Here is a 223,382-nt window from a genome sequence, read left to right as displayed (position 1 = left end):
CATGACGCACGACTTCTACCGTCCCGTGGGCGTGAACCAGCTCAAAGCCGGTTTGGACGCTTCGGGCAAGCCTGTGGCGATGCATTTCAAAGTGGCGTCGCAGTCGGTCACCCAACGCGCCTTTGGTTTGCCCAAAGACACGCTGGACCCATTCATGGCCGAAGCCGCTGTGACGGGCTACAACATCGCCAACACCCAACACGATTTGGTGATTCACGACACCGGCGTGCGCGTGGGTTACTGGCGTGCGGTGAGCCACAACATGAACGCCTTCGCCAACGAAAGCTTCATCGACGAGCTGGCCAAAGCCGCAGGCAAAGACCCCTACGACTACCGCATGAGTTTGTTGGCAGGCAAGCCTCGTTTTGCCAATGTGCTCAAACTGGCAGCTGATAAAGCGGGCTGGGGCAAGCCCTTGGCCAAAGGCCATGCCTTGGGCATTGCGCTGATGGAAGGCTATGACACGTACATGGCCCAAGTGGCCGAGGTGAGCTTGGATGTCAACGGCGAAGTGCAGGTGCACCGCGTGTCCGTGGCGGCCGATTTGGGCCACATGGTCAACCCCGATACGGTGGAAGCGCAAATTCAGTCCAGCATCATCTTTGGCATGGGCGCGGCGCTGAAGCACCAAATCACCATGACCGCGGGCCGCGTGCAAGAGACCAACTATCACAACTTCCAACCCGTGCGCATGCATGAGGCACCGAAGATTGACATCGTGTTGGTCCAAAGCACCGAGAAGCCAGGTGGCATTGGCGAACCCGCCACGGCGGTGGTGGCGCCTGCCATTGCCAACGCGGTGGCCAAGCTGACAGGCAAACGCGTGCGTCGCCTGCCCATCACGGCGCAAGTGTTGAAAGACACCGCGCAAGCTTAAGTTTGCTCCGCCTGAGTGGCGGACAGCCTTGAGCGCTGCGGGCCCATTGATGTGAATCAGTGGGCCTTTTTTCAGTGTCGTTAAGATATCGCCTGTCAGTATCTTCTGACCCAAATTTTTAACTTTCCCAAAGGGCCATCCATGAACAAACCTACCAACCGTCGCGTCTTCATGATGCAAACCATCTCTGTGGCTGGCGTGGCTGCTTTGGCAACCACGGCTGCGCAAGCGCAAGCCATGGTGGCCGAGTCTGATCCACAAGCCGCTGCTTTGGCTTACAAAGCCGACGCGACCAAAGTCGACAAAGCCAAACAACCCAAATACGCCGCGGGTCAAATTTGTTCTAACTGTGCTTTGTTTCAAGGTAAGGCCGATGCGGCTGCCGGTGGTTGCCCTCTGTTTGCGGGCAAGCAAGTGGCTGGCAAAGGCTGGTGCTCGGCTTACGCCAAGAAGGGCTAAGTCCTTTTTGCAAAAAGGCCCTTGCCAACTGGCGGGGCTTGAAACGGTTGGACCGATGTCCAGCAAAAAGGGAGCCCTTGCGCTCCCTTTTTTGTGTGCGTTAAGGGGGTGTTGTCACACCGATCAGCGTTGGATCAGCTCGATCTTGTAGCCGTCTGGGTCTTGCACAAAGGCGATCATGGTGGCGCCGCCTTTGACGGGGCCTGGCGCGCGGGTGATGGTGCCGCCCGCTTGTTCGATCTGTGCGCAAGTGGCCACCACGTCAGGCACGCCAATGGCGATGTGGCCGTAGGCCGTGCCTAAGTCGTAGCTGCTGACGCCATAGTTGTAGGTCAACTCGATCTCGGCGTGGTCGGGGTTGGTGCCGTAGCCGACGAAGGCGAGGTCATAGTTTTGCTCGGGCCTGTGGGTTTTGCGCAGCAGTTGCATGCCCATGGCTTGGGTGTAGAAGTCGATGGATTTTTGCAAATCGCCGACGCGCAGCATGGTGTGAAGCAGTCTCATGGCTTGGGTTGTCCTGGTAGATCAAAAACGAAACATGTGGTGGTGGCATGCGCGTACAGCGTGCCGTCGGGTCCTACCAAGCGGGCTTGCGCCGAAGCCAGTTGTCGCCCGCAATGGATGATCTCGCCAATGGCGCGCACCCGCTGCACTTTGGGCGTGATGGCTTTGAGCATTTTGACGCTCAAATCGGTGGTGGTGTAGGCACGACCTTGCGGCAGCTTGGTGTGCACAGCACAGCCTAGCGCCGAGTCGAGCAAGGTGGCGAACCAGCCGCCATGCACACTGCCCATGGGGTTGAGGTGGGCGTCGCTGGGCGCGCCTTGAAACACCACATGGCCTTCACGGGCTTCGACCAAGATGAAGTCGAGCGTGCGACCAATGGGTGAGGGCGGCAACTCGCCGTTGAGCATGCCTTGCAACAGCTGTAAACCGGTGCGTGGCTGCACGTCGCTGAATGGCGTGATGCCCACGGGCAGCAAGCGTGCGCGAACGGCCGCTTCTTCGGCTAGCCACGTGGCGAGGGTGTCTTGGGGTGAGGTCATGGGCACTTTCGGTCGTAGGTGGGTAGGTCAACGGCCCGTGAACTGCGGGGCGCGTCGTTCAGCAAAGGCGGCGCGGCCTTCGGCAAAGTCAGCACTGTGCACGGATTGGCGTGAACGTTCTTTCAGGACTGGCTCGCAATATAGCCCTGCACCGATCTCGTTGAGGCTCTTTTTGGTGGCTTGCAGTGCCAAAGGCGACATGGATGTCAGCGTGTCGGTGAGGGTTTGGAGCGCTGTTTCAAAGTCTGCGGCAGGCACCAAGGCTTCAAACAGATCGAGCTTGGCCAAGTCTTCAAAACGCAGCGACTGGCCCAGCAAGAACGCCCGTTTGCTGGCATTGAGGCCGAAGCGGCTGACATAACGGCGCAGGCCGCTGGGGTAGTAATGCAAGCCCAAAGCGCAGGCGGGCATGCGCCAATGCAAGTTTGCTTGGGCCACGGTGAAATCGCAGGCCAGCACCACGTCGGTGGCGCCGCCATAGACGCTGCCGTTCAAGGCGCAGACGGTGACGGGGCGCAAGCGTTCGAGGGCTTCAGGGATCTTTTCAAAAAACAGCGGAGCCATCGGGTCGTTGTTGAAGCCGCCGACGTGGTAGCCCGCGCTGAACACGGGGCTCTTTTGGCCATGGGTGTCCGCCCGCAGCACCACCGCGTGCACAGCGGGGTTGGTGTTGATGGCTTCAAAGTGGGCGAGCAGGGTGTTTAGGTCGTCGTCGTTGAGGCTGTTGCGCAAGCTGGGGCGGCGCAAGGTGAGGGTAGCCAAGGAGCCGTGAATGTCGAGTGTGGGGGTGCCTTCAATCATGTGCAGGATGTTAGCCAATGACGAGGTAGAGTTGGTGCATTGAAACACTTGGCGGGAGGCGCACCATGACCCAACACCTGATGAAAGTCTCGAACTTGCCTGTGTTCTTGACGAACGCCTTGCAGCAAGAGGACTACATCGTGCACGACCACGCCCACATCATCGATCCTGAAGCGTTGAGCAAAGTCACGGCGCTGGTGGGCACGGGCAGCGAATCCAAGGTGGACAAAAAGCTGCTCAGCATGTTGCCCAACGTCAAGCTCATTGCCTTGTGCGGCGTGGGTTATGACGGCATCGAGATGGACGCCATCCAAGAACGCGGCATCGTGGTGACGCACACCCCCGGCACCATGACCGCCGATGTGGCCGACCTCGCTTTAGGCCTGATGCTGGCGGTGGGCCGACGCATCCCACAGGCCGACCATTTTTTGCGCAACGGCGACTGGGCGATGGAGCCGTTTGCCATGACCCGCCGCGTGTCAGGCAAGCGGGTGGGCATTTTGGGTTTGGGCCGAATCGGCCGTGCCATTGCCAAGCGTGCTGAGGCGTTTGACATGACCGTGGCCTATTGCGGCCGCGCCCCTAAGGCCGATGTGTCGTACGCCTTTCATGCCGATGTGGCGTCCTTGGCTGACGCCGTTGATTTTTTGGTGGTGGCCACACCCGGCGGCGCTGCAACCAAACACTTGGTCAATGCCGCGGTGCTTCAAAAATTGGGCCCCAAAGGCTTTTTGATCAACATCGCACGCGCTTCGGTGGTCGACCAAGCGGCGTTGGTGCAAGCCTTGAAAGACAAAACCATCGCAGGCGCGGGCTTGGATGTGTTTTGGGATGAGCCCCGTGTGCCTGCCGAATTGCGCAGCTTGCCCCAAGTGGTGCTTACCCCCCATATTGGCAGCCACACCGAAGAAACGCGCCGCGACATGGCCGATTTGACGATGGCAAACCTGCGAGCGTTTTATGCCCAAGACGTGTTGCCGACGCCCGTGCCTGAATGCCGAGGTGATGCGGCGTCTGCATGATTTGATGTGTTTCGCCCATGAAAAAACCCGCTGAGGCAAGCGCCTCAGCGGGTTTTTTGTGGACCGGCCTTGATCAGGCCAGTTCTGGGTGCACGCCATGGCGTGGCAGTGCAGGGTGAAGTCTAGGGTTGAGCGTTGGCTCAGCGACCGTAGCCACCACTACCGCCGCCAAATCCACCACCGGAACGGCCGCCGCCGCCACCTGAGCGACCACCACCACCGCCGCCACCGCCAGGACGGCGGCCATAGCCACCACCGCCGCCGCGTTTGCGTTCGGTCATCAGATCGACGCTGGTGCGTGTGGGGTCAGGCTGGCGCTGACCGCCGCCTTGTGTTTTGTGGCCAAAGGCGTTCACGCCGCTTTGGGTGCCCAAGTGCGCGTTGGCGCGAGGCTGGAATTCGTCGTCATCACGACGTGGGGCGCGGGGCGCATCGAAATCACGCGGTGGGCGTGGTGCGTCGTTGCGGGGGCCGCGGTTGTCGAACTGGCGAGGCGCGCGTTGGCCTTGGCCCTGACCATTGCCAGGCTGACGGTTGCCATCACGCGCTGGGCGTTCGCCACTGCGTGCAGGACGGTCACCCAACTGGGCGCGTTCGCCATCGCGTGCGGGGCGATCGCTCACGCGGTCACGGCTCACATGGCCGCTGGGGCGTGGGGCACGCCCTTCGGCGTTGCCGCCTTGGCCACCGCGACCACCACCTGCATTGCGACCGCCGCCTGCGGCTTTGGTGTCGCGAATGCGTTGCATCATTTCACCGCGTGCCGCTTTGGCCGCAGCAGCCATCACGTCACGGCCTGGGGGCTTGCCCAAACCACCCCACAGGGTTTGACGGCCCATGGCGATGGGTTCGGCTTTTTCATCAGGTTCAGGGCCAAAGCCTTCGACGTTCACCACAGGCACTTGCTGTTTGGTGAAGTGTTCGATGTCTTTCATGAAGCCTTCTTCATCCAACGACACCAAGCTCACGGCTTCGCCGCTGGAGCCTGCGCGACCGGTGCGGCCAATGCGGTGCACATAGTCTTCGCTGATGTTGGGGATTTCGTAGTTCACGACGTGTGGCAACTCGTCAATGTCAATGCCGCGTGCCGCAATGTCGGTGGCGACCAAGGCGCGGATGTCACCGCTCTTGAAGCCAGCCAAGGCTTGGGTACGGGCGGTTTGGCTCTTGTTGCCGTGCAGCGCCATGGCGCTGATGCCGTTCTTGGTCAAGAACTCGGCCACGTTGTTGGCGCCAAACTTGGTGCGGGTGAACACCAGCACTTGGCTCCAGTTGTGCTCGTTGATGATGTGTGCGAGCAAGGCCTTTTTCTTGCCACGGCCCACAGGGTGCACCACTTGCGTGATGCGTTGCACCGTGGTGTTGCTGGGCGTGACTTGGATGCTTTGTGGGTTCTTGAGCAAGTTGCCAGCCAGTTCGCGAATCTCGTCGCTGAAGGTGGCAGAGAACAACAAGCTTTGTTTGTCTTTGGGCACCAAGGCCAAGATTTTCTTGACGTCGTGGATGAAGCCCATGTCCAACATGCGGTCGGCTTCGTCGAGCACCAAGATTTCCACAGTGGACAAATCGAGCAAGCCTTGCTGTTGCAAGTCGAGCAAGCGGCCGGGGGTGGCCACCAAGATGTCCACGCCTTTTTTGATGCGAGCCACTTGCGGGTTCATTCCCACGCCGCCAAAGATGACGGTGGAGGTGAGTTGCAGGTATTTGCCGTAGTTGCGCACCGACTCTTCCACTTGGGCCGCGAGTTCGCGGGTGGGGGTCAGCACCAAGGCGCGCACGCCGTAGACGCCAAATTTGTTTTCGGTGCTGCGGCTCATGGTGAGCTTGTGCAGCATCGGCAGGGTGAACGCCGCTGTTTTGCCGGTGCCGGTTTGGGCGCCTGCTAACAAGTCGTGGCCCGCCAAGACGGCCGGAATGGCTTGGGCTTGAATGGGGGTTGGGGTGTCGTAGCCTTGCTCAAGCACGGCTTTCAGGATGGCCGGGGCCAGATTCAATTCTTCAAAGTTCATTTGGATAGAGCGCCATGTCCGGCGCAGTTATCGACTCATTCAACTGCGGTTGGCAGTTACCAGTGTTGGCCGATAAGTTTTAAGGTGGGCATGGAAACCGCAGGCGCTTGTTTTGAGCGTTGCCTAGGTCAGGCCCCAGCAGAAGTGCTGATGTTGCGGCTACTGGAGGCTGCAACGTTGTAATTGTGGCACAAGAGATGGCGTAAAGCTTTGGCATGGGTTCAAACCCCAATTAAAAGCGGCTTCATGTGCCCCTAGACTGCGAGCTCAAAGCAGTTTTGCACCACATTGGGAGACACCATGTCGATTGATTTAAAGAAACACCGCCGTCCTTTTTTGACTGCTTCTCTTGCCGTTGTCGCCAGCATAGCCAGCCTCACCTTAACTTCCGCTTGGGCTCAAGTGCCTGCTTGGCCCGCCAAACCTATCAAGATCGTGGTGGCATTTCCGCCTGGTGGATTGACGGACGCCTATGCCCGCAACTACGGCGAGTACCTGTCAACCAAGCTGGGCGTGCCGGTGGTCATCGAAAATAAACCGGGTGCGGGAGCCATCATTGGCATTGACGCCGTGGCCAAGTCACCCGCCGACGGCTACACCTTTGTCATGAGCACCTCCGGCACATTTTGGCAAAACCGCATCTTGTATTCCAAGCTGCCCTACAACCTAGACAAAGACTTGACCCCTGTGACCGTGTTCCCGTCTGGTCCTTTGGTGGTGGGTATTCACGACAAAATCCCTGCTAAGAATATGACCGAATTCGTGGCGTGGGCCAAAAAGAACCCCACTTCCATGGGCACTTATGCACCTGGTTCTTACCCGCACATGTTGGCCGACCAGACCAACCGCCAGCATGCCACCAGCATCCAGTCGGTGCACTACAAAGGGGAGGCCGCCATGTGGTTGGACGTGGCCTCGGGGCAGTCGCAAGTTGCCGTGGGCAGTTTTCAGGCCTTCAACGCCATGGCTGCGCGAGGCGTGCGTGCCATCGGCGTGACTGGCAGCTACCGGTCGCCCAAACTGCCCGATGTGCCTACCTTGACCGAGCAAGGCAATACCGAAAAACTGGTAACGCTGGAAGGCGGTTTGCCCTTGGTCGCTCCAGCGGGCACGCCCGAAGCCGTGCTCAAACGGATGGCCGATGAGGCAGTGGCTTGGGCCAATACCGAACGCGCCGCCAAACTGCGCGAAACCTTCGCCATTCCCAATAAGCCTAAAAATCTCGCTGACACCCGCAAAGACTGGGAGGGCGAAGTGCCAGTTTGGATCAAGCTAGCCGTGGACTTGGGCCTCAAACTCGATTGAGATTTGCGTTCTTCGGGCCTCTGCCTTGATAAGCTGGGATAATGGAAGGCTACACAGACTCAGCCAGCCCAGAGCGGCTTGGTTGACGTCTTGAACTGGCACCCGCAGGGTGGCCCGTTTCAGCTCATTTTCATTCAGGGTTACAGATGGCTCAATACGTATTTTCGATGAACCGCGTCGGCAAGATCGTGCCGCCTAAGCGTCAGATTCTCAAAGACATTTCTTTGTCTTTCTTCCCCGGGGCCAAGATTGGCGTGCTGGGTACCAACGGTTCGGGCAAGTCCACCTTGCTCAAAATCATGGCCGGTATTGACACCGAGATCGAAGGCGAAGCCATTCCAATGGCTGGTCTGAAGATCGGATATTTGCCGCAAGAACCTCAACTCGACCCTGAGCACACCGTGCGCGAAGCCGTGGAGAGCGGCATGGGCGACATCAAGGCTGCACAAGCGCGCCTTGAAGAGGTGTACGCCGCCTACGCCGAAGAAGATGCCGACTTTGACGCCTTGGCCGCCGAACAAGCCCAGCTCGAAGCCATCATTTCGACCTCAGGCGACGCCTCGGACCACCAACTCGAAATCGCCGCTGACGCGCTGCGCCTGCCCGCGTGGGACGCCATCATTGGCAAGCTGTCCGGTGGTGAAAAACGCCGTGTGGCCTTGTGCCGCTTGTTGCTGTCCAAGCCCGACATGCTGTTGCTTGACGAACCGACCAACCACTTGGACGCTGAATCGGTGGACTGGTTGGAACAGTTCTTGGCCCGCTTCTCAGGCACCGTGGTGGCGATTACCCATGATCGTTATTTCTTGGACAACGCCGCCGAGTGGATTTTGGAACTCGACCGTGGCCACGGCATTCCCTACAAAGGCAACTACTCCACTTGGTTGGAGCAAAAAGAAGCCCGTTTGGCCACCGAGCAGCGCACCGAAGACGCACGCTCCAAGGCCATGAAGAAAGAATTGGAGTGGGCCCGTTCCAACCCCAAAGGCCGTCAAGCCAAGAGCAAGGCCCGTTTGGCCCGCTTTGAAGAGTTGTCTGATCACGAATACCAAAAGCGCAACGAAACCCAGGAAATTTTCATTCCTGTGGCCGAGCGTTTGGGCCACGAAGTGTTCGAGTTCAAGAACGTCAGCAAGTCGTTTGGCGACCGCGTGTTGATCGACAACCTGAGCTTCCAAGTGCCTGCGGGCGCCATCGTCGGCATCATTGGCCCCAACGGTGCTGGTAAGTCAACCTTGTTCAAGCTGATTGCTGGCAAAGAGCAGCCAGACAGTGGCGAAGTCAAGATTGGTCAAACCGTCAAGATGGCCTTTGTGGACCAGTCGCGCGACGACCTGAACGATGACAAAACCGTGTGGGAAGACATCTCCGGTGGTTTGGACATCATGAACGTCGGCAAGTTCCAAATGCCAAGCCGTGCGTATTGCGGCCGCTTCAACTTCAACGGTGGCGACCAGCAAAAGAAAGTCGGCATGTTGTCCGGCGGTGAGCGCGGTCGTTTGCACTTGGCCAAGACTTTGATCGAAGGCGGCAACGTGTTGCTGCTGGACGAGCCATCGAACGATTTGGACGTGGAAACCTTGCGTGCGTTGGAAGACGCGCTGTTGGAGTTCGCCGGCTCTGTGATGGTGATCAGCCATGACCGCTGGTTCTTGGACCGCATTGCCACCCACATCTTGGCCGCTGAAGGCGACAGCCAGTGGGTGTTCTTTGACGGCAACTACCAAGAGTACGAAGCCGACAAGAAGAAGCGTTTGGGCGAAGAGGGCGCCAAGCCCAAGCGCGTGCGCTTTAAGGCGTTGAAGTAATTTTCATCTGCTTCGCCAAAGGCGCAGTTCTGAAGGCCCAGTTCGAAAGGACTGGGCCTTTTTTCATGCTCATCATGGTTGGATGGCGGGCCACCAGTGGTTGCCGAATCGCAATTCTTGGGCGGCTTGAACGGCGTTGACCACCGCCATCGCGGTGACTTCGGCGGCCAAGGTGCTCAAAAGCATCATGTCTGCCGTTTGGCCGCTGGTGCCTGTGCCCAATGCAAACAAGGTGTCGCCATCCATGGGCGTGTGCACGGGGTAAATGGTGCGGGCCAAGCCGTCGTGGGCCACTTGGGCCAAACGGTGGGCTTGAGGCTTGGTGAGCACGGCATCGGTTGCGATCACGCCGATGGTGGTGTTGCTGCCCGCTGTGGGGCTGGGTGTCACATGGCCTGTGAGTTGGGCTTGTCGAATGTCGAGTAGTTCGCGTCGGTCTGGTGCGATGCGCGCGCCCGCCAAGAGTTGGCCTGTGCGGGGATCCATCACATCGCCCAAGGCATTGCAAACAATCAAGGCCGCCACGGTGATGCCGTTGACAGTGAGTGAGGCGCTGCCCACACCGCCTTTCATGGCGCAGTGCGAGCCGTTCAGCTTGCCAACGGTGGCACCGGCACCTGCGCCCACATTGCCCTGTGGCACGGGCGCGTTGTTGGCTGCAAGGCAGGCTTGGTAGCCAGCGTCTGCATCAGGGCGCACACGGTTGCCTCGCTTGAAGGCGGCACTCTCAAAGTCATCGACCCACAGGTCAAACACCACGGCGGCAGGCACGATGGGCACGCGCACGGGGCCGACGGGCAATCCGTGGCCCTGTTCTTCGAGCCAACGCATCACGCCAGAGGCCGCATCGAGCCCAAAAGCGCTGCCGCCGCTTAAAACCAGAGCGTGTATGTGCTGCACGGTGTTGCTTGGGTGCAACAGATCAGTTTCTCGTGTGCCGGGCGCCGCGCCGCGTACATCGACACCTGCAACGCTTCCAAATGGCGTGAGTACGACTGTGCAGCCCGTGGGGCGGCGCTTGTCAGTATGGTGTCCGACCGTGATGCCTTGAACTGCTGTAAGTGAGTTGTTGTTCATGATTTGTTAAGTATTCATTGATGAGTCTTTAAATCGACTAAAATAATACGAAATGTGTAAAAACGCTCAATTTAGGAGTTTTCTATGAGTCTGACAACTAACAAAGAAGCCTACGACGGCTATTGCGGCACCAGTTACGCCGCCAAGGTGCTGGGCATCTCGGTGGGCACTGTACAGGGCTTGGTCGAAAAGAACGACCTCAAGGCTTGGAAAACCCAAGGCGGCCATCGCCGTATTTCTTTGCAATCGATCCAAGATTACCAGCGCCGTCACAACTTGGCACCCGCTTCTTTGATGCTCAGCGAAGACCGCTTGCGCGTTTTGGTGGTGGAAGACGATGACGAAACCCGCATCATGTTGCAGGCCAACTTTGACAAATGGGGTTTGCCACTCGACGCCGTGATGTACTCATCCGCCATGGAAGCCTTGTTGGACATGCCCAGCTTGCAACCCCAAGTGTTGTTGACCGACTTGCGCATGCCCAACGTCGATGGTTTTCAGTTTTTGAAAACGCTCAGCGAGCACGCCTTGTTCAGCAACTTGGCCGTGGTGGTCATCACGGGCATGAGCGCGGACGAAGTCAAAGCCAAAGGCGGTTTGCCTGATGGCGTGCAAATGTTGCAAAAGCCAGTCGATATGGATTGGTTGCGCGGTTTCTTTGACGCCTTGATGTCTGTGCGTCAAATTAACCGTCGCGCGCGCACCCAAGCCACCGCTTAACGGGATGGCGCCTGAGAGGCGCGTTGAACTGACGCCCAAGTGACCCCGAAAGCGTGGTTCTAGGGCCTTCCCCGATGTGCTCGGCTGGGCTCTCGCGCTACCCTAGCGCGCATGAAACCACACCATCGTTTTTGGCCCGCTCGCGTGCCGCATGCCATCACTCTGCCTGATACCTCGCTGTGGGATAACTTAGAAACCAGCGCACGCCGGTTTCCTCGCAAAACGGCGCTGATCTTTTTAGGCACGCGCATTTCTTATGCCGAGTTAAAAGCCAAGGCCGAGGCCGTCGCTGCGCATTTGCAAAGCTTGGGCGTGCAAAAGGGCGACCGCGTGGTGCTCAACATGCAAAACTGCCCGCAGTTGGTGATCGCGCACTTTGCGATCTTGCGTGCCAACGCCGTGGTGGTGCCGGTCAATCCGATGAACCGTGCCGAAGAGCTCAAGCACTACATCACCGACCCCGATGCCAAAGTGGCCATCACCACCGCCGATCTGGCGGCTGAGTTGGCCAGTGCCAGCAACCAATTGCCCGCAGGCGAGGGCTTGGCCCATTTGCTGATTACCCATTTCACCGATGCGTTTGACGCGCAAGTCACGGGCGACAACGCGCCACCCACGAGTTGGCACGATTGGTTGTTCACTCAGCATGTGTTGCCCGAATTGAAGGGCGGGCAAACCCACCGTTGGCCAGATGCCTTGGCCAGCACGTCGCCTTTGGGCCCGTTGACGGTGGGCCCAGAAGACTTGGCGGTGCTGCCCTACACCAGCGGCACCACGGGCTTGCCCAAGGGCTGCATGCACCCGCATCGCACGCTCATGCACAACGCCATGGCGTCTGCCATTTGGGGCAACGGCACTCATGAGAACGTGGGCTTGCTGGTGGTGCCCATGTTCCACATCACGGGCATGACCAGCGTCATGCACTCGGGCATTTACTTGGGGGCCACCTTGGTGTTGATGCCGCGTTGGGACCGCGAATTGGCCGGCCGTTTGATCTCGCTGTGGCGCGTCACGCATTGGACCAACATTCCCACCATGGTGATCGATTTGTTGGGCAGCCCCAACTTCGACAAGTTCGACCTCAAAGGCTTGGTGCACATTGGCGGCGGCGGTGCGGCCATGCCGCAAGCGGTGGCGCAGCGTTTGTTTGAGTTGTATGGCCTGCGTTACAGCGAAGGCTACGGCTTGACCGAAACCGCCGCACCCTCGCACAACAACCCACCCGATGCCCCCAAACAGCAGTGCTTGGGCATTCCGTTCCTCAGCACCGACGCCCGCATCGTCGATCCCGAAACCTTGCAAGAAATGCCGCAAGGCGAGTCCGGCGAAATCGTCATTCACGGCCCTGAAGTGTTCAACGGCTATTGGAAGCGCCCCGATGCCACTGCCGCCGCGTTCTTTGAGCTGGAGGGCAAACGCTTTTTCCGTTCTGGCGACTTGGGGCGCGTGGACGAAGACGGTTACTTCTTCATCACCGACCGCTTGAAACGCATGATCAACGCTTCGGGCTTCAAAGTCTGGCCCGCTGAGGTGGAAGCGTTGATGTTCAAGCACCCCGCCATTCAAGAGGCTTGCATCATCTCGTCGCGCGACAGCTACCGCGGTGAAACCGTCAAAGCGGTGGTGGTGCTGCGTGCCAGCCACAAAGGCGTGGTGGTCGAGCAAGACATCATCGACTGGTGCCGCCAAAACATGGCCGTCTACAAAGCGCCCACGCAGGTGCAGTTTGTGGATGTGCTGCCCAAGAGCGGCAGCGGCAAGGTCATGTGGCGGTTGCTGCAAGAAGCGGAAAGCCCAAAGGCGTGAGTCGGGGCTGAACAGCCTTGTGCCTTGTGGTCGTGAACGCTTGTGTGACAACCGAGGCCGGCATCTGAAGGTAAGCTCTCGCCCGTGCTCAAACTATCTGTTCTCGATCAATCCGTCGCTGCGTCTGGCCGAAGCCAAGATGCCAGCATCCGACAAACCTTGGCGCTCGCCAGTCAATGCGAGGCTTGGGGCTACCACCGTTTTTGGGTGAGCGAGCACCACAGCCACCCCAGCATCGTGGGCTCTGCGCCCGAGGTGTTGATGGCTGCCATTGCCGCACGCACCACCCGCATTCGACTGGGCAGTGCAGGCGTCATGCTGCCGCATTACGCCCCGCTCAAAGTGGCCGAACAATTTCGCGTGCTGGACGCGCTGGCGCCGGGTCGCATCGACCTCGGCGTGGGCCGTGCCCCAGGTAGCGATGGCCGCACCGCGCAATTGCTCAACTCGGACCGTCATGCGTCTGAGAACTTTCCACAGCAAGTGATGGAACTGCAAGCGTGGGTCACGGGCGAGCCCTTGCCTGCAGGCCACCCCGGGCACGGCGTGTTTGCCTATCCCAGTGGCCCCACCTCACCCGATGTGTGGATGTTGGGCAGCTCAGACTACGGCGCACAACTCGCAGCCCACTTAGGCTTGCCCTATGCCTTTGCTTACTTCATCACCGACGGGCAGGGCGCAGACCACGCCTTGAATTTGTACCGCGCCAACTTCCGTGCCACCGAAACCAACCCCAAACCGCGCGCTACCGTGTGTGTCTGGGCCTTGGCGGCAGACACCGAAGACGAAGCGTGGCGTTTGTTCCAAAGCCGCGCTCGCTGGAAGCTGGACCGCAACACGGGTCGCATTGGCGCGCTGTTGCCGCCCGATCAAGCCGTGCGCGACTACACCCCGTCTGAGCATGTGGCGTTTGCCGAAATGCGTGCCAATGCTTTGGTGGGCAGCGCACCGCAAGTTGCCGACAAACTGCGCCGTTTGGCTGCGCGTCTGCAGGTGGACGAAGTGGTCATCATCACTTGGACGCATGAGCCTGCGGCGCAAGCTCGCTCGTATGAGTTGCTGGCGCGAGAGTTCGCGTTAACAGCCGCACAGGCATGAGCCAAGCCCATGCTGACGCGACGTTGCGCATTCATGAAGCCATGTGTATGAGGCCGTGTGTGCTGGCGTGTTCAGCACACTCAATTGCGCCGCACGGCATTTAAATTTCTGAACCATTTCAATTCTTTCAAACCCCTCACTGGAGCTCTCTATGTTTTCAACCGCCATCGCCGGTAGCCTGCCCAAACCCGAATGGTTGGCCGAGACCAACAAACTCTGGCCCAAGTGGCAGGCCGAAGGCGATGCGCTCTTGCAAGCCAAAGCCGATGCCACACTGTTGTGGATCAAAGCGCAAGAAGACGCGGGCCTCGATGTGATTGGTGACGGCGAACAATCGCGCCAACACTTTGTGCACGGCTTTTTAGAGCAAGTCGAAGGCATCGACTTTGAAAACAAAGTCACCATGGGCATTCGCAACAACCGCTACGACGCGCAAGTGCCGCAAGTCATCGCACCTTTGAAGTTGAAAGGCCGCGTGCATGCGTTTGAAGCGCAGCTGGCCCGCGCACACACGAAGAAGAAACTCAAGTTCACCTTGCCCGGCCCCATGACCATCGTCGACACCGTGGCCGACCGTTTCTACGGCAAAGGCAAAGACGCCGTGCAAGGCCGCATCGACATGGCGTTTGCCTTTGCTGAATTGCTTAACCAAGAAGCCTTGGCCCTGCAAGCCGACGGCGTGGACATCATTCAGTTCGACGAACCCGCATTCAACGTCTACCTCGACGAAGCCGCAGACTGGGGCGTCAAAGCCTTGGAGCGCGCCGCACAAGGTTTGACCTGCACCACCGCCGTTCACATTTGCTACGGCTACGGCATCGAAGCCAACAACAACTGGAAGAAGACACTTGGCGACGAGTGGCGTCAATACGAAAAAGTGTTGCCCGCTTTGGCCAAGAGCAGCATCCAGCAAGTGAGCTTGGAGTGCTATCACTCGCATGTGCCGCCTGAGATGATGGCGTTGCTGGAAGGCAAAGACGTGATGGTGGGCGTGATTGACGTGGCCAGCGATGTGATTGAAACCGCTGAGCAAGTGGCTGACACGATTGGCATGGCGTTGAAGTATGTGCCTAAGAATCGTTTGATTGCGTGCACCAATTGCGGTTTGGCACCTATGAGCCGTGAGGTGGCGGTGAAGAAGCTGGAAGCCTTGGCTGCTGGCGCGGCTTTGGCTAGAACTCGGTACGCTTGAGTTTTTTGTCTTCGTTGGGGGTGAGGGGTTTGGGCATCTGCTGAAGCGAATGTCCCCCGATCGGCGCTGGGGCGCCGCTCTCCTCCTTCACTTCGCTTCAGCAGACACCCAAACCCCTCTTTGTGCCAGTTGAAATTACGGCTCGCCTGTGGCTTTGCGCGTTTTCACTTTCTCGGGTTTTGATTTTTATCATTGGGCGAAATCACTCAGCACCTAGCACCTAGCGCCTAGCGCCTAGCCCTAGCCTTAGCCTTAGCCTTAGCCTTAGCCTTAGCCTTAGCTGCAGTAGCAGTAGCAGTAGCAGTAGCAGTAGCAGTAGCAGTAGCCCGAAGTGCCTTCAACCTCTAACACCCCCAACTAGGCGCTTGCAGCTTGGGTGTCTTGTGAAGCGAAGTAAAGGAGGAGAGTGGCGCGCCAGCGCCGCTCGGGGGACATTCGCGCAACAAGATTCACAAGTTGCAAGCACCGCCCTCAGCAGAAACCAAACCCCTGCAATCCAAAAACCTAGCGCATCAACAGAACAAAGCAGATCAAGAGCAGGTATCCCCACCGCAGCCATGAATCTCACCCTCAGGCATAGCCTCAGGCGCAGAAACAATGCCTGTCTCCGCGTCATAACCCACACGGCGCAAATGCAGCGCCAAGGCCGCATCCATGGTTTGTGCGTGTTGGGGGAACCAAATGCCCAACTCATGCGCCATTTGACGAATCATCGCCAGATCGCCTTTTTCTTTGCCGCGTCTCAAGCCTTCGCGCATCACTTGCAACACCACATCGTGCTGCATGGCGTGGCAGTTGCTGGATGAAAACTGGGTGTCTTTCATCCACTGATCTTCGCGGCCAAAGTGGTCGTCGGTGTGGTCGATCAAGGCACTGAAGCGCTCGACCAAAGTCTCGTCATCGGCCAACTCGGTGGCGGCCAACAAGTCCACAAACTCGCGGTGGGTGTCGTCCATGAAGTCGAGTTCCAAGGCCAAAGCGTCAGACCAAGCGAGGGTGACTTCGCGCGTGGCGATGGGGGCGGTGAGGGTGTCAGTCATGGCAGAACTTTCAAATCAGGGCGCGCTCAGGTTGGAGAGCGGCGCGCAGCGTATCAAGGTGAACGAAGCTTAATGGCAAATAGCGACCGCACGCTTGCGCTGTGTCAAACAGAGCGCAGCCATGCGGCAAAGCGGTGCAGGTACAGCGGTTCGGCGACAAAAATTGCCAGCGTCACCACGGCGTTGGCCACGCCGGTCCAGAAGATCACTTCGGGGATGGTGCAGCCTGCGCCCAGCATCGCCCCTGCGATCAAGGAACTGGCGATCATGAACAGCGCGTTGATGATGTTGTTGGCCGCGATGATGCGGGCGCATTCCGCCGTGTGACTTTGTTGTTGAATCAAGGCGTACATGGGCACGCTGTAGATGCCAGCAAACAAACTCAGCAACACCAAGTCGGCCATCACGCGCCAGTGGGCGCTGTCTGCGCAGAAAGTGGCGATGTCCATCATGGGCACGTCGGGCAACCCGCGTGAGGCGAAGTACAGATCGACCGAAAACAGCGTCATGCCCATCGCCCCCAACGGCGACAAGCCCATTTCCACGCGTTGGCGGCTCAGGCTTTCGCACCACAGCGAGCCCGCGCCAATGCCGACCGAGAACAGCACCAGCAACAACGACGCCACTTGCGCGTCCCCATGCAACACCTCTTTGGCGAAGCTGGGGAATTGGCTCAAAAAGATGGCACCAAAGAACCACATCCAACTGATGCCCAGCAGGGTGCGAAACACGGTGCGGTTGGCACGGGCCAATCGCAGGTTGTGCAGGGTTTCTGTGATGGGGTTCCAGTTGATTTTTAAATCAGGCGCGGTGGCCGGCACCGAAGGAATGGCGCCGCTGAAGAGTCGGCCCAGCACCGCCACGGCCACACACGCCACGGCAACCGCGGTGTGACCGACTTCAGGGATGGCCACCAGCAAACCGCCCGCCACATTGCCCAACAAAATGGCCACAAACGTGCCCATTTCGACCATGCCGTTGCCGCCGGTCAGCTCATGCGCTTTCAGCACTTTGGGCAAGTAAGCAAACTTCACAGGGCCAAACAGTGTGGAGTGCAGGCCCATCAAAAACGTGCACAGCAGCAGCACCGCCACTTGCTGCGTGGCAAAGCCCACGGCGGCCAAGGCCATGATGCCGATTTCCAAATTCTTCACGAGGCGCATCAGCGCGGCTTGGTCCAACTTGTCGGCCAATTGACCGCTGGTGGCAGAGAACAACAAAAACGGGAGGATGAACAGGGCCCCAATCACCAAGCCCGCCAAGGAGACGGGCAACCAGCTCACGCTGAGCTGGTAGGTCACCATCACGGTGAACGCAAACTTGAACAAGTTGTCGTTCGCCGCCCCCGAAAACTGCGTCCAAAAAAATGGTGCAAACCGACGTTGCCTGAGTAAGGCAAATTGGTTGGCTGGGTGGTCGCTGCGTTCGGGGGGGTGGTCTTGCATGCTGCCTATTTTGGCTTACATGCGTTCAAAGATGGCAGCAATGCCCTGGCCGCCGCCGATGCACATGGTCACCAGGGCGTACTTGCCTTGAATGCGTTGCAACTCGTACAACGCTTTCACGGTGATCAACGCGCCGGTGGCACCGATGGGGTGACCCAACGAAATGCCCGAGCCGTTGGGGTTGACCTTGGCAGGGTCCAGGCCCAGCTCTTTCGTCACGGCGCAAGCTTGTGCGGCAAAGGCTTCGTTGGCTTCGATCACGTCCATGTCGTTGGTGGTCAAGCCTGCTTTTTGCAAGGCGAGGCGTGAGGCTGACACGGGGCCCATGCCCATGATTTTGGGATCGAGGCCTGTGTGGGCGTAGGCCACCAAACGTGCCAAAGGCTTGGCACCGCGTGCTTGTGCGGCTTTGGCTTCCATCAACACCACGGCAGCGGCAGCGTCGTTGATGCCCGAAGCGTTACCGGCGGTCACGGTGCCGTTTTCTTTGACGAACACAGGCTTCAACTTGGCCATGTCTTCGAGCTTGCAGTTGGGGCGGAAGTGTTCGTCGGTGGCGTAGGCCACGTCGCCTTTTTTGCTCTTCAAGATGACGGGCAAGATTTGGTCTTTGAACAAGCCAGCTTCGGTGGCGCGTTGGGCGCGGTTGTGGCTTTCGACGGCCAAGGCGTCTTGCATCTCGCGGGTGATGCCAAATTTGGCAGCTACGTTTTCAGCAGTCACACCCATGTGGATGGTGTGGAAGGGGTCGTGCAAAGCGCCGACCACCATGTCGACCATCTTGGTGTCGCCCATGCGTGCGCCCCAACGTGCGCTCAAGGAGGCGTAAGGGCCACGGCTCATGTTTTCAGCGCCGCCGCCAATGGCCACGTCGCAGTCACCCAGCATGATGGATTGGCTGGCGCTCACGATGGCTTGCAAACCCGAACCGCACAAGCGGTTCACGTTGAATGCAGGGGTGCCTTCGGCGCAACCGCCGTTGACGGCTGCCAAGCGCGACAAATACATGTCTTTGGGCTCGGTGTTGACCACATGGCCGAACACCACATGGCCCACGTCTTTGCCGTCTACGCCCGCACGCGCCAACGACTCGCGCACCACTTGGGCGGCCAGCTCGCTGGGGGGAATGTCTTTCAGGCTACCGCCATAAGTACCGATTGCTGTGCGAACACCACTCACCACGACTACTTCACGCATGTTTGTCTCCCGTTGTTAAAAATAAGATCAAGTTGAAATAAAACCAAATCAGTGTGCGCCGCTTGGGCTACAGATGCCTTACGGGCTTTCCATCACGACATACGGGGCCTGCGCCGACCAGTGCACCGGCGCGCTGAACATCAGGGGCGCTTGGGTGAAGGGGTGCGGAAAACCAATGTCTTGGGCATGCAGCATCAAGCGCGGCGTGAGGGCCTTGAGCTCGGGCGGCGCATACAGCGAGTCGCCCAGCATGGGATGGCCAATGCTTTGCATGTGCACGCGCAACTGGTGGGTGCGGCCGGTGAAGGGCTCTAGCTCAATCAAGCTGGCTTCTTGCCCCGCTTGCACACAACGCCACAGGCTGCGGCTGGGCTTGCCGTCGGGGTGAATGATGTGGATGGGGCGACGCTCCCAGTCGAGCAGGATGTTGCCTTCGATGGTGCGCCAACCCTCTTCGTTGGCAGGCACTTCGGCTTGTGTCTGCGATGGGTTGCCGGCTACCACCGCCATGTAGCGTTTGCTCACCTGACGGGTTTCAAACAAGCGGCTGATGCGGCGTTGGGCTTCGATGCCGCGTGCCATGACGATCAGGCCCGAGGTGTCTTGGTCCAGGCGGTGCACCACCAACGCGTCGGTGTAAATGTCTTGCACGCGCTTGGAAAGGCAGTCTTGCTTCTCGGGGCCTCGGCCTGGCACGGACAGCAGGCCGCTGGGTTTTTCAAACACCAGCAGGTGTTCGTCTTCATAAATCGGGGTCATAAATCGGTGTCTTTCGACCCAATCTTACGTGGCGCGGGCTTCGGGCTGCGCGATCACCACGTTGGAGCGTGGGCGCGCCACGCAGGGCAGCACATAGCCTTCTGCTTTTTCTTCGGCGCTCAAGCCCGGCCATTCGACGGTGTAGTCCACCTCGCCGCTCACCAAGCGGCAGATGCAGGTGCGGCAAGTGCCGTTGCGGCACGAGCTGGGCAGCTCGATGCGCGACATCTCGGCCGCTTCGAGCAAGGTCAAGTCGCCCTCGACGTCGTATTGCAAATCAGCGGGTTGAACGTGAACGGTGAAGATCGAGAAGGTGTTGTGGGGCGTCATAAATGTGTCAAGCGTCACCGCGCACATGCGTCACGCCGCCGTCCACCACCAAGGTGTGGCCCAGCACGTAGTCGCCTGCGCGGGATGCTAAATAGATGGCAGCTGCAGCCATGTCTTCGGGTTGGCCCACGCGCTTGGCGGGCACGCGATCGGCCACGGTGTCGCCGTGGTCGCGGGCTTCGACGTTCATGTCGGAGGCAAAGGGGCCAGGGGCGATGGCGTTGACCACGATGCCGTCTTCAATCAAACGCGTGGCCATGCGGCGGGTGAGGTGAATCAGACCCGCTTTGCTGGCCGCGTACGAATAGGTTTCCCATGGGTTGACCGAAATGCCGTCGATGGAGGCGATGTTGATCACCTTGGCCGCGTGTGTTTGGGCCGCGGCGCGCAGCATGGGGGCAAAGGTTTGGGTCAAAAAGAATGGCGCCTTCATGTTGAGGTCCACCACTTTGTCCCAACCGGCTTCGGGAAATTCGTTGAACGGAGCGCCCCACGCTGCGCCTGCGTTGTTGACCAAAATGTCGAGCTGGCTTTCGTGCTGGGCATACGCAGCCAGCAAAGCTTTGGCGCCTTCTAAGCTGGACACATCGAGTGGCAGCGCCACGCAGTGGCCCAAGGCCGACAGTTCTTTGGCCGTTTGTTCGCAAACTGCGGCCTTGCGGGCTGTGATGTAGACCCGTGCCCCTTGGCGTAAAAAGCCTTCGGCAATCATGCGGCCAATGCCGCGCGAGCCACCGGTGACGATGGCGGTGCGGCCTTGCAGCGAAAACAGGTCTTGGGTATTCATGGGGTTGGTCTCCAAAGTTTTGAGTTTCAGAGCGCCAGTGTGCCGCGCGCTGCGTGACTCGGTCGTCACGCAGGCGTCAAGTCGGGTTTATTTGGACTTGATCTTGCCGCGTGGTGCGACGTAAGTGGTGGGTGGGTTGGGACGGTCCGAGGTGGAAGTCTTGGGGGGTGACGTGTCCTTCTTGGGCTTTTTCGTCATCTTGTTACTGTGTTGTTCGCCTTTGGCCATACATCCCTCCTTAGGATTCATCTCGGAGTGAGATGTGCAGGCATGGTAATTCACGCCGCGTGACTTGATCGCTTATTAGGCCAATGTTTCGCGCCAGGTGCCGCTGGGCAAATCGTCCAAGTTGTAGGGGCCAATGGCGGTGCGAATCAAGCGCAGCGTGGGTAAACCCACAGCCGCCGTCATGCGGCGCACTTGGCGGTTGCGGCCTTCGCGGATGGTCAGCTCTAGCCACGAGGTGGGTTTGTTTTGCCGCTCGCGTATGGGCGGTGTGCGTGGCCACAGGTCTGCGGGCGCGTCGACTGCGCGTGCGCGGGCGGGCAGGGTGGGGCCATCGTTGAGCAGCACGCCGCGCTGCAGGGCTTGCAAGGCCTCGTCATTCACCACGTCTTCGACTTGGGCGAGGTAGGTTTTTTCCATCTTGAAGCGCGGGTCGGCAATGCGGGCTTGCAGTTGGCCGTCGTCGGTGAGCAGCAGCAGGCCTTCGCTGTCGGCGTCTAAACGGCCGGCCACGTAAACGCCGGGCAGTTGGATGAAGTCTTTCAGGCCTTGCCAGCGGCCTTCTGCGGTGAATTGGCTCAGCACGCCGTAGGGTTTGTTAAATCGAATCAGCATGGGGTCTCAACAGTCAAGCCTAGAGCGTAGCAGGCACTCAGCTAGCATCGCCCGCATGACTGCTCATTTTGAAAGCGTGCACAACGCCGCCCTGTACCCCGATGCCTTTGATGTGGCTCCCCCCACACAAGCCTTTGAACGTGATGTGTGGCCGCGCAAAGCGGGGGTGTTCATCCGCAATGCAGCGGCGGAATCGACACCCATGCCCGAACTGGGTTATGGCCAATTTGGCTTGGTGCCGCCGTGGGTGAAATCAGCCTCCGATGCCAAACTGCGCTCGACCAAGCTGATCAACGCGCGCTCAGAGACGGTCACCACGTCGAACAATTTTCGTGATGCGTGGCTCAACGGCCAGCGTTGCATCGTGCCTGTCATGGCCTTTTTTGAAGACGATTGGCGCAGCGGCAAAGCTGTGCCCACCCGCATTGCGCGCGTGGACGGCAAACCCATGGGCGTGGCGGGCCTGTGGGAACGCTGGGAAAAAGAAGGCGTGGAGATCGTCAGCTTCACCCTGTTGACCGTCAACGCCAACAGCCACGCCTTGCTGCACCGCTACCAACAAAACGGCAACGAAAAGCGCATGCCCGCCATTCTGGGTGAGGGCGCCTACGCCGCTTGGCTCAGCGCACGCCCTGAAAAAGCCCGAGAGTTCATGCGCGCTTACCCTGCCAACTTGTTGACCGCTAACCCTGTTGAGAAAAAATAACGCGAGTTCAACTTGCAAGGGTTTTTGACGTCACCTTGTCACAAACTGCCTATAAATGAAGCACTCTGTGTCAGCCCAAGCTGGGTAAGGGTTTGCGAGGATATCCCTAGGGTTATGCACAGGGTCATTCACAGTGCGGTAGAACAACTCATTTTCAGTAAAACGTAAGCACAAATTAGCGCCATGAAATGTGTTTGATGTTCTTTTTTTGTGAATCAAACCTTTATTTTTATTACTTTTAGGCACCTCAAAAGTTGATTTTTGAGGATGCTTAATTTTTTTGCATCGTGTCGGAAGCCAATGCCAGTAAGGCTTTGAGGCGCTATCCACGGAGTTTTCCACAGGGTCATTCACAGTCTGTGCGTATAACTCGAACGATCGGCTTGATGCAACTTGGGGCGCTGCACTGCCTCTTTTGACAGCACCTTGTTCCAGCCCCCGTGGCATAAGGGTTTGCGCTGATATGCATCAGGTTATGCACAGGGTCATTCACAGTCTCAGCGAACAACTTTGAAGGCGCTATTTGCACGGCTCGGCCTGTCTCCCTGGCGTGCCTCACGCAGCGGTGGGTGAGCGGCTTATGTAGACACGATCTATCGTATGCGGGTAAGCGTTAACAAAATTTAATATGGATGTACGTCTAATGATTATTAATATTTAAGTATTCTTTTTTAAAAGGTGAACCACCATGCAACCTCTTCAACAGTTTGTGATCAAAGACGGCCAAATCATGGAAGCCCCAGCAGGTTCTGGTGGTTCAGCTCCTGCCGCGGGGATGAGCAGCACCCCCATTTACCTCGGTGTGGCGATGGTGTTTTGTATGATGACCACGGGTTTTGGGGGCTATTGGTACGGCAAATTCAACGTCTTAGATCAAATGGTCCAGAACGGTGGACGAATGGGGATGTCCCCTGGGGGTAGCAATGGTGCAGGCAACACATCAGGCGGTGGTGCCTTTAATTTGCAAAGCGCTGGGGCAGATCAACCAAGGGCGACCAAGTCCGCTAGGTCTGAAGGCAAGCGATCGGAGCGAACACAGCAAGCCAGCTCACGAAATGCCCCAGCCGCACCTGCACAAAATCGCCCCGCAGAGTCAGTCAATGCGGTTAGCACAGAGCGTGACGCCTCGGGCAATGTGTATGAAGTGCGTTCCGGCGACACGCTGGGCCAAATCGCCAATCGCGTCTATGGCGACCCCAGCCAGTTCCCGCGCTTGTTTGAAGCCAACCCTCGCGTGCTGACCTCACCGGACGCGCTTGTTCCTGGGCAGGTGTTGAAGGTGCCGGATTGAGGGGAAGAGACCCGTGACTTATACGGGCGGCATCTTGGTCTTGGCGTGTTGCAGAGACTGTTGATGGCGGGTCAACATTTTGTCCTGCGTTTGCGTTTCGATTTCTTCGCCTTTGAATGCGCGGACCTAGTCGCGCATCATTTCGCCCAAGTGTCCTTGAGCCCCGTGATTTTGTTAAACACCAACTTACCCCCCGCATGGTCCACGCGGTCGGTCACAAAGTAGCCGTGGCGTTCAAACTGAAAGTGCGCACCTGCGGGCACGTTGGCCAGTGAGGGTTCGACATACGCGTTCACCACTTTGAGGCTGTCGGGGTTGAGGGCTGCAAGGAAGTCTTTGCCGCCTGCGTCAGGTTGTGCATCGGTGAACAAGCGGTCATACAGGCGCACTTCGGCACTCAACCCGTCGTTCACGCCCACCCAAGTGATGGCGGCGCTGGCCTTGACAGTGGCGCTGCCGGGGGTGCCGCTCTTGGTGTCGGGGATGAGGGTGGCTTGAACTTGCTCGATCACACCGTTCGCGTCTTTGGTGCAGCCCGTGCACTCAATGACATAGCCGCCTTTGAGGCGCACTTTGTTGCCGGGAAGCATTTGGCCATCCGCGCCTGCCCGGGGCGGATAAAGACGTTTGTAGCCCTTGGGCGGTTCTTCTAAAAAGTCGTCGCGCTCAATCCACACTTCTTTGCCAATTTTGAAATGGCGCGTGGGTACTTCCATGCCTTCCTCGGCGTGAGGCAGCGCAGGTTGTGTGCAAGGCTCAAGGTGGCCAGTACCCATCACCTCGTCCCAGTTGGTGAGCACGAGTTTGACGGGGTCAAGCACGGCCATGGCGCGGTGTGCGGTGTTTTCCAAGTCTTCACGCAGGCAGCCTTCGAGCGTGGAATAGTCAATCCAGCTGTCCGATTTGGTCACGCCAATGCGGTCGGCAAACAGGCGCAAGCTTGTCGGCGTGTAGCCGCGGCGGCGCAGGCCCACGATGGTGGGCATGCGGGGGTCGTCCCAACCGCTGACTTTGTTTTCGTTCACCAGTTGCGCGAGTTTGCGTTTGCTGGTGATGACGTAAGTGAGGTTGAGGCGCGAGAACTCGTATTGCTTAGGCGCAGGTGCAGCGAGCAAACCGGCCACCACCTGGCCATCGGAACGGGTTGTCGACTCAGACAAACGCGCCATCAGCCAGTCGTAAAACGGGCGCTGGTCTTCAAACTCCAGCGTACAAATGCTGTGGGTGATTTGCTCCAGCGCGTCTTCGATGGGGTGGGCAAAGGTGTACATCGGGTAGATGCACCATGTGTCGCCGGTGTGGTGGTGGGTGGCGCGGCGGATGCGGTAAATGGCCGGGTCGCGCAGGTTGATGTTGGGCGAAGCCATGTCGATCTTGGCACGCAGCACCGCAGCACCGTCTGCCAGTTGGCCGTCACGCATTTCTCTGAAGCGCGCCAGGTTCTGTTCAACCGTTCGGGTACGGAAGGGGCTGTCCACGCCGGGCTTGCCAAAGTCGCCCCGGTTGGCGCGCATGTCTTCTGCGCTTTGTTCGTCCACATAGGCGTGGCCTGCTTCGATCAGCGCTTCGGCGGCGCGGTACATGAAGTCGAAGTAGTCGCTGGCTTGGTAGGGCGCGGCGCTGCAGTCCTGGGATGCGGCTGCGCCTTGGGCTTGGCCCAGCTGGGCCCAGTCAAAGCCGAGCCATTTCACGGCGTCGATGATGCTGTTGACGTATTCGGTGTCCTCTTTTTCGGGGTTGGTGTCGTCAAAGCGCAGGTGGCACACGCCGCCGTATTCCTTGGCCAGTCCAAAGTTGATGCAGATGCTTTTGGCGTGGCCCACATGCAAATAGCCGTTGGGCTCGGGCGGGAAGCGGGTGCGGATCTTGGCCGGGTCGGGCTGGCCCGCAGCGTGGTGCGCGGCGTCGCCGGGGCTGCCTGCCCAGCGGCGGCTGGCGTAGGTGCCTTGTGCCAAATCGTTTTCGATGATTTGGCGCAAAAAGTTGCTGGGCTTGTGGTCTTGTTCGGTCGCAGTGGGGGCGGGTTTCGTCATCCGCAGATTTTAGGCGGGGCAAGGTGCGATCTTGCGTTGCGCGTGCCTTTTGTCCGCTGTCTTTGTCCGCTGCGTCCTTCAGATTTTTCGGCCCAGGCGCTTTTCGACTTGTTTTTTCTCCCACTCAGCGCCAAAGGGGCTGAGGCGTTGAAACACACGCAAGGCATGGAACAACACGCCCATACCCCAGCCCAAAGCGACCCAACGTACCCAAAGGTATTGAGGGTGCGTCCACAGGTTGATGGCCAGCAAGATCGCAAGCGTGAACGCGTATTGGGCCAAGTGCAGGTAAAAACCTTTGAGTTTGCGCACTTGGGCGAAGGCCAAGGCTTCATCCGCATTGAATCCGGATGGGGTTGTTGCAAGGGTGGATGTGTTCATGTCGGGCTCCTGAAGGGTTGAGAAGTCAATTTCAAACACGGCAGCCAGAGACTTCAACGATTCAGTGCTTGCCACTTGCCCTTGTTCAAGGCGTTGGATGGTGCGCACGCTCAGACCGCTGAGGTCTGCGAGTTGCTGTTGTGACCAGCCGCGTTGGAGTCTGAGTTTTTGAATCAACATATGAAGTTCCTGTTTGCCGAGGGCCGTAATTTAGTGATTTACCTCAGAGTTGAACACGTCAGCAGGGCGACTTTCACACGACATCACCACGACAACGGCACAGAACAGCGGATGACAGCTCAAAATTTTGGGCCAGAGTGCCTAGAGGGATAATCCAAACGATCGAAGGAGTTGTATGGATATCGTTTTGTTACTCAAAGCCGCTGTGATGGGCATCGTCGAAGGTTTGACTGAGTTTTTGCCCATCTCATCCACAGGGCATTTGATTTTGGCTGGCGCTTTGCTCGGCATGGACGACGACAAAGCCAAGGTGTTTGACATCGCCATTCAAACCGGCGCCATCTTGGCTGTGATCATTGTGTATTGGCAAAAGCTGGCGGGCACTGTGGTGGCCTTGCCCACGCAAAAAGCCGCACGCCGCTTTACGTTGAATGTGCTGATTGCCTTCTTGCCCGCTGTGGTGTTGGGCTTGTTGTTTGGCAAGTTCATCAAGGCCCATTTGTTCACCCCCACTGTGGTGGCCAGCACCTTCATCATCGGCGGCTTCATCATTTTGTGGGCCGAGGGGTGGGGCCGCGCCAAGCCTGAGGGCGAAGAGGCGCACCCCAACGACAACGCCCGCATTGTGAATGTGGAGAGCATGTCGCCGCTGGACGCTTTAAAGGTCGGCTTGGTGCAGTGTTTGGCCATGATTCCAGGCACCAGCCGCAGCGGCGCGACCATCATTGGCGGCATGTTGCTGGGTTTGTCGCGCAAAGCGGCCACAGACTTTTCGTTCTACTTGGCAATCCCGACCTTGATTGGCGCTGGCGCTTACAGCCTCTACAAAGAACGTGCGCTGTTGAGCATGGCCGATGCGCCCGTGTTTGCCGTGGGCTTGGTGATGTCGTTTCTCAGTGCTTGGATTTGCGTGCGTTGGTTGCTGCGCTACATCGCCAGCCACAGCTTTGTGCCGTTTGCTTGGTACCGCATCGTGTTTGGCATCGTGGTGTTGGCCACCGCGTGGACCGGCGCGGTCACTTGGGCGGCTTAGCCGATTAAGTTAAGCAGCGCGGCCTCAACTGCCGCAGCCGCCACCAACGGGTGCTCCATCGGAAACAGATGCGTGCCGTCCACCTTCATCACGCGGCCATGCGTGACGCGGCGGCTGAAATCCAGCCCCACTTGTTTCAACTCACGCGATTGCAAGCCGCCTATCAAGGCGGCTTTGCATGTGAGCGGATGGCGTTTGAAATAGGCTTCTAAGTGGTCGGGCAGGCCGTTGTAGATGGCACTTTCCACATCGCGGTCAAAGCTCAACACACGGCGTGTGCCTTGCGCGGTGACTTCGTCGTGCGTGCCGTGTGCCACGTAATCGCGCAGCACTTGCGGGTCCCACTTGGCAAAGATCTTTTTATGCTGAAAGTGTTCCAACGCAGCTGCTTCGCTGGGCCATGTGTTGCGACGCTTGCGGCTGACCGACGCGGGAGACAAGGCTTCGGCACCCGGAATGCGTTTGCCGACTTTCAGCAGCTGGGCCTTCCAGCCGCCCAACATCGGCGCGTCTAACAACACCACGCCACGCACGAGTTGCGGGGCCTTGGCCGCCACCATCATGCTGAGGATGCCGCCCAGCGAATGGCCCACCAAAAACACGGGGCCGTTTTGCGCGGCCAAGGGCGAGGCAAAGTCGGTCAGCTGTTGCACCAAGTGCGGCCAGTTGTCGCTGACGGGGTAGCGCTGGTCGTGACCAAATTTGTCAATCGCTTCCACGCGAAAGCCGCGTGCGCGGATGGCGTCCAGCATCACGCCGTAGGTGCTGGCGGGAAAACTGTTGCCGTGCGAGAAGACGATGAGGGGCTCTTTGTGCATGACAGGCTTAGATCAGCTTTTCATCAGGCGTCATGATTTTCTTGAGGGCAGGGGCGCGCGCCGCAGGCTGCATCAAGGGGGTGGCGGCAGCGCTGCCGTTCCACACGGGATCGTCGATGCTGTCAAACACTTCGCGGAGTTTTTCGCCCCAGGTGTTGTGCATCATTTGAAAGTAGGGGTTGTGCTCGTCGATGCACACCACTTTGTCGCTTTGGAACTTGTCGGCTTCGTACACCACCATGTCGAGCGGCAAGCCGACCGAGAGGTTGGATTTGAGGGTGGAGTCCATCGACACCAAGGCGCATTTGGCGGCCTCGTTCAAGGGCGTGTCGGGCTGCAACACGCGGTCGAGTACGGGCTTGCCGTATTTGGATTCGCCAATTTGGAAATAGGGCGTTTCAGCCGTGGCTTCGATGAAGTTGCCGGGCGAGTACACCTGAAACAAGCGCATGCCTTCGCCTGCGATTTGGCCACCAAAGATGAGCGACACATTGAAGTCCACGCCCGAGGCTTTGAGAGCCGCAGCATCGCGCTCGTGCACGCGGCGAATGGCCGCACCCAAGACGCGCACCGCATCAAACATGCTCTTGGCGTTCCAGATGGTGATGGGTTCGCTCTCAGGCGTGTCCTTGAGTTGTTCGACTTGTAAAATTTCGCGCACCGATTGCGAGATCGACAAATTGCCTGCCGACAACAAGACCATGAAGCGGTCGCCGGGCTTCTCGTAAACAATCATTTTGCGGAAGGTGCTGATTTGGTCGAGGCCCGCATTGGTGCGCGAGTCGGACAAGAACACCAAGCCCGCTTTGAGTTTGATACCGACGCAATAGGTCATAACAGTTTCTTCAATTGATACAGAGCGTCCAACGCATCGCGTGGACTGAGTTTGTCGGGGTCGATCTCGGCCAGCTTGGCTTGCAGCGGGCTGGGGCCCACATCGTCTTGCAACGGCGGTGGGGCAAAGAGGTCGACTTGTACCTTCGATGCGTCAGCTCCCGCTTCGAGCGAGGCCAAGGCATGGCGGGCATGGCTGAGTACAGCAGAAGGCATGCCAGCTAAGCGAGCCACTTGAATACCGTAGCTGCGGCTGGCGGGGCCAGGTTGAATTTCGTGCAAGAACACAATGCCACCACCGCCTGCGGTGCCTCCTGATCCCCCGCTCTCAGCCGCGCTCACATGCACGTTCACCGCAGCGCGGTGGTTGGCAGGGAACTCGGTGAGTTCAAAGTAATGCGTGGCAAACAGCGTGAAGGCTTGGGTCTTGTCGTGCAAATGCGTGGCAATGCCGCTGGCCAAGGCCAAGCCGTCGAAGGTGGAGGTGCCGCGGCCAATCTCGTCCATCAACACCAAGCTGTGCGGCGTGGCGGCGTGCAAGATTTGCGCGGCCTCGGTCATCTCCAGCATGAAGGTCGATTGCGCGTTGGCCAAGTCGTCAGCGGCGCCAATGCGGGTGTGGATGGCGTCAATCGGGCCCAAGCGGCACGCCGTGGCGGGCACATGGCTGCCCATGCTGGCCAGCAACACGATGATGGCCACTTGGCGCATGTAGGTCGATTTACCGCCCATGTTGGGACCGGTGATGACTTGCATGCGCTGCTTGTGGCCCAGCATGGTGTCGTTGGCAATGAAGGTTTTGGCCGCGCCGCCAGCCACCACGCCATGCGTTTCGGCCAAGCGGGCTTCCACCACAGGGTGGCGGCCTTGGCTGATTTCAATGCACGGCGTTTTCACAAACTCAGGCGCACACCAGCCCAGCGTGAGCGAGCGTTCAGCCAAAGCACACAGTGCGTCCAGCGTGGCCACGGCTTGGGCCAAGCGGGTGAGGGCGGGCACAAACTGCTGCAAGGTGTCGAGCAGTTGCTCGAACAAAAACTTCTCGCGGGCCAAGGCGCGTTCTTGGGCACTGAGGGCTTTGTCTTCAAAGGCTTTGAGCTCGGGCGTGATGAAGCGCTCAGCGTTTTTCAAGGTTTGGCGGCGCGTGTAATCGGCCGGCACTTTGTCGATTTGGCCTTGCGTGACCTCGATGTAAAAGCCATGCACCTTGTTGAACTGCACGCGCAGGTTGGCAATGCCGGTGCGCTCGCGCTCGCGGGCTTCGAGTTCAAGCAAGAAGCCGTCGCAGTTGTTTTGGATGGCACGCAGCTCGTCGAGGTCTGCGTCGTAGCCGTGGCCAATGACGCCACCATCGCGCACCAAGACGGCGGGCTCGGGCAGCAAAGCGCGTTCGAGTAGTGCACCACATTCGGGCGGTACGCCCATATCTTGGGCGATTTGCGTCAGCAGCGTTGCAGGCGGAGCGCTCTGCTGCGTGTCCCCCGCTCGCTGGGCGAGCTCCTCCTTCACCTCCGCAGAGCGCTCCGCCTGCAACGCTGCTTGCGCTGGAGAGGTGGGAATGAGCGGCTGAATGCGCAACGCCTTTTGTAGCGCTTGACCCAAGGACACCAATTCACGCGGACGCACTTGGCGCAGCGACACGCGGGCGCTGATGCGCTGCACATCGCCCGAGCCTTTGAGGGCGTCGCGCAGCACTTTGTAGCTTTGGGTGCGGTTGTCTTGCAGCGCTTCAATGGCTGCCAAGCGGTGCATGGCTTGGCTGCGGTCACGCTCGGGTGAGAGCAGCCAGTTTTTCAGCTGACGGCTGCCCATGCCCGTCATGCAGGTGTCGAGCAACGAGAATAAGGTGGGCGAGTCTTCGCCGCGCAGGGTTTGGGTCAGCTCTAGGTTGCGACGGGTGGTGAGCGGCAGGTCGATCAGCGCATCGTTGCGCGCCACGTACACACCGTGCACGTGCGTGAGCGCGCGGCCTTGGGTGTGTTCGGCGTAGGCCAGCAGCGCTGCGGCGGCGGCATGGGCTTGCACCACGTCTTGTGCGTTCCACGCATTGAGTGAGGCGGCTTGCAAATGTTCCAGCAGCTTGCGGCCACCTAAAGCGGCATCAAACTGAAACGCGGGGCGCACTTGAGTGGGCAGACCCAAATTGCTGCAAAAGTTTTTCAGCTGTTGCTCAAACGCGGGGCTAACTTCGGCGCTGTAAATGATTTCGCTGGGTGCCACGCGCGCAATCCAGTTGGGCAGCTCGGCTGTCTCACACTCGGCCAAATGCACCAAGCCTTGCGTGACGCTGAGCCACGCCAAGCCGCAACCATGGCGGTCGCTCTGGTGAATGGCCAGCACATAGGCTTCGGTTTTGTCGCTGAGCAAGGCGCTGTCTGTGAGCGTGCCCGGCGTGACTACGCGCACCACTTTGCGCTCGACGGGGCCTTTGCTCGCGCCCACATCGCCCACTTGCTCGCAAATCGCCACGGATTCGCCGAGCTTGATGAGGCGTGAGAGGTAGGTTTCTAGCGAGTGAAATGGCACACCGGCCATCACCACGGGCTCGCCGTTGGACTGACCGCGTTGCGTGAGCGTGATGTCGAGCAGGCGCGTGACCTTCTCTGCATCCGCAAAGAACAACTCGTAAAAGTCGCCCATGCGGTAGAACAACAGCGTCTCGGGATGCTCAGCTTTGAGCCCCAAGTACTGCTGCATCATGGGGGTGTGTCCAGACAAATCACGCATCGCAGTGCCTGCCAGAAAGAGTTTTTTTACAAAGGCGCGTCTGGCGCAGCGCGTGACACGCTCAAGGTTTTGGCTGCGGTGCTGGCCGCACGCTTCTCGTCAACGCCCGCAAACTTGGAGTACTTTTGCGTGAGCGGCACCAACTGCGCGTAGATGCGGGGTGGGGCGGCCAAGCACTCTTCGTGCTCCAAGAAGGGGCCTTCGCCTGTGAAGTTACTCACCAAACCACCGGCTTCGGTGATCAGCAACGTGCCCGCTGCCATGTCCCAAGGTTTCAGGCCGAGTTCAAAGAAACCGTCGCTGAAGCCTGCGGCCACGTAGGCCAAGTCGAGTGCCGCAGCACCTGGGCGGCGCAGGCCGGCGGTGCGTTGCATGATGTCGCCCATCAGGCTGAGGTATTTGTTGAAGTCGTCACCGGGACGGAAGGGAAAGCCTGTGGCGAGCAAGCACTCTTCCAAGCGGGTGCGTTTGCTCACGCGGATGCGGCGGTCGTTCATGAACGCGCCACGGCCTTTGCTGGCCGTGAACAAGTCGTTGCGGGTGGGGTCGTACACCACAGCTTGTTCAATGCGGCCTTGCACTTGCAAGGCAATGCTCACGCAGTAGTAGGGAAAGCCGTGGATGAAGTTGGTGGTGCCATCGAGCGGGTCGATGATCCAGATGTGGTCGGCGTCGGGGTTGCCGTGTGTGGCGCCAGACTCTTCGGCCAAGATGCCGTGGTCGGGGTAAGCGCCTAAAAGGGTGTCGATGATGATGCGTTCGCTGTTGTGGTCAACCTCGGTCACAAAGTCGTTCACTTGCTTCTGTGAAATACGCACAGCTTCCACGTCGAGCGCGGCGCGGTTGATGATGGCGCCAGCGGCGCGTGCAGCCTTGACGGCCACGTTGAGCATGGGGTGTACAGAAGAGGACGACATAGATTTTGTGAAGAGCTGACCCAAACAGGTCGAAGATGAACGCCCGGCGATGCGGGCGGCGACAATAGCCACAGATTTTACGCGCTAAGCCTTACAAAACACCGATGAAAACCCGCTTCATATTAATTAACACCAGCCACGCCGGCAATGTGGGCGCGACCGCCCGAGCCATGAAGGTCATGGGATTCACCGATATGGTGCTGGTTGCCCCCCGTTGGGACAACGTGCTGCGCCGCGAAGAGACCATCCAACGCGCCAGTGGCGCCCTTGATGTGCTGGCCAACGCCCGTGTGGTGGCCACGCTGGACGAGGCCTTGGACGGCATGACTCACCTGTGCGCCACAGCCATGACGCCCCGCGACTTTGGCCCGCCCACGTTAGAGCCCCGCCCGCACTTTGCCGCTTTGGCCGCCGAGCATGCGCATGACCCAGATTTTGGCGTGGCGTTTTTGTTCGGGTCCGAGCGCTTTGGCATGCGCAACGAAGACGTGTACCGTTGCCACACCTGCTTGAGCATTCCGACCGATCCTAAATTTGGCTCACTCAACTTGGGGGCCGCTGTGCAGGTGTTGGCCTACGATTGGCGACAAGCGCTGGGCGGATTAGCCACCATGCTGCCCGCTGCAGATGCGGCAGATGCCATGCAAACCCTTGTGCCCTCAGCGCCTGCTGTGACACCCTTGGCCGATGCCCAGCAACTCGCTGGTTTGCTTGACCATTGGCAGCAGTCATTGACCGACATCGGATTTTTAGACCCAGACGCGCCTAAAAAACTCATGCCACGGTTGAACCAACTGTTCAACCGCGCCCAGATCACGCAAGAAGAAATCCACATTTTGCGAGGCATTGCCAAAGCGATGTCGCAGGCTGCTCAGAACCCCACCCTTGGACAACGATAATCTTGATTATGTTTTCACGCATTCGCTCAGATGTTCAATGCATTTTGGACCGTGACCCCGCCGCTCGCAGCCGCTGGGAAGTCTTGACGTGTTACCCCGGTTTGCACGCGGTGGTGCTGCATCGCTTGGCGCATGGTTGTTGGAATCTGGGACTCAAATGGCTGGGCCGCTTTATCTCGCACATCTCGCGTTGGTGCACTGGCATTGAAATTCACCCCGCCGCCAAGATTGGGGACCGCGTGTTTTTTGACCATGCAATGGGCGTGGTGGTGGGCGAGACTGCCGAGATTGGCGATGGATGCACCATTTACCAAGGCGTGACCTTGGGGGGCACCTCGCTTTACAAAGGTGCCAAGCGTCACCCCACCTTGGGCAAAGACGTGGTGATTGGTGCTGGCGCCAAAGTGCTGGGCGGCTTCACCGTGGGCGATGGCGCCAAAGTGGGCAGCAACGCCGTGGTGACCAAGCCTGTGCCTGCAGGCGCCACGGCGGTGGGCAACCCCGCTCGCATCATCCACGCCGAGACCGACGCCAAGCGTGAAGAAACAGCGTCAAAAATGGGGTTCTCAGCCTATGGCGTGACCCAAAACGACGATCCCGTCAGTCAAGCCATGCGTGGTTTGATTGACAATGCGGCCACGCAAGAGCATCAAATCGCCTTGCTGTGGCAGGCCATTGAACAATTGTCTGCCGGCCAAGCCAGACCCGATTGCGTGCCCGACGATGCGGCGCGCAAAGAACAATTCGAAGCGGCGCGTATCAACCAGTTGCTTGAATAAGAGATGAAATTTTTAACTTTATATCCCACCGAAATCTCTGCGGCTCTCAACGATGAGGGAAGCTTTGTGGGCGAATTGATTTTGAATATCGAGCAATACGGCTTGTTCTTCAGTGAGGTGAAATGTGCCATCAATATGCGCATTGAGGCAGGACATGCGCAGCCTTGGTACTTGGCCATCGACCCGATTGACTCGGTGGAGGTGCCGCATTTCAGCAAGTTTGTGGATGCGATGAACAGCTATGTGTTCAATGTGCTGTGCTTTGAACCCAATTTGAAAAGCCAAGGTAAGGACTTACCGCGCATCAAACTGTTCTTTGATGAAATTTTCTTTGACATGTCTGAAGAAAAGCCTCGTGCTCGCAGCGCCAATCCGGCGCCGGATGGCAAGAGCAAGCCGAAAACCAAACCTGCCAAGCACTGAGCACTGAACGGCGTGGCACCCTCAAGCAAAAGGCCCCATACATTGGGGCCTTTGTTTTTGCGGCGTTGTCAACGCCATCGCTTGCTGTTTAGCGGGCAGGGCGGATGGCTGTTTTAGGCCGCCAGCCTTTGCAAAACGCATCACGCGTTTCCATGTAGGGGCCGCCAATCAAGTCGATGCAATAAGGCACAGCGGCAAAAATCCCGTCGACCACTTGCTGACCTTGCGCATCTTGCAAGCCACCTAAAGTTTCTTGGATGGACTTGGGTTGTCCGGGCAAGTTGATGATCAAGCTCTGTCCACGAATCACCGCCACTTGGCGCGACAAGATGGCTGTTGGCACAAAGCGCAGGCTGATTTGGCGCATTTGTTCGCCAAAGCCGGGCATTTCTTTGTCGGCCACTGCCAAGGTGGCTTCAGGCGTGACATCGCGCAGTGCAGGGCCTGTGCCGCCTGTGGTCAGCACCAAGGCGCAGCCCGCATCGACCAGTTCAATCAGCGTTTGGCTGATGGTGGCTTGGTCGTCAGGGATCAAGCGGGCTTGGTACTCGATGGGGTTGAGCAGGGCTTGGCCTAGCCAGTCACGCAAGGCCGGCAGACCCTTGTCTTCGTAGGTGCCGCTGGAGGCGCGGTCGCTGATGGAGACGATGCCCACGCGAATGGTGTCGCAACGTGCATCTGGCGTGGGCAAGGGCGTGTCGCTCATGACTTGTACTCTCCATCCTCGTCTTCTGGCGTGTGAGCGGCGTCATCTGCCAAGTTCATCTGTTCTTTGATGAGTTGAAAAATATCACGGTACGCACGGCCTTGGCGGGGCAGCAAGCCCTTGGCGACATCGGCCTTGGAGGTGGTGTCGTCTTTGCGGGCTTGACGCACCAAGGCACGCAGCTGTTGGCTGTCGGTGCTGGGGTGCTCAGTCATCCATTCTTGGGCCGCGGTGTCTTCGGCAATCAAACGGTCGCGCCAGTGCTCGGCCAAGTGAAGCGCCAAGGTGTCGCGGGTGCTGCCCATGCGTTGCTCGTTGAGCGCGTCTTTGACCGCGTCAATGGACTCTTCGCTCAGCTTGCGCATGAGTTTGCCCACGTACTGCATTTGACGGCGTTTGCCTTCAAAGTTCGTGATGCGGCGCGCTTCGGCCAAGGCGTCGCGCAGTTGGTCGGTGACGTGACCTTGGAGGTTGAGACGCTGCGACAAGTCGTTGCGCAAGGTCAGCATCTCCACGCCAAGGTCTTGGCGCTCGTCGCTGTCTTTTTTGCGGTCGGTGCGGCTGGCGCCGTCGGTGCCTTTGAGTTCAGCTTTGAGTTCGAGGTCGAGTTCGCTACCTTCGGCCACAAATTGGCCGCGGACGAAATAACCTTTTTTGGGTTTACGTGACATAGAGGGGGAGGTAAATATCGGCAGTTTCGCCCTCCAACACGGAGGCAAATGCACTGGCCAGTATCATAGCCGCCGATATGACCAAAGCTTCTAAAACCCAAGCCCCTCAACACACCCCTGCGCAAGGCTTCAGCCACAGCCGCGAACAATTCGAGGCGTTGGTGGACCACGCCATCGCTCACGCCAAAAAACTGGGTGCCACGGATGTGGGCGCTGAGGCTTCTGAAGGCTGCGGTTTGAGTGTGTCGGTGCGCAAAGGCGAGTTAGAAAACGTGGAGCGCAACCGCGACAAATCGCTGGGCGTGACCGTGTATCTGGGCAACCGCCGTGGCAACGCCAGTACCTCTGATTTCTCAGGTGCCGCCGTCGAGCGCACGGTGCAGGCGGCTTACGACATCGCCCGCTTCACAGCGGAAGACCCCACGGCAGGCTTGCCGGATGAAAAAGACATTGCCAAAACGCACCGCGATTTGGATTTGTTCCACCCTTGGGCCATCACCAGCGAAGAGGCAGCTGCGCTGGCCTTGCGTTGCGAAGAGGCAGCCTTGCGCACCAGCAAACGCATCACCAACAGCGAAGGTGCGGCGGTGTCGGCACAGCAGAGCCACTTCTTTAGCGCACACACGCACGGTTTTCGTGGCGGTTATGCCAGCTCGCGCCAAGGCTTTTCGGTGGCCCCGATTGCGGGCAAAGGCAACAACATGCAGCGCGACTCGTGGTACAGCTCCATGCGTGCGGCCGAAGATTTGGCGTCGCCCGAGGCGGTGGGACGTTACGCAGCTGAGCGTGCGCTGAGCCGTTTGAAGTCTCGCAAAATCGCCACCACCGAGTGCCCTGTGCTGTTTGAAGCACCGGTGGCCGCGGGCTTGTTGGGTGGTTTTGTGCAGGCAGTGAGCGGCGGAGCCCTGTACCGCAAGAGCACGTTTTTGTTGGACTCTTTGGGCAAACGCGTGTTCCCCAAGCACATCGATATTTTGGAAGACCCGTTCATCTTGCGCGGCAAAGGCAGCTCGCCATTTGACGATGAAGGCGTGACGACCCGTGCGCGCAGTGTGGTCAAAGGTGGTCGAGTGGAGGGCTACTTCTTGAGTACCTACTCAGCCCGCAAACTGGGCATGCCCACCACGGGCAATGCCGGTGGTTCGCACAACTTGGTGATGCGCTCGCGTTTGACGCAGAGCAGCGACGATCTGGACGCCATGCTTAAAAAACTCGGCACGGGCCTGTTTGTGATCGAGCTGATGGGCCAAGGCGTGAACTATGTGACCGGCGATTACTCGCGCGGCGCCAGCGGTTTTTGGGTGGAGAACGGCCAAATCGCCTTCCCCGTCCAAGAGATCACCATTGCAGGCAACATGAAAGACATGTTCCAAGGCATTGAGGCGATTGGTGCTGACGCCTACAACATGGGCGCCAAGACGATTGGTTCCGTGTTGGTCAACCGCATGAAAGTGGCGGGCAGTTAAAAGACAAACGCTTAAGCAAAACGGGCCTCAAAGGCCCGTTTTTTTATGCGCTGAGTGTTTGTTTCAGCTAGATAAGGCGGCTTTGACAGCCGCAGACACCAAGCCCATGTCGGCTTTGCCTGCCAATTGCGCTTTCACCGCGCCCATGACTTTGCCCATGTCGCCAGGACCAGCGGCGCCCACTTCAGCCACGATGGCTTTCACGGCTGCGGTGATTTCATCGGCGCTGAGACGCTGGGGCAAGTACACCTCCAACACTTTCATTTCAGCGCTTTCCACGTCAGCCAAGTCTTGGCGTTGCGCGGCCAGGTAAGCGGCGACCGAGTCTTTGCGCTGCTTGATCAGTTTGTCGACGATGGCGATCACCATGGCGTCGTCCAGTTCCACTCGCTCATCCACTTCTTTTTGTTTCATCGCGGCTTGCAGCAAGCGAATGGTGCCCAAGCGCACGCTGTCTTTGGCGCGCATGGCGGTTTTCATGTCTTCGGTGATTTGTGCTTTGAGGCTCATGGTCGGCTCCGTTGGCGAAAGGTGAGAAGTGTGATGAGGCAAAAAAAAACTCGCATGAGCGTCCCCATGCGAGCGTCTGATTGGGTTTTGCAACCCAGATCAGGAAGAAGCTGATTAGTACAGCTTCTTGGGCAGCTGCATGCTACGCACGCGCTTGTAGTGACGTTTCACTGCGGCTGCTTTTTTACGTTTACGTTCAGCCGTTGGCTTCTCGTAAAACTCGCGAGCGCGCAAGTCGGTCAACAGACCCAATTTTTCAATGGTGCGCTTGAAGCGACGCAGGGCAACGTCAAACGGTTCGTTTTCTTTAACACGGATAGTGGTCATTACCAAAATTTTCCAAATATTGCAGCCAGCGGGTGTTCAAGAAGATCGTGCTTAAACGCCATGTCTGCGGGGTTCCCCAACACAAAGTTGATCAGGCCGTTGGGGGTTTGCCAGCAAAGACATAAATTATAGCGACTTATCCAGCGGGTTTGAGGCGTTCGCCCAAGGCTTTTGCACAAGCATGTGCGCTGGACCACGCCCATTGGAAGTTGTAGCCGCCCAGCCAGCCTGTGATGTCCACCACTTCTCCAATGAAATACAGCCCAGGTTGCTTGGATTCCATGGTTTGTTGCGACAAGTCGCGTGTGTTCACCCCGCCCACGGTGACTTCGGCTTTTTTGTAGCCTTCGGTGCCTGTGGGCATGAGTGGCCAGCTGCTCAAGCGCTGCGCCAGCAGGTTCAAGGCCTTGTCGCTGGCTTCGATGACTGGGCGTTGCCACGCGGCATCTTGGCTGGTCCAAGCATCAGCCAAGCGGGAGGGCACCCAAGCATTGAGTTCGTTGGCGATCAGCTTTTTGGAGTGCTGTTTGGCGCGCAGCAGGGCCTCGGCCATGTTGACCTCGGGCGCTAAGTTGATGCGAATGTCGGTGCCCGCTTGCCAATAACTTGAAATCTGCAACACCCCAGGACCAGACAGGCCTCGGTGGGTGAACAACAGATCTTCGTCAAAACTTTGTAGCATTTTTTTGTTGCCCGTTTCAATGCGTACAGGCAACGACAAGCCAGACAGTTGGGCGTAGGGCGCCCAAGCATCGCCATCAAAAGTGAGGGGTACCAAGCCGGGGCGCGGCTCGATCACGGCCAAGTCAAATTGCTTGGCCAGTCGGTAACCAATGTCCGTCGCGCCAATTTTGGGGATGGACAAGCCGCCCGTTGCGACCACCACGGCGGCTGCTTGCACGGTGCCTTGGCCCGTGTCCACCTCGTAGCGCTGGGCTTCGGGGGCGGCATCTGAGTAGCGAATCGCTTTCAAACTGCAGGGCTGCCAGCGGGTCACGCTGCCGCCGTTCGCCGACCCGTTGCATTCAGCCAAAAGCATCTGAATCAGATCTTCGGCTGAGCGGTCACAAAACAGCTGGCCTTTGTGCTTTTCGTGAAACGGGATGTTGTGTTTTTGCATGAGCGCCACAAAGTCTTGTGGCGTGAAGCGCGAGAGGGCGCTGCGACAAAACTGTGGGTTATTGCCCAAAAAGTGTTTGTGCGGGGCCCGCACATCCAGCTCGCGGTTGGTGAAGTTGCTGCGGCCACCGCCGGAGATGCGGATTTTTTCGGCCACTTTTTCGCTGTGGTCCAGCACCAGCACTTGCAAGCCCTGTTGGGCGGCCACGCCTGCACAAAACAAACCGGCAGCACCGGCACCCACGATCACCACATCAAACAATTTCATGGGGTGAGTTTAGTGGGGCGACTTCATCTCACTGTGCGGGCTTGGCTGGTGGGGTCTCCAAGCCACCCATGTAAAAGCGGTTGAAGGTGGGCGAGATGATGAGTTCGTTGATGCAGGTGCGGGCTGGCATTTGGGCCAAAAACAAAATGGCTTGTCCCATGTCCTCGGCTTGCACCATGCGGTCGCGCTGCTCTTGCGAAGGCGGAACGGGGCGCTTGTTCAAAATGGGTGTGGCCACTTCGCCTGGCAGCACCGAGCTGGCGCGAATGCCGTTGCCGCCTTCTTCCATGTTGATCGACTCGGTCAACGCAATCACCGCACGTTTGGTGGCGTTGTAGGCGGGGCCGGTGAGCTTGGAGGCATACAAACCCGCCCACGATGAGACGTTGATGATCAAGCCACCGCCTCGTGCGCGCATGCTCGGCAGCACGGCGTGAACGGTGTAGAACGAGCCTGACAGGTTGATGGCCACCACGTTGTCCCAGTCGTCGACGGAGACCACATCGAAATTGCGCTTCGTGGCGTTGGTGCCCGCGCTGTTGACCAAAATGTCAATGTGGCCGTGCTGCGCCAAGATTTGGTCCGCCGCTGCTTTGACCGCGTGTTTGTCGGCCACGTCCAGTTCAAGGCCTTGCGCACTGCCCAAGGCTTGCAGTACCGCCAAGCCCGAGGCGTTGGAGGCCGCGTTGCGCCCAGAAATCACCACATGTGAGCCGGCTTTGACCAACTCGATAGCCCCTGCCAAACCAATGCCGCTGCCCCCGCCTGTGACCCAAGCCACTTGGCCTTTGAGTGAATGACCCATGAACGTGTCTCCTGTGTTGTCAGATGCCGCGATCTGAGCACAGGCCCCTCGCCAGCGCTGTTCTGCGTGTGACAGCTGCTAGCGGCTTAGACCGTTGAGTTCAGCCTTGTGCGGCGTGTGCCGCATTTCCTGCCGCTTGGTTTTGCATTTCCAGCAAACCTTTGAACACATCGCCCACCACGATCACGGAGGGGCTGGCCAGCTTTTCGCGCACCACCGTGTGGTGCAACTCCGCCAACGTGCACACCGCGTGGCGTTGCGTGGGCAGGCTCACCTGATGCACGATGGCCACAGGCGTGTCGGCGCGCAAGCCTTGCAACAACGCCGCTTGCAAGGCCGCGGCCCCACTCATACCCATGTAAATGACCAAGGTGAGCTTGGCTTGGTGCGCGGTTTTGGCCAGTGCCACCCAGTCGACACCGTCCGACGCCCCCAGCTTGGCATGGCCGGTGATGAACACCACGCCATGCGCGTGTTCGCGGTGCGTCAATGGCACGCCCAAAGAGGTGACGCCTGCGAGGCCCGAAGTAATGCCGTTGACCACCGTCACCGCCACGCCTTGCGCCTGCAAATGTTCAAGCTCTTCGCCGCCACGTCCAAAAATGAAAGGGTCGCCGCCTTTGAGACGCACCACGGTTTCACCCGCTTGCGCTTCTTGCAGCATGAGCTTTTCGATGAAGGCTTGCGGCGTAGATTTGCAGCCCCCGCGTTTGCCCACATGGATGATGCGTGCGGTGGGCGATGCATGCGCTGTGATGGCGTCGCTCACCAAATCGTCCACGAGTAAGACGGTGGCTGACGCAATCGCTTTGACGGCTTTGAGCGTCAACAACTCGGGGTCGCCGGGGCCAGCGCCGACCAAGGTGATGTGAGGGGTGGGTTTTGCGGCTTGCGTCATGGGGCAACTTTCAGAGCGAGGCTCACAGGGCAAGCGCTTGCAGCGCCGCTTGAACTTGGCGGGCAATCGGTGCGGGTACGGGCAGTTGGCCGTCGAGCACGTTTTGGATGTAGCGAGCGGTGCTGTCGGCGTCGATGTGTATGGGCAACTCAGGCAGTTTCATCAACGAGCCCGTTTGTGCGTCGACCAAGGGGGTGCGTGTGCCGTTCACAAATGCGTCGATTTGCGGCAAACGCCGCGCGTCGGCCACCACTTCGCCTTCGGTGCCGCGCAGCAGCAGCGCGCGTGCGCCGGTCAGCGCCAACGTGGCCGCCATGGAAATGGCGTATTCGGGATGCGTGTAGCTGCTGACCAGCAAGGTGCGATCTGTGGGCGCTGGCGACAAGCGCGCCACTGGGTTCATCAGCTTCACCAAGCTGTGCGCGGGGTTGCGCAGGTTCACCACGCGGCGCACATCCAGCAGGCGTTTCAAGGCGGGGTTGAGCACTTCGGTGGGGACAAATGCCAACCCGCCCGCCGCCACGGTACCGGCGGTTTGACGCGCCTGAATGCCCAAGACCGCCAAGACGGCTTCTGAGGTAATGCGGCTGGACTCGGTCGCTGTGCCGTGCATGACCACCGCCGCACCTTCGCGGGCCAACAAACAGGCCAACAGCGGGGTGAGTACGGGCAACTTGCGTGCACCGTTGTAGCTGGGCAAGACCACGACAGGGGTATCAGCGTCCACTTGAACATGTTGCAGCCGGGCATGGGTGGCGTCTAAAAACCCAGCCATTTCTTCGGGGGTTTCGCCTTTGATGCGCATGGCCAAACAAAACGCGCCAATTTCTAAGTCGGTTGCATGGCCGTCCAGCACTTGACCCATCAGGTCCGTGGCGTGTTCGCGCGTGAGAGGGCGGGCGCCGTCGCGACCGCGCCCGATGTCTTTGATGTAGTGGCCAATTCCCATGTGCGTATTGTCTCGCAGCGCTGATAACCCAGGGCTATAAGGCCAATGAGGGTGACGCCGCGTCACTCGACAAGGTCAGGCGAATCATGCGGCGCAACTCTGGCACGCAGGACCCGCATTGGGTGCCGCATTTCAGCGCGCCTTGCAACGAGGCCAAACGCTCGGTTTCGTCGCCTTGGCAGGTTTTCAAATGGGCTTGGATGGCCACATCTTTCACGCCCACGCAGGTGCACACCGTTGCGCCTGCATCGACCAAGGCCACGGGCGGCTGGCTGCCGGTCATCAGCAGGCGGCGGCCATAGGCTTTGGCCGATTGCTGGTTTTGCAGCAGTGTTTTGAGCCAAGCTTGGGCGGAGGTGTCGCCCGCGATGAGGAAGGCGTCGAGTTGCGTGTCTTTCAAATCAGCCGTGTCGAGATGACGCAAACGCATGCTGCGCAATTGGCTGCGTTTGGCGTCCACGTAACGCAAGCTGTCGGCCCCATGGAGGCCCAGCAGTTGTTCCATGTCGTGCACCAAGGCCATGTCGGGCGCTTCGCTACACGCGGCGCGCATGAGCACACCTTGGCGTGCGGGGCCCTGGATGATGCCGTTGTCGGGGGCGTCGCCACTGAAAGGCACGCAGCTGGCAAATTCAAACTGAACCATGCGCGCGCGCAGGGCTTGCAAAATGGTTTGGGCTTTGTGCTCGGGCAACCACGCCACGGCCAGCAAGGTCCAAGGCAGTTCGGCTTTGAGCACTTTGACAGCGGCATGCTTGAGTTCGGGTTGCTTGGAGCTGGGGCAATACGCCGAGGTGGTGATGGCGTTCACGCCCGCGAGGGGTTTGTTTTGGTGATCGCGACCGCTCAAAAACGCAGGGCCCCAATGCATGGCGATGAAGGCTTGGTGGGCGCCTAGGTCGCTGCTGGCTTGGGCCGGCACCACGATGGAGCCGCGCTTGCTGGTGACGTGCACCAAGCTGCCTTCGGTCAGGCTGAGTCGCGCCATGTCGTCGGGGTGCAACTGCACCACGGGTTCAGCCACATGGCCAAAGAGTTTGCCGACCAAGCCGGTGCGCGTCATGCCGTGCCACTGGTCGCGCAGGCGGCCTGTGTTGAGCGAGAACGGAAAACGTGACTCGCGTGCTTCCGCTGTGGGCACGTAGGGCAGTGCCGCAAATTTGGCGCGGCCGTTGGCGGTGGCGAACACGCTGTCTTCGTACAAACGTGCTTGACCTTGGGCTGCACCTTCACGCATGGGCCATTGCTCGGGTGTGTTTTCTAAGTGCGCGTAGCTCAGGCCCGTGATGTCGAGGTCACGGCCACGGGTGGATTCGCGGTGCTCCACCCAAATTTCTTCGGGCGAGGTGTAGGCCATATGCAGGCCGTCTTTGTGTTGTGCCACACCCGGCTCTTCGGCTAAACGCGCAGCCAAGTCCACCACGATTTGCCAGTCATGCCGTGCTTGCCCGGGCGCGGGCACGGCTGCACGCACGCGGGTGATGCGGCGTTCGCTGTTGGTGACTGTGCCTTCTTTTTCGCCCCATGTGGTGGCGGGCAGCAGCAGGTCGGCGAAGTCGCAGGTCTCGGCGGTGGCAAAGGCTTCTTGCACCACCACAAATTCAGCGCGTTCTAAAGCGCGGCGCACGGTGGCTTGGTCGGGCATGGATTGCGCGGGGTTGGTGCAGGCAATCCACAGCGCTTTGATTTCGCCGTCGGCGGCGGCTTCAAACATTTCCACCGCGGTTTTGCCAGGCTTGGACGGCACATCGTCAATGCCCCAAAGGGCTGCGACTTCGGCGCGGTGTTCGGGCTTGCTCATGTCGCGGTGGGCGCTGATGAGGTTGGCCAAGCCGCCCACCTCGCGACCGCCCATGGCGTTGGGTTGACCGGTGAGTGAGAAAGGTCCTGCCCCGGCTTTACCAATTTGCGCGGTTGCCAAATGCAGGTTGATGAGCGAAGCGTTTTTGGCCGTGCCGCTGCTGGATTGGTTCAAGCCTTGGCAATACAGGCTGAGCGTGCGCCAAGTTGGGTCAGGTGCGTTGTTGGCGCTGTTCGGCGGCACGCCCGCAAACCAGCGGGTCGCTTGCAGCAGTTGTTCGGGGGTGATGCCGCACACCTCATGCACGCGTGCGGGCGTGTAGTCGGCCACTAAATTTTGCAGTGCTTCAAAGCCCTCGGTGTGCGCGGCGATGTAGGCCGTGTCGACCCAGCCCTCGGCCAACATCACATGCAACATGCCGTGAAACAGGGTCACATCGGTGCCGGGTTGCAGCTGCAAATGCAGGTCGGCGCTGCTGGCGGTGTCGGTGCGGCGCGGGTCGGCGACGATGATTTTGAGGTTGGGGTTTTTCGCCCGTGCGTCCTCGATGCGCCTGAACAAAATCGGGTGCGCATAGGCCGCGTTGCTGCCCGCGATGAACAGGCAGTTGGCGTGCATCACGTCGTCATAGCAAGCGGGTGGGGCGTCGGCGCCGAGGGTGAGCTTGTAGCCCGCCACCGCGCTGCTCATGCACAGGCGCGAGTTGGTGTCGATGTTGTTGGTGCCCAGCAGGCCTTTGGCCAATTTGTTGAACACGTAATAGTCTTCGGTCAGCAACTGGCCCGACACATAAAACCCAAGCGCATCGGCCCCGTGCGCACGCACGATGCTGGCCAGTGTTTGGCTGGCCAATTGCATGGCGTTGTCCCACGCCATGGGTTGCAAACTACCGCCACGCACCAAGCGGCGCATGGGTTGCAGCAAACGCGTTTGTTCGGCCATCACGGGGCTGGCTGTGAGGTGCAGCGTTGAACCTTTGCTGCACAAGCGGCCAAAGTTGGCAGGGTGCGCGGGGTCGCCACGCACGCCCGTGATGTGCCCACCCTTGGATTCAATGATGACGCCGCAGCCCACACCGCAGTAGGGGCAGGTTGAACGCGTTTCTTTCATGGCGGCTTTCGGGCAGTGGGTGACGGGGTGTGAGGCGGTGGGTGTGTGTTTTAGTGTGGGGCGTCGTCAATGGCGAGCGTGTTGAGCTCGTTCACATCCAAGGCCACATCGCCGTTTTCCACCCGCACCGCAAAGCGGGTGGTGCAGCCTTCATCGGGCGCGTGGGCGCAGCCGTCGACCAAACCAATGTGCCAGTTGTGCAACGGGCACACCACGGTTTCGCCAAACACCAAGCCTTGGCTCAAAGGACCGCGCTTGTGCGGGCATTGGTCGAGCAAGGCAAACACTTTGTCTTCGGCGTTGCGAAACACCGCCACTTCAAACCCCTTGGCGCGCTGCACGCGGCGTGCGCCCAGCACGGGGATGTCGTCAACTTTGCAAATGACTTTCCATTCGGTCATGGTGTGTGTCCTTAAACGGTGATGGCTTCAAACTGGCGCGTGTCGACTTGTGCTTTGTCGAACTCAAACCAGGGGTCGGGTTCGCCGTCGAGCGCAAATTGCAAACGTGCCCACAAGGCTTTGCGGCCTGCTTCGTCGTCCAAGATTTTTTTCTTCACGTAGTCCATGCCCACGCGGTTCACGTAGTGCACCGTGCGCTCTAAGTACCAGCCTTCTTCGCGGTAAAGCTGCATGAAGGCACCGGTGTACTCCATCACTTCTTCCGAGGTTTTCACCTTCACGAAGAACTCGGCCACTTCGGTTTTGATGCCGCCGTTGCCTGCGATGTACATCTCCCAGCCGCTGTCCACGCCGATGATGCCCACGTCTTTGATGCCGGCCTCAGCGCAGTTGCGCGGGCAGCCTGACACAGCAAACTTCACCTTGTGTGGGGCGTACATGCGCCACATGGCTTTTTCAAGGTCTTTGCCCATTTGTGTGCTGTCTTGCGTGCCCATGCGGCACCACTCGCTGCCCACGCAGGTCTTGACGGTGCGCAAAGCTTTGGCGTAGGCGTGGCCGCAAGGCATGCCAATGTCTTTCCACACATTGACCAAGTCTTCTTTCTTCACACCGAGCAAGTCAATGCGTTGACCGCCCGTGACCTTGACGGTGGGGATGTTGTACTTGTCCACCACGTCGGCAATGCGGCGCAATTCGTCGGCGGTGGTCTCGCCACCCCACATGCGTGGGATGACGCTGTAGGTGCCATCCTTTTGGATGTTGGCGTGGCTGCGCTCATTGATGAGGCGGCTTTGCGGGTCGTCCAAGGCTTCTTTGGGCCAGCTGCTCATGCGGTAATAGTTGATGGCTGGGCGGCAGGTGGCGCAGCCTGTGGCTTTGGTGTCTGCGCTTGGTTTTTTCCACTCTAAGAACTCAAACACTGCATCGTTGGTCAACAGCTTGTGGTCACGAATCGCGTCGCGCACTTCTTGGTGGCTGTGGTCGGTGCAGCCGCAGATGGCTTTTTTCTTCGGCGTGGCCGAGTAGTCGCCGCCTGCGGTGAACATCAAAATTTGCTCGACCAAGCCCGTGCACGAGCCACATGAAGCGCTGGCCTTGGTGTGCTTGCGCACCTCATCCAAGGTGAACAAACCTTTGTCTTTGATGGCTTTGCAGATCGCGCCTTTTTTCACGCCGTTGCAACCGCACACCTCGGCATCGTCGGGCATGCTGGCGGCTTTGCTGTGGCCTTCATGGCCCACGTCACCGATGTTGGATTCGCCAAACATCAGCTTCTCGCGGATGTCGGCCACGCTGCGGCCATCGCGCAGCAGCTTGAAGTACCAGCTGCCGTCCACGGTGTCGCCGTACAAACAGGCGCCCACCAATTGGTCGTTGCGGATGACGAGTTTCTTGTACACGCCTTCGTGCGGGTCGCTCAACACAATCTCTTCGGTGCTGCCGTCATCGCTTCCCATGAAGTCGCCCGCGCTGAACAAATCAATGCCGGTGACTTTGAGCTTGGTCGAGGTGAGCGATCCGGTGTAGCGGCCAATGCCGAACTCGGCCAGATGGTTGGCCAACACTTTGCCTTGTTCAAACAAAGGCGCCACCAAACCATAGGCAATGCCACGGTGCGCCGCGCATTCGCCTACGGCATAGATACGCGGGTCAGTCACGGTTTGCAGCGTGTCACTCACGACAATGCCGCGCTCACAATGCAGGTGCATTTTTTCGGCCAACGCCGTGTTGGGGCGAATGCCCACGGCCATCACCACCAACTCGGCGGGGACGTGTGAGCCGTCTTTGAACAACACCGATACCACACGGCCGTTTTTGTCGGCTTGTAATTCTTGGGTGTGCGCCTGCATGCGGAATTGCATGCCGCGTTCTTCGAGTGAGCGTTGCAACAAACCGCCCGCGACTTTGTCGAGCTGACGCTCCATCAGCCATTCGCCGACGTGCACCACGGTCACGCTCATGCCGCGTTTCATCAAACCGTTGGCCGCTTCGAGGCCTAGCAAACCGCCGCCGATCACCACTGCATGTTTGTATTTCGTGGCCGCATCAATCATGGCCTGTGTGTCGGCAATGTCGCGGTAGGCCAGCACGCCGTCCAACTCACGGCCCGGCACGGGCAGCATGAAGGGGTTAGAGCCCGTGGCCAAAATCAAGCGGTCATAAGGCGCGCTCTTGACTTCACCTGCCGCGTTGGTGGCGTGCGCGATGCGCTTGACACGGTCCACCTCGGTCACCGTCCAGCTGGTGTGCAGGGTGATGTGGTTGTCGCTGTACCAGTCGCGTGGGTTGAGGATGATTTCATCCAAGGTTTGTTCACCCGCCAACACCGGCGACAACAAGATGCGGTTGTAGTTGGGGTGTGGTTCCGAGCCGAAGACGGTGATGTCGTACAGGTCGGGCGTGAGCTTGATGAGTTCTTCCAAGGTGCGCACACCGGCCATGCCGTTGCCCACCATCACGAGTTTGAGTTTGTTGGTCATGTCCAACTCCTTAGTGTTTTTCCACGTGCGCTTGGCGCGTGTACAAAAAGTCAATCACGGCTTTGCGGTAGTGCAAATAGGCAGGGTCGTCGGCCAGCGTCACGCGTGAGCGCGGGCGAGGCAGGTCCACATGCAGCACTTCGCCGATGGTGGCAGCGGGGCCGTTGGTCATCATCACAATCTTGTCGGACAGCAACACGGCTTCGTCCACATCGTGCGTCACCATCACCACGGTGCTTTGGGTGTTGGCCACGATGGCCAGCAACTCGTCTTGCAACTTGGCGCGGGTCAATGCATCCAAAGCACCAAAGGGTTCGTCCATCAACAACACTTGCGGCTCCATCGCCAAGGCGCGTGCAATGCCCACGCGTTGCTTCATGCCACCCGAAATTTCGCCGGGGCGCTTTTGTGCCGCGTGGCTCAAACCCACCATGTCGAGTGCAGCGTGGGTGCGTGCGGTGAGTTGGGCTTTGTCTTCTTTGGGCTTGCCGTCCACGATGCCGCTTTGGCCGAACACGCGTTCCACGCCGAGGTAAACGTTTTCAAAGCAGGTCAGCCAAGGCAAGAGTGAATGGTTTTGAAACACCACCGCACGTTCGGGGCCTGGGCCTGCGATTTCGCGGTTGGCGCAAATCAGGGTGCCTTCGGTTGGCGTGGTCAAACCTGCAATCAGGTTGAGCAAGGTGGACTTGCCACAACCCGAGTGACCAATGAGGGCGACGAACTCGCCTTTGCCCACGGTCAGGTCAATGTCGCGCAGCGCAGGAAAATTGCCTTTGGCTGTTTTGAAGGTTTGGGCCACGCCCTGAATTTGCAAATATTTGCTGGTCAACGATGCGTTCATGACTGCACCTCCTCAAAGGTGAATGCGGTGGCGAGTTTGATGAGGGCGTACTCCAACACCAAGCCCACAATGCCAATCACGAAGATGGCGATGATGATGTTTTTCACATTCAGGTTGTTCCATTCGTCCCACACCCAAAAGCCAATGCCCACGCCGCCGGTCAGCATCTCCGCAGCGACGATGACCAACCAAGCTGTGCCCACCGCGAGGCGCACGCCGGTCAACATATACGGCAGCACCGCAGGGAACAAAATCTTGCTGACGATCTTCCATTCCGAGAGGTTGAGCACACGTGCCACGTTCATGTAGTCTTGCGGCACACGTTGCACACCTACCGCGGTGTTGATGACCATGGGCCAAATGGAGCAAATGAAGATGGTCCAAATGGCCGCAGGGTTGGCGCCTTTGAACACCAACAAACCAATGGGCAACCAAGCCAGTGGCGAGACAGGGCGCAACAAACTGATGAGCGGGTTGAACATGCGCGACAAGAACTCGAAGCGCCCAATCAAGAAGCCCAAAGGAATGCCCACCAACGCGGCCAAGCCAAAGCCCAGTGCCACGCGCTTGAGAGAACTCCACACGTTCCAGCCCACGCCTTGGTCGTTGGGGCCGTTGCTGTAGAACGGGTTGCTGAACACATCCACGGCTTGCCAGAAGGTGTCGGTTGGGTTGGGAAAGTTGTTGGTGCTGGTGACAGACACCAGCGACCAAATGCCCACCAGCAGTGCCAAGCCCATGAAGGGCGGCACCACGCGTGACAACAGGTGTTTCAAAGTCATGAGATGTGTCCTTGTGCGAGAGCGTTCGTGGGTGCTTTAAGCGTGAACTTTGAAGCTGTCGGCGTATTTCTTTGGGTCAGAGCCGTCCCACACCACACCGTCCATCAGTTTGCTGCTGCGCATCGCGCTCTTGGGCACGGGGGTGTTGCTGGCGGCTGCCGCTTGTTTGAAGATATCGATTTGGTTGATCTCTTTGGCCACCTTCAAATAGTCAGGGTGGTCTTTGAGCAAACCCCAACGCTTGTGTTGTGTGAGGAACCACATGCCGTCTGAGAGGTAAGGGAAGTTGGCCGTGCCGTCGTTGAAGAACTTCATGTGGTTGGGGTCGTCCCAGGTTTTGCCCAAACCGTTTTGGTAGCGGCCCAAGATGCGTTGGTTGATCACGTCCACGCTGGTGTTGACATACGACTTGTCGGCGATGGTTTCGGCCATCTTCATTTTGTTTTGCAAGCCTGCGTCAATCCACTTGCCCGCTTCCAAAATCGCGGCGGTCACGGCGCGTGCGGTGTTGGGATATTTCTTCACGAAGTCGCCGGTGGTGCCCAACACTTTTTCGGGGTGGTCACGCCAGATGTCTTGCGTGGTGGCTGCGGTGATGCCAATGCCATCGGCAATCGCGCGGTGGCCCCAAGGCTCGCCCACGCAGTAGCCGTCCATGTTGCCCACGCGCATGTTGGCCACCATTTGGGGCGGCGGCACGGTGATGACCTTGGCATCTTTGAGTGGGTTCACGCCCACGCTGGCCAACCAGTAATACAGCCACATGGCGTGTGTGCCGGTGGGGAAGGTTTGGGCGAAGGTGTATTCGCGTTTGTCGGTGGCCATCAACTTGGCGAGGCTGGCTGCATCGACCGCGCCTTTGTCGGCGAGCTTTTTGGACAGCGTGATGGCTTGGCCGTTTTGGTTCAAATTCATCAACACAGCCATGTCTTTTTTAGGACCGGCGGTACCCATGTGCACGCCATAAATCAAGCCGTACAAGGCGTGGGCAAAGTCGAGCTCGCCGTTGACCAGTTTGTCGCGCACACCGGCCCAGCTGGACTCTTTGGTGGGGATGATCTTGACGCCGTATTTTTTGTCGATGCCTAGCACGGAGGCCATCACCACGCTGGCGCAATCGGTGAGAGGAATGAAGCCAATGCGCACTTCTTCTTTTTCAGGTTTGTCTGAACCTTGGGCGTACACCGCGGCACGCAAGGCGGGGGCGATGGTGAGTGCGCCTGCGGTGGCGGCTTGCAAAATGTTGCGGCGGCTCATCGGGGTCTCCAAAAGTTTCGTCATGACATCACTCCTATTTAAAAACTGGGGCAGAAACGACAAAGGCGTCCACACCGCACGCACCTTGGGTGCATGGGTGGGGACGCCTTTGTCCTTGAACCGTCATTGGTTCTTGCTGTGAACTGATTGCAATTGCTGTGCCAGCTGCCTAGGGTTCTCCCGAATTAAAAAAGCCCCAAACTGGGGCTTTTGGCGCGGCTGCGATGTTGGGTTGGCACCGATTTGGTGATTTTGTTACTTTGGTGCACTCAGGACAGCAAATCGGCCATGTCCAAGGTGCGTTGCGCGATGTCGGACAGTTTCAGACCTTTGTCCATGGCGATTTTGCGCAGTTTGGTGAAGGCTTCTTTTTCGCTGAGGCCTTGTCGCTCCATCAGCAGCGCTTTGGCCCGGTCGACCACGGTGCGTTCTTGCAAGGCGCTGCGGGCGTCGTCTCGTTCGAAGCGCAGGCGCTCTTCGTAGTCGAAGCGGGCCATGGCCACGTCCAAGATGGGGCGGATGCGTGTGCTCGACAAGCCGTCCACGATGTAGGCCGACACGCCCACAGCCACGGCGTCGCGCACATGGGTGGTGTCGTTGTCGTCGGTGAACAGCACGATGGGGCGACGGGCATCGCGGGTGGCGAACACCACGTGCTCCAACGCGTCACGCGCCTCAGATTCGGCATCCACGATGATCAGATCGGGTTGCAATTGGTGGATGCGGTCGGCCAAGAACACATCGGCGGGCAGGGTGGCAATCAGGTTGAAGCCGCTTTCTAGCAGCCCAATGCGCAAGGCGCGTGAACGCTCAGCTTGGTTGCGGGCGTGGTCGTCGCTGGGGTCTTCCACCACCAAGTCAGGCGCGACCACGACGATGCGCAGGGCCGCCTGTGGCTGATTTTTGTGAGATTTGGCTTTCAACAGCATGGCTTTCGGGACGGAATCATTCCTCTAACTTGCAAGTTATGCGCCAAGTGATGTGCCAAGTTGTGACACAGCATTGCGTAAGGCTAGCGCTGGCTCAGTTGTTGTAAAGTTGCGGGCTTAGAACTGGCGCAAGCAGCGGTTGATCCCGATGTTTTGTTGGAGGTTCGAGTCTGAATTTCTTTTCTCACAATCCACTAAAAGAATGAGTGCACACATGGCTGCTGAAAAATCAAAAATCATTTACACCTTGACGGACGAAGCGCCTTTGTTGGCCACGCGTGCGTTTTTGCCTATCGTTCGCACATTTGCAGCGCCTGCCGGTATCGAAGTAGCCGAGAGCGACATCTCGGTGGCGGCCCGTGTTTTGGGTGAGTTCTCGGACTTGTTGCCGCCTGAACAGCGCGTGACCAACAACTTGGCCGAACTGGGCAAGCTCACGCTGGACCCTTCTGCCAACATCATCAAGTTGCCCAACATCAGCGCGTCTGTGGGTCAGTTGACTGCTGCGATCAAAGAGTTGCAAGCCAAGGGTTACGCACTGCCTGACTACCCTGAGAACGCCAAGACCGACGAAGAAAAAGCCATCAAGGCTCGCTACGCCAAGTGCATCGGTAGCTCGGTGAACCCCGTTTTGCGTGAAGGTAACTCTGACCGCCGCGCCCCTCGTGCTGTGAAAGAGTTCGCTCGCAAGAACCCACACAGCATGGCCGATTGGAGCCAAGCCTCTCGCTCGCACGTGTCACACATGCACCACGGCGATTTCTACCACGGCGAAAAGTCTTTGACTTTGGACAAAGCCCGTGACGTGAAGATGGAGCTCATCACCAAGAGCGGCAAAACCATTCTGTTGAAGCCTAAAGTTTCTTTGCTCGACAAAGAGATCATCGACAGCATGTTCATGAGCAAAAAAGCGCTGGTCGAGTTCTATGAAAAAGAAATCGAAGACGCACACAAAACAGGCGTGATGTTCTCCTTGCACGTGAAAGCCACCATGATGAAGGTGTCTCACCCCATCGTGTTCGGCCACTGTGTGAAGATTTTCTACAAAGAAGCGTTTGCTAAGCACGCCAAACTGTTTGATGAACTGGGCGTGAACGTGAACAACGGCATGGCCGATCTGTACAACAAGATCGCCGCTTTGCCACAAAGCCAACAAGACGAAATCAAGCGTGATTTGCACGCTTGCCACGAGCACCGCCCAGAGTTGGCGATGGTGGACTCTGCCAAAGGCATCACCAACTTCCATTCGCCCAACGACATCATCGTGGACGCTTCCATGCCCGCCATGATCCGTAACGGCGGCAAGATGTGGGGCGCCGATGGCCGCTTGAAGGACGCCAAGGCCGTGATGCCTGAGTCGACCTTTGCCCGTATCTACCAAGAGATGATCAACTTCTGCAAGTGGCACGGCAACTTCGACCCCAAGACCATGGGCACTGTGCCTAACGTGGGCTTGATGGCTCAGCAAGCTGAAGAATACGGTTCACACGACAAGACGTTCGAGATTCAAGAAGACGGCGTGGCCAACATCACCGACTTGGCCACAGGCGAAGTTTTGTTGAGCCAAAACGTGGAAGAAGGCGACATCTGGCGCATGTGCCAAGTCAAAGACGCTGCCATCCGTGACTGGGTGAAGCTGGCTGTGACTCGCGCACGCAACTCTGGCATGCCTGCCATCTTCTGGTTGGACCCCTACCGTCCCCACGAGAACGAGTTGATCAAGAAGGTCGACCTCTACTTGAAAGACCACGACACCCAAGGCCTGCACATCGAGCACATGTCTCAAGTGCGCGCCATGCGTTACACCTTGGAGCGCGTGAGCCGTGGTTTGGACACCATCTCGGTGACCGGCAACATCTTGCGTGACTACTTGACCGACTTGTTCCCCATCATGGAACTTGGCACCTCGGCCAAGATGCTCTCGATCGTGCCTTTGATGGCCGGTGGCGGCATGTACGAAACAGGCGCGGGCGGTTCAGCGCCTAAGCATGTGCAACAGCTGGTGGAAGAAAACCACTTGCGTTGGGATTCATTGGGTGAGTTCTTGGCTTTGGCCGTGAGCTTTGAAGACTTGGGCCTGAAAACGGGCAACACCAAGGCGACCGTTTTGGCCAAAACTTTGGACGCAGCGACCGGCAAATTGTTGGACACCAACAAGAACCCATCGCCCAAAACCGGTCAGCTCGACAACCGTGGCAGCCAGTTCTACTTGGCCATGTACTGGGCCCAAGAGTTGGCCGCGCAAACTGAAGACCAAGACTTGGCTGCCAAGTTTGCATCTTTGGCCAAAACGCTGACAGACAACGAAAGCAAGATCGTGGACGAGCTCAACAGCGTTCAAGGCAAGGCTGTCGACATCGGCGGTTACTACTTGCCTGATGTGGCCAAAGTCACAGCGGTGATGCGCCCAAGCGCTACGTTGAACGCCGCCATGGACGCTGCACAGAAGTAACCTGCGCGTTCACCGGTTCAAGCGACCATTCAGGCTGTTTCAGTCTGAATGGTCGCTTTGCATTGCGCGTCGATCTTTGATCAGAATGTGCAGTGAACTGGCCGCATAAACTCTCCCCCTATGTTGATCCTCGGTATTGAATCTTCCTGCGATGAAACGGGTGTAGCGCTCGTTGAGGCCGACCTGCGCGCGGATGGCCAAGCGGTGTTGCCCAAGTTGCTGTCACATGCCTTGTACAGCCAAATTGCCATGCACCAAGCCTATGGCGGTGTGGTGCCTGAGTTGGCCAGCCGTGACCACATTCGTCGCGTGATTCCGCTGGCGCGTGAGGTGATGGCCGAGGCTCAAAAAAGTTTGCAAGAAATTGATGTCGTGGCCTATACCCGAGGCCCAGGTTTGGCCGGCGCGTTGTTGGTTGGTGCGGGCGTGGCGTGTGCATTGGGCGCCGCTTTGCAAAAACCCGTGCTGGGCGTGCATCACTTGGAAGGGCACTTGTTGTCGCCATTTTTGAGCGTCGACCCGCCAGAGTTTCCGTTTGTGGCGTTGTTGGTGTCGGGTGGGCACACGCAATTGATGCGGGTGGATGGCGTGGGGCGTTACGAATTGTTGGGTGAAACCATTGACGATGCAGCCGGTGAGGCGTTTGACAAGTCTGCCAAGCTGATGGGTTTGGGGTATCCGGGCGGGCCTGCTTTGTCCAAATTGGCGGAGCAGGGTGATCCGGCCGCTTTCAAGTTGCCGCGTCCGTTGTTACACAGCGGGAATTTGGATTTTTCTTTTGCCGGTTTGAAAACGGCTGTGATGACCCAAGCTAAAAAGTTGGGCGATGACTTAGAAGCCCGTAAGGCAGATTTGGCGGCGTCCACCGAGGCCGCCATTGTGGATGTGCTGTTGAAAAAATCACTGACAGCATTGCGCGAAACAGGCTTGAAGCGCTTGGTGGTGGCCGGTGGCGTGGGGGCTAACCGTCACTTGCGTGAGCAGCTCAATGCGGCGTGTAAGCGCCAAGGTGTGCGCGTGCATTACCCCGAGTTGCATTTGTGTACGGACAACGGCGCCATGATCGCCATGGCCGCAGCCATGCGCTTGCAAAGCGGCGAGGGCGGTCAAGCCCAAGCGCTTCATCATTACGGTTTCGATATTCGACCCCGCTGGCCTTTGGCTGATTTGGCGTGACCTTCGGCGCCATGCCACCTTGGCATGCGTAGTTCTCGATGGTTGATTTTTTAAATGAGAGAGTTTGTCATGGGTGCGTGTTTTCGTGTTGTTTTGAAATGGTCTGCCGTTTTGGCGTGTGGGGCCGTATTGGCTTCGGTCGCGTGTGCCACGACGCCTAAAGCTTCACCGTCTGTGGTGCAGGTGAAGACGGCGTTGCCGCCCATTAAATTGGCCCTGATTGAGGGTTTGAGTGGCCCGTTTGCCAACACGGGCGAGGCGGTGTATCGCAATTTGTTGTGGGCCGTAGAGCGGGTGAACCAGCGCGGCGGGGTCAAGTTACCCGGCGGCTCGCGTGAGTTGGTCTTGGTGCGTCATGACAGCAAGGGGCAAACCGAAGAGGCGCTTTCTGCATTTCGTGCAGCTGTGGACGAGGGGGCTGGTTTTGTGCTTCAAGGCAACAGTTCGGCGGTCGCTGCCGGATTGATTGAAGCTGTCAATAAGCAAAACGAACGTGAGCCTGAGCGCCGCGTCTTGTTTTTGAACTACTCCGCGGTTGATCCCGCGTTGACCAATGAGCGCTGCAGCTTCTGGCATTTCCGCTTTGATGCGCATGCCGACATGCGCATGGCCGCGCTGATGCAGGTGATTCAGCAAGACAAAAACACCAAGCGCGTGTATTTGATGGGGCAAGATTACAGCTTCGGCCAAGCGGTCTCGCGCGAGGCGCGTCGGCAGTTGACGGCGCAGCGCCCAGACGTGCAGATCGTGGGTGATGAGTTGCATCCCGTCGGGCGGGTGAAAGACTTTTTGCCTTACGCCGCCAAAATCAAGGCCAGTGGCGCCCAGGCGGTGATCACCGGTAACTGGGGCAATGACTTGACTTTGTTGGTCAAAGCAGCCCGTGAGGTGGGGTTTGACGGTAAGTTTTACACGTTTTACGGCAACGCTTTAGGGGCGCCTGCCGCGATTGGTCAGTCGGGCGTGGGTCGTGTGGTGGCTGTGGCCGATTGGTTGCCTAACGTTGAGGGCAAGCCTTCGGCAGATTTTTACAAGACATTTCGCCAGCGCTTCCCGCAACCCGCCGATGACTACGTGCACATGCGCATGCAGCTGATGGTGGAGTCATTGGTGCAGGCCGTTGAAAAAGCAGGCACAGCTGATGCGGTGCCAGTGGCGCGTGCTTTAGAACAGGTGCGCGTGACTAAATTTGGTCAAAAAGGGTTCATGCGTGCGGCGGATCACCAGTTTCAACAAGCCTTGGTGGTCGGACAAATGGATCATCAGGGGGAGCCTGGTGTGGCTTTTGACGTGGAAGGGTCCAGTTACGGCTTTCGCGTGATCAAGTCCTTGTCACCCGAGGCCGCCCAAATGCCCACCAGTTGCCAAATGCAGCGCTATTGAAGCGATGCCAAGCGTCCTGCTATACTTAGCAGGCTTTACTTTCGGGTAAAGCACCAGCACGTTGCACCAACTTCCACGGTGCAACGCAAGTCAAATATTTAAGGAAAAAACCATGTTGACAGCAAAAATTGCTGAAGTCGTCAAAGACAACGCACGCGCCGCAGGCGATACAGGCAGTCCCGAAGTCCAAGTGGCTTTGTTGACCGCTCGTATCAACGAACTCACACCTCACTTCAAATTGCACGCCAAAGACCACCACGGTCGTCGCGGTTTGTTGCGCATGGTGAGCCGCCGTCGTAAATTGCTCGACTACCTCAAGTCGAAAAACTTTGACCGTTACGCTGCTCTGATCGCCAAGCTTGGCCTGCGCAAGTAATCGTTAAATTTCTCGCGAAAAACGCCTGAGTTTTCAACAAGCTCAGGCGTTTTGCACTTTCAACAACGAACTTTTAACCCACGGCAAGACAACGAGGCGCAGATTCGAAAGCTGTGTCATTCCAAAAAAGCCCCCACTTTTCTGGAATGGCATCGTGTGCTGCACCGGGGCCTGCCAAATTTCATTAGGAAAAACACATGTCAATTTTTAACAAAGTTACCAAAACCTTCCAATGGGGCCAACACACGGTCACCATGGAAACCGGCGAAATGGCTCGCCAAGCTGGCGGCGCCGTGCTCGTCAACATGGATGACACCGTGGTGTTGGCCACTGTCGTGGGTTCGAAGATTGCCAAAGCTGGCCAAGACTTCTTCCCCTTGACTGTCGATTACATCGAGAAAACATACGCCGCAGGCAAGATCCCCGGCAGCTTTTTCAAGCGCGAAGCCAAGCCCAGCGAACACGAGACATTGACCAGCCGTCTGATCGACCGCCCCATCCGTCCTTTGTTCCCAGAAGGTTTCTACAACGACGTGCACGTGGTGATTCACACCGTGTCGTTGAACCCAGAAGTCGATGCTGACATCGCTGCCTTGATCGCTGTGTCTGCTGCTTTGAGCATTTCTGGTATTCCTTTCAACGGCCCCATCGGTGCCGCTCGCGTGGGTTACATCAACGGCGAATACGTCTTGAACCCAGGCCAAACACAACGCAAAGACAGCCAGATGGACCTCGTGGTCGCTGGTACCGAAGCCGCTGTGTTGATGGTGGAATCTGAAGCCCAACAGCTGTCAGAAGAAATCATGTTGGGTGCTGTGGTGTTCGGCCACGAGCAAGGCAACATCGCGATCAACGCCATTCACGAATTGGTGCGCGACGCTGGCAAACCAGCCTGGGATTGGTCTGCACCTGCCAAGGACGAGCCACTGATCGCCAAGGTCGTTGCTCAAGCGGAAGACAAGCTGCGCGCTGCCTACCAAATTCGTAACAAACAAGCCCGTACACACGCTTGCCGTGAAGCTTACGGCGCTGTGATGGCTGGTTTGAAGGCCGACGGCGTTGAGTTTGACTCGGTCAAAGTCGAAAACATGTTGTTCGACATCGAAGCCCGCATTGTTCGCAGCCAAATTTTGGCAGGCGAGCCACGCATTGACGGCCGCGACACACGCACTGTGCGTCCTATCGAAATTCGCAACAGCGTGTTGCCACGCACCCACGGTTCTGCTTTGTTCACACGCGGCGAAACCCAAGCTTTGGTGGTCACTACTTTGGGTACCGAGCGCGACGCACAACGCATCGACGCCTTGGCTGGTGAGTACGAAGACCGTTTCATGATGCACTACAACATGCCTCCGTTCGCCACTGGCGAAGTGGGCCGCATGGGCTCTACAAAACGCCGTGAAATCGGCCACGGCCGTTTGGCCAAGCGTGCTTTGGTGGCTGTGTTGCCAACCAAAGAAGAGTTCCCATACACCATGCGCGTGGTGTCTGAAATCACGGAATCCAACGGTTCTTCATCGATGGCTTCGGTCTGCGGTGGCTGCTTATCCATGATGGATGCAGGCGTGCCTATGAAAGCACACGTGGCCGGTATCGCCATGGGCTTGATCAAAGACGGCAACCGTTTTGCTGTGTTGACCGACATCTTGGGTGACGAAGATCACTTGGGCGATATGGACTTCAAAGTGGCCGGTACCACCAACGGTATTACTGCTTTGCAAATGGACATCAAGATCCAAGGCATCACCAAAGAAATCATGCAAGTCGCATTGGCTCAAGCCAAAGAAGCGCGCATGCACATCTTGGACAAGATGCAAGCCGCCATGGGCGAAGCCAAGACCGAAGTGTCTGACTTTGCACCTAAGTTGTTCACCATGAAGATCAACCCCGAGAAGATCCGTGACGTGATCGGCAAAGGTGGCGCCACCATCCGTGCGTTGACCGAAGAAACCGGTTGCCAAATCAACATCGAAGAAGACGGCACGATCACCATCGCTGCCACCGATGGCGAGAAGGCTGAAATCGCCAAGCGTCGCATCACCGAAATCACGGCTGAAGTCGAAATTGGCAAAGTCTACGAAGGCCCGATCACCAAGATCTTGGACTTCGGTGCTTTGGTCAACTTGCTGCCAGGCAAAGACGGTTTGTTGCACATCAGCCAGATCAGCCACGAGCGCATTGCGAAGGTGACTGACGTGTTGGCTGAAGGTCAAATCGTGCGCGTGAAAGTGCTCGAAACAGACGAAAAAGGTCGTGTGAAGTTGTCGATGAAAGCCTTGATGGAGCGTCCTGCGGGCGAGCAGCATCATGGCGATCGTCACGACGCACAGTCTTAATCCAACGTTCAAGGTTTGCACATGATGCACATCGTCGAAATCTCTAGTCCAGGCGCCCCTGAGGTGCTGCGTCCTGCTCAGCGGCCTGTGCCGCAAGCCGGTGTGGGTGAGTTGCTGATTCGTGTCAGCGCCAGTGGCATCAACCGCCCTGACGTGCTGCAACGTACTGGTAACTATCCTGTGCCCGCGGGCGCATCGGATGTGCCGGGTTTAGAGGTGGCGGGTGTGATCGAGTCAGGCGATGTTTCGGCCATGGCTGAGGCGGGCTTGAAAGTCGGTGACCGTGTGTGTGCCTTGGTGGCCGGTGGTGGTTACGCGCAATATTGCGTGGCCCCTGTTGGCCAGTGTTTGCCTGTACCCAAGGGCTTGAGCGATGTGGAAGCGGCGTCATTGCCGGAGACCTTCTTCACCGTCTGGAGCAATGTGTTTGACCGTGCGCGTTTGCAAACGGGTGAAACCTTGTTGGTACAGGGCGGTTCAAGTGGTATCGGGGTGACGGCCATTCAAATGGCCAAAGCCTTGGGTGCCACCGTGATCGTCACCGCAGGAAGCGACGACAAGTGCGCAGCCTGTGTGGCTCTCGGCGCTGATCACGCCATCAATTACAAGACCCATGACTTTGTGGCCGAGGCGATGCGCCTGACGGGTGACAAAGGTGTGGATGTCGTGCTCGACATGGTCGCGGGCGACTATGTGGCGCGCGAAGTGGCCTGCATGGCCGAAGATGGTCGATTGGTCATCATCGCGGTGCAGGGCGGCGTCAAGAGTGAATTCAACGCGGGTTTGGTGTTGCGTCGTCGCTTGACCATCACGGGGTCGACCTTGCGTCCTCGCCCTGTGTCGTTCAAGGCGGCGATTGCGCGCAATTTGCGTGAGCATGTGTGGCCTTTGATTGAAGCGGGTCGTATTCGTCCCGTGATTCATTCCACCTTCGATGCCGCGTCTGCTGACGGTGCTGCCAGTGCACACCGTTTGATGGAGTCCAACCAGCATGTGGGCAAAATCGTTTTGACTTGGAGTTTGTGATGAAGCAAAAACTCATTGCAGGAAATTGGAAGATGAATGGCAGCTTGGCTGCCAACGAAGCTTTGGTGCAAGGTGTGCAACAAGGTTTGGCGCAAGCTTTGGGCGGTAAGCAAGCGCAAGTCGCTGTGTGTGTGCCGATGGGTTACTTGTCGCAAGTGCAGCAATTGGTCAAAGGCTCAGGCATTGACTTGGGTTCGCAAGATGTGTCTGCCCATGAGCAGGGCGCATACACCGGTGAAACATCGGCTGCCATGCTCAAAGACTTTGCGGTGCGTTATTGCCTCGTGGGTCATTCCGAGCGTCGTCAATACCATGGCGAAACGGATGAGCAAGTGGCCTCGAAAGCGCAACGCGCACTGTCTGCCGGTATCACGCCCGTCGTGTGCGTGGGTGAGACTTTGGCTGAGCGTGAAGCGGGCAAAACCGAAGAGGTGGTCAAGCGTCAATTGGCGGCGGTGATTCACGCCAATGGTCATTGCATCAGTGAAATCGTGGTGGCGTATGAGCCTGTTTGGGCCATCGGCACCGGCAAGACCGCGACGCCTGAAGAGGCGCAAGCGGTGCATGCGGTGTTACGCGCGCAATTGCATGCGGCAACAGAGCATGCCGATCGTGTTCAGATTTTGTACGGCGGCAGCATGAATGCCGCCAATGCCTCGCAACTGTTGAGTCAGCCTGATATTGACGGTGGCTTGATTGGCGGCGCGGCACTGAAGTCTGCTGACTTCCTCACCATCATTGCCGCTGCGGCGCGCTGAAATCTATATTTTTCGGAGTTTTTATGAGTTTGATTCTTAACATCGTGCAAGTGGTTCAGTTGTTGGCAGCCTTGGGCATGATTGGCCTGATCTTGGTTCAGCACGGCAAAGGTGCAGACATGGGCGCTGCGTTTGGCAGTGGCAGTTCTGGCAGCTTGTTTGGTGCGACCGGTGGCGCCAACTTTTTGTCGCGCACGACAGGTGTGTTGGCTGCGGTCTTCTTTGTGTGTACTTTAGGTTTGGCTTATTTTGGTAATTTGCGTCCTGCCAGTTCTGGCAGCGTGCTGGAAGGTTCGGCTGTTGCGCCTGCTGTCACTGAAGCAAATGGTGCTGTGCCTGCACCTGCTGTTGTGCCTGCTTCAGGTGCCGCACAAATTCCAACAAAGTAAGGTAAAAACCTTTCGCTTTTAGAGTGATTGGGGCCCTTTTCAGGGTAAACTCTAAAGCTGTTCAGGAAGCGTTATCCCTCTTCGTTTTCCTTGAGCAATCAACCCAAAGCCGTCGTGGTGAAATTGGTAGACACGCTATCTTGAGGTGGTAGTGGCGAAAGCTGTGCGAGTTCGAGTCTCGCCGACGGCACCATCCAAAAAAAGTTTGCTGTAACTCTGGTGTCAACCAGTTACGGCAAACTTCGCTGACTAAAACAGATAGTCATACTGCGAGATTGAGATGAGCTTAGAACAATACCTTCCCGTCCTCCTGTTTATCCTTGTGGGCCTTGGCGTGGGGGTTGCCCCCCAGGTTCTGGGTTACCTCTTAGGTCCGAATCGTCCTGATCCGGCCAAAAACTCCCCTTACGAATGTGGTTTCGAAGCGTTTGAAGACGCGCGCATGAAGTTCGATGTGCGTTATTACTTGATCGCCATCCTCTTCATCTTGTTTGATTTGGAAATCGCATTTTTGTTCCCTTGGGCCGTGGCGCTCAAGGAAATTGGTTTCATTGGCTTCATCGACATGATGATCTTCCTTGCCATCCTCGTTGCAGGCTTTGCCTACATGTGGATCAAGGGTGCCATCGATTGGGAATAAGGATCAACTATGTCACTTGAAGGCGTTTTCAAAGAAGGCTTCATCACCACGTCGTATGACTCGGTGGTGAATTGGGCCAAAACGGGCTCGTTGTGGCCCATGACATTCGGCTTGGCTTGCTGCGCGGTCGAGATGATGCATGCGGGTGCTGCCCGTTATGACATCGACCGCTTCGGCATGTTGTTTCGTCCAAGCCCACGTCAGTCCGATTTGATGATCGTGGCTGGTACGTTGTGCAACAAGATGGCACCCGCTTTGCGCAAGGTCTACGACCAAATGTCGGAGCCACGTTGGGTGTTGTCCATGGGATCATGTGCCAACGGTGGTGGTTACTACCACTACAGCTACTCGGTGGTGCGCGGTTGTGACCGTGTGGTGCCCGTGGATGTGTATGTGCCAGGCTGTCCACCCACGGCTGAGGCTTTGTTGTACGGCATCTTGCAGTTGCAAAGCAAGATTCGCCGCGAAAACACCATTGCCCGCTGAGCAGGAAGTTCAAGATGAGTCATTCCATTCAAACGCTTGAGGCGGCTTTGCACGATGTGCTGGGCGGTCAAGTCAAGCAACTCGATTCGGCCTTGGGCGAATTGACGCTCACAGTTTCTGCTGCGGATTACCACGATGTTTGCCAAACCTTGCGCGATAACGCGCGTTTAGGCTTTGAGCAATTGATCGATGTGTGTGGCATGGACTATTCCAGCTACAAAGACGGCGCCCATTCCAAATTCACGGATGCTCCCCGTTTCGCTGTGACCATTCATTTGCTGTCCATCAGCCACAACTGGCGCCTTCGCGTGCGCGTGTTTGCGGTGAGTGATGACGTGCCGGTCGTGGCTTCTGTCAATGACCTGTGGAGCTCTGCCAACTGGTTTGAGCGCGAAGCCTTTGATCTGTTTGGCATCGTGTTCGAAGGCCATTTGGACTTGCGCCGCTTGTTGACCGATTACGGTTTCATCGGCCATCCCTTCCGCAAAGATTTCCCAACCTCGGGTCACGTGGAAATGCGTTATGACGCCGAACAAAAACGTGTGGTGTACCAACCCGTCACCATCGAGCCGCGCGAAATCACGCCGCGCATCATTCGTGAAGACAACTACGGCGGTACGCACTGACCATGGCTGATATCAAGAACTACACCCTGAACTTGGGCCCTCAGCATCCTGCAGCACACGGCGTGTTGCGTTTGGTGTTGGAGCTCGATGGCGAAGTGGTCCAACGCGCTGACCCCCATATCGGCTTGTTGCACCGCGCCACTGAAAAGTTGGCCGAGAGCAAAACCTACATCCAATCGTTGCCCTACATGGACCGTCTCGACTACGTGTCCATGATGTGCAACGAGCATGCTTACTGTTTGGCCATCGAAAAAATGATGGGCATCGAAGTGCCAGAGCGTGCGCAGTACATCCGTGTGATGTATTCCGAAATCACCCGTTTGCTCAACCACTTGTTGTGGCTGGGCTGCCATGGTTTCGACTGCGGCGCGATGAATATCTTGATTTATTGCTTCCGCGAACGTGAAGACTTGTTCGACATGTACGAAGCGGTGTCGGGTGCGCGCATGCACGCGGCTTACTTCCGTCCAGGCGGCGTGTACCGCGACTTGCCTGACACCATGCCGCAGTACAAAGTCAGCAAGATCAAAAATGCCAAAGCCATTGCGCGTTTGAACGAAAACCGCCAAGGCTCATTGCTCGATTTCATCGATGATTTCACGCAGCGCTTCCCCAAATTGGTCGACGAGTACGAAACGCTGTTGACTGATAACCGCATTTGGAAGCAACGCACCGTGGGTATCGGCGTGGTCACGCCAGAGCGTGCCAAAAACCTGGGTTTCACAGGCGCCATGTTGCGTGGCTCAGGCATCGCTTGGGACTTGCGCAAGCACCAGCCCTACGACGTGTACGACCGCATGGACTTCGACATTCCTGTGGGCAAAACCGGCGATTGCTACGACCGTTATTTGGTGCGTGTGGAAGAAATGCGTCAGTCCAACCGCATCATCAAACAGTGCGTCGATTGGTTGCGCGTCAACCCCGGTCCTGTCATCACGGACAACCACAAAGTGGCCGCACCTAGCCGTGAAGGTATGAAGTCGAACATGGAGGAGTTGATCCACCATTTCAAACTTTTCACCGAAGGTTTCCATGTGCCCGAAGGCGAAGCGTATGCCGCCGTTGAGCATCCCAAAGGTGAGTTTGGTATCTATCTCGTGAGCGATGGTGCCAACAAGCCTTACCGTCTAAAGATTCGCGCCCCAGGGTTTGCCCATTTGGCAGCCATGGATGAAATGGCGCGTGGCCACATGATCGCTGACACCGTTGCGGTGATTGGCACCATGGACATTGTGTTCGGGGAAATTGACCGATGAGTTCTGAAGCTATCCACCACAGCGCACCGCTGTCGGCCGAGGTCTTTGCGCGTTTCGAGCGCGAAGTTGCCAAATACCCTGCAGATCAAAAACAGTCGGCCGTCATGGCCTGCTTGTCGATTGCTCAACAAGAGCAGGGCTACGTGAGCGCAGAAAGCGAGCGCGCCATTGCCAAGATCTTGGACATGGCGCCGATGGCTGTGCACGAAGTGACCACGTTCTACAACATGTACAACCAACAACCGGTTGGCAAGTTCAAGATCAACGTGTGTACCAACCTGCCTTGCCAGTTGCGCAACGGGCAGGGCGCTTTGATGCACTTGGCGCAAAAGCTGGGCATTGAAGTTGGCGGCACCACCGCTGACGGCGTGTTCACCTTGCAACCTGGCGAATGTATGGGTGCTTGCGCCGATGCGCCCGTGTTGTTGGTCAACGACCGCACCATGTGCAGCTATATGAGCAATGACAAGCTGGACCAATTGGTCGATGGCCTGCGTGCTGCAAAGGAATGAGCATGAACGTCCAACAAGTGCTTTCTCAATTCCAAACCACGGCTGAAGAGACGTGTTTTCACGACCGTCACCTTGGCCCTCAAATCTTGGCAGAGTTGAACGGTCATAACTGGTCGCTGCAAGATTACGTGGCGCGCGGTGGTTACCAAGCTTTGCGCAAAATTTTGGGTCAAGACGGCAGTGCGCCTAATCCCGAAACTGGCGTTGCGGGCATGACCCAAGACCAAGTGATTGCGACGGTCAAAGAGTCGGGTTTGCGTGGTCGCGGCGGTGCGGGCTTCCCCACCGGTTTGAAGTGGAGCTTCATGCCGCGCCAGTTCCCCGGTCAAAAGTATTTGGTCTGTAACTCCGACGAAGGTGAGCCTGGGACTTGCAAAGACCGCGAAATTTTGCAACACAACCCGCACATCGTGATCGAAGGCATGGCCATTGCTGCGTATGCCATGGGCATCAGCGTGGGTTACAACTACATCCACGGCGAGATTTTTCAAAGCTACGAACGCTTTGAAGCTGCCCTTGAAGAAGCCCGCGCAGCTGGCTTCTTGGGCGACAACATCATGGGCTCGAAGTTCAGCTTTCAGTTGCACGCTGCCCACGGTTTTGGCGCTTACATCTGCGGCGAAGAAACAGCATTGCTCGAATCGCTCGAAGGCAAAAAAGGCCAACCGCGTTTCAAGCCACCGTTCCCTGCGAGCTTTGGTTTGTACGGCAAGCCCACGACCATCAACAACACCGAAACATTCGCGGCCGTGCCTTGGATCATCCGCAATGGTGGTCAGGCTTACCTCGAATGCGGCAAGCCCAACAACGGCGGCACCAAGATCTTCTCGGTCAGCGGTGACGTCGAGCGCCCCGGCAACTACGAAATCCCGATGGGCACACCGTTCTCCAAACTGTTGGAGTTGGCTGGTGGCGTGCGCAAAGGCCGCACCCTGAAGGCTGTGATTCCTGGCGGTTCTTCATCGCCTGTGTTGCCTGCCGATGTCATCATGCAGTGCACCATGGATTACGACTCCATCGCCAAAGCGGGCTCCATGTTGGGCTCAGGCGCTGTGATCGTGTTGGACGACTCACGCTGCATGGTCAAGAGCCTGCAACGTTTGAGCTACTTCTACATGCACGAATCATGTGGCCAGTGCACACCTTGCCGCGAAGGTACAGGTTGGTTGTGGCGCATGGTTGACCGCATCGAACGTGGCGAAGGCCGCGAAAGCGACTTGGCTTTGCTGGACAACGTGGCCGAGAACATCATGGGGCGCACCATTTGCGCCTTGGGCGATGCAGCCGCCATGCCCGTGCGCGGCATGATCAAGCATTTCCGCCACGAATTTGAACACCACATCACGCAAAAGACCTGCATGGTCCCGGCGTACGTTTGACGGATAAGCACCATGGTTGAAATCGAACTCGACGGAAAAAAAGTTGAAGTCCAAGAGGGCTGCATGGTCATGCATGCCGCTGAAAAGGCTGGCACTTACATTCCGCATTTTTGTTACCACAAGAAGCTCAGCATCGCGGCCAACTGCCGCATGTGTTTGGTGGATGTGGAGAAGGCGCCTAAGCCTATGCCCGCTTGCGCCACGCCCGTGACGCAAGGCATGGTGGTTCGCACCAAAACGGACCGTGCCGTCAAAGCGCAAAAGTCGGTGATGGAGTTTTTGCTCATCAATCACCCACTCGATTGTCCTATTTGTGACCAAGGCGGTGAGTGCCAGTTGCAAGACTTGGCGGTGGGTTACGGTGGTTCTACCTCGCGTTACGAAGAAGAAAAACGTGTGGTGCACCCTAAGGACGTCGGTCCTTTGGTGAGCATGCAAGAGATGAGCCGTTGTATCGCATGCACACGTTGCGTGCGATTTGGCCAAGAAGTGGCCGGCGTCATGGAGTTGGGCATGTCCAACCGTGGTGAGCACGCTGAGATTGAAACCTTTGTGGGTCAATCGGTGGACTCCGAGTTGTCGGGCAACATGATCGACATCTGCCCCGTGGGCGCGTTGACCAGCAAGCCATTCCGTTACAGCGCACGTACTTGGGAATTGAGCCGTCGCAAGTCGGTCAGTCCGCATGATGCGACTGGTGCCAACTTGATCGTTCAAGTTAAAAACAACAAAGTCATGCGTGTTGTGCCTTTGGAGAACGAAGACGTCAACGAATGCTGGATTGCTGACCGCGACCGTTTCAGCTACGAAGCTTTGGATAGCGCAGACCGCTTGACCAAGCCCATGCTCAAGCAAGGCGGCGAGTGGAAAGAAGTCGATTGGCAAACTGCACTCGAATACGTGGCCAATGGCTTGCAAGGCGTCAAAGCCCAGCACGGCCCACAAGCCATCGGCACTTTGGCCAGCCCACACAGCACGGCTGAAGAGTTGTTCTTGGCCGCTAGCCTGACACGCGGCTTGGGTAGCCAAAACATCGACACACGTTTGCGCGCTGCAGACTTTCAGCACGACGACAAAGCCCGTTGGTTGGGGACTTCTGTGGCGTCTCTCACCACGCTGCAACGCGTCTTGGTGATTGGCTCGAACGTGCGTAAAGACCAACCTTTGTTGGCTCAACGTCTGCGCCAAGCGGTGCGCAACGGTGGCAAGGTCAACGCCTTGAACGCACAAGCCTATGACTGGGCCATGCCTGTGGCCAACACCTTGGTGGCAGATGCCGCCAACTGGGTGCAAGCCTTGGCAGACATCGCAGCGGCTGTGGGCGCCATCACCGGTGCTGCTGCACCTGTGGCGGGCAACGGCAACAGCGCTGAAGCACAAGCCATCGCCAAGTCATTGACAGGCGGTGAGCGCAAAGCCATTTTGTTGGGCAACGCAGCGGCGCATCACGCCAAAGCATCGAGCTTGCTCAGCTTGGCCAACTGGATCGGCGCACAAACCGGCGCAACTGTGGGTTACCTTGGTGAAGCCGCCAACACCGTTGGCGCTCAAGTGGTGGGTGCCTTGCCAAAAGCAGGCGGTCAAAATGCAGGCCAAATGTTGGCAGGTGGTTTGAAGGCCGTGGTGTTGCTGAACACCGAACCCGCCTTTGACGCTGCCAACGGCGCTGCTGCAGCACAAGCCATTGGCCAAGCCGAAATGGTCGTCACCTTGTCTCCTTTCAAGGCCAACATGGACATCAGCGATGTGCTGCTGCCCATCTCGCCTTTCACTGAGACTGCTGGCACGTTCATCAACACCGAAGGTCGCGCACAAAGCTTCCACGGTGTGGTCAAGCCTTTGGGCGAGACGCGTCCTGCCTGGAAAGTCTTGCGCGTGTTGGGCTCCATGCTCCACGTGCCTGGCTTCGAGTTCGAGACCATCGAAGAAGTCCGCGCTCAAGCCATCCCTGCTGATGTGCAAGCCTTGTTGTCCAACGCATGCACGGCACCAGTGGACGTGAGCCCAGCGGCCGGTCAGCCTGCCACTGCGGCGATTTACCAACTCGACAGCTTGGTGCGTCGCGCACCATCGCTGCAACTCACGGCTGATGCGAAGCAACCTGCGGATGAATCGAAGCAACCTGTGGTTGATGCGAAGGGAGGCCTGTGATGGTTGACAACATTTACAACGCAGGCTTTGGCTTGTGCACGGATGTGTGGTGGACCACACTGGCTTGGCCTGTTCTGTGGGCTTTGCTCAAGATCGTGGCAGTGCTGTTGCCTTTGCTCGGTTGCGTGGCGTACTTGACCTTGTGGGAACGCAAGGCCATTGGCTACACCCAAATTCGCAAGGGCCCGAACCGTACCGGTCCATTTGGTTTGTTGCAACCGATCGCTGACGCGCTCAAGTTGTTGACCAAAGAGATCATCATCCCCACCAAAGCTTCCACAGGTTTGTTCTTGTTGGGCCCCATCATGACCATCATGCCGGCTCTGGCTGCGTGGGCTGTGATTCCATTTGGTCCTGATGTGGCATTGGCCAACGTCAATGCAGGTTTGCTGTTCTTGATGGCCATCACATCGTTAGAGGTGTATGGCGTGATCATTGCGGGTTGGGCTTCCAACTCCAAATATGCATTCTTGGGTGCCATGCGTGCTTCGGCGCAAATGGTGAGCTACGAAATCGCGATGGGCTTTTGTTTTGTGATCGTCTTGATGGTGTCTTCGAGTCTCAACATGAGCGACATCGTCATGGGCCAAGCCAAAGGCATGATGGCTGACAAGGGCTTGGGCTTCTTGTCGTGGAACTGGTTGCCTTTGTTCCCCGTGTTCATCATTTACTTCATCTCCGGTTTGGCTGAAACCAACCGCCACCCGTTTGACGTGGTGGAAGGTGAGTCTGAAATCGTGGCCGGTCACATGATCGAGTACTCGGGCATGTCGTTCGCGATGTTCTTCTTGGCCGAATACGCCAACATGATCTTGGTGTCGATGTTGACCGTCGTGATGTTCTTGGGCGGCTGGTTGTCACCCTTTGACAATGCGTTGTTCAACATGATCCCCGGCTGGATTTGGCTCGGGCTTAAGACCTTCGTGGTCGTGACCATGTTCTTGTGGGTGCGCGCCACGTTCCCACGTTACCGCTATGACCAGATCATGCGTTTGGGCTGGAAGATCTTCATTCCTCTGACGTTGGTTTGGTTGCTGGTGGTGGGTATCTGGATGCAGACCCCTTGGAACATCTGGAACTGAGGCGGCAAACACCATGACAACAACTACACAATCTGTTCCCTTCTCGTTGCGCGACTTTTTGTCGAGCTTCTTGCTGACCGAGCTGTTCAAAGGCATGGCCCTCACCGGCAAATACATGTTCTCGCGCAGCATCACGATTCAGTTCCCAGAAGAAAAAACCCCTGCATCGCCACGTTTCCGCGGCTTGCATGCGCTGCGTCGTTATGAAAACGGCGAAGAGCGTTGCATCGCTTGCAAATTGTGCGAAGCCGTGTGCCCCGCGATGGCGATCACCATCGAGTCCGACCAACGTGCGGACGGCAGCCGCCGCACCACGCGTTACGACATCGACTTGACCAAGTGCATCTTCTGCGGCTTCTGCGAAGAAAGCTGCCCTGTCGACTCCATCGTTGAAACCCACATCTTTGAGTACCACGGCGAAAAACGCGGTGACCTGTACTTCACCAAAGAGATGTTGTTGGCTGTCGGCGACCGTTATGAACCCGAGATCGCAGCCAACAAGGCTGCGGACGCCAAATACCGTTGAAAGATTTCATGATGGACGTTCAATCGGCTCTTTTTTATGTGTTCTCAGCCACCATGCTGTTTGCAGCGTTTCGCGTCATCACGGCGCGTAACCCTGTGCATGCTGCGCTGTATTTGGTACTCGCCTTCTTCCAAGCCTCTGGCGTTTGGATGCTCTTGCGCGCTGAGTTCTTGTCTATCGCTTTGGTGCTGGTGTATGTCGGCGCGGTGATGGTCTTGTTCTTGTTTGTGGTGATGATGCTTGACATCAACATTGACAGCATTCGCCAAGGTTTTTGGAAGCATTTCCCCTTGGCGGCCACCATGGGCGCTGTGATTGCGCTTGAATTGGCGGCTGTGCTGTTGGGTGGTTTCCGCATCAGCGAACCCCAAGTGCATGCTGCGGCGACCATCGCGGTGCCTGCTGCCGTGGTGGCTTCGACGCCCGTTGACGCTGCATCGGCTGCTGTGGATGCCGCTTCTGCTGCGCCAGCGTCTGCCGCCGAGGTGGGACATGTGGTGGTGGCTCAAGTCTCCAACACCAAAGAATTGGGTGTGTTGCTCTATACCGAGTACCTCTACCCCGTGCAAATTGCTGCGCTCATTTTGTTGGTGGCTTTGATCGCTGCCATCGCCTTGACCTTGCGTGCACGCAAAGACAGCAAATACCAAAACCCGGCTGACCAAGTTCGCGTGAAAGCGCGTGACCGTGTCGCGCTGGTGAAGATGGATGCGGTCAAACCGCCCGTCGCACCCGCAGCCGAAGAGGAGAAATCAGCATGAGCATCACCTTAGGCCATTACCTGACGTTGGGCGCGATTTTGTTCGCACTCTCCGTGACCGGCATTTTCTTGAACCGCAAAAACTTGATCGTCTTGTTGATGGCGATTGAGTTGATGCTGTTGGCTGTCAACATGAACTTTGTGGCGTTCTCGCACTACTTGGGCGACTTGAACGGACAAATCTTCGTGTTCTTCATCTTGACCGTGGCGGCCGCTGAGTCCGCCATCGGTTTGGCGATTCTGGTGCAGTTGTTCCGCAACAAGTCCAGCATCAACGTCGACGAACTCAACACGCTCAAGGGTTAATCGATCATGTCTCAAACCCTTCAAGCTTCTACGCTTTTGGCCGTGCCATTGGCACCCCTCGTGGGTTCCACCTTGGCCGGTTTGTTCGGTACACGCTTTGGCGGTAACTGGATCGGTCGTCGCCTGACCCACACCTTGACCATCTTGGGCGTGCTGTTGGCCTTCGTGTTGTCTGCCATGACCTTGAACAGCGTGGCCAACGATGGTGCGCGCTTCAATGAAACCCTCTACACCTGGATGGTGGTCGGTGGTCTGAAAATGGAAGTCGGCTTCATGGTCGACGGCCTGACCGCTATGATGATGTGTGTGGTGACCTTTGTGTCGCTGATGGTGCACATCTACACCATTGGTTACATGGAAGAAGACGAGGGCTACAACCGTTTCTTCTCGTACATCTCCTTGTTCACCTTCTCCATGTTGATGCTCGTCATGAGCAACAACATGCTGCAACTGTTCTTCGGTTGGGAAGCGGTGGGTTTGGTGTCTTATCTGTTGATTGGCTTCTGGTTCAACAAACCTACGGCCATCTTCGCCAACATGAAAGCCTTCTTGGTGAACCGTGTGGGCGACTTTGGCTTCATCATGGGTATTGGTTTGATCGCTGCCTACGCAGGCACCTTGAACTACACCGAAGCGTTTGCCAAAGCGGGTGAGCTGGGCGCGTTGACTTTGCCTGGCACCGACTGGATGTTGGTGACCGTGATCTGTATCTGCTTGTTCATCGGTGCGATGGGCAAGTCGGCACAGTTCCCGCTGCACGTTTGGTTGCCTGACTCCATGGAAGGCCCCACGCCTATCTCTGCCTTGATTCACGCGGCCACGATGGTGACGGCGGGCATTTTCATGGTCACGCGCATGTCGCCCTTCTTTGAAATGTCAGACACCGCGCTGAACTTCATCTTGGTGATCGGTGCCATCACAGCCTTGTTCATGGGCTTCTTGGGTTTGATCCAAAACGACATCAAGCGCGTTGTGGCTTATTCCACGCTGTCGCAACTCGGTTATATGACCGTGGCCTTGGGCGCTTCTGCTTACTCAGTGGCCGTGTTCCACTTGATGACTCACGCGTTCTTCAAAGCTTTGCTGTTCTTGGGTGCCGGTTCCGTCATCATGGGCATGCACCACAACCAAGACATCCGCTGGATGGGTGGCGTGCGCAAGTACATGCCTATCACTTGGATCACCTCGTTGCTCGGTTCGTTGGCCTTGATTGGTACGCCGTTCTTCTCTGGTTTCTATTCGAAAGATAGCATCATCGAAGCCGTGGCTGAGAGCCACTTGCCCGGTGCAGGCTTTGCGCACTTCGCCGTCTTGGCCGGTGTGTTTGTGACGGCGTTCTACTCGTTCCGCATGTACTTCCTCGTGTTCCACGGCGAAGAGCGTTACGACCAAAACCCTGATGCACACCACGACGATCACCACGGTCATGACGACCATGGTCACGATCACAGCCCCCATGAGTCTCCTTGGGTGGTGACCGTGCCGTTGCTGTTGTTGGCCATTCCTTCGGTGGTGATCGGCTACTTGACGATCGACCCGATGCTGTACGGTGAGTTCTTCAAAGACGCCATCTTCATCAACGCGGACAAGCACCCCGTGATGCACGAGTTGGCCCATGAGTACCACGGTGCTGTGGCCATGGCGATTCATGCCTTGAGCACCGCGCCGTTCTGGTTGGCCTTGGCAGGTGTGGCGAGCTCGTACTACATGTACATGATCAACCCCGCTGTGCCTGCTGCGATCAAGCGTGCCTTCCAGCCCGTCTACACCTTGTTGGAAAACAAGTACTACTTGGACTGGATCAACGAAAACATCTTGGCCCGTGGCGCACGCCTCTTGGGCACCGGACTGTGGAAGGGCGGCGACCAAGCCATCATCGAAGGTGGCATCGTCAACGCTTCTTGGAAATTGGTGGGTTGGGTGTCGACTGCCTCGCGTCAGCTGCAGTCGGGTTACCTGTATCACTACGCCTTGGTGATGATTCTGGGCGTGTTCTTGCTGATGACGTGGTTCGTCTGGCTCAAATAAGGAGAATAAAAAATGGGTTTATTGAGCCTTGCCATTTGGACACCAATTTTCTTTGGTGCCGTGTTGTTGGCCTTCGGTCGTGACGAATACGCAAAAACAGTTCGTTGGGTGGCCTTGATTGGCGCCTTGGTCAGCCTGTTGGTGACGTTGCCGATCTATGCAGGGTTTGACACCGCGTCTTCTGCCATGCAGATGGTCGAGAAAGCGCCTTGGATTGAACGCTTCAATGTGTTCTACCACTTGGGCGTAGACGGTTTGTCGATGTGGTTTGTGTTGCTGACCGCTTTCATCACGGTGATCGTGGTGCTCGCAGGTTGGGAGGTCATCACCGACCGCGTGAACCAGTACATGGGCGCCTTCTTGATCTTGAGCGGTTTGATGATTGGCGTGTTCACGGCTGTAGACGGCATGCTGTTTTACGTGTTCTTCGAAGCCACGTTGATTCCTATGTACTTGATCATTGGTATCTGGGGTGGCCCGAACAAGATTTACGCCGCGTTCAAGTTCTTCTTGTATACCTTGCTCGGCTCTTTGCTGATGCTGATCGCCTTGATTTATCTGTACACCCAATCGGGCGGCAGCTTTGACTTGGCGACTTGGCATAAATTGCCTTTGGGCGCGACGGCGCAAACTTATCTGTTCTTCGCCTTCTTTGCTGCCTTCGCGGTGAAGGTGCCGATGTGGCCTGTGCACACTTGGTTGCCAGACGTGCACGTGGAAGCGCCCACCGGTGGTTCTGCGGTGCTGGCGGCGATCATGTTGAAGTTGGGTGCCTACGGTTTCTTGCGCTTCTCCTTGCCCATCGCTCCCGATGCCGCACGTGAATTTGCTTGGCTCATGATTGCTTTGTCGCTCGTGGCCGTGATCTACGTGGGCTTGGTGGCCATGGTCCAAGAAGACATGAAAAAGTTGGTGGCTTATTCGTCTGTGGCACACATGGGCTTTGTGAGCTTGGGTTTCTTCATCTTCAATGACATTGGTGTGTCGGGTGCCTTGGTGCAAATGATCGCCCACGGCTTCGTGTCTGCTGCCATGTTCTTGTCGATTGGTGTGTTGTACGACCGCATGCACTCGCGCGAGATTGCCAGTTACGGCGGTGTGGTCAACACCATGCCTAAGTTTGCGGCGTTTGCCTTGTTGTTTGCCATGGCGAACTGCGGCTTGCCAGGTACAGCCGGTTTCGTGGGCGAGTGGATGGTCATCTTGGGTGCCATCAAGTTCAACTTCTGGATCGGTCTGGCCGCAGCGTCTGCCTTGATTTTTGGTGCGGCTTACACCTTGTGGATGGTCAAGCGCGTGTACCTAGGTCCTATCGCCAACGATCACGTCAAAGAGTTGACGGACATCAATGCGCGTGAGTTCTTGGTCATGAGCTTGCTGGCCATTGCGGTGTTGGCCATGGGCCTGTACCCCAAGCCTTTTACCGATGTGATGGATGCCTCGGTGGCCGACTTGCTCAAGCACGTTGCCCTGTCGAAGTTGCCCCAATAAAAGGGATAGAAGAATATGTTTGAAAAACTGAGCATTGCTGCGGTTTATCCCGAAGTCTTGTTGGCTGTGATGGCCATCGTGATCGCCTTGGTCGATTTGTTTGTCAAGTCGCCCCGTCGCACGCTGACCTACGCTTTGTCCATGGCCACCATCGGTGTGGTCGCTTACTTGGAGGCTTCTGCGGCTTCTCAAGGCCAAACCGTTTACAGCTTTGGCAACATGGTGGTGTCCGACCCCATGGGCGGTTGGCTCAAGTGCTTTGCTGCTTTGGCGGTGATGGTCACGTTGGTTTATGGCCGTCCTTATGCGGCTGACCGCGACATGTTGCGCGGTGGCGAAATGTTCACCTTGGGTTTGTTTGCGCTCTTGGGCATGTTCGTCATGATCTCGGGCAACAACTTCCTCGTGCTGTACCTCGGCTTGGAACTCTTGACCTTGTCCAGCTACGCCTTGGTGGCCTTGCGCCGTGACAATGCAACCGCCAGCGAAGCCGCCATGAAGTACTTTGTGCTCGGCGCTTTGGCCAGTGGCTTCTTGCTCTACGGCTTGTCCATGCTCTACGGTGCCACGGGTTCGTTGGACATCAGCACCGTCTTCAAAGCGGTGGCCTCCGGCCAAATCAAGCACCAAGTGTTGGTGTTGGGCTTGGTGTTTGTGGTGTGCGGTTTGGCGTTCAAATTCGGTGTGGTGCCTTTCCACATGTGGATTCCTGACGTGTACCAAGGCGCACCGACGGTTGTGACGTTGATGATTGGTGGCGCGCCTAAATTGGCAGCCTTCGCCATGACCATCCGTTTGTTGGTGGAAGGCTTGTTGCCTTTGGCGGTGGACTGGCAGCAAATGTTGATGGTCTTGTCCATCGGCTCCTTGTTGATTGGTAACTTGGCTGCTGTGGCGCAAACCAACCTCAAGCGCATGTTGGCGTTCTCCACCATTTCGCAAATGGGCTTTGTCTTGATTGGTTTGCTCTCGGGTGTGGTCAACGGCAACACCGCTGCTGCGGCCAATGCCTACAGCTCATCCATGTTCTACGTCATCACTTACGTGCTGACCACCTTGGCGACCTTCGGCATCATCTTGCTGTTGGCCCGCGAAGGCTTTGAGAGCGAAGAGATCACCGACCTCGCTGGTTTGAACCAACGCAGTCCGTTGTATGCGGGCGTGATGGCCGTGTGTATGTTCTCGTTGGCTGGCGTGCCACCTTTGGTGGGTTTCTACGCCAAGCTGTCGGTGTTGCAATCGCTCATCGCATCGGGTCAAGCGGGTGCCATTGCTTTGGCCGTGTTTGCCGTGATGATGTCTTTGATTGGTGCCTTCTACTACCTGCGCGTGGTCAAAGTCATGTACTTTGATGCGCCGATCACAGCCACCACCGTGTCTGCAGGTTCTGATGTGCGCGTCGTGTTGACGATCAATGGTGCCTTGATTTTGATCTTGGGCATGTTGCCCGGCGGTTTAATGGCCTTGTGTGCACGCGCCATCGTCTCAACGCTCGGCACCTGATCCACAACCTTCCTACCAAGCCAGCCTCTGCGCTGGCTTTTTTCATGTCTGAACCTATGTCTTTACCCAGCAACCATTTGGTTGAACACACGCTCGATCACGTGGAGTTGCTCAAAGGCCACTTTTTGCACGCCTTTCGTGACACCGTGCGGCTGCCCAATGGCGAGCAAGCGACACGCGAATTTGTCATTCACCCAGGGGCCGTCATGGTGATTGCCCTTCTTGACGATGGCCGTTTGGTCATGGAGCGTCAGTACCGTTATCCCGTGCAACAGGTGATGATCGAATTTCCGGCGGGCAAGTTGGACCCCGGTGAAGACCGTCTCGCCTGCGCACAGCGTGAGTTGTTGGAAGAAACGGGTTACCGCGCCACCGAATGGGCGCACGCCGGCGTGTTGCACCCCGTGATCAGCTACTCCACCGAGTTCATTGACATTTGGTTTGCGCGTGGCTTGAGCCTTGGCGAGCGCCAGTTGGATGAGGGTGAGTTTTTAGACGTGTTCACGGCCAGCCTCGACGAGCTGCTGGCGTGGTCGCGCGATGGGCAGCTGACCGACGCCAAAACCCTCACGGGCTTGTTGTGGCTGCAAAACCACCTCAGCGGCGCTTGGCCACTGACGTGGCAAAGCGTTTGAGCCTGTGCGCGTGGTTTTCACGTTGTGTGGCTTAATTTGCGCTTATGAAAGTTCTTGACCTCCATTGCAGCCAGCAGCACAGCTTTGAGGGCTGGTTCGCCTCTGAGGACGACTTTCAGCGTCAACTTGCACGAGGCTTGGTCACTTGCCCGCTCTGTGCGGATGCGGCCATCACCAAAAAACTCAGCGCCCCTCGGTTGAACCTGACGACATCGCGTGGCGAGCGTTCTGCTGGAATTGCACGTCAAATCGAGTCTGAGCCGATGCAAACAGAATCTGCGTCAACCGTTTCTGAGGCTGCGATCACTCACGCACAAGAACCTCATGCGCTTGAACCTGCGCAATTGCAAGCTGCGTTATTGAAAATGGTGCGCCAAGTGGTGGCCAATACCGAAGATGTGGGCAGCAGTTTTCCTGAAGAGGCGCGAAAAATGCATTACGGTGAAACCGAGCACCGCAACATCCGTGGTCAAGCCAGCCCGCAAGAAACCGAGGCTTTGTTGGACGAGGGCATTGCGGTGCTGCCTTTGCCCATGCCCGAGTCGCTCAAAGAGACCCTGCAGTAAGCCGCTTCACCAAGGTTTGCGTTTGGGCCAGTGCATCAGGCGCATCGCAAGGCACGATCAAACGTTCATCCATGCCGCGCAGCCAAGTGAGTTGGCGCTTGGCCAATTGGCGTGTGGCGGCGGTGCCCAACTCGCGCAACTGCGGCAAGAGGGTGTCGATGGGCACGTTGAAATCTGCTGCGCGTTCTAGCAATTCCCAGGCTTGTCGGTAGCCCACACAGCGCATGCTGGGCAAGTCGATGTGCAGATCGCCACGCGCACGCAAGGCGAGCATTTCATCGATAAAACCAGCCTTCAGCATGGTGTCAAAGCGCTGGCCTACGCGTTCGTGCAACCAAGCGCGGTTGTTCGGCTCCAAAGAGATCAGCGGCATATTCAGCGCAGTTTGCTGCGCGCGCGTGCTGGCGGCTTCAGCAAACCATTGCGACAGCGCTTTACCGCTGACGCGCCAGACCTCTAGGGCCCGAGAGATGCGTTGGGCATCGTTGGGCGCCAAGCGAGCCGCCGTGACGGGGTCGACCTTGGCCAATTCGGCGTGCATGGCGGGCCAGCCGATGTCGATGGCTTGGTCTTCGATGTGGGCACGCAATTCGGGTTGTGCTGTTGGCAAATCATCGATGCCGTCACGCAGTGCCTTGAGGTAGAGCATGGTGCCGCCCACAACCAAAGGCAGCTTGCCGCGTGCACGAATGTCGGTCATCAAGCGGGCCGCATCGCGTGCGAATTCGGCAGCGCTGTAGGCCTGCAAAGGGTCGCGAATGTCAATCAGGTGGTGAGGCACTTGGGCCAGTTCTTGCGCGCTGGGTTTGGCGGTGCCAATGTCCATGCCGCGATAGACCAAGGCCGAGTCGAGGCTGATGATTTCGATGGGCAGCCATTGCGCAATGGCCAAGGCGGCGGCTGTTTTGCCGCTGGCGGTAGGTCCCAACAAGGCGATGGCGTCTAAGGGGCGGGCGGTCATGTTTTCGCTCCAGGCTGTCGCAGCACCAAGCCCCATGCCGACAGTGCGGTGAGCAGGCTCCAAAATCCCAAGGTGTTGACCATGGGAAAGACGCTGCCGTTCGCTTGCGTCCCCAGCCACAGGCCTGTGGCGAACGCGGCCACCATCATTAAGAAACCACCCAAAGCAGACGCGGCACCGGCAGCTTGTGGGAACGGGCCAATGGCACCGCTTTGTCCACAAGGCTGGTGAATGCCATGACCCAAGATGAAGACGTAATACGGCAGCATGATGCTGGGCACGCTGAACCATCCCAGCCACGCGTTCAACACCATCCAACCGCCGCCAAACAAGCTCAAGCCGCCGCCGATGGCCACGGTGTGTCGCACCCCAAAACGCTGCAACAAACGTCGACACAGCAGCGTGCCATTCAGATAAACGAAGGCCATGGAAAACAGCAGCAGCCCATATTCCCAGCGCGCCAATTTCAACAGACCAATGAACACAAAAGAAGACGACGCCAAGAAGGTGAACAGCCCCACGTAAGAGCACAGCGACACCGCTGTGAACGCCACAAACGTCGGGTGACGCACGATGTGCCACCACGTTTGCACCAGCACTTGACCGCGCAGCGCTTGCAGATTTTTGACTTGAACCGTTTCTTTAAATTTCCAAGCGACCAGCACCCAAGAGAGCAAACCAAATGCCGCGACCAAGGCGAGCGCCGCATGCCAATTCCAGAGGTCTGTGAGCAGACCTCCCAGCGGCGCACAGATGGCGGCCATCACGCCCAAACCTGTGAGCGCTTTGGACATCACGCGCGCGCCCACTTCGGGCATGTACAAATCGCGCACGATGGCACGGCCACACATCACCACCGCGCCCATCGCCGCGCCTTGCAGCGCACGCCACAGGATGAGTTGCGGCATGGCTGTCGATAACACACAACCCACACCGGCGAGGGTGAAGGCTGCCAAGCCGCACAGCAAAATCGGTTTGCGTCCAAAGCGATCAGACAGCGGGCCCCACACCAATTGCGAGCTGCCAAACGCCAGCAGCAACGCACTCAGCGTCAGGTGGGCTTGCGCGACCGATGCCCCAAGCTCGGCAGTGATGGCGGGCAGGGCCGGTAAATACAAGTCCGTGGCGACGGGCTGAATGCCCAACAACAACGACAGCAGGGCAACAATGAGTGGGGGTGACATCAACGGCCGCGCAAAAAGAGAGCGTCAAGTTCGCGCATGGTGAGTTGACGCCAAGTGGGGCGGCCGTGGTTGCATTGGTCGGAGCGTTCGGTGACTTCCATTTGGCGCAGCAGCGCGTTCATTTCGTCGAGGGTCAGGCGTCGGTTGGCGCGCACCGCGCCGTGGCAGGCCATGGTGGCCAGCAGCTCGTTGCGGGCGCGTTGCACCACGGTGCTGGCATCGTGTTGCGAGAGCTCGGCCAAAACGCTGCGGGCCAGCGCGACGGCATCACCTTGCGCCAAGCTGCTGGGCACGGCTCGGACGGCCAAGGTTTTGGCGGACAGGGCCGAGATTTCCAAACCCAATTCGTGCAGGGTTTGCACATTGGCTTCAGCCGTGGCGATTTCTTGTGCAGTGGCCGGAAAGCTGGCGGGAATCAACAGCGGCTGGCTGGCCATGTGTTGCGTGTCTACTTGGGTTTTAAGTTGCTCGTAGACGATGCGCTCGTGCGCCGCGTGCATGTCGACCAAGATCAAGCCTTGGGCGTTTTCCGCCAAGATGTACACGCCATGCAGTTGTGCCAACGCTTTGCCCAAAGGCCAAGATTCGGGCGAAGGCGCGCTTGCGGCGCTCAACGATGCGTGACTGGCGCTGGTCGTGAGGGGCGAGGTGGCACCGGTGCCTGCGAACGTGGTGTCGTTGAAAAAAGTAGAACCCGCATCGCGACCGCTAATCGCTGTTGCATCAAATGGGGTGTGTGCAGCCTCTTGTGCTGGCAAGCCTTTGGGTGCGGTGGATTGCCACAAGGCGCTGAGGTCGGACACGCGGTTGCCCGCGAGTGGCATAGCCGCTTGTTGCCAATGCGCTTGTGGCCAGGCGCTGGGGCTGGGCTTGAGTTGCGCAGCATCGTCAACTGCCAAATTCGCATCCGTAGCGGTCAATGCCGCCGCCGCCAGCAAGTTAGCCCGAGGCACGGCCAAGGCGTTTTCAACCGCGTGGCGCACGGCTTGGTGTACTTCTCGGCTGTCACGAAAACGCACCTCAATCTTGGTGGGGTGCACGTTGACATCCACGCGAGTTGGGTCGATCTCCACATACAAGGCATAGACCGGCTGACGGTGACCGTGCAACACATCTTCGTAGGCACTGCGGGCCGCGTGGGTCACCACTTTGTCGCGCACATAGCGGCCGTTGACGTACGAGAACTGGTGGTCGCCACGCGAACGCGCGGCGTCGGGCACGCCAGCGCGACCGATCACGGTCACGTTGCCTGAGCGGTAATTCACGGCGACCGAGTTGTCTAAGAAATCATCGCCCAAGACATCGGCGAGACGGCGATCCAAGGCAAGGCGTTGGGCGCGTTGAAGGGCGTCTCCTGGTGTGCTGTCAATGCCCGTGTCAACTTGGGCTTGCGCATCGGCGGCATGCACCGTGGTGGACTGAGCACGCCACTGCTCCACCAATTTACCTTCATGCCAAATCGCAAAGCCCACTTCAGGGCGCGTCAAGGCGTGACGGCGAACGGCCTCCACGCAGTGGGCCAGTTCGGTGTTGTCTGTTTTTAAGAATTTGCGACGTGCGGGCGTGCTGTAAAAGAGTTCTTTCACTTCGATGGTGGTGCCTTGCGCGCGGGCTGCCGCTTGCAACTCGCCACTGCGCGCGTCGAGCAGCATGGCCATGTCTTGTGCGGCGGTGCGCGACAACACGGACAACTCAGACACCGATTGAATGGCGGCCAAGGCCTCGCCCCTGAAACCCATGGTCCCCACCGACTCCAGCTCACTCAGGCTGGTGATCTTGCTCGTGGCATGACGCTTCAACGCGATGGGCAGTTCCTCGGCAGGAATGCCCACGCCGTTGTCTTCCACGCTGATCAGCCGCACACCGCCCGCTAACAAACGCACCGTGATGTGGGTGGCGCCAGCGTCTAAGGCGTTGTCGACCAACTCACGCACCACGGAAGCGGGGCGTTCCACCACCTCGCCGGCGGCGATTTGGCTGATGAGTTCGTCGGGGAGTTCGCGGATCGCGCGTGGAGGTTGGGTAGCAGGTTGCACAGAGCGATTTTAGAGGCAGGGATAATCAAGCCTATGGAACCCATCACACTCTTGCTCGACTTCATTTTGCACATCGACCGCTACATCGAGGGCTTCGTGCAAGCCTACGGCGTTTGGGTGTATGCCCTTCTGTTTCTCATCATCTTTGTGGAGACAGGCTTGGTGGTCATGCCATTTCTGCCGGGCGACTCGCTGTTGTTCGTTGTCGGGGCGATGTGCGGCGTGGGCTTGATGGACTATGGTTTGTCAGTCGCGCTGCTACTCACCGCGGCGGTGGCGGGTAACCAAACCAACTACACGATTGGCCGCTTCTTTGGCCCCAAGGTTTTTGCGTGGGAAGACTCCAAATTTTTCAACCGTCGCGCTTTTGACCAAGCCCATGCGTTTTACGAGCGTTATGGCGGCGTGACTTTGGTGGCTGCCCGTTTTATGCCTTTTGTGCGCACGTTTGCGCCGTTTGTGGCGGGTGTGGCGCAAATGTCGCGTCGTAAGTTCAGTTTTTTTGATGTGGCGGGCGGTGCTTTGTGGGTGGGCGGCATCGTCACAGCGGGTTATTTCTTTGGCAACATTCCTTGGGTGAAGTTGCATCTCGACAAAATCATTTGGTCCATGATTTTGATTCCAGGCGCTTTGGCCATTTATGGCTCTTGGAAAGCTTCACGCCAAGCGCTGTAAAGGCGTGGGGCAGGCGTGAGTCAGACGTTTTTATTGGACAGATTGAATTTAGGCACCATGATTTTGAGGACGAACAACACAATCAAGGTGCCTGATAAATCGCCCACCATCATCACCAAAGCGCTGGCAATGAAGTCATCTGTTTTTCCGTTCCAGAAATACCAGAGCTGATGGACCAAGGCGCTGATAAAAGCGAATAAAACAGATATTTTTAATATGCCAATGGCTTTGAGATTTTTTAAATTCTCGTCCAACTGCAAATGATGAATGGCAACGTGCCGCGCCAAATAAGGGGCGATGCCGGCCATGGACCCGTTCAACAGCATGGACGTGTAGCTGCCGTCGAAATAAAACAAATAGGTGATCAGCGTGGACGCTAAAGCGATGCCAATGGCACCGTCTGCGAGAAATAACAAGACAAATGCCAGTCGCAAACCGCTGGGTAAAAATATCCAATCGACGCGGTGAGAAAAATTCAAAGAGCCAAACAAGGTCATATTCAATCGGTACAGCAAGTAATAGCTGATCGATGTGATCACGATGATGGCAAAACGTTGTCTGTGGGACACGGTATCTTGAATATATTCTGTGGGCAGTAATATCAATGTATCACGATAATGAATGATTTATTACAGCAGATACGCCTTGAATTTGCTTATTCATTTGTATGAATAACTATTAATATCAAAATTAAGTTTTAATTTGAGTTGTTTTGAGATTCTTCGCGCCGTATATCGCGCAGCATGAACAAATACAGGCTTTCCACTTTCTCACGCGCCCAAGGTGTTTTGCGCAAAAACTTGAGACTGGAGCCCACGCTTGGGTCGTGTGTGAAGCACCGAATGGCAATGCGCTGGCCTAGATCTTCCCAGCCGTAATGGTCAGCCAGTTCGGTGATGATTTTTTCCAAGGTCATCCCGTGCAAGGGGTTGCGAGGTTGGTGCGTGGGCTGTAAGGGAGTCATGAGGTATTTAAACGCTAGCAGCGATCTGTGAGGCCGCATCGATGAAGCGCGCGATGTCGGTCTGTGTTGTTGTGGTGTGCGCACTCGCGCGAAGAATGTCTGTGAGGCCTCGGGCTTGCATGTCGAGAGGCGTGAAAGCTATGCCGTTCAAAGCGACTTCAATACCCTTTGCATTGAGCCGTGCTTGCGCCGTTTTGGCTGTGCAGCGATCGAACGTGAATGACAACAAGCCAGACTGATGAACACCCAGATCGTGCAATTGCACGCCAGCGATGCCAGACAACGCTTGTCGAATGCTTTGGCTTTTTGTAAAGATGTCTTGCTTAATGCGGTCAATGCCCAAAGCGAGCACATCTTCAAGCGCTTGCCCTAGTCCCAGGCGTGCGGCGATGCATGCTTCGGAGGTTTCAAACCGGCGTGCATCGTCACGCAGTGTGTAGCCGCCGTGTAAAAAAGGCGCGGTGAAGTGGTCCACGACGGGTGGTGTCAGCGTCGAGAGAAAAGCCCGTCGGATATACAGCAAACCAGTGCCACGCGGCCCGCGTAACCACTTGCGTCCAGGCGCGGTGAGCACGTCGCACTCCAGCGTGCGCACATCAATGGGCAGCTGTCCCATCGCCTGCGACGCATCGAGAAAGAACGGTACACCTGCTGCGCGAGTCAATGCGCCTACGTGTGCCGCTGGTTGTATAAGTCCACCATTGGCGGGCAACCAAGTTAGGGACACTAAGCGAACGCGGTGATCCATCATGCGGGCCAGAGCGTCCAAGCACACCTCACCCGTGTCCGTGGTGGGGATAACTTCGAGTGAGGCACCGCTGCGTTGGGCCATGTGCGTGAGTGCGGCGTAGTTGCCGCCCCATTCGCTGCGGGCTACCAAAATGCGGTCGCCTTGCGAAAACTGCAGACAAGACAGCACGTCGCGCCAACCCCTCGAATGGCTGTCCGTCAGCGCTACTTCATCTGCGTCACAGCCTAGTAGCGCAGCGGCATTGCTGTAAATACGGTCCAGTGAAGTTTGCATTTGCATTGCTGCTGCGTAGCCGCCAATGCGACTTTCCAGTTGCAAATGCGATGTCATGGTGTTGACCACGGCGTCGGACATCAACGATGCGCCTGCGTGATTGAAGTAAGCCAAGTGCGACGAAGTCATCTGCGTTTCAGGTGTTGCGCGTGCGTGCCAGCGGCGGGTTGCGTGAGAAGTAGCGCTCGATGCTTTTCATCAATGCGTTGGCGAGTTCGTTTTGGTAACTCTCGCTGGTCAAGCGGGCTTCTTCGTCGGGGTTGCTGATGAAGGCGGTTTCGACCAAGACGCTGGGAATGTCGGGGGCTTTGAGAACCGCAAAACCGGCTTGCTCGACTTGTGGTTTGTGCAGTTTGCCAATGCGTCGAATTTGTCCCAGCATTTCGCTGCCGAGTTTGAGGCTGTCGTTGATTTGAGCGGTGGTGCTCATGTCCAACAGGGCGCGTTGCACGGTGGCATCTTGGGTTTTGATGTTCAGTCCGCCCACCAAGTCGGCGCGGTTTTCTTGGGTGGCCATCCAACGTGCGGCCGCGCTGGAGGCGGCGCCTTGACTGAGCGCGAACACGCTGGCGCCTTTGGCTTGTGGCGTCAAAAACGCATCGGCGTGCAGGCTGACAAACAAATCGGCCTGTACGCGTCGTGCTTTATCGACGCGCACTTGCAAGGGCACAAAGAAGTCGGCGTCGCGCGTGAGGTAGGCGCGCATGGGCAAATTGCCGTACTTGGTTTTGATGACGGTGTTGTTGATGCGCTCGCGCATGCGATGGGCAATTTGCAGCACCACGTCTTTTTCTTTGGTGCCGCGTGGGCCAATCGCGCCTGGGTCTTCGCCGCCGTGTCCTGGGTCGAGCGCCACGATGATGAAACGCTCGCCGCCTTTGTCGGTGTTGTTCGCGACCGACGCTGCCGATGTGAACGGCGCTGACGTGCCCGATGCGCTGGCGGCGGGCGTCTGCGCAGCCAAGGGCTGGGGTTGTCGGTTTTGGCTGGCCATCAAATCCCCCAAAGGGTCAGAGGGGGTGCCCAAGGTCGAGGCCGAGACAGAGGGCGTGGCCGTCATGGAGGGTACGTGGGTGTGCGTGCCGTTGAGTCGGTCCACGATCAGCGCTTCCAGCGGATCGGCCACTTTGGTGGGGTAGAGGTCCAGCACCAGTCGGTGTTGGTAGCGCGCGCCGCCCACGCTGACGGGTTGCAGGTTGAACACCTGGGGCTGCACCATTTGTCGCAAGTCCAGCACCAAGCGCACCGTGGTGGGGGTGTATTGGCCCACGCGAACGCCGGTGATGTAGGGGTCATCCGAGCGCACTTTGCCGACCAATTCGCGCAACGCGGGGTTGAGTTCAATGCCGTCAATGTCCACCGCCAAGCGGGGTGGGTTGGCCACAAACAGCGGCGTCGTTTTGAGGGCGGTGTCGCTCTCAATCGTCACGCGGGTGTAGTCGGCAGCGGGCCATACACGCACGGCCACGATGGTGGCGCCCAGCGCAATGTCGGCCCTGCCCAGCAGCAGGGCGAGGGTGCCGCCTTTGAGCAAGGTGCGTCGGTGCAAGGGTTTGCTCATGCCAAGAGGGCCTGTCCGCGAGGGGTGTTGGCTTCCAAGGTGACGCTGCGTTGTTCGTCGTCACTGACCTGAATGTGCAAATCCAAATCGGGCGTGGGCATGACGCCTTGTGCGTTTTGTGGCCACTCGCATAGCGTGAGTCCTGGGCTGGCGAAGATGTCGCGAAAACCGGCGTCTTCCCACTCGCGTGGGTCGCTGAATCGGTAAAAGTCAAAATGCCAAATGTGGCCTGCATCCACTTGGTAAGGCTCAACCACCGCGTACGTGGGGCTCTTGATGCGGCCTTGCACGCCGAGTGCCCGCAAGAGGTGGCGCACAAACGTGGTCTTGCCCGCCCCCAAGTCGCCATGCAAGGTGATGCAGGCGTGCAGCCCTTCGGGCGCGCGCGTCAAGGCGGCTGCCAGCTGTTGTGCAAAGGCAGCGGTGGCGGCTTCATCGGGCCAGGCAAGGGTTTTTACAATGGCGGAATTCTTCAAGGATGTCGGTTGTCCAGTTATCACCAATTATTGCTATCGGAAATACAAAATTTGGGGAAATCCCTAGGATTTTCCCAAATTGCGGTGGCGCCTTTGGATTTGTCGTCTGCCGAGCCGCATTTGCAAGCGTGGTTGGCTCAAAATTTCCATGGCGAGATGGACTACATGGCCCGCCACGGCATGAAGCGCGCCCGTCCTGCCGAGTTGGTGCCGGGCACTTTGAGCGTGCTGACCGCACGCATGAATTATTTACCACGCGATACCCCGCCCGATTGGCAAGATCGAGAGTGGCAGCGATTGCGCGAGCCACATGAGGCGGTGGTGTCGGTCTACGCACGAGGGCGCGATTACCACAAGGTGTTGCGCCAGCGCTTAGACACCTTGGCGCGTCAGATTGACGCACACATGACCACGCATGCCGCAACGCTTTGTGACGAGCTGGGTGACGAGGGGTTTCAATACCGTGCCTTCACCGATTCGGCACCTGTTTTGGAGGCCGAGTTGGCCGCCCGCAGCGGGCAAGGCTGGCGCGGCAAACACACCTTGGTGCTCAACCGCGAGGCGGGCTCGATGTTTTTCTTGGGCGAGATTTTTCTCAACATGGCCCTGCCGGCCTCCGAGCCCACCAGCGCGCATTGCGGCCAATGCACCGCGTGCATAGACGTGTGCCCCACCCAAGCCATCGTGGCGCCGGGCGTGGTGGATGCGCGGCGCTGCATTTCGTATTTGACGATTGAGCACGCGGGTGCCATTGACGAAGCCCTGCGCCCCTTGATGGGCAACCACATTTACGGCTGCGACGACTGCCAGTTGATTTGCCCTTGGAACAAGTTTGCCCAAACCTCCAGCCTGCCCGACTTTGACGCACGCTCTGGGCTGGTGGGGCAAGACATCGCCCGCTTGTTAACGTGGACCGAAGACGAGTTTTTGCGCTACACCGAGGGCAGCCCGATTCGCCGCATTGGCCATGCGCGTTGGGTGCGTAACCTAGCCGTGGCTGCTGGCAATGCGCTAAGTCAGTCTGACGATGGCGCTTTGCGACAAGCATTGCAAACGCATCTCACGCATGCGAGTGAGGTGGTGCGTGAGCATGTGCAGTGGGCTTTGGCGCAGTAATATCAAACCATGGCATTTTTCACCCGTTTGATCTTCGCGCTGATTGGCATGGCATTCGCCGTTTTGTTTGCCGTCGGTGTGTTGTGCTGGTTGGCCTTGTATGTGGCATTTGCCAGTTTGCGTTGGCTCGTGACGGGGCAAAAGCCGCAAGTGCTGATGATGTGGCAACAGATCAAAGCGATGCGCAAAGGCATGCAGTCGGGGCAGGGCTCAAGCTGGTCCAGTTGGTCGCGTACCAGCGATGGGCAATGGCATGAAGCGCATGGACACGCTCAGAGCAAGGCGCTCAAAGTGGATGTGGTGGAAGACGTCGTGGTGCGTGAAGTCCACGAACAGCGTCAGTTGCCCAAAGACTGATCACAGCGCTCGGTCAAACCCAACCTTGCAGCCAAACGCTGTCGTCTTGTAAATCGCGCCACGGAATGATCTGCGTGGCCTTCGAAAAAACGGCTTCAATTTCTACCGACTCAATGGGGTCGGTGGGCAACTCGGGTTGAATCACTCGGCTGACCAAGAAATGCTTTTGTTTGGCCACAGGTGTGACTGCTGTCCATTTGGTCAGGTGCAGTTTTTTGGGGTTCAACGGGTTCATGGTGGCAGTTCTGCTCAGGACTTGCTTCAACGCGCCGCGCTGGTGGCGTTACCCGCATTGGGCAGCGCCGCTTTGACTGCTTGCCCCAACTCAATCACTGCCAGCGCGTAATAACTGCTCCAGTTGTAGCGCGTCACCACGTAGAAGTTTTCGGTGCCCGCCACGTAGCTGGGCGCATCGTCCCCGTTGAACACTTCGACCAAGGCCAAAGGCCCTGCGTGCTGTATCGCGTCACCATCGAGCAACGCGCCTTTGGCCAAGAAGCTGCTGACGCTGAACGAGGGCACGATGTCGGGGGCGAGCAGGGTGGGTTTGTCGAGGCGGGTTTCGTCAAAGCGCACGGGGTAGTGCGTGGGCATGCCGGTTTGCCAGCCAAAGGCTTTGAAATAGTTGGCCACCGAGCCAATGGCATCGATGGGGCTGTTGCGCAGGTCGATGGTGCCATCGCCATCAAAGTCCACCGCAAATTTGTGGATGCTCGATGGCATGAATTGGGGCCAGCCCATGGCGCCCGCAAAGCTGCCGGTGATGGGGGCGGTGTTGCCGTTACGCGATTGCTGGCGCAGTTGCACCAAAAAATGGCCCAACTCCGATTTGAAAAACGCTTGTCGTTCGGCGGCGCGTGGGTGCGCGGCGGGGAAGTCGAGGGTCAAGGTGGTCAAGGCATCGAGCACGCGGTAGTTGCCCATGTTTTGACCGTAAAACGTTTCTACCCCAATGATGCCCACCACCATTTCGGCAGGCACGCCATAAGTCTGCTCGGCTCGCGTGAGGGCGCTGCGGTAGGTTTGCCAAAACTGAACGCCAGCGTCGATGCGTCTGGGTTCAATGAAGCGCTCGCGGTAGGCCCGCCAATTTTTAGGCACGCTGACGGGAGGTGGCAACACCAGTTGCGGCACGCCATTCAAGCGACGTGCTTCGCTGAGTTGCTGGCGCACCCACGCGACCGGCAAGGCGTGTTGTTGAGCCAATTCGTCAGCCAAGCCGGTCACTTGCGGTGTGAGGCCATAGCTGGGGCCGTTGACTTTGGCTTTTTGAACGGCTTTGTGTTGGGTAGGGCGCGGCGTGGCTTTGCCCGCATGTTTGGAGGTGGCATGGTGGGCCGCGTGAGCGGTGGTTGCCAAGAGGGTTGCAAGGAGTGCAACGCAGGTAAAAGTACGCAGGGTAGAGAAGGTCACGCGGGTTTGCCAAGGGCTAAATGCAAGGCCTGCATGGTAAGCTGAGTCGGAGAGAAATCGAGACACACACGATGCGTAAAACTGGTTATTACACCCATCCCGAATGTTGGTTGCACGAGATGGGCGCTGGCCATCCTGAATGCCCTGATCGCTTGAGCGCGATCCAAGACCGCCTCCTGATCAGCGGGGTGGATTTAGGCCTCACGCAACTGCAAGCCCCCGAAGCCCCCTTGGCAGACATTGAGTTGGCCCACGACCGCATGTACATCGCGGCCTTGCGTGGCACCAGCGACCGCTTGCAAGAAGACATCGAAGCCGGTGGCCCCGCTTATTCGCACTTAGATGCCGACACCGCCATCAATGCGCACACTTGGAAAGCCGCGCTCAGCTCGGCAGGTGCGGCCATTGCGGCCACCGATGCCGTGCTGGCTGGTGAGCTCGAAAACGCGTTTTGCGCCGTGCGCCCGCCTGGGCACCACGCCACCCGCAAGCAAGCCATGGGTTTTTGCTTTTTCAACAACGTGGCAATTGCGGCGAAATATGCGCTGGAGCGTCACGGCTTGAAGCGCGTGGCCGTGGTCGACTTTGACGTGCACCACGGCAACGGCACCGAAGACATCTTGGCGGGCGACGACCGCGTGCTGATGGTGAGCTTTTTTCAGCATCCTTTCTACCCTTACACCGGGGCAGAAAATCCAGCTGAGAACATGGTCAACATTCCCGTGCCGGCCTACACCAAAGGCATGGATGTGCGTGAGCTGATTGAAACGTATTGGGTGCCACGCTTGGAAGAGTTCAAGCCCGAGATGATTTTCATCAGCGCTGGGTTTGACGCCCACCGCGAAGACGACATGGGCCAACTGGGCTTGACCGAGCAAGATTACAGCTGGATCACCCACCGTGTGCGTCAAATCGCTTTGCGTCATGCCCAAGGTCGCATCGTGTCTTGTTTGGAGGGTGGCTATGACTTGAGCGCCCTGAGCCGCAGCGTGGAAGCCCATTTGCGTGTTTTGGCTGATATTTGATGAAAACGGATCTTCATGAGTGATTTGCAAGAGTTGTGGCTGGACTTACAAAGCCCAGCCATCGTGTTGGAGCTGCTGGGCTTGTTGGCGTGCTTAGGCGTCGCTTGGTTGATCAGCTGGGGCTTGGGGCGAGGTGCGTCGGCACGAGGCTCGATTCTGTTTGGCCGTCGTGTGGTGGACGGTTTGTTGTTTCCCACGCTGTCGCTGGTGTTCACCTTCGGCTTGAAGCTTGGGCTTCTCAAAGTGCAACATGTGCCGGTGCTCAAAGTGGTGCTGCCCATCTTGGTGTCGCTGGTCATCATCCGGTTAATTGCGCGTGTGTTGACTGCCGTTTTTCCGGCTTCTCAAGGCGCACGGGCTATTGAACGTGTGGTGTCTTGGTTGGCGTGGGGCTTGGCGGTGTTGTGGATCACAGGGCTGCTGGCACCCGCCATCGAGGAGCTAGATAGCCTCACCTTTACTTTGGGCAAGACGCGCATCAGCGTGATGCACGTCATCGATGTGGTGATGACGTCGAGCTTTGTGCTGGTGCTCAGTTTGTGGCTGTCTGCGGCCATTGAAAATCGGTTGTTGAATCGCGCCGTGTCTGATTTGTCGATGCGCCGCGTGGCCTCCAATGCCTTGCGCGCCATTTTGTTGGTGATTGGCGCGTTGTTTGCGCTGTCTTCTCTAGGCGTTGACTTGACCGCGCTGTCGGTTTTGGGTGGTGCGTTGGGCGTGGGTATTGGTTTTGGCTTGCAAAAGTTGGCCGCCAACTACGTCAGCGGTTTTGTGATTTTGTTAGAGCGTTCCTTGCGCATTGGCGATTACGTGCGCGTGGATGGCTTTGAGGGGCGTGTGACCGACATCAAAACCCGTTACACCTTGGTGCGCGCCAACAACGGCAGTGAGTCGGTGGTGCCCAACGAACTGCTGATCACGCAACGCGTGGAAAACCTCTCTTTAGAGAGTTCCAACATGCTCCAAACTTGCACGTTTTGGGTGGGCTTGGAAAGCGATGTGGCGCAAGTGCAAGCCTTGTTGGTCGGCGCTGCTTTGAGCGCGCCGCGCGTCATGCCCGAGCCTGTGCCCGTGACTTTGTTGGCCGAAGTGGCGCCGCAAGGGTTGCGCTTCACCCTCAATTTTTGGATGGATGACCCCGCCAATGGCCAATCTTCAGCACGCTCCGGCGTCAACATTGCCGCGCTCGCTGCGCTGCGTGGTGCGGGTGTGCTGTTGGTGAAGTCGCCACAGGAAGTGGTGCTTCGGTCTTGAGGCCTCAATTTTTTGTGCACAATAGCCAAAAAAGCACGGTCGTTCTAAAAAATCCCGTTCCTAAACCCTACAATGTGACGTTTACGTAAACGTCAATCTGTTTTCACTTAAAACTTGGAGCTTTTGCCATGAAGGTATTGGTCGCTGTCAAACGCGTTGTGGACTACAACGTGAAGGTTCGTGTCAAGTCGGACAACTCGGGCGTGGACATCGCCAACGTCAAAATGAGCATGAACCCTTTTGATGAAATTGCCATCGAAGAAGCGGTTCGCCTGAAAGAAAAGGGCGTGGTGACCGAGGTCATCGCCGTGTCTTGCGGTGTGACCCAATGCCAAGAAACCTTGCGCACAGCCATGGCCATCGGTGCGGACCGCGGCATTTTGGTGGAAACCGCTGAAGAATTGCAGCCCTTGGCCGTGGCCAAGTTGCTCAAAGCACTGGTGGACAAAGAGCAGCCCGGTTTGGTGATCTTGGGCAAGCAAGCGATTGACGACGACTGCAACCAAACGGGCCAAATGTTGGCCGCTTTGGCAGACTTGCCTCAAGCCACGTTCGCTTCCAAAGTCGAAGTGGCCGATGGCAAAGCCAGCGTGACCCGTGAAGTTGACGGCGGTTTGGAAACCCTCTCGGTCAGCTTGCCTGCGGTCATCACCACCGATCTGCGCTTGAACGAGCCACGCTATGTGACCTTGCCCAACATCATGAAGGCCAAGAAAAAGCAACTCGATGTGTTCAAGCCCGAAGACCTCGGCGTCGACGTGACCTCGCGCATCAAGACCTTGAAGGTCAGCGAGCCACCCAAGCGCAGCGCTGGTATCAAAGTGCCCGATGTGGCCACCTTGGTCGACAAGCTCAAAAACGTCGCCAAAGTCATCTAATTAGAACTACGCAGGAGAAACACCATGACATCTCTCGTGATTGCTGAACACGACAACGCTTCCATCAAGCCTTCCACCCTCAACACCGTGACCGCTGCTGCCGCTTTGGGCGGTGAAGTGCATGTGTTGGTGGCGGGGCTCAACGCCGCCGCCGCCGCCGCTGCCGCTGCACAAATTGCAGGCGTTACCAAAGTGCTGCACGCCGATGGCGCCACCTTGGCTGACGGCTTGGCCGAAAACGTGGCCGCCCAAGTGCTGGCCGTGGCCGCGGGTTACAGCCACTTGCTGTTCCCTGCCACCGCAGGCGGCAAAAACGTGGCCCCACGCGTGGCGGCCAAATTGGATGTCGCGCAAATCAGCGACATCACCCGCGTTGACAGCGCCGACACGTTTGAGCGCCCCATCTATGCCGGCAACGCCATGGCGACGGTGCAATCTTTGGATGCCGTCAAAGTCATCACCGTGCGTACCACGGGCTTTGATGCCGCTGCCGCCTCCGGTGGCTCGGCCGCTGTGGAGAGCGTGGCCGCTGTGGCCGATTCTGGCAAGAGCAGTTTTGTGGGCCGCGAAGTCACCAAGAGCGACCGTCCTGAATTGACAGCCGCCAAGATCATCGTGTCAGGTGGTCGTGCTTTGGGCTCTGCTGAAAAGTTCGCCGAAGTCATGACGCCCTTGGCCGACAAGCTCGGTGCTGCGATGGGTGCCAGCCGCGCTGCGGTCGATGCGGGCTATGCCCCCAACGACTGGCAAGTGGGGCAAACCGGCAAGATCGTGGCGCCTCAGTTGTATGTCGCCTGCGGTATCAGCGGCGCCATTCAGCATTTGGCCGGTATGAAAGACAGCAAAGTGATCGTGGCGATCAACAAAGACCCTGAAGCCCCGATCTTCTCAGTGGCCGATTTCGGCTTGGAGGCTGATCTCTTCACGGCTGTGCCAGAGTTGGTTTCGGCGCTTTAAGCCTGTTGTTCAAAAGGCACTCTGCGGGGTGCCTTTTTTCTTGTTTGCCTTGATTTTTGGAGACTCACCGTGAGCTACATCGCCCCCGTCAAAGACATGTTGTTCAACATGCAGCACCTGGCCGGACTCGACCAGATCGCCCAACTGCCCAGTTTTGAAGATGCCGGTTTAGAAACTGCGCAAGCTGTGCTGGAAGAGTGCGCCAAGTTGAACGAGTCGGTGCTGGTGCCTTTGAACTGGGAGGGCGACAAGAACCCTTCGTTCTTCAAAGATGGCAACGTCACCACCACGCCTGGTTTCAAAGAGGCCTACGCCCAATTCACCGAAGGCGGCTGGCAAAGCCTGCAGCACCCTGCAGAATTCGGTGGCCAAGGCTTACCCAAAACCATCGGCGCGGCTTGCGGCGAAATGCTCAACTCGGCCAACATGAGTTTTGCTTTGTGCCCCATGTTGACCGACGGCGCGATTGAAGCTTTGTTGACCGCAGGCTCTGACGACCTCAAAGCCACCTACCTTGAGAAGCTCATCTCCGGCGAGTGGACCGGCACCATGAACTTGACGGAGCCACAAGCTGGCTCTGATTTGGCGGCGGTGCGCACCCGTGCTGAGCCTTTGGCAGATGGCACTTACAAGGTCTTTGGCACCAAGATTTTCATCACCTACGGCGAACACGACATGGCCGAGAACATCGTCCACCTCGTGCTGGCGCGTGTGCAAGGCGCCCCTGAAGGCGTAAAGGGCATCAGTTTGTTTGTGGTGCCCAAATTTATGGTGAACAAAGATGGCTCATTGGGCGCACGCAACGATGTGCACTGCGTGAGCATCGAGCACAAGATGGGCATCAAAGCCAGCCCTACAGCGGTGTTGCAGTATGGCGACCACGGCGGTGCGATTGGTTTCCTCGTTGGCGAAGAAAACCGTGGCTTGGAGTACATGTTCATCATGATGAACGCGGCGCGTTACGCCGTGGGCGTGCAAGGCATTTCTATTGCCGAGCGTGCGTACCAAAAGGCTGTGACTTTCTCGCGCGACCGCGTGCAAAGCCGCCCTGTGGACGGCAGCATGAAGACCAGCGCGCCCATCATTCACCACCCCGACGTTCGCCGTATGTTGATGACCATGCGCGCCTACACCGAAGGCTGCCGTGCGATGGCCTCTGTGGCTGCCGCCGCGTACGACGCATCGCACCATCACCCCGATGCTGAGGCGCGCAAAGAAAACTTGGCTTTCTACGAATTTTTGGTGCCCTTGGTCAAAGGCTTCAGCACCGAGATGAGTTTGGAAGTCACCAGCTTGGGCGTGCAAGTGCACGGCGGCATGGGCTTCATCGAAGAAACCGGTGCGGCGCAGTACTACCGTGACGCCAAGATTTTGACCATCTACGAAGGCACCACGGCCATTCAGGCGAATGACTTGGTGGGCCGCAAAACTGGTCGCGATGGTGGCCAAACGGCCAAAGGCATTGCGGCACAAATCGCGAAGACAGAAGCTGATCTTCTGAACAGCGGCAGTGCCAATGCCAAGTCCGTTGCTGCCCGTTTGCAAGCGGCTCGCGAAGCTTTCTTGAACGTGGTCGATTTTGTGGTGTCGGGTGCCAAAACCAGTCCCAATGCTGTGTTTGCTGGCAGCGTGCCTTACCTCATGCTCACCGGCAACTTGGTGGCCGGTTGGCAAATGGCGCGTGCTTTGTTGGTCGCTGAAGCGCAGTTGGCCAAAGGCGAAGAGGCGGTCTTCATGCAAGCCAAAATCACCACGGCACGTTTTTACGCGGACCACATCCTGACCAAAGTGCCAGGCATGCGTGACAGCATCGTGGAAGGTGCGGACAGCGTGACTGAGTTGGCTTTAGACGCTTTTTAAACCCCCTCACGTTTTTACTTCACCTCCCCTGATCTGCGTTCCCTTCATCTTTGAAAGTCCACGACATGTCTCAATTGCCAGCAGTATTTCAGCAGCTCAAATTCCCCGTCATCGCTTCGCCCTTGTTCATCATCAGCAACCCCAAGTTGGTGATTGCGCAGTGCAAAGCGGGTGTTGTTGGTTCTATGCCGGCGCTGAATGCGCGTCCTGCAGAACAACTTGAAGAGTGGTTGATCGAAATCACCGAGGCCTTGGCTGCGCACAACCGTGAGCATCCAGACCAACCGGCTGCGCCTTTTGCGATCAATCAAATCGTGCACAAAAGCAACGACCGCTTAGAGCACGACATGGCCTTGTGTGTGAAGTACAAAGTGCCGATCATCATCACCTCGTTGGGTGCGCGTGAAGATGTGAACGAGGCGGCGCACAGCTATGGCGGCATCGTGATGCACGACGTGATCAACAACAAGTTTGCGAAAAAAGCGATCGAGAAGGGCGCCGATGGCCTGATTGCCGTGGCCTCCGGCGCGGGCGGACATGCTGGCGTGAAAAGCCCATTTGCTTTGATTCAAGAGATTCGCGAGTGGTTCGACGGCCCTGTCGCGCTGAGCGGCTCCATTGCCACGGGCGGCGCCGTGTTGGCTGCGCAAGCCATGGGGGCAGATTTCGCCTACATCGGTTCTGCGTTCATTGCGACAGAAGAGGCCCGTGCGGCAGAGGACTACAAACAAGCCGTGGTTGACAGCACCTCAGACGACATTGTGTTGAGCAACTTGTTCACCGGCGTGCACGGCAATTACTTGGCCCCGTCCATCCGCAACGCCGGCTTGGACCCCGAGAACTTGCCAGAGAGTGACCCCAGCAAAATGAATTTTGGTGGGGATGCCAAAAAAGCCTGGAAAGACATCTGGGGCTGCGGTCAAGGCATTGGCGCGATCAAAGCAGTGGTGCCGGCTGCCGAGTTGGTGGCACGTTTGAAGCGTGAGTACCAAGCGGCCAAGTCACGCATCACCGCCTGATCGCGAAGGTTTAGCGCAAGACCAACACAGGCACGCTGGCGTGTGTCAGCACTTGGTTGGTTTCGCTGCCCAACAACAAGCGCTTGATGCCGCGGCGGCCGTGCGAGGCCATCACGATCAAGTCGGCTTTTTGCTTTTTAGCCGTGGCGATGATGGCGTCTGACACGATGTCGGATTTCACCACTACAGGCTTGACGCTCACGCCTTTGGCCTTGCCCGCTTTGACCACGGTGTCGAGCATTTTTTGTGCGTCATCGGCCCACTGCTTTTCAATTTTTGCGACTTCGGTAGGGTTCAGTGGCAAAGAGCCTTCGAAATAACTTTGTGGGTAACGCGGCGTCACTTTGACAGCGACCAACTCAGCGCCACTCAAGGCGGCCAAGGCAATAGCGCTGGTGATGGCTTTTTTTGACAACGTGGATCCGTCGGTGGCGACCAAAATTCGTGTGTACATCAGTGACTCCTAAGTTATGAACAAGTTCAGCTTAGCGCTTGGGTTTTGCTGTGTCTTGACGTAAGTCAAGCTTAAGCAAGATGGACGCGCTAGGCTACAGCATATATGCATTCAGATTCATCGACGGCCCATTTGTTGGATGACCGCCACGAGTGGTTACGTTTTAGTCAAGCCCACGCGTCCACATCACTTCAAACCGCTGCCCAAGTGTGGGACTCGCATGTCGTGATTCAAGGCATGCACTGCGCCGCTTGTTCTTTTGCGATTGAAGATGCTTTGTTGGCGGTGCCTGGCGTGCAGTCGGCAGAGGTCAATGCCACGACGCACCGCGCAAAGATTGTCTGGTCGGAAGCGCTTGTCTCACCGTCGGTGTGGATGGCGGCCATTGCCAAAGCCGGCTACGGTGCTTTGCCTGCGGCTGACAGCACCTTGCGCCAAGCGCGGCAACTTGAAACGCGGCGCGCCTTGTGGCGTTGGTTGGTGGCTGGTTTTTGCATGATGCAAGTGATGATGTATGCCTATCCGGCCTATGTGTCAGGTGAGGGTGACATCACGCCAGACATGGTGTTTTTGTTGCGCTGGGCATCGTGGGTGTTGACCTTGCCGGTGGTGCTTTTTTCATGCGGGCCGTTTTTCAGCAATGCCTTGAGGGATATTCGCCAGCGTCGCATCAGCATGGACTTTCCAGTCGCTTTGGGCATGGTGATCACGTTTGCACTGAGTTCTGCGGCCACGTTCGAGCCTAACGGCATGTTTGGTGGCGAGGTGTATTACGACTCGTTGACCATGTTTGTGTTTTTCCTGTTGACCGGCCGCTGGCTGGAGTTGCGCCTGCGTGATCGCACCGCGGGCGCGCTTGAAGTTTTGATGAACCGCCTGCCCGACAGCGTGGAGCGTCAACAAGCCAATGGCAGCTTTGAGCGTGTTGCGGTGCGTCGCGTGTTGGTGAACGATGTGATTCGTGTGTTGGCTGGTGAAAGTTTCCCTGCGGATGGCATCGTCTTGCAAGGCCAAACCTTGGCGGACGAGGCCCTGCTCACGGGCGAGTCTCGCCCACAGTCTCGCGCTGTCAGTGACACCGTGGTGGCCGGTAGCCATAACTTGACCGCGACGGTGATGGTGCGCGTGACCCAAGTGGGGGAGGGCACGCAGTTCTCCAAAATTGTGGCCTTGATGGAAGATGCCTCGCTGCAAAAACCGCGTTTGGCGCAACTTGCCGACCGAGTGGCCAAGCCATTTTTAATCGGTGTTTTGGTCATGGCCACGCTGGCAGCGGTGGCCTGGTGGCCAAGCAACCCGAGCCACGCGCTGATGGTGGCGGTGGCGGTGTTGGTGGTGACGTGTCCATGCGCCTTGTCTTTGGCCACGCCTGCGGCCATGTTGGCTGCAGCGGGTACCTTGGCGCGTCACGGCGTGCTGGTGCGACGCATGCAGGCCTTGGAGTCATTGGCCAAGATTGACACCTTGATTTTTGACAAGACCGGCACCTTGACGCGTGACGGTCAGCGCATCACCCAAGTTTGGACGGCCGACGGCACAACGCCAGAACAGGCGCTCGCAACTGCCGTTGCTTTGGCACAGCATTCGGTGCATCCTTTGTCGCGTGCTTTGGTGGCAGCTCAGCATGACGTGGGCATTGCAGCTTCGCCCAACGTGGGCGATGTGCGCGAAGTGATGGGGCAAGGTCTGCAAGGTGGCGTTGGGCATACCTTCAAATTGGGGTCAGCCTCGTTTTGTGCGCCCAAGACCAAGGGAATACCCGAATACGCGCGAGCTTGCCAAGTACACTTGTGCGACGAAGACGCATGGATGGCCAGTTGGCAATTGTCAGAAGATGTGCGCGATGATGCGGCACAAACCATACAAGAACTTCAGGCCTTGGGCATGACGGTGTGGTTGTTGTCAGGCGATCAAGTTGAGGCTGTACAACGTGTGGCGCAGAGTGTGGGTATTTCGCATGCTGTGGGCGCGTGTTCACCGCAAGACAAATTGGCCCGCATGCAAGAGGCGCAAGCCCGAGGTGCGCAGGTGGCGATGGTCGGTGACGGGCTCAATGACGGACCGGTGTTGGCGGGGGCACATGTTTCCATGGCGTTTGGCAATGCGGTGCCTTTGGCGCAGTCGAAGTCAGATTTGGTCTTGATGGGCGGCAGCCTGCTGGTTGTGGCACGCAGTGTCAAGTTGGCGCGTCACATGTTGCGGGTCGTGAAACAAAACTTGGCTTGGGCTGCGTTGTACAACGCGGTGTGTGTGCCACTCGCCGCGCTTGGGTTTTTGCCCGCATGGCTGGCAGGTTTGGGGATGGCCCTGAGTTCGCTTTGGGTTGTTTTGAACGCTTTAAGGCTCACGAAAGGGTTTTGATGGACATTTTGTATTTGTTAATCCCTTTGTCGGTGATTTTGGTCTTGTGCATCTTGGGTGGACTCTGGTGGGCCATCCATCAAGGCCAATTTGAAGGCGTGGAGCAAGAAGGCGAGCGTATTCTTCGCGACGATTGATTTGCATCAATACCCAGCTCTGCGGTTTTGGTGATACTGATAAAAAATGAAAGGTGACCGATGAACTCATCACAGCAGGCCGTTTACAGCGATAGCGTTGTACGGCAGTTTTCCATCATGGCGGTGGTTTGGGGCGTGGTTGGCATGTTGGTGGGGGTGATCATTGCCTCACAACTCGCTTGGCCCGAACTGAACTTTGGCATTCCTTGGCTGAGCTATGGCCGCTTGCGTCCCTTGCACACCAACGCCGTGATCTTTGCGTTTGGCGGCAGTGCCCTGTTTGCCACCAGCTACTACGTGGTGCAGCGCACTTGTCACACCACGTTGTTCTTGCCTAAGTTGGCGGCCTTCACCTTTTGGGGTTGGCAATTGGTCATCGTGGCCGCGGCCATCAGCTTGCCCATGGGCTTCACTCAGGGTAAGGAATATGCCGAACTCGAATGGCCGATTGACTTGCTGATTGCGGTGGTTTGGGTCTCGTATGCGGTGGTGTTCTTTGGCACTGTCGGCACGCGCAAGGTCAAGCATATTTACGTGGCCAACTGGTTTTACGGTGCCTTCATCATTGCGGTGGCGTTGTTGCACATCGTCAACAGCGCGGCAATTCCTGCTGGCTGGATGAAGTCGTACTCGGCTTACGCGGGTGCGCAAGACGCCATGATTCAATGGTGGTACGGCCACAATGCGGTGGGCTTCTTCTTGACGGCTGGCTTCTTGGGCATGATGTATTACTTCATTCCTAAGCAAGCAGGTCGCCCTGTGTACTCGTATCGCTTGTCGATCGTTCACTTCTGGGCTTTGATCTTCACGTACATGTGGGCGGGTCCTCACCACCTGCACTACACCGCGTTGCCTGATTGGACACAGTCTTTGGGCATGGTTTTCTCGCTCGTGTTGTTGGCACCTAGCTGGGGCGGCATGATCAACGGCATCATGACTTTGTCTGGCGCTTGGCACAAACTGCGCGATGACCCTATCTTGCGTTTCTTGATCGTGTCTTTGTCGTTCTACGGCATGTCCACCTTCGAAGGCCCCATGATGGCGATCAAGACCGTCAATGCTTTGTCGCACTACACAGATTGGACCGTGGGCCATGTGCACTCGGGCGCTTTAGGTTGGGTGGGTTTGGTGTCGATGGGCTCTATCTACTATTTGATTCCTAAGTTGTTCGGTCAAAAAGAGATGTTCAGCAAGAAGGCGATTGAGGTCCATTTCTGGATGGCCACCATCGGCATCGTGCTCTACATCGCTGCGATGTGGATTGCCGGTGTGATGCAAGGCCTGATGTGGCGCGCCATCAATGCAGACGGTACGTTGACCTACACCTTTGTGGAATCCGTCAAAGCGACTTACCCGTTCTATGTGATCCGTATGTTGGGTGGCTTGTTGTACTTGGCTGGCATGTTGATCATGCTCTGGAACGTGATCAAAACGGCTTTGAACGGCAACACGGTCAGCGTCGCTATTCCTGCACCTGCCCACGACTGAGGAGAACCACATGTCTGACAACAATTCCAAAGGTTTCTCCCACGCCCGTGTGGAGACCAACAACTTCTTGATGATCGTGCTGATTTTGATTTCGGTCGCCATTGGCGGCTTGGTTGAAATCGTGCCTTTGTTCTTCCAAAAATCGACCACCGAGCCGGTGACAGGCGTCAAGCCTTACACCGCGTTGCAATTGGCGGGCCGTGACATTTATGTGCGTGAAGGTTGCTACAACTGCCACTCGCAAATGATTCGTCCGTTCCGTGCTGAAACATTGCGCTACGGCCACTATTCAGTGGCAGGCGAGTCGGTGTATGACCACCCCTTCCAATGGGGCAGCAAGCGCACAGGTCCTGATTTGGCGCGTGTGGGTGGTAAGTACAGCGATGAATGGCACCGTGTGCACTTGAACAATCCACGTGATTTGGTGCCTGAGTCCAACATGCCTGAATACCCTTGGTTGAACAAGAACATGGTGGACGCCGCAGAAATGCCCGTGCACATGAAAGCCTTGCGCACGGTGGGCGTGCCTTACTCGGATGAAGAGATCGCCAAAGCGGCAGAAGACGTGAAGGGCAAATCCGAAATGGACGCCGTGATCTCGTATCTGCAAGTGCTGGGCTTGGCCTTGAAATAAGGAGCACACCATGGACGTGAACGATCTGCGCGCGGCCACCACGGTGATCTCATTTGCCGTCTTTATTGGCATCATCGTTTGGGCTTACTCCAAGCGCAACAAAGAAGATTTCGAGGAGGCCTCTAAGTTGCCCCTCGATCAGGACTGAGTGCCGTTAGGCGCTCTGTAAAGGAATCGAATCATGAGTGATTTCACAAGTAGTTTTTGGTCGGTCTTTGTGGCCGCTATTTCGATCATTGGCGTGTTGTATTGCGCTTTCTTGTTGTGGTTTTCCGCACAGGTCAAAGTGTCTGCACATCAAACCGAAGACGGCACCACCGGCCATGTGTGGGATGGCGATTTGCGCGAAATGAACAACCCCCTGCCACGTTGGTGGTTGTGGCTGTTCATCATCACCATTGTGTTTGCAGCGGTGTATAGCGTGGCATACCCCACGTTAGGCAGCTATGTGGGTAAGTTGGGTTGGACATCGCAGGGCCAGTACGACGCTGAAGTGGCCAAAGCCAATGCAGATTTGCAGCCCTTGTATGCAGCGTTTGACGCACAAACGCCCGAGCAACTGTCGAAAGACCCGAAAGCCATGGCCGTCGGTGAGCGTTTGTTCATGAACAACTGCGCCCAGTGCCACGGCTCTGATGCACATGGCTCCAAAGGCTTTCCGAACTTGACCGATGGTGATTGGCTGCATGGCGGCACACCCGACAAGATCAAAGAAACCTTGACCAAAGGTCGTATTGGTCAAATGCCTCCCATGGCGGCCGCTGTGGGTTCACCAGATGACATCCGCAATGTGTCTCACTATGTGTTGAGTCTGTCTGGCAGTCCACACGATTCCGTGCGTGCTGCTCTGGGCAAGTCGAAGTTTGGTGCTTGTGCCGCCTGTCACGGCATGGATGGCAAAGGCAACCAAGCCTTGGGCGCTGCCAATTTGAGCGACAAGATCTGGTTGCATGGCTGGGGCGAAGAAGCGATCACGGCCATGATCAATGCGGGTAAGGTCAATCAAATGCCTGCGCAAGAAGGTCGTTTGACGCCCTCGCAAATCCATGTGTTGACTGCTTATGTGTGGGGTTTTTCTAATCAATCTGCGGCAGCCGTCGCCACTGATACTGCGAAGTAATCACCTTGAACTCTGCTGACGAAGCGAAGCAGCGCAAGACCATCCCCATCGCGGCTGTGCCCTCGGGCGCTGACGACGAGGCGATGGTCTCGCTTTATGCGGCTGCCAAAAAAATCTATCCCCGATCTGTTCAGGGCGTGTTTGCGCAATGGCGTTGGTTTTTTGTTGCACTGACGCAGCTGGTCTTTTACGGCTTGCCTTGGTTGGAGTGGGGCACCCGTCAAGCGGTTTTGTTTGACCTGGCTTCACGTCGTTTTTATATTTTTGGTTTGGTCTTGTATCCGCAAGACTTCATTTACCTCACCGGCTTGTTGGTGATTTCAGCGTTGTCGCTGTTCTTGTTTACCGCTGTGGCTGGGCGTTTGTGGTGTGGCTTTGCCTGTCCGCAAACGGTGTACAGCGAAATTTTTCTGTGGATCGAACGCAAGATTGAAGGTGATCGTTCGGCGCGCATGCGTTTGGATGATGCTGACTTCTCCCTCGAAAAACTGGTGAAGAAGTGGTACAAGCATTTGATCTGGATCTTCTTGTCGATCTGGACTGGCTTTACCTTTGTGGGCTACTTCACGCCGATTCGTGAATTGGCCATGGAATTTTTCACCACGCACATGAGTTCGTGGGAGTTGTTCTGGGTCTTCTTTTACGCCTTTGCGACCTATGGCAACGCTGGTTTTATGCGCGAGCAGGTTTGCAAATACATGTGTCCCTATGCGCGCTTCCAAAGCGCCATGTTTGACCATGACACCCTCATCGTGACTTACGACAGCGAGCGGGGTGAGCCGCGTGGCCCGCGCGCGCGCAATGCCGATTTGACCAAGCCGCAATTGGGCGCTTGTGTCGATTGCACCATGTGTGTTCAGGTCTGCCCGACGGGCATCGACATTCGCAACGGCTTGCAGTATGAATGTATTTCGTGCGGTGCGTGCGCTGACGTGTGCGATTCGGTGATGGACAAAATGGGCTACGAGCGTGGCTTGGTGCGTTTTGCGACACAGAACGCGATGGGCCAAAAATGGTCATCGAAGCAGATGTTCCAACGCATGTTGCGACCACGCGTGCAGGTTTACGCCATGTTCTTGGTTGGGTTGATTGCATTTGTGTTGGTGTCGCTCAGTTTGCGTACGCCCTTCAAAGTGGATGTGGTGCGCGATCGTTCCACCTTGTCTCGCATCACGGAGGTGGGGACGTTGGAGAACGTGTATCGCTTGCAGATCATGAATGCTTCTGAGAATGCGCAGACGTACCATCTGTCGGTGCGTGGATTGCCCAACATTCGCATCGAAACAGAAACTGATGTGAAGGTCGATGCCGCACAAGCCCGTTGGGTGGTGTTGCGAGCAGACATTCCTTATGGTTCGTCGCAAGCTGGATCGCACAAAATCCTGTTTGAAATTCAAGCCGTGGGCACAGATGACTTTGCGGTCGAAAAATCTGTGTTTATCGTGCCCCGCTGAAAGTCACTATGAACGCAAGCGCTCAACTCGATACCAAGCCTTGGTGGACCCATGGCCACGTCTGGCTCATCATCGCGGGCCCTGCCGCGGTGGTGGTGGCTGGCTTTGTGACCTTGGCCATTGCCATTCGTATTCCTGACCCCGTGGTCGCCGAAGACTATTACCGCCGAGGTTTGGAGATCAACAAAACCTTGGCTGAACAAAAAGCATTGGCGCCTGCCATGCAAGCGCGCAACCATGCGGCTACGCCTGTTGTGTCTGAGGGCAGTGCAACATCTACCCCTGCCCAAAAACCGTGATGGTTAAAAGGCAAGGGGCTCAAATGACCAAAAATCTTTCCTTTGGGAGAACGTGATGTTGGCGCAACGAATGATGTGGATTATTTGGCCAGCCTTTTTGCTGGCTGGTGTTTTAGAAATCTTGGTTTTCGCGATGGTGGACCCTGAGGACATGCAATGGGCAGGGCAGCCCATTGATGTGTCAAGGCAAGGTATTTACACCTTGTCTTTCTTTGCCTTCTGGATCGTGTGCGCCGCGTCGAGTGCGTTGACCACCTTGTTGTCGGCTTCACCTTTTGAGGTGAATCGTTGCCCGATGGTGCCTACAGAGCGCCCCGATGGGTGCCCCAAGCAAGAGAGTTGCTGCGATTAAAGCGGACCGCAAGCAGGCGTGTTGACCAGCGCCTTGAGTGCATCGGTGTTCAAGATGCGCACATGGCGCTGTTTGACTTCAATGATCTTGTCATCTGCAAACTTTGAAAACGTGCGGCTGACGGTTTCTAGCTTGAGGCCTAAGTAGCTGCCAATTTCTTCGCGCGTCATGCGCAAGACCAATTCCGATTGCGAGAACCCGCGTGCATGCAAACGTTGCACCAAGTTCAACAAGAACGCGGCTAAACGTTCTTCTGCGCGCATGCTGCCCAACATCAGCATCACGCCGTGTTCGCGCACGATTTCGCGGCTCATGATTTTGTGCACATGGTGCTGCAGTGCATTCACCTCGCGCGACAGTTCTTCGATTCGGTCGAAGGGCATCACGCAGACTTCGGCATCTTCTAGGGCAACGGCATCGCAGGTGTGGCGGTCGCTGACGATGCCGTCGAGCCCGATCACTTCGCCTGCCATTTGAAATCCCGTGACTTGGTCGCGACCATCCTCGGACGACACACAGGTTTTAAAAAATCCGGTGCGGATTGCGTAGAGCGCGTTGAATTTTTCGCCGTTGTGGAAAAGGTTTTCCCCTTTAGGGACTTTGCGACGCGTGGCCACCACCTCGTCGATGCGCTTCATGTCTGCGTCTGTGAGACCCATCGGCATACACAATTCACGCAGATTGCAGTTAGAGCAGGCGACTTTGATACTGTGGGAATTCATACGTGAGGCAGACCGGTTTTTTGACTTGAGTCAAAACTAAAAAAGCAGATTCAAGTCACATTATGTTGTCTAAATATGATTGTGAACTTATGTCTTCCTCACGCTTGTTGTCTGCAGAAGTTGCACCCGTTGTGATCAGCCCTGAATTGCTGCAGCGTTATGACGTGGCGGGGCCGCGTTACACCTCCTATCCCACAGCCGATCGGTTTGTGGAGGCCTTTGGTGAAGCCGATTATGTGCAAGCGCTTGAGCAGCGACGTGCGGGCGTCGGGACCAAGATGTACCCCTTGTCGATCTATGTGCACATTCCGTTTTGTGAGTCACTGTGTTACTACTGTGCGTGCAACAAAATCATCACCAAACACCATGAGCGTGGTGCGGAGTATTTGCGATATTTGAGTCGCGAGGTCGAGCTTAATGTTGCGCACTTGGGGGCGGGGCAGACAGTTTCTCAATTGCATCTCGGTGGCGGTAGCCCCACGTTTTTGAGTGATGTTGAGTTGCAGGATTTGATGGCCATGCTGCGCCGTCATTTTGTGTTCACACCGGGCGGTGAATACTCTATGGAGGTTGACCCACGCACCGTCACGCCCGAGCGTTTGAAGCTATTGAGAGAGTTAGAGTTCAACCGCCTGAGTTTTGGTGTCCAAGATTTCGAGCCTGCCGTGCAAAAAGCCGTGCATCGCATTCAACCTGCCGCTCAGGTGTTTGATTTGGTCGCGGCCTCGCGTGAGTTGGGGTTTGAGTCCATCAACGTGGATTTGATTTACGGCTTGCCCATGCAAAGCCCCGAGACGTTTGAGCGCACCTTGGCGCAAGTGGTGAAGCTGCGGCCTGATCGCATTGCTTTGTACGCCTACGCGCATTTGCCTGAACGGTTTAAGCCACAACGTCGCATTCATGCGCAAGACCTGCCGCCCGCGGCCTCTAAGTTGGCCATGCTGGCCAGTGCCATGCGTGTGTTGATGGCTGCGGGTTACGTTTACGTGGGCATGGATCACTTTGCATTGGCCACCGATGCGCTGGCTGTCGCCAAACGCCAAGGGCGCTTGCACCGCAATTTTCAAGGCTACAGCACGCAGCCCGATTGTGATTTGGTGGCTTTGGGTGTGTCTTCGATTGGCCGTGTGGGCAGCACCTTCAGCCAAAACGTGAAGACCTTAGAGGCTTATTACGATTTGCTAGACCAAGGTCGCTTGCCGGTGGAGCGCGGCTTGGCCATGTCACGTGACGATTTGGTGAGGCAGTCGGTCATCATGGCGCTGATGTGTCAAGGGCATGTGCTGTTTGAGTCCATCGAGTTGGCGCATCTGATTGATTTTGAGCCGTATTTTGCGCAAGAGATAGAAGCCTTGTTACAGATGCAAACACAAGGGCTTGTGGTGCTCGATGCCACGGGTATTCAGGTGACGGAGTTGGGTTGGTTCTTTGTGCGTGGCGTTGCCATGGTGTTTGATAAGTATTTGCAAACAGACCGCAACCGCGCGAGGTTCTCTAAAATCATCTGATGGTGATGAATTCAACTTTGGCCCTCACAGCGTTGCTGATGGGGTTGGCAGGCGGTCCGCATTGTTTGGCAATGTGCGGCGCTGTCTGTGCTGGCATTGGCCGATCGGCGCAAAAGCAAGGCGCGGGTCAAGGCACGTCTGCGATGCTGTTGTTCCAACTTGGTCGCATCGCTGGCTACAGCACATTGGGCGCAATGGCTGCATCCACTATGCAAGGGGTGGGTTGGCTCAGCACGCAATCGGCCGTGTTTCGTCCTGTGTGGACTTTGCTGCATCTGTTTGCGTTTTTGGTGGGCTTGCTGCTGTTGTGGCGCGCAGAGCAACCCGTGTGGCTCGATGGCATGGGGCGCAGCATTTGGCGACGTGTGCAGGCCATGACCGCGCATCTCAAATTGCGCAACGGCGGCGCCGTTATTTTGGGTTTCTTGTGGGCACTGATGCCCTGTGGTTTGTTGTATGGCGCCTTGCTGGTGGCTGCTTTGAGCAACAGCCCTTTAGAAGGTGCAGGCGTGATGGCTTTGTTCGCCTTGGGCAGTGCCGTGGTGCTGACCGTCGGCCCTTGGTTATGGTTGCGTATGCGCGGCTTTAAGCCTTCTGGCGTTGCGGGCGCATCCAGCGGGGCATGGGGTGTGCGCTTGGCTGGCTTAGCTTTGGCTGTTAGTTCTGGCTGGGCCTTGTGGATGGGCTTGGTGGAGTACCAAGCGCCTTGGTGCGTGGTGCCGCAATAGCGTAAAAACGTTCGAAAGCCAGAACGGGCCTTGTCTTTCAGCTCGACAAGCCTTTGTAAAGCATGTAGGCCGCCAGCAAATACAACACGATGGCAAACACACGCTTGAGCTTTTTGACAGGCAGGCTGTGTGCAGCTTTGGCGCCCAAAGGCGCCGTGAATACGCTGCACAACGCGATCACCACCAATGCGGGCACCCAGATGTACCCAAAGGCGTCAGCGGGCAAGCCCTCGACCGAGCGGCCGCTGATGACATAGCCCAGCACGTTGGCCAACGCAATCGGAAAACCCAGTGCCGAGCTGGTGGCCACGGCATTGTGAATCGCCACGTTGCACCAAGCCATAAAGGGCACGCTGATAAAGCCGCCACCCGCACCGACCAAGCCTGACAAAAAGCCAATCGCACCGCCTGCACCGGCCAATCCCACGGGACCGGGCACTTGACGTGTGGGGGCAGGTTTTTTGTCCAAAAACATTTGTGTGGCTGAGAAGCCAACAAACAAGCCAAAGAATGTGGCTAAGTAAGAACCTTTGAGAATGGCAAACACGCCCAAGCTGCCAATCATGCTGCCCAGCACGATGCCGGGTGCCAAACCTTTGACCAAGTCCCAACGCACAGCGCCACGTTTGTGATGGGCGCGCACGCTAGAGATGGACGTGAAGATGATGGTGGCCATCGATGTGGCAATCGCCATCTTGACGGCTAAGTTGGCGTCAACGCCTCGCTGCGACAACAGGATGGTGATGAATGGCACCATCACCATGCCACCTCCGATGCCCAATAAGCCTGCCAGAAAACCTGTGCAAATGCCTAATGCGGCGAGTTCGAAGATCAGTTGGGGTTGGAGGTCCATGAGAGGGCGAGGCCTTAAGACAAAAGAAGAAGGTGTCTGCAAGGGCCTCGGGGCCGTCATCCTGAACCGGGGGTTCAGGTGGGCGAGGTCAGTTTGACGTTGGGTTCATCTGACGCGAGACGATCACGCTCATCAAACGATGTTCCAAGCCCGGGCTCATATGAGCATTGGTTCAAGGAAATATAAAGCCCCAAGGACTTGCAGACCGCGCCATTGTAGGCGCGCTTTAGAGCAACCGGTTGTCGCTGGCGAGCACGTTGTCGAGTCGTTGCAGCAGGGCTTGCATTTGCGCTGTGGATGCACTGAGATCGCTCTCGTTTGGCACCGAAGTGGGGCGGTCAGTCAAGTCAAACGCCAAGTTCAGTGCAGCTAAAACCGCGATACGGTCGCGCGCTTTGATCTTGCCGGCATCGCGAATCTTGCACATGGCCTCGTCCACTTTGCCCACCGCTTGGCCCAAACGTGTTTCGCCACCCTCGGGGCAACCCAACACATAGCCTTGACCCATGATTTGAACTTCGATTTGCTTCATGCTTTGTCTTTCTCGGTCGAGCTTTGCGGTAAGCGCTCAATCAATGCATCAATGCGATGACGCGCGGCACTCAGGCGCGACTTCATCAGATCGCGCTCGTGGGTGAGTTCTTGCACTTGTGCGGTCAGCAAGGCGTTGGTGCGCATCAGTTCTTCATGACGCAGCAGCAAACGCTCCACGCGTTCGGCGATTTGATCGATCAGGGGTGTGTTTGACATGGCCCGCACATTTTAAGGTGGCTGAAAGGTTAGCCGCTAAAATTTGAAATGTTGGTGCTCGCCGCGTGGTTCACACGCTGCAGTTCAACGGGAAGCAGGAAGGTCGCGTCGCTCGCTCGACAACACCCAACCTGCGCTGCCCCCGCAACGGTCAAGCGGACGAGCCCTTTGGCTCCGCTTCTGTCACACAAGCCACTGAGCGCCTTGAACAAGCGTTTGGGAAGGCGACAGAGGTAGTCTCCGCCAGCCCGGATACCGGCCAACAAGGTGGCGGTGCGTCTAAAAACGTGCTGCTTGAACGCTCAAGCACTGTCGGGGAAGGCGGTGAGGGCACACAACTGTTGGTTTTAAATCATGAAGAAATCTATTCGTCTCCGTGCGCGCGCGTTTGTGCCTGCGCTCTCTGTTTTGTCTTTGGCTGTCGCTGCGAGCGTTCAGGCGCAAGGCATTGAAATTAATCCTGTGGTGATTTCTGCTTCGCGCATGGAGCAGCCTTTGTCAGAGGTGTTGTCCTCTGTGTCGGTGATCACACGTCAAGACATTGAAAAGTCGCAGGCGCCCACGCTGGTTGATTTGTTGCAGGGCGAATCTGGCGTTGAATATGGCAGGAACGGTGGCCCAGGCTCACAAACATCCATTTTTTTGCGGGGACAGGAAAGTAAAAATTTGGTCGTCTTAATTGATGGGGTCAAGACGCAAGCCGATGGTGGTGGATTTTTGACAGTTACCGATATGCCTTTGTCACAAATTGAACGCATCGAAATTTTGCGTGGGAATGCAGGTGCTCTCTATGGTGATGCTGCGATTGGTGGTGTGATTAACATTTACACGCGCCAAGGTAAAGGAGCTCCAAAAGCTTACGGATCAATAGGTTATGGTTCAAAAAATACAGCAGACATGAATGTGGGTTTAGGCGGTACATCGTCAGACTATGGCTTTGATGTGAATGCCGGACAAAAGTCTTCGACGGGCTTTACATCCATGGACCCAGCCTTGAGCAACCGTGTTAATCCTGATCGTGACGGCTACAACGCCGAATATTTCAGTGCCAAGTTGAGCAAGAAATTGAATTCGGACACAGAGATTGGCATGCGCTTTAGAACGCAGACAACAGACGCTGATTACGACGCAAAATCGAACCCTGATTATTCAGCCTCGCTGCCGACCGATGTGCACCGTTCCTTGAAAAAAACCAACGTGGGCAGCGCGTATGTTCGACGACAAGTCAGTGATGCGTGGAGCACTACCGTTAATTTTTCGGATTCCGTGACAAGTTACGAAGAATTTAAAAATGGTCTAAATAACGGCCGTTACAACTCGCATCAAAGCGCTGTTAATTGGAGCAATCACTACCAAGCAAATCCCAATACAGCAGCAACGGCAGGGTTGGATTACGTTTCAGATAAGCACGAGGAATACAACAGCTTCGAGTTTGAAAAGCGCACAGTTGCGGGTTATGTTGGCATGACGCAGAAGATGGATAAGTTGACCCTTCAAGCCAATTTGCGACGCGATTTGATTAGCTCTGATTACCGAGATGCGTTGAGCGTCAGTTCATTGCAGCCCAATGCCACATCAACACTTCTTGGGGCGGGTTACCAACTGACCTCTACGTGGAAAGTTACAGGAACTGTATCAACGGGTTTTCGAGCACCCTCTGCGACTGAAATTTCAAATAGTCCAAGCTTGAAGCAAGAAGAGTTCAAGTCGAAAGAAACGGGACTTGTTTATGCTGATCAACAGACCTTGGGTCGCATCGCCTATTTCCACACGATGACCCACAATTCCATTGACTGGTTTGAAGATGCGCAAGGGCAATGGGCAGTTAGGAATGCTGGTGAAGTTGAAAACAAAGGGGTTGATGCATCATTGAGGACCCGTTGGATGGGACATAGTGTCAAGCTTTCAGCGGTAACGCAAGATCCAAAAAACATCACGGGTGGATATGCGCCAGGACGTCGTGCAAAAAATTATGGGTCGATAGACATTTCTAAAGTCTTTCTTGACTATGAGCTGGGCGTCAAGTTGTTTGCAACTGGTGCAAGACCAAACTTTAACGAAGTGAACTCTGACATGCTTGCGGGTTATTCCATTTGGTCGTTTTATGCCAGTCGGAAAATTGATACCGATTGGACAGCCCGCGTTCGCTTGGAAAATGCGTTTGATCGTCATTACGTGATCGCGGGGGGGTACAACACCCCAGGTCGCGGCATCTACGCCACCTTGCAATACCAACCCAAGTAACTTGCATGCTTGATCTTCTTCCCCAACGCATCGTCTGCCTCACCGAGGAAACGACAGAGTGGCTGTACATGCTGGGGGAAGAGGCGCGCATTGTGGGTATCTCGGGTTACACCGTGCGCCCACGTCGTGCGCGTGATGAGAAGCCTAAAGTGAGCGCGTTTTTGAGCGCCAAGATTGACAAGATCTTGGCGCTCAAGCCCGATTGCGTGTTTGGTTTTTCTGATTTGCAGGCGGATATTGCCGCCTTGCTCATCCGTGCGGGTGTGCAGGTCACGGTGTTCAACCAACGCAGCGTCGACGAGATTTTTTCTGTGCTGTACCAAGTGGCTGCGATGGTCGGCCAAGCCGAACAAGGCCTGCAGCGTTTGCAGCAAATGCGTGCGCAGTTGGACGGTATTCAAAAGACGGCGGCCACATTCAAGCGCCGACCCAAGGTGTATTTTGAAGAGTGGGACGAGCCGCACATCAGCGCGATTCGTTGGGTGTCTGAGCTGATTGGCATTGCCGGTGGCGACGATTGTTTTCCTGAGTTGGCACAAATGTCTATGGGCAAAGACCGCATCATTGCGAGTGGCCAAACCATCGTGGACCGTGCGCCCGACATCATCATTGGTTCGCTGTGTGGCAAGAAATTTCGCCCCGAAAAAGCAGCGGCACGCGAAGGCTGGCAAGGCGTGCCAGCAGTTCTAAATAACCAAATTTTTGAAATCAAATCGGCTGATATTTTGCAGCCAGGCCCTGCGGCCCTGACCGATGGCGTGACGCAGTTGCATCGCATCTTCCAGCAGTGGGAGGCCACTTATGCGTAAGCGCTCGCCTAACGGGCGCATGGCCGTGTGGTGCGTGCGGTGCGTGCGGTGGCTCTTGGCCGTCATCACCAGTTTCACCTGTCTCGTGCAAGCCGTGGTGCTCCGCGATGACCGCCAGATAGAGGTGACCATCGCGAAACCACCGCAACGCATCGTCAGCTTGTTACCTTCATTGACTGAGACCGTGTGTGCATTGGGCCAATGTCAAAAGCTGGTGGGTGTGGACCGTTATTCCAATTGGCCCGAGAGCATTGCCAAGGTGCCGCGTATGGGCGGCGGGATCGACCCCAATATTGAAAGCGTGGTGGCCCTCAAGCCCGACTTGGTGTTGATGGCGACCTCGGCGCGCGGTGCTGAGCGGTTTGCCGCGTTGGGTTTGACGGTGCTCGCTTTAGAGCCTCGTTCGCATGCCGATGTGCAGCGCGTGATGCGCATCGTGGCGCAGGCTTTGGATGTGCCAGTGGCTGAGAGTGATCGCGTGTGGCGCCACATCGATGCAGCGGTGAATGCAGCAGCACAGTCCATCCCTGCGCAAGCCCAAGGCCAACGCGTGTACTTTGAAGTCAGTCGTGCGCCGTATGGCGCCAGTGAGTCGTCGTTCATCGGTGAGACGTTACAGCGTTTGGGTGCGCGCAACATCTTGCCTGCATCGCTGGGCCCCTTTCCCAAAATCAATCCTGAGTTTGTGGTGCGTGCGCAGCCCGACATCATCATGGTGGGCGACAGCAACTTTGCCGACATGACCACGCGCCCTGGTTGGCAAAACATGCGGGCCATGCGCACGCAGCGTGTGTGTCATTTCAAGTCTGAAGAGTCCGATGTGTTGGTGCGTGCGGGCCCGCGCATGGCCGAGGCCGCACGCCTGATGGCCAAGTGTTTGACGGACAAAGCCAATGACAAGCCGAAAGGCCAACCATGACAACGCACGGCACACGTTGGTCGCCTGCGTTGGTGGCGTTGAGCTTGTTGGTGTTGTGCGTGCTTGGTATTGCGCTGGGTAGTGCCGTGGGCAGCACAGGGTTCGAGAGTTGGCTCAGTGCCCTGCATGACGACATTGCTTGGCAAATCGTGTGGGACATTCGTTTGCCACGCAGCGTGGGCGCTTGCGCCGCAGGTGCATTGCTGGGGCTTGCAGGCGCATTGGCACAAGGCTTGTTTCGCAATCCATTGGCTGATCCGTACTTGCTTGGTAGTGCATCCGGTGCTTCGCTGGGTGTCGCGGTGGCTTTGGCTCTGTTTGGTGGCAACCCGTTTGCCACAGAGTTTTTGGTGCGTTTAGGGTTAACAGGTGCTGCGTTTGTGGGCGCGGTGTTGGCCGTGATGCTCACCCTTGTGCTGGCGCGTGGTGTGCAGCACACGCTGCGTTTGTTGTTGGCCGGTGTGATTGTGGGCGTGGTGTTGGGTGCGCTGGCGTCGCTCATCACCCTCATGCGTCCTGATGTGTTGCAAGGCATGCAAGGTTTTTTGTTGGGCTCGACCAGTTTCATCGGTTGGAATGCATGCGTGTTGATGCTGGGCGTGTTGTTCGTTTGCGTGGTCTTGGCCTTTGCGCTAAGCCGCGTGCTGGATGCTTTGAGCTTGGGTGAGTCCACCGCGTTGAGTTTGGGTTTACCGCTTGCCCCTGTACGTGTGGCGCTGGTGTGTGTGTTGGCGTTGGCCACAGGCACAGCCGTGGCACAAACGGGTTTGGTGGCTTTTGTGGGTTTGGCTGCGCCGCACTTGGTACGCTCGCTGGTGAAGAGCAAACACAACTGGGTGGTGGTGTTGTCCACCTTGATGGGCGGCGTGTTGCTGTTGACGGCTGACTTGCTGGCCCGCATGCTGTTGTCGCCCCAAGAGATGCCCGTGGGCGTGCTCACTGCGGTGTTGGGCGGTGGTTATTTGCTCTGGCTGATGTACCGCAGTCAAAGTGCGCCCCATGGCGCAAGCGCAAGGGCGGGGCAATGACGATGCAATGCAATAACCGTCAAAGCATGTCCGTTCAAAGAATAGCCATGCGCCTGCAGGATGTACGAGTCTCTCTGGCGAGGCAAGAGGTGTTGCATGGCGTGGACCTCTCGTTTACAGCAGGCCGTTGGACCAGCATCGTTGGCCCGAATGGTGCGGGCAAGTCCACCTTGCTCAAAGCCATGGCTGGGCTGTTGCACGTCACAGGTCGCATCTTTTTGTTTGACCAAGAGTTGATGGCCATGGACCGCAAGCAGCGCGCGCAGCAACTGTCATGGTTAGGTCAAAACGAATCAACGTCTGATGATTTGCGTGTGTGGGATGTGGTCATGCTGGGCCGCATGCCGCACCAAGACTGGTTGGCAGCACCCAATGCCCATGACCATGCCGTGGTCGAAACCGCCTTGAAAGCCACACAGGCGTGGGACTGGCGCGAGCGTTCCTTAGGGCAGCTCTCAGGTGGCGAGCGTCAACGCGTGTTGTTGGCCCGTGCCATGGCCGTGCAAGCGCAAGTGATGTTGATGGACGAGCCACTTGCCAACTTAGACCCACCTCACCAAGTGGATTGGCTAGAGCAAGTGCGCTGCTTGACTGCGCAAAACACCACCGTCATCAGCGTGTTGCACGAGTTGGGCATGGCCCTGCATGCGGACGACATGGTGGTCATGCAAGCAGGCCGTGTGGTGCACCAAGGCGCGTGTGCAGATGCCGCCACACACCGCGCCGTCGAGGCGGTGTTTGACAAACGCATTGCCATTCATTCACTGGATGGCCAGTGGGTGGCGGTGCCCAAGCTGTAATTAAAGCGCAACGACATGGACATTGAGCAACCCCCAGTGAACTACGCGCGTGTCACGCTGCAAGCCGATCGACGCGGCTTGCTCATCGTCAACACGGGCGACGGCAAAGGCAAAAGTACCGCAGCGTTCGGCTTGGCCTTGCGTGCGCATGGGCGTGGCAAAGCTGTCAAGATTTATCAGTTCATGAAAGTGCCCACGGCACGCTTTGGCGAGCACCGCATGTTTGAACAACTCGGTATTCCCGTCGAAGGCTTGGGCGACGGCTTTAGCTGGAAAAGCAAAGACCTCGAACACTCCGCACAGCTCGCGCGTGATGGCTGGCAAAAAGCCAAAGCTGCCATTTTGAGTGGTGATTTTTTTCTGGTGGTGTTGGATGAAATCACCTACCCACTCATTTACGGTTGGTTGCCTTTGGACGAGGTGCTGGCAACGCTGCGTGCAAGACCGATAGACGTGCATGTGTGCATGACCGGCAGACGTTGCCCGCCAGAGCTGATTGAGCTGGCCGACACCGTGACTGAGATGACCAAAGTCAAACACGCCTTCAATGCAGGGATTCCCGCGCAACGCGGCATCGAAGACTAAATGGAAGACAAAAAGGATTTGCCATGACTGCCAAGTGTGTGATGGTGCTAGGCACTTCCAGCGGTGCTGGCAAAAGCTGGTTGACCACGGCCTTGTGTCGCTGGTATGCGCGCCAAGGCTTGAAAGTGGCGCCGTTCAAAGCGCAGAACATGAGCAACAACGCCCGTGTGGTGGCCTCGCACAATGGGCTGGGTGAAGTGGGCGCTGCCCAATACTTCCAAGCGCTGGCGGCCAAAGCCGAGCCCGATGTGCGCATGAACCCTTTGCTGCTCAAGCCCGAGGCCGACACACACAGCCAAGTGGTGTTGCTGGGCGAGGTGGACAACGCGCTAACGAACACTCCCTGGCGTGGCCGTAGCGAAAAAGTGTGGCCACAAATCGCTGCATCGCTTGACGCTTTGCGTGCTGAGAATGACGTGGTGGTGATCGAAGGTGCAGGCTCTCCCGCCGAGATCAACCTCATGGCCAACGACATCGTCAACCTGCGCGTGGCGCGTCATGCCGATGCCCGCTGCTTGTTGGTGACCGACATCGACAAGGGCGGTGCGTTTGCCCACCTCTACGGCACATGGGCCTTGTTGCCACCCGAAGACCAAGCGCGCATCAGCGGCTTTGTGCTCAACAAGTTTCGCGGTGATGCGTCGTTGCTCGCGCCTGCGCCCGAGATGCTGCAAGACCTCACCGGTGTGCCCACGGTCGCGGTGCTGCCCATGTGGTGGCAGCACGGTTTGCCCGAAGAAGATGGCGTGTTTGATGATCGCAGTCGCGCCACGGGGACCGTCACCCGCACAGTGGCCGTCATCGCCTACCCACGCATCAGCAACTTGGATGAGTTTCAGCCGCTCAAAAACGTGCCTGGCCTGCGCTTGCTGTGGGCGCGTAGCCCTGCTGATCTGGCAGGCTTGCAGGCTGGCACAGACTGGGTCATCTTGCCTGGCTCTAAAAATACCAGTGGCGATTTGGCGTGGTTGCGCGCCCAAGGTTTAGACGCTGCGGTGGCTGAGCACGCGCAGCGCGGTGGCGCGGTGTTGGGCATTTGTGGCGGATTGCAAATGTTGGGCGAAGCCTTGATTGACACGCACGGTATTGACGGCAATGCCCCCGGATTGGGGCTGTTGCCGCTGGTGACGGTGTTTGCCGAAGACAAAACCGTGTTGCGTACCGATGCGCTATTTACGCAAGTTCGGGGTGCTTGGGCCGCGTTGTCGGGCGTGTCCGTGCGTGGTTACGAAATCCACCATGGCCAAACCCAACAGCATGCAGCCATGGCTGCAGCAGGGCAGGTGGCGCATGAGGTGATGCCCGGTTTGTCGTGGCAAAACGAAGCTGGCAACGTCATGGGCTCGTACCTGCATGGTTTGTTTGAAGAGCCCGCCGTGTTGCACGCCTTGTTTGGCGCACAAACACCGACCCTAGAAACCGTGTTTGAGGGCTTGGCCGATTACCTCGACCAACATGTGGCCCCCGAGGTGTTGCAGGGCTTGATCGCTTGAGCTTCTTAAATGAGGGGCGATGCGTCTGTGGCTAGACCTTTGTTCGCCTGCGCATAGTGCGCACACAACAACGCGATCAACGACTGCGCATAGCCGGGCAGGGCCGCTTGGTCGCGTGTGAGGATGTAGCGCTCACGCACGCTCCATGGGTCACTGAGTTCCACCAAGGCCAAGTTCATGGCATCTTGGTTACGCCTAGCGGCTGATTCGGGCACGATGCCGACTCCCACGCCCGCTCCAATCATGCGGCACATGGCATCAAAGCTGGAGAGTTGAATGCGAAGCTTCAGGGGCTTGCCCAAACGCTCGGTCACTTGGCTCAAGAAATTTTGCAAGGTGCTGCCGTGGTGCATGCCCACCGCGTCTTCGTCAAGGGTGTCTACAAACGCCACTTTTTGGCGCTGCGCCAGTGGGTGATTTTTGGCGGTGGCCAGTACCAAGCGGTCGGTGCTGAAGTGCAAGCTTTGCAAACCCAGTGTGTCCACTTGGCCCGCCACGATGCCAATGTCTGCCCGGCCATCTTGCACGCCACGCGCAATGTCAGCATTCGGTTTTTCTTGAAGGTCGATGTTGACCTTGGGGTTATCGGCCAAAAACTCTGGCAAGATTTCAGGCAAGAAATCGGTCACTGCGGTGGTGTTGGCAAACACCCGCAAATGACCGCGCAAACCCCCACCGTATTCTTGTAAATCGCCGCGCATTTGGTCGACTTGGCGCAGCATCAAACGGGCGTGGTGCAAAAACGCTTGTCCCGGTGGCGACAGGCGTACGCCGCGTGCTTCTCGGTACAAAAGCGGCAAGTCGGTTTGGGCTTCGAGTGCTTTGATACGCGCACTGGCTGCGGCCAGAGACAGGTGCTGTTTGGCGGCCGCCTTGGTCAGGCTGCCTTCGTCGGCGGCCCATACAAAAAGCCGCAGGTCGTTGAGGTCGAAATGCATGGTCTGATGTTAATGCGCTTGAACGCGAGCCTTCGGTAAAACAAAAGGCTGGGTCAGGAAATGACCGATTGTGTTCACTTGGCAAACCGCCGATCATGCGCCAACTTATTTTGGAGATGCAGATGATCAACCCTTTATCTAGGTCACGTCGCATGGCTTTGCGTGCGCTTTGTGCTGCCAGCTTGTGTGTGGCGGCTGGCGCTGCCGTGGCGCAGTCGACTTACCCGAGTCGCCCGATTTTGATGATCGTCCCTCAAACGGCGGGTGGTACCAACGACATCGTGGGCCGCGTGGTGAGTCAAAAACTCTCCGAGGTGCTGGGCTCGCCTGTGGCGGTGGAAAACCGTCCCGGCGCAGGCGGCAACATCGGCACGCAGTTTGCGGCTAAGTCGGCCAAAGATGGTTACACCTTGCTGATGACCATCAGCAGCAGCCAAGCCATCAACCCTGCGTTGTACAAAAATCCGGGCTTCGATCCTGTCAAAGATTTCAAACCCATCGCTTTGATTGGCGCAGTGCCCAATGTGTTGTTGGCCAACGCCGACTTTCCCGCCAAGTCGATGAAAGAGCTCATCGCCCTGGCCAAAGCCAAACCTGGCCAGTACCAATACGCCTCGGCGGGCAACGGCACTTTGAACCATTTGTTGGGCGAAATGCTCAACAGCATGGCGGGCATCGATCTGCAGCATGTGCCCTACAAAGGCGTGGCACCGGCGCTCAACGATGTGCTGGGCGGTCAGTTGCCGCTGGTGTTTGCCAGCCTGCCATCGTCGCTGGCGCACATCAAATCGGGCAAGCTCAAGCCTCTGGCCGTTAGCAGCCCCAAGCGTTCGCCCGCTTTGCCCGATGTGCCCGCTTTGTCTGAAGTGGTACCGGGCTATACGGGCACTTTGTGGATTGGCCTCTTTGCGCCCGCAGGCGTACCCGCTGATGTGCAGGCCAAGCTGCAAGACGCCATGGGCAAAACTTTGTCGGCCAAAGACCTGCGCGACAAGTTGGAGTTGCAAGGCGTTGAAATGGCGGCACCCACCACGCCTGAACAATTCGCCACCTTGTTGAATGAAGACATCGCGCGCTGGGCGCAGATTGTCAAAACCTCTGGCGCCTCGATTGACTGAGCCATGACCACCCACCTCGACCCCCAAACCCTCGCGCACTTGCAAACCTGGCAAGGTCGCAGCGAAACTTTAGAAGACCTCATCACGCCTGCACCTTTGCGCGCCTTGAGCGCCACGCTCGACCGTGACGATCCGTTGCCTGCCGCTGGCACCGAGCTGCCTGCGTTGTGGCATTGGTTGTTCTTTTTGCCCCATCACCGCCAAAGCGAAATCGGCCCCGATGGCCATGCCAAGCGTGGCGGCTTTTTGCCACCCGTACCGCTGCCGCGTCGCATGTGGGCGGGCGGACGTTTGCAGTGGCATGCGCCTTTGAACGTGGGCGATGTGGTCAAGTGCGTCTCCACCATCCAATCGGTCACCCACAAATCGGGCCGCACGGGCGATTTGTTGTTTGTGCTCGTCAAGCACGAGGTGCACAACGCGCAAGGCCTGTGCCTCACGGAAGAGCACGACATCGTGTATCGCCCCGCAGCCCAGCCGGGCGACCCCGTGCCAGCACCCACGGCGGCAGCCAGCCTGATCGAGCAGGGGGATGCGGCTGATGAAGGCCAGGCCACGGCTGAGTTGTGGCAACGCGACATCGCCCCCGATGACGTGCTGTTGTTTCGCTATTCCGCGCTCACCTTCAATGGCCACCGCATTCACTACGACCGCAAATACGTCACCGACATTGAGGGCTATCCCGGCCTCATCGTGCATGGCCCGTTGATCGCCACTTTGTTGGTAGACCTCGTGCGCCGCCACACCGATCGTCCGATCAAGCGCTTTGAATTCAAAGCCTTGCGTCCCACGTTTGAGTGCGGTGACCAACGCATCTTGCGTGTCAACGGTCAACCGCAAGCCGACGGCAACCATGTGCGCCTTTGGGCGCAAGACCACGAAGGCTGGCTCACCATGCAAGCCACTGCCGAGCTCGGCTGACCTCATTTTTGAAAAGAAATTTCTATGTTGCACACCCCCGACCAATACCAAGACATTCGCGACGCAGTGCGCGACCTCTGCGCCCAGTTTCCTGACGAGTACCACCGCAAGATCGACGAAGCGCGAGGCTACCCCGAAGCGTTTGTCGATGCGCTCACCAAGGCCGGCTGGATGGCCGCACTCATTCCGCAAGAATACGGCGGCTCGGGCCTGTCCATGGCCGAAGCCTCGGTCATCATGGAAGAGATCAACCGCTCGGGGGGTAACTCGGGCGCCTGCCACGGCCAGATGTACGTGATGAACTCGATCGTGCGCAGCGGCTCCGAGGCGCAGAAAAACGCGCTGTTACCCAAGATCGCCACGGGCGAGTTGCGCATTCAGTCTATGGGCGTGACCGAGCCGACCACGGGCAGCGACACCACGAAATTGAAAACAACCGCCGTCAAAAAAGATGGCCGCTGGGTCATCAATGGCCAGAAGGTCTGGATCTCGCGCATTCAGCACAGCGACCTGATGATCCTGCTGGCCCGCACCACGCCCGCTGACCAAGTGAAGAAAAAGTCTGAAGGCTTGTCGTGCTTCTTGATCGACCTCAAGACCGCGATTGGCAACGGCCTGACCGTGCGCCCGATCTTGAACATGGTCAACCACGAAACCAACGAGCTGTTTTTTGACAACCTTGAAATTCCAGAAGACGCGCTGTTGGGCGAAGAGGGCAAGGGCTTCAAGACCCTGCTCGATGGCTTGAATGCCGAGCGCACCTTGATCGCGGCCGAGTGCATTGGCGACGGCTACTGGTTCATCGACCGTGCCAGCAAATACGCCAACGAGCGCGTGGTGTTCGGCCGCCCCATCGGCCAGAACCAGGGCGTGCAGTTCCCGATTGCCGATGCATTCATCGAACTCGAAGCCGCCAACCTCATGCGCTGGAAGGCCTGCGAAAAAATCGATGCCTTACAAAACGCCGGTGCCGAAGCCAACATGGCCAAGTACTTGGCGGCCAAGGCCAGCTGGGAAGCTGCCAACGTTTGTTTGCAAACGCACGGCGGTTTTGGCTTTGCGTGTGAGTACGACATCGAGCGCAAGTTCCGCGAGACCCGTCTGTATCAAGTGGCCCCGATCTCGACCAACATGATCTTTTCTTATGTCGCCGAGCATTTGCTGGGCCTGCCAAGGTCGTTCTGATGACACCCGCTGCTTCAAATTCCGCATCACCGTCTGCTGCAAATCCAAACGTGCGTCCGCTCGACCACATCACTGTGGTGTCTTTAGAGCACGCGATTGCCGCGCCGTTTTGCACGCGCCAGTTGGCCGACTTGGGCGCCCGCGTCATCAAGGTGGAACGCCCCGGTGCGGGCGATTTTGCGCGTGCTTATGACCAGCGCGCCAAGGGCCAGTCTTCACACTTTGTGTGGGTCAACCGCTCCAAAGAAAGTTTGGCGCTGGACCTGAAAGACCCGCAAGATTTGGCGGTGCTCAAACAGATCATCGCCAAGGCCGATGTGTTGGTGCAAAACCTCGCACCCGGTGCGACGGGGCGAATGGGCTTGGATGCCGCCACTCTGCGCGCCGAGAACCCACGCCTCATCGTGTGTGACATTTCGGGCTACGGCAACGACGGTCCGTACCGCGACAAAAAAGCCTACGACTTGCTCATCCAAAGCGAAGCTGGGTTCTTGAGCATCACCGGCACGCCCGATCAACCGAGCAAAAGCGGCAACTCGATTGCCGACATCGCTGCGGGCATGTACGCCTACACCAACATCTTGTCGGCGCTGATTCAGCGCGACAAAACAGGCGAGGGCTCACACATCGATGTGTCCATGCTCGAAGCCTTGGGCGAGTGGATGGGCTACCCCATGTACTACGCGATGGACAACGCGTCGCCCCCGCCACGCAGTGCCGCTGCGCACGCCACCATTTACCCTTACGGCCCCTTCGCTGCGGGCGATGGCGGCACGGTGATGTTGGGGCTGCAAAACGAACGCGAGTGGGTGCAGTTTTGTCAACATGTGTTGCAGCAACCCGCGCTGGCCACCGACGCACGTTTTGACAGCAATGCCCGTCGCAACGCCAACCGCAACGCGTTGGAAAAAATCATCCTCGACACCTTTGCCGCGTTGACGGCTGAGCAAGTGATTGCGCGTTTGGATGTGGCGCAAATCGCCAACGCGCGGATGAACACCATGGCCGAGCTGTGGGCCCATCCGCAACTCCAAGCGCGTGAGCGTTGGACCTCGGTCGATTCGCCTGCGGGCGACTTGCCTGCTTTGCTGCCACCGGGCAAACAAAGCGCGTTTGATTACCGCATGGGTGCCATTCCCAAAGTGGGTGAGCACACCGACGCTATTTTGAAAGAACTGGGAGTTCAACGATGAATGCCATTTCCACGACCGTGACCTCCAGCGCCACCGCCACGCTCGCTGCCTTTGCTGCGAACCTCAAGACCGCCGACATTCCTGAGCATGTGCTGCGCAAAATCGAAGACCTGTGGGTCGATTGGTTTGGCTCAGCCATCGCAGGCCACGGCTCGCGTCCCGTCGAAACCTTGACCAAATTCGCCTTGAGCATGGGGCCCACATCCGGCCCCAGCGAGGTGTTCACCAACCGCAGCACCAGCAGCCCTTATTGGGCCGCGATGGCCAATGCGGCCGCATCGCATGTGGCTGAGCAAGATGATGTGCACAACGGCTCGGTGTTCCACCCCGCCACAGTGGTCTTTTCGCCTGCGTTGGCTGTCGCGCAAGCCTTAGGAGCCACCGGTGCACAACTCATCACCGCAGCCGTGGCGGGTTACGAGGTGGGTATTCGTGTGGGCGAGTTTTTGGGGCGCTCGCATTACCGCGTGTTTCACACCACAGGCACGGCGGGCACCTTGGCGGCTGCGGCTGCTGTGGGGCATTTGCTGGGCTTGAATGCCACGCAGATGCAGCACGCGTTTGGTTCCGCAGGTACGCAGTCCGCGGGCTTGTGGGAGTTCTTGCGCACCGCTGCCGATTCCAAGCAATTGCACACGGCCCACGCGGCGGGCGCGGGTTTGATGGCGGCTTATTTGGCCAAAGACAACTTCACCGGTGCCGCACAAATTTTGGAAGGCCCACAAGGCATGGCCGCAGGCATGTCCAGCGATGCCGATGTGCGCAAACTTACCGATGGTTTGGGCAACCGTTGGGCCACGGCGGAAACGTCGTTCAAGTACCACGCCTCGTGCCGTCACACGCACCCAGCGGCCGACGCCTTGCTCAAGGTCATGCAAGACCACCAACTCCAAATTGCCGACTTGGCCCGCGTGGTGACCCATGTGCACCAAGGAGCGATCGATGTGTTGGGCCCCGTCACCCACCCCAGCACCGTGCACCAAAGCAAGTTCAGCATGGGCACCGTGTTGGCTTTGGTCGCACGGTTTGAGCATGCGGGCTTGAGCGAGTTTGACCAGCATTTCAAAGACGACATCACCCAAGCCTTGCGCGGCAAAGTCGAGATGGTGTTGGACGACGAGGTGGACACCGCTTACCCGCAGCGTTGGATTGGCAAGGTCACGGTTTACACGGTGGATGGTCGTGTGCTGAATGGTCGTGTGGATGAGCCCAAGGGCGACCCAGGCAACACCTTGAGTCGTGACGAAATCACAGCCAAAGCGCTGCGCCTCGCCGCCCACAGCGGCGGTGCAACGCCCGATGAAATGGCGGCCGCTGTGGCCCAGCTTTGGCAAGTCATGCAGTGGCCGAGCGTTCAGCGTGTGCTGCCCTTGCACGCTTGAGCGTGTCTAAGTTTGGTTGCCCACCTTATGTCTAACCTTCACCCCTTAGCCCGCGCCTGCACATTTTTGTTTGTGCCGGGTCATCGCCCCGACCGCTTTGACAAAGCCTTGCAAAGCGGCGCCGATGCCGTGATTCTGGATCTGGAAGATGCCGTGCCTTTGCCTGACAAAGCCAAGGCGCGTGAGGCCATTGGTCTGGCTTGGCACGCATGGTCTGCCGCGCAACGTGCGCGAGTACTCATTCGCATCAATGCCTTGAGTGGCACGGAGGCAACAGCTGATTTGGCTTGGTTGGGCACGCTCGACGGTTTGAGTGCCGTGATGGTGCCCAAAGCTGAATCGCTGGCAGAGCTCCAGCGCGTGGTGCAAGCGGGCCCCGCCCAGATGCAACTCATTCCTTTGATTGAAACAGCGCAAGGGGTGCAGGCCCTTGACGTGCTGGCGCGTGCGCCACAGGTCTTGCGCTTGGCCTTAGGACATTTGGATTTGCAAGCCGACCTCGGCATGGCCTGCGAGGCCGATGAGGCGGAGTTGGGCCCTGTGCGCTTTCAGTTGGTCTTGGCCTCGCGCTGTGCCGGTTTGCCGCCGCCCATCGATGGGGTGAGCACGAGTACACAAGACATGACCCTGGTGCAAGCCGATGCTGCGCGCAGCCGTCGGTTTGGTTTTTTTGCAAAGTTGTGCATTCATCCCGCGCAACTGCCTCCGGTGCGCCAAGCGTTCACCCCCACGGCCGCTCAGCAAGATTGGGCCCATCGCGTGTTGGCTGCAGAAGTGGCCGCAGGAGGAGGGGCGTTCAGTGTGGACGGCAAGATGGTCGATCCGCCTGTGTTGCTGCTGGCTCGGCAAATTTTGTCGCAGGCATGACAGCACGGGTTATCAAGGATTCACAGTGATAAGTGTCGTCAGCGATGATGTGCGCTGCTATTTTTAAAACGGAGATAACGATGAAACGACAACTGAAAACTTTGCTGCTGGCCTGCGCTGTGGCGTGTGGCGTGGTGAATGGTGCAGCGAATGCCCAAGCCCCTGCATTCCCCGACAAGCCCATTGTTTTGGTGGTGCCTTTTGCAGCCGGCGGCCCTACCGACGTGGTGGCGCGCATGATCGCCATTCCCATGGGCAAGTCTTTGGGACAAACCGTGTTGGTCGAAAACACAGTGGGCGCAGGTGGCACCATTGCTGCCACGCGTGTGGCGCGTGCTGCACCCAATGGCCACACGATCTTCATTCACCACATGGGTATGGCCACAGCGCCTGCTTTGTACAAAAAATTGTCGTTCGATCCGCTGAAAGACTTTGAATACATCGGTCAGGTGGTGGATGTGCCCATGACCATGTTGGCGCGCAAAGACTTTCCGGCCAATAACTTTGCAGAGCTGCAAACCTACATCAAGGCCAACAAAGAGAAGGTGTCCTTAGCCAACGCGGGTTTAGGCGCTGTGTCTCATTTGTGTGGTTTGTTGTTCATGACCGCCATGGAGACCGACCTCAACACCATTCCCTACAAAGGCACCGGCCCCGCGATGAACGATTTGCTAGGCGGGCAGGTGGATTTGTTGTGCGACCAAACCACGCAAACCGTACCCTTGATCAAAGAGGCACGCGTCAAAGTCTACGGTGTCACCACGCTCAAGCGTTTGAGTGCCTTGCCTAACGTGCCGACGCTGGATGAACAAGGCTTGAAGGGCTTTGAAGTCAAGGTCTGGCACGGCATGTACGCGCCCAAAGACACACCTGCTGCGGTGATCGACAAGATCAACGTGGCGCTGCGTGCGGCTTTGCAAGACCCGATGGTCAAGCAACGTTTGGCAGATTTGAGCTCTGACGTGCCGCCCATGGACAAAATCACGCCTGCTGGTTTGAAGACGCACTTGGAGGCGGAAATCAAGAAGTGGGGCCCCGTGATTCGCAAGGCCGGTATTTACGCGGACTGATCATTCATCACTCCCCCAGAAGAAAGGTCACCTTGCGTGGCCTTTTTTCATGGATGTGTGGTTTTTAAAACGGGCAATTAAGTTTCGTTTAGAGAAACTGATTTACCAATGTTAAACTTTTGAACATCAAAAATGCGCCGCCCAACCAGGAGACAAGCGCCATGGGTTCCTACACCTATCCAAAATTTAAATACGTCGCCCCCACCGACTTGATGACGCAACCGCCGCAGCGCAGGCCCCTCATCGTCATTGGCGCAGGGCCTGTGGGTTTGTCTGCGGCCATTGATGCGCGCTTGCAAGGTTTAGAGGTTTTGCTGTTCGATGAAGACGATTCCGTTTCCGTGGGCTCGCGTGCCGTGTGCTACGCCAAGCGCACCTTAGAAATCTTGGATCGTTTGGGGGTGGGCCAGCCCTTGTGTGAAAAAGGTGTGAGCTGGAACATCGGTCGCACCTTCAGGCAGCAAGAAGAGGTCTACCAATTCAACTTGGTGCCCGACCCTGGCCACAAGCGCCCAGGCATGATCAACCTGCAGCAGTACTACTTGGAAGAAGCCTTGGTCAACCGTGCCCTTGAGCTGGGCGTGGACATTCGTTGGAAATGCCAAGTGGCGGGCGTCACCTCGCATGACGATAACGCGTCTGTGCGCGTGTCTTCCCCCGATGGCGATTTCGATGTGGAAGCCGATTGGCTGGTTGTGGGCGATGGGGCACGCAGCCCCGTGCGCCGCATGCTGGGCTTGGACATCGAAGGCCATGTGTTCAAAGACCGCTTCTTGATCGCCGACGTGGTGATGAAAGCGGAGTTTCCTGCCGAGCGTTGGTTTTGGTTTGACCCGCCGTTTCACCCCGGTCAAAGCGTGCTGTTGCACAAGCAGGCTGACAACGTGTGGCGCATTGATTTTCAACTCGGCTGGGACGCTGACCCCGAAGAAGAGAAAAAGCCCGAGCGTGTGTTGCCCCGTTTGCAAGCCATGTTGGGCGACGAGCGTCCGTTTGAGTTGGAGTGGGTCAGCATCTACACCTTTCAGTGCCGGCGCATGAAAGACTTTCGTCACAAGCGCTTGCTGTTTGTGGGTGATTCGGCGCATCAGGTGTCGCCATTCGGCGCACGCGGCGCGAACTCTGGCATTCAAGATGCCGATGGTTTGATGTGGAAGCTGGCCTTGGTGTTGCGTGGACAGGCGCCGCAAGCGTTGCTCGACACGTACAACACCGAGCGTGGTTTTGCGGCCGATGAAAACATCTTGAACTCCACCCGTTCGACCGATTTCTTGACGCCTAAAACGGCCACTAGTCGCGTGTTTCGTGATGCGGCCTTGTCGTTGGCGCGGCATCATCCGTTTGCGCGCAAGTTGGTCAACTCGGGTCGCTTGTCGGTGCCGAGTTTTATCACCGAGTCGGTGCTCAACACGCCCGATACGGATGCGTTTGAGGGCACCATGTTGCCTGGCGCGCCGATGGACGATGCGCCCATTCACATCCATGGCCAAGACGCTTGGTTGCTCGACCAAATGGGCCACCGATTTCAATGTTTGGTGTTTGTCGATGAGGTGAGCCAGCTCGTCGCGGCGACACGTCAAGCCTTGATCGCCTTGGCGGATGGGCCTGTGCCTGTCCATGCCGCGGTGGTCAGCCGCCACGCTGGCGCGATCGATGGGTTGCCTGTTTATGTGGACACGCAAGGCTTGTTCGCCAAGCGCTACGACGCGCAAGTGGGCAGCGTGTGGTTGTTACGCCCCGATCAACATGTGTGCGCACGCTGGCGCCACTTCAACCCAGCGCAGCTGCAGGCCGCGTTGGCATTGGCCACTTGCAATGTTTGAGCACAAGGCACACCCCATGAATCATCTCAATTTAGCCCCGAATTTCAACGAGCCAGGCAAACGCTACTTTCGTGACTTCACACCGGGTGACGACTTTTACCAAGCCTTGATCGACACGCATCGCGATTTGAGTGATGCGCAAAGCGCCTTGGTGAACGCCAAGCTCATTTTGCTGCTGGCCAACCATGTGGGCGATATGCATGTGCTGCGTGAAGCTTTGGCTTTGGCGCGCGCTGACCTCATCCAAGAACCCAAGTTGTAAAAGGAGACACCCTGATGAAAATCGACCGCATGCACCACGTCGCCTACCGCTGCAAGGACGCCAAAGAAACCGTCGAGTGGTATGTCAAGCACCTGAACATGAACTTTGTATTGGCCATTGCCGAAGACTTGGTGCCCAGCACCAAAGCACCAGACCCTTACATGCATGTGTTTTTAGATGCAGGCAACGGCAACGTGTTGGCATTTTTTGAATTGCCCACCGCGCCCGCGATGGGGCGCGACCTCAACACGCCCGAGTGGGTTCAGCACATTGCCTTCAAAGTTGAGAGCATGGATGCCCTGGAAGCCGCCAAAGCGCAATTGCAAGCGGGCGGGGTGGAGGTGTTGGGCATCACCGATCACGCCATCTTCAAGTCGATTTATTTCTTCGACCCCAACGGTCACCGCTTAGAACTCGCCTGTGATGTGGGTACGCCTGAGATGTACCAAAAACTCGATGATGTGAAGTGGGCGATGCTCGAAGAGTGGAGCCAAACCAAGCAAGCCCCCAAGCATGCCGCTTGGATGCACGAGAGAGAGTTTCACTGATCAGGGCTTGGGTGTTTTGGGCTTGAAGCTACAAAACTCTGACACGCCACATTGCCAGCACAGCGGCTTGCGGGCTTGGCACACATAACGGCCATGCAAGATGAGCCAGTGGTGAGCGTCCACCAAGTACTGGGGTGGAATGCGTTTCATCAATTGCATCTCCACCGCCAGCGGTGTTTTGCCAGGGGCTAAACCGGTGCGATTGCCCACGCGAAAAATGTGTGTGTCTACTGCCATGGTGGGCTCGCCAAAAGCGACGTTCAACACCACGTTGGCGGTTTTTCGGCCCACGCCGGGTAGAGCCTCTAGCGCCTCGCGTGTGCGTGGAATCACCCCTTGGTGTTGCTCCACCAAGATGCGGCAGGTTTGCATCAAGTGTTTGGCTTTGCTGTGGTACAGACCAATCGTCTTGATGTAGCTCTCTAGACCGTCGAGGCCCAAATCTAAAATTTGTTGTGGCGTGTTGGCCACCGCAAACAGCTTGCGTGTGGCCTTGTTCACGCCCACATCGGTGGCTTGTGCGCTCAGCAGCACAGCGGCTAACAACTCAAACACGCTGGTATATTCCAACTCGGTATTGGGCTGCGGATTGGCTGCTTTCAGCGTCGCAAAAAAAGGCTCAATGTGCAGTGTTTTCATACGATCATTATTCCTCACCATGCCCTCAACCATGCAGTACGCTGACCGCCTCAACAACGTTGAAACCTCCGCCATTCGTGAACTGTTCAAACTGCTGGGCAAGCCCGGCATCATCAGCTTTGCAGGCGGCTTTCCCGACAGCGCCATGTTTGACGTGGAAGGCATTCGCGAAGCCAGCAGCCGCGCTTTGACCGAAGAACCAGGCGCAGCTCTGCAATACGGCGCCACCGAGGGCTATCAACCGTTGCGCGAACAACTCGCCGCCTTCATGGCCAGCAAAGGCGTGAAGGGCTTAGACGCCAGCGGCCTCATCGTCACCACCGGCAGCCAGCAAGCGCTGGACCTGATTGCCAAAACCTTGCTCAACCCCACCGATGTGGCGTTGGTCGAAGGCCCCACGTTCTTGGCCACCATTCAATGTTTCCGTTTGTACGGTCCGCAAGTGGTGGGTGTGCCCATCGACGCGCACGGCGTGCAAGTGGACAAGCTTGAAGAAATGATGGTGCAACACAAGCCCAAGCTGGTCTACCTCATCCCCACCTTTGGTAACCCCAGCGGTGCAACCCTCAGCTTAGAGCGCCGCTTGCGTGTGCTCGAACTCGCCGTGAAATACAAAACCGTGGTGGTCGAAGACGACCCCTATGGCGACCTGTACTTTGGCGAGGCGCCACCGCCTTCCTTGCTCGCTTTGAGCGACCAAGTGCCCGGCAGCCGTGAGTGGCTAATTCACTGCGGCTCACTCAGCAAAGTGTTGTCACCCGGCCTGCGCGTGGGCTGGATGATTGCCCCGCCCGAGCTGTTGGCACGCGCCACCATGTGCAAGCAGTTCAGCGATGCACACACCTCCACCTTTGCACAAGCCACGGCTGCCCACTACCTCAAAGCCGGCCGCATGCCTGCCACTTTGGCGCATGTGCGCAGCGTGTATGCCGAGCGCGCCCAAGCCATGGGCGAGGCTTTGAAGCGCGAACTGGGCGATGCCTTGACCTTCACTCAACCACAAGGCGGCTTGTTCTTCTGGGCCAACCTCACAGGTGCAGGCGGCAAAGTGAAAGACGGAGCGGAACTGGCCAAACGCGCCATTGAAAAAGGCGTGGCCTTTGTGCCGGGTGCACCGTTCTTTGCGAACGATCCCGACGCATCTGCGATTCGTTTGAGCTTTGCGACGGCGGATGTGGCGAAGATCAAAGAGGGGATTGCACGGTTAGGGCAAGCTTTGTAAATAATGGGTGCTGAGATTAAAAGTGGGATTCAATGAAATTAATTAAATTTTTCGGCGTATTTTGTCTGTTTTTGAACTTCAGCGGCTGTGGTGGGCTGAGCCAAAATGTTCAATACAGAAATCCAACCGTTGATGTAAAAAATAACAAATGGGATTATTACGATGGCTCATCCGTCGATTACACCTCCTTTTCATTGAGCGAATATGGCACCAATAAAGCTCTTTTGAAAAATGAAGAGACGGTTCAATATAACGCAACAGTCAATATTGATAAAAGCAGAGGTTTGGCTTTGATTCACTATGAGGGTGCTATTCTTAAATTAAAGAAAGTTAATTCTCAGGATAGGATAGATTTTCTGCTCGAAAGGGTTGCCGGTGATGCGCCCGATAAAACAGCTTACAAAGCTTGGAATGATTGGTTTGAGTCTGAAAATGGTAAATATGTTGTGGCTGCTGAGTACGAAAAGCAAATCGTTCTCATCAGTTATTACTCTGAAAAAAGCGTCAAAAATATTGCTTTTTATCCCAGCCGTTATTTGGCCTGCAAGCAGTTGGCAACGAGGCAGGTTGAATTAGATAAAAAAATGGTTTTTAACTTGTTTAAAAACCCCTTTGCATCTTCCGTTGAAAATGATGCAAATGTTTTATCGAAAGCAAGCGATTTGAGATTTGATGGTCCTAGAGACTACAGCTGGGCAGGTGATAAAGGCAATGATCGTATAAGTAAGGTTCTTTCAGTGAAAAACACCGAGCAAAAATACGATCAAGCATGGAATGGTCTTAATTGTTGGTGATTTTCTGAAATTGAAACGCTAGTGAAAAAGGCTGCTCATTGAGCAGCCTTTTCGTTTTGATGGATTGAAGTGATTAACCGGTAATGGACTGATAAGCCGAAGCATCCATCAACCCATCCAGCTCGGTAGGGGTGCTGAGCTTGACCTTATAAAACCAGCCTGCACCCTCTGGGTCGCTGTTTGCCAGTGAGGGGTCTGCGCGCAAGGCCTCGTTTTGTTCGAGGATTTCCACACTCGCGGGCATGTGCACGTCGGCGGCGGCTTTGACCGACTCGACCACACCAGCCACGGTGCCTTGTGCGAAGGTTTTGCCGACTTCTGCGAAGTCCACAAACACGATGTCGCCCAGCGTGTCTTGTGCGTGTTGGGTGATGCCCACCAAAGCGGTGTCGCCTTCGAGGCGCACCCAAGTGTGTTCTGCGTGATATTTGTTCATAGTCTTTACATGCCGCTGTAGTTGGGGCCGCCACCGCCTTCAGGCGTGACCCACACGATGTTTTGGGTGGGGTCTTTGATGTCGCAGGTTTTGCAGTGCACGCAGTTTTGCGCGTTGATTTGCAAGCGGTCGGTGTTGTCGTCGTTCTTTACAAACTCGTACACACCGGCAGGGCAATAGCGGCTTTCGGGGCCTGCGAACTTGGCGAGGTTGATGTTTACCGGCACAGACGCGTCTTTGAGCGTCAAGTGCGCGGGTTGGTTTTCTTCATGGTTGGTGTTGCTGATGAACACGCTGCTCAAGCGGTCAAAGGTGAGCTTGCCGTCGGGCTTGGGGTAGTTGATTTGGGCGTGCTGTGCCGCAGGTTCCAAGCTCACATGGTCAGGTTTGCTGCCATGCAATGTCCAAGGTGGGGTGTCGATGCCGAGCTTGGGCAATAGCCATTGCTCGATGCCGGTCATCAAAGTGCCGACCAACATGCCTTTTTTGAACCACAGTTTGAAGTTGCGGTACTGGTTGAGTTCTTTGCTGAGCCAGCTCTTTTCGAACGCAGCAGGGTAGGCGCTCAGTTCATCGTTGGCGCGTCCTGCAGACACAGCTTCGTAGGCGGCGTCAGCGGCCAACATGCCGCTCTTGATGGCGGCGTGGCTGCCTTTGATACGGGCTGCATTCAAGTAACCCGCATCGCAACCAATCAGTGCGCCGCCTGGGAACACAGTCTTGGGCAAAGCTTGTGGCGTGCCGTTGTTGATGGCGCGTGCGCCGTAGCCAATGCGCTTGGCGCCTTCGAGGTGGGCGGCAATGGCTGGGTGTGTTTTCCAGCGTTGCATTTCTTCAAAGGGGCTGAGCCACGGGTTTTTGTAGTCCAGGCCGAGCACAAAACCGAGGGTGACTTTGTTGTCTTCAAGGTGGTACAAAAAGCCGCCGCCAAAAGCGTCGTCTTGCATGGGCCAGCCAGAGGTGTGGACCACCAAACCGGGCTTGGCTTTGGACGGGTCGACTTCCCACAGTTCTTTGATGCCGATGGCATAGCTTTGTGGGTCGCGACCTTCGGTCAAGTTGTATTTGGCGATGACTTGTTTGCCCAAGTGGCCACGTGCGCCTTCGGCGAAGATGGTGTACTTGGCGTGCAACTCCATGCCGAGCTGGAAGTTGTCGGTGGGCTCGCCCTCTTTGCTGATGCCGAGGTTGCCGGTGGCGACGCCTTTGACAGCACCTTGCTCGTCATACAAAACTTCAGCCGCCGTGAAGCCCGGGAAGATTTCCACGCCAATGGACTCAGCGTGCGCCGCCATCCACTTCACCACGTTGCTGAGTGACACCACGTAGCAGCCGTCGTTGTGGAAGTTGCGTGGCAGCAGCCAATCGGGTGTGCGTTTGGTGCCTGTTTCGCTGAGGAATAGCACATCGTCGCCCGTGACTTCTTGGTTCAGGGGGCAGCCAAGTTCTTTCCAATTGGGGATGAGCTCGGTCATGGCCTTGGGGTCCATCACCGCGCCCGACAAAATGTGTGCGCCAGGCTCCGAGCCTTTTTCTAGCACCACCACTGAAACGTCGTTGCCTTTTTCAGCAGCGAGTTGTTTGATGCGAATGGCCGTGGCCAAACCACCGGGGCCGCCACCAATCACGACCACGTCGTATTCCATGGCTTCACGGGGGCCGAACTGGGCGAGGATGTCTTTTTGTGTCATTTGCGTTGTCTCAGTCTGTTGTCAGAGGTGAGACAGATTTTAGGGCCTGCCTTAGATGCCCTTGTCATAATGAAAATCACCTAGACAAAGAGGAGACAGACTTGGCTTACAGCATCGATTTATCAGGTCGCGTGGCATTGGTCACCGGCGCATCCAGTGGCTTGGGGGCGCAATTTGCGCGCACGTTGTCTCGTGCGGGCGCCACGGTGGTGCTGGCCAGTCGTCGCGTAGAAAAATTAGAAGCCTTGCGGGCTGAGCTGCAAGCCCAAGGCGGCACCGCGCATGTGGTGGCGATGGATGTCACGGTGCACAGCAGCGTTCAAGCGGCGGTGGCGCAGGCCGAGCAGCAAGCGGGCCCCATCGATATTTTGGTGAACAACTCCGGCGTCAGCACCACGCAGCGTGTGCAAGACGTGACCGAGGCAGACTTTGACTTCACGTTTGACACCAATGTGAAAGGCTCGTTTTTTGTCGCGCAAGAGGTGGGCAAACGCATGCTGGCGCGTGCCAAGGGCGCAGCGCCTGGCACGTTCAGTGGCCGCATCATCAACATCGCATCGGTGGCGGGCTTGAAAGTGCTGCCGCAAATCGGCGTGTATTGCATGAGCAAAGCCGCGGTGGTGCAAATGACCAAGGTGTTGGCGATGGAGTGGGGCCGTTTTGGCATCAACGTGAATGCCATTTGCCCAGGCTACATCGACACCGAAATCAACCACCACCACTGGGGCACCGAGCAGGGGCAAAAGCTGGTCAACATGCTGCCGCGCAAACGCGTGGGTGAGCCCAAAGATTTGGATGCGCTGTTGGTCATGCTGGCCAGCGGTGAGAGCGGCTTTGTGAACGGCGCCATCATCGCGGCGGACGATGGCTTTGCCTTATGAAGTTCGACATCCCCGAGCACAAAAAGCTGGTGTTTGAGCTGGTTGTACCCATCCGTTGGGGCGACATGGACGCGATGGGCCACGTCAATAACACCACCTACTTTCGTTACCTCGAAACCATCCGTATCGACTGGATGCGCTCGATCGGCGCTACACCGCAACCCGATGGCCATGGCCCGGTGATCGTGAATGCGTTTTGCAATTTCTACAAGCAGCTGGAATACCCCGGGGATGTGCTGATGAAGATGTACACCAGCGACCCCGGACGCACCACCTTTGAGACTTGGGGGACGATGGAGCTGGTGGGCCAACCCGGCATCATTCACGCCGCAGGCGGTGCCACCACCATTTGGGTGGATTTTCCGAATCAAAAAGCGATTGAATTGCCCGATTGGGTGCGGGCTATCGTGACGCCCTAACGGACTTAATGGACTTGACGGGCGCTGAGAGACACGCTCAGATTGCTTCGGGCGTCGTGGCTCGGTCCAATTGGGTCAGCCAAAGTAGGGCTGCTTGACGGTCTGACCCGCACATCTCCGGCTGGGGTTGTAGCCCGCCGCAAAACGCGGGCCGCTCAGGCTTGCCAAATACGGCGCAGCGCATGTCTGCCATCAGCTGCGCGCAGGGCACACCCGCTGGTTTGCCGTTGGGCATGCCAGGCAAAGGGCTGGTGATGGACGGCGCAATGCAGCACGCCCCGCAAGCGCTGCGGCACTGCATTTACTTTTGCTTGGGCACACGACCCATGGTGTAAAACTCTGGGTTGGGCATCATGCCGCTGAAGCTGGCCATGCGGTTGCTCAGGCCAAAGAAGGCGGTGATGGCCGCAATGTCCCACGCGTCTTCGTCGTTGAAGCCGTGGGCGTGCAGGGCGGCAAAGTCGGCCTCTTCAATTTGGTCCGAGTGTTGGCAAACCTTCATCGCGAAGTCGAGCATGGCGCGCTGGCGCGGGCTGATATCGGCCTTGCGGTAGTTGATGGCCACTTGGTCGGCCACCAAAGGTTTTTTCTCGTAGATGCGCAAAATGGCACCGTGGGCCACCACGCAGTACAGACAGTTGTTGGCTGCGCTGGTGGTGGTGACGATCATTTCGCGGTCACCTTTGCTGAGGCCACTCGCGCGTCCGACAGACTCGGGCACCATCAATGCATCGTGGTACGCAAAGAAGGCGCGCCATTCGGCGGGGCGTCGTGCGAAAGCCAAAAAGACGTTGGGGACAAAGCCCGCTTTGTCTTGCACTTCCAGCACTTTGGCGCGGATGTCTTCGGGCAAGTCTTTGAGTTCGGGGTGAGGGTAGCGGTTGCTCATGGGGTCTCCAAGCTGAGGTTTTAGCTTTTGATTATGCTCAGACATTTTTCAGAAAGCTGTCATGTCAAACACCCCCACGTCGCCATCCCAGCAAGCCCGCGCTGAGCGCCTCGATGATGCGGCCTTTCAGGCCGGATTGACGACCCGCACCCAAGTCATGGGGCCAGAGTTTGTGGACCGTGCTTTTGGCAACGCCACCGACTACACCTTGCCTATGCAGGAGTTCATCACCCGCAATGCTTGGGGCAATGTGTGGCAACGCCCGGGCCTGGACTTGAAAACCCGCAGCTTGGTCACGGTCGCCATGCTCACCGCCTTGGGCAAGCAGCACGAGCTCAAAGCCCATGCGCGTGGGGCACTCAACAACGGCGCAACGCCTGAAGAGCTGCGCGAAGTCATGCTGCACGCCACGGTGTACTGTGGTTTTCCCACAGCGATTGATGCGTTTAGGTCAGTGACTGAGGTGGTGGAGTCGTTGGCCAAGCCCTGAGCTTGGAGCCTAACCCACCAGCAGCTTGTGCACCAAGTCGCCCGTGGTGGATGACTTGTATTTGCGCATCAGCCGAGCGCGGTAAATCTCCACGGTGCGGTGGCTGATGGCCAAGGCTTTGCCGATTTCTTTAGAGGTCATGCCGTCCATCAAAAAGGCGGCCACTTCGCGCTCACGGGCGGTCAACTCTGCTTTGACGGGGCGGTGCGCGCTCAGATCTTCAAAACTCCAAATACCCGCTTCGTGTGGCGCTTCACGGTTCAGCGCACGGCCGGTGACGTGGCACCAAAAGGGTTCGCCTTTGAATTGGCCGTCGATGCGCTTCATCACGCGGTCGTCGGCGTACAGGCCCTTGGTGTTCAAGATGGGGGCAATGCGGGCGCCGGTGCGCTCGTACTCGTCGGCGCTGGGGTACAGCAGCTGGAACGATTGGCCAATCAGTTGCTCGCGTGTGGCGCCAAACATGTCGCACAAGCGTTGGTTGCAGTCCACGATGCTGCGATTTCTGGACAGCACTAAGCCGATGGGGGCGAGGTCAAAGGCGAGGCGGTAATCGATGTCCATGGCAATGTTTGGGGGTCTGTGCTTACGAAAAACTACGTATGTGATTACGTAGTATCGTAGTAGCACTTTGTGGCACTTTTTGGAGCACTCCTTTGAATAAGATTTTTCCTAGCGCTGACGCAGCGCTGAAAGACATCGTGGCCGATGGCCAGCTGATGGCGGTGGGCGGATTTGGCTTGTGCGGCATTCCCGAGGCGCTGATCGACGCGCTGCGCGACAGCGGCGTGAAGGACTTGACGGTCATTTCTAACAACGCGGGTGTGGACGGTTTTGGCTTGGGCAAATTGCTGGAGACCCGTCAAATCAAAAAGATGATTTCTAGCTACGTGGGCGAGAACAAAGAGTTCGAACGCCAATACTTGGCTGGCGAGTTGGAGCTTGAATTTACCCCCCAAGGCACCTTGGCTGAAAAGCTGCGTGCTGGTGGCGCTGGCATTCCCGCTTTCTTCACCAAAACCGGTGTGGGCACTTTGGTGGCCGAAGGCAAAGAGCTGCGTGAGTTCGATGGCGAAACCTACGTCATGGAGCGCTCGTTGGTGCCCGATGTGGCCTTGGTCAAAGCCGAAGTGGCCGATATGTCGGGCAACTTGCGCTTCAACATGACGGCGCGCAACTTCAACCCCGCTGCCGCGACCGCAGGCAAGATTTGCGTGGTGGAAGTCGAGCGCATCGTGGCAACGGGCGAATTGGCCCCCGATGACATCCACTTGCCAGGCATTTATGTGCACCGCATCGTGCACAACCCCACGCCTGAAAAACGCATTGAAAAACGCACCACCCGCGACCGCAAATAAGGAAATCATCATGGCTTGGACTCAAGACGAAATGGCCGCACGCGCGGCAAGCGAACTGCAAGACGGTTTTTATGTGAACCTTGGCATCGGCATTCCTACGCTGGTGGCTAACCATGTGCCAGACCATGTGGAGGTTTGGCTGCAAAGCGAGAACGGCATGTTGGGCATTGGTCCGTTTCCCTACGAAGACGAAGTCGATGCCGACCTCATCAACGCAGGCAAGCAAACGGTGACCACCATCAAAGGTTCGGCGATTTTTGGCAGCGATCAGTCGTTCGCCATGATCCGTGGCGGCAAGATCAACCTGTCGATCTTGGGCGCCATGCAGGTGAGCGAGAAGGGCGATCTGGCCAACTGGATGATTCCCGGCAAGATGATCAAAGGCATGGGCGGCGCGATGGATCTGGTCGCGGGCGTCAAGCGCGTCATCATCTTGATGGAGCACGTGGCCAAGAAAAAAGACGGCACCGAAGATCTGAAAATCTTGAAAGACTGCACCTTGCCTTTGACCGGCGTGGGCGTGGTGGACCGCATCATCACCGACCTCGCGGTGATGGACGTGGTGCCCGAAGGCTTGAAGGTGATTGAGCTGGCACCGGGCGTGACGCGTGAGTTCTTGCAGAGCAAGACAGGCGTCAATTTGATTTGATCAGCGCGGTAGACTAGGCTCATTCATATTAAGGAGTGAAACGATGAAAATTCTTGTTGCCGTTGACGGTTCTAAGCCATCTTTGAATGCCGTGAAGTACGCCGTGAAGTTAGCTTCGGGTCTGCGTACCAACGACCACATCACTTTGATCAATGTGCATGATGACCAAGGTTTGCGCCATGCCCAACACTTTGTGGGCAAAGACCAAGTGCAAGACTACTTGCGCGAACTCAGCGACAAAGAGTTGAAATCTGCCTTGGCGGTGTTGGTCAAGGCTGGCGTGAAGCACGACAGCATCATCCAAACAGGTCATGTCGCCGAAATCATTTCTAACGTGGCGGACAAAAAGTTTGACATGGTGGTGATGGGCACCAAAGGCCGTGCAGGTGTGGTTGACCTATTGGTCGGCTCGGTCGCACAACGCGTGTTGGCCACTTGCAAGAAGCCCGTCTTGCTGGTGAAGTAACGACGTACTTTGGCCTAGATCAGGCCATGAAAAAAGCCACTTTAAGGTGGCTTTTTTTGTTGAAGCATCTGGAGCGGGTGATGGGGATCGAACCCACGTTATTTGCTTGGGAAGCAAAAGTCCTACCATTGAACGACACCCGCTTGAGCGTGTTGTTCAGATCAAGCCAGCGCGGCTTGCATGGCCTTGCCGATGCTTTCAAAGTAGTCGAGTGACGCTTGTGTTGGCACCAAATATTTGGTGCGGCGGTTTTTGCCTTCAAACACGGTGTCGATCATGCCGAGTTCGCGCAGTTGATCGAGTTTGCGGTGGATGGTGGCAGGAGACGCGATGGTGTTGAGCGCCATGGCTTCTGTCACGGTCAGTGGCTTCTCTTGCTCATGGCGCACTGCAATCACTTCGAGCAATTTCTTGGCATCGAGATCCATAGCAGGCGTGTGCGCTTCCCCTTCCAACGCGTGGATGAGGTTGAGAAAACGGAGGTAAATTTGTTTGGTTTTCATGATGCTTGTGCCCTCGCTTGCCTAGGAAAATCAACGATATGGATTGTATACATTGTTTCTTTAAATTGGAGTCAAACCTTTTAAATCAAGGGTGACTGTTAAATTTGTTGTTATTTCTGGATGTCACCGATACACAAATACTTCATTTCTAAGTACTCATCCATGCCGTGGCTGGAACCTTCGCGTCCTAAGCCAGACTGCTTCACGCCGCCAAAAGGCACATGTTCGGAGGCGATGATGCCGACGTTGATGCCCACCATGCCGTATTCCAGCGCTTCGCTGACGCGGTAGATGCGCCCGATGTCGCGGCTATAGAAGTAGCTGGCCAAGCCGAACTCGGTGTTGTTGGCGGCATCGATGGCTTCTTGATCCTTGTGGAAACGGAACACGGGCGCGAACGGGCCAAAGGTTTCTTCGCGAGCGCACAGCATGTCGGCGCGTGCTTCGGCGATCACCGTGGGTTCAAAGAATTGGCCGTCAAGCTTGTGGCCACCCGTGATCAGCTTGCCGCCTTTAGACAACGCGTCTGCCACATGGCGCTCAACTTTTTCGACGGCGGCATCTTCGATCAGCGGGCCTTGCATCACGCCGTCTTCAAAACCATTGCCCACCTTGAGCGCTTTGACTTTGGCCGCGAACTTTTGCACAAACTCGTCGTACACCGCGTCTTGCACGTAGATGCGGTTGGCGCACACGCAGGTTTGGCCCGCGTTGCGGTATTTGCTGGCCATGGCGCCTTCGACGGCGCTGTCGATGTCGGCATCGTCAAACACGATGAAGGGGGCGTTGCCGCCCAGTTCCAAGGCCAGTTTCTTGATGCTGGGTGCCGACTGCGCCATCAAGATGCGGCCCACCTCGGTAGAGCCTGTGAAGCTGATGTGGCGCACCACGTCGTGCGAGCAGAACACCTTGCCCACGGCAATGCTGTTGTCGCTGTCGGCGGTGAGGATGTTCAACACGCCAGCAGGAATGCCTGCGCGAATGGCCAGCTCTGCGGCAGCCAAGGCGGTGAGGGGGGTGAGTTCTGCGGGTTTGATGATCACGGGGCAACCGGCGGCCAAAGCCGGTGCGACTTTGCGGGTGATCATGGCCAGTGGGAAGTTCCATGGCGTGATGGCGGCACACACGCCGATGGGCTGCTTGAGCACCATCAAGCGGCGGTTGTTGTCAAACTGGGGCAGGGTCTCGCCGTTGACGCGCTTGGCTTCTTCGGCAAACCACTCCACAAAGCTGGCGCCGTAGGCCACTTCGCCTTTGGCTTCGGCAAAGGGTTTGCCTTGCTCGGCGGTCATGATGCGGCCTAGGTCTTCTTGGTGGGCCATCAACAGGTCAAACCACTTGCGCAACAAGATGCTGCGTTCTTTGCCGGTTTTGTTGCGCCACGCAGGCCATGCTGCGTTGGCTGCGTCAATCGCGGCTTCGGCGTCTTTGGCCGTGAGGTTGGCCACATCGGCCAGTTTTTTGCCTGTGGCGGGGTCGTGCACATCGAAGCGGCTGGCGCCTTGTACCCATTGGCCGTTGATCAAAGCATCGGTCTTGAGCAAGGTGGGGTCGTTGAGCAAAGAAAGGGGCGCTGTCTTCATGTCCATCTGGGTCTCCAAATTCAATCCGCAGAGCATACCGCTGGGCCGGTTCCCATGATGACCCTGGGGCGACACCGAAACTTATAATTCGAGGATGACTAAACCGCAATTCACCGTCGCCGACATTCGTAAAACATTCTTGGACTTCTTTGAGTCCAAAGGCCACACCGTCGTGGCCTCTAGCCCCTTGGTGCCGGGCAACGACCCCACCTTGATGTTCACCAACTCGGGCATGGTCCAGTTCAAAGACGTGTTCTTGGGCGAAGACAAGCGCTCGTATGTGCGCGCAGCCTCCGTACAGGCCTGTTTGCGCGCTGGCGGTAAACACAACGACTTGGAAAACGTGGGCTACACCGCCCGCCACCACACCTTCTTCGAAATGCTGGGCAACTGGTCGTTCGGTGACTACTTCAAACGTGAATCGCTCAAGTGGGCGTGGGAGCTGTTGACCGAGGTCTACAAGCTGCCCGCCGACCGTTTGCTGGCCACCGTCTACCAAGAAGACGACGAAGCCTACGACATTTGGACCAAAGAAATTGGCCTGCCACCCGAGCGCGTGATTCGCATTGGCGACAACAAAGGCGGCCGCTACAAGAGCGACAACTTCTGGATGATGGCCGACACCGGCCCCTGCGGCCCTTGTTCTGAAATCTTCTACGACCACGGCGACCACATCCCTGGCGGCCCTCCCGGCAGCCCCGACGAAGACGGCGACCGCTTCATCGAAATTTGGAACAACGTGTTCATGCAGTTCAACATGGACGAAACAGGTGCCGTCACCCGCTTGCCCGCGCCTTGCGTGGACACGGGCATGGGCTTGGAGCGCTTGGCGGCCATCTTGCAGCACGTGCACAGTAACTACGAAATCGACATCTTTGATGCGCTCATCAAAGCGGCGTCGCGTGAAACCGGCTGCACCGACATGGGCCACAAGAGCCTGCGCGTGATTGCCGACCACATCCGTGCCACCTCGTTCTTGGTGAGCGATGGCGTGGTGCCTAGCAACGAAGGCCGTGGCTATGTGCAACGCCGCATCATCCGTCGTGCCATTCGCCACGGGTATTTGTTGGGCCAGAAAAAACCGTTCTTCCACAAACTCGTGCCTGACTTGGTCAAGCTCATGGGCGATGCGTACCCCAACATGGCGAGTCAAGCCGAGCGCATTGCGTCGGTGCTGAAGGCTGAAGAAGAACGCTTCTTTGAAACCCTGGCCGTGGGCATGCAAATTTTGGATGCCGCTTTGGAAGGTGGCGTCAAGGTGTTGCCAGGCGATGTGGCGTTCAAGCTGCACGACACCTATGGCTTCCCACTCGACTTGTCGGCCGACGTGTGCCGCGAGCGTGGCTTGAGCGTTGACGAAGCAGGCTTTGCCGCTGCGATGGAAAAACAAAAAACCCAAGCCCGTGCCGCAGGCAAGTTCAAGATGGACAAGGCCTTGGAGTACACCGGCGCAGGCAATGCGTTTGTGGGCTACGACGACCTCCAGACAAAAGCCAAAGTGGTGGCGGTGTACTTGGACGGCAACTCGGTGGCCGAGCTCAAGCACGGCCAAACAGGCGTGGTGGTGTTAGACACCACACCGTTCTACGCCGAGAGCGGCGGCCAAGTGGGCGACGCTGGCGTGTTGGTCAGCGGCTCTGCCAGCTTTGCGGTGGAAGACACCTTGAAGATCAAAGCCGATGTGTACGGCCACCACGGCACCTTGACCCAAGGCACTTTGGCTGTGGGTGACCACGTCGACGCACAGGTCAATACGCAAGTGCGCGCAGCCACTGTGCGCAACCACTCGGCCACCCACTTGATGCACAAAGCCTTGCGCGAAGTGCTGGGCGATCACGTGCAACAAAAAGGCAGCTTGGTGAATGCCGAGCGCACACGTTTTGACTTTGCGCACAACGCCCCTGTGACTGATCCACAGATTCGCGAGATCGAAGCCAAAGTCAACGCTGAAATTTTGGCCAACGCCGTGGCACAAGCGCGTGTGATGGACATTGAGTCGGCCCAAAAAACTGGCGCCATGATGCTGTTCGGCGAGAAGTACGGCGAGACCGTGCGCGTGCTCGACATTGGCTCTAGCCGTGAGTTGTGCGGTGGTACACACGTCAAAGCGACAGGCGACATTGGCTTGTTCAAAGTGGTGGCCGAAGGCGGCGTGGCCGCCGGCGTGCGCCGCATTGAGGCGGTCACAGGCGCGAATGCTTTGGCCTATTTGCAATCGCTGGAAGACGCCGTGGCTCAAGCGGCTGGCGCGCTCAAAGCGCCCACCACAGAGCTCAACGCGCGTTTGACCCAAGTGTTGGAGCAAATCAAAACGCTGGAAAAAGAAGTCTCGGCCCTCAAAGGCAAAGTGGCTTCTGCGCAAAGCGACGAGTTGCTCACCCAAGCGGTGGACATCAAAGGCACCAAGCTCTTGGTCGCCAAGCTCGACGGTGCTGACGCCAAAACCTTGCGCGACACCATGGACAAGCTCAAAGACAAGATGAAGTCAGCCGTCATCGTGTTGGCGGCTGTGGACGGCGAGAAGGTCAACATCGCCGCAGGCGTGACCGCTGACAACACAGGCAAAGTCAAAGCGGGCGAGATGGCCAACTTTGTGGCCCAGCAGGTCGGCGGCAAAGGCGGCGGCAAGCCCGATATGGCGATGGCGGGTGGCACCGATGCCGCTGCGTTGCCCAAGGCTTTGGCCAGCGTGCAAGCTTGGGTGGCCGAGCGCATTTGATGCGCTTGTTCACACGCACGAACGCACGTTTGCACGCATCCATGAGCGCAAGCCAAGGCGTCGTGCCAACCAAGGCCCAACAGATGTTGGGCCTTTTTGTTGGGCTTGTGTTGGGAGGTGTGGTTTTTGGCTTGTCCGCCTCCAATGCGTGGGCGCAGTTTGACAAATCGCGCTGGCCAGCCCATGTGCCCACACCCGCATTGGACGTCGTGGATTTGCAAGGCAAGGTGTGGTCCGCGCAAGATCTGGCGGGCCATGTTGTGGTGCTCAATTTTTGGGCCACTTGGTGCGCGCCTTGTAAAGAAGAGTTGCCCACTTTGCAAACCCTGCACGACATTCGCGACGCCAACACCTTGGTGCTGGCCGTCAACGTGCGCGAGCCTTCCTTGCGCGTGGCGCGTTACGTGCAGGCCACGGGCGTGACTTTGCCTGTGCTGTTGGACCCCAAAGGTGAGTTGGCCAAACGTTGGGGCGTGACCGTGTTTCCCACCACCGTGCTGTTGGCGCCCGATGGCCAAGCCCGTTGGCGCGTGATGGGCGATGTGGATTGGAGTGGTCCCGACGCCCACCGTTGGCTCACTGAGGTGCGCCAAGACACGCGCGCTGTCAGCGCACCGGCCAAGCCCGCGCCCCTCAAGCGATAATTCACCCGCTCTCGTGCGGTTGCGCGAGGTGACCTGCCTTCGGGGCATTGGCGTCGGCGATTGCGTATTGCAATCGACCTTTTGCGCCTCTTGTGTGCCGACAGGTCTTCATTCTTATTCGGAGCTCTCTTTCATGACTCTTGTGCGTCGTTCCCTTCTCAAGGGGGCCGCAGCTGCGTGCGCCCTCACAGGTGTGCCTGGCTTTGCGCTGGCCCAAACCGCTGCCTCAACCTCTCACGCGACGCGCCGTTTCGAGCCTCAAGCGGGCCAATGGCGCACATTCGAGGTCACGACCCGTGTTGACTTGGCCGACGCCAAAGGTGCTGCTCGCGTGTGGTTGCCCGTGCCTAGCATCAACGCCGATTGGCAGCGTTCGTTGGAGAGCAGTTTTCAGTCGAATGGCACCTCCCGCATGACCAGCGACGGCACAGAAGGTGCCCGCATGCTCTACACCGAGTTCGCCGCAGGCGTGACCCCGTTTGTAGAAATCACCAGCCGCGTGCAGACGCAAAACCGCAGCGTCGACATCAACCAACCCGGCACGCACACCTTCACGTCTGAAGATGCAGGCACCTTGCGCCACTACACCCGCGCCACGCATTTGTTGCCCACCGACGGCATCGTGCGCACCACGGCGCTCAAAGCCACGCAAGGCGCGAAGACCGACGCCCAAAAAGCTCGCGCCATTTACGACTGGGTGGTGGCCAATGCTTGGCGTGAACCCAAGGTGCGCGGCTGCGGTGAAGGCGACATCAAAACCATGCTGGAGACGGGCAACTTGGGCGGCAAGTGTGCCGACATCAATGCCTTGTTTGTGGGCCTGTGCCGCTCGGTCGGCGTGCCTGCACGCGATGTGTATGGCATTCGCTTGGTACCTTCGGCCTTTGGCTACAAAGAGTTGTCGGGCAACCCCGCCAGCTTGAAAGGCGCGCAGCACTGCCGCGCCGAGGTGTATTTGCAAGCCCACGGTTGGGTGGCGATGGACCCCGCCGATGTGGCCAAAGTGATGCGCTTGGAAACGCCCACTTGGATCAAACGCACCGACGACGCGGTGGTGCAACCCGTCTACAGCCGCTTGTTCGGTGGCTGGGAAGGCAACTGGCTGGGCTGGAACACCGCGCACGATGTGGCGTTGCCCGGTAGCCAAGAAGACCGCTTGGGCTTCTTGATGTACCCCGTGGCAGAAACAGCAGAGGGCCGCTTGGACTCTTACGCGCCTGACACCTTCAAGTACCAAATCACGGCGCGCGAAATCAAGGCTTAAGGTGCTGGAAGCGTTGGGCTTGCCTGACGCTTCAATGCCTTTGGCCTCAGGGCTTGGCGTCTTAGGGCTTGAAGCTCTAATGCGCGATGCTCAAACGCAAAGCACTCTGAAACGCTCTGGCCTCACCCGTGACGGGGTCGGTGAATGCCACGCTTTTGGCCAGCAGTTGCAACGGATGGCTGAAGTCTTCTTCCGCATCTGGCCCGCGCAACACCGTGGGGTAAAACTGGTCGCCTTCAAGCGGCAGGCCCAGCGACATCATGTGTACGCGCAGTTGGTGGCGCTTGCCGCTGACGGGCTCTAGCTGGTACAGCGCGCGCGCGCCTTCGGTTTTGAGCAGGCTAATGCGTGTTTCACTGTTGGGCTCGCCATCTACTTCTTGTGTTCTGAAAAAAAGTTCGTCGGGCTTCAGGCGACTGACGTGTACGCGCGGTAGCTTTAACGCGGGGTTGTAGGGCGCCACCGCTTCGTACACCTTGTGCATGGCCTTGTCGCGAAACAGCGCGTGATAGGCGTCGCGGTCAGATAAGCGTTTGCCAAACATCACGAGGCCTGCAGTTTCGCGGTCGATGCGGTGCAGGGGCACCAGGTCGTCATGGCCGGTGAGGTGTTTCAGTTGCACCAACAGGCTTTGTTGCACATAACGGCCAGCGGGTGTGACCGGCATGAAATGCGGTTTGTCCGCCACGATCAAGTGCTCGTCTTCAAACACGATGCTGGCTTTTTCGGGCAGCACAGGCTCGTTGGCGATGTGGCGGTAGTAGTAAAGCTTGGTGTGCGGCGTGTAGGCCTGCGTGGCTGCCACGGGCTGAGCCGCTTCATCGAGTACCAGTTGGTCGTTGAAGCGTTGCAGCCACTCTTCGCGCGAGATGTCGGGCATGCGCTCTAACAAGAAATCCAGCACCGTGGGCCAAGCCCCAGCGGGCAGCGACACGCGGCTGGCGCCTACGCCGTTGCGCGTCGGGATTCGCATAGGCGTGGCTTTCAGATGCCTTAGACCTTGGTGAACACCAAGTCCCACACGCCATGGCCGAGTTTCAACCCACGGTTTTCAAACTTGGTGAGCGGGCGGTAAGCGGGCTTTTCGGCAAAGCCGCTGGCATCGGTGGCGGTGTTTTTGAGCAAAGGCTCAGCAGACACCACTTGCATCATTTGCTCCGAATACGGCTGCCAGTCGGTGGCCAAGTGCAGGTAGCCGCCGGGTTTGATGTGTTTGGCCAAGCGGTTGACGAACGCGCTTTGAATCAAGCGGCGCTTGTGGTGACGGCTCTTGTGCCAAGGGTCGGGGAAGAAGATGTGCACACCATCGAGGCTGTTTTCGCCCAGCATGTGGTCCATCACCTCGATCGCGTCGTGCTGCACGATGCGGATGTTGCCGATGCTCTCTTCGCCGCAGCGCTTGAGCAGCGCGCCCACGCCGGGGGCATGCACTTCGCAACACAAAAAGTTGTCGTCGGGGCGTGTCTGGGCAATCTTGGCGGTGGCGTCGCCCATGCCAAAACCAATTTCTAAAATCAGCGGGGCGGTGCGGCCAAAGGCGGCTGGCACATCCAAACGCTCAGGCGTGTAAGGCACCAAAAATTTCGGACCAAACTGCTCGAACGCACGCGTCTGACCGGGCCCCATGCGCCCAGCGCGCAGCACGTAGGTTTTGATGACGCGCATGAAAGGGGCGTCGGCTTTGGGTTCGTCTGGAGTGCTGGGCGTGTCGGCGGTTGTCATGGCTGAGAAATCTGGAAATAAGTAGTGATTATCGTGTTGTCGTATTTCAAATATTTAGATTGAAAGGACGGATTGTGCACAAGCGACGTACCGCATTGTGTTTTAGGTTGACGCCTCTCGCACAATTTATGCTCTTCACACAAAAGGGTCCGTTTCATGCAGGAAATGATTGATTTTTTTCACACGCTACCAGTCTGAGTTTGACCAAAAAAACTGGGGTGTATTTGCTGCTTTATTTCATGAACCTGCGATGAGCGTTCGCGCTGATGGCTCTGTGATGGTGATTCCTTCGCACACCGAGGGCGCACATTTATATGCGTCTGTCGCTGCTGCCTGGCGAGAGCAGGGCTATGTGCGGTTTGAAATGAAAAATTTTGAAGTCGTGGAGTTAGGCGAAGACAGTCGGATTGTGTCGTTTGATTGGTTGATGCTTGGCACTGATGGGGCATTTCTTCGTCAATGGCGGCAGTCCTATCAACTGATTCGATCACAGCAAAATTGGCAGGTTTTTACTTCAACTTTTCATACAGCTTGACCCAAGCGGTCAGGGCCTCTGAGACCGTTCCATGTCCAGCTGGCAGATTTACAAGCGCGGCAGCTTGATTGAGGATTTTTAAAGGGCTGCTGAGGTTTAGCGCCTCAGCGCCGTTTTGTTTACTTAACTTTTCCCCGTTCTCACCCAGCACCAGCGGCGTGTGCATGTAGCTGGGCGTGGGCAAGCCCAACGCGTGTTGCAACACGATTTGTCGTGCGGTGTTGTCGGTCAGGTCCGCGCCACGCACGATGTGGGTGATGCCTTGCGCGGCATCGTCCACCACCACCGCGAGTTGGTAGGCCCAAAGGCCGTCGGCACGGCGCAACACGAAGTCGCCTACTTCCTTTGCAACGTCTTGTTGCTGTGGGCCCAGTAAACGGTCTTGCCACATCAAGGGCGTGGTGAGTTTTAAATCGTCGATGACGCGTTGCACGTTCAAGCGCCAAGCTCTGGCGGTTTTGCCGTTCAGCCCGTGGCGGCAGGTGCCGGGGTAGACCGCCGCTTGGTGACGCTCTCGGGCGTGGCCCATCAAGGCTTGCGCCTCTTCAATCTCTTTGCGTGAACAGCCGCAGGGGTAGGCCCAGCCTTTGGCAATCAAACTGTCTAGCGCAGCTTGGTAGGCATTGGCGCGTTGCGATTGCCACATCACAGGGGCATCGGGCACGAGGCCACAAGTGGCGAGTTGTTGGAGGATGCGTTGGTCGGCGCCTGGGATGCAGCGGGGCGTGTCCACGTCTTCCATGCGCACCAGCCATTGGCCGTTGTGTGCACGCGCGTCTAGCCAACTGGCGAGGGCTGCAACGAGCGAGCCCGCATGAAGCGGGCCCGTGGGGGAAGGTGCAAAGCGACCGATGTAAGGCAATTACAGGCGATGTGCAGATTTGCACACAGTCAAAGCGAGTTCAAGGCCTGACACGAACGCGTCTTCCACGCGGTGGCCCAAGTGCCAGTCGCCGCAAGTGCCCAAACCGTTGGCTGGGTTGTACTGGTGCGACACGCCCAAGGGCGTGATGGTTTTGGCATAGCGCCAGCGGTGCACTTCGGCGTGCGAGGGCTCGGCGCGAATGCCGGTCAACTCAGAGAAGGCGCGCAGCAATTTGGCTTGCACGCGGGGGGCGGCGTCTTCCAAATGCTCGGTGGACCAAGCGGCGCTGGCTTGCACGGTCCAGCGTTCCAGTTTGCCGCGACCGGGTTTGGACGATTCACGCGCCAGCCACGCCACGCGGTGGTGGGTGCTGCGGGCAGCGTTCCATTGGGGGCCAATGTGCAAGTCGGGTTGGATGGCGTTGGGGAAGGCCAGCATCAAGGTCCAGCAAGGGGCGACTTCCACCTTGGCCATGGCTTTGAGCCAAGCGGCGCTGGCGGTGGCTTTGCCGGAGTTGCGCAACAGTTGCTCGGCTTGTACCGAGGGCATGGCCAGCAGCACACGGTCAAAGCCGGCGTGTTTTTCGGTCACGTCTTTGCCCGAGGTGCTGTTGACCGCGTGTACGGTCCACAAGCCTTTGGCTGAGCGTTCCAAGCGCGAGACTTGGGTTTGGTAGGCCACGGCTGTACCCAAAGGTTTGGCCCAGTGACGAACTAGGGCGTTCATGCCGGGTTTGGCCACAAAGTGTGCGTCTTTGGTGTTGCGGGCGGCTTCAAACACATGGCCCAGTGGGTCGAGCACGCGCACGGCGTTGGCGCTCCAAGGGCGGCAAATTTCGGTGGTGCCGGGCACGGTTTGCAAGGCCAGCGAAAAACGCGGATCTCGCACGGTGAAGTATTGGGTGCCGTGGTCGAAGGTGCCAAAGACGCCTTCGCGGGTGGACATGCGTCCGCCTGCGCCGCGGCTCTTTTCAAACACATGCACACGATGGCCAGCTTGGGCCAAAGTGCGGGCTGCGGTGATGCCAGCAATGCCGGCTCCGATGATGGCGATGTTTAAGGTCATGGTTGCACTCTACACGTTGTGTGTGGGGTTAAGGGTTCGGGGGTTCACCAATAAGGCAGATCGGGTGGCGGTGCTTTTGAGTTGTTGTAGCCACCATTGCAGAGCGCGGCCACCGCGTTCGCCCTCGCTGCCGTCGGGGATGCGCCAAGCGTAACTGACGTTGGACTCGCGTCTGGGGCGTTCGACCTCCCGCGTCACCAACCGTCCCGTCGTGATCCACGGTTGCGCCATCAACTCAGGCACAAAGCCCACGCCCATGCCGCGCAGTTGCGCGTCGATTTTTCGGTCCATGTTGGAGACGGTGAACACGTCTTGGCCGGGCAGCAAACCAATGGTCATGCCGGTGCCACTTTGCACCGAGTCTGCCACGGCCACGGCGCGGTGTTGGCGGATGAGCGCGTCGGTCAAGGGTTCGGGCGCGTTGGCCAACGGGTGGTTGGGGGCCATGGCAAAGACAAATTTCATCGTGCCCAAACTTTGGCTGTGGATGCCCAAGGAGGCGCCGCCTTCACTCAAAATGCCGGGAATGCCCAGCGCCAAATCGGCTTGACCGCTGGTGAGGGCAGCCAAGGTGCCGGTGAGGGTTTCGTCGCGCAGTTTGAGGCGGGTGGGGGCGTTCAAGGCCAAGAAGGATTCGCACAGCTCCATCACGGTAGTGCGGTCGATGATGCCGTCCACCGCGATGGTGAATTGGCTTTCCCAGCCGGTGGCCACACGTTTCACGCGGTTGGCGATGGCGTCGATGTCGGCCAACAAACGCTCGCCTTCGCGCAGCAACTCCACGCCCGCCGCCGTCAGTTTGGCTTGCCGTGAGCTGCGGTTGAACAACAGCACGTCCAGCGCATCTTCGATCTGACGAACACGGTAGGTGAGGGCGCTGGGTACCACGCCCAGCACACGGGCCGCTGCGGCAAAGCTGCCCGCTTTTTCAATGGCGTGCAACATGGCCAAGGCGTCGGGGGTCAATACGTCGCGGGCGGAGTTCATAGATAAATGGCTTGATCGTTCAAATAATTTGAATGATGCCATCAAATGCGATGCACGTCCAAAGACCACAAAGGGCCTAAAGTTCAGGTCAAGGAGAACATCACATGTTGACCATTCGCAAATCTCAAGATCGCGGCTATGCCGACCACGGTTGGCTCAAGTCGTTTCACAGCTTTTCATTCGCCAATTACTACGACCCGCAGTTCATGGGTTGGGGCAATTTGCGCGTCATCAACGAAGACCGCATTGCGGCGGGCGGCGGTTTTGGCACGCATGGGCACCGCGACATGGAAATCATCAGCTACGTGCTCAGTGGCAACTTGGCCCACAAAGACAGCATGGGCAACATCGAGGGCATTCCGCCCGGCGATGTGCAGCGCATGAGTGCGGGCCGCGGTGTGCAGCACAGCGAGTTCAACCACGCGCCCGACGAGACGACGCACTTCTTTCAGATTTGGATCGAGCCCAACGTGCGTGGCATTGCCCCCAGCTACGAGCAAAAAACGGTGCCGCCAGCCTCTAAGCGCGGTGCGTTGAGCCGCATTGCAGGCCCCGAGGACGCTGTGGTGACCATTCATGCCGATGCGTCGCTGTACGCCGGTTTGTTTGATGGCGCTGAGTCTGCGGTGTTGCAGATTGCGCCGCAACGCAAGGGCTATGTGCACCTGATTCGTGGTCGCCTGAACGTGAACGGCGTGGCGTTGTCTGCGGGTGACGCTGCTTTGTTGGACGACGAACCAAGCATGACCTTCGACCACGGCGACGATGCCGAGGTGTTGGTGTTTGACTTGGCGGCTTAAGCGCAGGCTTTTTCTTTTCTTCTCTCATCGTTTGATTTTTTAACCCTCTCACAGGAGTTCTTCATGACTAAAACCGTCGTTGTTTACCACTCAGGCTACGGCCACACCCAACGCGTGGCCCAATTTGTGGCCGAAGGCGCGAAAGCCACCGTCATCGCCATCGATGCAGAAGGCAACATCACCGATGCCGATTGGGAAACTTTGGATGCGGCTGACGCCATCATCTTTGGCTCACCCACTTACATGGGCATGGCCTCTTGGCAGTTCAAGAAGTTCGCCGACGCCACATCAAAGCGTTGGTTCAGCAGCGCTTGGAAAGACAAAGTGGCTGGCGGCTTCACCATCTCGGCCAGCCCCAGCGGCGACAAGCTCTCGACCATCCAGTACTTCATGACCTTGGCCATGCAGCAAGGCATGGTGTGGGTGGGCCAGCCCGCCATGAACGACGGCACCATCAACCGCATTGGCTCTAACTCGGGCGTGATGGCCCAAGTGGGTCCCACCAGTCCAGCCGCTGACATTCCTCAAGGTGACTTGGACACCGCCAAAGCCTACGGCGAGCGCGTGGCTGGCGTGGCTGAGAAATTGCGCGGCTGACCTTTTCTTTGGGTAGCATGTTGACTATGAAAATAGTTCAACTGCTGCCTTGGGCCGATTGGTTCGCACTCGGATTTTTTGTTTTGGTCTGGGTGGCTTACACCTTGTTTGCCAAGCATTGGAGCGATGGTCAACATTCCATTTTGGCGATGACCAACCGTTATCGCCATTTGTGGATGCTGCAAACCACGGCGCGTGACCCGCGCATGTTGGACGGTATCATCACGCAAACTTTGTCGGCTACGCCTGCGTTTTTTTGCTCCACCACGATTTTGATTTTGGGCGGCTTGTTTGCTCTGTTGGGCACCACCGACAAAGCCGCTGAATTGGTGCGTGAGATTCCGTTTGCCGAGCAAACGCCCATGCTGGTGTTTGAGTTCAAGATCTTGGTGCTGGTGGTGATCTTTGTGTATTCGTTCTTTCGCTTCTCGTGGTCGATGCGCCAATACACCTTTGTGGCCTTGCTGATTGGTGCGATGCCGCCGCCGTCGAGTTTTCAAGATGAGGGGGTGGCCAATCGCACGCATTACGCAGACCGTGCAGCGGCGATGACGGGCTTGGCTGCCGAGACGTTCAATGGTGGCTTGCGCGCCTACTATTTTTCGTTTGCCGCGCTGGGGTGGTTTTTTTCACCCATGATGTTTGTCTTGGCCACGATGTTGGTGGCGGGTATTTTGTACACCCGTGAATTTAAGTCTGAAGTGTTGATGCTGCTGCAGGAGTAAACCCGAAATATTCCCTGACTCAGGGGCTTTAAGGCGGCAAGTGCTGGCCTGTCATCTCTACAATCTGGCTCATGTTTGTTCACCTGCGCCTTCACACCGAATTTTCTGTCGTCGATGGAACCAACCGCATCGACGAGGTGGTGAAAGCGGCCGCCGCTGACCAACAGCCTGCGATGGCGATCACCGACATCAACAACATGTACGGTGCCATCAAGTTTTACAAAGAAACGCGTGGCAAGGGCGTCAAGCCGGTGATTGGCGCCGAGATTTATCTCGAAAGCCTGACCCAAGACGCGGCTCAAACCTCACGCATGATTCTTTTGGTGCAAAGCCACCAAGGTTATTTGAACTTGTGCGAATTGATCAGCCGAGGCTGGACGCAAAACGTCATTCGAGCCATCGCCGTCATCAAGTTGGCGTGGCTGCAAGAGTTGTCGCAAGGTTTGATTGCGCTGTCTGGCGCTCAAGCTGGCGCTGTGGGCCAGGCTTTGGTGCAGGGTGACACGACGCGAGCCAGCGAAGTGGCCTTGCAATTGGCCGGTATCTTTCCGCATCGTTTCTACATTGAGTTGCAGCGTGCGGGACGTGCAGACGATGAGGCGCATGTCACGGCGGCTGTGCAATTGGCGGCACGTCTGAACTTACCCGTGGTGGCCACCCATCCGATTCAGTTCACCTTGCCCGACGACTACGAGGCGCATGAAGCCCGAGTTTGTATTGCTGAGGGGGAGATTTTGGGCAACCAGCGCCGTGTGCGGCGTTTCACCCGTGAGCAGTATTTCAAGTCGTCGGCGCAAATGGAGACCTTGTTTGCCGATGTGCCCAGCGCCATTGCCAACACCTTAGAAATTGCCAAACGCTGCAACCTGATTTTGGTGTTGGGCAAGCCGCAGTTGCCCAATTTCCCCATTCCGCCCGTGAACGGCGTGGTCATGTCGGTGGAAGATTACTTCCGCCATGTGTCGCACGAAGGCTTGGAAGCGCGTCTGCAGCATTTGTATCCCAACGAGGCCAAGCGCGACGAAGTGCGCCCACGTTATGTGGACCGCTTGGAGTTTGAGCTGAACACGATTTTGAAGATGGGCTTTCCCGGTTACTTCTTGATCGTGGGTGACTTCATTCAGTGGGCCAAGGCCAATGGCTGCCCTGTAGGCCCAGGCCGTGGCTCGGGTGCAGGCTCGCTGGTGGCGTATGCGCTGAAGATCACCGACCTTGATCCGCTGCAATACAACTTGCTGTTCGAGCGTTTCTTGAACCCAGAGCGGGTCTCGATGCCCGACTTCGACATTGACTTTTGCCAAACCAACCGCGACCGCGTGATTGATTACGTGAAAGACAAATACGGTCGCGCGGCGGTGTCGCAAATTGCCACCTTCGGCACCATGGCGGCGCGTGCCGCGATTGGTGACGTGGGACGTGTGCTCGACATGAGCTACACCTTTTGCAAAGGCATCAGCGGGCTGATTCCCAACAAGCCCGGCCAGCACATCACCATCGCAGGCGCGATTGAGGTGGAGCCCATCTTGGCCGAGCGTTTGGCCAAAGAAGATGAAGTCAAAACCTTGTTGGAGCTGGCGCAAAAGCTCGAAGGCATGACCCGTAACGTGGGCATGCACGCCGGTGGTGTGTTGATTGCCCCAGGCAAGCTGACCGACTTTTGCCCGTTGTACCAACAGCCTGGCAGTGAGTCGGCGGTGAGCCAGTTTGACAAAGACGACGTCGAAGCCGCGGGCCTCGTGAAGTTCGACTTTTTGGGCTTGGCCACGCTGACGATTTTGGAGATCGCGCGCGAGTTCATCATGGCGCGCCACAAAGGCCAAGAGAACTTCGCCTTTGAGAATATCCCTCTGGACGATGCCCCGACTTACCGCTTGTTCCAAGATGGCAAGACCGAAGCCGTGTTCCAGTTTGAAAGTCGCGGCATGCAAGGCATGTTGCGCGATGCCAAGCCCACGCGTTTGGAAGACTTGATCGCGCTGAACGCCTTGTACCGCCCCGGCCCGATGGACCTGATTCCTAGCTTTGTGGCGCGTAAACATGGGCGTGAAACCATTGAGTACCCACACCCCATGGTGGCCGAGATGCTGTCCGAGACCTACGGCATCATGGTGTACCAAGAGCAGGTGATGCAGACTGCGCAGATCTTGGGTGGCTACTCGCTCGGCGGCGCCGACATGCTTCGCCGTGCGATGGGTAAGAAGAAGGCCGAAGAGATGGCCGAGCACCGCGCCATCTTCCGAGAAGGCGCTGCCAAGAACAACATCGAACAAGACAAAGCCGACGAGATCTTTGACTTGATGGAAAAGTTCGCGGGCTACGGCTTTAACAAGTCGCACGCGGCCGCTTACTCGCTGTTGGCCTATCACACGGGTTGGCTGAAGGTGCACTACACGGCCGAGTTCTTCTGCGCCAACATGACGGTGGAGATGGACAACACCGACAAGCTCAAGGTCTTGTACGAAGACGCCCAAAAAATGGGTTTGACCTTTGAGTCACCCGATGTGAACCGTGGTTTTTACCGCTTTGAGCCCATCTCAGACAAGGTCATTCGCTACGGCTTGGGTGCGATCAAAGGCTCGGGCCAACAAGCGATTGAAGCCATCGTGGCCGCACGCGAAGCGGGTGGCCCATTCACCAGTTTGTTTGATTTCTGCCGCCGTGTGGACCGCAGCCGTTTGAACAAGCGCACGGTCGAGGCGCTCATCAAAGCCGGTGCGTTCGACAATTTGCACCTCAACCGCGCCGAGCTGTTGGCCAGCGTGGAGCGTGCCTTTGACTTCGCAGCAGCCAGCGAAGCCAATGCCAACCAAGGTGGTTTGTTCGACATGATGGGTGATGACACCCACGGCTCCAGCACGCAAGAGCCTGAGCTGGTGTCGGTTGTGCCTTGGGGTGTGAAAGAGCGCTTGACCCACGAGAAAGTGGCCTTGGGTTTTTACATTTCTGGCCATTTGTTTGACGAGGTAGAGCGCGAAGTGCGTCGTTTTGCCCGTACCCGCATTGAAGACTTGATGGACTCGCGTGAGCCGCAATTGTTGTCGGGCATCATCAGTGACATGCGGGTCATCAATGGTCAACGTGGCAAGCTGGCCATTTTCAAGCTCGACGACAAGTCGGGTGTGATCGAAGCCACGGCGGACGAAAAAACCATCAACGAATACCGCAACAGCCTCAAAGACGATGAGTTGGTCATCGTGATGGGCAAGGCCCAGCCCGACCGTTTTTCGGGGGGCTTGCGTTTGGTCATCAACCAAGTGTGGGACTTGGGCCAGGCCCGCTGTCGCTTTGGCAAATACCTCAGCGTGACCGTCAATGGCACTGCCCCCGATGTGGCGCGTTTGCTGCGCGACCATCCGGCCAAGGTCGAAACCTCTGAGCAAGGCGAGTTGGTGCGCGGCCTTGGCGTGCGCTTCAAGCTGCTGCGCGAAGGCGCAACGGCCGACCTTCAATTGGGTGAATCATCCAAATTTTTCCCCAGCGATGCCGCTTTGGCCAGCTGGATGGCGCAGGCCCATGAGGGCCAGTCTCAAATCATTTACGAGTAACGTTTTATGTGGACCATCCCAACGCTCATGACCCTGGCCCGCATCGTGGCTATTCCGTTGATCGTGGGGCTGTTTTATTTGCCCATCGAAACCGAGCAGCGCAATCTGTGGGCGACTGTGATGTTTGTGGTGTTTGCTTTGACCGATTGGCTGGATGGCTACTTGGCACGCAAACTGAATCAAACCTCTGCCTTTGGCGCTTTCTTAGACCCCGTGGCCGACAAGTTTTTGGTGTGCGCCAGTTTGCTGGTGTTGGTGCATTTGGGGCGCGCTGATGTGTTGGTGGCGCTGATCATCATTGGCCGTGAAATTGCCATTTCTGCCTTGCGCGAATGGATGGCGCAAATCGGCGCTTCGCGCAGCGTGGCGGTGCATGTGCTGGGCAAACTGAAAACCACCGTGCAAATGGTGGCGATTCCCTTTTTGTTGTTCGACGGCATGCTGTTTGGTGTGATCGACACGGCGCTGTGGGGCTTGGTGCTGATTTGGCTGGCGGGTGTGTTGACGGTTTGGTCGATGGTGTATTACTTGCAAAAAGCCTGGCCTGACATCGTTCGGCACGCCAAATAATGAGCGGCAACACGTCGCACCAAGCATGGCTGCGCGCCATGCCCGTGGTGTTTGTGCTGATTTGGAGCACAGGTTTTATCGTGGCGCGCTACGGCATGCCCAACTCGCCGCCCTTCACGTTTTTGCTGTGGCGCTACGCTTTTTCTATTTTGTGTTTTGTACCTTGGGTGATTTGGGCGCGTGTGCCTTGGCCTGCAGGACGTGCGCAATGGGGGCATTTGGCGCTCACCGGTGTGCTGATGCATGCGGGCTATTTAGGCGGTGTTTGGGCCGCCGTCAAAGTGGGCATGGGCTCGGGTTTGTCGGCGTTGATCGTGGGCTTGCAGCCGGTGTTGACGGCAATTTGGTTGTCGTCGAGCGGTGGCCATGTGTCGCGTCGCCAATGGCAAGGCTTGGCTTTGGGGTTTGTCGGTTTGGCGATGGTGGTGTCCCGAAAGCTAGAAGGCGGCATTGAGGTCACACCTTGGAGTGTGACGATGGCTGTCATGGCCTTGTGCGCGATCACCATTGGCACGCTGTATCAAAAGCGTTTTGTAGCGACTTGCGACGTGCGCAGCGCCAACGCCGTGCAGTTGATGGCGGCTTTTGTGGTCACCTTGCCGATCGCCTGTTTGGAGGCCGAGCCTGTGCGCTGGACCCACGAGATGATGGGTGCTTTGGCGTGGTCCGTGATCGGATTGACCTTGGGCGGTAGTTCGCTGTTGTATGTGTTGATTCAGCGCGGAGCGGCCGCCAGCGTGACCAGCCTCATGTATTTGGTGCCCCCCACCACCGCGGTGATGGCTTGGTTTTTGTTTGGCGAACCCATCACGGTGGTGACGCTGGCAGGCATCGCCGTGACGGCTGTGGGCGTGAGCTTGGTGGTCAGGCCGCCTCGTGTGGCGAGCTAGCTGATTGCGCGCATCGGGCCAGTGGCCTTCCAAGGCTCGTCACGAAAACGCGTCGCTGAAAAGTCTTGCAACAAGCGGATGCGCAGCGGCATCTGTGCGCGGTAGGGGGCGAGCCAGTGAATGTCGGCGTCGTGCATGGCGCAATCTGGCAACACCCGCACCAGCTGACCCGAGGCCAACTGTGGGGCAATGTCCCACAGGCTGCGCAGCATGATGCCTTGGCCTGCCAAGCACCAGTCCCGCACCATTTCGCCTGAGTTGCTGGACAGCGGACCTTGCACGGCGATGTGCAGCGCACGCGCTTGGCCTTCTTGGCTGAGTCGCCAGTGGTCAAAGCGTTGACCTTGTCCCGTTTCCCCACCGTTTTCGCGCACCACCAAGCAGGCGTGCGAGGCCAAGTCTTCTGGGTTTTGAGGCGTGCCATGCGCCGCCAGATACATGGGCGAGGCCACCAAAACGCGTTGGTTGGCCGCGAGTTTGCGTGAAATCCACTCGGCCGCGATGTGCGCGGGCGGGTGCCAGAGCCAAATGGCAGCGTCAAAGCCTTCGTTGGCCAAGTCGGGCAATTGCTCGGAGAGTTGTAAATCCACGCGCACTGCTGGGTAACGCGCCTGAAATTCGGCCAACAGCGGCCCCAGCCAAAGTCGACCAAAACCAAAACTGCAGGCGATGCGAATGGGCCCCGAGGGTTCGCTTTGGCGTTCGCGCAATTCGTCTTCTAAGGCGATAAATCCATTCAGCAGCTCAGTAGCGCGGTCGCACAAAGCGTGGCCTTCGGTGGTGGGGCTGACGCGGCGTGTGGTGCGCTGAAACAGGCGCACACCCAAGTGGCTCTCAAGCGCAGAAAGTCGCTTGGTCACGACAGGTGGTGCCAGTTGCAGGGCGCGCGCCGCTTTGACCAAACTGCCGTGAAGCCTGACGGCCAGCACCAACTCTAAATCTGAACGGTCCAACTGTTGCCTTCGTGGGAATAATCAATTGCTCGATTATTGCTTTTTTGGGCGGTAAGCTTTCGGTATGTTGAATTCATTCCAAACCCTCACCGTAGAACGCGATGGCGTGCAACTGCACAGCCGTGTAGGCGGGGAGGGGCCGCCGCTGTTGTTGTTGCACGGACACCCGCAGAGCATGGCGATGTGGCATCGCGTGGCGCCCGAGCTGGCGAAGACGCGACGTGTGGTGCTGATGGATTTGCGGGGCTACGGTGATTCAGCGCGCCCCCCTGCAGACGCTGAACATGTGAACCACAGCAAACGCGAAATGGCTTTGGATGCGATGGCTGTGATGCAACAGCATGGCTTTGATCGATTCGATGTGTTGGCCCATGACCGTGGTGCGCGTGTGGCCCACCGTTTGGCGGTGGACCACCCGCAGGCGGTGCAGCGCATGATGTTGCTCGACATTGCCCCGACGTTGTCCATGTACGAACACACCAGCGAAGCGTTTGCGCGTGCGTATTGGCATTGGTTCTTTTTGATTCAGCCGTCGCCCTTGCCTGAAGCGTTGCTGGATGCGGGGCCTGCGCAATATGTGCGCCGTGTGATGGGCAGCCGTCATGCGGGCTTGGCCGCTTTTGCCCCTGAGGCTTTGGCCGAGTATGAGCGTTGTGCCGCATTGCCTGGAACGTCAGTCTCCATTTGTGAAGATTACCGAGCCAGTGCCACGATTGATTTAGAACACGACCGTGCCGATGTCGCAGCAGGGCGAAAATTGACCCAACCGTTGCGCGTGTTGTGGGGCGAGCACGGTGCGGTGGCGCGTTGTTTTGATGTGTTGTCACTGTGGCGCGAGCGGGCACTTGACGTGTCTGGGCATGCGTTGCCATGCGGACATTATTTGGCCGAAGAGGCGCCCGATCGGGTGATCGCTGAAGCCCAGACTTTTCTCACTGTTTAATTTAAAGGAGCATTTCATGAGCAAAAAACACCGTATTGCAGTTATCGCCGGAGATGGCATTGGCAAAGAAGTGATGCCTGAAGGCATCCGCGTGATGGACGCCGCGGCACGCAAATTCGGTATTGATTTGCAGTTTGACCACTTTGATTTCTCAAGTTGGGACTACTACGAGAAGCACGGCAAGATGTTGCCCGACGACTGGAAAGACCAAATCGGCGGCCACGATGCCATCTACTTTGGCGCGGTGGGCTGGCCCGAGAAAATTGCAGACCATGTCTCGCTGTGGGGCTCGTTGTTGATGTTCCGTCGCGAGTTTGACCAGTACATCAACTTGCGCCCAGCCCGCTTGATGCCCGGCATCATTGCGCCGGTGGTGCGTCGCGATGGCACGCCACGTCAGCCTGGTGAGATCGACATGTACATCGTGCGTGAAAACACCGAAGGCGAGTACTCCAGCATTGGTGGCCGCATGTACCAAGGCACCGAGCGCGAGATCGTGATGCAAGAGACCGTGATGTCGCGCATTGGCGTGGACCGCGTGTTGAAGTTTGCCTTTGAGTTGGCGCAGACGCGTCCTAAAAAGCATTTGACCAGCGCGACCAAATCAAACGGTATCGCCATCACCATGCCTTATTGGGATGAGCGCGTGGTGGAGATGGCCAAGAACTATCCAGACATCAACGTTGACAAGTTCCACATTGACATCTTGACTGCGCACTTTGTGCAGCGCCCCGACTTCTTTGACGTGGTGGTGGCCAGCAATTTGTTTGGTGACATCTTGAGTGACCTCGGCCCTGCCTGTACCGGCACGATCGGCATTGCACCCAGCGCCAACTTGAACCCTGACCGCAAGTTTCCGTCGTTGTTTGAACCCGTGCACGGTTCGGCGCCAGACATTGCTGGCAAAGGTATTGCGAACCCGATTGGTCAAATTTGGTGTGGCGCCATGATGCTGGAGTTTTTGGGTCACAAAGAGGCGCACGATGCCGTGTTGGCAGCCATCGAAAAAGTGTTGGCTCCGGGCAGTGGCGCGCCCAAAACACCTGATATCGGTGGGAAAGGTAATACTTCTGACGTCGGTCGTGCGATTGCTGAGGTTTTGTGAGTTGTACGTGTCATGCGATACCTACAAAAACGCTTTAAAAACCGACTAGAATCCGCTTCCTAGTTGCTCTGCAGGGATTCGTCAGCTTGACACGCCTGCAGTTAAAAGCTCGAATGCTTTGGGTAACGTAAAAGAAAATGCGGCAGTGTTTAAAGACGAGATCTGATGATCTGACTTATCAGATGAACCTGCTGTGACTACCGATCAACATCACATCTCGATGAGAGGGGATTTTTGTGAATAAGACTGAACTGATTGAGCACATCGCTAAGCATGCAGACATTTCGAAGGCTGCAGCCACACGCTCGCTCGAATCGATCATTGGCGCTGTGAAAACAACCTTGAAAAAGGGTGGTACTGTTTCTTTGGTTGGATTTGGCACATTTGCTGTTGGCAAACGTGCTGCACGCACAGGTCGTAACCCACGTACCGGCGACGCCATCAAAATCAAAGCTGCTAAAGTGCCTAAGTTCCGTCCTGGCAAAGGTCTGAAAGACGCGTTGAATTAATTTTGAATAGGTGGGGCGCTTAGCTCAGTTGGTAGAGCGGCTCCTTTACACGGAGTAGGTCGGCGGTTCGAGACCGTCAGCGCCCACCACCACAAAAGTAAAGGCGAACGCATGTTCGCCTTTTTTATTGATATTAAGAATCACATCGGGTTCATAGCATGTTTGATTTTGTCCGCCAGCACACCAGGATCATGCAGTTTTTACTGTTCCTGTTGATCTTCCCTTCCTTTGTTTTGTTTGGCTTGGAAGGCTACAACCGTTCGCTTGAAAAGGGTGCACCTGTTGCTACCGTGGATGGTGTGGACATTATGCAAGCCGATTGGGACAACGCGCATCGCGTGCAAGTGGACCGCATGCGCAGTTCAATGCCCAACGCGGACATCAAACTCTTTGATACACCCGAAGCCAAATACAGCACCTTGGAGCGCATGGTGCGTGACCGTTTGTTGCAAGTCGCGGCAGACCAATTGCGCTTGGGCGTGAGCGACCAACGCTTGGCTGGTGAGTTGCAACAAAACCCCAACATCGCGGCACTGCGCCGTGCCGATGGGACCTTGGACATTGAGCGCTATCGCCAATTGCTGGGCAGTCAAGGCATGACGCCTGAGATGTTTGAAGCGCAAGTGCGAGCCGATCTGGCCTCGCGTCAAGTGATGTCAGGTGTGGGGGTGACGAGCTTTTCGCCTGCCGCTTTGGCCAACGTGACCTTGAATGCGTTCTATGAGCAACGACAAGTGCAAGTGGCACGCTTTGCGGCTTCTGACTATGCGTCGCAAATCAAACCGACCGATGCCGATTTGCAGGCTTACTACAAGTCCCATGCTGAGCAGTTCCAATCTGTCGAGCGAGCTGATATTGAGTATGTGGTTTTAGACTTGGCATCCGTTCAGAAGAACATCGTGGTGCCTGAAGCTGAACTCAAAAGCTACTACGAACAAAACATGTCGCGCTTGGCAGGCTTAGAAGAGCGCCGTGTTAGCCACATTCTGATCAATGCCGACAAAACTGCACCTGCTGCTGAGCGTGATAAAGCGCGAGCCAAAGCGCAAGAGTTGTTGCTTGCTGTTCAACAGTCGCCAGACAAGTTTGCTGACTTGGCCCGCAAAAACTCGCAAGATACAGGTTCAGCAGCCAAAGGGGGTGACCTTGATTTCTTTGGTCGTGGTGCCATGGTGAAGCCTTTCGAAGATGCTGCTTTTGCCTTGAAAAAAGGTGAAACAAGTGGGATTGTGGAGACCGAGTTTGGTTTTCACATCATGCGTTTGACGGACATCAAACAGCCTAAGCAAAAGAGCTTTGAAGAGCTGCGCGCGAGCTTAGAAGTTGATGTGCGTCGTCAATTGGCGCAACGAAAGTTTGCCGAAGCGGCCGAGCAGTTCACCAACATGGTGTACGAACAGTCTGACAGCCTGAAGCCTGTGGCTGAGCGTTTGAAGCTCGACATCCAGCGTGCGAGCGGATTGGCGCGCGAGGCATTGCCTAATGCAGGCAATGCCGTGTTGGCTAATCCAAAGTTTTTGGCATCTGTTTTTTCGGCTGATTCGATTGAAAAAAAGCGCAACACCGAGGCTGTCGAACTAGGCGCCAACGTGTTGGCTGCTGCACGCATCACACAGCACAGCCCAGCACGCACTTTGCCGCTGGACGAAGTGAAAGCACGCGTGTTGGAACAAGTCAAAGCCATTCAGTCGGCAGAACGTGCGCGCCAAGAGGGCGCTGCAAAATTGACCGAATGGAAAGCTGCACCAGATGCAGCCAAGCTCTCAGCGCCCATTGTGATTTCGCGTGAAGAAAAGCAGCAGCTTGCACCTGCTGTGATTGAGGCCGCGTTGCGTTCTAGCACCCAAACCTTACCTGCTTGGGTCGGCGTGGATCTGGGTACCAGTGGCTACGTCGTCGTGAAGGTTGAGAAGATCGTGCCACGTGATATGGCTAAAAATAGAGCTCGAGAGCGTGATCAATACGCCCAATGGTGGGCATCGGCTGAAGGTTTGGCGTATTACCGCTTACTAAAAGAAAAATTTAAGGCAGAAATCAAAGTAGCTAGGTTATAATTACATCTCTACGGTGGCTGTAGCTCAGTTGGTAGAGTCCAGGATTGTGATTCCTGTTGTCGTGGGTTCGAGCCCCATCAGCCACCCCAATATCCATGCGCCCTAGCGACCTTTTTGGTTTCTAGGGCGTTTCGCTTTTCGGGCCTGCGTAGCCACTGCGTAGCCACTTTTCCAGAGTTTCGCGGGTGTCCACCCTCAGTCTGTGGCCGTATCGGTCGTTGCTGCCTTGGCTGATTGCCTCTTTTTTAAGCAGACCCCCTCCCCATGCTGATTTCGCGGCTTTGCGCACGGAGGGACATTGCGGTCTAGGGTTGCTTGGGTCTCAAGGTTGCAGACCCACCCCCCCTATGTGCCTGCCCCATGAAGAAAGCCCCAAGCGGTGAGGCTTGACGTTTCCTTGACGCTTTGGGTGTGCGTTCGCATTGCCGTCACTCAGTGCCAGCGCCTGCGTCATGCTTGGGCCGTTGAAGGTAGGTCGCATGAAGGCGGTGTAAATCAATCAGCAACCCTAAGTGCTTAGGCACCCAGCTCGGTATTTCAATGCCCTCACGCTTCCAGCGCTGCGGTGTGTTTCGGTGTAAGTCAGTAGCGCGGCAGAAGTCTGCAATCTTCCAGCCGAGCACATCAAGCGCGGCGTCGAATTCGTCAAAAGTCATAGCTTCCCCATGTTGTTGCGTCATGATATTGTAGACAAAACTTCATTTAATGTGCTAAAGCGTGTACGTATCGCACATTAACTATACATATTACCCGTCGTATCTAATGTGCAAAGTGGATAACTTTTTGCACATTTTATGAATTCCACAATAAATTCAACGACTTACAGGGCTGGCGCTCCATGCTCAAAAAATGTGCACACACAGATTTGAATGAAGTGCGAAAGTTATCCACAGGGGCAATGCGGGGCAGCCAATGGCCGTGAATCTGCCCCATGGAAAAAGCCCCAAGCGGTGAGGCTTGGGGCTTCCTTGTTACTTTGTGTGTGCCTTCACGTTTGAGGGCGTCTACGGTCTTTCTACGGGCCTCCCGTGGTCTTTGCACATAGCCCACCAAGTTGCGGGGCTGGCGCTCAGGGTTTGGTCAAGGTGGTGCGTCTCGGTCGTTGCCGTTGTGGGTGTCTCGCATTGCGTGAGTTGCTCGCCCAAGTGCAAAGCAGAAGGCCACACACAGCGCCAGCCGCCACGGTCAGGGCGATACAGCAGCACGGGCAGGCAGTTAGTGCGTCGCGCCTGTTCCTGTGCCTGTGCCCACCAGTCGGACAGCTTGCCAGCGGTGGCGGTGGCGTGTCGTTTGACCTCGATTGACCAATTGGGCACACCCTCCAAGTCGCTATCACCGTCGTGCTGGCGCACACGGCGGCGAACGTCAAAGCCCGTCACCAGTGAAAGCAGGGCGGCGGCTTCCCGTTCGCCACACTTGCCCTTGTTGCGTGAAGCGCCAGCCATTACCCGTGCCCTCGGTTCAAGCGCTCCCACACGGCGGCGGTGGCTTTCACGTCTTTCAAGTTGTAGGTGGCGATGCGGTCGTATTCGCCTGCCAGCCATGCGTCGTACACCTTCGAGCCGTCCAAGTCGCCTTTGCTTGTCTCGATGCCCATACCTTTGCAAAGCGCGTCTAGGCTCACTTTGCCCCCAAAGCCTGCCCACGTCGCCATCGTGCAGCCGTAATCCTTGCCAGCACGGGCGGCGGGTGTTGGCAGTGCGAAGGGCAGTTGCACGTCAAGCAGGGCGCACCGTCTCCACAAAAAGCCCAGGTCAAAAGCGGTGTTGTGGCCGATTAACCAAGGTTCAGCGTCGCGGTAGATTTTGCCGTTCGGTGTGCGAATGGCGGCGCCGTCTGCCCACGACTGCGCGGCCTCGCCAAAGGCTGCGATTAACTCAGCCTCGCTTTGGCCTTGTGCGCGGCAACGCACCCACTCTTGGCCGTCCGGCCCTGTGGCCGCGATGCTAATAATTTCCCCGTGCAATGCGTCAAAACTCTGTTTTCGGTAGGCATCCTCCACGGCGGCGGCGCTTTCGTTCTCCCACCAAGCGGCGATGCTTTCAGGTTTTTTCAGGGTGGCAGGCGGCTTGATGGTGTCCTTCACGGCGGCTTTGGCCTCAGGCTTTTGGCTTGGGATGGTTTCAATGTCGAATGTGATTTGCATGATGTGGCCTCTCAAAAAGGGATGTCTGATTCAAAGTCATCAAGGCCGTCAGCGGCTTGGGCGGGTGGTGGCGTTGGCGTCCGTGTGGGCTTGGCAGTAGCTGGCGCGGGGCTTGGTTGGCTGGCGCTCAGTGCGATGCGGCCGCTCGGTGGCGTCAAGGCTTTGAACTCTGGCGATGCCTCGATTTGCTCTTGCACGCGCTTGGGCAGGGCGGCGAACGTCACCCAATCTGGCGCGGCCATGTCCCAATGCAGCAGGCTTTCGTTGCATGTGCCTTCTGGTGGCTGCATGGCCTTGGGCGCGGCCATGATGCCCGCGATGTTGGTGTAGTTCGTGCCGTCTTTGATGCTTTCCACCAGCGAAATAAGGCAGGTCTTGCCAAGCACGGCGCGGGTGTCAAAGGCTTTGAGTTCATCAGGCGTGAAGTCGCGGCCGCGCCAGCTTGCCAGCATTTTGCGGAGGGCTGACTTTTCATGCAGCGATGCTGTGAAGCGCTTGCTCACGACGTGTGGCTGTCCATCGTCACGTCTCACGTCAGCGTCCAAGATTTCAAAGGCCAGCAACACTTTGTGCGCGGTCTTGGTTTCGCCTTGGTAGTCGGTCGTTTGTGTGCCAAGGTCTAGCAGCCTCACGCAGCGGGCCAAAAAGGTTCCAGCGGGGCAGGGTGCGAAGTTGGCGGCGGTGTTCTCAGAAATAATCACTTGGGTGTCCTTTGGATTTGGGTGTTAAAAAAGTTCGATGGCTCTTTTTCGGTCGGTGTTCGGTCTTTGTTCGGTCGTTTGGTTTGGTCTTGCGTTGGCAATTGCCTTGCTCTTGGTTGCCGTTCAATTCGGGTACAGGAGATGGTTTATCTAGATGGTGTCCGTCTGGCGGTGTAGAGAGGGGGCCAAAATCACCCCTTATTGCACCGTCTGGCGGTGCAGCAGACTTGCCCTCTACACCGTCTGGCGGTGCAATAGAAAGACCCGTTGCACCGTGAGACGGTCTAAGGGGTGCGTTTTTAATCTGCATAGAAATGAACCCGCCACGCTCAAAGCTTTCAGCAGCGCCAGCGTCAAACCCTTGCATTCGGTCAAGCGTTCGCCATGTCACGGCGTACCAACTTGCCTTGTTTGGGCGGCAACCTTGTACCGTCTGGTGGATGAACTTCGCGGCTATCAGTTCACGCATTGCACGGGTAATAACGTCCTGCGACTTCCAGCCACGTTTTTCAAGATAGGCGCGGCTTGCCAGCAGTCGGCCGTTGTTGTCGCGCACATACTGGCGGTCAACTTCAATCAGCAGCGCCTTTGCGGGGTGGCTCAGGTTTTGGAATGCGGCGCTGTCAATGACTACCCAAGGCAGGGCCATAAACCCACCCGCCAGCCGTCCACCGTCCTGCCCTTTGGCTTTGTGTTTACGTGCCATGTCGTGCAGCCTCCGCTGTTTGGCGCGCCAGCACGATAAATCTGTTTGGCAGTGAATAGGCGGCCATCCAGCGGGTCGGCGCTTCGGGCGTAGGGGTTGGCACCGTCACAGCTTCAATCGGCCAGCCTTGCATTCGCAGGGTGAAAATCACAGCCCCCAAGCGCCAAGAGCCCGTCGCCCCCTCAAATTGAGGGTGGCTGATTGACTCCCCATTCAGCAGGGCTTGCAAGGCTTTGCCCTCCAAGGTGTGTTTGGCAGGGTAGGTGGGCGCGAATGGCGGCGGCGGCAAGAATGACAGTTGCTCAGGCGCTGAGCGGTGGGCACCCATCACGCCACCCCAAGTACGCGCTTCACGTCAGCGGTGGGCCATGCCAAGCGGCCATAAATGCGCGTTGCCTTCACGGGGCCAGTGCCGTTGCAGGCGTGAATTCGCAGCGTTTGCGGTTTGCGGTTCAGGTAGTGCGCAGCTTCCTCTGTGGTCAACGCGGGTTTGGTGACCAAGTGAAGCGGTTGAAAGTCTGTTTTTTGCATGAATGCACCTTTTGTTTTGGTGCATTAATTTGATTCTTTGCGTGTTTGTTTGTGAATATGCAGTCGGTCGTTCGCTGCCATGCAGTCGGTCGTTCGCTGCCCCCTTTTAGAGTTTTTGCAGCTTCCCCCTCACGACTCGTTCTGTCTGGTAGACCTGTGGCGCTATTTGTTTTGCAGCCTCGTTTTTGCTCACGCCTTCAGCCTTTAGCGCCAGCCATAAGGTTTCGATTTGGTCGTTTGTCTCTTGGGCTCGTTCTGAGCGCGGCGACTGCACTTCTCGCATGTATTCGCTCTTGCCACGCAACATTCCAGCCACCATGACAATGCTCTCAAAGTCGTTGGCCGTCAGGCTGGCGCGGTTTTGCTCCCACCACTCACCTATGGTGTCGCCATTGCATTGCATGTCAGCAGTCAGTGCCACCATTTGCGTTATTTCTTGAACGCGCCTGCCACCTTGCTGCCAGTTGAAAAACATAAGGGCGTATTCATCGGGCGCGGGGTAGTCTGGCGGCGGCGACGCTGCCCCTTTAAATGCAAGTGACCACCACATCCACTGAAAAGATGAATGCATGTTTTGGTCTTTGACAGCTTCGTCAATGCGTAAGGCTTGTTCAATTTGGCTCTGAAACTTGGCAGGGTCTTTGTTTTTGTCTGCCAAGTACGGGCTGTTTTGCAGCCACTTTGGGTGCTTCGTGTCCATTGCTTCCCCCTCGAGAAGTGCCCACCTGTGGAAAGGTGCCACCAGCAGCCATCAAGGGGGAATGGCGTTCGGACGGATTGCAGCCCGTCCTAGCTGGCGGCGAAAACTCAGAATATTTGCTGGCGCTTGTTTGGGCCTTTGGTGGTCAATCGGGTGTCGCCTCTGTGTGGCGAACTGGCATCCACTCCTCAGCGTCTGGCCGTCCAAGTAATTGCGGGTTGATGCGGTTTGCCAGCACAGAGTTGGTGAATCCAATGCGGCAAAGTACGGCGTCCAAAGCCTCCAGCATGTTGTAAATGTGAGGCTGCGACTCTGCCTCGCCTTGGATGTGTTGCAGCAGCGTTCGCGCCACGTCGGTGCTTTCATAAATGCGGCTCAGGCAGGCGTCAACCTCTGCCTTTTTTGCGCTCTCAGGTGTGGGCTTGGTGGTGGGTTCTCTCCAATAAGCTTCCACGGCGGCGGCGTCATAGGGGTTATAGGGGCCATCGGCGGCCGTGTGTTCAATCGGTGCGTCTTGGGCGGCTTCGCGCTTGACGCGCTCCCAATCGGTCGCGGTGGGCTTGGTAGGTTCGTTCATGGTGGCGCTCCTTTGGTTGGTTGTCTCAGTCGTATTGCAGCCCGTCCTAGCTGGCGCCTGCGGCCTGCTCACGACCATTTTTTATACATTCGCGTGGGCACGGCTCCAAGCGCTCGAAGTTCAATCTCTCGACACTGCAAGTAACACAGCGCCTGCCACCATTCCTCATCCAGTTTTGCAATTTCGCGCTGTTTTTTTTCCTCTACATACTTATCCATCTGGCGGTCTGTCCATGCCTTGCTGAAAGAGGCCACGGACTTTGGGAAACGACCTTTTCGTGGGAACTGTTGTACGGGCTCAGGGGCTGCGGTCGGTAGCCGTGTGACGTTGCTTATCGGTGCGGGTGCGTTCATGGTGGTGGTGCTCCTGTGGTTGGTTGGTTGTCTCAAGCGGCGTTGACCACTCGCAGTTTGTTGGGCAGTGCCTTGGCGTCAAACTCAATACCCGCTTGTTCAAGAATCCACGCCTCGATGCGGTTGTGGTGCAGCGCCAGCAGTTCAAGCGGCCGCACTGTGTAATGCTTTTCAGCGGTGGCGCTTGGTTTGTGGCCTTGGATTTGGGCCACGATGCCCACGGGCACCTCCTGCCACTCGGTCAGGCTTTTGAATGAACGGCGTAGGCCGTGCAGGGTCAGTCCATCAAGGCCAGCAGCTTTGCAGGCGCGGGTGTGTGGCGTGTTCGGCTCGGTCAGGCACCCGCTGGCGCTTGTAGGGCTTGAGAAAACCCACTCGTTACGGCGGGGCAGGGCGCACAGCAGGCGCTCCACGTAGGGCGTGAGCGGTATTTCCCGTGCACCTTCCACCTTGTCACGAATGGCGATGCCCTTCCATTGGGTGTTCAGGTCTTCCCATTTCAGCGCCAGCACCTCGTTTGGCCGCGCGCCAGTGAGTAGCAGGGTTTGCAGGTAGGCGGCGATTACGGGGTTTTGTAGTTGCTGCACAGCGGTGAACCAAGCGGCCAGTTGCCCACGTTGTAGGTTGTCTGTCTTTGGTGTGGCCTTGCCCAAGGCTTCACGGGCCTTTTTGCTCTTGGCGGGGTTCTTGGCAGGCACCAGCGCGGCATATTGGGGCTGTTCACCACACCACGTCATGAACACCGTCAGCAGCCGCCACGCTAGACGGGCAGACGCGGGGCGGGTTTGGCCTTCCAGCGATGCCCAAGCCTCGACCCGCTCTTGGGTGAGGTCAACCATGCGAAGCGGCATCAAGCTTGCAAGTGGGCCAGCGGTGGTGAGTTCAGGGCCACCACGTCTGTGACTTGGCAAACCTCCCACCTTGGCTTTGTCGATGTGGTCGCGGTAGTGCAGGGCTCCCCAATGTGGGCGGCGCTGTTCAAGGTAGTCAGCCCACACCTCGCCCACGGTCAGCACTTGCTGGCGCTCGGTCTCTCGCTCAGTTGCCAGTTTTGCAGCTTTGGTGGCGGCTTGCTGGCGCTCTAGTTCGCGGGGGTCTTGTCCACTGTCCAGCACTACGGCAAGGCGTCTAGCCTCGGTGCGGGCCTGTTCAATCGTCCAGCTTTTCACGTCCCCGATTGCGCGGCGCACTGTCTGGCGGTTCAGCTTTGACTCGAATACAAACGTCTTGGCGCCAGTGTTTGACACTCTCACCCTCAGGGCGGGCACTTCGCTATCCCGCAAAAATGCCTGTGTCTTCACGTCGGTTCTGCACGTTAGGCGCTCAATCACCCCAATGGTCAGATTGATGCGCTTGTGCACGTCTGGCGATGCGCTGTTTTTGGGGCGTGTCATTGTTCACCTGTGATGCTGCGTAGCCACTGCGTAGCCAAAAAACCCCCATTTAGGGGAATATCCATCAACACTTGGCACTGTGCTTTCAGCCAGCATACGCGCCTAAGTCGTTGATTTGTATATATTGTACCTACATTACTAAACGTGCACGAATACTATTTAGTCAGGATTGTGATTCCTGTTGTCGTGGGTTCGAGCCCCATCAGCCACCCCAGTCAAGTTATGAAAAAGCCCGGTTTTGCCGGGCTTTTTTATTGGCAATTTAGATAACCACGAATGGCTTCGCCATCGTTCAGACTGTCTTTATTTGTGGCATAGGCTTACGTCGATAATTAAGGCGTTTCAATTTTTCTTTGACGTCTACAGTGCAATTGTCCCAAATCCAGGTCGTTGATGATTCCGTTTCAGATCAGCCATTCCGTGTTCTGAGCCTTATCCCGCCGATGACGCAGCTCAATACGCCATATCCGTCTACGGCCTATCTCACGGGTTTTTTGCGCTCACAACATGTCGATGCCGTGCAAGACGATTTGGCGCTGGCGTTGGTGTTAGCCTTGTTCACGCCAGAGGGCTTAGCGCAGGTACGCGACCGAGCCTTGGCATTGCAAGAAGCCGATCGAAGCGCCTCGGTCAACTATTTTCTGGATTTCTTTTCTCGCTACCACGGCACGATCGCGCCGGCCATTGCCTTTTTGCAAGGCAACGATTCCACGCTGAGCCATCGCATTGCAGGTCGCGGATTTTTGCCGGAAGGCCCACGATTCGCCGCCTTGGATGCGTATGAGGACGATGACAGCGGCGACTCTTTAGCTTGGGCATTTGGCGCGTTGGGTCAGCAAGATCGAGCGCGGCATTTGGCCACCTTGTATTTGAATGATTTGGCCGATGTACTCCGTGATGCCGTTGATTCGCGCTTTGAGTTTGTGCGCTACGCCGAGTCTTTGGCAGGGAGTCAGGCCACGTTTGAACCTTTGGCGCAAGCGCTTGGCGCACCGTGCACTTTGGTGGATGAGGTGTTGCAAAGTTTGACTTTGGCTGCCATGGCCAAGCATCAACCACAGTTGGTGCTGTTGTCGGTGCCGTTTCCAGGGGCCGTGTATGCGGCATTGCGCATCGCGCAAACGATCAAGCGTCACCACCCTGAAGTGCGCATTGCCATGGGCGGAGGCTTTGTCAACACCGAGTTGCGCGAGTTGACCGATCCGCGGCTGTTTGATTTTGTTGATTTCATCACGCTCGATGCGGGTGAGCGGCCTTTGCTCGCGCTGTTAGAGCACTTGCACGGTAAGCGCAGTGCCCAGCGTTTGGTGCGCACGTTCATTCGCAACGATGACAACCAAGTGCGGTTGATGAATTGGGCCGAGCCCGATGTTGCTTTCGAAGAGGTGGGTACGCCCACTTGGGATGGATTGCCGATTCACCGCTATTTGTCTTTGTTGGACATGCTCAACCCGATGCACCGTTTGTGGAGTGATGGACGCTGGAACAAGCTGACGGTGGCACACGGCTGTTATTGGAAAAAATGCAGTTTTTGTGACGTGAGCTTGGACTACATCTCGCGCTACGAAACAGCCTCCGCCAGCACCTTGGTCGATCGTATTGAGCGCATCGTGGCGGAAACGGGGCAAACAGGGTTTCACTTTGTGGATGAAGCCGCGCCACCCAAGGTCTTGAAAGCTCTGGCGCACGAGTTGTTGCGTCGTCAAGTTCACATCTCTTGGTGGGGCAACATTCGTTTTGAAAAAACCTTCACGCCAGAGTTGGCCGAGTTGCTGGCTGAAAGTGGCTGTATCGCCATGTCAGGCGGTTTGGAGGTGGCGTCAGACCGTTTGTTGAGTTTGATGAAAAAAGGCGTCTCGGTGGAGCAGGTGGCACGCGTGACCAAAAGCTTTTCAGATGCCGGCGTCTTGGTTCACGCCTACCTGATGTACGGTTTTCCAACGCAGACGTTGCAAGACACGGTGGATGCGTTGGAGTACGTACGCCAGCTCTTTGAGAATGGATGCATCCAAAGCGGCTTTTTTCACCGCTTTGCCTGCACGGTGCATTCACCCGTTGGCAAAGACCCCGCTGCGTACGGTATTCAACTGATCCCTTTGCCTGACGTAAGTTTTGCAAAAAATGACATTGGTTTTATAGATCCCACTGAAACCGATCACGATACCTTGGGCTTGGGTTTGAAAAAAGCCATCTACAACTTCATGCACGGCGTGGGTTTGGAGCAGGATGTGCGCAGCTGGTTTGAACTGCCTAAAGGGCAATGTCCAAAATCAACAGTAGTGCGTCACAGAATTGCGAAGGCTTTGGATGCTTGACGAGATTTGTGAAATATTTCAAGCACGTGCCTAGAAAATACAGAAAAACCCTTTATACTTTGGCCTTCGTTAAATACGAAGCAATGCGGGAATAGCTCAGTTGGTAGAGCGCAACCTTGCCAAGGTTGAGGTCGCGAGTTCGAGTCTCGTTTCCCGCTCCAAATACAAAACCTCTGAAACTTAGTTTCAGAGGTTTTTTATGCCTGTTTAAATAATTGATACAAACGACCCAAGGTAATTTTGTAACCCCATCAAGCTACGGCACTTTTTAGCCTGCTCGATGACGGCTAGGGGGGATTGCAAACCGCGAAGCGGCACCGCGAGTTCAGAGTTCGGCACTGGTTGTGTCGTTGTGAATAAGCAAGGATTCGCCGTTATTTTGGTGTGCGTGCTTTGGTGGCTTTGCTGACCAGTGAATTGCCGTTGATGTTGAGGCCAACGCGCTCTTAGCTTTGGCGTTCGCTGACTGCACAGAAACGAACAGATGCAATGTTGTCGCATTTTGATTGGTTGACGACAGATTCATGAAAGTAGCATCAAGTTCCTCAGTTCTGCACATTTGCAAGGCGCTCATCAGGGATATCTATTGGTGGTTGGCAATTGACCGATTTGTTAGGTGTCGCAGATCACGAGCAGGCTTTTTGTTGGGTGCTAAACAGCGAACGTTTATTTTTTCGGTGCTGTTCCGCCGCTCTTGACGCACTCATCCATCGTCTTAAATTCAGTGAACTTCTTGGTGCGTTCGTAGCTGGGGCTTGCTTTGTCATGGCAAATACCAGCGTCTGATTTTTTAACCATGCTCTCAGCGGCTGGGGCTTGACCGTTCGGCGCACGACCTCCGGTTTTCAAACACTCATCCATGGTTTTGAATTCTGTGAATTTTTTGGTGCTGGCAAATGAGGCGCTTGTTTTGTCGTGGCAAATACCAGAGTCCGATTTTTTAACGACTGGCTCTGCCGAGGGCGCAGGTTTTTGATCTGCGGCATGACTTAAGCTCATGCTGAGGCCCAGCAAAAAGCCAATTGAAATTTTTAAAGTGTTTGAATTCACGATGCTTCTCCGTTGTGAGTAACTAAATATAGCGCATCAATATGTCGATCCGCATGCGCGTATCCCCGAGAGTCACGGTGGCTTGACGTAAAATGAAGCCCACGTCAAAGACACCGCCCGAGTGGTGAAATAGGTAGACACAAGAGACTTAAAATCTCTCGCTTTCCGCAAGGGGCGTACCGGTTCGATTCCGGTCTCGGGCACCATCCATTTAGACTGCAAAGAAGGAGTTTCGTCATGGCACGTTACAACGCCGCGTATGAAATTCACGTTCACGGGGAGGTCTCACTTCGTGCTGATGTGGACCTTGCTCAACTACAAGATGCTTTGCGTCCTCTCTGGAAATATGCGGGCTCGTCTTCTTTGCAAGACGGTTCGGCCAGCGCCTACCCCGAAGAGCCTGGTATTCGTTTTGATGCGCAAGCCCATCTTTTGCAAATGTGCTGGACTGTCCCCGGCGATGATGATTTCCGTCAATGCTTGGACGAAATGTGCATGAGCCTGAACGAACTGACCGCAGCAGGCGCTGCGATTGAAGTCACGTTCTACGACAACGATTTTGACGAAGAAGACGAAAACCGTGGACAAGATTCACGCGACGACTTCGTGATGCTCTTCGTGGGCCCCACACCTGCCGACATCATGCAAGCCCAACGTGACATGTTGATCAACGACGTGGTGCACCTGATGGAGCGCCATTTCGATGGCGCTGAGTTGGGTGGTGTGGTCAATGAAATTGACAAACTGTTTTCACAGCGCTTTGATAATTTGGTGAACTCACTGGATCTCGGTCGACCACCTCGCGGATCGGGTGGCAATGGTCATGGCGGTTCTGGCCACGGTGGTCGCAAACCCCGCCATTTGCACTGAGCGCAATCAGGCGACGGCTTCACCGAAAATCAATTCAAACAAAAAAACCGCTGATGCCATTCAAAGCATCAGCGGTTTTTTTATAGGTCTATGTATGAAAGTTTGCAACGCAGCCAAATGGCCCACGTTGCATCTTTCTATGCTGACAAAGCTTAGCCAGCCGTCACACCAATGCCTTTGAACTCGCCTGTGGCAATGCGCTTTTCCCACTCGGCGGGGCCGGTGATGTGGGCACTTGTGCCACCAGAGTCCACGGCCACGGTGACAGGCATGTCCACCACGTCAAACTCGTAAATTGCTTCCATGCCGAGGTCGGCAAAGCCCACCACTTTGGCGTGCTTGATGGCTTTGGACACGAGGTAAGCCGCGCCGCCCACCGCCATGAGGTAGGCCGACTTGTGCTTTTTGATGGCTTCAATGGCAACCGGGCCGCGTTCGGCTTTGCCCACCATGGAAATCAAGCCGGTTTCGGCCAGCATCATTTCGGTGAATTTGTCCATGCGGGTGGCGGTGGTGGGGCCTGCGGGGCCAACCACTTCGTTGCCCACAGGGTCCACAGGGCCAACGTAGTAGATCACGCGGTTGGTGAAGTCCACCGGCAACTTCTCGCCTTTGGCCAGCATGTCTTGGATGCGTTTGTGCGCGGCATCGCGACCGGTGAGCATTTTGCCGTTGAGCAAAATGGTTTGGCCAGGCTTCCAGCTCGCCACTTCTTCTTTGGTGAGGGTGTTGAGGTCCACGCGCTTGCTCTTTTGCGTGTCTGGGGTCCAGTTGACATCGGGCCACAGGTCGAGAGAGGGCGCTTCCAAATACACAGGGCCTGAGCCATCCATCACAAAGTGGGCGTGGCGTGTGGCGGCACAGTTGGGGATCATCGCAATCGGCTTGCTGGCCGCGTGCGTGGGGTACATCTTGATCTTCACGTCGAGCACGGTGGTCAAGCCGCCCAAGCCTTGGGCGCCGATGCCCAAAGCGTTGACCTTGTGGTACAGCTCCAAGCGCAGTTCTTCGACTTGGCTGAGCTTCTCGCCCTTGCTCGATTTCTCCAGCAACTGGTACATGTCCAGGTCGTCCATCAGGCTTTCTTTGGCCATGAGCACGGCTTTTTCAGCGGTGCCGCCAATGCCAATGCCCAACATGCCAGGCGGGCACCAGCCCGCGCCCATCGTCGGCACCGTTTTCAACACCCAATCCACCACACTGTCGCTGGGGTTGAGCATGTACATCTTGGACTTGTTCTCGCTGCCGCCGCCTTTGGCTGCCACGGTCACGTCTACTTTGTCGCCAGGCACGATTTGCGTGAAGATCACGGCAGGGGTGTTGTCTTTGGTGTTTTTGCGGGCGAACTGAGGGTCATCGACGACCGAGGCGCGCAACATGTTGTCGGGGTGGTTGTAGCCACGGCGCACGCCTTCGTTGATGGCGTCGTCCAAGCTGCCTGTGAAACCTTCCCAGCGCACGTCCATACCGATTTTCAAGAACACGTTCACGATGCCCGTGTCTTGGCAAATGGGGCGATGGCCCATGGCGCTCATCTTGCTGTTGGTCAAGATTTGTGCAATCGCATCTTTGGCGGCGGGGCTTTGCTCGCGCTGGTATGCGCTGGCCAAGTGGCTGATGAAATCGGCAGGGTGGTAGTAGCTGATGTACTGCAGAGCAGCGGCGACCGATTCAATCAAATCGTTTTGGCGGATGGTGGTCATGTTCAGGGTCCTGGAAAGGGCTTGGTGACAGAGATAAAACAGCCTCAGAGTTTACTCAATACCCCTGTCACAAGGCTTGCAGCTGTCGCCAGGTTTTTCAGTGGCTCAATCGCTCACCCATAAAAAAACCCGCTGCGTTAGCAGCGGGTTTGTGGCGATCGTTGAGACGATCACTTGATGGTCAAGATCCAAGCGGCCAATTTGTGAGCTTCTGCATCGTTGACTTGGGTATTCGCCGGCATGGGGACAGGACCCCACACACCAGCGCCACCTTTTTGAATTTTGGTGGCCAGTTTGTCAACGGCTGTTTTGTCTGCAGCGTATTTAGCGGCCACGTCCTTGTAAGACGGTCCCACCAGTTTTTTGTCGAGTGCATGGCAGGCCATACAGTTTTTCGACGTTGCCAGTGCTTGGTCTGCAAAGGCGGGGCTCAACAAGGTGGTGGCAGAAATCAAAGCCAACAAAGTGCGTTTCATGGTGTCTCCTTAAATTTCAGTAGTCGTCCAACACGGCGCCCTTGCTGGCACTCGATGCGTTGAAGGCAAATTTGGCTTGAACGCCGCGCACGTAACGTGGCGCAGGCGCTGTCCAGCCTTCTTTGCGCTTGGCCAGTGTGGCGTCATCCACGTTGAGTTGCAGCAGCAATTGACGTGCATCGATGGTGATGGAGTCACCTTCATTGACGAACGCGATGTTGCCGCCCGCTGCGGCTTCGGGTGCGACGTGGCCGACCACCATGCCCCACGTGCCGCCCGAGAAGCGGCCATCGGTGATCAAGCCCACGCTCTCACCCAAACCCGCACCAATCAAAGCACCTGTGGGGGCCAGCATTTCAGGCATGCCAGGGCCGCCTTTGGGGCCGAGGTAGCGCAAAACCATCACGTCACCCGCCACAATCTTGCCGTCCAAAATGGCTTGCAGGGCAGATTGCTCGTCATCAAACACGCGTGCTGGACCGGTGATGACGGGGTTTTTCAAGCCCGTGATTTTGGCCACAGCACCTTCGGGTGACAAGTTACCTTTGAGAATGGCCAAATGGCCTTCTGCATACATGGGGTTGCTGATGGGGCGGATGACATCTTGATCGGCACGCGGTGCGTCTGGAATGTCTTTCAAGTTCTCTGCCACGGTCTTGCCGGTGATGGTCATGCAGCTGCCGTCGAGCAAGCCCGCCGTCAACAAGGTTTTCATCACTTGGGGAATGCCGCCAGCGCGGTGTAAATCAACGGCCAAGTACTTGCCGCTGGGCTTCAAGTCGCAAATCACGGGTACTTTGCGGCGCACGCGCTCGAAGTCGTCAATCGACCATTCCACACCCGCGGCGTGGGCGATGGCCAAGAAGTGCAGCACGGCGTTGGTTGATCCGCCTGTGGCCATGATGACCGCCACAGCGTTTTCCAACGAGGCTTTGGTCACGATATCGCGCGGCTTCAAGTCTTTTTTGACCGCTTCGATCAGCACCTTGGCCGACTCTTGTGCAGAGTTCAGCTTCTCATCGTGCGGGTTGGCCATGGTGGAGGAGTAGGGCAAGGACAGGCCCAAGGCTTCGAAGGCCGAAGACATGGTGTTGGCCGTGTACATGCCGCCGCATGAGCCCGTGCCAGGAATGGCACGTTGCTCGATTTGTTTGAGGTCTTCGTCGCTCATGTTGCCGGCGGCGTTTTGGCCCACCGCTTCAAACACGCTGACGATGTTCAGGTCTTGGCCCTTGTAATGGCCTGGCAAGATGGTGCCGCCGTACACATAGATCGCGGGCACATTGGCGCGCAACATGCCCATCATGCCGCCGGGCATGTTTTTGTCGCAGCCGCCGACCACCAGCACGCCGTCCATCCATTGGCCTTGCACGCAGGTTTCGATGCAGTCCGAAATCACTTCGCGGCTGACCAGCGAGTATTTCATGCCTTCGGTGCCCATGGCCATGCCGTCGGAAATCGTGGGGGTGCCAAAAATTTGCGCATTGCCGCCAGCGGCCTCAATTGCAGCCACTGCCGCGTCAGACAGTTTTTGCAAACCGCTGTTACAGGGGGTGATGGTGCTGTGGCCGTTGGCCACGCCGATCATGGGTTTGGCGAAATCGCTTTCCTCGTAGCCCATGCCGTAATACATAGAGCGGTTAGGTGCGCGGGATTTGCCCTCGGTGATGTTGGCCGAGCGACGGTTGATCTTGATGGTTTTAATGTCCATGTTGACTCTGAAATTTGGTTAAGCCTTGAGTTTAACTGCGGCTGTAGGCGCTGGTCCGTCGCCTTGGCGCAAGGCACAATGGTCGACTATGTTGCTGCACCCCTCGATTGATCCTGTCGCCCTTCAAGTGGGCCCCTTGGCCATCCATTGGTATGGCTTGACTTACCTTGCCGCTTTTGCGCTGTTCATGGGCTTGGCCCAGCTGCGGCTGCGACAGGCGCCCTACGCACAGTTGGTGGCGCAGGGCTTGTGGTCCAAACAAGACATTGAAGACTTGCTGTTTTATGGCGTGGTTGGCGTGGTCTTGGGCGGGCGTGTGGGGTATTGCTTGTTTTACAAGCCGGGCTACTACGCAGCGCATCCGCTGGAGGTGTTCGCGGTTTGGCAAGGTGGCATGAGTTTTCATGGCGGCATGCTCGGCGTGATTTCTGCTATGGCATTGTTTGCTTGGCAGCGCCAACGGGCTTGGTTTTTGGTGACCGATTTCATTGCACCTTGCGTGCCAACGGGCTTGGCTGCAGGTCGTGTGGGCAACTTCATCAATGGGGAGCTGTGGGGGCGAGCCGCTGATCCGTCGCTGCCTTGGGCCATGGTGTTTCCACAAAGCGGCAGCATGGTGCCGCGCCATCCCTCGCAGGTGTACCAATTTTTGGGTGAGGGCTTGCTGCTGTTCGTGGTGATGTGGCTCTACGCCCGCAAACCTCGTGCGGTGGGGGCGGTGTCTGGCATCTTTTTGATTGGTTACGGCAGCTTGCGGTTTTTGGCTGAGTATTTCCGTGAGCCCGACGCACATTTGGGCCTGTTGGCCTTAGGTCTGAGCATGGGGCAATGGCTGTGCGTGCCCATGGTGGTGCTGGGCCTGATCATTTGGTGGCGTGCCGTTCGCTACCGCGCAAGTCTCTGATTTTTCATTGTCTTTAAGGGAAAGTCCTAGCGTTTTACCGCGCAAGGCGATGGGTTTGGCTTTCATAATTACTCGTAATTACAGGAAATTACGAGTCAACCCAAACCATGCGCGCCCTTGTCAACTCATTACACGATGACGTCGCCTCACGGCTGCGCGCCGCCATCTTTGATGGGCAATTGGCGCCTGGCAATTTCATCGACGAAGCAGCTTTGTGCACGCAATGGTCGATCTCTCGCACCCCCTTGCGCGAAGCCCTCAAAGTGTTGACAGCCGAAGGCTTGATTCGGCACGAACCGCGCCGTGGGTGCTTTGTGAATGAAGTCACCGAGCAAGATTTGGACGAGATCTTTCCGGTCATTGCCTTGTTGGAAGGGCGTTGCGCCTTTGAAGCCACGCGCCATGCCAGTGAAGCAGATGTGCGTGTGTTGTCGCAATGGCACGAGCGCTTGGCAAGCCACGCAGAGGCAGGTCGCATCAACGATTACTACGAGGCCAATTACGCCATTCACGAGGCCATCATTCAATTGGCCAACAACAAATGGCTGGCACAAGCCATTGCCGATTTGCGCAAGATTTTGAAACTTGCCCGGTTGCAACAGCTGCACGCGCCGGGTCGTTTGACGCAAAGTTTGACGGAGCACATGGCCGTGTTTGACGCCTTGAAAGCCCGCAATGCCGAGGCCGCAGAACAAGCCATGCGACACCACCTGTTACAGCAACGCGAAGCTTTGCGGGAATTGACCCGTAGCCAAAGCTTGGTGGGCTTGACCGCTTGAGAGATTTGAAGAAAGAACCCCATGACCGCGACCTCTTGGCTCAATAGCAAACTGAACGTGTTGCGCAGCTCTGCGCTCGCCACCGAAGCGCCCAAAGAAGAGAACCGCTCCACACGCGAGCGCTTAGACGCGACGCTGCGCCAGAAGAAAGAGGCCTTGTCGCCCCGATCTTTGCGCCGCACTTTGGCCGAGTTACAAGCGGTGGTCGATCCGCGTGTGAGCGAGGTCGAAGGCGGGCGTCGCGCCAAGGCCTTGGCCGATTGGTATGCCAAGGCCGTGCAGGAAGAGCGTCAAGACTTGTGGTTGTTGATCAGTGAGCAGTTTGGTCCCGATGCCGTCAAAGTTCGCGCCGCGCGTGACGACTACGACGCCGCCTTGGGCACGGCAGACGAAGGTTCGGCTGAGATTCGCTTGCGCCGTGCCTTGGTGTCGCCGCGCACACGCTTGCTGCAACGCTTTGCGGCGTACCCAGGTGGCATGCGGTTCTTGGTGGATTTGCGTGCGGAGTTGCTGCCCCAGCTCAAAGGCAACAAGCGTTTGCTGGCGCTGGATGCTGAGTTGGAAAACTTGTTCTCAACCTGGTTTGATGTGGCCTTCTTAGAGCTGCGCACCATCAGCTGGGACTCACCCGCGTCCTTGATTGAAAAACTCATCAAGTACGAAGCGGTGCACGACATTCGCAGCTGGGCTGATTTGAAAAACCGCCTCGACAGCGACCGCCGTTGTTATGGTTTCTTTCATCCCAGCTTGCCCAACGAGCCGCTGATTTTTGTGGAAGTCGCCTTGCTCAACGAGATGGCCGACAACATCATGCCGCTGTTGGACGAAGGGGCCGCACCTGAAGATTTACAAAAATCCAGCGTGGCTATTTTTTATTCCATCAGCAACACCCAAGGCGGCTTGAAGGGCGTGAGCTTTGGCGACTCTTTGATCAAACGCGTGGTCGAAACCTTGCGCGCCGAGTTCCCCAAGTTGAAGACATTTGCCACCTTGTCGCCCATCCCCGGTTTGCGTCCTTGGCTGGTGCGTCAGGTGCCCGAGCTGTTGACGCACTTGAACGACAAAGAGTTGTCGGCCTTGGGCCGTGAGTTGAGTTTTGAGCCACCCACGGCCACACATGTGCTGGCGGCCATCGACCAGCCTTTGGTCTTGAGTGCTTTGTCTGCCAAATCACCTTTGCGTTTGTTTTTGACCCGTTGCGCCGCGCACTATTTGGGACAAAGCCGCCACGGCGAGCAAGTGCTCGACCCCGTGGCCCGCTTCCATTTGGGCAACGGTGCGCGCATTGAGCGCATCAACTGGTTTGCAGATCCGTCCACCAAAGGCGTCAAGCAGTCGCACGGCTTGATGGTCAATTACCTTTACGACTTGAAGCGTTTGGACAAGCATCGCCACATGCTCGACAACGGCGAAGCACCAGCATCCAGCGATGTGCAAGCCCTGTATTTCAAGTAAGTTGTGCGCATTATCAAAAACCATGAAGGAGACAAACATGAATCAATTCAACAAAACATCAACACGCCGCAGCGTCTTGGCTTTGGGCATCGCAGCGTTGGCTGCGATGAGCTTGAGCGCGCATGCCGATCCAAGCTGGCCGAGCAAGCCTGTCAGCCTGATCGTGCCATTCCCAGCCGGCGGCGGTACCGATGCGTTTGCACGCCCTTTCTCTGCACAGTTTTCCAAACAGTCGGGCAAAACTTTGGTCATCGACAACCGAGGCGGCGCAGGCGGTAACTTAGGTGCAGGCATTGCCGCCAAAGCTGCGCCGGATGGTTACACCTTGTTCATGGGGGCTGTGCATCACTCGATCGCCCCTTCGATGTATCCCAAACTTGACTACGACTTGGAGCGCGATTTTGTACCGCTTGCGATGGTAGCCAGCGTGCCCCATGTGTTGGTGGTGAACACGAAAACCATGCCTAGCGATTTCAAGTCCTTCATGGCCTTGGTGCGCAGCAACCCTGGTCGCTTTAACTACGGTTCTGCAGGCGGCGGCACCTCGCATCACTTGGCGGGTGAGCTGTTCAAGTTGCAGAGCAAAACCTTCATCACACACATTCCTTACCGTGGCGCTGGCCCTGCTTTGCAGGACTTGATCGCAGGCAACGTGGACATGATGTTTGACGGTTTGGGGTCTTCGGCGCAACACATCAAAGGCGGTCGTATCAAGGCCTTGATGGTGTCGGGCAACAAACGCAACCCTGCGTTTCCTGATGTGCCTTGCGCCGCTGAGCTGGGGATGCCCGATTACAACGTGAACACGTGGTACGGCTTGTGGGCGCCGAAAGGTACACCCGCCGATGTGCAAGTGCGCGTCATCGAAGAAGTGCGTAAAGCCGCAGCAGCTGATGAAATCAAAACTGGCTGGGCCAACAATGGTGCCGAGTTTCCCAATCTCACGGGCGCTCAATTTGGCGCGTTTGTCAGCGCTGACATTAAAAAATGGGCGGCCGTGGTGAAAGCCTCTGGTGCCAAATTAGATTGATTTAAACCTACGTGCTGCATTTCCGAAAATGACCATGAACCACAACCTTTATGCCGCCTTGCGCGCGGCATTTCCCAAAGATTTGAGTGCCACCGCCGTGGAGACGGACGACGGGCAGTTCTACAGCTGGGCCGATCTAGAGCGCGCCAGCGCCATGATGGCCAACTTGCTCGACTCACTCGACATCCCCAAAGGCGCGCGTGTGGCGGTGCAGGTGGAGAAGTCGGTCGAAGCCATGATGTTGTACTTGGCAACTTTGCGCGCGGGCTATGTGTTTTTGCCCTTGAACACGGCGTACCAAAGCGCCGAGATTGAGTATTTCATTGGCAATGCCGAACCCGCCGTGGTGGTATGTAGCAGCAAGAACTTTGGTTGGGTCAGCAAGATCGCATTCAAGGCCGGCACACAAAACGTGTTCACCTTGGACGACAACCGCACCGGCAGTTTGTTGGAGCGCGCCGCGCATTGCTCGGACCAGCATCAAGTGGTGCAAAACAAAGCCGATGACTTGGCTGCCATTTTGTACACCAGTGGCACCACAGGCCGCAGCAAAGGCGCCATGCTCTCGCACGGCAACATGCTCAGCAATGCACAGACCCTCAAAAAATACTGGGGTTGGAAGCCCGGCGATGTGCTGATTCACGCCTTGCCCATCTTCCATGTGCACGGGTTGTTTGTGGCCATTCACGGGGCCTTGCTCAACGGCAGCAAGATGATTTGGATGTCCAAGTTCGACCCCAAATTGGTCATCGCCAAAATGCCCGAAGCGACCGTCTTCATGGGCGTGCCGACTTTGTATGTGCGCATGCTGGCCGAGCCCAGTTTGACGAAAGCGCAAGCCTCGAACATGCGCTTGTTCATTGCAGGTTCAGCGCCGTTGTTGTTGGAAACCTTCACCGAATGGCAAGAGCGCACAGGGCAAGCCATTTTGGAGCGTTATGGCATGAGCGAAACCGTCATGCTCACCTCCAATCCTTATGCGGCTGACGCGCGTTACCCCGGTCAAACTGAGCGTCGTGGCGGCACCGTGGGCTTCCCGTTGCCCGGCGTGTCTTTGCGTGTGCAAGACGACGATGGCAAGGCTTTGCCCGTGGGTGAGATTGGTGGCATTCAGGTCAAAGGCCCGAACGTGTTTGCGGGTTACTGGCGCATGCCAGAGAAAACCAAAGAAGAGTTCACGGCCGATGGCTATTTCAAAACCGGTGACGTCGGCAAGATTGACGAACGCGGCTATGTGGTGATCGTGGGGCGCAGCAAAGACTTGATCATCAGCGGTGGCTACAACGTGTATCCCGCAGAGATTGAGGGTTACATCAATGAAATGCCAGGCGTCGCTGAGAGCGCTTTGATTGGTGTGCCGCATCCTGATTTTGGTGAGGTGGGCGTGGCGGTGGTGATTGCCAAGCCTGGTGCCAAGGTGGATGCGGATGGGGTGATTGCAGCGCTCAAATCGCAGTTGGCGAATTTCAAGATTCCTAAGAAGTGTTTTGTGGTGGCTGAGTTGCCGCGCAACACGATGGGCAAGGTTCAGAAGAACTTGTTGCGGGAGCAATACAAAGGGTTGTTTTAAGCTTGTTGCCTTGGCTTCGGGGTTGATAAAAAAAGCCACTCAAACGAGTGGCTTTTTTGCTGGTGCGAACAAGAGAACTTAGCCCGCTAATGCCGCCGAGTTCACGCGTTGTGTGATGTGCGCCAAGGCTTCTTCGACTTGGTCAATCAATATCAAGCACAAATCGCCTTGTTGCAGGCGCTCCATCGCGCGGTCGATGGCTAAGAATTCGCCATGGATTTCGTCGATGTGGGTGGTGCGCTTGGCGCCGTCCAAGCCTTGACGCAAGAGTTTGAGCACTTCGCCATCGACACGACCGCGTTGGCAGGCGTCTTGATAAAGCACCACGTCGTCGAAGGCTTCACCAATCAGGCGGGTTTGTTCGCGAATGTCTTCGTCACGTCGATCACCGGCGCCGCTGATGACCACGCTGCGTCGTTGGGCGGGCAGGTTGGTGACGGCTTGGACCAAGGCTTTGATGGCGTCGGGGTTGTGGCCGTAGTCGGCAATGACGGTGGCGCCTTTGTAGTCGAACACGTTGAAGCGTCCGGGCACGGCGTTGCTGTCGCTCACAAAGGTGGCGAGGCCTTTGCAGATGGTTTTCCAAGGCACGCCGACGGCCCACGCTGCGCCGATGGAGGCCATGGCGTTTTCGATTTGAAAGCCAATGGCGCCACTGCGTGTGACGGGAATGTCTGACAACGGAATGCGTACCGAGTGGTTGCCTTGCATGCAGACGATTTGGTCGTCTTCCACGAACAGCACGCGTTTGCCTTGTGCGCGGTGCGTGGCAATGATGGGATGGTGTGCGTCCAAGCCAAAGAAGGTCACTTGGCCTGGGCAGTTGCCGGCCATGGCGGCCACGATGGGGTCGGTGGCGTTCAACACGGCCGTGCCTGTGGGGGCCACGTTTTGCACGATGACGCGCTTCAAAACCGCCAAGTCTTCGACGGTGGAGATGTAGTTCAAGCCGAGATGGTCGCCCATGCCGATGTTGGTCACCACCGCCACTTGGCAGCGGTCAAAGGCCAAGCCTTCGCGTAGCATGCCGCCGCGTGCGGTTTCTAGCACAGCCGCGTCGACGTCTGGGTGCATCAGCACATTGCGGGCGCTGCGTGGGCCGCTGCAGTCGCCGCTGTCGGTTTGACGGCCGTTGACATACACGCCATCGGTGTTGGTCATGCCCACGCGCAAGCCGTTGGCGCGCAGCAAGTGCGAGGTGAGGCGCACGGTGGTGGTTTTGCCGTTGGTGCCGGTCACGGCAATCACGGGAATACGGCCATCGTCACCATCAGGGAACATGGTGGAAATGACCGCTTCACCCACGTCGCGGCCTTTGCCAAACGAGGGGCTCAGGTGCATGCGCAGGCCGGGGGCGGCGTTGACTTCCACCACGCCACCGCTTTGCTCTTCCATCGGACGCAGCACCGATTCACACACCACATCAACACCACAAATGTCGAGGCCCACCATTTGGGCGGCCGCGATGGCGCGTAAGGCAACTTCGGGGTGCACATCGTCCGTCACGTCGGTGGCGGTGCCGCCAGTGGACAGGTTGGCGTTGTTGCGCAAGATCACGCGCGCGCCTTTGGCGGGCACGGAGTTGGCGTCAAAGCCTTGTTCTTTGAGGCGTGCAATGGCGATGTCGTCAAAGCGAATTTTGGTCAAGGACGTGGCATGGCCTTCGCCGCGACGAGGGTCTGCGTTGACGATGTCGACCAACTCGCGCACGGTGTTTTTGCCGTTGCCAATCACCAAGGGCGGTTCGCGGCGTGCGGCGGCAACGAGCTTGCTGCCCACCACCAACAAGCGGTAATCGCTGCCTGGCAGGAAACGCTCAACCAGCACTTCATCACGGAAGGACACCGCGGTGGTGTACGCCGTTTTGACGCCTTCTTCCGTGGTGACGTTGACGGAGATGCCTTTGCCTTGGTTGCCATCGCGAGGTTTCACCACCACGGGCAAGCCAATTTCTTGCGCCGCAGCCCAAGCGTCTTCGGGGCTGTGCACTGGGCGACCCAAGGGCACAGGCACACCCGCGGCGTGCAGCAGTTTTTTGGTGAGTTCTTTGTCTTGGGCGATGGACTCGGCAATGGCGCTGGTGGAGTCGATCTCCGCGGCTTGGATGCGGCGTTGTTTGCTGCCCCAGCCCAGTTGCACCAAGCTGCCTTCGGTCAGGCGACGGTATGGAATGCCACGCGCCACGGCGGCATCGACGATGGAGCCGGTTGAGGGGCCCAAGCGGATGTCTTCGTCCAAATTACGCAGTTGATCAACAGCGGCATCCACATCAAAGGCCGTGTTGTTGAACGCGGCGGCACACAGTTCAGACGCCAGTTTCAACGCCAAACAGCCCACCTCTTCTTCGGTGTACTCCACGGCGACTTGGTACAAGCCTTCGTCGGTGGTCAGGGTCGTGCGGCTGAAGGTGACGGGGCAACCCGCCTCAATTTGCAAATGCAAAGTCGCGGCTTCGAGGGCGTGCGCCATGCTGAGCTTGACATCTTTGCCCGTGGGACGCAGGCTGCCAACCCCAGGAAACAGGTTGCGCAACTGGCCTTCGAACTCAGGCAGTTGACTCAGATCGATTTCAGCCGCGTCGCAACGCACCATGGCTTCGACGGCGGTGTGACGGGTCCAGAGGTTGGGCCCACGCAGGGCTCGGGTACGAGAGACTTCCATTACGCAATCTTTCTAGCGATGTGTTTGGGCGTGTTCTGGTTGTTTTGGCCGAAATTCTTCAAACCAGCGCGAATCAGCAGCGGTGCAATGTCGAGTGACCAAGCCGCCGCCACGGCAGCCAGCAAGGTGGAGATGTGCAAGCCGCCTTTGAGCAAGCGTGCGATCAACTCCAAATCGAGGTGGAATAGTTGAGTTTCTTGATCGCCACGGGCCAAGGTGACGTGGCCGTCTTTGCAATACACCGCGCGGCCGCCTTGCTGACGGTGTGCGGTGACGGTGGCGTTGCTGTGCTCTTTGGCGTAGTAAACGACTTCGCCATCGCTCAACTCAGCCAAGCCGACCACGGCTTCTTCGTCGGCATTGAGCACGGCCGCACCTTCGGGCAACACCAAATCGATTTGGGTGCGAATGACGGTGCGCATTTGCTCCGGCGTTTGGATGTCGTGCTGCTGAATCAGCGCGTCATCGGTGTCGGGCATGTTGGTGACCACACCAATCAAGCACCGGTCGTACGCCAAACCTTCGTTGAGGATGTGTGAGGGCGAGGTTTCGAACACGGCGGCATCCAAGGCGCGGTTGATCAGCAGGCGCTCTGAAAACTCAAAGCCGCGCGCATCTTTTTTGCCCAAATGGTGTTGGTCCATGTACAGGCCGTCTTGGCAGGCCAAGCCTGTGCGACGACCCGACAAATGCAGCAACCAAGACACCAGCTGCGAAAGCTCGGTGGTTTGGTGCGTGCCGACCACGCCCACGACCGGAATGCGGCCAGACTCGTTGACGCCAAACAAATGTTCGACGATGGCTTTGCCCACAGGGCGGGGTTGACCCACCGCGGGTTTGACGTGCATCAACAAGCCGGGGCCGGCGTTGACTTCGATGATGGCGCCTTGGGTTTCGTCGAGAGAGCGGGAAATGTCTTGGGTGACGATGTCGATGCCAGCAATGTCCAAGCCAATCACACGAGCGGCGAGGGTGGCGACGGCTGCCACATCGGGGTGCACCAAGTCGGTCACGTCGTTGTTCAAGTTGCCATTGCGCTGGACCACCACGATGCGGTCTTTCTCAGGCACGCTGGTGGGCTCTAAGCCTTGGCGTTGGATCTCAAGCAGCGACATTTCGCCGCGAGCCGTGTGCAAGCGAATCAGGTCGAGCGGGAAACCTTCGGCTTCGCCGCGGCGCGGGTCGGTGTTGATTTGCAGTTCAATCAGTTGCTCGACGGTGGAGATGCCGTCGCCGGTGACGCAAGCTGTTTCGCCACGGGTGGCGGCCACCACGCGGTCGCCCACCACGAGCACGCGGTGTTCATCGCCGCGCACATAGCGTTCGATCAACACGCCGCTGCCTTCTTTGTCGGCGGCGGCCCACGCGTTGCGCACACCTTCTTCGGTGTTCACGTCGAGGGACACGCCCCAACCGCGGTTGCCGTCCAGCGGTTTGACCACCACGGGCAAGCCAATGTCTTGCGCGGAAGCCCAGGCTTCATCGGCTGTTTTGACCACTTGGCCTTCGGGCACGGGAATGCCGCATTGGGTCAGCAAGCGCTTGGTCAAGTCTTTGTCGCTGGAGATGCTTTCGGCGATGGCGCTGGTGCGATCGGTCTCCGCCGTCCAGATGCGGCGTTGGCGTGAGCCATAGCCGAGTTGCACCAAATTGCCTTCGGTCAAGCGAATGAACGGAGTTTTGCGTTCCACCGCGGCATCCACGATGCAGGCGGTGCTGGGGCCCAAACAACGCTTGTCGGCAATGCCTTTCAAGCGGTTAATGGTGGCGGTGATGTCGTAAGGCTGGTTGTTTGCCGCTGACATCACGATTTCGCGGGCGGCCAAAAAGCTTTCACGGCCCAGTTCTTCGTGTTCGGTGCGGAACACCACTTTGTAAATACCGCGTTTGCTGATTTCGCGTGCTTTGCCAAATTCAGCACGGGCACCGGCCAGCAACTGCAGCTCAATGGAGACGTGCTCCATGATGTGCCCCATCCACGTGCCACCCACCAATCGGGTGAGAAAGCCGCCGCGATGGCCAACGCCGCAGTGGTGTTCGACCAAACCGGGCAACCAAGCATTGAGCCGGTCATTGAACCCGTCAATTTTGTTGGAAGGGTGATCTTCCATTTCGCCCAAATCAATCAGCGCCTCAATGATGGGGCGGTAAGTCCAGATGTTGGGTCCGCGCAAGTAGTTCATGCGCAGAATTTGAATGTCTTTGAATGCCATGTTTTGATGTGGGTAGGCTAGGGTGGAACTCAAACCGAGGGGCGCTTACAAAGCCGATCCAACCATGGTCGGGCGATACAATCTTTAGCATTCGATGTTGGGTGCAACAAGTTCCAGGCTCCTGCTTTTTTGTGCGGAAACTATTAAAAGAATGAATTCTTCTCTTTCGGCTTCTGCCAGCTCTCTGTTGCCCCCTGTTTGGGTGACGCCAGCACTGGCTCAACTCTCTCCACAAGAAAACGTTCTAGCTTGCTTGGAGGTTGACTTAGATGCCCAACTGCGGTTCGCACCAGGGCTGTTAATTGTGACAGACCAGCGGGTGCTTTCTGCCCAACGTCAAGGCAGCGAACTCATGTGGTCGTCTTGGCCCATGACGGCTGACGCGGTCATGCAGCATGCCGATCACGCAGGTGTTGGCACCTTGTCCTTGGTCACGTCGAGCCAGCGTTTGGCCAGTTGGCGCTTTACTCTTACGCACAACGTGCAGGCCATGCGCTTGCAAGAGGTGTTTGCGGACCGTGTGGAGGTGCTGACGCACGGTAAATCGTTGGCTGCCACGGCGCAGGCGCGATGCCCGCAGTGCAAGCTGCCCCTTGAAGCCGCTGGCGATCCATGCCCCGTGTGCAGTCGTGAGAAGCACGCGCCTTTGTCCACTTGGGGGCTGTTTCGTTTGTGGCGTTTTGCCCATCCTTACCGTTGGCGTTTGTTGACGGGGTTTTTACTGACGTTAGCGTCGACAGCTGCCACGTTGGTGCCGCCTTATCTGACCATGCCTTTGATGGACGATGTGTTGATTCCGTTCCAAAACGGCAAACACATCGACGAAGACTTGGTGATGATGTATCTGGGCGGCCTGCTGGGGGCTGCTGCTCTGGCGTGGGGCTTGGGCTGGGCGAAAACTTACATTTTGGCTTTGGTGTCCGAGCGCATTGGCGCTGATTTGCGCACCACGGCCTACGAGCACCTCATGCGTTTGTCGCTGGAGTACTTCGGCGGACGCCGCACCGGCGATTTGATGAACCGCATTGGTGCCGAGACCGACCGCATTTGTGTCTTTTTGTCCTTGCACTTGCTCGATTTCGCCACCGACGTGCTGATGATCTTGATGACCGCAGGCATTTTGATCAGCATCGATCCGCGCTTGGCCGCTGCGACCCTGCTGCCTTTGCCCTTCATCGTTTGGTTGATCCACACCGTGCGCGACAAGTTGCGTACGGGTTTCGAGAAGATTGACCGCGTTTGGTCTGAGTTGACCAACGTGTTGGCCGACACCATTCCTGGCATTCGCGTGGTCAAGGCGTTTGCCCAAGAGCGCCGCGAAGCCAACCGTTTTCGCGATGCCAACAAGCACAACTTGGCGGTGAACGACCGCATCAACTTTGTGTGGTCGCTGTTTTCGCCCACCGTCACGCTGATGACCGAGGTGGGTTTGTTGGTCGTGTGGGGCTTTGGCATTTGGTTGGTGTCGCACCACCAAATTACCGTGGGTGTGTTGACCGCATTTTTGGCCTACATCGGCCGTTTCTACACACGCCTCGACTCGATGAGCCGCATCGTGTCGCACACACAAAAAGCGGCAGCGGGCGCCAAGCGCATTTTTGAAATTTTGGACCACGTCTCCAGCGTGCCTGAAACCAAGAACCCGCAGCCACTGCCTGTTCCCTTGCAAGGCAGCATTGAGATTCAAGATGTGGGGTTCCGTTACGGCAACCGCGCCGTGATTCGCGGCATGAACCTGAGCATTCGTCCTGGCGAGATGATCGGTTTGGTCGGTCAAAGCGGCTCGGGCAAGAGTACTTTGGTGAATCTGATTTGCCGCTTTTATGACGTCAGCGAAGGCGCCATCAAGGTGGATGGCATTGATATCCGCAACATCGCTTTGTCTGATTTCCGCAGCCACATTGGCATGGTGTTGCAAGAGCCGTTTTTGTTCTTCGGCACGATTGCCGACAACATTGCCTACGGCAAGCCCGATGCCACACGCGAAGAAATCGTGTCAGCAGCGCGTGCGGCCCACGCCCATGAGTTCATCTTGCGCTTGCCCCAGGGTTACGACTCGTTGGTTGGCGAGCGCGGCCAAGGTTTGTCGGGTGGCGAGCGTCAACGCATCTCGATTGCGCGTGCGTTGTTGATCAACCCACGCATCCTGATTTTGGACGAAGCGACCGCCTCGGTGGACACCGAGACCGAGCAAGAAATTCAAAAGGCCTTGGACAACTTGGTGCAAGGCCGCACCACGATTGCCATTGCCCACCGTTTGTCCACGCTCAACAAAGCCGACCGCTTGGTGGTGATGGAGCAAGGCGTGGTGGTGGAAGAGGGCGACCACGACACACTCATGGCGCGTGAAGGTGCCTATTACCGGCTCTATGAAGCCCAAGCTAAAAATGGTGAAGACGCGGTGGTCGCCCGTGCTTCGACGAAGGAGTCCGAATGAGTGCCCCGTTGATTTTGGCCTTCACTTTGGCTGTTGACCCCTTTGGCAAATTGGTGGTTACCTTGGCCGATGGCTCGCAGCATGTCGGCGCGGTGGTGGTGCGTGCTTTCCCGATTGCGACGCCCGATCAAGCCATTTCTATTTTGAGTGCCGAGGGCAAAGAGTTGGCTTGGATTGAGCGTTTGAGCGATTTGCCTGAAGACCAGCGCGCCGTGGTGTCGCAGGCGCTGCAGGGTCGCGAATTCATGCCCGAAATCTTGCGCTTGGATGGGGTGAACAGTTTTTCAACGCCCAGCGTCTGGCGCGTGCAAACCAGCCGTGGACCGACCGAGTTTGTGTTGAAGGGCGAGGAAGACATCCGTCGCTTGAGCACCAACACCTTGATCGTGGCCGATGCCCACGGCGTGCAGTTCTTGATCCGCGATTTGCCAGCGCTGGACCGCCACACACGCAAGCTGCTGGACCGCTTTTTATAAGCTCAGCGGTTCGCGCAGTCGGCGAACAAATCCAGCGTGGGTTGGTAGACCTCGGTCTTCACCGCCATCAAACCCAAGACCGAATGAAACAAATGGTCGTGCGACAAGGCGCGGTCACGCTGCTTTTGCAAGCAGCTGGTTTTGATGCGGCTTTGCGTTTCAAACGTGGGTGACAGCCAGGTGATGAGCGGCACTTGCTTTTGTTCGGCGGGAGCCATCGCGTAGGGCAAGCCATGCAGGTACAAATTGTTCTCACCCAACGACTCGCCGTGGTCGGCCACATAAAACAGGGCGGTGGCAGCGGTTTTTTCTTTGTCTTTCAGCCAGCCAATGGCGCGTGACAAAAAGTAGTCGGTGAACACCAAGGTGTTGTCGTAGGCGTTGACGACTTGCGCTTGGTTGCATTGCGACAGCGAGGTGTCGGTGCACTCGGGCACGAAGGGCTTGAAGGCAGCGGGTGTGCGCTTGAAATACGCGGGCCCGTGGCTGCCCATTTGGTGCATCACCACGACGGTGCCACGCGCGCGGCGCTCGCTGGGGAGTTTGGCCAATTCTTTGTCGAGTTGCGTCAGCATGACGGTGTCGCGACATTCGCCGTCTTCGCATTGGTCAGGCAGTTTGAGCTCGGAGGTGTTGAGGTTGGGAATGCGGTCGCATTGGCCTTTGCAGCCCGACTGGTTGTCCATCCACAACACGGCGTAGCCTGCGCGTTGCAGCACGTCCAGCCAGTTTTCAAAATCATGGCTGCGCTTGGCGTAGCCTTCGCGACCCAAATGCGAAAACATGCAAGGCACCGACTCTGCAGTGCTGGTGCCGCACGAGGCAACTTGGGTGAAGCTGGTGACGTTTTCTTTGGCCAACAGCGGGTTGGTCAGGCGGGCGTAGCCGTTGAGTGAGAAGTTGGCACTGCGTGCGGTTTCACCTAAAACAAACAGCAGCAAAGGCGGATGTTGCGCCGCTCCTGTGCGTGGTGTGATGTGGGCATCCACGCCCAGCGGCTGCAAGGGACCACTGGGTTGGTCGCTAGGAACGACTGTCAAATCCAGCAGCGCATACACGCTGTTGAGCGGGTTGATTTGGTAGCGCAGTTGCGTGTGGTTGCGCATGAGAGAGGCAAAGTCTTGAAACACCAGCTGGGTGGTGCCCAGGGTCACGGTCAGTGCCGCCACACACAACAGCACATTGCGCATCACTTGCGTGCCGATTGAGGCGTAGGTCGTGGGTTGACGCCATAGCCAAATCATGGGTAACACGGCCAAGAACAGCACCGTCACACCTAAGCGCCAACTCAGTTGATCGCGCGCTTCACGGGCGTCGGTTTGAAACACATTGGTGACCATGGGCGTGTCTACCACGATGCCGTACATCAACATGTAATACGTGGCGAAGGCGGCCAACAAAAGCAGCAGGCTGATGGCGGGCTTCAAGGTCCAACGCCACGCCAGCAGCGACAACAGGGCCGTGGTGGCGCTGGCAATGATGAGGGCAAAGGCCGCACCAAACAGCAGGCCATGCCAACCCTTCAGGTCGGGCAACTGGGTCAAACTGCGCCACAGTGCAACGTTGCCAAACACCGCCAACCAAACGCTGGCGAGCAAGATCAAGAAAAACGCTGAACGGGAAGGGCGACGCGGTGTGTCTAAAAACATGATGCGCATTGTCTCGCGCCTTTGTGTCGGTTTCAGGTGGGTCTTCAGGTCGGCCACGTACTGCCGTGCTCAGGCACGACTGCGCGCCATTTCAACTCGCGTTCAATGCGCTGGCGCAAGACATCGGCTGCTTCTAATTCGCCGTGCACCACATACACCTGACCGGGTGCGTGCTTCATGTGTTTGAGCCACTTCAGCAGCTGTGTGGCATCGGCATGGGCTGACGAGGATTGCAGCTGCACCACTTCTGCCTTCACTTCAATATCTTGTCCGTGCATGCGCACAAAGGTGCCGCCATCTGCCAATGTGGCACCTCGCGTTCCGGGCGCTTGGTAGCCGGTGAGGATGACCATGTTGCGGTGGTCGGGTAGGTAGTGCTCCAAATGGTGCAACACACGTCCACCGGTGGCCATACCGCTGGCTGCCAAGATCACCATGGGGCCATGTCGTTTGGCCAGTGCTTTGGACTGCTCAGGCGTTTCAATCATGGTGGCCGCATGCTTGAGGGCGCGCAGTCCGTCGTCGTCGAGTTTGTGGGCGTCGGGGTGTTCTTGGTACAAGTCGGTGGTGTGAACCGCCATCGGACTGTCCAAAAAGACCGGCAAGCTGTGCGGAATTTCGCCGCTGGCTTTGAGTTGTGCAATGGCATACAAAACGGCTTGCGCACGACCCACCGCAAACACGGGCAGCACCGCCACACCGCCGCGTGCCGAGACGCGTTTGAGGGCTGGGCCTAATTCGGCCAAGACATCTTCTTTGGGGTGTTCGCGGTTGCCGTAGGTCGATTCGATCAACACGGTGTCTGCATCGGGCGGCAGGTCAGGCGCGTTCATCAGCAAGTCATCAGGACGACCTAAATCACCACTGAACAAAATGCGTCGTCCTGCCACTTCCAGCAAGATACTGGCTGCGCCCAAGATGTGCCCTGCAAAGGAAAACGTGGCGTTCCAGCCGGGAAGTGGCGAGAAGGTTTTACCAACGGTTTGTGCGTGCAAAGCTTTCAGGCTCACCAAGGCGTCGTGCTTGTCGTACAGCGGTAAGGCGGGACTGTGTTTGGAATAACCTTTGCGGTTGGCGAAAGCCGCATCTTCTTCTTGAATGTGGCCGCTGTCGGGCAACAAAATGCCACACAGATCGCAGGTGGCAGGCGTGGCATACACGCGGCCTTTGTAGCCTTGCTTGATCAGCAACGGTAAGTAGCCGCTGTGGTCCAAATGTGCGTGGGTCAGTAAAACCGCATCAATGTCAGCGGCTGGAATGGGCAAGGGCGTCCAGTTGCGCAAACGCAGCTGTTTGTAGCCTTGAAACAAACCGCAATCGACCAGCAAACGCTGACCCTGATGCTCGACCAAATATTTGGAACCGGTGACTGTGCCGGTTCCGCCCAGAAAGGTGATGTTGACGCTCATTCTTCAAGTATCGCCTTTTCTAGGCGTGTGGCGATCAGCTGAAAAAGCTTTTGAGTTTGTCGGCCCAGCCGCCTTCAGCGGGGGAGTGTTTGGCGCCACCTTTTTTCAGCGACTCGTCCAACTCTTTGAGCAACTTGCGTTGGTGCTCGGTGAGTTTGACGGGCGTTTCTACCGAAATGTGGCAATACAAATCGCCAGGGAAACTGGAACGAATGCCCTTCAAGCCTTTGCCGCGCAAGCGGAACTGCTTGTCGTTTTGAGTGCCCTCTGGAATGTCGATGGCGGCTTCGCCGGCCAGCGTCGGCACGCGAATTTCGCCACCCAACGCAGCGGTGGTGAAGCTGATGGGCACCGAGCAGTGCAGGTCGTCGCCATCGCGTTCAAAAATCTCGTGTTTCTTGATGCGAATTTCGATGAACAAATCACCGGGTGGGCCACCATTGGTGCCTGGTTCGCCGTTGCCGGTGCTGCGAATGCGCATGCCGTCATCGATACCCGCTGGGATTTTGACTTCCAGCGTTTTTTGTTTCTTGATCTTGCCTTGGCCGTGGCACATGGTGCAGGGCGAGGGAATGATCTTGCCCGAGCCTCGGCAGTGTGGGCAGGTTTGCTGCACACTGAAAAAGCCTTGGCGCATTTGCACTTGACCGCTGCCGTGGCAGGTAGAGCAAGTTTTGGCCGATGTGCCGGGTTTGGCACCGCTGCCATCGCAGGTTTCGCACTCGTCCCAGCCTGGGATTTTGAGCTGTGCGTCTTTGCCGTTCGCAGCTTCTTCCAGCGTGATTTCCATGGCGTAACTGAGGTCGTTGCCGCGGTACACCTGACGGCCGCCGCCACCACCACGACGCTGCTGGCCAAAGATGTCACCAAAGATGTCGCCAAACGCTTCACCAAAACCACCGCCAAAATCGCCACCCCCTGGGCCGCCACGCATGTTGGGGTCCACGCCCGCATGGCCGTACTGGTCGTAGGCGGCACGCTTTTGCGCGTCAGACAACATTTCGTAGGCCTCTTTGACCTCTTTGAATTGCGCCTCCGCCTCCTTGGCTTTTTCGCCTTGGTTGCGGTCAGGGTGGTGCTTCATCGCGAGTTTGCGATAAGCCTTTTTGATCTCGTCATCTGAAGCGCCTTTAGAGACGCCAAGAACTTCATAAAAATCGCGTTTGGACATGGTGCAGCGTGGCCGTTATTTTTGGGGCTTGTCTAACAACTTCGCCGCGTGTCCACCTTTTCAGGTGAAACGCGGCGAGGTCGCATCAAAAGTGAATCGAAGGAGAAAAGGGTTTAGCCTTTTTTGACTTCTTTCACTTCAGCATCCACAACGTTGTCGTCAGCGGGTTGCGCTTGTGCGCCACCTGCGCTAGCGCCTGCCGCTGCAGCTTGTTGCGCTTGTGTTTCAGCGTAGACTTTTTCGCCCAGCTTTTGAGCGGCTGTCATCAAGGCTTCGGTCTTGGCATCGATGTCGGCTTTGTCTTCGCCTTTCAATGCTTCTTCCACTGCTTTGATGGCAGCTTCGATGGCTTCTTTTTCGCCAGCGTCGAGCTTGTCGCCGTGCTCGCCCAAGCTCTTCTTCACGCTGTGCACAGCGGCGTCCGCTTGGTTGCGCGATTGCACGATTTCGAGCTTCTTCTTGTCTTCGGCGGCGTTCAACTCGGCGTCTTTCACCATTTGTTGAATCTCGTCTTCTGACAAGCCAGAGTTGGCCTTGATCGTGATTTTGTTTTCTTTGCCCGTGGCTTTGTCCTTGGCGCCCACGTGCAAGATGCCGTTGGCGTCAATGTCAAATGACACTTCAATTTGTGGCGTGCCGCGTGCAGCAGGTGCGATGCCTTCGAGGTTGAACTCGCCCAAGCTCTTGTTGCCAGACGCCATTTCGCGCTCACCTTGGTAGACCTTGATGGTCACGGCAGGTTGGTTGTCGTCCGCGGTCGAGAAGGTTTGTGCAAACTTCGTGGGGATGGTCGTGTTCTTGGCGATCATCTTGGTCATCACGCCGCCCAAGGTTTCGATACCCAAGGAGAGTGGTGTCACGTCGAGCAACAGCACGTCGGTACGGTCGCCAGACAACACTTGACCTTGAATCGCAGCGCCCACGGCCACGGCTTCGTCAGGGTTCACGTCACGACGTGGCTCTTGACCGAAGAACTCTTTGACCTTCTCTTGCACCTTGGGCATGCGGCTCATACCGCCGACCAAGATCACGTCATCAATGTCGCTCACCGACACGCCGGCATCTTTGATGGCCATGCGGCAAGGGGCGATGGTGCGCTCGACCAACTCGTCCACCAGTTGTTCCAACTTGGCGCGGTTGAGCTTGATGTTCAAGTGCTTAGGGCCCGAAGCGTCGGCCGTGATGTAAGGCAAGTTGATGTCGGTCGATGTGGCCGATGACAACTCGATCTTGGCTTTTTCAGCGGCTTCTTTCAGGCGCTGCAAGGCCAACACGTCTTTGGACAAATCAACGCCGGATTCTTTCTTGAACTCGGTGATGATGAAGTCGATGATGCGTTGGTCGAAGTCTTCGCCGCCCAAGAAGGTGTCGCCGTTGGTGGACAACACTTCGAATTGCTTCTCGCCATCGACATCGGCGATCTCGATGATGGACACGTCAAACGTACCGCCACCCAAGTCATACACCGCAATCTTGCGATCGCCTTTTTCGGTTTTGTCCAGGCCGAAAGCCAGGGCAGCAGCGGTGGGTTCGTTGATGATGCGCTTGACGTCCAAGCCCGCGATGCGGCCTGCATCTTTGGTGGCTTGACGTTGTGCGTCGTTGAAGTAAGCAGGCACCGTGATCACGGCCTCGGTCACTTCTTCGCCGAGGTAGTCTTCGGCGGTCTTCTTCATCTTGCGCAGAATTTCAGCGCTGATTTGAGGCGGGGCCAATTTGTTGCCGCGCACTTCCACCCATGCGTCGCCGTTGTCGGCTTTGGCAATGGTGTAAGGCATCAAGTCGATGTCTTTTTGGACTTCTTTTTCCGCGAACTTGCGACCGATCAGGCGCTTGACCGCGTACAGCGTGTTGCGGGGGTTGGTGACCGCCTGGCGCTTGGCCGATGCGCCGACCAAGATTTCGCCGTCTTCTTGATACGCAATGATCGACGGGGTGGTGCGAGCGCCTTCGGCGTTCTCGATCACTTTGGTCGTGTTGCCTTCCATGATGGCCACGCACGAGTTGGTGGTTCCCAAGTCAATACCGATGATTCTTCCCATGTTCTTACTCCAGTGATTTTTAAAAATTCAGATGGGCAGTAGTTAAGGCTAACTCTGCCAATTTCAAGTGTTTATTTAGGTGCTGCGACGGTGACCAAGGCAGGGCGCAAAACGCGCTCGGCAATCAAGTAGCCCTTTTGCAGCACGGCGACGACGGTGTTGGCATCTTGATCGGCGGGCACCACGCTGATGGCTTGGTGTTGGGCTGGATCGAACTTGGCACCCGCAGCGGGATCAATGGCCAACACTTTGTTGCGCTCCAATGCACTCTTGAGTTGACGCAACGTGGCTTCAGCGCCTTCGCGGATTTGCTCAGGTGTGGCGGTTTGCACGGCCAACCCAGCTTCGAGGCTGTCGAGCACGGGCAAAAGGCTGTCGGCAAAGCTTTCCAAGGCGAACTTGCGGGCTTTGGAGACTTCTTCGTCTGCACGGCGGCGGGCGTTTTGCACATCGGCTTGGCCGCGCACATATTGATCTTGCAATTCAGCGGCTTTGGCTTGCAGCGCGGCGATTTCGGCTTGGGCCGCAGCCAATGGGTCGAGGGCGGCTGCTGGTTCAGCGGCTTGTGCCAGCGTTTGTGCAGCGGCTTGCAGTGCGGCTTCTTGTGCCGCGGCGTCTAGGGTGTGTGTGGGTTCAGACATGCTTAAAAAGCTTATTCAAAAGCTCAGTTTTCGAAGATATAGGAGGTAAGTGGGGCCGTCAGACCTTGTTTCAAGTGTGGTTTTGCAAATATTTGCCACAGCCAAACACGTCCCTTGAAAAAGCAATGGGGCCCCAAGGGGCCCCGTGAGGTCGCGCGCAGAGGCTGGCGACCTGCGTGGTTTACTCGACGGCGAGCAATTCCACGTCAAATTTGAGGGTGGCGTTGGCCGGAATCACGCCGCCAGCGCCGCGGGCACCGTAGCCCAGCTCTGGGGGGATGATCAAGGTGCGTTGGCCACCGATCTTCATGCCTTGCACGCCTTCGTCCCAGCCTTTGATGACCATGCCGCCGCCCAAACCGAACTCAAACGGGTCGTTGCGGTCACGGCTGGAGTCAAATTTGGCACCTTGCTCGCCGTCTTTGTACAGCCAGCCGGTGTAGTGCACGCTCACATATTGGCCAGCAGCGGCTGTGGCGCCGTCGCCTTCCACGGTGTCGATGTATTGCAGGCCGGAAGGGGTGGTGATCATGGGGAGTCCTTGAGGGTCAGAAATCGAAGCTGTAGAGTGTAACGAGCCCTGCTGGCTTAGCCTTGCAGGTAAATCTTTTGCAGCAGCCGTGTCAGGGTTTTACGCTCTGCGGCGGTCAGGGCCGTGGCGGTGCTCAGATCTGATTCGTTTGCCGTGATTTCGGCTTCCTGCATCAGCGCGTTTCCTGCTTCTGTCAAAAACAAACCCACGGCGCGTCCGTCGGTGGGGTGCGGTTTGCGCTCAATCAGGTCTCGTTTTTCAAAGGCTTTGAGGAAACCCACCAAGTTGGGCGGCAAGATGTTGAGTGCGTTGCACAACTGGCGCGAGGTGATGCCAGGGTTGTGCCCAATCAGCGACAGAACCGAAAAATCAACGGGCCGCAGCTCGTAAGCCGCCATGCGTTCCATGAAGCGGTTGATGATGGTCAACGTAGCTCGGCGGGTGTTGTAGCCGAGCAGGGTTTCGAGAAAGCGGGTGTCGATGTTGTCGTTCATGTCGCGGTGAATTGTCCGCGAATCATGGCCGCTCGCATGCCGAACTCGGGCAACACCCACGCGCGCAAGGCGGTGGCAGGCGCTTGCCAGCGGCTGGCGTCTGTGGCGGGTGCCGCTGTGGCTTGGTCAATTTGCGTCCAGCTCCAAGCCAGCAGGGCCAAGGTGGCCAGCCGCAGGTAGTCGCCCGCGATCCAACTCAAAGCGATGGCGCCCTCTGCTTGCCCGTTGACGTTGACCGCTTCGGCGGTGATGGCGCGTAACTGGGCAAACAGGTCCAGCACTTGGGCTTCGTGGTGTTGGGCGCCCGACAGCGGCTGGGCCAATTCGTCCAGCAGCGCATTGAGGGCGCTGCCGCCGTCGCTCAAGACTTTGCGCATCAGCAAGTCGATGGCTTGAATTTCGTTGGTGCCCTCGTAAATCATGGCGATGCGGGCGTCGCGCACGTTTTGCTCAATGCCCCATTCGCTGACATAGCCGTGGCCGCCAAACACTTGCAAGCAGTCGCTCGCGCCATGAAAGCCTTGCTCGGTGCAGGCCGATTTCAAAATGGGCGTGATCAATGCACACCAGCGCTGGGCTGATTCACGCTGCGCCGCATCGGGGTGGTGCTTGGCTTGGTCCAGCGCCAAGCCGGTTTTGTAGGCCAGCACGCGCGAGCCATCGACCCAAGCGCGTTGCGTGTCCAAGATACGGCGCATGGCCGGGTGTTCGATGATCAAGTCGGCCGAGGCTGTGCCTTTGACGCCTGCCGGTTTGGGCGCACGCATTTGGCGGCGCTCGTGGGCGTAGGCGTCGGCCTTTTGCCAAGCGGCGTCCAGCAAACCCACGCCTTGCAGAGCGACGTGCAAGCGGGCCGCGTTCATCATCACGAACATGGCGTTGAGGCCGCGCCCGACCTCGCCGATCAGCCAGCCTTGGGCCTCGTCAAAGCGCATCACGCAGGTGGGGCTGCCGTGGATGCCCATTTTTTCTTCGATGCGCTCGCAATGCACCGCGCTGCGTGCGCCATCGGCGTAAAACTTGGGCACCAAAAACAGCGACAAGCCTTTGGGGCCAGCGGGCGCATCGGGCAAACGGGCCAACACCAAATGCACGATGTTGTCGGTCAAGTCGTGCTCGCCGCCCGAGATGAAAATTTTGGTGCCACGAATGGCAAAGCTGCCATCCGCTTGTGGGGTCGCGCGGGTGCTGGCCAAGCCTAAATCGCTGCCCGCATGGGGTTCGGTCAAGCACATGGTGGCCAGCCACTCGCCGGTGCCCACCTTCGTTAAATACTGCGCTTTGAGTTCGGCACTGGCGTGGTGCTTGATGCACTCGTACGCGCCGTGCAGCAAGCCTGGGGCCATGGTCCATCCATGGTTGGCGGCGGACAGCCATTCGTACAACACGCTTTCCAACACCGCGGGCAAGGCTTGCCCGCCATCGTCGGTGGCGGTGGTGAGTGAGGCCCAGCCTGACTCCCAAAACGCTTGGTACGCGGCTTTGAAACCGGGTGGCATGGTGACCACCCCGTCTTTAATTTGGGCGCCGACTTCATCGCCGACGCGGTTGAGTGGGGCGATTTGCTCGCCCACAAATTTGCCGGCTTCTTCCAGCACCTGGTTCATGAGGTCGGCATCGACCTCGGCGAACACAGGCATTTCGGCGATGCGTTGCGGCACATGAAGCACCTTCTCCAAGATGAATTGGATATCTTCAAGACGGGGTTGGTAATTCATGTGCTGGGCTCCGCAAGGTCGATCAGGATTCAGCCGTGAAGCCGATGCGTTTGACGATGGGGCCCCAATGGTCGTATTGCTTCTTCATGTCGCGCGCCATGTCTTCGGGTGAGCCGCCCACGGGCACCATGCCAGACAAGGCCAAGCTGTCGATCACCACTTTGTCTTTGATGGCCACGTTGATGGCCGCGTTGGCCGCTGCGATCACGTTGGCGGGTGTCTTGGCGGGGGCGTAGAAGCCGAACCACTCTTCGACGATCAAGTCTGGGAAGCCTTGTTCAGCGAAGGTCGCTACTTCAGGCACAAACGGTGAACGGGTGCGGCCCGATGTGGCGATGATGCGCAGCTTGCCCGCTTTGTGGTTGGCGATGAAGTCGCCGTGGGGCGTGATCATGGAGGCCAATTGACCGCCAATCACGTCGGCAATGCCAGGCACCGAGCCACGGTAAGGGATGTGCTTGAGGTCTACGTTGTTGTTCAGGCCGAGCAAGGCGCCCAAGAAGTGAGGGGTTGAGCCGGCAGCGGGTGAGCCGTAGCTGGCGTCGTTGGGGTTGGCTTTGGCCCAAGCCAAGTAGTCTTTCACGTTTTTCACGCTGGCGGGCACCATGGGGCCCACAGCCAAACCGTGCGACAACATGGAGCCCATGGCCACAGGCACGATGTCTTTGAACGGGTCGTAGCTCAGCTTGCTGTAAATGTGCGGGTAAATCGCAGTCATCGAGTAGGGCGTCAACAACAGCACGGAGCCGTCAGCGGGCGCGGCTTTTACCGTTTCCACGGCGATGCGGCCTGCGGCGCCAGTTTTGTTTTCCACCACGGCACCGTTCTTGGTGTAGCTGCTGTTGCCCAGTTTGTCGCCGATGCGGCGGCTGGTCACGTCGGCGCTGCCACCTGCGGGGAAACCGTTGACGATTTTGACCAATTCAAGTGGCAAGGCACCGCTTTGCGCGAAGGCGCTGAAGGGGGCAAGGGCACCCAGTGCCACAGGGGCGAGGGCGGTTTGGATAAATTGACGGCGATTGCTCATGGTTTGTCTCCTGTTAAAAATTGTGAAATGAAACGGTTGAAAAAATCAGCGACACGCAAAGTTCGAGGCATCTTCGATCGAGCCTGAGCCGTTGTAGCGTGCAGTGGTGGGGTACGCGCACAAAGGGCGTGAGCGGTTGGGAGCCCATGTGTTGGGCAGTTCGGGGTTGCCTGCGGCGGCGTGGCGAACGCTGGCCGTCGGGGCTTGCGGGGCAATGCCTTGTTCCACCCATTTGACCAAGGGGGTCAGCAGATCAAATTGGTCGGTGGCCGCGCCGCCGCTGCAATGGAGCATGCCGGGGACGGGGAAGTAGCGCGCAAAGTCAGCCGCTTTGCCGTCTTGCGCTTGGTTGACGCGCAACCACCATTGGCGCGAGTCGTCGGCCGAGAAAATCGGGTCGCTCACGCCGTGGTAGACCATCATCTTCGCGCCGCGTTCGCGCAGCGATGCGAGGTTGGTTGGGTGGTTGTGGCCGGGCGGCGTCATCAGGCTCATGCCCGATTCGGTGTACGTGGCGTTGGTCGCAGCAAACAGCGCTGGACGTGCGTTGATGTCGATCTTCAGTGGGTCCACGCGATCGGGTGGGCTGCTGAAAACGGCCCCCACGGCCAGCGGGTCGAGCGCCAAAGCATTGACAAATTTCCACATCGCCCAGTTGCTGCCTGCGACGCCTGTGTCGTAGGGAAAGCTGGCGTAAATGGGCTGACCGTCAGCGGTGTTGCCACCGGCAAATACACGGGCCACCACTTGTTTTTGTTCGGCGGTCAAGCAGCTGCCATCGCGTGCGGCGGTGCAGGTTTTGACGTCGCGCTGCAAGTTAAAGCTGCTTTGGCAGGCTTGTGTGTTTTGCACCAAACCGTCTTGCGCGCCGTCGAGGGCATCGCACACCTCCAAGATGCGGCGGCCCACCATTTGACGCTCGGGCACCGTGAACGCGGTTTCCAAGTTGACCAAGCTGGCGTTGGGGTTCATGGGGTGTTTGACGGTGGCGCCGGGTGTGGCCAGCGTCTGCCATTGCTGCGCGCCCCAAAGCTGTGCCAAGGCGGCGTTGGGCAGGCGGTAGCCAGGGGCACCGGCCAAGTAGCCGTCGTATTGGTCACCCAAACGAGAGGCCGCCACCAAGGTGTGCCGCCCGCCGTTGGAGCAACCGCCAATGTAGGAGCGGTCGGGGGCTTTGCCATACGCGGTTTGAATCAGCGCTTTGGCCATGGGTGTGAGGCTGGCGACGGCTTGGTAGCCGTAGTCGAGCCGTGCTTGAGGCTCCATGCCAAAGAACGGCGTTTGGGGCCCAGTGTGACCAGCGTCCGAGCTGATGACGGCAAAGCCTTGCATCAGCGCGCCCGTGATGGGGCCGCCACCTAATGCGCCCAAAGCGGGTTGCACAGAGCCGTCGAGGCCACCGTTGCCTTGGTAATAAAAGCGGCCGTTCCACTGTTGAGGCAAACGCATTTCGAAGCCAATGGCGTAGTCGCGGCCATCGCTGCCTTTGCGTTTGTTCATCTGCCCAGTCACGCGGCAGTGTTCGGGCAGCGGTTGGTCGCCTTGCTTCATGGCACCGGCTGCCACACGCGCGCTGCTGTCGATGTGGGTGCGGGCAAAGTTGAATTGCTGGGGCAAGGCATCGCAGTTTTGCAGGCTGGCACCGACGGCAGGCGTGAGTTGCTGGACGGGGCTGGTGGCTTGCCAAGGTAAACCGCTACAACCCGCGATCAGCGTGGCACCCAAGGTGCAGGCCAAGGCGGTGGTGATGGGGCTGGCGTGAGGGACTGAGGTCTGTGTCATGTCTGGCCTTTTACGTTTAACGAGGAGCCATGCGCAACGCACCATCCAAGCGAATGACTTCGCCGTTCAAGTGGTTGTTGGTGACGATGTGGCAGGCCAGTTCAGCAAATTCTTCAGGCTTGCCCAAACGTGAGGGGAACGGAATAGACGCGGCCAAGGACTGCTGCACGGGCTCAGGCAGTGTGCGCATCAAGGGCGTGGCAAATAGGCCCGGCGCCACGGTGCACACGCGAATGCCGTGTTGCGCCAAATCGCGGGCCATGGGCAGCGTCATGCTGACCAAGCCGCCTTTGGATGCGCTGTAAGCCTGTTGACCCACTTGGCCATCAAAGGCGGCGACCGAGGCGGTGAACATCATCACGCCGCGCGCGCCGTCTTCGCCCGCCGGCAGTTTGGCGCATTCGGCGGCAAACAAGCGGCTGATGTTGTAGGCCCCAATCAGGTTGACGTTGACCACGCGGGCGAAGTCTTCCAAGGGGGCGGCGTTGCCGTCTTTGCCGACCACGCGTTTGGCGGTGCCGATGCCGGCAATGTTCATCAAAATGCGGGCGGGGCCCAAGGTGGCGTGGGCGGCATTCAGGGCGGCTTGCACGCTGTCGGTGTTGGTGATGTCGCACGCGCAGGCCACGGCCGTGCCTGCACCATGTTGCGCGTTGAGGCTGTCGGCCACGGTTTGGGCCAAGGCCGCGTTCACGTCGAGCACGGCCACTTTGGCGCCTAAACGCGCCAGTTCGCGTGCGGTGGCTTCACCGAGGCCTGAGGCCGCGCCGGTGACGAGGGCGGTTTGTCCTTGAATTTGCATGTGTGTGTCCTAGAAGGGGTGAGTTCAGCGTGTTGAGTTCAGTGCGGCAGCAAGGTGTGGGGCGCTTGGCCGTCGTGCAGGGCTTGCACCAGCGCATCGCGGTGTTTGAGCACGGCGCGTTGGTTGATGGAGCCTTTATCCGTCACTTCGCCTTTGTCGATCGAAGGCGGCTCGCTCAACAACACGGCGCGTGCAATGCGCGAGGCGCTGCCTGTGGCCGTTTCACTCAAATGGTTGAGCACGGTTTGGAAATGCGCCACCACTTGGGCGCTGGCCAACACCTCGGCCAGCGAGGCTTCGGGGCCTAAGCCACTCAAGCCACGCACGGCAGCGGTTGGGAAAATCAAGGCGCCCACTTCTTTGCGGTTCAAGCCCGTGATGACCACGTCTTGGATGTACGGCGCGCCTGCCGCAATGATCTTGCCGCGCAAGGGGCCCACGCTGACAAAGGTGCCCGTGGCGAGTTTGAAGTCTTCGGCAATGCGGCCGTCGAATTTCAGGCCTTGGTGCACATCGGTTTCGTCGATCCATTTCACGGCGTCGCCGGTGCAGAAGAAGCCTTCTTCGTCAAACGCTTCTTGGGTTTCTTCGGGCGCTCGCCAGTAGCCGGGGGTGATGTTGGGGCCTTTGTAGCGCACCTCCACCTTGTCGCTGTTGGGCACGAGTTTGAGCTCCATGCCGGGGGTGGGCACGCCTAAGTCACCCGCTTTCACGTTGGGGCTGGTGACGAAGATGGCGAAGGGGCCCGACTCGGTCATGCCAAGGCCGGTGCTCATCACGATGCGTTCGCCCACTTCGCGTTCTTGGCTCTCAAATAGGCTGTCCCAAATGGGTTGGGCCAAGGCCGCACCGGCGTAGAAGAACATGCGCACGCGTTTGAGCAAGCTGGCGCGCAAGGCGTCGTCGGTCTTCATGGCGTTGGCAATGGCTTCAAAGCCGGTGGGTACGTTGAAGTACACGGTGGGCGAGATTTCGCGCAAGTTGCGCAGCGTCTCGGCCATCAAGGCCGGCGTGGGCTTGCCGTCGTCGATGTAGAGCGTGCCGCCGTTGTAAACGGTCAAACCAAAGTTGTGGTTGCCACCAAAGGTGTGGTTCCACGGCAGCCAGTCCACCAGCACGGGTGGGGCGTCGGCCAGCACGGGCATGGACTGCGCCATTTGCTGCTGGTTGGCGCACCACATGCGTTGCGTGTTGATGACGGCCTTGGGCATTTTGGTGGAGCCCGAGGTGAACAAAAACTTGGCGATGGTGTCGGGGCCGGTGGTAGCCATGGCTGCATCCACGGCGGGCGTGGCTTCGGTGGCGGCCAAATCGTCAAACATCGTCACGGCGCGGCCGTCGAGGTGGCCTTCGTGCAACACCACTTCTACATCGGAACCCACGGCGGTTTGGATGGCTTTGCCGTAACGCGCCGCGTCTGACGCGAACACCAAGCCCGGTGTGAGCGTGGTCAAGATGTGGCGCAGCTTGTCGTAGTCTTGGCTGATGGTGGAATAGGCCGGCGATGCGGGGCAATAAGGCACGCCCGCGTAAATGCAGCCCAGCGCCAACAGCGCGTGTTCCAAGCTGTTTTCAGACAGGATGACCACAGGGCGCTCGGCGTTCAAACCACGGTTGAGCAAGCCTTGGCCAATGCTGCGCGCGGTTTGCAGCGCCTCGGCGTAGCTGACGTGACGCCAGTCACCGGTGCTGCCATCGGCTTGTTTTTGACGGCGTGCAAACAAGGTGCGGGTGGGGGCCTCTTGGCTCCAATGCACCAAGCGGTCGGTCAAGCGGTGCGCGTAGGGGGCGATCTCTTGGTCAGCAGCCATGTAACGGATGCCTTGCTGGCCCTCGCGCATGGTGACGCGGGTGACCCCAAAGGTCATGTCGCGGAATTTGGGGGCGCTCATGCTTGCTGCACCTTGGCTGCACGACCCTCCAAGAAGTCACGCACGCGTTGTTTGGCTTCGGGCGCCGATTGGGCGATGGCCGAAATCATGGATTCGGTGATGAAGCCCTGGTCCGCAGGCTGCTCGGCAATGCGGGGCAGCACGTTGATGAGGGCGTAATTGGTCAGCGGGGCGTTGTTGCCAATGCGCTTGGCCAGTTCCATGGCTTTGGCAAACGAGGTGCCTTTGGGCTCCAAGTACTGGGCCAAACCCACGCGCTCGCCTTCGGCAGCGTTGTAGACGCGGCCGGTCAACATCATGTCGGTCATGCGGGCCACGCCGATCAAGCGGGGGATGCGCACCGAGCCGCCGCCGCCCACAAAAATACCGCGTGTGCCTTCAGGCAGCGCGTAAAACGTGCTCTCGTCCGCCACGCGGATGTGGCAGGCGCTGGCCAACTCCAAACCGCCACCCACCACAGCGCCGTGCAAGGCCGCCACCACAGGCACGGGGCCGTATTGCACACGCTCTAAGGCGTGGTGCCACGAACGGGAGTGGTGCATGCCTTGGCCGGCATCGCGTTCTTGCAAGTCGCTGAGGTCGAGGCCTGCGCAGAAGTGGTCACCGTCACCGGCGATCACGGCGGCTTTGGCGGTTGCGGGCAGGTTCTCGAAGATGTGGCGCAGCGAGGCGATCAACTTGTCGTTCAACGCGTTGCGCTTGGTGGGGCGGGTCAAGCGCACCACGGCAACGGTGTCTTGCATTTCAAAGTGGATGTCTGGGTTGGAGTTCATGGTGAGGGCCTGTGTGTCGCGTTCGGGTTTGTGTCAGCTTGCTTTTGTTTTGTGGTTGAATTATGGTTATGTAAGATAACTAAATAATCCGGACTTACCCTAGTTCAGAATGTTTTAACGTCAGCCCCTCAACCCACCTTTAGCACCCACCCCCAAGGAGACAAGCCCATGGATTACAAAAACCTCATTGCCATCGACATTCACACCCACGCCGAGGTGAGTTGCCGCAACCCGTTTGACAGCTACGGCGAAGAGTACGACCGCGCCGCTGACAAATATTTCGGCTCCAGCTTGCGTCCCACCATCGACGAAACGGTGGCGTATTACCGCGAAAAGAAAATCGGTTTGGTCATGTTCACCGTCGACAGCGAATCGCAACTGGGCCGCCGCCGCATCCCCAACGAAGAGATCGCCGACGCTGCCAAAAAGAACAGCGACATGATGATTGCCTTCGCCAGCATCGACCCGCACAAGGGCAAGATGGGCGCGCGCGAGGCCGAGCGTTTGATCACAGAAGACGGCATCAAAGGCTTCAAATTTCACCCTACCGTGCAGGGCTACCACCCCTACGACAAGATGGCTTGGCCCCTGTACGAGGTGATCAACCACTACAAATTGCCCGCCATTTTTCACACCGGCCACAGCGGCATTGGCAGCGGCATGCGCTGCGGTGGCGGCCTGCGTTTGGCCTACAGCAACCCCATGCATTTGGACGACGTGGCGATTGACTGGCCTGACATGCAAATCGTCATGGCCCACCCCAGCTTCCCTTGGCAAGACGAGGCCTTGAGTGTGGCCACGCACAAACCCAATGTGTGGATTGACCTGTCGGGCTGGAGCCCCAAGTACTTTCCGAAACAGTTGGTGCAATACGCCAACACACTGCTCAAAGACCGCGTGTTGTTCGGCAGCGATTACCCCCTGATCACGCCCGAGCGCTGGATGAAAGACTTTGAAGTCGCCGGTTTCAAACCCGAAGTGATGCCTGGCATCTTGAAAGACAACGCGGTGCGTTTGCTGGGCTTGGACAAGACGGCCGTTTAAGCTCGTTCGAATGCTCAACATCCTCACCATCACCGGCCCGATTTATCTGTCGATTGGCATGGGCTTTGCCGCTACGCAACGCGGCATGTTCAGCAAGGCAGACGGTCAGGTGATGGGGCGCTTTGTGTTGAATTTTGGCCTGCCCGCCATGTTGTTCAACGCCTTGGCCAACCGCAATTTTTCAGACGTGTTGCACCCCAAGTATTTGCTCGCCTACGGCTTGGGATCGTTGTTGTCGTTTGCCTGTGGCTTGATGTTGTGGCGCAAGTTCCGTCACAAAGGCTTGACCGAAAGCGGCTTGGTGGCCATGGGTTTCAGCTCGTCCAACAGCGGCTACGTGGGCTACCCCATCTTGTTGCAAGTGTTGGGGCCGGCTGCGGGTGTGGCCTTAGCTTTGACGGTGCTAATTGAAAACTTACTGATCATTCCTTTGGCCCTAGCCATTGCTGACAGCGGCGAGTCCGAGCACGCCTCCTGGCAGCAAACCGTCAAAGAGAGTTTGTGGCGCATGTGCAAGCTGCCCATGATGTGGGGCATCGTGCTGGGCTTTTGCTTTTCGTTGTTTGACTTAGAGCTGTCCCCCGTGCTCGCCAAAACCACCAATATGTTTGCCGCCGCGTGCGCGGCTTTGGCCTTGTTTGTCAATGGCGGCACTTTGGTAGGCATGCGCATGGAAGGCTTGTTGCGCCAAGTGCGTTGGATTGCCTTGGGCAAACTGGTGCTGCACCCCTTGATGGTCGGTTTGATGCTGTGGGTGGTGGGGCCCATGGAGTCGTCGCTGCAGGTGTCGGCTATTTTGTTGGCCGCCATGCCCATGCTCGGCATTTACCCGCTGCTGGCGCAACGCCACGGGCTGGCGGGGTTTTGCGCCTCTGCCTTGTTGGTCACTACCGTCGCGTCGTTTTTCACCATCAGCCTCATTTTGTGGGGTATGAGTTTTGTGCCGGGTTGGCATATTTAAATTTTGATAGACATCCAAGAATCCGAAATCGAAGTCACCGCCGTCCGCGCCCAAGGGGCGGGCGGGCAAAACGTGAACAAGGTGTCCAGCGCCATTCACTTGCGCTTCGATATTTGGGCCTCTTCACTGCCTGACGATGTGAAAGAGCGCTTACTGTGTTTGCGGGACAACCGCATCACCCGCGATGGTGTGGTGGTGATCAAGTCGCAAGAGCATCGCAGCCAAGACATGAACCGCATTGAGGCTTTTGCGCGTTTGTTGGAGTTGGTGCAAAGCGTCGAGCACGCCCCCAAAACCCGCCGCGCCACCAAGCCCACTTACGCCTCTAAGAAGCGGCGTTTAGAGGGTAAAAAGAAGGTGTCCGAGATCAAGTCCAGCCGCAGCAAGGTGCTTTAGGCTCACTCCACGCTGATGTTGGCTTGCTTGATCAACGCTTCGTAGCGTGCCAGTTGCGCCCGCAGTGCCGCCGCCAATTCCTCGGGGCTGGTGCCGCGTGGGGTGAGGCCTAGGCCCATGAGTTGCTCGCGCACGGCGGCGTCGCCCAGTGCTTTGCTCACCTCTTGGTGCAATTGCTTGACGATGGGCTTGGGCGTGTGGGCGGGGGCCAACAAGGCGAACCATGAGTTGAACTCAAAGCCGCTCAGGCCTGACTCGCCCACGGTGAGCACCTCAGGGAACTGCGCCAAGCGCTTGGGCGTGGTCACCGCAATCAAACGCAACTTGCCTGCTTTTACCAACGCGCTGACGGTGGCAATGCCTTGAAACGCTACGTCGACTTCTTTGCCCGCCACACCCACCGCCGCTTGCGTGGCGCCTTTGTAGGGCACATGGGTGAGTTGCACGCCCGCTTGCGAGGCAAACAAAGCCATAGCCATGTGTTGCGGGCTGCCGTTGCCGCCCGAGCCGTAGTTAACCTTGCCCGGTGCTTGGCGCGCGGCGGCGATCAAATCGGCGGCTGTTTTGAGGGGCGAGTCAGCGGGCACGACCAAGCCCCATTCGACAGTGGCGACCAAGGAGATGGGCTCGAAGTCGCGCAGGATGTCCCAAGGCATCTTGCTTTGCAGATTGGGCAGCATGGTCATGATGCTGTCGTTGAAGCCGCCCAGCGTGTAGCCATCGGCAGGCGATTTGGCCACGCGATCCGCGCCAATCAAGCCCGCTGCACCGGCTTGGTTGTCAATGGCAATGCCTTGGCCCAAGCTGAGGGCCATTTTTTGCATCACGATGCGTGCGGCGTTGTCGACGGCGCTGCCTGCGGCCAAGGGCACGATGAGTTTGATGGGTTTGTTCGGGTAAGCCTGCTGCGCCCAAGCAGGGGCAGTGCCCAAGCTGGCCAGCGTGGCCAAACCCATCACGCCGTGTTGTAGGGCTTGTCGTCTTTGCATGGCTAAAACTCCTGCGTTATCAGCGCGATATGAGCGCGTTATAAAAATCAAGTGGGCGTGTCGCTCAAGCGCGGCACGTTCAAGCGGTCAGCCACTTGGTTGAGTTGCTCGGTCAAGGCGTGCGCGATGGGAATGCCCTGCGTGGTGTAGGCCACGCGCTTGGCTTCGCTTTGCTCGCCGGGCAGCCAAATGCGGTCCACACCGGGCATGCGCTCGCTGGCACGCAACTCACGCACCAAGGTGTCCACACGCGCTTTGAATTCGCCAATGTCGCCAAACGCTGAGGGGTCGATGACGGCGATGGCTTGGCCGGTGTTGGTCACGCTGGTGTCGTCTTTGTTGAAGTCGATCACGGCTTTGCCCATGGCGGCACCGTTGAGCGTGCCGGCCAGCAAGCCCACGATGAGCGACAGGCCATAGCCCTTGTAGCCGCCGATGGGCATCAAGAAGCCTTCTTCGCTGCGCTTGGGGTCGAGCAGGGGTTGGCCTTGGCGGTCGATCATCCAGCCCTCGGGCATCATTTCGCCGCGTTGGGCCTTGGCTTTGACCTTGCCGTAAGCGGCCACGGTGGTGGCCATGTCGAGCACGATGGGCGTTTCGTCTTGGGTCGGAATGGCCACCGCAATCGGGTTGGTGGACAGCAGCATGTCCAGCCCACCCCACGGTGGCAAGTGGTTGGCGTTGCCCACCGCAAAGTACAGGCCAATCATGTCGTGTGCCAAGGGCATGCGTGCGTACAAAGACGCCGGGCCGGCGTGGTTGCTGAATTGGCTGCCCACCCACGCGATGCCACAGCGACGGGCTTTCTCAATCGCCATGTCGGCCGCGCGTTGCATCACCAAGTGGCCCATGCCGTTGTCGCCGTCGAGCAAGGCGGTGGCGAGGCGTTCTTCTTTGACGCGGATGGTGGGCGTGGTGTTCACACCCCCCGCCAAGATGCGGCGCGCGTATTGCGGAATGCGAATGACGCCGTGGCCGTCCGAGCCTTGCAAGTCGGCTTGAGCCATCAGCCGGGCGACGGTGGCGGCGTCCTCGGATGGCAGGCCCAAGGCCAGCATGGTCTGGCAGATGAAGTGGTTCAGTTGGTCAAAGGTGACGTGGGTGTCAGACATGGTGCATGCGTTTCATGAGGGCCAAGACGGCGCAATCGGGGCTGGACAGCACAGGTGCAGTGCTGTGCTGTTGGGCGAGGGGTTGGGCGGCGGCCATCGAGAACTGAGCGAGCATCACCACGTCGCAGGGCGGCAGCTGGGGCACAGCCGCTGCAATTTTTTGGTGGTGCATGTCAGCGCGGCCTTCGGCCAAATCTTGCATGGCTTCGGGCACAAAGCCGGTGGCCAGCTCGATGGCGATGTCACGTGATTGGGCCAAGGCCATTAGCTCTTGCGACATTGCCTCAATGGAGGCAGCGAAGGTGGCCAGCAAGCCAATGCGCAGCACGCGGCCCGGTTGCGCCATGGCCAGGGCGTCTTCAAACATGGCTTCGTTGGGTTTGAGGGTGGGCAAGCCTGTTGCTTGTGCGGTCCGTTCAATGGCGGGGCCAAAGGCCGAGCAGGTGAACAAAATGCCTTGTGCGCCTGCGCGCTGGGTGTAGAGCGCCAAATCGACAAAGCGTTGCACCATGGCCTCGGTGAGTTCGCCTGCGCTGGCGCGGTCGCGTGACAGCGTGTCGTCGAGCAGGTGTTGGCAGTGCGCGCTGGGCCAGTGTCGGGCGAAGGCTTCGGTGATGGGCGTCATGGCCAAGGCCGTGGCGTGGATGAGGGCGATGCGCGGTGGTGTCATGTTGCGATTCACTGTAAACCCGCGCTGCATGCGGCTGCCTTGAGGTTTGTCCTAGTGTGTGACTGTCGCCTAGCAGACGCACGAAGCCAAAGCAGGCTCCCCATAATGAATCTAAGGCCCAAAAGGGTCTGTCATTCAGAAAAAGGACACATCATGCAAACTGTGAATTTCGCCAAACGCGCCGCACTGGCCTTGCTGTTGACATTGCCTGCGTGGGCCCAAGCGCAATCCCCCGCGTGGCCCAGCAAGCCGATCAAGTGGATCGTTCCCTACACACCGGGCGGCATCACCGACAACGCCACACGCATGGTGGTGCAAAAGGTGCAAGAGCAAACGGGCTGGACCATCGTGATCGAAAACAAACCGGGCGCTAACTCGATGCTGGGGGCTGACCTTGCCGCACGTTCAGCGCCAGACGGTCACACGTTCTTGACGGTGATTGGCGCACATGCCGCCAACGCCACCCTGTATGCAGGGCGAATGCCCTATGACCCCGTGAAAAGCTTTGCACCCGTCTCGTTGGTCGGCATTGCACCGCTGGTGATGACGGTCAGCAACAACTTGCCCGTGAAAGATGTGAAAGAACTCATCGCCTACTCCAAGGCCAACCCAGGCAAGGTCGCCTTTGGCTCCTCAGGCGTGGGTGCTGCTGCGCATTTGACACAAGAGTTGTTCAAGCAAGCCTCCGGCGCCGACATGGTGCATGTGCCCTACAAAGGCACAGCACCCGCATTGGCCGATTTGATGGGGGGTAATTTGCAAGTCTTGACCGACACAGCCAGCGCCATGATGCCCCATGTGCGCAGCGGCAAGATCAAACCTTTGGCGGTGTTTTCCAACAAGCGCGTGCCGGGTGCGACCGAGGTGCCCACCATTGCTGAAGCTGGCGGCCCAGCCATCGAAGGTTCGACGTGGGTGTTGTTTTTAGCGCCTAGCGCCACGTCCAAAGACATCGTGAATCGTATGTCTGCCGAAACCGCCAAGGCCATTAACTCGCCCGAGTTGCGTGCCAAATTTGAGGCCTTGGGCATTGAGTCGGTTGGCAGTAGTCCTGAGCAAGCGGGTAAGTTCTTGGACGAAGAAATCGTCAAATGGGCCAAGGTGATCAACGCCGCTGGCGTGAAGGCCGATTGAGGAATGGCACGATGAATTTGTTTAACTTAGAAGGCCAAGTGGCCATCATCACGGGCTCGTCACGCGGCATTGGCCGCGCCATTGCCGAGCGCATGGCGGAGCACGGCGCGCGCGTGGTCATTTCGTCACGCAAGGCTGACGCCTGTGCCGAGGTGGTAGACGCCATCAACGCCAAACATGGCGCTGGGCGTGCCATTGCCGTGGCGGCCAACATTTCGTCCAAAGAGGATTTAGAGCATTTGGTGGCTGAAACCAACCGCCAGTTTGGACGCATTGACGTGCTGGTGTGTAACGCCGCGAGCAACCCGTATTACGGGCCGCAAGCGGGCATTGCCGATGCGCAGTTCCGCAAAATTTTGGACAACAACATCGTGGCCAACCATTGGCTCATCGCGCTGGTGGCACCGCAGATGACGGCTCAAAAATCGGGCTCCATCATCATCGTGTCGTCGATTGGCGGCTTGCGTGGCTCGCCGGTGATTGGCGCGTATTGCATCAGCAAGGCCGCCGACATGCAGCTGGCGCGCAACTTGGCGGTGGAGTACGGCCCGCACAACGTGCGTGTGAATTGCATCGCCCCAGGTTTGATCAAAACCGACTTTGCCCGCGCGCTGTGGGAAGACGAGGCCATGCTGACCGAGCGCATGCGGACCACGCCACTGCGCCGCATTGGTGAGCCCGATGAGATTGCGGGCACTGCCGTGTTTTTGGCGTCGCAAGCGGGCTCTTACGTCACCGGCCAAAGCATCGTGGTGGATGGCGGGGTGACAATTTAAAGTGGGTCAAAAAAGGGGTTGTTAGGCCTTGCGCAAGAAGCAGGCTTTGAGCATGAAGTTGCCTGCATCCATCTTGCAGTCCACTTCATGGTCGCCGCCCACCAAGCGGATGCTCTTGACCTTGGTGCCCATCTTGAGTGTGGTGGATGAGCCTTTGACTTTGAGGTCTTTGATTAACACCACGGCGTCACCGGTTTGCAGCACCGTGCCGTTGGCGTCTTTGACCACGGCCTCATCGTCGTCTTCAGCAGCGGTTGCCACTTGGGGCCATTCGTGGCCGCAGTCCGCGCAAACGAAGTTGGTGCCATCTTCGTAGGTGTTTTCTTGGGCACATTGAGGGCAAGCTGGAATTTGAGACATAGGCTATACGTTGATTTAAAAAATAGGGCGCGTTTGCAGGCGTGAGGGCGTGTTAGCCCGCCAAGCCCACGTAAACATGTTGCACATCGTCGTTGGCGTCGATGGCGGCTAAAAAGGTTTCAACTTCTTCCAGGTCGGCCGCGCTCAAAGTGGCAGGGTCGATGGGGTTTTTAGGTTTGTAGCCCAGCTTGGCCGACAGCACGGTAAAGCCATGCTCAGGCAAGGCTTTGCTGACCACATCGAGGTCGGCGGGGTCGGTCAAAAACAAGGTCACGCCTTCTTCTTCGCCCGCTTCAAAATCTTGCGCACCGGCTTCAATGGCGGCCAACTCAGGGTCAGCACCTGCGTTGGCCGGTTCGGCTTCCACCATGCCGACATGGTCAAAGTCCCACGACACAGAGCCCGAGGTGCCCAGCTGGCCTTTGCGAAACAGCACGCGCATTTCAGGCGCGGTGCGGTTCACGTTGTCGGTCAAACACTCGACCATCACGGCCACGCGATGCGGGGCAAAGCCTTCGTAAATGACGTGTTCAAAGTTCACGGTTTCGCCGGTCAGGCCTGCGCCTTTTTTGATCGCGCGGTCCAGCGTGTCTTTGGGCATCGAGACTTTGCGCGCTTGTTCAATCACCAAGCGCAGCCGCGCGTTGGCGGCGGGGTCGGCACCGTTGCGTGCCGCAATCATGATGTCTTTCGACAGTTTGCCGAAGACACGGCCTTTGGCGTTAGCCGCCAAATCTTTGTGTTTGGCTTTCCATTGAGCGCCCATGGGTGTATTCCTTTAAGTCGAGTGTTCAGTTCACGCGGAGTTGAATGCCGTCTGCGCGAGCGGCTGTGATTTCGCCAATGTCTGTGGCTGCGTCAAAGCCGTGTTGTTTGAACACGGCGAGCACTTCATGCACAGATTCAGGCGCGCAGGCCACCAACAAACCACCGCTGGTTTGGGGGTCGGTGAGCAAGGCTTGGTCGATGGCGTGCAAGTCTGGGCTGAGTTCAATGTCTTTGCCATACGCCGCCCAATTGCGCGCCGAGGCACCGGTGATCATGCCCACGCGGGCCAGTTCACGCACGCTGGCGAGCAGGGGAATGCGGGCCATGTCGAGTTCGATGGTGGTTTTGGAGCCGCGCGCCATCTCTAACGCGTGACCGGCCAAACCAAAGCCGGTCACATCCGTCATGGCATGTACGCCGGGCAGGGCCGAGAGGGCGGCGCCGGGGGTGTTGAGTTGGGTGGTGTTGGCAATCATCTGTGCGTAGCCTTGCGCATCCAGCCCGTTTTTCTTCAAAGCGGCAGACATCACGCCCACGCCCAGCGGTTTGCCCAAGATCAGGCGGTCGCCCACGCGGGCATCGGCATTGCGTTTAACGCGCTTGGGGTGGATCAAGCCCATCACCACCAAGCCGTAAATGGGTTCGACTGAGTCGATGGTGTGGCCGCCTGCAATGGGAATGCCCGCTTCGCGGCAAATGCTTTGTCCGCCATCCAAAATTTTGCCAATCGTCTCAGACGACAAGACATGGATGGGCATGCCCACCAGCGCCAAGGCCATGATGGGTGTGCCGCCCATGGCATACACATCGCTGATGGCGTTGGTGGCGGCAATGCGGCCAAAGTCGAAGGGGTCATCGACGATGGGCATGAAGAAATCGGTGGTGGCAATCAGCGCCTGCTCGTCGTTGAGTTGGTAGACCGCCGCATCGTCGGCCGTCTCAATGCCCACCAGCAGTTCTTTGGGGATGGGCATGGCACTCGTGCCCTTCAAGATCTCGCTCAACACGCCTGGCGCAATCTTGCAGCCGCAACCGCCGCCATGTGACAGGCTGGTGAGACGGGGTTCTTGGGGGGCGTGTGTGGGGGGGAGGGTGTTCATGGCGGGGTTTTGTATCTGGGCGGGTTAGCCCCTATTTTGCCAGCAGCGATGTCCGACTTGCGACAACGCAATGGCATGCAGCGTGCGATCCTCATTTGCACAAGTTTTTTGTTCAACACAAGGAGTTACGGCATGGCTATTTATGAATTGCGCACTTACACCGCCATCGTGGGCAAGCTGGCGGAGGTGGTGGAGCTTTACAAAACACAAGGTTGGCCGGCGTTGCAAAAGCACCCGCAAAAGTTGGTGGGCTACTTCACCGGCGACATCGGCGCGGTGAACCAACTGATCCATGTGTGGAAGTTTGACGACGATGCCGACCGCCGCGCGTTTTGGGCGGGCGTGTTCAACGACCCCGAATTCATGGCCTTTGCCAAGCAAACACGTCCGTTGTTGCTGTCGCAAGAAAACAAGCTCATGCTGAATGCGCCTTGGGGCCCACAGCCTTAATCGCGCTTAAACCACCATCGGGTTCATGCCGCCATCCATCGTCAAGCTGATGCCTGTGATGTAGCTGGCCCGTGCGGAGGCCAAAAACACCACGGCATTGGCGATCTCGATGGGGTCGGCCATGCGCCCCAAAGGGATGCGTGCACTCGCGCGCGTCATGGCTTCTTGCTCGGTGATGCCATTGGCGCGGGCATCTGCGGCAAAGCCCTCTTTGAGCCGGTCAGTGACCGTCAAACCCGGGTTGACGGCGTTCACACGGATGTTTTTGCCTGCATAGGCGTTGGCCATGCCTGCCGTGGCCAGCATCAAGGCGGCATTGGCGGCACCGCCTGGCATGTGAATGGCGCTGGGCACTTTGCCACCCGCACCAATCACGTTGACCACCACGCCCGCGCCACGTTCGCCCATTCGTTGGATGGTCGGGTTGATCATGTGGATGTACGAAAAGTACTTGGCCTGCATGGCGTCATGCCAATCTTGCGGCGTGAGTTCGGCAGCCGGTGTGCGTTTGGCCGCGCCGGCTGAATTGACCAACACATCGACGGGGCCCAGCGTGGTTTCGGCTTCATCCAGCACCCAAGTTCCTGATTCAGCCAAGCGTAAATCTGCTGCGATGGTATGCACGTGCGCGCTCGCATGACGGGCTAAAAGATAGGCTTTGCCATTTTGCAAATTGCTCAAGTCACGCGAGACCAAAGTAACGCGCGCGCCTTCTTGCAAAAAAACGTCAGCGCAGGCCAAGCCAATGCCTTTGCTGCCGCCGGTGATGAGGATGTGTTTGTGGGCGAGTTGCAGGTCCATGAGGGGGTTCGCTTAAAGAATGTTGATCACGCAATATCGATCACAACTTGACCGATGGTTTGACCCGCTTCCACGCATTCGTGCGCTTGCACCGTTTGCGACAAGCTGAAGCGCTGGCCGATGGTGTGGCGCAATTGCTGGCGCTCCAGCATGTCGCTCAAACGCGCAATGCAGCGGTCGCGGTCGCTGGGCAGTAAGTCGTAGACCAAGAAAAACTTCAAGTTGATCGAGCCCCACAACAAGGGCCGGAAGGTGACGGGAATGACCGCGTTGTTAGAGCCGTAACACACCACCGTGCCATGCGCTTTCAAGGCACCTTGGGCGATATAGTCGGTGGTGGTGGAGAAGTCCATGTCGATGATGCAGTCCACACCTCGCCCTTGCGTGAGGGCTTGAATCCGCTGCGGCACCGACTCGGTTTTGTAAAAAATGACATCACGCACACCCGCTGCTTGCGCATGCAAGGCTTTGGTCTGCGAACCGACGGTACCGATGACATGCGCACCGGCGAGTGTGGCCATTTGCGCAATGTAGTGACCCACGGCCGAGGAGGCCCCAGTGACCAGCACGGTTTTGCCCTTCAAGTCATCCGTCAGATCGCCCGCCAACAAGACGGCCTGCATGGCGGTCAGTCCGGGAATGCCCATGCATGCACCTGCTGCGTCGTCGATGTGATCGGACAGGCGAACGGCTTGCGCCTCTGGCACGGTGATGTACTCACAGGCCGTGCCCCATGGGCGCTGCCATTGGCCATTCCACAACCAAACGCGTTGGCCCAAGCGCTCAGGCGAGACGCCGTCGCCCACGGCATCAATCACGCCTGCGCCATCGCTGTGCGGAATGATTTCAGGGTCTTGCACAGGCCGTGCTTTGCGCGACTTCACATCGGACGGGTTGACGCCCGAGGTGTGCAGCTTGACCCGCACTTCACCCGCTTTCGGCTCGGGCGTTGGCAATTCGCCAAACACCAAAACATCGCGCGCTTCGCCGTTTTGGGTGTACCAAACGGCTTTCATGGCATGGCCCAAGTCTGTGTCATGGAGGTCCGCGTCATCAGCGATTGAGCGCTCTTGGCCACGGTGGGGTAGTTCTCACGCCACGCCAAGTCTGGGTAACGCAAATCCAAATACCAAAGCGCGCAGCCGATGGTCAGCAAGCCCAAATGAAAGGTGCGTTCAAACACGTCTGGGTGGTGTTCTAAGTAAGCCAGCGAGGTGCGAATGGCATCCAACTTGCCCTCGACCCATTCGGGCCAGCGCAAGGCCTCGGGGCGCACGGCTGTTTCGTAGCGTGCCAGCAAAGCGGCATCCAAGATGCCATCGCCCAACGCTTGCAGGGTTTGCGCTTCCCAACGCTCAGGGCCGTTGGCGGGCAACAAGTTGCCGTGGCCGATGGCGTTGAGGTATTCGCAAATCACACGGCTGTCGTAAAGCGCATGGCCGTCGTTGGTCAACAGGGTGGGCACTTTGCCCAGCGGGTTGTTGGCCACGATGGCGGCATCGCGGTTGACGGGGTGTGCGCTGGCGGGCAAGAACTCAATCTGGTCGACCAAGTTGAGCTCAAACGCTGTGACCATGCATTTGCGAACGTAGGGAGAGGTGGGGGAAAAATAAAGTTTCATGGTGATGAAGTATGGGGTGAGCGCGCAGGCAGAGCTGTCGCTCGTTCGACGCGTGAGAATGAGTCAGACATGTCAGGCTTCTTTCCAGGACACCAGGTAGACGCCCAATCCTGTGGCCACGCCATACGCCAGCATGGCCAAACCGATGAGGGCGAACATGTCTTGCACCGGCGCACCTTGCGCGACCAACATGAACCCGCCCACCGTGACCAGCACCAAACGCAGCGTGCCCGCTAACACGGGGCCCATGAGCTTGCCCGCGCCTTGCGAGGCAAAGTACAGGCACAAGCCAAAACCAAAAAATCCATAGCAAGGACCTGCCCAAGCGAAATAGCTGTTGGCGTTGGCCAAAACGGTCGTGTTGGTGGTGAACAAGCTTGACCAAGCGTTGGGGAACACGGTCACTATGGCGCCAATCACCCCCACGATCACGGCCGAAAGCCCTGCGCCCATCCACGCCACATGCCGCGCACGCGTGACCTGCCCAGCACCTAAAGCCATGCCGACCATGGGCACGCACGCCACACCGATGGCAAAGGTGATGGGGATCAACAAGAACTCCAAACGTGTACCGATGCCGTACCCTGCCAACGCCTCCGCGCCAAAGCCCGACACGATTTTGGTGAGAATCAAAATGGTCAGCACGGTTTGCAGCGAGGAGATGCTGGCGACCGCGCCTACTTTCAGAATGTCTTTGAAAAAGCGAGGGTTCAGCGCGCTGGAAAACTGCAAGCGCACGCGACTCTGGTCGGAGCGCAGATAGCGGTACAACGACACCGCACCTAAGCTGAACGCGATCACCTGACCGGCCGCCACCCCGCCAATGCCCAGTCTTGGAATGGGCCCCCAGCCCAAGCCCAAGACCCCGCCCAAAATGACTTGCCCTGCAGCCACCCACATCAAGGTGACCGAGGGCGTTTTCATATTGCCCGAGCCACGAATGGCAGAGGCAAAAGCATTGGTGAGCCAAATGCTGATGGCGCCTGTGAAGGCCACATTTGCATAGATCACGGCTTGCTCCAGCGCTTCAGCGGTGCCACCCACCAGCGCAAAGATGTCGCGGCCCCAGATCAAAAACAAGGCGCTGAACAACAGGCCTAGCCCCAAGCTGATCAGCGTGGCATGCCACACCAAGGCGTTGGCCTTGTGTGCATCGCCAGCGCCAATCGCTCGACTGATGGCCGATGAAATACCGCCACCCATCGAACCCGCCGAGAGCATCTGTTGCAGCATGATCATTGGAAACACCAAGGCGATGCCTGCCAATTGAACGGTGCCCAATTGCCCGATGTAGGCTGTTTCAGCAATGCTGACCAAGGCCGTCGCCACCATGGCGATCATGTTGGGTAGGCTAAGTCTCCAAATGGTTGGAAAGATCGGGGCGTTGAGAAGCGGGTTGAGTGAGGTCATGCCATCTTTGGTGTGCGGATTTTTTGAAATAGCCACGTGAACACGGGCCACAGCAAAATCACGAAGGTACTCGCCGCCAACCACATGGCGATAGGGCGGGTGAAGAACACCAGCGGATCGCCATCGGACTTGATCATGGAGGTGACAAAATTTTCTTCCATCATGGTGCCCAGCACGACGCCCAAGATCGCGGGCGCGACAGGGAAACCGTTTTCCTCCAGCAGGAACGACACCAAGCCAAAAAACAAAATCAAGGTGACGCCCCAGACGGAGTTGTTGATGGAGAAAGAGCCCACGATACAGAACAACAAAATAATGGGCATCAAGATGTTGCGCGGCACTTTCAAGATCTTGGTGGCCACGCGAACCGTCAGCCAACCCAGCGGCACCATGATGATGTTGGCCAAAATGAAGACCAAGAAAATGGCGTAGATGTTTTCGGGGTTGTTCACGAAAATCATCGGCCCTGGGTTCATGTTTTTCAAATACAAAACCCCAATCGCAATGGCGGTGATGGAGTCGCCAGGGATGCCAAATACGATGGCTGGAATCCAAGCCCCTGCAAGAGACGAGTTGTTGGCTGCGCCAGATTCCACAATGCCTTCGACGTGACCCGTGCCAAACTTCTCAGGCTCTTTGGAGAATTTTTTGCTCATGGCATAACTGAGCCAAGAAGCCATATCGGCCCCCGACCCGGGTTGAATGCCAATGATGGTGCCCAAGGCACTGCCACGCACCAAAGGCCAGCGGTATTTTTTTAACATGCCCCACATGCCTGAAAAAATGTTGCCAATCTTCTCCGTTGCGATGATGGGGGTTGGATCGGTGTTGGTGATGTAGCGCAGCAACTCCGACACGGCGAACATGCCCACCATCATGGGAATCAGCTCCACCCCACTCATGAGCTCGTTCATGCCAAATGTGAAGCGCGGTAGGGCCGCAGGGTTTTCTAAACCGATGCACGCAATCAGCAAACCTAACAGCAAAGAAATGCAGGCTTTCAAGACGCTGGTGTTGCCAATGAAGACGGCACCGGCGAGGCCCAAAACCACCAGCCAGAAGTACTCAAAGGAAGAGAACTTCAACGCAATTTCAGCCAAGCCCGGTGAGAACATCACCATGACCAAGGTGCCAAACAAGCCACCAATGGCAGAAAACACCAAGCCCGCGCCCAAAGCGATTTCGGCTTGGCCTTTGAGGGTCATTTGATACGCCTCATCGGTGTAAGCCGCTGAAGCCGGTGTGCCGGGTATTCGCAACAGGGCACCTGGAATATCGCCCGAAAAAATAGCCATGGCGGTGGCCGTCACGATGGCGGCGATGGCGGGAACGGGCGGCATGAAGAAGGTGATGGGTACCAAGAGTGCGGTGGCCATCGTGGCGCTCAAGCCGGGAATGCATCCGACAAACAGACCAAACATGGCCGAGCACAAAATCACCAACAAAACGTAAGGGTCAAACACCAGCCAAAAGGCTTGAAGCAGCACAGCAGTGGTCATGGGGCGTCCTTATTTACCATTGGAAGGGGGTTAGCACGCCCCACGGCAAAGGAACGCGAAGTCCCTTGTAAAAGATGGTGTGGATCACCAACGCGACCATCGCTGCAATAGGCAATATCAACTTCGCACGTACTTCTAAAGCCCAAAACATCAACGACACGATGGCGGTTGCGCAGATCAAAAATCCCAAACGATCCGAGAAGTAGATGTAAAAAAGCAGGCAGGACAGGGTGATCAAAAAGTTTCGCAAATGAAACCAAGATTTCACCCAGCCACCCACTTCGATCCACGCCTCGTGCTGCTTGGCTTTTAAACCTTTGATGATCAAGAGCACCGCACACAGAGCGAGCAACACGGCCAGCAATCCAGGGAAGGCCCCGGGGCCAATGTTTTGTCCTGGAATGACAGGATAGTGTTGAACGGTTTGCAAGATGGACAGCGCCAATGCCAACAGCGCTGCCCCCATGATCGTGTCG

General features: G+C 57.5%; 220 protein-coding genes, 6 tRNA genes, 2 pseudogenes and 1 riboswitch (2 of these 229 cut by a window edge). Of the genes and pseudogenes, 120 read left to right on the top strand and 108 right to left on the bottom strand.

The window, feature by feature from the left end; translation table 11 throughout:
* Both C5F52_RS11760 and C5F52_RS11755 read left to right on the top strand, forming a co-directional pair.
* Positions 1-877, top strand: the end of a protein-coding gene (locus C5F52_RS11760) for a xanthine dehydrogenase family protein molybdopterin-binding subunit (protein WP_104798525.1). The gene continues 1,274 nt to the left of window position 1, outside the view; only the last 877 of its 2,151 coding nucleotides appear in the window; its start codon lies off the left edge, out of view; it ends in the stop codon at positions 875-877.
* 141 nt (positions 878-1,018) lie between these two features.
* Positions 1,019-1,336, top strand: coding sequence for a high-potential iron-sulfur protein (locus C5F52_RS11755; RefSeq protein ID WP_104798524.1), 318 nt, complete (start codon positions 1,019-1,021; stop codon positions 1,334-1,336).
* Between the two features lie 123 nt (positions 1,337-1,459).
* Here the strand turns inward: C5F52_RS11755 and gloA are convergent, their stop codons facing one another.
* The 3 genes from gloA to C5F52_RS11740 are packed head-to-tail and all read right to left on the bottom strand — an operon-like array spanning position 1,460 to position 3,183.
* A complete protein-coding gene (gene gloA, locus C5F52_RS11750) occupies positions 1,460-1,840 on the bottom strand; it encodes a lactoylglutathione lyase (RefSeq protein WP_104798523.1) in 381 nt (126 codons plus the stop codon).
* Positions 1,837-2,382, bottom strand: a complete 546-nt coding sequence (locus C5F52_RS11745) for a PaaI family thioesterase (protein ID WP_104798522.1) — start codon at positions 2,380-2,382, stop codon at positions 1,837-1,839. The genes gloA and C5F52_RS11745 overlap by 4 nt, the downstream gene beginning before the upstream one ends.
* 27 nt (positions 2,383-2,409) lie before the next feature.
* Entirely contained in the window at positions 2,410-3,183 is a 774-nt protein-coding gene (locus tag C5F52_RS11740) for an enoyl-CoA hydratase/isomerase family protein (RefSeq protein WP_104798582.1), read from the bottom strand.
* 65 nt (positions 3,184-3,248) lie between these two features.
* On the opposite strand from C5F52_RS11740, the gene C5F52_RS11735 reads away from it, so the two are divergent.
* Entirely contained in the window at positions 3,249-4,205 is a 957-nt protein-coding gene (locus tag C5F52_RS11735; RefSeq protein WP_104798521.1) for a 2-hydroxyacid dehydrogenase, read from the top strand.
* Positions 4,206-4,345: 140 nt separating this feature from the next.
* On the opposite strand, the gene C5F52_RS11730 is transcribed toward C5F52_RS11735, so the two are convergent.
* A complete protein-coding gene (locus C5F52_RS11730) occupies positions 4,346-6,214 on the bottom strand; it encodes a DEAD/DEAH box helicase (RefSeq protein ID WP_104798520.1) in 1,869 nt (622 codons plus the stop codon).
* Between the two features lie 300 nt (positions 6,215-6,514).
* Between C5F52_RS11730 and C5F52_RS11725 the strand changes: the two genes are divergently transcribed.
* Together C5F52_RS11725 and ettA are read left to right on the top strand one after the other, a co-directional pair.
* A complete protein-coding gene (locus C5F52_RS11725; protein WP_104798519.1) occupies positions 6,515-7,519 on the top strand; it encodes a tripartite tricarboxylate transporter substrate binding protein in 1,005 nt (334 codons plus the stop codon).
* A 146-nt stretch (positions 7,520-7,665) separates the two neighbouring features.
* Positions 7,666-9,327 (top strand): energy-dependent translational throttle protein EttA, encoded by a 1,662-nt coding sequence (ettA, locus tag C5F52_RS11720; protein ID WP_104798518.1) that lies wholly within the window; start codon positions 7,666-7,668, stop codon positions 9,325-9,327.
* A gap of 72 nt (positions 9,328-9,399) precedes the next feature.
* Here the strand turns inward: ettA and C5F52_RS11715 are convergent, their stop codons facing one another.
* Positions 9,400-10,404 (bottom strand): P1 family peptidase, encoded by a 1,005-nt coding sequence (locus tag C5F52_RS11715; protein ID WP_104798517.1) that lies wholly within the window; start codon positions 10,402-10,404, stop codon positions 9,400-9,402.
* A gap of 84 nt (positions 10,405-10,488) precedes the next feature.
* Here C5F52_RS11715 and C5F52_RS11710 point away from each other — a divergent pair, with 84 nt between their 5' ends.
* From C5F52_RS11710 to C5F52_RS11695, 4 genes are all read left to right on the top strand, one after another.
* Positions 10,489-11,124, top strand: a complete 636-nt coding sequence (locus tag C5F52_RS11710; protein ID WP_104798516.1) for a response regulator — start codon at positions 10,489-10,491, stop codon at positions 11,122-11,124.
* Positions 11,125-11,235: 111 nt separating this feature from the next.
* Positions 11,236-12,930: a long-chain fatty acid--CoA ligase gene (locus C5F52_RS11705; protein ID WP_104798515.1), complete on the top strand. Its 1,695-nt coding sequence runs from the start codon at positions 11,236-11,238 to the stop codon at positions 12,928-12,930.
* An 84-nt stretch (positions 12,931-13,014) separates the two neighbouring features.
* Entirely contained in the window at positions 13,015-14,028 is a 1,014-nt protein-coding gene (locus C5F52_RS11700; protein WP_104798514.1) for an LLM class flavin-dependent oxidoreductase, read from the top strand.
* Positions 14,029-14,179: 151 nt separating this feature from the next.
* Positions 14,180-15,220, top strand: a complete 1,041-nt coding sequence (locus tag C5F52_RS11695; RefSeq protein WP_104798513.1) for a methionine synthase — start codon at positions 14,180-14,182, stop codon at positions 15,218-15,220.
* Between the two features lie 530 nt (positions 15,221-15,750).
* On the opposite strand, the gene C5F52_RS11690 is transcribed toward C5F52_RS11695, so the two are convergent.
* The 8 genes and pseudogenes from C5F52_RS11690 to C5F52_RS11660 all read right to left on the bottom strand — a co-directional run bounded on the left by C5F52_RS11690 (position 15,751) and on the right by C5F52_RS11660 (position 21,618).
* On the bottom strand, positions 15,751-16,260 hold the full coding sequence (locus tag C5F52_RS11690) for a hemerythrin domain-containing protein (protein ID WP_104798512.1): 510 nt from the start codon (positions 16,258-16,260) through the stop codon (positions 15,751-15,753).
* 110 nt (positions 16,261-16,370) lie between these two features.
* Positions 16,371-17,705: pseudogene (locus C5F52_RS11685) on the bottom strand (MFS transporter); the annotation flags it as partial.
* 15 nt (positions 17,706-17,720) lie between these two features.
* Positions 17,721-18,902, bottom strand: coding sequence for a beta-ketothiolase BktB (gene bktB / locus C5F52_RS11680; RefSeq protein WP_104798510.1), 1,182 nt, complete (start codon positions 18,900-18,902; stop codon positions 17,721-17,723).
* 78 nt (positions 18,903-18,980) lie between these two features.
* Positions 18,981-19,661, bottom strand: coding sequence for an RluA family pseudouridine synthase (locus tag C5F52_RS11675; RefSeq protein WP_104798509.1), 681 nt, complete (start codon positions 19,659-19,661; stop codon positions 18,981-18,983).
* A 24-nt stretch (positions 19,662-19,685) separates the two neighbouring features.
* Positions 19,686-19,991, bottom strand: coding sequence for a 2Fe-2S iron-sulfur cluster-binding protein (locus C5F52_RS11670; protein ID WP_104798581.1), 306 nt, complete (start codon positions 19,989-19,991; stop codon positions 19,686-19,688).
* Between the two features lie 7 nt (positions 19,992-19,998).
* A complete protein-coding gene (locus tag C5F52_RS11665; protein WP_104798580.1) occupies positions 19,999-20,778 on the bottom strand; it encodes an SDR family oxidoreductase in 780 nt (259 codons plus the stop codon).
* A gap of 87 nt (positions 20,779-20,865) precedes the next feature.
* The gene (locus C5F52_RS30045) at positions 20,866-21,006 is read right to left on the bottom strand and encodes a hypothetical protein (protein WP_201747003.1); all 141 of its coding nucleotides are present in this window, start codon (positions 21,004-21,006) and stop codon (positions 20,866-20,868) included.
* A gap of 75 nt (positions 21,007-21,081) precedes the next feature.
* The gene (locus tag C5F52_RS11660; protein ID WP_104798508.1) at positions 21,082-21,618 is read right to left on the bottom strand and encodes a pseudouridine synthase; all 537 of its coding nucleotides are present in this window, start codon (positions 21,616-21,618) and stop codon (positions 21,082-21,084) included.
* A 55-nt stretch (positions 21,619-21,673) separates the two neighbouring features.
* Between C5F52_RS11660 and C5F52_RS11655 the strand changes: the two genes are divergently transcribed.
* Both C5F52_RS11655 and C5F52_RS11650 read left to right on the top strand, forming a co-directional pair.
* Entirely contained in the window at positions 21,674-22,324 is a 651-nt protein-coding gene (locus C5F52_RS11655) for an SOS response-associated peptidase (RefSeq protein ID WP_104798507.1), read from the top strand.
* A 688-nt stretch (positions 22,325-23,012) separates the two neighbouring features.
* Positions 23,013-23,615 carry a LysM peptidoglycan-binding domain-containing protein gene (locus tag C5F52_RS11650; protein WP_104798506.1) on the top strand — a complete coding sequence of 201 codons (603 nt, stop codon included), beginning with the start codon at positions 23,013-23,015 and terminating at the stop codon, positions 23,613-23,615.
* 137 nt (positions 23,616-23,752) lie between these two features.
* Here the strand turns inward: C5F52_RS11650 and C5F52_RS11645 are convergent, their stop codons facing one another.
* Together C5F52_RS11645 and C5F52_RS11640 are read right to left on the bottom strand one after the other, a co-directional pair.
* Positions 23,753-25,648: a glutamine--tRNA ligase/YqeY domain fusion protein gene (locus C5F52_RS11645; RefSeq protein ID WP_104798505.1), complete on the bottom strand. Its 1,896-nt coding sequence runs from the start codon at positions 25,646-25,648 to the stop codon at positions 23,753-23,755.
* Between the two features lie 78 nt (positions 25,649-25,726).
* On the bottom strand, positions 25,727-26,209 hold the full coding sequence (locus C5F52_RS11640; protein ID WP_104798504.1) for a helix-turn-helix domain-containing protein: 483 nt from the start codon (positions 26,207-26,209) through the stop codon (positions 25,727-25,729).
* Positions 26,210-26,384: 175 nt separating this feature from the next.
* On the opposite strand from C5F52_RS11640, the gene C5F52_RS11635 reads away from it, so the two are divergent.
* Positions 26,385-27,242, top strand: coding sequence for an undecaprenyl-diphosphate phosphatase (locus C5F52_RS11635; RefSeq protein WP_104798503.1), 858 nt, complete (start codon positions 26,385-26,387; stop codon positions 27,240-27,242).
* Here C5F52_RS11635 and C5F52_RS11630 read toward each other — a convergent pair.
* From C5F52_RS11630 to C5F52_RS11615, 4 genes are read right to left on the bottom strand one after another with little or no spacing between them, the layout of a single operon-like run.
* Positions 27,239-28,060 (bottom strand): alpha/beta hydrolase, encoded by an 822-nt coding sequence (locus C5F52_RS11630; protein ID WP_104798502.1) that lies wholly within the window; start codon positions 28,058-28,060, stop codon positions 27,239-27,241. The genes C5F52_RS11635 and C5F52_RS11630 overlap by 4 nt on opposite strands.
* 7 nt (positions 28,061-28,067) lie before the next feature.
* Positions 28,068-28,895, bottom strand: coding sequence for a proteasome-type protease (locus C5F52_RS11625; protein WP_104798501.1), 828 nt, complete (start codon positions 28,893-28,895; stop codon positions 28,068-28,070).
* Positions 28,892-31,621, bottom strand: coding sequence for a DNA mismatch repair protein MutS (mutS, locus tag C5F52_RS11620; protein WP_236657835.1), 2,730 nt, complete (start codon positions 31,619-31,621; stop codon positions 28,892-28,894). The genes C5F52_RS11625 and mutS overlap by 4 nt, the downstream gene beginning before the upstream one ends.
* Before the next feature lie 26 nt (positions 31,622-31,647).
* A complete protein-coding gene (locus C5F52_RS11615; protein WP_104798500.1) occupies positions 31,648-32,538 on the bottom strand; it encodes an inositol monophosphatase family protein in 891 nt (296 codons plus the stop codon).
* Between the two features lie 104 nt (positions 32,539-32,642).
* Between C5F52_RS11615 and C5F52_RS11610 the strand changes: the two genes are divergently transcribed.
* The 3 genes from C5F52_RS11610 to C5F52_RS11600 are packed head-to-tail and all read left to right on the top strand — an operon-like array spanning position 32,643 to position 34,639.
* Positions 32,643-33,437 carry an RNA methyltransferase gene (locus tag C5F52_RS11610; protein WP_104798499.1) on the top strand — a complete coding sequence of 265 codons (795 nt, stop codon included), beginning with the start codon at positions 32,643-32,645 and terminating at the stop codon, positions 33,435-33,437.
* An 8-nt stretch (positions 33,438-33,445) separates the two neighbouring features.
* Positions 33,446-34,216, top strand: a complete 771-nt coding sequence (cysE, locus tag C5F52_RS11605; RefSeq protein WP_104798498.1) for a serine O-acetyltransferase — start codon at positions 33,446-33,448, stop codon at positions 34,214-34,216.
* A 3-nt stretch (positions 34,217-34,219) separates the two neighbouring features.
* Complete coding sequence (locus C5F52_RS11600; RefSeq protein ID WP_104798497.1) at positions 34,220-34,639, top strand: hypothetical protein; 420 nt, start codon at positions 34,220-34,222, stop codon at positions 34,637-34,639.
* A gap of 88 nt (positions 34,640-34,727) precedes the next feature.
* Here the strand turns inward: C5F52_RS11600 and mog are convergent, their stop codons facing one another.
* Together mog and yjgA are read right to left on the bottom strand one after the other, a co-directional pair.
* Positions 34,728-35,345: a molybdopterin adenylyltransferase gene (mog, locus tag C5F52_RS11595; RefSeq protein WP_104798496.1), complete on the bottom strand. Its 618-nt coding sequence runs from the start codon at positions 35,343-35,345 to the stop codon at positions 34,728-34,730.
* Complete coding sequence (gene yjgA, locus C5F52_RS11590) at positions 35,342-36,016, bottom strand: ribosome biogenesis factor YjgA (RefSeq protein WP_104798495.1); 675 nt, start codon at positions 36,014-36,016, stop codon at positions 35,342-35,344. Before yjgA ends, mog begins: the two co-directional genes overlap by 4 nt.
* Before the next feature lie 77 nt (positions 36,017-36,093).
* Here yjgA and pmbA point away from each other — a divergent pair, with 77 nt between their 5' ends.
* Complete coding sequence (gene pmbA / locus C5F52_RS11585; protein ID WP_104798494.1) at positions 36,094-37,482, top strand: metalloprotease PmbA; 1,389 nt, start codon at positions 36,094-36,096, stop codon at positions 37,480-37,482.
* A gap of 63 nt (positions 37,483-37,545) precedes the next feature.
* Here the strand turns inward: pmbA and C5F52_RS11580 are convergent, their stop codons facing one another.
* The 13 genes from C5F52_RS11580 to C5F52_RS11520 form a co-directional block, all read right to left on the bottom strand.
* Entirely contained in the window at positions 37,546-37,992 is a 447-nt protein-coding gene (locus tag C5F52_RS11580; RefSeq protein ID WP_104798493.1) for a GatB/YqeY domain-containing protein, read from the bottom strand.
* A gap of 114 nt (positions 37,993-38,106) precedes the next feature.
* Entirely contained in the window at positions 38,107-38,319 is a 213-nt protein-coding gene (gene rpsU, locus C5F52_RS11575; RefSeq protein WP_007833691.1) for a 30S ribosomal protein S21, read from the bottom strand.
* Positions 38,320-38,455: 136 nt separating this feature from the next.
* Positions 38,456-39,706, bottom strand: coding sequence for an NAD(P)/FAD-dependent oxidoreductase (locus C5F52_RS11570; protein ID WP_104798492.1), 1,251 nt, complete (start codon positions 39,704-39,706; stop codon positions 38,456-38,458).
* 28 nt (positions 39,707-39,734) lie between these two features.
* A complete protein-coding gene (locus tag C5F52_RS11565; RefSeq protein ID WP_104798491.1) occupies positions 39,735-40,511 on the bottom strand; it encodes an SDR family oxidoreductase in 777 nt (258 codons plus the stop codon).
* 100 nt (positions 40,512-40,611) lie between these two features.
* The gene (gene cobA, locus C5F52_RS11560; protein ID WP_104798490.1) at positions 40,612-41,409 is read right to left on the bottom strand and encodes a uroporphyrinogen-III C-methyltransferase; all 798 of its coding nucleotides are present in this window, start codon (positions 41,407-41,409) and stop codon (positions 40,612-40,614) included.
* Positions 41,410-41,431: 22 nt separating this feature from the next.
* Positions 41,432-42,358 (bottom strand): DNA-binding protein YbiB, encoded by a 927-nt coding sequence (ybiB, locus tag C5F52_RS11555; RefSeq protein ID WP_104798489.1) that lies wholly within the window; start codon positions 42,356-42,358, stop codon positions 41,432-41,434.
* A gap of 34 nt (positions 42,359-42,392) precedes the next feature.
* Complete coding sequence (locus C5F52_RS11550; protein WP_104798488.1) at positions 42,393-45,269, bottom strand: nitrate reductase; 2,877 nt, start codon at positions 45,267-45,269, stop codon at positions 42,393-42,395.
* Between the two features lie 50 nt (positions 45,270-45,319).
* Positions 45,320-45,670 (bottom strand): nitrite reductase small subunit NirD, encoded by a 351-nt coding sequence (gene nirD / locus C5F52_RS11545; RefSeq protein WP_104798487.1) that lies wholly within the window; start codon positions 45,668-45,670, stop codon positions 45,320-45,322.
* Between the two features lie 11 nt (positions 45,671-45,681).
* Positions 45,682-48,153 (bottom strand): nitrite reductase large subunit NirB, encoded by a 2,472-nt coding sequence (gene nirB / locus C5F52_RS11540; protein ID WP_104798486.1) that lies wholly within the window; start codon positions 48,151-48,153, stop codon positions 45,682-45,684.
* Positions 48,154-48,163: 10 nt separating this feature from the next.
* Positions 48,164-48,997, bottom strand: a complete 834-nt coding sequence (locus C5F52_RS11535; protein WP_104798485.1) for an ABC transporter ATP-binding protein — start codon at positions 48,995-48,997, stop codon at positions 48,164-48,166.
* Positions 48,994-49,779, bottom strand: a complete 786-nt coding sequence (gene ntrB / locus C5F52_RS11530) for a nitrate ABC transporter permease (RefSeq protein ID WP_104798484.1) — start codon at positions 49,777-49,779, stop codon at positions 48,994-48,996. The genes C5F52_RS11535 and ntrB overlap by 4 nt, the downstream gene beginning before the upstream one ends.
* A gap of 36 nt (positions 49,780-49,815) precedes the next feature.
* Complete coding sequence (locus C5F52_RS11525) at positions 49,816-51,060, bottom strand: CmpA/NrtA family ABC transporter substrate-binding protein (RefSeq protein ID WP_104798483.1); 1,245 nt, start codon at positions 51,058-51,060, stop codon at positions 49,816-49,818.
* Between the two features lie 245 nt (positions 51,061-51,305).
* Positions 51,306-51,959: an ANTAR domain-containing response regulator gene (locus C5F52_RS11520; RefSeq protein ID WP_236657834.1), complete on the bottom strand. Its 654-nt coding sequence runs from the start codon at positions 51,957-51,959 to the stop codon at positions 51,306-51,308.
* Positions 51,960-52,179: 220 nt separating this feature from the next.
* Between C5F52_RS11520 and C5F52_RS11515 the strand changes: the two genes are divergently transcribed.
* The 25 genes from C5F52_RS11515 to C5F52_RS11395 all read left to right on the top strand — a co-directional run bounded on the left by C5F52_RS11515 (position 52,180) and on the right by C5F52_RS11395 (position 77,808).
* The gene (locus tag C5F52_RS11515; RefSeq protein WP_104798578.1) at positions 52,180-54,417 is read left to right on the top strand and encodes an NADP-dependent isocitrate dehydrogenase; all 2,238 of its coding nucleotides are present in this window, start codon (positions 52,180-52,182) and stop codon (positions 54,415-54,417) included.
* Between the two features lie 120 nt (positions 54,418-54,537).
* A complete protein-coding gene (gene tsaD / locus C5F52_RS11510) occupies positions 54,538-55,593 on the top strand; it encodes a tRNA (adenosine(37)-N6)-threonylcarbamoyltransferase complex transferase subunit TsaD (protein ID WP_104798481.1) in 1,056 nt (351 codons plus the stop codon).
* Positions 55,594-55,647: 54 nt separating this feature from the next.
* Positions 55,648-56,976 (top strand): branched-chain amino acid ABC transporter substrate-binding protein, encoded by a 1,329-nt coding sequence (locus tag C5F52_RS11505; RefSeq protein WP_236657833.1) that lies wholly within the window; start codon positions 55,648-55,650, stop codon positions 56,974-56,976.
* Between the two features lie 112 nt (positions 56,977-57,088).
* A complete protein-coding gene (gene rpsO / locus C5F52_RS11500; protein ID WP_104798479.1) occupies positions 57,089-57,352 on the top strand; it encodes a 30S ribosomal protein S15 in 264 nt (87 codons plus the stop codon).
* Positions 57,353-57,549: 197 nt separating this feature from the next.
* Entirely contained in the window at positions 57,550-59,688 is a 2,139-nt protein-coding gene (pnp, locus tag C5F52_RS11495) for a polyribonucleotide nucleotidyltransferase (protein WP_104798478.1), read from the top strand.
* A gap of 24 nt (positions 59,689-59,712) precedes the next feature.
* Positions 59,713-60,714 (top strand): NAD(P)H-quinone oxidoreductase, encoded by a 1,002-nt coding sequence (locus tag C5F52_RS11490; RefSeq protein WP_104798577.1) that lies wholly within the window; start codon positions 59,713-59,715, stop codon positions 60,712-60,714.
* Positions 60,714-61,472, top strand: a complete 759-nt coding sequence (tpiA, locus tag C5F52_RS11485) for a triose-phosphate isomerase (RefSeq protein ID WP_104798477.1) — start codon at positions 60,714-60,716, stop codon at positions 61,470-61,472. The genes C5F52_RS11490 and tpiA overlap by 1 nt, the downstream gene beginning before the upstream one ends.
* Before the next feature lie 23 nt (positions 61,473-61,495).
* Positions 61,496-61,861, top strand: coding sequence for a preprotein translocase subunit SecG (gene secG / locus C5F52_RS11480; protein WP_104798476.1), 366 nt, complete (start codon positions 61,496-61,498; stop codon positions 61,859-61,861).
* A gap of 108 nt (positions 61,862-61,969) precedes the next feature.
* A tRNA-Leu gene (locus C5F52_RS11475) sits at positions 61,970-62,054 on the top strand.
* An 87-nt stretch (positions 62,055-62,141) separates the two neighbouring features.
* Positions 62,142-62,501, top strand: coding sequence for an NADH-quinone oxidoreductase subunit A (locus C5F52_RS11470; protein ID WP_104798475.1), 360 nt, complete (start codon positions 62,142-62,144; stop codon positions 62,499-62,501).
* A 9-nt stretch (positions 62,502-62,510) separates the two neighbouring features.
* Complete coding sequence (locus C5F52_RS11465; protein WP_100132916.1) at positions 62,511-62,987, top strand: NADH-quinone oxidoreductase subunit B family protein; 477 nt, start codon at positions 62,511-62,513, stop codon at positions 62,985-62,987.
* A gap of 14 nt (positions 62,988-63,001) precedes the next feature.
* Complete coding sequence (locus C5F52_RS11460) at positions 63,002-63,613, top strand: NADH-quinone oxidoreductase subunit C (RefSeq protein WP_104798474.1); 612 nt, start codon at positions 63,002-63,004, stop codon at positions 63,611-63,613.
* A 2-nt stretch (positions 63,614-63,615) separates the two neighbouring features.
* Positions 63,616-64,869: an NADH-quinone oxidoreductase subunit D gene (locus C5F52_RS11455; RefSeq protein ID WP_104798473.1), complete on the top strand. Its 1,254-nt coding sequence runs from the start codon at positions 63,616-63,618 to the stop codon at positions 64,867-64,869.
* A complete protein-coding gene (gene nuoE, locus C5F52_RS11450; RefSeq protein WP_104798472.1) occupies positions 64,866-65,381 on the top strand; it encodes an NADH-quinone oxidoreductase subunit NuoE in 516 nt (171 codons plus the stop codon). Before C5F52_RS11455 ends, nuoE begins: the two co-directional genes overlap by 4 nt.
* Before the next feature lie 2 nt (positions 65,382-65,383).
* Positions 65,384-66,760 (top strand): NADH-quinone oxidoreductase subunit NuoF, encoded by a 1,377-nt coding sequence (gene nuoF / locus C5F52_RS11445; RefSeq protein WP_104798576.1) that lies wholly within the window; start codon positions 65,384-65,386, stop codon positions 66,758-66,760.
* Positions 66,761-66,772: 12 nt separating this feature from the next.
* The gene (nuoG, locus tag C5F52_RS11440; RefSeq protein WP_104798471.1) at positions 66,773-68,911 is read left to right on the top strand and encodes an NADH-quinone oxidoreductase subunit NuoG; all 2,139 of its coding nucleotides are present in this window, start codon (positions 66,773-66,775) and stop codon (positions 68,909-68,911) included.
* Positions 68,911-69,993: an NADH-quinone oxidoreductase subunit NuoH gene (gene nuoH / locus C5F52_RS11435; RefSeq protein ID WP_104798470.1), complete on the top strand. Its 1,083-nt coding sequence runs from the start codon at positions 68,911-68,913 to the stop codon at positions 69,991-69,993. The genes nuoG and nuoH overlap by 1 nt, the downstream gene beginning before the upstream one ends.
* Positions 69,994-70,006: 13 nt before the next feature.
* Positions 70,007-70,519: an NADH-quinone oxidoreductase subunit NuoI gene (nuoI, locus tag C5F52_RS11430; RefSeq protein WP_100132910.1), complete on the top strand. Its 513-nt coding sequence runs from the start codon at positions 70,007-70,009 to the stop codon at positions 70,517-70,519.
* A gap of 11 nt (positions 70,520-70,530) precedes the next feature.
* On the top strand, positions 70,531-71,280 hold the full coding sequence (locus C5F52_RS11425) for an NADH-quinone oxidoreductase subunit J (protein ID WP_104798469.1): 750 nt from the start codon (positions 70,531-70,533) through the stop codon (positions 71,278-71,280).
* Positions 71,277-71,585 (top strand): NADH-quinone oxidoreductase subunit NuoK, encoded by a 309-nt coding sequence (nuoK, locus tag C5F52_RS11420; RefSeq protein ID WP_100132908.1) that lies wholly within the window; start codon positions 71,277-71,279, stop codon positions 71,583-71,585. The genes C5F52_RS11425 and nuoK overlap by 4 nt, the downstream gene beginning before the upstream one ends.
* Before the next feature lie 6 nt (positions 71,586-71,591).
* Complete coding sequence (nuoL, locus tag C5F52_RS11415; RefSeq protein ID WP_104798468.1) at positions 71,592-73,613, top strand: NADH-quinone oxidoreductase subunit L; 2,022 nt, start codon at positions 71,592-71,594, stop codon at positions 73,611-73,613.
* A 12-nt stretch (positions 73,614-73,625) separates the two neighbouring features.
* Complete coding sequence (locus C5F52_RS11410) at positions 73,626-75,104, top strand: NADH-quinone oxidoreductase subunit M (RefSeq protein WP_104798467.1); 1,479 nt, start codon at positions 73,626-73,628, stop codon at positions 75,102-75,104.
* 15 nt (positions 75,105-75,119) lie between these two features.
* Positions 75,120-76,607: an NADH-quinone oxidoreductase subunit NuoN gene (gene nuoN, locus C5F52_RS11405; protein WP_104798466.1), complete on the top strand. Its 1,488-nt coding sequence runs from the start codon at positions 75,120-75,122 to the stop codon at positions 76,605-76,607.
* 44 nt (positions 76,608-76,651) lie between these two features.
* Complete coding sequence (locus tag C5F52_RS11400; protein ID WP_104798465.1) at positions 76,652-77,242, top strand: NUDIX domain-containing protein; 591 nt, start codon at positions 76,652-76,654, stop codon at positions 77,240-77,242.
* 44 nt (positions 77,243-77,286) lie between these two features.
* Positions 77,287-77,808 carry a DUF1178 family protein gene (locus tag C5F52_RS11395; RefSeq protein WP_104798464.1) on the top strand — a complete coding sequence of 174 codons (522 nt, stop codon included), beginning with the start codon at positions 77,287-77,289 and terminating at the stop codon, positions 77,806-77,808.
* Here C5F52_RS11395 and miaA read toward each other — a convergent pair.
* From miaA to mutL, 3 genes are read right to left on the bottom strand one after another with little or no spacing between them, the layout of a single operon-like run.
* The gene (gene miaA / locus C5F52_RS11390) at positions 77,789-78,769 is read right to left on the bottom strand and encodes a tRNA (adenosine(37)-N6)-dimethylallyltransferase MiaA (protein WP_104798575.1); all 981 of its coding nucleotides are present in this window, start codon (positions 78,767-78,769) and stop codon (positions 77,789-77,791) included. The two genes, C5F52_RS11395 and miaA, sit on opposite strands and share 20 nt — an antisense overlap.
* Complete coding sequence (locus C5F52_RS11385; RefSeq protein WP_104798463.1) at positions 78,766-79,953, bottom strand: MFS transporter; 1,188 nt, start codon at positions 79,951-79,953, stop codon at positions 78,766-78,768. The genes miaA and C5F52_RS11385 overlap by 4 nt, the downstream gene beginning before the upstream one ends.
* Complete coding sequence (gene mutL / locus C5F52_RS11380) at positions 79,953-81,989, bottom strand: DNA mismatch repair endonuclease MutL (RefSeq protein WP_104798462.1); 2,037 nt, start codon at positions 81,987-81,989, stop codon at positions 79,953-79,955. The genes C5F52_RS11385 and mutL overlap by 1 nt, the downstream gene beginning before the upstream one ends.
* A gap of 33 nt (positions 81,990-82,022) precedes the next feature.
* Between mutL and C5F52_RS11375 the strand changes: the two genes are divergently transcribed.
* Positions 82,023-82,664, top strand: a complete 642-nt coding sequence (locus C5F52_RS11375) for a VTT domain-containing protein (protein ID WP_104798461.1) — start codon at positions 82,023-82,025, stop codon at positions 82,662-82,664.
* A 20-nt stretch (positions 82,665-82,684) separates the two neighbouring features.
* Here C5F52_RS11375 and C5F52_RS11370 read toward each other — a convergent pair whose 3' ends face one another.
* From C5F52_RS11370 to tsaE, 5 genes are all read right to left on the bottom strand, one after another.
* Positions 82,685-83,233 carry a hypothetical protein gene (locus tag C5F52_RS11370; protein ID WP_104798460.1) on the bottom strand — a complete coding sequence of 183 codons (549 nt, stop codon included), beginning with the start codon at positions 83,231-83,233 and terminating at the stop codon, positions 82,685-82,687.
* A gap of 128 nt (positions 83,234-83,361) precedes the next feature.
* Positions 83,362-83,628 (bottom strand): VF530 family DNA-binding protein, encoded by a 267-nt coding sequence (locus tag C5F52_RS11365; protein ID WP_104798459.1) that lies wholly within the window; start codon positions 83,626-83,628, stop codon positions 83,362-83,364.
* A gap of 7 nt (positions 83,629-83,635) precedes the next feature.
* The gene (locus C5F52_RS11360) at positions 83,636-84,781 is read right to left on the bottom strand and encodes an aminotransferase class V-fold PLP-dependent enzyme (RefSeq protein WP_104798458.1); all 1,146 of its coding nucleotides are present in this window, start codon (positions 84,779-84,781) and stop codon (positions 83,636-83,638) included.
* Between the two features lie 7 nt (positions 84,782-84,788).
* Entirely contained in the window at positions 84,789-86,213 is a 1,425-nt protein-coding gene (locus C5F52_RS11355) for an N-acetylmuramoyl-L-alanine amidase (RefSeq protein ID WP_104798457.1), read from the bottom strand.
* Positions 86,210-86,689: a tRNA (adenosine(37)-N6)-threonylcarbamoyltransferase complex ATPase subunit type 1 TsaE gene (gene tsaE, locus C5F52_RS11350; RefSeq protein ID WP_236657832.1), complete on the bottom strand. Its 480-nt coding sequence runs from the start codon at positions 86,687-86,689 to the stop codon at positions 86,210-86,212. Before tsaE ends, C5F52_RS11355 begins: the two co-directional genes overlap by 4 nt.
* A 42-nt stretch (positions 86,690-86,731) precedes the next feature.
* Here tsaE and queG point away from each other — a divergent pair, with 42 nt between their 5' ends.
* Together queG and C5F52_RS11340 are read left to right on the top strand one after the other, a co-directional pair.
* Complete coding sequence (queG, locus tag C5F52_RS11345; protein WP_104798574.1) at positions 86,732-87,805, top strand: tRNA epoxyqueuosine(34) reductase QueG; 1,074 nt, start codon at positions 86,732-86,734, stop codon at positions 87,803-87,805.
* 9 nt (positions 87,806-87,814) lie between these two features.
* A complete protein-coding gene (locus C5F52_RS11340) occupies positions 87,815-88,162 on the top strand; it encodes a hypothetical protein (RefSeq protein WP_104798455.1) in 348 nt (115 codons plus the stop codon).
* Between the two features lie 13 nt (positions 88,163-88,175).
* On the opposite strand, the gene C5F52_RS11335 is transcribed toward C5F52_RS11340, so the two are convergent.
* The gene (locus tag C5F52_RS11335) at positions 88,176-88,397 is read right to left on the bottom strand and encodes a TIGR02450 family Trp-rich protein (RefSeq protein ID WP_104798454.1); all 222 of its coding nucleotides are present in this window, start codon (positions 88,395-88,397) and stop codon (positions 88,176-88,178) included.
* 26 nt (positions 88,398-88,423) lie between these two features.
* A complete protein-coding gene (mltB, locus tag C5F52_RS11330; RefSeq protein WP_104798453.1) occupies positions 88,424-89,521 on the bottom strand; it encodes a lytic murein transglycosylase B in 1,098 nt (365 codons plus the stop codon).
* A 125-nt stretch (positions 89,522-89,646) separates the two neighbouring features.
* Here mltB and C5F52_RS11325 point away from each other — a divergent pair, with 125 nt between their 5' ends.
* The 6 genes from C5F52_RS11325 (at position 89,647) to C5F52_RS11300 (ending at position 96,568) form a co-directional block, all read left to right on the top strand.
* A complete protein-coding gene (locus C5F52_RS11325; RefSeq protein ID WP_104798573.1) occupies positions 89,647-90,600 on the top strand; it encodes a histone deacetylase family protein in 954 nt (317 codons plus the stop codon).
* 15 nt (positions 90,601-90,615) lie between these two features.
* Entirely contained in the window at positions 90,616-91,854 is a 1,239-nt protein-coding gene (locus C5F52_RS11320; RefSeq protein ID WP_104798452.1) for a mechanosensitive ion channel family protein, read from the top strand.
* A gap of 128 nt (positions 91,855-91,982) precedes the next feature.
* Positions 91,983-92,732, top strand: a complete 750-nt coding sequence (locus C5F52_RS11315; RefSeq protein ID WP_104798451.1) for an electron transfer flavoprotein subunit beta/FixA family protein — start codon at positions 91,983-91,985, stop codon at positions 92,730-92,732.
* A 24-nt stretch (positions 92,733-92,756) separates the two neighbouring features.
* Positions 92,757-93,689, top strand: coding sequence for an electron transfer flavoprotein subunit alpha/FixB family protein (locus C5F52_RS11310; protein WP_104798450.1), 933 nt, complete (start codon positions 92,757-92,759; stop codon positions 93,687-93,689).
* Between the two features lie 69 nt (positions 93,690-93,758).
* Positions 93,759-95,549, top strand: coding sequence for an acyl-CoA dehydrogenase (locus C5F52_RS11305; protein WP_104798449.1), 1,791 nt, complete (start codon positions 93,759-93,761; stop codon positions 95,547-95,549).
* 65 nt (positions 95,550-95,614) lie between these two features.
* Positions 95,615-96,568, top strand: coding sequence for a nitronate monooxygenase family protein (locus tag C5F52_RS11300; protein ID WP_104798448.1), 954 nt, complete (start codon positions 95,615-95,617; stop codon positions 96,566-96,568).
* Between the two features lie 10 nt (positions 96,569-96,578).
* On the opposite strand, the gene C5F52_RS11295 is transcribed toward C5F52_RS11300, so the two are convergent.
* Positions 96,579-97,022 (bottom strand): universal stress protein, encoded by a 444-nt coding sequence (locus C5F52_RS11295; RefSeq protein ID WP_104798447.1) that lies wholly within the window; start codon positions 97,020-97,022, stop codon positions 96,579-96,581.
* Between the two features lie 105 nt (positions 97,023-97,127).
* On the opposite strand from C5F52_RS11295, the gene C5F52_RS11290 reads away from it, so the two are divergent.
* The 9 genes from C5F52_RS11290 to C5F52_RS11250 all read left to right on the top strand — a co-directional run bounded on the left by C5F52_RS11290 (position 97,128) and on the right by C5F52_RS11250 (position 104,867).
* The gene (locus tag C5F52_RS11290; RefSeq protein WP_104798446.1) at positions 97,128-99,383 is read left to right on the top strand and encodes a cation-translocating P-type ATPase; all 2,256 of its coding nucleotides are present in this window, start codon (positions 97,128-97,130) and stop codon (positions 99,381-99,383) included.
* The gene (gene ccoS, locus C5F52_RS11285) at positions 99,383-99,520 is read left to right on the top strand and encodes a cbb3-type cytochrome oxidase assembly protein CcoS (protein WP_104798445.1); all 138 of its coding nucleotides are present in this window, start codon (positions 99,383-99,385) and stop codon (positions 99,518-99,520) included. Before C5F52_RS11290 ends, ccoS begins: the two co-directional genes overlap by 1 nt.
* A 60-nt stretch (positions 99,521-99,580) precedes the next feature.
* Positions 99,581-101,008 (top strand): cytochrome-c oxidase, cbb3-type subunit I, encoded by a 1,428-nt coding sequence (gene ccoN, locus C5F52_RS11280; RefSeq protein WP_104798444.1) that lies wholly within the window; start codon positions 99,581-99,583, stop codon positions 101,006-101,008.
* A gap of 10 nt (positions 101,009-101,018) precedes the next feature.
* A complete protein-coding gene (gene ccoO, locus C5F52_RS11275; RefSeq protein WP_104798443.1) occupies positions 101,019-101,642 on the top strand; it encodes a cytochrome-c oxidase, cbb3-type subunit II in 624 nt (207 codons plus the stop codon).
* Between the two features lie 10 nt (positions 101,643-101,652).
* Positions 101,653-101,790 (top strand): cbb3-type cytochrome c oxidase subunit 3, encoded by a 138-nt coding sequence (locus C5F52_RS11270; protein ID WP_104798442.1) that lies wholly within the window; start codon positions 101,653-101,655, stop codon positions 101,788-101,790.
* Positions 101,791-101,823: 33 nt separating this feature from the next.
* Entirely contained in the window at positions 101,824-102,762 is a 939-nt protein-coding gene (gene ccoP / locus C5F52_RS11265) for a cytochrome-c oxidase, cbb3-type subunit III (RefSeq protein ID WP_104798441.1), read from the top strand.
* An 83-nt stretch (positions 102,763-102,845) separates the two neighbouring features.
* On the top strand, positions 102,846-104,216 hold the full coding sequence (gene ccoG / locus C5F52_RS11260; RefSeq protein WP_104798572.1) for a cytochrome c oxidase accessory protein CcoG: 1,371 nt from the start codon (positions 102,846-102,848) through the stop codon (positions 104,214-104,216).
* A gap of 8 nt (positions 104,217-104,224) precedes the next feature.
* Positions 104,225-104,515 (top strand): FixH family protein, encoded by a 291-nt coding sequence (locus C5F52_RS11255; protein ID WP_104798440.1) that lies wholly within the window; start codon positions 104,225-104,227, stop codon positions 104,513-104,515.
* A gap of 55 nt (positions 104,516-104,570) precedes the next feature.
* The gene (locus C5F52_RS11250; RefSeq protein WP_104798439.1) at positions 104,571-104,867 is read left to right on the top strand and encodes a hypothetical protein; all 297 of its coding nucleotides are present in this window, start codon (positions 104,571-104,573) and stop codon (positions 104,865-104,867) included.
* Here C5F52_RS11250 and fnr read toward each other — a convergent pair.
* Positions 104,864-105,598 (bottom strand): annotated as a pseudogene (gene fnr / locus C5F52_RS11245) (fumarate/nitrate reduction transcriptional regulator Fnr); the annotation flags it as partial. The gene C5F52_RS11250 and the pseudogene fnr sit on opposite strands and share 4 nt — an antisense overlap.
* A gap of 80 nt (positions 105,599-105,678) precedes the next feature.
* Between fnr and hemN the strand changes: the two are divergent.
* Together hemN and C5F52_RS11235 are read left to right on the top strand one after the other, a co-directional pair.
* Complete coding sequence (gene hemN / locus C5F52_RS11240) at positions 105,679-107,097, top strand: oxygen-independent coproporphyrinogen III oxidase (protein ID WP_104798437.1); 1,419 nt, start codon at positions 105,679-105,681, stop codon at positions 107,095-107,097.
* Between the two features lie 5 nt (positions 107,098-107,102).
* Complete coding sequence (locus tag C5F52_RS11235; RefSeq protein WP_104798571.1) at positions 107,103-107,825, top strand: sulfite exporter TauE/SafE family protein; 723 nt, start codon at positions 107,103-107,105, stop codon at positions 107,823-107,825.
* A gap of 37 nt (positions 107,826-107,862) precedes the next feature.
* Here the strand turns inward: C5F52_RS11235 and C5F52_RS11230 are convergent, their stop codons facing one another.
* The 3 genes from C5F52_RS11230 to C5F52_RS11220 all read right to left on the bottom strand — a co-directional run bounded on the left by C5F52_RS11230 (position 107,863) and on the right by C5F52_RS11220 (position 109,428).
* A complete protein-coding gene (locus C5F52_RS11230) occupies positions 107,863-108,678 on the bottom strand; it encodes a sulfite exporter TauE/SafE family protein (RefSeq protein WP_104798436.1) in 816 nt (271 codons plus the stop codon).
* Between the two features lie 226 nt (positions 108,679-108,904).
* Complete coding sequence (locus C5F52_RS11225) at positions 108,905-109,210, bottom strand: cell division protein ZapA (protein WP_104798435.1); 306 nt, start codon at positions 109,208-109,210, stop codon at positions 108,905-108,907.
* Positions 109,207-109,428 carry a DUF904 domain-containing protein gene (locus C5F52_RS11220; RefSeq protein WP_104798434.1) on the bottom strand — a complete coding sequence of 74 codons (222 nt, stop codon included), beginning with the start codon at positions 109,426-109,428 and terminating at the stop codon, positions 109,207-109,209. The genes C5F52_RS11225 and C5F52_RS11220 overlap by 4 nt, the downstream gene beginning before the upstream one ends.
* A 35-nt stretch (positions 109,429-109,463) precedes the next feature.
* Positions 109,464-109,707: riboswitch (cobalamin riboswitch) on the top strand.
* Positions 109,708-109,782: 75 nt separating this feature from the next.
* Here C5F52_RS11220 and C5F52_RS11215 point away from each other — a divergent pair.
* The 7 genes from C5F52_RS11215 to C5F52_RS11185 are packed head-to-tail and all read left to right on the top strand — an operon-like array spanning position 109,783 to position 117,306.
* A complete protein-coding gene (locus C5F52_RS11215) occupies positions 109,783-111,672 on the top strand; it encodes a TonB-dependent receptor domain-containing protein (protein WP_104798433.1) in 1,890 nt (629 codons plus the stop codon).
* Between the two features lie 5 nt (positions 111,673-111,677).
* Positions 111,678-112,481 carry an ABC transporter substrate-binding protein gene (locus tag C5F52_RS11210; protein WP_104798432.1) on the top strand — a complete coding sequence of 268 codons (804 nt, stop codon included), beginning with the start codon at positions 111,678-111,680 and terminating at the stop codon, positions 112,479-112,481.
* Positions 112,474-113,400: an ABC transporter substrate-binding protein gene (locus tag C5F52_RS11205; protein ID WP_236657831.1), complete on the top strand. Its 927-nt coding sequence runs from the start codon at positions 112,474-112,476 to the stop codon at positions 113,398-113,400. Before C5F52_RS11210 ends, C5F52_RS11205 begins: the two co-directional genes overlap by 8 nt.
* Entirely contained in the window at positions 113,397-114,428 is a 1,032-nt protein-coding gene (locus C5F52_RS11200; protein ID WP_236657830.1) for an iron ABC transporter permease, read from the top strand. The genes C5F52_RS11205 and C5F52_RS11200 overlap by 4 nt, the downstream gene beginning before the upstream one ends.
* Before the next feature lie 26 nt (positions 114,429-114,454).
* Entirely contained in the window at positions 114,455-115,228 is a 774-nt protein-coding gene (locus C5F52_RS11195; RefSeq protein WP_104798568.1) for an ABC transporter ATP-binding protein, read from the top strand.
* Positions 115,229-115,243: 15 nt separating this feature from the next.
* Positions 115,244-115,813, top strand: coding sequence for a cob(I)yrinic acid a,c-diamide adenosyltransferase (gene cobO / locus C5F52_RS11190; protein WP_104798431.1), 570 nt, complete (start codon positions 115,244-115,246; stop codon positions 115,811-115,813).
* 23 nt (positions 115,814-115,836) lie between these two features.
* Positions 115,837-117,306: a cobyric acid synthase gene (locus tag C5F52_RS11185; protein ID WP_104798430.1), complete on the top strand. Its 1,470-nt coding sequence runs from the start codon at positions 115,837-115,839 to the stop codon at positions 117,304-117,306.
* Positions 117,307-117,311: 5 nt separating this feature from the next.
* Here the strand turns inward: C5F52_RS11185 and C5F52_RS11180 are convergent, their stop codons facing one another.
* The gene (locus tag C5F52_RS11180; RefSeq protein ID WP_104798429.1) at positions 117,312-118,244 is read right to left on the bottom strand and encodes a LysR family transcriptional regulator; all 933 of its coding nucleotides are present in this window, start codon (positions 118,242-118,244) and stop codon (positions 117,312-117,314) included.
* A gap of 122 nt (positions 118,245-118,366) precedes the next feature.
* Between C5F52_RS11180 and C5F52_RS11175 the strand changes: the two genes are divergently transcribed.
* The 10 genes from C5F52_RS11175 (at position 118,367) to C5F52_RS11130 (ending at position 128,613) form a co-directional block, all read left to right on the top strand.
* On the top strand, positions 118,367-119,362 hold the full coding sequence (locus C5F52_RS11175) for a tripartite tricarboxylate transporter substrate binding protein (RefSeq protein ID WP_236657829.1): 996 nt from the start codon (positions 118,367-118,369) through the stop codon (positions 119,360-119,362).
* A gap of 3 nt (positions 119,363-119,365) precedes the next feature.
* The gene (locus C5F52_RS11170; protein ID WP_104798427.1) at positions 119,366-120,283 is read left to right on the top strand and encodes a MaoC family dehydratase N-terminal domain-containing protein; all 918 of its coding nucleotides are present in this window, start codon (positions 119,366-119,368) and stop codon (positions 120,281-120,283) included.
* A 24-nt stretch (positions 120,284-120,307) separates the two neighbouring features.
* Positions 120,308-121,468 carry an acyl-CoA dehydrogenase family protein gene (locus C5F52_RS11165; protein ID WP_201747001.1) on the top strand — a complete coding sequence of 387 codons (1,161 nt, stop codon included), beginning with the start codon at positions 120,308-120,310 and terminating at the stop codon, positions 121,466-121,468.
* A complete protein-coding gene (locus tag C5F52_RS11160) occupies positions 121,468-122,661 on the top strand; it encodes a CaiB/BaiF CoA-transferase family protein (RefSeq protein WP_104798425.1) in 1,194 nt (397 codons plus the stop codon). Before C5F52_RS11165 ends, C5F52_RS11160 begins: the two co-directional genes overlap by 1 nt.
* Complete coding sequence (locus C5F52_RS11155; RefSeq protein WP_104798424.1) at positions 122,658-124,043, top strand: MmgE/PrpD family protein; 1,386 nt, start codon at positions 122,658-122,660, stop codon at positions 124,041-124,043. The genes C5F52_RS11160 and C5F52_RS11155 overlap by 4 nt, the downstream gene beginning before the upstream one ends.
* A gap of 27 nt (positions 124,044-124,070) precedes the next feature.
* A complete protein-coding gene (locus C5F52_RS11150) occupies positions 124,071-124,910 on the top strand; it encodes a CoA ester lyase (protein WP_104798423.1) in 840 nt (279 codons plus the stop codon).
* Positions 124,911-124,990: 80 nt separating this feature from the next.
* Positions 124,991-125,980 (top strand): tripartite tricarboxylate transporter substrate binding protein BugD, encoded by a 990-nt coding sequence (locus tag C5F52_RS11145; RefSeq protein WP_104798422.1) that lies wholly within the window; start codon positions 124,991-124,993, stop codon positions 125,978-125,980.
* Between the two features lie 161 nt (positions 125,981-126,141).
* Positions 126,142-127,803 carry an FAD-dependent oxidoreductase gene (locus C5F52_RS11140; RefSeq protein WP_104798567.1) on the top strand — a complete coding sequence of 554 codons (1,662 nt, stop codon included), beginning with the start codon at positions 126,142-126,144 and terminating at the stop codon, positions 127,801-127,803.
* A gap of 16 nt (positions 127,804-127,819) precedes the next feature.
* Positions 127,820-128,065 carry a DUF2783 domain-containing protein gene (locus C5F52_RS11135; protein ID WP_104798566.1) on the top strand — a complete coding sequence of 82 codons (246 nt, stop codon included), beginning with the start codon at positions 127,820-127,822 and terminating at the stop codon, positions 128,063-128,065.
* 14 nt (positions 128,066-128,079) lie between these two features.
* Complete coding sequence (locus tag C5F52_RS11130) at positions 128,080-128,613, top strand: VOC family protein (protein ID WP_104798421.1); 534 nt, start codon at positions 128,080-128,082, stop codon at positions 128,611-128,613.
* Here the strand turns inward: C5F52_RS11130 and nth are convergent, their stop codons facing one another.
* On the bottom strand, positions 128,614-129,252 hold the full coding sequence (gene nth, locus C5F52_RS11125) for an endonuclease III (protein ID WP_104798420.1): 639 nt from the start codon (positions 129,250-129,252) through the stop codon (positions 128,614-128,616).
* 31 nt (positions 129,253-129,283) lie between these two features.
* Here nth and C5F52_RS11120 point away from each other — a divergent pair, with 31 nt between their 5' ends.
* Both C5F52_RS11120 and C5F52_RS11115 read left to right on the top strand, forming a co-directional pair.
* The gene (locus C5F52_RS11120) at positions 129,284-130,474 is read left to right on the top strand and encodes a PLP-dependent aminotransferase family protein (protein WP_104798565.1); all 1,191 of its coding nucleotides are present in this window, start codon (positions 129,284-129,286) and stop codon (positions 130,472-130,474) included.
* A 32-nt stretch (positions 130,475-130,506) separates the two neighbouring features.
* Complete coding sequence (locus C5F52_RS11115; RefSeq protein WP_104798419.1) at positions 130,507-131,268, top strand: hypothetical protein; 762 nt, start codon at positions 130,507-130,509, stop codon at positions 131,266-131,268.
* 73 nt (positions 131,269-131,341) lie between these two features.
* Here the strand turns inward: C5F52_RS11115 and gcvH are convergent, their stop codons facing one another.
* Both gcvH and C5F52_RS11105 read right to left on the bottom strand, forming a co-directional pair.
* A complete protein-coding gene (gene gcvH / locus C5F52_RS11110) occupies positions 131,342-131,704 on the bottom strand; it encodes a glycine cleavage system protein GcvH (protein WP_104798418.1) in 363 nt (120 codons plus the stop codon).
* A gap of 5 nt (positions 131,705-131,709) precedes the next feature.
* On the bottom strand, positions 131,710-133,395 hold the full coding sequence (locus tag C5F52_RS11105; protein ID WP_104798417.1) for an electron transfer flavoprotein-ubiquinone oxidoreductase: 1,686 nt from the start codon (positions 133,393-133,395) through the stop codon (positions 131,710-131,712).
* 101 nt (positions 133,396-133,496) lie between these two features.
* Here C5F52_RS11105 and C5F52_RS11100 point away from each other — a divergent pair, with 101 nt between their 5' ends.
* Together C5F52_RS11100 and C5F52_RS11095 are read left to right on the top strand one after the other, a co-directional pair.
* The gene (locus C5F52_RS11100) at positions 133,497-134,276 is read left to right on the top strand and encodes an SDR family oxidoreductase (RefSeq protein WP_104798416.1); all 780 of its coding nucleotides are present in this window, start codon (positions 133,497-133,499) and stop codon (positions 134,274-134,276) included.
* Positions 134,273-134,695: a thioesterase family protein gene (locus C5F52_RS11095; RefSeq protein ID WP_104798415.1), complete on the top strand. Its 423-nt coding sequence runs from the start codon at positions 134,273-134,275 to the stop codon at positions 134,693-134,695. Before C5F52_RS11100 ends, C5F52_RS11095 begins: the two co-directional genes overlap by 4 nt.
* Positions 134,696-134,732: 37 nt before the next feature.
* Here the strand turns inward: C5F52_RS11095 and C5F52_RS30220 are convergent, their stop codons facing one another.
* Entirely contained in the window at positions 134,733-134,939 is a 207-nt protein-coding gene (locus tag C5F52_RS30220) for a YkgJ family cysteine cluster protein (protein WP_236657841.1), read from the bottom strand.
* Between C5F52_RS30220 and C5F52_RS29890 the strand changes: the two genes are divergently transcribed.
* Complete coding sequence (locus tag C5F52_RS29890) at positions 134,878-135,030, top strand: hypothetical protein (protein WP_161499691.1); 153 nt, start codon at positions 134,878-134,880, stop codon at positions 135,028-135,030. The genes C5F52_RS30220 and C5F52_RS29890 overlap by 62 nt on opposite strands.
* Here C5F52_RS29890 and C5F52_RS11085 read toward each other — a convergent pair.
* Positions 134,997-135,584, bottom strand: coding sequence for a peroxidase-related enzyme (locus tag C5F52_RS11085; RefSeq protein ID WP_104798413.1), 588 nt, complete (start codon positions 135,582-135,584; stop codon positions 134,997-134,999). The genes C5F52_RS29890 and C5F52_RS11085 overlap by 34 nt on opposite strands.
* A 61-nt stretch (positions 135,585-135,645) precedes the next feature.
* On the opposite strand from C5F52_RS11085, the gene C5F52_RS11080 reads away from it, so the two are divergent.
* Positions 135,646-136,074: a carboxymuconolactone decarboxylase family protein gene (locus C5F52_RS11080; RefSeq protein WP_104798412.1), complete on the top strand. Its 429-nt coding sequence runs from the start codon at positions 135,646-135,648 to the stop codon at positions 136,072-136,074.
* A 9-nt stretch (positions 136,075-136,083) separates the two neighbouring features.
* Here C5F52_RS11080 and C5F52_RS11075 read toward each other — a convergent pair whose 3' ends face one another.
* On the bottom strand, positions 136,084-136,638 hold the full coding sequence (locus C5F52_RS11075) for a PAS and helix-turn-helix domain-containing protein (protein WP_104798411.1): 555 nt from the start codon (positions 136,636-136,638) through the stop codon (positions 136,084-136,086).
* 92 nt (positions 136,639-136,730) lie between these two features.
* Between C5F52_RS11075 and C5F52_RS11070 the strand changes: the two genes are divergently transcribed.
* From C5F52_RS11070 to C5F52_RS11060, 3 genes are read left to right on the top strand one after another with little or no spacing between them, the layout of a single operon-like run.
* On the top strand, positions 136,731-137,432 hold the full coding sequence (locus tag C5F52_RS11070; RefSeq protein WP_104798410.1) for a CoA transferase subunit A: 702 nt from the start codon (positions 136,731-136,733) through the stop codon (positions 137,430-137,432).
* A gap of 10 nt (positions 137,433-137,442) precedes the next feature.
* Positions 137,443-138,081: a 3-oxoacid CoA-transferase subunit B gene (locus tag C5F52_RS11065; protein WP_104798409.1), complete on the top strand. Its 639-nt coding sequence runs from the start codon at positions 137,443-137,445 to the stop codon at positions 138,079-138,081.
* A 43-nt stretch (positions 138,082-138,124) separates the two neighbouring features.
* Positions 138,125-138,547: a universal stress protein gene (locus C5F52_RS11060; RefSeq protein ID WP_104798408.1), complete on the top strand. Its 423-nt coding sequence runs from the start codon at positions 138,125-138,127 to the stop codon at positions 138,545-138,547.
* Between the two features lie 69 nt (positions 138,548-138,616).
* On the opposite strand, the gene C5F52_RS11055 is transcribed toward C5F52_RS11060, so the two are convergent.
* The 3 genes from C5F52_RS11055 to C5F52_RS11045 form a co-directional block, all read right to left on the bottom strand.
* Positions 138,617-138,690, bottom strand: a tRNA-Gly gene (locus tag C5F52_RS11055).
* A gap of 18 nt (positions 138,691-138,708) precedes the next feature.
* Positions 138,709-139,050 carry a hypothetical protein gene (locus C5F52_RS11050; protein ID WP_104798407.1) on the bottom strand — a complete coding sequence of 114 codons (342 nt, stop codon included), beginning with the start codon at positions 139,048-139,050 and terminating at the stop codon, positions 138,709-138,711.
* Positions 139,051-139,160: 110 nt separating this feature from the next.
* Positions 139,161-140,639, bottom strand: a complete 1,479-nt coding sequence (locus C5F52_RS11045) for an NAD-dependent succinate-semialdehyde dehydrogenase (protein WP_104798406.1) — start codon at positions 140,637-140,639, stop codon at positions 139,161-139,163.
* 88 nt (positions 140,640-140,727) lie between these two features.
* Here C5F52_RS11045 and alaS point away from each other — a divergent pair, with 88 nt between their 5' ends.
* The 3 genes from alaS (at position 140,728) to C5F52_RS11030 (ending at position 145,260) form a co-directional block, all read left to right on the top strand.
* A complete protein-coding gene (gene alaS, locus C5F52_RS11040; protein WP_104798405.1) occupies positions 140,728-143,352 on the top strand; it encodes an alanine--tRNA ligase in 2,625 nt (874 codons plus the stop codon).
* 41 nt (positions 143,353-143,393) lie between these two features.
* Positions 143,394-143,996, top strand: a complete 603-nt coding sequence (locus C5F52_RS11035; protein ID WP_161499690.1) for a TlpA disulfide reductase family protein — start codon at positions 143,394-143,396, stop codon at positions 143,994-143,996.
* Positions 143,997-144,129: 133 nt separating this feature from the next.
* Positions 144,130-145,260 carry a transglutaminase-like domain-containing protein gene (locus tag C5F52_RS11030; RefSeq protein ID WP_104798403.1) on the top strand — a complete coding sequence of 377 codons (1,131 nt, stop codon included), beginning with the start codon at positions 144,130-144,132 and terminating at the stop codon, positions 145,258-145,260.
* A gap of 76 nt (positions 145,261-145,336) precedes the next feature.
* Here C5F52_RS11030 and C5F52_RS11025 read toward each other — a convergent pair whose 3' ends face one another.
* Positions 145,337-146,233: a pseudouridine synthase gene (locus C5F52_RS11025; protein WP_104798402.1), complete on the bottom strand. Its 897-nt coding sequence runs from the start codon at positions 146,231-146,233 to the stop codon at positions 145,337-145,339.
* A 20-nt stretch (positions 146,234-146,253) separates the two neighbouring features.
* Complete coding sequence (gene trmB, locus C5F52_RS11020; protein ID WP_104798401.1) at positions 146,254-146,982, bottom strand: tRNA (guanosine(46)-N7)-methyltransferase TrmB; 729 nt, start codon at positions 146,980-146,982, stop codon at positions 146,254-146,256.
* 169 nt (positions 146,983-147,151) lie between these two features.
* Here trmB and C5F52_RS11015 point away from each other — a divergent pair, with 169 nt between their 5' ends.
* Positions 147,152-147,517, top strand: coding sequence for a hypothetical protein (locus tag C5F52_RS11015; protein WP_104798400.1), 366 nt, complete (start codon positions 147,152-147,154; stop codon positions 147,515-147,517).
* Here C5F52_RS11015 and gluQRS read toward each other — a convergent pair.
* From gluQRS to C5F52_RS11000, 3 genes are read right to left on the bottom strand one after another with little or no spacing between them, the layout of a single operon-like run.
* Positions 147,492-148,379, bottom strand: a complete 888-nt coding sequence (gene gluQRS / locus C5F52_RS11010; RefSeq protein WP_104798399.1) for a tRNA glutamyl-Q(34) synthetase GluQRS — start codon at positions 148,377-148,379, stop codon at positions 147,492-147,494. The genes C5F52_RS11015 and gluQRS overlap by 26 nt on opposite strands.
* A complete protein-coding gene (locus tag C5F52_RS11005) occupies positions 148,380-149,447 on the bottom strand; it encodes an NAD(P)/FAD-dependent oxidoreductase (RefSeq protein WP_104798398.1) in 1,068 nt (355 codons plus the stop codon).
* A 9-nt stretch (positions 149,448-149,456) separates the two neighbouring features.
* The gene (locus C5F52_RS11000) at positions 149,457-150,434 is read right to left on the bottom strand and encodes a LysR family transcriptional regulator (RefSeq protein WP_104798397.1); all 978 of its coding nucleotides are present in this window, start codon (positions 150,432-150,434) and stop codon (positions 149,457-149,459) included.
* A gap of 104 nt (positions 150,435-150,538) precedes the next feature.
* On the opposite strand from C5F52_RS11000, the gene C5F52_RS10995 reads away from it, so the two are divergent.
* From C5F52_RS10995 to C5F52_RS10970, 6 genes are all read left to right on the top strand, one after another.
* A complete protein-coding gene (locus C5F52_RS10995) occupies positions 150,539-151,234 on the top strand; it encodes a pirin family protein (protein WP_104798396.1) in 696 nt (231 codons plus the stop codon).
* A gap of 63 nt (positions 151,235-151,297) precedes the next feature.
* The gene (locus tag C5F52_RS10990) at positions 151,298-151,831 is read left to right on the top strand and encodes a flavodoxin family protein (protein ID WP_104798395.1); all 534 of its coding nucleotides are present in this window, start codon (positions 151,298-151,300) and stop codon (positions 151,829-151,831) included.
* A 26-nt stretch (positions 151,832-151,857) separates the two neighbouring features.
* Entirely contained in the window at positions 151,858-152,556 is a 699-nt protein-coding gene (locus tag C5F52_RS10985) for a DUF599 domain-containing protein (protein ID WP_104798394.1), read from the top strand.
* A gap of 71 nt (positions 152,557-152,627) precedes the next feature.
* Positions 152,628-156,101 (top strand): DNA polymerase III subunit alpha, encoded by a 3,474-nt coding sequence (gene dnaE, locus C5F52_RS10980; RefSeq protein WP_104798393.1) that lies wholly within the window; start codon positions 152,628-152,630, stop codon positions 156,099-156,101.
* Positions 156,102-156,107: 6 nt separating this feature from the next.
* Positions 156,108-156,671, top strand: coding sequence for a CDP-diacylglycerol--glycerol-3-phosphate 3-phosphatidyltransferase (pgsA, locus tag C5F52_RS10975; protein ID WP_104798392.1), 564 nt, complete (start codon positions 156,108-156,110; stop codon positions 156,669-156,671).
* Positions 156,671-157,561 carry a DMT family transporter gene (locus tag C5F52_RS10970; RefSeq protein WP_104798391.1) on the top strand — a complete coding sequence of 297 codons (891 nt, stop codon included), beginning with the start codon at positions 156,671-156,673 and terminating at the stop codon, positions 157,559-157,561. Before pgsA ends, C5F52_RS10970 begins: the two co-directional genes overlap by 1 nt.
* Here the strand turns inward: C5F52_RS10970 and C5F52_RS10965 are convergent.
* Positions 157,558-158,514: a LysR family transcriptional regulator gene (locus C5F52_RS10965; protein ID WP_104798390.1), complete on the bottom strand. Its 957-nt coding sequence runs from the start codon at positions 158,512-158,514 to the stop codon at positions 157,558-157,560. The genes C5F52_RS10970 and C5F52_RS10965 overlap by 4 nt on opposite strands.
* Positions 158,515-158,578: 64 nt before the next feature.
* On the opposite strand from C5F52_RS10965, the gene C5F52_RS10960 reads away from it, so the two are divergent.
* The 6 genes from C5F52_RS10960 to C5F52_RS10935 all read left to right on the top strand — a co-directional run bounded on the left by C5F52_RS10960 (position 158,579) and on the right by C5F52_RS10935 (position 163,214).
* Complete coding sequence (locus tag C5F52_RS10960; protein ID WP_104798389.1) at positions 158,579-159,457, top strand: alpha/beta fold hydrolase; 879 nt, start codon at positions 158,579-158,581, stop codon at positions 159,455-159,457.
* 16 nt (positions 159,458-159,473) lie between these two features.
* Positions 159,474-160,562: a tartrate dehydrogenase gene (locus C5F52_RS10955; protein ID WP_104798388.1), complete on the top strand. Its 1,089-nt coding sequence runs from the start codon at positions 159,474-159,476 to the stop codon at positions 160,560-160,562.
* Positions 160,563-160,798: 236 nt separating this feature from the next.
* On the top strand, positions 160,799-161,071 hold the full coding sequence (locus C5F52_RS10950; protein WP_100132812.1) for an HU family DNA-binding protein: 273 nt from the start codon (positions 160,799-160,801) through the stop codon (positions 161,069-161,071).
* A 13-nt stretch (positions 161,072-161,084) separates the two neighbouring features.
* Positions 161,085-161,160 (top strand) — tRNA-Val (locus C5F52_RS10945).
* Positions 161,161-161,229: 69 nt separating this feature from the next.
* Positions 161,230-163,125 (top strand): SurA N-terminal domain-containing protein, encoded by a 1,896-nt coding sequence (locus tag C5F52_RS10940; RefSeq protein WP_104798387.1) that lies wholly within the window; start codon positions 161,230-161,232, stop codon positions 163,123-163,125.
* Between the two features lie 13 nt (positions 163,126-163,138).
* Positions 163,139-163,214: transfer RNA gene (locus tag C5F52_RS10935), tRNA-His, on the top strand.
* Positions 163,215-163,553: 339 nt separating this feature from the next.
* Here C5F52_RS10935 and C5F52_RS10930 read toward each other — a convergent pair.
* From C5F52_RS10930 to C5F52_RS10885, 11 genes are all read right to left on the bottom strand, one after another.
* Positions 163,554-163,781 carry a hypothetical protein gene (locus tag C5F52_RS10930; protein ID WP_146100072.1) on the bottom strand — a complete coding sequence of 76 codons (228 nt, stop codon included), beginning with the start codon at positions 163,779-163,781 and terminating at the stop codon, positions 163,554-163,556.
* A gap of 348 nt (positions 163,782-164,129) precedes the next feature.
* Entirely contained in the window at positions 164,130-164,570 is a 441-nt protein-coding gene (locus C5F52_RS10925) for a hypothetical protein (protein WP_104798385.1), read from the bottom strand.
* Positions 164,570-165,271, bottom strand: coding sequence for a hypothetical protein (locus C5F52_RS10920; RefSeq protein WP_104798384.1), 702 nt, complete (start codon positions 165,269-165,271; stop codon positions 164,570-164,572). Before C5F52_RS10920 ends, C5F52_RS10925 begins: the two co-directional genes overlap by 1 nt.
* A gap of 11 nt (positions 165,272-165,282) precedes the next feature.
* Positions 165,283-165,972 carry a phage replication initiation protein, NGO0469 family gene (locus C5F52_RS10915; RefSeq protein WP_104798383.1) on the bottom strand — a complete coding sequence of 230 codons (690 nt, stop codon included), beginning with the start codon at positions 165,970-165,972 and terminating at the stop codon, positions 165,283-165,285.
* A complete protein-coding gene (locus C5F52_RS10910) occupies positions 165,959-166,678 on the bottom strand; it encodes a hypothetical protein (protein WP_201747000.1) in 720 nt (239 codons plus the stop codon). The genes C5F52_RS10915 and C5F52_RS10910 overlap by 14 nt, the downstream gene beginning before the upstream one ends.
* Complete coding sequence (locus C5F52_RS10905; RefSeq protein WP_104798382.1) at positions 166,668-167,006, bottom strand: hypothetical protein; 339 nt, start codon at positions 167,004-167,006, stop codon at positions 166,668-166,670. Before C5F52_RS10905 ends, C5F52_RS10910 begins: the two co-directional genes overlap by 11 nt.
* Positions 167,006-167,209, bottom strand: coding sequence for a hypothetical protein (locus C5F52_RS10900; RefSeq protein WP_104798381.1), 204 nt, complete (start codon positions 167,207-167,209; stop codon positions 167,006-167,008). The genes C5F52_RS10905 and C5F52_RS10900 overlap by 1 nt, the downstream gene beginning before the upstream one ends.
* 106 nt (positions 167,210-167,315) lie before the next feature.
* A complete protein-coding gene (locus C5F52_RS10895; RefSeq protein WP_104798380.1) occupies positions 167,316-167,909 on the bottom strand; it encodes a hypothetical protein in 594 nt (197 codons plus the stop codon).
* A 145-nt stretch (positions 167,910-168,054) separates the two neighbouring features.
* On the bottom strand, positions 168,055-168,486 hold the full coding sequence (locus C5F52_RS10890; protein WP_104798379.1) for a hypothetical protein: 432 nt from the start codon (positions 168,484-168,486) through the stop codon (positions 168,055-168,057).
* A 68-nt stretch (positions 168,487-168,554) separates the two neighbouring features.
* Complete coding sequence (locus C5F52_RS29670) at positions 168,555-168,839, bottom strand: hypothetical protein (RefSeq protein ID WP_146100071.1); 285 nt, start codon at positions 168,837-168,839, stop codon at positions 168,555-168,557.
* Positions 168,840-168,871: 32 nt separating this feature from the next.
* Positions 168,872-170,233, bottom strand: a complete 1,362-nt coding sequence (locus C5F52_RS10885) for an integrase family protein (RefSeq protein ID WP_104798378.1) — start codon at positions 170,231-170,233, stop codon at positions 168,872-168,874.
* A 443-nt stretch (positions 170,234-170,676) separates the two neighbouring features.
* Between C5F52_RS10885 and C5F52_RS10880 the strand changes: the two genes are divergently transcribed.
* On the top strand, positions 170,677-172,548 hold the full coding sequence (locus C5F52_RS10880; protein ID WP_104798377.1) for a radical SAM protein: 1,872 nt from the start codon (positions 170,677-170,679) through the stop codon (positions 172,546-172,548).
* Between the two features lie 85 nt (positions 172,549-172,633).
* A tRNA-Gly gene (locus C5F52_RS10875) sits at positions 172,634-172,709 on the top strand.
* A 164-nt stretch (positions 172,710-172,873) separates the two neighbouring features.
* Here C5F52_RS10875 and C5F52_RS29665 read toward each other — a convergent pair.
* Both C5F52_RS29665 and C5F52_RS30040 read right to left on the bottom strand, forming a co-directional pair.
* Positions 172,874-173,122, bottom strand: a complete 249-nt coding sequence (locus C5F52_RS29665; RefSeq protein WP_146100070.1) for a hypothetical protein — start codon at positions 173,120-173,122, stop codon at positions 172,874-172,876.
* Positions 173,123-173,214: 92 nt separating this feature from the next.
* Positions 173,215-173,598: a hypothetical protein gene (locus tag C5F52_RS30040; protein WP_201746999.1), complete on the bottom strand. Its 384-nt coding sequence runs from the start codon at positions 173,596-173,598 to the stop codon at positions 173,215-173,217.
* 115 nt (positions 173,599-173,713) lie between these two features.
* Between C5F52_RS30040 and C5F52_RS10865 the strand changes: the two genes are divergently transcribed.
* Both C5F52_RS10865 and C5F52_RS10860 read left to right on the top strand, forming a co-directional pair.
* Positions 173,714-173,804 (top strand) — tRNA-Leu (locus C5F52_RS10865).
* A gap of 31 nt (positions 173,805-173,835) precedes the next feature.
* Positions 173,836-174,468: a DUF6806 family protein gene (locus tag C5F52_RS10860; protein ID WP_104798376.1), complete on the top strand. Its 633-nt coding sequence runs from the start codon at positions 173,836-173,838 to the stop codon at positions 174,466-174,468.
* A 152-nt stretch (positions 174,469-174,620) separates the two neighbouring features.
* Here the strand turns inward: C5F52_RS10860 and C5F52_RS10855 are convergent, their stop codons facing one another.
* From C5F52_RS10855 to ilvD, 3 genes are all read right to left on the bottom strand, one after another.
* Positions 174,621-176,171 carry a fumarate hydratase gene (locus tag C5F52_RS10855; protein WP_201746998.1) on the bottom strand — a complete coding sequence of 517 codons (1,551 nt, stop codon included), beginning with the start codon at positions 176,169-176,171 and terminating at the stop codon, positions 174,621-174,623.
* Between the two features lie 170 nt (positions 176,172-176,341).
* Positions 176,342-176,647 (bottom strand): c-type cytochrome, encoded by a 306-nt coding sequence (locus C5F52_RS10850; RefSeq protein ID WP_104798374.1) that lies wholly within the window; start codon positions 176,645-176,647, stop codon positions 176,342-176,344.
* Between the two features lie 16 nt (positions 176,648-176,663).
* Positions 176,664-178,358 (bottom strand): dihydroxy-acid dehydratase, encoded by a 1,695-nt coding sequence (ilvD, locus tag C5F52_RS10845; RefSeq protein ID WP_104798373.1) that lies wholly within the window; start codon positions 178,356-178,358, stop codon positions 176,664-176,666.
* 88 nt (positions 178,359-178,446) lie between these two features.
* On the opposite strand from ilvD, the gene lgt reads away from it, so the two are divergent.
* The 5 genes from lgt to C5F52_RS10820 all read left to right on the top strand — a co-directional run bounded on the left by lgt (position 178,447) and on the right by C5F52_RS10820 (position 184,096).
* Entirely contained in the window at positions 178,447-179,262 is an 816-nt protein-coding gene (gene lgt / locus C5F52_RS10840; RefSeq protein ID WP_104798372.1) for a prolipoprotein diacylglyceryl transferase, read from the top strand.
* Positions 179,263-179,369: 107 nt separating this feature from the next.
* Positions 179,370-180,041: a GntR family transcriptional regulator gene (locus tag C5F52_RS10835; RefSeq protein WP_104798371.1), complete on the top strand. Its 672-nt coding sequence runs from the start codon at positions 179,370-179,372 to the stop codon at positions 180,039-180,041.
* Positions 180,042-180,062: 21 nt separating this feature from the next.
* A complete protein-coding gene (locus tag C5F52_RS10830) occupies positions 180,063-181,496 on the top strand; it encodes a malonyl-CoA decarboxylase (RefSeq protein ID WP_104798370.1) in 1,434 nt (477 codons plus the stop codon).
* Between the two features lie 37 nt (positions 181,497-181,533).
* Positions 181,534-182,526, top strand: a complete 993-nt coding sequence (locus tag C5F52_RS10825) for a tripartite tricarboxylate transporter substrate binding protein (protein WP_236657828.1) — start codon at positions 181,534-181,536, stop codon at positions 182,524-182,526.
* Between the two features lie 28 nt (positions 182,527-182,554).
* Complete coding sequence (locus tag C5F52_RS10820; RefSeq protein ID WP_104798368.1) at positions 182,555-184,096, top strand: malonyl-CoA synthase; 1,542 nt, start codon at positions 182,555-182,557, stop codon at positions 184,094-184,096.
* A 78-nt stretch (positions 184,097-184,174) separates the two neighbouring features.
* On the opposite strand, the gene cphA (C5F52_RS10815) is transcribed toward C5F52_RS10820, so the two are convergent.
* On the bottom strand, positions 184,175-186,757 hold the full coding sequence (gene cphA, locus C5F52_RS10815) for a cyanophycin synthetase (RefSeq protein ID WP_104798367.1): 2,583 nt from the start codon (positions 186,755-186,757) through the stop codon (positions 184,175-184,177).
* On the bottom strand, positions 186,757-188,970 hold the full coding sequence (cphA, locus tag C5F52_RS10810) for a cyanophycin synthetase (RefSeq protein WP_104798366.1): 2,214 nt from the start codon (positions 188,968-188,970) through the stop codon (positions 186,757-186,759). The genes cphA (C5F52_RS10815) and cphA (C5F52_RS10810) overlap by 1 nt, the downstream gene beginning before the upstream one ends.
* 151 nt (positions 188,971-189,121) lie before the next feature.
* Here cphA (C5F52_RS10810) and C5F52_RS10805 point away from each other — a divergent pair, with 151 nt between their 5' ends.
* Positions 189,122-191,407, top strand: a complete 2,286-nt coding sequence (locus C5F52_RS10805; protein WP_104798365.1) for an ABC transporter ATP-binding protein — start codon at positions 189,122-189,124, stop codon at positions 191,405-191,407.
* Positions 191,404-191,883 carry a DUF1854 domain-containing protein gene (locus C5F52_RS10800; protein WP_104798364.1) on the top strand — a complete coding sequence of 160 codons (480 nt, stop codon included), beginning with the start codon at positions 191,404-191,406 and terminating at the stop codon, positions 191,881-191,883. The genes C5F52_RS10805 and C5F52_RS10800 overlap by 4 nt, the downstream gene beginning before the upstream one ends.
* Positions 191,884-191,885: 2 nt before the next feature.
* Here C5F52_RS10800 and C5F52_RS10795 read toward each other — a convergent pair whose 3' ends face one another.
* The 13 genes from C5F52_RS10795 to C5F52_RS10735 form a co-directional block, all read right to left on the bottom strand.
* Positions 191,886-193,532 carry a phosphoethanolamine transferase gene (locus C5F52_RS10795; protein ID WP_104798563.1) on the bottom strand — a complete coding sequence of 549 codons (1,647 nt, stop codon included), beginning with the start codon at positions 193,530-193,532 and terminating at the stop codon, positions 191,886-191,888.
* 44 nt (positions 193,533-193,576) lie between these two features.
* Positions 193,577-194,941 (bottom strand): MBL fold metallo-hydrolase RNA specificity domain-containing protein, encoded by a 1,365-nt coding sequence (locus C5F52_RS10790; protein ID WP_104798363.1) that lies wholly within the window; start codon positions 194,939-194,941, stop codon positions 193,577-193,579.
* Positions 194,942-194,975: 34 nt separating this feature from the next.
* Entirely contained in the window at positions 194,976-196,112 is a 1,137-nt protein-coding gene (gene dnaJ, locus C5F52_RS10785; RefSeq protein ID WP_104798362.1) for a molecular chaperone DnaJ, read from the bottom strand.
* 113 nt (positions 196,113-196,225) lie between these two features.
* Positions 196,226-198,154, bottom strand: coding sequence for a molecular chaperone DnaK (gene dnaK / locus C5F52_RS10780; protein ID WP_104798361.1), 1,929 nt, complete (start codon positions 198,152-198,154; stop codon positions 196,226-196,228).
* A 71-nt stretch (positions 198,155-198,225) separates the two neighbouring features.
* Complete coding sequence (gene grpE, locus C5F52_RS10775) at positions 198,226-198,795, bottom strand: nucleotide exchange factor GrpE (RefSeq protein WP_104798360.1); 570 nt, start codon at positions 198,793-198,795, stop codon at positions 198,226-198,228.
* A 181-nt stretch (positions 198,796-198,976) separates the two neighbouring features.
* Positions 198,977-199,327 carry an FKBP-type peptidyl-prolyl cis-trans isomerase gene (locus C5F52_RS10770; protein WP_104798359.1) on the bottom strand — a complete coding sequence of 117 codons (351 nt, stop codon included), beginning with the start codon at positions 199,325-199,327 and terminating at the stop codon, positions 198,977-198,979.
* 56 nt (positions 199,328-199,383) lie between these two features.
* Positions 199,384-199,821 (bottom strand): MarR family winged helix-turn-helix transcriptional regulator, encoded by a 438-nt coding sequence (locus tag C5F52_RS10765; protein ID WP_104798358.1) that lies wholly within the window; start codon positions 199,819-199,821, stop codon positions 199,384-199,386.
* Entirely contained in the window at positions 199,818-201,539 is a 1,722-nt protein-coding gene (locus tag C5F52_RS10760; protein WP_104798357.1) for an acyl-CoA dehydrogenase family protein, read from the bottom strand. Before C5F52_RS10760 ends, C5F52_RS10765 begins: the two co-directional genes overlap by 4 nt.
* A gap of 22 nt (positions 201,540-201,561) precedes the next feature.
* The gene (locus C5F52_RS10755) at positions 201,562-202,566 is read right to left on the bottom strand and encodes a Bug family tripartite tricarboxylate transporter substrate binding protein (RefSeq protein ID WP_104798356.1); all 1,005 of its coding nucleotides are present in this window, start codon (positions 202,564-202,566) and stop codon (positions 201,562-201,564) included.
* Positions 202,567-202,611: 45 nt separating this feature from the next.
* Positions 202,612-204,348 (bottom strand): tannase/feruloyl esterase family alpha/beta hydrolase, encoded by a 1,737-nt coding sequence (locus C5F52_RS10750; protein ID WP_104798355.1) that lies wholly within the window; start codon positions 204,346-204,348, stop codon positions 202,612-202,614.
* A 16-nt stretch (positions 204,349-204,364) separates the two neighbouring features.
* Positions 204,365-205,150: an SDR family NAD(P)-dependent oxidoreductase gene (locus tag C5F52_RS10745; protein WP_104798354.1), complete on the bottom strand. Its 786-nt coding sequence runs from the start codon at positions 205,148-205,150 to the stop codon at positions 204,365-204,367.
* A gap of 38 nt (positions 205,151-205,188) precedes the next feature.
* A complete protein-coding gene (locus C5F52_RS10740; protein WP_104798353.1) occupies positions 205,189-207,042 on the bottom strand; it encodes a feruloyl-CoA synthase in 1,854 nt (617 codons plus the stop codon).
* On the bottom strand, positions 207,039-207,815 hold the full coding sequence (locus C5F52_RS10735) for a crotonase/enoyl-CoA hydratase family protein (protein WP_104798352.1): 777 nt from the start codon (positions 207,813-207,815) through the stop codon (positions 207,039-207,041). The genes C5F52_RS10740 and C5F52_RS10735 overlap by 4 nt, the downstream gene beginning before the upstream one ends.
* Positions 207,816-207,983: 168 nt before the next feature.
* On the opposite strand from C5F52_RS10735, the gene C5F52_RS10730 reads away from it, so the two are divergent.
* The 3 genes from C5F52_RS10730 to arfB are packed head-to-tail and all read left to right on the top strand — an operon-like array spanning position 207,984 to position 210,216.
* Positions 207,984-208,859, top strand: a complete 876-nt coding sequence (locus C5F52_RS10730) for an amidohydrolase family protein (protein WP_104798351.1) — start codon at positions 207,984-207,986, stop codon at positions 208,857-208,859.
* Between the two features lie 10 nt (positions 208,860-208,869).
* Positions 208,870-209,820 (top strand): AEC family transporter, encoded by a 951-nt coding sequence (locus tag C5F52_RS10725; RefSeq protein ID WP_104798350.1) that lies wholly within the window; start codon positions 208,870-208,872, stop codon positions 209,818-209,820.
* A complete protein-coding gene (gene arfB, locus C5F52_RS10720) occupies positions 209,821-210,216 on the top strand; it encodes an alternative ribosome rescue aminoacyl-tRNA hydrolase ArfB (protein ID WP_104798349.1) in 396 nt (131 codons plus the stop codon).
* A 2-nt stretch (positions 210,217-210,218) separates the two neighbouring features.
* On the opposite strand, the gene C5F52_RS10715 is transcribed toward arfB, so the two are convergent.
* From C5F52_RS10715 to C5F52_RS10705, 3 genes are read right to left on the bottom strand one after another with little or no spacing between them, the layout of a single operon-like run.
* On the bottom strand, positions 210,219-211,205 hold the full coding sequence (locus C5F52_RS10715; protein ID WP_236657827.1) for a tripartite tricarboxylate transporter substrate binding protein: 987 nt from the start codon (positions 211,203-211,205) through the stop codon (positions 210,219-210,221).
* A gap of 47 nt (positions 211,206-211,252) precedes the next feature.
* Complete coding sequence (locus C5F52_RS10710) at positions 211,253-212,317, bottom strand: Ldh family oxidoreductase (RefSeq protein ID WP_104798348.1); 1,065 nt, start codon at positions 212,315-212,317, stop codon at positions 211,253-211,255.
* Positions 212,310-212,987 carry an aspartate/glutamate racemase family protein gene (locus C5F52_RS10705; RefSeq protein WP_104798347.1) on the bottom strand — a complete coding sequence of 226 codons (678 nt, stop codon included), beginning with the start codon at positions 212,985-212,987 and terminating at the stop codon, positions 212,310-212,312. The genes C5F52_RS10710 and C5F52_RS10705 overlap by 8 nt, the downstream gene beginning before the upstream one ends.
* A gap of 153 nt (positions 212,988-213,140) precedes the next feature.
* Here C5F52_RS10705 and C5F52_RS10700 point away from each other — a divergent pair, with 153 nt between their 5' ends.
* Both C5F52_RS10700 and C5F52_RS10695 read left to right on the top strand, forming a co-directional pair.
* The gene (locus C5F52_RS10700; protein WP_104798346.1) at positions 213,141-214,121 is read left to right on the top strand and encodes a tripartite tricarboxylate transporter substrate binding protein; all 981 of its coding nucleotides are present in this window, start codon (positions 213,141-213,143) and stop codon (positions 214,119-214,121) included.
* An 11-nt stretch (positions 214,122-214,132) separates the two neighbouring features.
* Positions 214,133-214,897 (top strand): SDR family NAD(P)-dependent oxidoreductase, encoded by a 765-nt coding sequence (locus tag C5F52_RS10695; RefSeq protein WP_104798345.1) that lies wholly within the window; start codon positions 214,133-214,135, stop codon positions 214,895-214,897.
* 21 nt (positions 214,898-214,918) lie between these two features.
* Here C5F52_RS10695 and C5F52_RS10690 read toward each other — a convergent pair whose 3' ends face one another.
* Genes C5F52_RS10690 through selD form a run of 3 tightly spaced genes read right to left on the bottom strand, consistent with a single transcriptional unit; the run spans position 214,919 to position 217,125 of the window.
* Entirely contained in the window at positions 214,919-215,257 is a 339-nt protein-coding gene (locus C5F52_RS10690; protein ID WP_104798344.1) for a zinc ribbon domain-containing protein YjdM, read from the bottom strand.
* A 52-nt stretch (positions 215,258-215,309) separates the two neighbouring features.
* Positions 215,310-216,023, bottom strand: a complete 714-nt coding sequence (locus tag C5F52_RS10685) for a YebC/PmpR family DNA-binding transcriptional regulator (RefSeq protein ID WP_104798343.1) — start codon at positions 216,021-216,023, stop codon at positions 215,310-215,312.
* A gap of 25 nt (positions 216,024-216,048) precedes the next feature.
* A complete protein-coding gene (gene selD, locus C5F52_RS10680) occupies positions 216,049-217,125 on the bottom strand; it encodes a selenide, water dikinase SelD (protein ID WP_104798342.1) in 1,077 nt (358 codons plus the stop codon).
* Positions 217,126-217,257: 132 nt separating this feature from the next.
* On the opposite strand from selD, the gene C5F52_RS10675 reads away from it, so the two are divergent.
* Positions 217,258-217,575 (top strand): NIPSNAP family protein, encoded by a 318-nt coding sequence (locus tag C5F52_RS10675; RefSeq protein WP_104798561.1) that lies wholly within the window; start codon positions 217,258-217,260, stop codon positions 217,573-217,575.
* 6 nt (positions 217,576-217,581) lie between these two features.
* Here the strand turns inward: C5F52_RS10675 and C5F52_RS10670 are convergent, their stop codons facing one another.
* The 6 genes from C5F52_RS10670 to C5F52_RS10645 form a co-directional block, all read right to left on the bottom strand.
* The gene (locus C5F52_RS10670; RefSeq protein ID WP_104798341.1) at positions 217,582-218,376 is read right to left on the bottom strand and encodes an SDR family oxidoreductase; all 795 of its coding nucleotides are present in this window, start codon (positions 218,374-218,376) and stop codon (positions 217,582-217,584) included.
* 26 nt (positions 218,377-218,402) lie between these two features.
* The gene (locus C5F52_RS10665; RefSeq protein ID WP_104798340.1) at positions 218,403-219,392 is read right to left on the bottom strand and encodes an NADPH:quinone reductase; all 990 of its coding nucleotides are present in this window, start codon (positions 219,390-219,392) and stop codon (positions 218,403-218,405) included.
* Entirely contained in the window at positions 219,389-219,997 is a 609-nt protein-coding gene (locus C5F52_RS10660) for a glutathione S-transferase (protein ID WP_104798339.1), read from the bottom strand. The genes C5F52_RS10665 and C5F52_RS10660 overlap by 4 nt, the downstream gene beginning before the upstream one ends.
* A 72-nt stretch (positions 219,998-220,069) precedes the next feature.
* On the bottom strand, positions 220,070-221,407 hold the full coding sequence (locus C5F52_RS10655; protein WP_104798338.1) for an MATE family efflux transporter: 1,338 nt from the start codon (positions 221,405-221,407) through the stop codon (positions 220,070-220,072).
* Positions 221,404-222,906, bottom strand: coding sequence for a tripartite tricarboxylate transporter permease (locus C5F52_RS10650; RefSeq protein ID WP_104798337.1), 1,503 nt, complete (start codon positions 222,904-222,906; stop codon positions 221,404-221,406). Before C5F52_RS10650 ends, C5F52_RS10655 begins: the two co-directional genes overlap by 4 nt.
* 13 nt (positions 222,907-222,919) lie before the next feature.
* Positions 222,920-223,382: the 3' portion of a tripartite tricarboxylate transporter TctB family protein gene (locus tag C5F52_RS10645; RefSeq protein WP_104798336.1), read on the bottom strand. Its footprint extends 11 nt past the window's final position; the window shows 463 of its 474 coding nt (coding positions 12-474); its start codon lies beyond the right edge, outside the window — the gene reads right to left on this strand; the stop codon is at positions 222,920-222,922.

The organism is Limnohabitans sp. TS-CS-82, assembly GCF_002943475.1.
This window is presented reverse-complemented; position numbering and strand designations above follow the sequence as displayed.

What these genes read in the sequence shown, in the direction of transcription:
- C5F52_RS10890 (WP_104798379.1), bottom strand. Translation starts at nt 168,486, where the DNA reads ATGAACGAACCTACCAAGCCCACCGCGACCGATTGGGAGCGCGTCAAG.
- C5F52_RS10710 (WP_104798348.1), bottom strand. Translation starts at nt 212,317, where the DNA reads ATGTCTGACACCCACGTCACCTTTGACCAACTGAACCACTTCATCTGC.
- dnaE (WP_104798393.1), top strand. Translation starts at nt 152,628, where the DNA reads ATGTTTGTTCACCTGCGCCTTCACACCGAATTTTCTGTCGTCGATGGA.
- cphA (WP_104798366.1), bottom strand. Translation starts at nt 188,970, where the DNA reads ATGGCATTCAAAGACATTCAAATTCTGCGCATGAACTACTTGCGCGGA.
- cobO (WP_104798431.1), top strand. Translation starts at nt 115,244, where the DNA reads ATGGACATTGAGCAACCCCCAGTGAACTACGCGCGTGTCACGCTGCAA.
- C5F52_RS11045 (WP_104798406.1), bottom strand. Translation starts at nt 140,639, where the DNA reads ATGGACATGAAGACAGCGCCCCTTTCTTTGCTCAACGACCCCACCTTG.
- C5F52_RS11220 (WP_104798434.1), bottom strand. Translation starts at nt 109,428, where the DNA reads ATGTCAAACACACCCCTGATCGATCAAATCGCCGAACGCGTGGAGCGT.
- ccoG (WP_104798572.1), top strand. Translation starts at nt 102,846, where the DNA reads ATGGTCTCGCTTTATGCGGCTGCCAAAAAAATCTATCCCCGATCTGTT.
- C5F52_RS11175 (WP_236657829.1), top strand. Translation starts at nt 118,367, where the DNA reads ATGATCAACCCTTTATCTAGGTCACGTCGCATGGCTTTGCGTGCGCTT.
- C5F52_RS11755 (WP_104798524.1), top strand. Translation starts at nt 1,019, where the DNA reads ATGAACAAACCTACCAACCGTCGCGTCTTCATGATGCAAACCATCTCT.
- nirB (WP_104798486.1), bottom strand. Translation starts at nt 48,153, where the DNA reads ATGACCAACAAACTCAAACTCGTGATGGTGGGCAACGGCATGGCCGGT.
- nuoN (WP_104798466.1), top strand. Translation starts at nt 75,120, where the DNA reads ATGTTTGAAAAACTGAGCATTGCTGCGGTTTATCCCGAAGTCTTGTTG.
- C5F52_RS29665 (WP_146100070.1), bottom strand. Translation starts at nt 173,122, where the DNA reads ATGAGCGCCTTGCAAATGTGCAGAACTGAGGAACTTGATGCTACTTTC.
- secG (WP_104798476.1), top strand. Translation starts at nt 61,496, where the DNA reads ATGAGTTTGATTCTTAACATCGTGCAAGTGGTTCAGTTGTTGGCAGCC.
- C5F52_RS10860 (WP_104798376.1), top strand. Translation starts at nt 173,836, where the DNA reads ATGGCACGTTACAACGCCGCGTATGAAATTCACGTTCACGGGGAGGTC.
- C5F52_RS11025 (WP_104798402.1), bottom strand. Translation starts at nt 146,233, where the DNA reads ATGCGAATCCCGACGCGCAACGGCGTAGGCGCCAGCCGCGTGTCGCTG.
- C5F52_RS11065 (WP_104798409.1), top strand. Translation starts at nt 137,443, where the DNA reads ATGGCTTGGACTCAAGACGAAATGGCCGCACGCGCGGCAAGCGAACTG.
- C5F52_RS11095 (WP_104798415.1), top strand. Translation starts at nt 134,273, where the DNA reads ATGAAGTTCGACATCCCCGAGCACAAAAAGCTGGTGTTTGAGCTGGTT.
- selD (WP_104798342.1), bottom strand. Translation starts at nt 217,125, where the DNA reads ATGAACACCCTCCCCCCCACACACGCCCCCCAAGAACCCCGTCTCACC.
- rpsU (WP_007833691.1), bottom strand. Translation starts at nt 38,319, where the DNA reads ATGACCACTATCCGTGTTAAAGAAAACGAACCGTTTGACGTTGCCCTG.
- mutS (WP_236657835.1), bottom strand. Translation starts at nt 31,621, where the DNA reads ATGCGTGATTTGTCTGGACACACCCCCATGATGCAGCAGTACTTGGGG.
- nuoI (WP_100132910.1), top strand. Translation starts at nt 70,007, where the DNA reads ATGACAACAACTACACAATCTGTTCCCTTCTCGTTGCGCGACTTTTTG.
- C5F52_RS11080 (WP_104798412.1), top strand. Translation starts at nt 135,646, where the DNA reads ATGTCAAACACCCCCACGTCGCCATCCCAGCAAGCCCGCGCTGAGCGC.
- C5F52_RS11365 (WP_104798459.1), bottom strand. Translation starts at nt 83,628, where the DNA reads ATGACTCCCTTACAGCCCACGCACCAACCTCGCAACCCCTTGCACGGG.
- C5F52_RS10705 (WP_104798347.1), bottom strand. Translation starts at nt 212,987, where the DNA reads ATGACACCACCGCGCATCGCCCTCATCCACGCCACGGCCTTGGCCATG.
- C5F52_RS11155 (WP_104798424.1), top strand. Translation starts at nt 122,658, where the DNA reads ATGAATGCCATTTCCACGACCGTGACCTCCAGCGCCACCGCCACGCTC.
- C5F52_RS10930 (WP_146100072.1), bottom strand. Translation starts at nt 163,781, where the DNA reads ATGACTTTTGACGAATTCGACGCCGCGCTTGATGTGCTCGGCTGGAAG.
- C5F52_RS10920 (WP_104798384.1), bottom strand. Translation starts at nt 165,271, where the DNA reads ATGCAAATCACATTCGACATTGAAACCATCCCAAGCCAAAAGCCTGAG.
- C5F52_RS11180 (WP_104798429.1), bottom strand. Translation starts at nt 118,244, where the DNA reads ATGCATTTCGACCTCAACGACCTGCGGCTTTTTGTATGGGCCGCCGAC.
- C5F52_RS11650 (WP_104798506.1), top strand. Translation starts at nt 23,013, where the DNA reads ATGCAACCTCTTCAACAGTTTGTGATCAAAGACGGCCAAATCATGGAA.
- C5F52_RS11655 (WP_104798507.1), top strand. Translation starts at nt 21,674, where the DNA reads ATGACTGCTCATTTTGAAAGCGTGCACAACGCCGCCCTGTACCCCGAT.
- rpsO (WP_104798479.1), top strand. Translation starts at nt 57,089, where the DNA reads ATGTTGACAGCAAAAATTGCTGAAGTCGTCAAAGACAACGCACGCGCC.
- C5F52_RS11535 (WP_104798485.1), bottom strand. Translation starts at nt 48,997, where the DNA reads ATGAACGCATCGTTGACCAGCAAATATTTGCAAATTCAGGGCGTGGCC.
- C5F52_RS10830 (WP_104798370.1), top strand. Translation starts at nt 180,063, where the DNA reads ATGACCGCGACCTCTTGGCTCAATAGCAAACTGAACGTGTTGCGCAGC.
- C5F52_RS11690 (WP_104798512.1), bottom strand. Translation starts at nt 16,260, where the DNA reads ATGACTGACACCCTCACCGCCCCCATCGCCACGCGCGAAGTCACCCTC.
- C5F52_RS11085 (WP_104798413.1), bottom strand. Translation starts at nt 135,584, where the DNA reads ATGAGCAACCGCTACCCTCACCCCGAACTCAAAGACTTGCCCGAAGAC.
- C5F52_RS11160 (WP_104798425.1), top strand. Translation starts at nt 121,468, where the DNA reads ATGACACCCGCTGCTTCAAATTCCGCATCACCGTCTGCTGCAAATCCA.
- C5F52_RS11310 (WP_104798450.1), top strand. Translation starts at nt 92,757, where the DNA reads ATGACATCTCTCGTGATTGCTGAACACGACAACGCTTCCATCAAGCCT.
- C5F52_RS10660 (WP_104798339.1), bottom strand. Translation starts at nt 219,997, where the DNA reads ATGAAACTTTATTTTTCCCCCACCTCTCCCTACGTTCGCAAATGCATG.
- C5F52_RS11615 (WP_104798500.1), bottom strand. Translation starts at nt 32,538, where the DNA reads ATGTCGTCCTCTTCTGTACACCCCATGCTCAACGTGGCCGTCAAGGCT.
- C5F52_RS10770 (WP_104798359.1), bottom strand. Translation starts at nt 199,327, where the DNA reads ATGATCACCACCCCTTCCGGCCTGCAATACATCGACACCGTGGAAGGC.
- C5F52_RS10985 (WP_104798394.1), top strand. Translation starts at nt 151,858, where the DNA reads ATGAAAATAGTTCAACTGCTGCCTTGGGCCGATTGGTTCGCACTCGGA.
- bktB (WP_104798510.1), bottom strand. Translation starts at nt 18,902, where the DNA reads ATGCGTGAAGTAGTCGTGGTGAGTGGTGTTCGCACAGCAATCGGTACT.
- C5F52_RS11490 (WP_104798577.1), top strand. Translation starts at nt 59,713, where the DNA reads ATGCACATCGTCGAAATCTCTAGTCCAGGCGCCCCTGAGGTGCTGCGT.
- C5F52_RS11320 (WP_104798452.1), top strand. Translation starts at nt 90,616, where the DNA reads ATGAGTGATTTGCAAGAGTTGTGGCTGGACTTACAAAGCCCAGCCATC.
- C5F52_RS11255 (WP_104798440.1), top strand. Translation starts at nt 104,225, where the DNA reads ATGAACGCAAGCGCTCAACTCGATACCAAGCCTTGGTGGACCCATGGC.
- C5F52_RS11635 (WP_104798503.1), top strand. Translation starts at nt 26,385, where the DNA reads ATGGATATCGTTTTGTTACTCAAAGCCGCTGTGATGGGCATCGTCGAA.
- C5F52_RS11215 (WP_104798433.1), top strand. Translation starts at nt 109,783, where the DNA reads ATGAAGAAATCTATTCGTCTCCGTGCGCGCGCGTTTGTGCCTGCGCTC.
- C5F52_RS11600 (WP_104798497.1), top strand. Translation starts at nt 34,220, where the DNA reads ATGAAATTTTTAACTTTATATCCCACCGAAATCTCTGCGGCTCTCAAC.
- C5F52_RS10990 (WP_104798395.1), top strand. Translation starts at nt 151,298, where the DNA reads ATGACTAAAACCGTCGTTGTTTACCACTCAGGCTACGGCCACACCCAA.
- C5F52_RS11630 (WP_104798502.1), bottom strand. Translation starts at nt 28,060, where the DNA reads ATGCACAAAGAGCCCCTCATCGTCTTCTCGCACGGCAACAGTTTTCCC.
- C5F52_RS11170 (WP_104798427.1), top strand. Translation starts at nt 119,366, where the DNA reads ATGACCACCCACCTCGACCCCCAAACCCTCGCGCACTTGCAAACCTGG.
- C5F52_RS10910 (WP_201747000.1), bottom strand. Translation starts at nt 166,678, where the DNA reads ATGGCACGTAAACACAAAGCCAAAGGGCAGGACGGTGGACGGCTGGCG.
- C5F52_RS10650 (WP_104798337.1), bottom strand. Translation starts at nt 222,906, where the DNA reads ATGACCACTGCTGTGCTGCTTCAAGCCTTTTGGCTGGTGTTTGACCCT.
- gloA (WP_104798523.1), bottom strand. Translation starts at nt 1,840, where the DNA reads ATGAGACTGCTTCACACCATGCTGCGCGTCGGCGATTTGCAAAAATCC.
- C5F52_RS11470 (WP_104798475.1), top strand. Translation starts at nt 62,142, where the DNA reads ATGAGCTTAGAACAATACCTTCCCGTCCTCCTGTTTATCCTTGTGGGC.
- C5F52_RS10700 (WP_104798346.1), top strand. Translation starts at nt 213,141, where the DNA reads ATGCAAACTGTGAATTTCGCCAAACGCGCCGCACTGGCCTTGCTGTTG.
- C5F52_RS11730 (WP_104798520.1), bottom strand. Translation starts at nt 6,214, where the DNA reads ATGAACTTTGAAGAATTGAATCTGGCCCCGGCCATCCTGAAAGCCGTG.
- dnaK (WP_104798361.1), bottom strand. Translation starts at nt 198,154, where the DNA reads ATGGGAAGAATCATCGGTATTGACTTGGGAACCACCAACTCGTGCGTG.
- C5F52_RS11185 (WP_104798430.1), top strand. Translation starts at nt 115,837, where the DNA reads ATGACTGCCAAGTGTGTGATGGTGCTAGGCACTTCCAGCGGTGCTGGC.
- C5F52_RS11030 (WP_104798403.1), top strand. Translation starts at nt 144,130, where the DNA reads ATGACTCTTGTGCGTCGTTCCCTTCTCAAGGGGGCCGCAGCTGCGTGC.
- C5F52_RS11745 (WP_104798522.1), bottom strand. Translation starts at nt 2,382, where the DNA reads ATGACCTCACCCCAAGACACCCTCGCCACGTGGCTAGCCGAAGAAGCG.
- C5F52_RS10670 (WP_104798341.1), bottom strand. Translation starts at nt 218,376, where the DNA reads ATGGACCTGCAACTCGCCCACAAACACATCCTCATCACCGGCGGCAGC.
- nuoG (WP_104798471.1), top strand. Translation starts at nt 66,773, where the DNA reads ATGGTTGAAATCGAACTCGACGGAAAAAAAGTTGAAGTCCAAGAGGGC.
- C5F52_RS11300 (WP_104798448.1), top strand. Translation starts at nt 95,615, where the DNA reads ATGTCTCAATTGCCAGCAGTATTTCAGCAGCTCAAATTCCCCGTCATC.
- C5F52_RS11165 (WP_201747001.1), top strand. Translation starts at nt 120,308, where the DNA reads ATGTTGCACACCCCCGACCAATACCAAGACATTCGCGACGCAGTGCGC.
- C5F52_RS11075 (WP_104798411.1), bottom strand. Translation starts at nt 136,638, where the DNA reads ATGGACATCGATTACCGCCTCGCCTTTGACCTCGCCCCCATCGGCTTA.
- C5F52_RS11150 (WP_104798423.1), top strand. Translation starts at nt 124,071, where the DNA reads ATGTCTAACCTTCACCCCTTAGCCCGCGCCTGCACATTTTTGTTTGTG.
- C5F52_RS10765 (WP_104798358.1), bottom strand. Translation starts at nt 199,821, where the DNA reads ATGAACGACAACATCGACACCCGCTTTCTCGAAACCCTGCTCGGCTAC.
- C5F52_RS10880 (WP_104798377.1), top strand. Translation starts at nt 170,677, where the DNA reads ATGACGCAGCTCAATACGCCATATCCGTCTACGGCCTATCTCACGGGT.
- C5F52_RS11335 (WP_104798454.1), bottom strand. Translation starts at nt 88,397, where the DNA reads ATGAACCCGTTGAACCCCAAAAAACTGCACCTGACCAAATGGACAGCA.
- dnaJ (WP_104798362.1), bottom strand. Translation starts at nt 196,112, where the DNA reads ATGTCCAAACGCGATTTTTATGAAGTTCTTGGCGTCTCTAAAGGCGCT.
- nuoE (WP_104798472.1), top strand. Translation starts at nt 64,866, where the DNA reads ATGAGTTCTGAAGCTATCCACCACAGCGCACCGCTGTCGGCCGAGGTC.
- C5F52_RS11250 (WP_104798439.1), top strand. Translation starts at nt 104,571, where the DNA reads ATGTTGGCGCAACGAATGATGTGGATTATTTGGCCAGCCTTTTTGCTG.
- C5F52_RS10895 (WP_104798380.1), bottom strand. Translation starts at nt 167,909, where the DNA reads ATGGACACGAAGCACCCAAAGTGGCTGCAAAACAGCCCGTACTTGGCA.
- C5F52_RS10800 (WP_104798364.1), top strand. Translation starts at nt 191,404, where the DNA reads ATGAGTGCCCCGTTGATTTTGGCCTTCACTTTGGCTGTTGACCCCTTT.
- pgsA (WP_104798392.1), top strand. Translation starts at nt 156,108, where the DNA reads ATGTGGACCATCCCAACGCTCATGACCCTGGCCCGCATCGTGGCTATT.
- C5F52_RS10960 (WP_104798389.1), top strand. Translation starts at nt 158,579, where the DNA reads ATGTTGAATTCATTCCAAACCCTCACCGTAGAACGCGATGGCGTGCAA.
- C5F52_RS11225 (WP_104798435.1), bottom strand. Translation starts at nt 109,210, where the DNA reads ATGAAGCAAATCGAAGTTCAAATCATGGGTCAAGGCTATGTGTTGGGT.
- ccoN (WP_104798444.1), top strand. Translation starts at nt 99,581, where the DNA reads ATGAACTCATCACAGCAGGCCGTTTACAGCGATAGCGTTGTACGGCAG.
- C5F52_RS10795 (WP_104798563.1), bottom strand. Translation starts at nt 193,532, where the DNA reads ATGTTTTTAGACACACCGCGTCGCCCTTCCCGTTCAGCGTTTTTCTTG.
- C5F52_RS11105 (WP_104798417.1), bottom strand. Translation starts at nt 133,395, where the DNA reads ATGACACAAAAAGACATCCTCGCCCAGTTCGGCCCCCGTGAAGCCATG.
- C5F52_RS11665 (WP_104798580.1), bottom strand. Translation starts at nt 20,778, where the DNA reads ATGAATACCCAAGACCTGTTTTCGCTGCAAGGCCGCACCGCCATCGTC.
- C5F52_RS11060 (WP_104798408.1), top strand. Translation starts at nt 138,125, where the DNA reads ATGAAAATTCTTGTTGCCGTTGACGGTTCTAAGCCATCTTTGAATGCC.
- mog (WP_104798496.1), bottom strand. Translation starts at nt 35,345, where the DNA reads ATGAGCGACACGCCCTTGCCCACGCCAGATGCACGTTGCGACACCATT.
- C5F52_RS11325 (WP_104798573.1), top strand. Translation starts at nt 89,647, where the DNA reads ATGCGTAAAACTGGTTATTACACCCATCCCGAATGTTGGTTGCACGAG.
- C5F52_RS10725 (WP_104798350.1), top strand. Translation starts at nt 208,870, where the DNA reads ATGCTCAACATCCTCACCATCACCGGCCCGATTTATCTGTCGATTGGC.
- pnp (WP_104798478.1), top strand. Translation starts at nt 57,550, where the DNA reads ATGTCAATTTTTAACAAAGTTACCAAAACCTTCCAATGGGGCCAACAC.
- C5F52_RS10790 (WP_104798363.1), bottom strand. Translation starts at nt 194,941, where the DNA reads ATGAGCGTCAACATCACCTTTCTGGGCGGAACCGGCACAGTCACCGGT.
- hemN (WP_104798437.1), top strand. Translation starts at nt 105,679, where the DNA reads ATGTCTTCCTCACGCTTGTTGTCTGCAGAAGTTGCACCCGTTGTGATC.
- C5F52_RS11675 (WP_104798509.1), bottom strand. Translation starts at nt 19,661, where the DNA reads ATGACCCCGATTTATGAAGACGAACACCTGCTGGTGTTTGAAAAACCC.
- pmbA (WP_104798494.1), top strand. Translation starts at nt 36,094, where the DNA reads ATGACCAAAGCTTCTAAAACCCAAGCCCCTCAACACACCCCTGCGCAA.
- C5F52_RS11295 (WP_104798447.1), bottom strand. Translation starts at nt 97,022, where the DNA reads ATGTACACACGAATTTTGGTCGCCACCGACGGATCCACGTTGTCAAAA.
- gcvH (WP_104798418.1), bottom strand. Translation starts at nt 131,704, where the DNA reads ATGAACAAATATCACGCAGAACACACTTGGGTGCGCCTCGAAGGCGAC.
- trmB (WP_104798401.1), bottom strand. Translation starts at nt 146,982, where the DNA reads ATGACAACCGCCGACACGCCCAGCACTCCAGACGAACCCAAAGCCGAC.
- C5F52_RS11145 (WP_104798422.1), top strand. Translation starts at nt 124,991, where the DNA reads ATGAAACGACAACTGAAAACTTTGCTGCTGGCCTGCGCTGTGGCGTGT.
- ybiB (WP_104798489.1), bottom strand. Translation starts at nt 42,358, where the DNA reads ATGGGAATTGGCCACTACATCAAAGACATCGGGCGCGGTCGCGACGGC.
- C5F52_RS11580 (WP_104798493.1), bottom strand. Translation starts at nt 37,992, where the DNA reads ATGAGCCTCAAAGCACAAATCACCGAAGACATGAAAACCGCCATGCGC.
- C5F52_RS10745 (WP_104798354.1), bottom strand. Translation starts at nt 205,150, where the DNA reads ATGCAAATTCAAGGACAAACCGCCCTCGTCACCGGCGCGGCCTCAGGC.
- C5F52_RS10825 (WP_236657828.1), top strand. Translation starts at nt 181,534, where the DNA reads ATGAATCAATTCAACAAAACATCAACACGCCGCAGCGTCTTGGCTTTG.
- C5F52_RS11715 (WP_104798517.1), bottom strand. Translation starts at nt 10,404, where the DNA reads ATGAACAACAACTCACTTACAGCAGTTCAAGGCATCACGGTCGGACAC.
- C5F52_RS11395 (WP_104798464.1), top strand. Translation starts at nt 77,287, where the DNA reads ATGAAAGTTCTTGACCTCCATTGCAGCCAGCAGCACAGCTTTGAGGGC.
- C5F52_RS11740 (WP_104798582.1), bottom strand. Translation starts at nt 3,183, where the DNA reads ATGATTGAAGGCACCCCCACACTCGACATTCACGGCTCCTTGGCTACC.
- C5F52_RS11005 (WP_104798398.1), bottom strand. Translation starts at nt 149,447, where the DNA reads ATGACCTTAAACATCGCCATCATCGGAGCCGGCATTGCTGGCATCACC.
- ccoO (WP_104798443.1), top strand. Translation starts at nt 101,019, where the DNA reads ATGTCTGACAACAATTCCAAAGGTTTCTCCCACGCCCGTGTGGAGACC.
- grpE (WP_104798360.1), bottom strand. Translation starts at nt 198,795, where the DNA reads ATGTCTGAACCCACACACACCCTAGACGCCGCGGCACAAGAAGCCGCA.
- C5F52_RS11735 (WP_104798521.1), top strand. Translation starts at nt 3,249, where the DNA reads ATGACCCAACACCTGATGAAAGTCTCGAACTTGCCTGTGTTCTTGACG.
- C5F52_RS11135 (WP_104798566.1), top strand. Translation starts at nt 127,820, where the DNA reads ATGAATCATCTCAATTTAGCCCCGAATTTCAACGAGCCAGGCAAACGC.
- C5F52_RS11115 (WP_104798419.1), top strand. Translation starts at nt 130,507, where the DNA reads ATGAAATTAATTAAATTTTTCGGCGTATTTTGTCTGTTTTTGAACTTC.
- C5F52_RS11315 (WP_104798451.1), top strand. Translation starts at nt 91,983, where the DNA reads ATGAAGGTATTGGTCGCTGTCAAACGCGTTGTGGACTACAACGTGAAG.
- C5F52_RS11355 (WP_104798457.1), bottom strand. Translation starts at nt 86,213, where the DNA reads ATGAGCAAACCCTTGCACCGACGCACCTTGCTCAAAGGCGGCACCCTC.
- C5F52_RS10855 (WP_201746998.1), bottom strand. Translation starts at nt 176,171, where the DNA reads ATGACCACCATCCGCCAAAACGATTTGATTGAATCGGTCGCCGCTGCT.
- C5F52_RS10695 (WP_104798345.1), top strand. Translation starts at nt 214,133, where the DNA reads ATGAATTTGTTTAACTTAGAAGGCCAAGTGGCCATCATCACGGGCTCG.
- cysE (WP_104798498.1), top strand. Translation starts at nt 33,446, where the DNA reads ATGTTTTCACGCATTCGCTCAGATGTTCAATGCATTTTGGACCGTGAC.
- nuoK (WP_100132908.1), top strand. Translation starts at nt 71,277, where the DNA reads ATGAGCATCACCTTAGGCCATTACCTGACGTTGGGCGCGATTTTGTTC.
- nuoF (WP_104798576.1), top strand. Translation starts at nt 65,384, where the DNA reads ATGAACGTCCAACAAGTGCTTTCTCAATTCCAAACCACGGCTGAAGAG.
- C5F52_RS11050 (WP_104798407.1), bottom strand. Translation starts at nt 139,050, where the DNA reads ATGAAAACCAAACAAATTTACCTCCGTTTTCTCAACCTCATCCACGCG.
- C5F52_RS10685 (WP_104798343.1), bottom strand. Translation starts at nt 216,023, where the DNA reads ATGGGCGCTCAATGGAAAGCCAAACACAAAGATTTGGCGGCTAACGCC.
- C5F52_RS11725 (WP_104798519.1), top strand. Translation starts at nt 6,515, where the DNA reads ATGTCGATTGATTTAAAGAAACACCGCCGTCCTTTTTTGACTGCTTCT.
- C5F52_RS11660 (WP_104798508.1), bottom strand. Translation starts at nt 21,618, where the DNA reads ATGCTGATTCGATTTAACAAACCCTACGGCGTGCTGAGCCAATTCACC.
- C5F52_RS10760 (WP_104798357.1), bottom strand. Translation starts at nt 201,539, where the DNA reads ATGAATTACCAACCCCGTCTTGAAGATATCCAATTCATCTTGGAGAAG.
- cphA (WP_104798367.1), bottom strand. Translation starts at nt 186,757, where the DNA reads ATGGAAGTCTCTCGTACCCGAGCCCTGCGTGGGCCCAACCTCTGGACC.
- C5F52_RS11465 (WP_100132916.1), top strand. Translation starts at nt 62,511, where the DNA reads ATGTCACTTGAAGGCGTTTTCAAAGAAGGCTTCATCACCACGTCGTAT.
- C5F52_RS11550 (WP_104798488.1), bottom strand. Translation starts at nt 45,269, where the DNA reads ATGAAAGAAACGCGTTCAACCTGCCCCTACTGCGGTGTGGGCTGCGGC.
- C5F52_RS11235 (WP_104798571.1), top strand. Translation starts at nt 107,103, where the DNA reads ATGAATTCAACTTTGGCCCTCACAGCGTTGCTGATGGGGTTGGCAGGC.
- C5F52_RS10755 (WP_104798356.1), bottom strand. Translation starts at nt 202,566, where the DNA reads ATGAGCAATCGCCGTCAATTTATCCAAACCGCCCTCGCCCCTGTGGCA.
- C5F52_RS11130 (WP_104798421.1), top strand. Translation starts at nt 128,080, where the DNA reads ATGAAAATCGACCGCATGCACCACGTCGCCTACCGCTGCAAGGACGCC.
- C5F52_RS11000 (WP_104798397.1), bottom strand. Translation starts at nt 150,434, where the DNA reads ATGAACTCCGCCCGCGACGTATTGACCCCCGACGCCTTGGCCATGTTG.
- C5F52_RS11410 (WP_104798467.1), top strand. Translation starts at nt 73,626, where the DNA reads ATGGGTTTATTGAGCCTTGCCATTTGGACACCAATTTTCTTTGGTGCC.
- C5F52_RS11705 (WP_104798515.1), top strand. Translation starts at nt 11,236, where the DNA reads ATGAAACCACACCATCGTTTTTGGCCCGCTCGCGTGCCGCATGCCATC.
- C5F52_RS11610 (WP_104798499.1), top strand. Translation starts at nt 32,643, where the DNA reads ATGAAAACCCGCTTCATATTAATTAACACCAGCCACGCCGGCAATGTG.
- C5F52_RS11035 (WP_161499690.1), top strand. Translation starts at nt 143,394, where the DNA reads ATGAGCGCAAGCCAAGGCGTCGTGCCAACCAAGGCCCAACAGATGTTG.
- ccoP (WP_104798441.1), top strand. Translation starts at nt 101,824, where the DNA reads ATGAGTGATTTCACAAGTAGTTTTTGGTCGGTCTTTGTGGCCGCTATT.
- nuoH (WP_104798470.1), top strand. Translation starts at nt 68,911, where the DNA reads ATGGTTGACAACATTTACAACGCAGGCTTTGGCTTGTGCACGGATGTG.
- C5F52_RS10690 (WP_104798344.1), bottom strand. Translation starts at nt 215,257, where the DNA reads ATGTCTCAAATTCCAGCTTGCCCTCAATGTGCCCAAGAAAACACCTAC.
- C5F52_RS10715 (WP_236657827.1), bottom strand. Translation starts at nt 211,205, where the DNA reads ATGCAAAGACGACAAGCCCTACAACACGGCGTGATGGGTTTGGCCACG.
- tsaD (WP_104798481.1), top strand. Translation starts at nt 54,538, where the DNA reads ATGTTGATCCTCGGTATTGAATCTTCCTGCGATGAAACGGGTGTAGCG.
- C5F52_RS11565 (WP_104798491.1), bottom strand. Translation starts at nt 40,511, where the DNA reads ATGGGTCATTCACTCAAAGGCCAAGTGGCTTGGGTCACAGGCGGGGGC.
- C5F52_RS10740 (WP_104798353.1), bottom strand. Translation starts at nt 207,042, where the DNA reads ATGAGCGCCCCCAAATTCCGCGACATGACCTTTGGGGTCACCCGCGTC.
- C5F52_RS10675 (WP_104798561.1), top strand. Translation starts at nt 217,258, where the DNA reads ATGGCTATTTATGAATTGCGCACTTACACCGCCATCGTGGGCAAGCTG.
- yjgA (WP_104798495.1), bottom strand. Translation starts at nt 36,016, where the DNA reads ATGTCACGTAAACCCAAAAAAGGTTATTTCGTCCGCGGCCAATTTGTG.
- C5F52_RS11290 (WP_104798446.1), top strand. Translation starts at nt 97,128, where the DNA reads ATGCATTCAGATTCATCGACGGCCCATTTGTTGGATGACCGCCACGAG.
- alaS (WP_104798405.1), top strand. Translation starts at nt 140,728, where the DNA reads ATGACTAAACCGCAATTCACCGTCGCCGACATTCGTAAAACATTCTTG.
- C5F52_RS11120 (WP_104798565.1), top strand. Translation starts at nt 129,284, where the DNA reads ATGCAGTACGCTGACCGCCTCAACAACGTTGAAACCTCCGCCATTCGT.
- C5F52_RS11625 (WP_104798501.1), bottom strand. Translation starts at nt 28,895, where the DNA reads ATGACCTATTGCGTCGGTATCAAACTCAAAGCGGGCTTGGTGTTCTTG.
- C5F52_RS11710 (WP_104798516.1), top strand. Translation starts at nt 10,489, where the DNA reads ATGAGTCTGACAACTAACAAAGAAGCCTACGACGGCTATTGCGGCACC.
- C5F52_RS10970 (WP_104798391.1), top strand. Translation starts at nt 156,671, where the DNA reads ATGAGCGGCAACACGTCGCACCAAGCATGGCTGCGCGCCATGCCCGTG.
- C5F52_RS11695 (WP_104798513.1), top strand. Translation starts at nt 14,180, where the DNA reads ATGTTTTCAACCGCCATCGCCGGTAGCCTGCCCAAACCCGAATGGTTG.
- C5F52_RS10955 (WP_104798388.1), top strand. Translation starts at nt 159,474, where the DNA reads ATGAGCAAAAAACACCGTATTGCAGTTATCGCCGGAGATGGCATTGGC.
- miaA (WP_104798575.1), bottom strand. Translation starts at nt 78,769, where the DNA reads ATGACCGCCCGCCCCTTAGACGCCATCGCCTTGTTGGGACCTACCGCC.
- C5F52_RS11210 (WP_104798432.1), top strand. Translation starts at nt 111,678, where the DNA reads ATGCTTGATCTTCTTCCCCAACGCATCGTCTGCCTCACCGAGGAAACG.
- C5F52_RS11670 (WP_104798581.1), bottom strand. Translation starts at nt 19,991, where the DNA reads ATGACGCCCCACAACACCTTCTCGATCTTCACCGTTCACGTTCAACCC.
- C5F52_RS11205 (WP_236657831.1), top strand. Translation starts at nt 112,474, where the DNA reads ATGCGTAAGCGCTCGCCTAACGGGCGCATGGCCGTGTGGTGCGTGCGG.
- C5F52_RS10750 (WP_104798355.1), bottom strand. Translation starts at nt 204,348, where the DNA reads ATGACACAGACCTCAGTCCCTCACGCCAGCCCCATCACCACCGCCTTG.
- C5F52_RS10900 (WP_104798381.1), bottom strand. Translation starts at nt 167,209, where the DNA reads ATGCAAAAAACAGACTTTCAACCGCTTCACTTGGTCACCAAACCCGCG.
- C5F52_RS10835 (WP_104798371.1), top strand. Translation starts at nt 179,370, where the DNA reads ATGCGCGCCCTTGTCAACTCATTACACGATGACGTCGCCTCACGGCTG.
- lgt (WP_104798372.1), top strand. Translation starts at nt 178,447, where the DNA reads ATGTTGCTGCACCCCTCGATTGATCCTGTCGCCCTTCAAGTGGGCCCC.
- ccoS (WP_104798445.1), top strand. Translation starts at nt 99,383, where the DNA reads ATGGACATTTTGTATTTGTTAATCCCTTTGTCGGTGATTTTGGTCTTG.
- C5F52_RS11640 (WP_104798504.1), bottom strand. Translation starts at nt 26,209, where the DNA reads ATGTTGATTCAAAAACTCAGACTCCAACGCGGCTGGTCACAACAGCAA.
- C5F52_RS11375 (WP_104798461.1), top strand. Translation starts at nt 82,023, where the DNA reads ATGGAACCCATCACACTCTTGCTCGACTTCATTTTGCACATCGACCGC.
- C5F52_RS10905 (WP_104798382.1), bottom strand. Translation starts at nt 167,006, where the DNA reads ATGGGTGCCCACCGCTCAGCGCCTGAGCAACTGTCATTCTTGCCGCCG.
- C5F52_RS10735 (WP_104798352.1), bottom strand. Translation starts at nt 207,815, where the DNA reads ATGAACTCCAACCCAGACATCCACTTTGAAATGCAAGACACCGTTGCC.
- C5F52_RS10655 (WP_104798338.1), bottom strand. Translation starts at nt 221,407, where the DNA reads ATGACCTCACTCAACCCGCTTCTCAACGCCCCGATCTTTCCAACCATT.
- C5F52_RS11230 (WP_104798436.1), bottom strand. Translation starts at nt 108,678, where the DNA reads ATGGACCTCCAACCCCAACTGATCTTCGAACTCGCCGCATTAGGCATT.
- C5F52_RS10665 (WP_104798340.1), bottom strand. Translation starts at nt 219,392, where the DNA reads ATGAAAGCCGTTTGGTACACCCAAAACGGCGAAGCGCGCGATGTTTTG.
- C5F52_RS11570 (WP_104798492.1), bottom strand. Translation starts at nt 39,706, where the DNA reads ATGAAATTGTTTGATGTGGTGATCGTGGGTGCCGGTGCTGCCGGTTTG.
- C5F52_RS29890 (WP_161499691.1), top strand. Translation starts at nt 134,878, where the DNA reads ATGTCTGCCATCAGCTGCGCGCAGGGCACACCCGCTGGTTTGCCGTTG.
- C5F52_RS10995 (WP_104798396.1), top strand. Translation starts at nt 150,539, where the DNA reads ATGTTGACCATTCGCAAATCTCAAGATCGCGGCTATGCCGACCACGGT.
- ilvD (WP_104798373.1), bottom strand. Translation starts at nt 178,358, where the DNA reads ATGGACATTAAAACCATCAAGATCAACCGTCGCTCGGCCAACATCACC.
- C5F52_RS10885 (WP_104798378.1), bottom strand. Translation starts at nt 170,233, where the DNA reads ATGACACGCCCCAAAAACAGCGCATCGCCAGACGTGCACAAGCGCATC.
- C5F52_RS10940 (WP_104798387.1), top strand. Translation starts at nt 161,230, where the DNA reads ATGTTTGATTTTGTCCGCCAGCACACCAGGATCATGCAGTTTTTACTG.
- C5F52_RS11645 (WP_104798505.1), bottom strand. Translation starts at nt 25,648, where the DNA reads ATGACGAAACCCGCCCCCACTGCGACCGAACAAGACCACAAGCCCAGC.
- nth (WP_104798420.1), bottom strand. Translation starts at nt 129,252, where the DNA reads ATGAAAACACTGCACATTGAGCCTTTTTTTGCGACGCTGAAAGCAGCC.
- ettA (WP_104798518.1), top strand. Translation starts at nt 7,666, where the DNA reads ATGGCTCAATACGTATTTTCGATGAACCGCGTCGGCAAGATCGTGCCG.
- C5F52_RS11385 (WP_104798463.1), bottom strand. Translation starts at nt 79,953, where the DNA reads ATGTCACCCCCACTCATTGTTGCCCTGCTGTCGTTGTTGTTGGGCATT.
- cobA (WP_104798490.1), bottom strand. Translation starts at nt 41,409, where the DNA reads ATGACGCAAGCCGCAAAACCCACCCCTCACATCACCTTGGTCGGCGCT.
- C5F52_RS11505 (WP_236657833.1), top strand. Translation starts at nt 55,648, where the DNA reads ATGAGAGAGTTTGTCATGGGTGCGTGTTTTCGTGTTGTTTTGAAATGG.
- C5F52_RS11200 (WP_236657830.1), top strand. Translation starts at nt 113,397, where the DNA reads ATGACAACGCACGGCACACGTTGGTCGCCTGCGTTGGTGGCGTTGAGC.
- C5F52_RS11270 (WP_104798442.1), top strand. Translation starts at nt 101,653, where the DNA reads ATGGACGTGAACGATCTGCGCGCGGCCACCACGGTGATCTCATTTGCC.
- C5F52_RS11425 (WP_104798469.1), top strand. Translation starts at nt 70,531, where the DNA reads ATGGACGTTCAATCGGCTCTTTTTTATGTGTTCTCAGCCACCATGCTG.
- C5F52_RS11455 (WP_104798473.1), top strand. Translation starts at nt 63,616, where the DNA reads ATGGCTGATATCAAGAACTACACCCTGAACTTGGGCCCTCAGCATCCT.
- C5F52_RS11140 (WP_104798567.1), top strand. Translation starts at nt 126,142, where the DNA reads ATGGGTTCCTACACCTATCCAAAATTTAAATACGTCGCCCCCACCGAC.
- C5F52_RS11340 (WP_104798455.1), top strand. Translation starts at nt 87,815, where the DNA reads ATGGCATTTTTCACCCGTTTGATCTTCGCGCTGATTGGCATGGCATTC.
- nuoL (WP_104798468.1), top strand. Translation starts at nt 71,592, where the DNA reads ATGTCTCAAACCCTTCAAGCTTCTACGCTTTTGGCCGTGCCATTGGCA.
- C5F52_RS11195 (WP_104798568.1), top strand. Translation starts at nt 114,455, where the DNA reads ATGTCCGTTCAAAGAATAGCCATGCGCCTGCAGGATGTACGAGTCTCT.
- C5F52_RS10925 (WP_104798385.1), bottom strand. Translation starts at nt 164,570, where the DNA reads ATGGCTGGCGCTTCACGCAACAAGGGCAAGTGTGGCGAACGGGAAGCC.
- C5F52_RS30045 (WP_201747003.1), bottom strand. Translation starts at nt 21,006, where the DNA reads ATGGCCAAAGGCGAACAACACAGTAACAAGATGACGAAAAAGCCCAAG.
- C5F52_RS10730 (WP_104798351.1), top strand. Translation starts at nt 207,984, where the DNA reads ATGGATTACAAAAACCTCATTGCCATCGACATTCACACCCACGCCGAG.
- C5F52_RS10850 (WP_104798374.1), bottom strand. Translation starts at nt 176,647, where the DNA reads ATGAAACGCACTTTGTTGGCTTTGATTTCTGCCACCACCTTGTTGAGC.
- tpiA (WP_104798477.1), top strand. Translation starts at nt 60,714, where the DNA reads ATGAAGCAAAAACTCATTGCAGGAAATTGGAAGATGAATGGCAGCTTG.
- C5F52_RS11400 (WP_104798465.1), top strand. Translation starts at nt 76,652, where the DNA reads ATGTCTGAACCTATGTCTTTACCCAGCAACCATTTGGTTGAACACACG.
- C5F52_RS11515 (WP_104798578.1), top strand. Translation starts at nt 52,180, where the DNA reads ATGGCTGCTGAAAAATCAAAAATCATTTACACCTTGACGGACGAAGCG.
- ntrB (WP_104798484.1), bottom strand. Translation starts at nt 49,779, where the DNA reads ATGACTTTGAAACACCTGTTGTCACGCGTGGTGCCGCCCTTCATGGGC.
- C5F52_RS10820 (WP_104798368.1), top strand. Translation starts at nt 182,555, where the DNA reads ATGACCATGAACCACAACCTTTATGCCGCCTTGCGCGCGGCATTTCCC.
- C5F52_RS10805 (WP_104798365.1), top strand. Translation starts at nt 189,122, where the DNA reads ATGAATTCTTCTCTTTCGGCTTCTGCCAGCTCTCTGTTGCCCCCTGTT.
- C5F52_RS11525 (WP_104798483.1), bottom strand. Translation starts at nt 51,060, where the DNA reads ATGACGAAACTTTTGGAGACCCCGATGAGCCGCCGCAACATTTTGCAA.
- C5F52_RS29670 (WP_146100071.1), bottom strand. Translation starts at nt 168,839, where the DNA reads ATGAACGCACCCGCACCGATAAGCAACGTCACACGGCTACCGACCGCA.
- nirD (WP_104798487.1), bottom strand. Translation starts at nt 45,670, where the DNA reads ATGACCGAATGGAAAGTCATTTGCAAAGTTGACGACATCCCCGTGCTG.
- C5F52_RS11360 (WP_104798458.1), bottom strand. Translation starts at nt 84,781, where the DNA reads ATGACTTCGTCGCACTTGGCTTACTTCAATCACGCAGGCGCATCGTTG.
- C5F52_RS11460 (WP_104798474.1), top strand. Translation starts at nt 63,002, where the DNA reads ATGAGTCATTCCATTCAAACGCTTGAGGCGGCTTTGCACGATGTGCTG.